163 protein-coding genes, 1 tRNA gene and 5 pseudogenes are annotated in these 189,989 nt (G+C 73.6%); 68 read left to right on the top strand and 101 right to left on the bottom strand.

What is annotated here, in order from left to right; genetic code table 11:
- Positions 1-83: 83 nt before the first annotated feature.
- Entirely contained in the window at positions 84-812 is a 729-nt protein-coding gene (locus ABT093_RS12900) for a M48 family metallopeptidase (protein ID WP_502884208.1), read from the bottom strand.
- A 356-nt stretch (positions 813-1,168) separates the two neighbouring features.
- On the opposite strand from ABT093_RS12900, the gene ABT093_RS12895 reads away from it, so the two are divergent.
- From ABT093_RS12895 to ABT093_RS12880, 4 genes are all read left to right on the top strand, one after another.
- Positions 1,169-2,029, top strand: coding sequence for a phosphotransferase (locus ABT093_RS12895; RefSeq protein WP_350563482.1), 861 nt, complete (start codon positions 1,169-1,171; stop codon positions 2,027-2,029).
- A 913-nt stretch (positions 2,030-2,942) separates the two neighbouring features.
- Positions 2,943-4,031, top strand: a complete 1,089-nt coding sequence (locus tag ABT093_RS12890; RefSeq protein WP_350563455.1) for a ThiF family adenylyltransferase — start codon at positions 2,943-2,945, stop codon at positions 4,029-4,031.
- A 165-nt stretch (positions 4,032-4,196) separates the two neighbouring features.
- Positions 4,197-5,741, top strand: coding sequence for an FAD-binding oxidoreductase (locus tag ABT093_RS12885; protein WP_350563453.1), 1,545 nt, complete (start codon positions 4,197-4,199; stop codon positions 5,739-5,741).
- Between the two features lie 140 nt (positions 5,742-5,881).
- A complete protein-coding gene (locus tag ABT093_RS12880) occupies positions 5,882-7,384 on the top strand; it encodes an ABC1 kinase family protein (protein ID WP_350563451.1) in 1,503 nt (500 codons plus the stop codon).
- Positions 7,385-7,548: 164 nt separating this feature from the next.
- On the opposite strand, the gene ABT093_RS12875 is transcribed toward ABT093_RS12880, so the two are convergent.
- From ABT093_RS12875 to ABT093_RS12860, 4 genes are all read right to left on the bottom strand, one after another.
- Positions 7,549-7,947, bottom strand: coding sequence for a putative WhiB-interacting protein (locus ABT093_RS12875; protein WP_350563449.1), 399 nt, complete (start codon positions 7,945-7,947; stop codon positions 7,549-7,551).
- On the bottom strand, positions 7,944-8,309 hold the full coding sequence (locus ABT093_RS12870) for a WhiB family transcriptional regulator (protein WP_350563447.1): 366 nt from the start codon (positions 8,307-8,309) through the stop codon (positions 7,944-7,946). The genes ABT093_RS12875 and ABT093_RS12870 overlap by 4 nt, the downstream gene beginning before the upstream one ends.
- 167 nt (positions 8,310-8,476) lie before the next feature.
- Positions 8,477-8,956, bottom strand: coding sequence for a hypothetical protein (locus tag ABT093_RS12865; RefSeq protein ID WP_350563445.1), 480 nt, complete (start codon positions 8,954-8,956; stop codon positions 8,477-8,479).
- A gap of 268 nt (positions 8,957-9,224) precedes the next feature.
- Positions 9,225-11,486: an ATP-dependent DNA helicase UvrD2 gene (locus ABT093_RS12860; RefSeq protein WP_502884207.1), complete on the bottom strand. Its 2,262-nt coding sequence runs from the start codon at positions 11,484-11,486 to the stop codon at positions 9,225-9,227.
- 264 nt (positions 11,487-11,750) lie between these two features.
- Here ABT093_RS12860 and ABT093_RS12855 point away from each other — a divergent pair, with 264 nt between their 5' ends.
- The gene (locus ABT093_RS12855; protein WP_350563441.1) at positions 11,751-12,008 is read left to right on the top strand and encodes a mycoredoxin; all 258 of its coding nucleotides are present in this window, start codon (positions 11,751-11,753) and stop codon (positions 12,006-12,008) included.
- Between the two features lie 54 nt (positions 12,009-12,062).
- On the opposite strand, the gene ABT093_RS12850 is transcribed toward ABT093_RS12855, so the two are convergent.
- From ABT093_RS12850 to ABT093_RS12825, 6 genes are all read right to left on the bottom strand, one after another.
- Positions 12,063-12,917, bottom strand: coding sequence for a GntR family transcriptional regulator (locus ABT093_RS12850; protein WP_350563439.1), 855 nt, complete (start codon positions 12,915-12,917; stop codon positions 12,063-12,065).
- A 229-nt stretch (positions 12,918-13,146) separates the two neighbouring features.
- Positions 13,147-14,097 carry an NAD(+) diphosphatase gene (nudC, locus tag ABT093_RS12845; protein WP_350563437.1) on the bottom strand — a complete coding sequence of 317 codons (951 nt, stop codon included), beginning with the start codon at positions 14,095-14,097 and terminating at the stop codon, positions 13,147-13,149.
- Between the two features lie 93 nt (positions 14,098-14,190).
- Positions 14,191-15,603 (bottom strand): dipeptidase, encoded by a 1,413-nt coding sequence (locus ABT093_RS12840; protein WP_350563435.1) that lies wholly within the window; start codon positions 15,601-15,603, stop codon positions 14,191-14,193.
- Positions 15,604-15,739: 136 nt separating this feature from the next.
- A complete protein-coding gene (locus ABT093_RS12835) occupies positions 15,740-18,622 on the bottom strand; it encodes an FtsX-like permease family protein (RefSeq protein ID WP_350563433.1) in 2,883 nt (960 codons plus the stop codon).
- Complete coding sequence (locus ABT093_RS12830; RefSeq protein WP_350563431.1) at positions 18,619-19,392, bottom strand: ABC transporter ATP-binding protein; 774 nt, start codon at positions 19,390-19,392, stop codon at positions 18,619-18,621. Before ABT093_RS12830 ends, ABT093_RS12835 begins: the two co-directional genes overlap by 4 nt.
- Before the next feature lie 75 nt (positions 19,393-19,467).
- Positions 19,468-20,106 (bottom strand): PadR family transcriptional regulator, encoded by a 639-nt coding sequence (locus ABT093_RS12825; protein WP_350563429.1) that lies wholly within the window; start codon positions 20,104-20,106, stop codon positions 19,468-19,470.
- Positions 20,107-20,187: 81 nt separating this feature from the next.
- Here ABT093_RS12825 and ABT093_RS12820 point away from each other — a divergent pair, with 81 nt between their 5' ends.
- Positions 20,188-21,159 carry an endonuclease/exonuclease/phosphatase family protein gene (locus ABT093_RS12820; protein WP_350563427.1) on the top strand — a complete coding sequence of 324 codons (972 nt, stop codon included), beginning with the start codon at positions 20,188-20,190 and terminating at the stop codon, positions 21,157-21,159.
- Positions 21,160-21,166: 7 nt separating this feature from the next.
- Here the strand turns inward: ABT093_RS12820 and ABT093_RS12815 are convergent, their stop codons facing one another.
- The 4 genes from ABT093_RS12815 to ABT093_RS12800 form a co-directional block, all read right to left on the bottom strand.
- Entirely contained in the window at positions 21,167-22,435 is a 1,269-nt protein-coding gene (locus ABT093_RS12815; RefSeq protein ID WP_350563425.1) for a PP2C family protein-serine/threonine phosphatase, read from the bottom strand.
- Positions 22,436-22,625: 190 nt separating this feature from the next.
- On the bottom strand, positions 22,626-25,838 hold the full coding sequence (locus ABT093_RS12810) for an ATP-dependent helicase (RefSeq protein WP_350563423.1): 3,213 nt from the start codon (positions 25,836-25,838) through the stop codon (positions 22,626-22,628).
- Between the two features lie 99 nt (positions 25,839-25,937).
- Positions 25,938-29,312 (bottom strand): ATP-dependent helicase, encoded by a 3,375-nt coding sequence (locus tag ABT093_RS12805; protein ID WP_350563421.1) that lies wholly within the window; start codon positions 29,310-29,312, stop codon positions 25,938-25,940.
- Between the two features lie 138 nt (positions 29,313-29,450).
- Positions 29,451-29,798, bottom strand: coding sequence for an MGMT family protein (locus tag ABT093_RS12800; RefSeq protein ID WP_502884206.1), 348 nt, complete (start codon positions 29,796-29,798; stop codon positions 29,451-29,453).
- A gap of 144 nt (positions 29,799-29,942) precedes the next feature.
- On the opposite strand from ABT093_RS12800, the gene ABT093_RS12795 reads away from it, so the two are divergent.
- On the top strand, positions 29,943-32,711 hold the full coding sequence (locus ABT093_RS12795) for a flippase-like domain-containing protein (RefSeq protein WP_350563417.1): 2,769 nt from the start codon (positions 29,943-29,945) through the stop codon (positions 32,709-32,711).
- Between the two features lie 70 nt (positions 32,712-32,781).
- Here the strand turns inward: ABT093_RS12795 and moeZ are convergent, their stop codons facing one another.
- From moeZ to ABT093_RS12770, 5 genes are all read right to left on the bottom strand, one after another.
- Positions 32,782-33,960 (bottom strand): adenylyltransferase/sulfurtransferase MoeZ, encoded by a 1,179-nt coding sequence (gene moeZ / locus ABT093_RS12790; protein WP_350563415.1) that lies wholly within the window; start codon positions 33,958-33,960, stop codon positions 32,782-32,784.
- Between the two features lie 274 nt (positions 33,961-34,234).
- A complete protein-coding gene (locus tag ABT093_RS12785; protein ID WP_350563413.1) occupies positions 34,235-35,236 on the bottom strand; it encodes an NAD-dependent epimerase/dehydratase family protein in 1,002 nt (333 codons plus the stop codon).
- A 111-nt stretch (positions 35,237-35,347) separates the two neighbouring features.
- On the bottom strand, positions 35,348-36,409 hold the full coding sequence (locus ABT093_RS12780) for a hypothetical protein (protein ID WP_350563411.1): 1,062 nt from the start codon (positions 36,407-36,409) through the stop codon (positions 35,348-35,350).
- A complete protein-coding gene (locus ABT093_RS12775; protein WP_350563409.1) occupies positions 36,409-38,019 on the bottom strand; it encodes a DUF3492 domain-containing protein in 1,611 nt (536 codons plus the stop codon). Before ABT093_RS12775 ends, ABT093_RS12780 begins: the two co-directional genes overlap by 1 nt.
- 426 nt (positions 38,020-38,445) lie before the next feature.
- Complete coding sequence (locus tag ABT093_RS12770) at positions 38,446-39,375, bottom strand: alpha/beta fold hydrolase (RefSeq protein WP_350563407.1); 930 nt, start codon at positions 39,373-39,375, stop codon at positions 38,446-38,448.
- A 234-nt stretch (positions 39,376-39,609) separates the two neighbouring features.
- On the opposite strand from ABT093_RS12770, the gene ABT093_RS12765 reads away from it, so the two are divergent.
- From ABT093_RS12765 to ABT093_RS12755, 3 genes are all read left to right on the top strand, one after another.
- Positions 39,610-40,272 (top strand): TetR/AcrR family transcriptional regulator, encoded by a 663-nt coding sequence (locus tag ABT093_RS12765; protein ID WP_350563405.1) that lies wholly within the window; start codon positions 39,610-39,612, stop codon positions 40,270-40,272.
- 131 nt (positions 40,273-40,403) lie between these two features.
- Positions 40,404-40,631: a DUF3107 domain-containing protein gene (locus ABT093_RS12760; protein WP_350563403.1), complete on the top strand. Its 228-nt coding sequence runs from the start codon at positions 40,404-40,406 to the stop codon at positions 40,629-40,631.
- Between the two features lie 172 nt (positions 40,632-40,803).
- Complete coding sequence (locus tag ABT093_RS12755) at positions 40,804-41,136, top strand: hypothetical protein (protein ID WP_350563401.1); 333 nt, start codon at positions 40,804-40,806, stop codon at positions 41,134-41,136.
- A 65-nt stretch (positions 41,137-41,201) separates the two neighbouring features.
- On the opposite strand, the gene ABT093_RS12750 is transcribed toward ABT093_RS12755, so the two are convergent.
- Entirely contained in the window at positions 41,202-41,933 is a 732-nt protein-coding gene (locus ABT093_RS12750) for a ferritin-like fold-containing protein (RefSeq protein WP_350563399.1), read from the bottom strand.
- Positions 41,934-42,590: 657 nt separating this feature from the next.
- Here ABT093_RS12750 and ABT093_RS12745 point away from each other — a divergent pair.
- The 5 genes from ABT093_RS12745 to ABT093_RS12725 all read left to right on the top strand — a co-directional run bounded on the left by ABT093_RS12745 (position 42,591) and on the right by ABT093_RS12725 (position 47,785).
- Positions 42,591-44,330, top strand: coding sequence for a DEAD/DEAH box helicase (locus tag ABT093_RS12745; protein WP_350563397.1), 1,740 nt, complete (start codon positions 42,591-42,593; stop codon positions 44,328-44,330).
- 130 nt (positions 44,331-44,460) lie between these two features.
- Complete coding sequence (locus ABT093_RS12740; RefSeq protein ID WP_350563395.1) at positions 44,461-45,348, top strand: alpha/beta fold hydrolase; 888 nt, start codon at positions 44,461-44,463, stop codon at positions 45,346-45,348.
- Positions 45,349-45,719: 371 nt separating this feature from the next.
- The gene (locus ABT093_RS12735) at positions 45,720-45,866 is read left to right on the top strand and encodes a DUF8834 family protein (protein WP_350563393.1); all 147 of its coding nucleotides are present in this window, start codon (positions 45,720-45,722) and stop codon (positions 45,864-45,866) included.
- A gap of 320 nt (positions 45,867-46,186) precedes the next feature.
- Positions 46,187-46,825 (top strand): DUF6758 family protein, encoded by a 639-nt coding sequence (locus ABT093_RS12730; RefSeq protein WP_350563391.1) that lies wholly within the window; start codon positions 46,187-46,189, stop codon positions 46,823-46,825.
- Positions 46,826-46,924: 99 nt separating this feature from the next.
- Positions 46,925-47,785, top strand: a complete 861-nt coding sequence (locus tag ABT093_RS12725) for a PHP domain-containing protein (RefSeq protein ID WP_350563389.1) — start codon at positions 46,925-46,927, stop codon at positions 47,783-47,785.
- Between the two features lie 33 nt (positions 47,786-47,818).
- Here ABT093_RS12725 and ABT093_RS12720 read toward each other — a convergent pair whose 3' ends face one another.
- Complete coding sequence (locus tag ABT093_RS12720) at positions 47,819-48,460, bottom strand: suppressor of fused domain protein (RefSeq protein WP_350563387.1); 642 nt, start codon at positions 48,458-48,460, stop codon at positions 47,819-47,821.
- A gap of 494 nt (positions 48,461-48,954) precedes the next feature.
- On the opposite strand from ABT093_RS12720, the gene corA reads away from it, so the two are divergent.
- On the top strand, positions 48,955-50,076 hold the full coding sequence (gene corA / locus ABT093_RS12715) for a magnesium/cobalt transporter CorA (protein ID WP_350563384.1): 1,122 nt from the start codon (positions 48,955-48,957) through the stop codon (positions 50,074-50,076).
- Between the two features lie 19 nt (positions 50,077-50,095).
- Here corA and ABT093_RS12710 read toward each other — a convergent pair whose 3' ends face one another.
- Positions 50,096-51,058, bottom strand: a complete 963-nt coding sequence (locus ABT093_RS12710) for a DMT family transporter (RefSeq protein WP_502884205.1) — start codon at positions 51,056-51,058, stop codon at positions 50,096-50,098.
- A gap of 138 nt (positions 51,059-51,196) precedes the next feature.
- On the opposite strand from ABT093_RS12710, the gene ABT093_RS12705 reads away from it, so the two are divergent.
- From ABT093_RS12705 to ABT093_RS12690, 4 genes are all read left to right on the top strand, one after another.
- Positions 51,197-51,757 carry a pyridoxamine 5'-phosphate oxidase family protein gene (locus ABT093_RS12705; RefSeq protein WP_350563382.1) on the top strand — a complete coding sequence of 187 codons (561 nt, stop codon included), beginning with the start codon at positions 51,197-51,199 and terminating at the stop codon, positions 51,755-51,757.
- A 150-nt stretch (positions 51,758-51,907) separates the two neighbouring features.
- Positions 51,908-53,194 (top strand): magnesium transporter MgtE N-terminal domain-containing protein, encoded by a 1,287-nt coding sequence (locus ABT093_RS12700; RefSeq protein ID WP_350563380.1) that lies wholly within the window; start codon positions 51,908-51,910, stop codon positions 53,192-53,194.
- A 76-nt stretch (positions 53,195-53,270) separates the two neighbouring features.
- On the top strand, positions 53,271-53,822 hold the full coding sequence (locus tag ABT093_RS12695) for a DUF1003 domain-containing protein (protein ID WP_502884212.1): 552 nt from the start codon (positions 53,271-53,273) through the stop codon (positions 53,820-53,822).
- Between the two features lie 56 nt (positions 53,823-53,878).
- Entirely contained in the window at positions 53,879-55,039 is a 1,161-nt protein-coding gene (locus tag ABT093_RS12690) for an Mrp/NBP35 family ATP-binding protein (RefSeq protein WP_350563378.1), read from the top strand.
- Positions 55,040-55,110: 71 nt separating this feature from the next.
- On the opposite strand, the gene ABT093_RS12685 is transcribed toward ABT093_RS12690, so the two are convergent.
- The 4 genes from ABT093_RS12685 to sigE form a co-directional block, all read right to left on the bottom strand.
- Complete coding sequence (locus ABT093_RS12685) at positions 55,111-55,785, bottom strand: hypothetical protein (protein ID WP_350563376.1); 675 nt, start codon at positions 55,783-55,785, stop codon at positions 55,111-55,113.
- A gap of 220 nt (positions 55,786-56,005) precedes the next feature.
- Positions 56,006-56,455 carry a sec-independent translocase gene (locus ABT093_RS12680; RefSeq protein ID WP_350563374.1) on the bottom strand — a complete coding sequence of 150 codons (450 nt, stop codon included), beginning with the start codon at positions 56,453-56,455 and terminating at the stop codon, positions 56,006-56,008.
- Between the two features lie 148 nt (positions 56,456-56,603).
- Complete coding sequence (locus ABT093_RS12675; protein ID WP_350563372.1) at positions 56,604-57,611, bottom strand: zf-HC2 domain-containing protein; 1,008 nt, start codon at positions 57,609-57,611, stop codon at positions 56,604-56,606.
- Positions 57,608-58,336: an RNA polymerase sigma factor SigE gene (gene sigE, locus ABT093_RS12670; RefSeq protein WP_502884211.1), complete on the bottom strand. Its 729-nt coding sequence runs from the start codon at positions 58,334-58,336 to the stop codon at positions 57,608-57,610. The genes ABT093_RS12675 and sigE overlap by 4 nt, the downstream gene beginning before the upstream one ends.
- 331 nt (positions 58,337-58,667) lie before the next feature.
- On the opposite strand from sigE, the gene ABT093_RS12665 reads away from it, so the two are divergent.
- Positions 58,668-59,300 (top strand): O-methyltransferase, encoded by a 633-nt coding sequence (locus ABT093_RS12665; RefSeq protein WP_350563473.1) that lies wholly within the window; start codon positions 58,668-58,670, stop codon positions 59,298-59,300.
- Positions 59,301-59,394: 94 nt separating this feature from the next.
- On the opposite strand, the gene ABT093_RS12660 is transcribed toward ABT093_RS12665, so the two are convergent.
- Positions 59,395-59,562: a DUF3117 domain-containing protein gene (locus ABT093_RS12660; protein WP_014137929.1), complete on the bottom strand. Its 168-nt coding sequence runs from the start codon at positions 59,560-59,562 to the stop codon at positions 59,395-59,397.
- Positions 59,563-59,860: 298 nt separating this feature from the next.
- Here ABT093_RS12660 and ABT093_RS12655 point away from each other — a divergent pair, with 298 nt between their 5' ends.
- Positions 59,861-60,661 (top strand): enoyl-CoA hydratase-related protein, encoded by an 801-nt coding sequence (locus tag ABT093_RS12655; protein WP_350563370.1) that lies wholly within the window; start codon positions 59,861-59,863, stop codon positions 60,659-60,661.
- 12 nt (positions 60,662-60,673) lie between these two features.
- Here the strand turns inward: ABT093_RS12655 and ABT093_RS12650 are convergent, their stop codons facing one another.
- Both ABT093_RS12650 and ABT093_RS12645 read right to left on the bottom strand, forming a co-directional pair.
- Positions 60,674-61,267, bottom strand: a complete 594-nt coding sequence (locus tag ABT093_RS12650; RefSeq protein ID WP_350563368.1) for a DNA-3-methyladenine glycosylase I — start codon at positions 61,265-61,267, stop codon at positions 60,674-60,676.
- A complete protein-coding gene (locus ABT093_RS12645; protein WP_350563366.1) occupies positions 61,264-61,701 on the bottom strand; it encodes a DivIVA domain-containing protein in 438 nt (145 codons plus the stop codon). Before ABT093_RS12645 ends, ABT093_RS12650 begins: the two co-directional genes overlap by 4 nt.
- A 156-nt stretch (positions 61,702-61,857) precedes the next feature.
- Here ABT093_RS12645 and folP point away from each other — a divergent pair, with 156 nt between their 5' ends.
- Positions 61,858-62,670, top strand: a complete 813-nt coding sequence (folP, locus tag ABT093_RS12640; RefSeq protein ID WP_350563471.1) for a dihydropteroate synthase — start codon at positions 61,858-61,860, stop codon at positions 62,668-62,670.
- Positions 62,671-62,712: 42 nt separating this feature from the next.
- Here the strand turns inward: folP and ABT093_RS12635 are convergent, their stop codons facing one another.
- Positions 62,713-63,522, bottom strand: coding sequence for an LOG family protein (locus ABT093_RS12635; RefSeq protein ID WP_350563364.1), 810 nt, complete (start codon positions 63,520-63,522; stop codon positions 62,713-62,715).
- Between the two features lie 99 nt (positions 63,523-63,621).
- Positions 63,622-64,695: a succinyl-diaminopimelate desuccinylase gene (gene dapE / locus ABT093_RS12630; RefSeq protein ID WP_350563362.1), complete on the bottom strand. Its 1,074-nt coding sequence runs from the start codon at positions 64,693-64,695 to the stop codon at positions 63,622-63,624.
- A gap of 136 nt (positions 64,696-64,831) precedes the next feature.
- Here dapE and ABT093_RS12625 point away from each other — a divergent pair, with 136 nt between their 5' ends.
- Entirely contained in the window at positions 64,832-65,863 is a 1,032-nt protein-coding gene (locus tag ABT093_RS12625) for a VldE C-terminal domain-containing protein (RefSeq protein WP_350563360.1), read from the top strand.
- A gap of 302 nt (positions 65,864-66,165) precedes the next feature.
- Positions 66,166-66,951 carry a hypothetical protein gene (locus ABT093_RS40965; RefSeq protein WP_502884204.1) on the top strand — a complete coding sequence of 262 codons (786 nt, stop codon included), beginning with the start codon at positions 66,166-66,168 and terminating at the stop codon, positions 66,949-66,951.
- 77 nt (positions 66,952-67,028) lie between these two features.
- On the opposite strand, the gene dapC is transcribed toward ABT093_RS40965, so the two are convergent.
- Together dapC and fdxA are read right to left on the bottom strand one after the other, a co-directional pair.
- Entirely contained in the window at positions 67,029-68,192 is a 1,164-nt protein-coding gene (dapC, locus tag ABT093_RS12615) for a succinyldiaminopimelate transaminase (RefSeq protein WP_350563358.1), read from the bottom strand.
- A gap of 20 nt (positions 68,193-68,212) precedes the next feature.
- Entirely contained in the window at positions 68,213-68,539 is a 327-nt protein-coding gene (gene fdxA / locus ABT093_RS12610; RefSeq protein ID WP_030061559.1) for a ferredoxin, read from the bottom strand.
- A 130-nt stretch (positions 68,540-68,669) separates the two neighbouring features.
- Here fdxA and ABT093_RS12605 point away from each other — a divergent pair, with 130 nt between their 5' ends.
- Together ABT093_RS12605 and ABT093_RS12600 are read left to right on the top strand one after the other, a co-directional pair.
- Positions 68,670-69,716 carry a GNAT family N-acetyltransferase gene (locus ABT093_RS12605; protein ID WP_350563356.1) on the top strand — a complete coding sequence of 349 codons (1,047 nt, stop codon included), beginning with the start codon at positions 68,670-68,672 and terminating at the stop codon, positions 69,714-69,716.
- Positions 69,717-69,783: 67 nt separating this feature from the next.
- Positions 69,784-70,665 carry a transglutaminase family protein gene (locus ABT093_RS12600; protein WP_350563354.1) on the top strand — a complete coding sequence of 294 codons (882 nt, stop codon included), beginning with the start codon at positions 69,784-69,786 and terminating at the stop codon, positions 70,663-70,665.
- Between the two features lie 20 nt (positions 70,666-70,685).
- Here the strand turns inward: ABT093_RS12600 and ABT093_RS40960 are convergent.
- Positions 70,686-70,882: pseudogene (locus ABT093_RS40960) on the bottom strand (DNA-binding response regulator); the annotation flags it as partial.
- Positions 70,883-71,092: 210 nt separating this feature from the next.
- Between ABT093_RS40960 and ABT093_RS12595 the strand changes: the two are divergent.
- The gene (locus ABT093_RS12595) at positions 71,093-72,040 is read left to right on the top strand and encodes a MerR family transcriptional regulator (RefSeq protein WP_350563352.1); all 948 of its coding nucleotides are present in this window, start codon (positions 71,093-71,095) and stop codon (positions 72,038-72,040) included.
- Positions 72,041-72,167: 127 nt separating this feature from the next.
- Positions 72,168-73,007: a GNAT family N-acetyltransferase gene (locus ABT093_RS12590; RefSeq protein ID WP_350563350.1), complete on the top strand. Its 840-nt coding sequence runs from the start codon at positions 72,168-72,170 to the stop codon at positions 73,005-73,007.
- A gap of 195 nt (positions 73,008-73,202) precedes the next feature.
- On the opposite strand, the gene ABT093_RS12585 is transcribed toward ABT093_RS12590, so the two are convergent.
- Together ABT093_RS12585 and ABT093_RS12580 are read right to left on the bottom strand one after the other, a co-directional pair.
- Complete coding sequence (locus tag ABT093_RS12585) at positions 73,203-73,415, bottom strand: hypothetical protein (protein ID WP_350563348.1); 213 nt, start codon at positions 73,413-73,415, stop codon at positions 73,203-73,205.
- A gap of 244 nt (positions 73,416-73,659) precedes the next feature.
- Positions 73,660-75,828 (bottom strand): S9 family peptidase, encoded by a 2,169-nt coding sequence (locus ABT093_RS12580; RefSeq protein WP_350563346.1) that lies wholly within the window; start codon positions 75,826-75,828, stop codon positions 73,660-73,662.
- Positions 75,829-76,053: 225 nt separating this feature from the next.
- Between ABT093_RS12580 and ABT093_RS12575 the strand changes: the two genes are divergently transcribed.
- From ABT093_RS12575 to ABT093_RS12555, 5 genes are all read left to right on the top strand, one after another.
- Complete coding sequence (locus ABT093_RS12575) at positions 76,054-76,248, top strand: DUF2304 family protein (protein WP_344344199.1); 195 nt, start codon at positions 76,054-76,056, stop codon at positions 76,246-76,248.
- Positions 76,249-76,299: 51 nt separating this feature from the next.
- Positions 76,300-77,226 carry an N-acetyl-1-D-myo-inositol-2-amino-2-deoxy-alpha-D-glucopyranoside deacetylase gene (mshB, locus tag ABT093_RS12570; protein WP_350563344.1) on the top strand — a complete coding sequence of 309 codons (927 nt, stop codon included), beginning with the start codon at positions 76,300-76,302 and terminating at the stop codon, positions 77,224-77,226.
- A complete protein-coding gene (locus tag ABT093_RS12565; RefSeq protein WP_350563342.1) occupies positions 77,223-77,684 on the top strand; it encodes a DUF6113 family protein in 462 nt (153 codons plus the stop codon). The genes mshB and ABT093_RS12565 overlap by 4 nt, the downstream gene beginning before the upstream one ends.
- Positions 77,685-77,922: 238 nt before the next feature.
- A complete protein-coding gene (locus ABT093_RS12560) occupies positions 77,923-80,166 on the top strand; it encodes a hypothetical protein (protein ID WP_350563340.1) in 2,244 nt (747 codons plus the stop codon).
- Positions 80,167-80,281: 115 nt separating this feature from the next.
- A complete protein-coding gene (locus ABT093_RS12555) occupies positions 80,282-82,000 on the top strand; it encodes an ABC transporter family substrate-binding protein (RefSeq protein ID WP_350563338.1) in 1,719 nt (572 codons plus the stop codon).
- Positions 82,001-82,076: 76 nt separating this feature from the next.
- Here ABT093_RS12555 and ABT093_RS12550 read toward each other — a convergent pair whose 3' ends face one another.
- From ABT093_RS12550 to ABT093_RS12435, 24 genes are all read right to left on the bottom strand, one after another.
- On the bottom strand, positions 82,077-83,096 hold the full coding sequence (locus ABT093_RS12550) for an ABC transporter ATP-binding protein (RefSeq protein ID WP_350563336.1): 1,020 nt from the start codon (positions 83,094-83,096) through the stop codon (positions 82,077-82,079).
- Positions 83,089-84,177, bottom strand: a complete 1,089-nt coding sequence (locus tag ABT093_RS12545; protein ID WP_502884210.1) for an ABC transporter ATP-binding protein — start codon at positions 84,175-84,177, stop codon at positions 83,089-83,091. Before ABT093_RS12545 ends, ABT093_RS12550 begins: the two co-directional genes overlap by 8 nt.
- 24 nt (positions 84,178-84,201) lie before the next feature.
- Complete coding sequence (locus ABT093_RS12540) at positions 84,202-85,209, bottom strand: ABC transporter permease (RefSeq protein ID WP_350563331.1); 1,008 nt, start codon at positions 85,207-85,209, stop codon at positions 84,202-84,204.
- On the bottom strand, positions 85,202-86,146 hold the full coding sequence (locus ABT093_RS12535; protein WP_350563329.1) for an ABC transporter permease: 945 nt from the start codon (positions 86,144-86,146) through the stop codon (positions 85,202-85,204). Before ABT093_RS12535 ends, ABT093_RS12540 begins: the two co-directional genes overlap by 8 nt.
- Before the next feature lie 93 nt (positions 86,147-86,239).
- Complete coding sequence (locus ABT093_RS12530) at positions 86,240-87,886, bottom strand: peptide ABC transporter substrate-binding protein (RefSeq protein WP_350563327.1); 1,647 nt, start codon at positions 87,884-87,886, stop codon at positions 86,240-86,242.
- Between the two features lie 432 nt (positions 87,887-88,318).
- On the bottom strand, positions 88,319-89,497 hold the full coding sequence (locus ABT093_RS12525) for an ABC transporter ATP-binding protein (RefSeq protein ID WP_350563325.1): 1,179 nt from the start codon (positions 89,495-89,497) through the stop codon (positions 88,319-88,321).
- Positions 89,487-90,539, bottom strand: a complete 1,053-nt coding sequence (locus tag ABT093_RS12520; protein WP_350563323.1) for an ABC transporter ATP-binding protein — start codon at positions 90,537-90,539, stop codon at positions 89,487-89,489. Before ABT093_RS12520 ends, ABT093_RS12525 begins: the two co-directional genes overlap by 11 nt.
- 15 nt (positions 90,540-90,554) lie before the next feature.
- Positions 90,555-91,553: an ABC transporter permease gene (locus tag ABT093_RS12515; protein WP_502884203.1), complete on the bottom strand. Its 999-nt coding sequence runs from the start codon at positions 91,551-91,553 to the stop codon at positions 90,555-90,557.
- A complete protein-coding gene (locus ABT093_RS12510) occupies positions 91,546-92,472 on the bottom strand; it encodes an ABC transporter permease (protein WP_350563321.1) in 927 nt (308 codons plus the stop codon). The genes ABT093_RS12515 and ABT093_RS12510 overlap by 8 nt, the downstream gene beginning before the upstream one ends.
- Positions 92,473-92,556: 84 nt before the next feature.
- Positions 92,557-94,182, bottom strand: coding sequence for a peptide ABC transporter substrate-binding protein (locus ABT093_RS12505; protein ID WP_350563319.1), 1,626 nt, complete (start codon positions 94,180-94,182; stop codon positions 92,557-92,559).
- Positions 94,183-94,378: 196 nt separating this feature from the next.
- Positions 94,379-95,395, bottom strand: a complete 1,017-nt coding sequence (locus tag ABT093_RS12500) for an ABC transporter ATP-binding protein (RefSeq protein ID WP_350563317.1) — start codon at positions 95,393-95,395, stop codon at positions 94,379-94,381.
- Positions 95,388-96,437 (bottom strand): ABC transporter ATP-binding protein, encoded by a 1,050-nt coding sequence (locus tag ABT093_RS12495; protein WP_350563315.1) that lies wholly within the window; start codon positions 96,435-96,437, stop codon positions 95,388-95,390. The genes ABT093_RS12500 and ABT093_RS12495 overlap by 8 nt, the downstream gene beginning before the upstream one ends.
- Before the next feature lie 19 nt (positions 96,438-96,456).
- Positions 96,457-97,395 carry an ABC transporter permease gene (locus ABT093_RS12490; RefSeq protein ID WP_350563312.1) on the bottom strand — a complete coding sequence of 313 codons (939 nt, stop codon included), beginning with the start codon at positions 97,393-97,395 and terminating at the stop codon, positions 96,457-96,459.
- On the bottom strand, positions 97,388-98,332 hold the full coding sequence (locus tag ABT093_RS12485; RefSeq protein WP_350563310.1) for an ABC transporter permease: 945 nt from the start codon (positions 98,330-98,332) through the stop codon (positions 97,388-97,390). Before ABT093_RS12485 ends, ABT093_RS12490 begins: the two co-directional genes overlap by 8 nt.
- A 91-nt stretch (positions 98,333-98,423) precedes the next feature.
- Positions 98,424-100,058: a peptide ABC transporter substrate-binding protein gene (locus ABT093_RS12480; protein WP_350563307.1), complete on the bottom strand. Its 1,635-nt coding sequence runs from the start codon at positions 100,056-100,058 to the stop codon at positions 98,424-98,426.
- A gap of 440 nt (positions 100,059-100,498) precedes the next feature.
- Entirely contained in the window at positions 100,499-102,403 is a 1,905-nt protein-coding gene (gene typA, locus ABT093_RS12475; protein WP_350563305.1) for a translational GTPase TypA, read from the bottom strand.
- 323 nt (positions 102,404-102,726) lie between these two features.
- A complete protein-coding gene (locus ABT093_RS12470) occupies positions 102,727-104,469 on the bottom strand; it encodes an ABC transporter family substrate-binding protein (protein ID WP_350563303.1) in 1,743 nt (580 codons plus the stop codon).
- A 102-nt stretch (positions 104,470-104,571) separates the two neighbouring features.
- Positions 104,572-107,175 (bottom strand): SpoIIE family protein phosphatase, encoded by a 2,604-nt coding sequence (locus ABT093_RS12465; RefSeq protein WP_502884202.1) that lies wholly within the window; start codon positions 107,173-107,175, stop codon positions 104,572-104,574.
- A 311-nt stretch (positions 107,176-107,486) separates the two neighbouring features.
- Complete coding sequence (locus ABT093_RS12460; RefSeq protein WP_350563301.1) at positions 107,487-110,273, bottom strand: SpoIIE family protein phosphatase; 2,787 nt, start codon at positions 110,271-110,273, stop codon at positions 107,487-107,489.
- Positions 110,274-110,553: 280 nt separating this feature from the next.
- Positions 110,554-110,991: a (deoxy)nucleoside triphosphate pyrophosphohydrolase gene (locus tag ABT093_RS12455; RefSeq protein ID WP_350563299.1), complete on the bottom strand. Its 438-nt coding sequence runs from the start codon at positions 110,989-110,991 to the stop codon at positions 110,554-110,556.
- Between the two features lie 37 nt (positions 110,992-111,028).
- On the bottom strand, positions 111,029-111,211 hold the full coding sequence (locus ABT093_RS12450; protein WP_350563297.1) for an SPOR domain-containing protein: 183 nt from the start codon (positions 111,209-111,211) through the stop codon (positions 111,029-111,031).
- A 55-nt stretch (positions 111,212-111,266) separates the two neighbouring features.
- The gene (locus tag ABT093_RS12445; RefSeq protein WP_350563295.1) at positions 111,267-112,784 is read right to left on the bottom strand and encodes a DUF4190 domain-containing protein; all 1,518 of its coding nucleotides are present in this window, start codon (positions 112,782-112,784) and stop codon (positions 111,267-111,269) included.
- A gap of 192 nt (positions 112,785-112,976) precedes the next feature.
- On the bottom strand, positions 112,977-113,792 hold the full coding sequence (locus ABT093_RS12440; protein WP_350563293.1) for a methyltransferase domain-containing protein: 816 nt from the start codon (positions 113,790-113,792) through the stop codon (positions 112,977-112,979).
- 181 nt (positions 113,793-113,973) lie between these two features.
- Positions 113,974-115,353 carry a hypothetical protein gene (locus ABT093_RS12435; protein WP_502884201.1) on the bottom strand — a complete coding sequence of 460 codons (1,380 nt, stop codon included), beginning with the start codon at positions 115,351-115,353 and terminating at the stop codon, positions 113,974-113,976.
- A 177-nt stretch (positions 115,354-115,530) separates the two neighbouring features.
- Between ABT093_RS12435 and ABT093_RS40955 the strand changes: the two are divergent.
- From ABT093_RS40955 to ABT093_RS12415, 3 genes and pseudogenes are all read left to right on the top strand, one after another.
- Positions 115,531-116,705, top strand: a pseudogene (locus ABT093_RS40955) (dihydrofolate reductase family protein).
- Between the two features lie 89 nt (positions 116,706-116,794).
- Entirely contained in the window at positions 116,795-117,451 is a 657-nt protein-coding gene (locus ABT093_RS12420; protein ID WP_350563287.1) for an HAD-IA family hydrolase, read from the top strand.
- A gap of 105 nt (positions 117,452-117,556) precedes the next feature.
- Positions 117,557-117,835 carry a peptidoglycan-binding domain-containing protein gene (locus ABT093_RS12415; protein ID WP_350563282.1) on the top strand — a complete coding sequence of 93 codons (279 nt, stop codon included), beginning with the start codon at positions 117,557-117,559 and terminating at the stop codon, positions 117,833-117,835.
- Positions 117,836-118,021: 186 nt separating this feature from the next.
- On the opposite strand, the pseudogene ABT093_RS12410 reads toward ABT093_RS12415, so the two are convergent.
- The 4 genes and pseudogenes from ABT093_RS12410 to ABT093_RS12395 form a co-directional block, all read right to left on the bottom strand.
- Positions 118,022-118,216 (bottom strand): annotated as a pseudogene (locus tag ABT093_RS12410) (Txe/YoeB family addiction module toxin); the annotation flags it as partial.
- Positions 118,213-118,492, bottom strand: a pseudogene (locus tag ABT093_RS12405) (type II toxin-antitoxin system Phd/YefM family antitoxin); the annotation flags it as partial. The pseudogenes ABT093_RS12405 and ABT093_RS12410, both read right to left, overlap by 4 nt.
- Before the next feature lie 166 nt (positions 118,493-118,658).
- Positions 118,659-119,732, bottom strand: a complete 1,074-nt coding sequence (gene ychF / locus ABT093_RS12400; protein ID WP_350563280.1) for a redox-regulated ATPase YchF — start codon at positions 119,730-119,732, stop codon at positions 118,659-118,661.
- Positions 119,733-119,809: 77 nt separating this feature from the next.
- Positions 119,810-120,142 carry a VOC family protein gene (locus tag ABT093_RS12395; protein WP_350563278.1) on the bottom strand — a complete coding sequence of 111 codons (333 nt, stop codon included), beginning with the start codon at positions 120,140-120,142 and terminating at the stop codon, positions 119,810-119,812.
- 115 nt (positions 120,143-120,257) lie between these two features.
- Here ABT093_RS12395 and ABT093_RS12390 point away from each other — a divergent pair, with 115 nt between their 5' ends.
- Positions 120,258-120,935 carry a DUF6542 domain-containing protein gene (locus ABT093_RS12390; protein ID WP_350563276.1) on the top strand — a complete coding sequence of 226 codons (678 nt, stop codon included), beginning with the start codon at positions 120,258-120,260 and terminating at the stop codon, positions 120,933-120,935.
- Positions 120,936-120,965: 30 nt separating this feature from the next.
- Here the strand turns inward: ABT093_RS12390 and ppgK are convergent, their stop codons facing one another.
- Positions 120,966-121,712, bottom strand: a complete 747-nt coding sequence (gene ppgK / locus ABT093_RS12385) for a polyphosphate--glucose phosphotransferase (RefSeq protein ID WP_350563274.1) — start codon at positions 121,710-121,712, stop codon at positions 120,966-120,968.
- 165 nt (positions 121,713-121,877) lie between these two features.
- Entirely contained in the window at positions 121,878-122,855 is a 978-nt protein-coding gene (locus ABT093_RS12380) for a 4-hydroxy-3-methylbut-2-enyl diphosphate reductase (protein WP_350563272.1), read from the bottom strand.
- An 87-nt stretch (positions 122,856-122,942) separates the two neighbouring features.
- Here ABT093_RS12380 and ABT093_RS12375 point away from each other — a divergent pair, with 87 nt between their 5' ends.
- From ABT093_RS12375 to ABT093_RS12360, 4 genes are all read left to right on the top strand, one after another.
- Entirely contained in the window at positions 122,943-124,304 is a 1,362-nt protein-coding gene (locus tag ABT093_RS12375; protein ID WP_350563270.1) for an APC family permease, read from the top strand.
- A gap of 10 nt (positions 124,305-124,314) precedes the next feature.
- Positions 124,315-125,538, top strand: a complete 1,224-nt coding sequence (gene xseA / locus ABT093_RS12370; RefSeq protein WP_350563268.1) for an exodeoxyribonuclease VII large subunit — start codon at positions 124,315-124,317, stop codon at positions 125,536-125,538.
- Between the two features lie 65 nt (positions 125,539-125,603).
- Positions 125,604-125,864: an exodeoxyribonuclease VII small subunit gene (locus tag ABT093_RS12365; RefSeq protein ID WP_350563266.1), complete on the top strand. Its 261-nt coding sequence runs from the start codon at positions 125,604-125,606 to the stop codon at positions 125,862-125,864.
- Between the two features lie 149 nt (positions 125,865-126,013).
- Positions 126,014-126,613 carry a malonic semialdehyde reductase gene (locus ABT093_RS12360; protein WP_350563264.1) on the top strand — a complete coding sequence of 200 codons (600 nt, stop codon included), beginning with the start codon at positions 126,014-126,016 and terminating at the stop codon, positions 126,611-126,613.
- Positions 126,614-126,767: 154 nt separating this feature from the next.
- Here the strand turns inward: ABT093_RS12360 and ABT093_RS12355 are convergent, their stop codons facing one another.
- Positions 126,768-127,304, bottom strand: a complete 537-nt coding sequence (locus ABT093_RS12355) for a DUF4245 domain-containing protein (protein ID WP_350563262.1) — start codon at positions 127,302-127,304, stop codon at positions 126,768-126,770.
- 214 nt (positions 127,305-127,518) lie between these two features.
- On the opposite strand from ABT093_RS12355, the gene glpX reads away from it, so the two are divergent.
- Entirely contained in the window at positions 127,519-128,559 is a 1,041-nt protein-coding gene (glpX, locus tag ABT093_RS12350; RefSeq protein WP_350546923.1) for a class II fructose-bisphosphatase, read from the top strand.
- A 121-nt stretch (positions 128,560-128,680) separates the two neighbouring features.
- On the opposite strand, the gene ABT093_RS12345 is transcribed toward glpX, so the two are convergent.
- Both ABT093_RS12345 and ABT093_RS12340 read right to left on the bottom strand, forming a co-directional pair.
- Positions 128,681-129,037 (bottom strand): WhiB family transcriptional regulator, encoded by a 357-nt coding sequence (locus ABT093_RS12345; RefSeq protein WP_350563463.1) that lies wholly within the window; start codon positions 129,035-129,037, stop codon positions 128,681-128,683.
- 361 nt (positions 129,038-129,398) lie between these two features.
- Entirely contained in the window at positions 129,399-130,130 is a 732-nt protein-coding gene (locus ABT093_RS12340) for a DUF1707 SHOCT-like domain-containing protein (RefSeq protein ID WP_502884209.1), read from the bottom strand.
- Positions 130,131-130,354: 224 nt separating this feature from the next.
- Here ABT093_RS12340 and ABT093_RS12335 point away from each other — a divergent pair, with 224 nt between their 5' ends.
- From ABT093_RS12335 to ABT093_RS12325, 3 genes are all read left to right on the top strand, one after another.
- Positions 130,355-132,022 carry a fumarate hydratase gene (locus ABT093_RS12335; protein ID WP_350563260.1) on the top strand — a complete coding sequence of 556 codons (1,668 nt, stop codon included), beginning with the start codon at positions 130,355-130,357 and terminating at the stop codon, positions 132,020-132,022.
- A gap of 146 nt (positions 132,023-132,168) precedes the next feature.
- Entirely contained in the window at positions 132,169-132,414 is a 246-nt protein-coding gene (locus tag ABT093_RS12330) for a type II toxin-antitoxin system Phd/YefM family antitoxin (protein ID WP_350563258.1), read from the top strand.
- Positions 132,363-132,581: a Txe/YoeB family addiction module toxin gene (locus ABT093_RS12325; protein WP_350563459.1), complete on the top strand. Its 219-nt coding sequence runs from the start codon at positions 132,363-132,365 to the stop codon at positions 132,579-132,581. The genes ABT093_RS12330 and ABT093_RS12325 overlap by 52 nt, the downstream gene beginning before the upstream one ends.
- 39 nt (positions 132,582-132,620) lie before the next feature.
- Here ABT093_RS12325 and ABT093_RS12320 read toward each other — a convergent pair whose 3' ends face one another.
- Positions 132,621-133,382, bottom strand: a complete 762-nt coding sequence (locus ABT093_RS12320) for a GntR family transcriptional regulator (protein WP_350563256.1) — start codon at positions 133,380-133,382, stop codon at positions 132,621-132,623.
- 217 nt (positions 133,383-133,599) lie between these two features.
- Here ABT093_RS12320 and ABT093_RS12315 point away from each other — a divergent pair, with 217 nt between their 5' ends.
- Complete coding sequence (locus ABT093_RS12315) at positions 133,600-133,893, top strand: hypothetical protein (protein ID WP_350563254.1); 294 nt, start codon at positions 133,600-133,602, stop codon at positions 133,891-133,893.
- Positions 133,894-134,144: 251 nt separating this feature from the next.
- Here ABT093_RS12315 and ABT093_RS12310 read toward each other — a convergent pair whose 3' ends face one another.
- Positions 134,145-134,411, bottom strand: coding sequence for a hypothetical protein (locus tag ABT093_RS12310; protein ID WP_350563252.1), 267 nt, complete (start codon positions 134,409-134,411; stop codon positions 134,145-134,147).
- A gap of 217 nt (positions 134,412-134,628) precedes the next feature.
- Between ABT093_RS12310 and ABT093_RS12305 the strand changes: the two genes are divergently transcribed.
- The 3 genes from ABT093_RS12305 to ABT093_RS12295 all read left to right on the top strand — a co-directional run bounded on the left by ABT093_RS12305 (position 134,629) and on the right by ABT093_RS12295 (position 140,905).
- Entirely contained in the window at positions 134,629-137,607 is a 2,979-nt protein-coding gene (locus tag ABT093_RS12305) for an AfsR/SARP family transcriptional regulator (protein ID WP_350563250.1), read from the top strand.
- A gap of 685 nt (positions 137,608-138,292) precedes the next feature.
- Positions 138,293-138,988, top strand: coding sequence for a class I SAM-dependent methyltransferase (locus tag ABT093_RS12300; RefSeq protein WP_350563457.1), 696 nt, complete (start codon positions 138,293-138,295; stop codon positions 138,986-138,988).
- Positions 138,989-139,081: 93 nt separating this feature from the next.
- On the top strand, positions 139,082-140,905 hold the full coding sequence (locus ABT093_RS12295) for a SpoIIE family protein phosphatase (RefSeq protein ID WP_350563248.1): 1,824 nt from the start codon (positions 139,082-139,084) through the stop codon (positions 140,903-140,905).
- 64 nt (positions 140,906-140,969) lie between these two features.
- On the opposite strand, the gene ABT093_RS12290 is transcribed toward ABT093_RS12295, so the two are convergent.
- The gene (locus tag ABT093_RS12290) at positions 140,970-143,168 is read right to left on the bottom strand and encodes an MMPL family transporter (protein WP_350563246.1); all 2,199 of its coding nucleotides are present in this window, start codon (positions 143,166-143,168) and stop codon (positions 140,970-140,972) included.
- A 187-nt stretch (positions 143,169-143,355) separates the two neighbouring features.
- On the opposite strand from ABT093_RS12290, the gene ABT093_RS12285 reads away from it, so the two are divergent.
- The gene (locus ABT093_RS12285) at positions 143,356-143,979 is read left to right on the top strand and encodes a TetR/AcrR family transcriptional regulator (RefSeq protein WP_350563244.1); all 624 of its coding nucleotides are present in this window, start codon (positions 143,356-143,358) and stop codon (positions 143,977-143,979) included.
- 9 nt (positions 143,980-143,988) lie between these two features.
- Here ABT093_RS12285 and ABT093_RS12280 read toward each other — a convergent pair whose 3' ends face one another.
- The gene (locus ABT093_RS12280; protein WP_350563242.1) at positions 143,989-144,942 is read right to left on the bottom strand and encodes a LysR substrate-binding domain-containing protein; all 954 of its coding nucleotides are present in this window, start codon (positions 144,940-144,942) and stop codon (positions 143,989-143,991) included.
- A 192-nt stretch (positions 144,943-145,134) separates the two neighbouring features.
- On the opposite strand from ABT093_RS12280, the gene ABT093_RS12275 reads away from it, so the two are divergent.
- Positions 145,135-145,686 carry a peroxiredoxin gene (locus tag ABT093_RS12275; protein WP_350563240.1) on the top strand — a complete coding sequence of 184 codons (552 nt, stop codon included), beginning with the start codon at positions 145,135-145,137 and terminating at the stop codon, positions 145,684-145,686.
- A 3-nt stretch (positions 145,687-145,689) separates the two neighbouring features.
- On the top strand, positions 145,690-146,232 hold the full coding sequence (locus ABT093_RS12270; RefSeq protein ID WP_350563238.1) for an alkyl hydroperoxide reductase: 543 nt from the start codon (positions 145,690-145,692) through the stop codon (positions 146,230-146,232).
- 81 nt (positions 146,233-146,313) lie between these two features.
- Here the strand turns inward: ABT093_RS12270 and ABT093_RS12265 are convergent, their stop codons facing one another.
- The 4 genes from ABT093_RS12265 to ABT093_RS12250 form a co-directional block, all read right to left on the bottom strand.
- On the bottom strand, positions 146,314-147,789 hold the full coding sequence (locus ABT093_RS12265; protein WP_350563236.1) for an AI-2E family transporter: 1,476 nt from the start codon (positions 147,787-147,789) through the stop codon (positions 146,314-146,316).
- A 411-nt stretch (positions 147,790-148,200) separates the two neighbouring features.
- Positions 148,201-148,959, bottom strand: a complete 759-nt coding sequence (locus tag ABT093_RS12260) for an aggregation-promoting factor C-terminal-like domain-containing protein (protein ID WP_350563234.1) — start codon at positions 148,957-148,959, stop codon at positions 148,201-148,203.
- A gap of 464 nt (positions 148,960-149,423) precedes the next feature.
- On the bottom strand, positions 149,424-150,758 hold the full coding sequence (phoH2, locus tag ABT093_RS12255; protein WP_350563232.1) for an RNA 5'-3' helicase PhoH2: 1,335 nt from the start codon (positions 150,756-150,758) through the stop codon (positions 149,424-149,426).
- A 251-nt stretch (positions 150,759-151,009) separates the two neighbouring features.
- Positions 151,010-151,804: an isoprenyl transferase gene (locus ABT093_RS12250; RefSeq protein ID WP_350563230.1), complete on the bottom strand. Its 795-nt coding sequence runs from the start codon at positions 151,802-151,804 to the stop codon at positions 151,010-151,012.
- Between the two features lie 422 nt (positions 151,805-152,226).
- On the opposite strand from ABT093_RS12250, the gene ABT093_RS12245 reads away from it, so the two are divergent.
- Positions 152,227-153,846 carry a chitinase gene (locus ABT093_RS12245; protein WP_350563228.1) on the top strand — a complete coding sequence of 540 codons (1,620 nt, stop codon included), beginning with the start codon at positions 152,227-152,229 and terminating at the stop codon, positions 153,844-153,846.
- 150 nt (positions 153,847-153,996) lie between these two features.
- Here ABT093_RS12245 and ABT093_RS12240 read toward each other — a convergent pair whose 3' ends face one another.
- Entirely contained in the window at positions 153,997-154,713 is a 717-nt protein-coding gene (locus tag ABT093_RS12240; RefSeq protein ID WP_350563226.1) for a prepilin peptidase, read from the bottom strand.
- 293 nt (positions 154,714-155,006) lie between these two features.
- Between ABT093_RS12240 and ABT093_RS12235 the strand changes: the two genes are divergently transcribed.
- A complete protein-coding gene (locus ABT093_RS12235) occupies positions 155,007-156,221 on the top strand; it encodes a pyridoxal phosphate-dependent aminotransferase (protein ID WP_350563224.1) in 1,215 nt (404 codons plus the stop codon).
- A 157-nt stretch (positions 156,222-156,378) separates the two neighbouring features.
- On the opposite strand, the gene ABT093_RS12230 is transcribed toward ABT093_RS12235, so the two are convergent.
- Positions 156,379-158,220: a phosphoenolpyruvate carboxykinase (GTP) gene (locus ABT093_RS12230; protein WP_350563222.1), complete on the bottom strand. Its 1,842-nt coding sequence runs from the start codon at positions 158,218-158,220 to the stop codon at positions 156,379-156,381.
- Between the two features lie 284 nt (positions 158,221-158,504).
- Between ABT093_RS12230 and trhA the strand changes: the two genes are divergently transcribed.
- Positions 158,505-159,179, top strand: a complete 675-nt coding sequence (trhA, locus tag ABT093_RS12225) for a PAQR family membrane homeostasis protein TrhA (RefSeq protein ID WP_502884200.1) — start codon at positions 158,505-158,507, stop codon at positions 159,177-159,179.
- Here trhA and ABT093_RS12220 read toward each other — a convergent pair.
- The gene (locus tag ABT093_RS12220; protein WP_350563218.1) at positions 159,150-159,677 is read right to left on the bottom strand and encodes a hypothetical protein; all 528 of its coding nucleotides are present in this window, start codon (positions 159,675-159,677) and stop codon (positions 159,150-159,152) included. The two genes, trhA and ABT093_RS12220, sit on opposite strands and share 30 nt — an antisense overlap.
- A 307-nt stretch (positions 159,678-159,984) precedes the next feature.
- Between ABT093_RS12220 and ABT093_RS12215 the strand changes: the two genes are divergently transcribed.
- Together ABT093_RS12215 and ABT093_RS12210 are read left to right on the top strand one after the other, a co-directional pair.
- Positions 159,985-161,550, top strand: a complete 1,566-nt coding sequence (locus tag ABT093_RS12215; protein WP_350563216.1) for an MFS transporter — start codon at positions 159,985-159,987, stop codon at positions 161,548-161,550.
- A gap of 8 nt (positions 161,551-161,558) precedes the next feature.
- Positions 161,559-162,215, top strand: coding sequence for an acyl-CoA-like ligand-binding transcription factor (locus tag ABT093_RS12210; protein WP_350563214.1), 657 nt, complete (start codon positions 161,559-161,561; stop codon positions 162,213-162,215).
- 67 nt (positions 162,216-162,282) lie between these two features.
- Here ABT093_RS12210 and ABT093_RS12205 read toward each other — a convergent pair whose 3' ends face one another.
- Both ABT093_RS12205 and ABT093_RS12200 read right to left on the bottom strand, forming a co-directional pair.
- A complete protein-coding gene (locus ABT093_RS12205) occupies positions 162,283-163,143 on the bottom strand; it encodes a hypothetical protein (RefSeq protein WP_350563212.1) in 861 nt (286 codons plus the stop codon).
- Between the two features lie 8 nt (positions 163,144-163,151).
- Positions 163,152-163,808 carry a papain-like cysteine protease family protein gene (locus ABT093_RS12200; protein WP_350563210.1) on the bottom strand — a complete coding sequence of 219 codons (657 nt, stop codon included), beginning with the start codon at positions 163,806-163,808 and terminating at the stop codon, positions 163,152-163,154.
- Positions 163,809-164,101: 293 nt separating this feature from the next.
- Between ABT093_RS12200 and ABT093_RS12195 the strand changes: the two genes are divergently transcribed.
- Positions 164,102-165,034 (top strand): hypothetical protein, encoded by a 933-nt coding sequence (locus ABT093_RS12195; protein ID WP_350563208.1) that lies wholly within the window; start codon positions 164,102-164,104, stop codon positions 165,032-165,034.
- 37 nt (positions 165,035-165,071) lie between these two features.
- Here ABT093_RS12195 and ABT093_RS12190 read toward each other — a convergent pair whose 3' ends face one another.
- The 5 genes from ABT093_RS12190 to mca all read right to left on the bottom strand — a co-directional run bounded on the left by ABT093_RS12190 (position 165,072) and on the right by mca (position 170,089).
- Positions 165,072-165,830, bottom strand: a complete 759-nt coding sequence (locus ABT093_RS12190; protein ID WP_350563206.1) for a sterol desaturase family protein — start codon at positions 165,828-165,830, stop codon at positions 165,072-165,074.
- A gap of 113 nt (positions 165,831-165,943) precedes the next feature.
- Entirely contained in the window at positions 165,944-166,804 is an 861-nt protein-coding gene (locus ABT093_RS12185) for a GNAT family N-acetyltransferase (RefSeq protein WP_350563204.1), read from the bottom strand.
- Between the two features lie 41 nt (positions 166,805-166,845).
- Positions 166,846-168,900: a thioredoxin domain-containing protein gene (locus ABT093_RS12180; protein WP_350563202.1), complete on the bottom strand. Its 2,055-nt coding sequence runs from the start codon at positions 168,898-168,900 to the stop codon at positions 166,846-166,848.
- Between the two features lie 42 nt (positions 168,901-168,942).
- Positions 168,943-169,134: a hypothetical protein gene (locus ABT093_RS12175; protein ID WP_350563200.1), complete on the bottom strand. Its 192-nt coding sequence runs from the start codon at positions 169,132-169,134 to the stop codon at positions 168,943-168,945.
- Between the two features lie 49 nt (positions 169,135-169,183).
- Positions 169,184-170,089, bottom strand: a complete 906-nt coding sequence (gene mca, locus ABT093_RS12170; protein ID WP_350563198.1) for a mycothiol conjugate amidase Mca — start codon at positions 170,087-170,089, stop codon at positions 169,184-169,186.
- 241 nt (positions 170,090-170,330) lie between these two features.
- Between mca and ABT093_RS12165 the strand changes: the two genes are divergently transcribed.
- Both ABT093_RS12165 and greA read left to right on the top strand, forming a co-directional pair.
- On the top strand, positions 170,331-170,741 hold the full coding sequence (locus tag ABT093_RS12165; RefSeq protein ID WP_350563196.1) for a DUF4307 domain-containing protein: 411 nt from the start codon (positions 170,331-170,333) through the stop codon (positions 170,739-170,741).
- A 272-nt stretch (positions 170,742-171,013) separates the two neighbouring features.
- Entirely contained in the window at positions 171,014-171,511 is a 498-nt protein-coding gene (greA, locus tag ABT093_RS12160) for a transcription elongation factor GreA (RefSeq protein ID WP_350563194.1), read from the top strand.
- Between the two features lie 79 nt (positions 171,512-171,590).
- Here greA and ABT093_RS12155 read toward each other — a convergent pair whose 3' ends face one another.
- The 3 genes from ABT093_RS12155 to ilvA all read right to left on the bottom strand — a co-directional run bounded on the left by ABT093_RS12155 (position 171,591) and on the right by ilvA (position 174,889).
- Complete coding sequence (locus ABT093_RS12155; protein WP_350563192.1) at positions 171,591-172,448, bottom strand: ABC transporter permease; 858 nt, start codon at positions 172,446-172,448, stop codon at positions 171,591-171,593.
- Between the two features lies 1 nt (position 172,449).
- Positions 172,450-173,490 carry an ATP-binding cassette domain-containing protein gene (locus ABT093_RS12150; protein WP_350563190.1) on the bottom strand — a complete coding sequence of 347 codons (1,041 nt, stop codon included), beginning with the start codon at positions 173,488-173,490 and terminating at the stop codon, positions 172,450-172,452.
- A gap of 187 nt (positions 173,491-173,677) precedes the next feature.
- On the bottom strand, positions 173,678-174,889 hold the full coding sequence (gene ilvA, locus ABT093_RS12145) for a threonine ammonia-lyase (protein ID WP_350563188.1): 1,212 nt from the start codon (positions 174,887-174,889) through the stop codon (positions 173,678-173,680).
- 122 nt (positions 174,890-175,011) lie between these two features.
- Here ilvA and ABT093_RS12140 point away from each other — a divergent pair, with 122 nt between their 5' ends.
- The gene (locus ABT093_RS12140; protein WP_350563186.1) at positions 175,012-175,509 is read left to right on the top strand and encodes a MarR family winged helix-turn-helix transcriptional regulator; all 498 of its coding nucleotides are present in this window, start codon (positions 175,012-175,014) and stop codon (positions 175,507-175,509) included.
- 24 nt (positions 175,510-175,533) lie between these two features.
- Here the strand turns inward: ABT093_RS12140 and ABT093_RS12135 are convergent, their stop codons facing one another.
- Entirely contained in the window at positions 175,534-176,688 is a 1,155-nt protein-coding gene (locus tag ABT093_RS12135) for a cystathionine gamma-synthase (protein ID WP_350563184.1), read from the bottom strand.
- Positions 176,689-176,819: 131 nt separating this feature from the next.
- Between ABT093_RS12135 and msrA the strand changes: the two genes are divergently transcribed.
- Together msrA and ABT093_RS12125 are read left to right on the top strand one after the other, a co-directional pair.
- Positions 176,820-177,491, top strand: coding sequence for a peptide-methionine (S)-S-oxide reductase MsrA (msrA, locus tag ABT093_RS12130; protein WP_350563182.1), 672 nt, complete (start codon positions 176,820-176,822; stop codon positions 177,489-177,491).
- Positions 177,492-177,603: 112 nt separating this feature from the next.
- Positions 177,604-177,972, top strand: a complete 369-nt coding sequence (locus ABT093_RS12125; protein WP_350563180.1) for a cupin domain-containing protein — start codon at positions 177,604-177,606, stop codon at positions 177,970-177,972.
- Between the two features lie 18 nt (positions 177,973-177,990).
- Here the strand turns inward: ABT093_RS12125 and ABT093_RS12120 are convergent, their stop codons facing one another.
- The 6 genes from ABT093_RS12120 to ABT093_RS12095 all read right to left on the bottom strand — a co-directional run bounded on the left by ABT093_RS12120 (position 177,991) and on the right by ABT093_RS12095 (position 183,843).
- On the bottom strand, positions 177,991-178,491 hold the full coding sequence (locus ABT093_RS12120) for a DUF1203 domain-containing protein (RefSeq protein ID WP_350563178.1): 501 nt from the start codon (positions 178,489-178,491) through the stop codon (positions 177,991-177,993).
- 73 nt (positions 178,492-178,564) lie between these two features.
- Positions 178,565-179,461 (bottom strand): hypothetical protein, encoded by an 897-nt coding sequence (locus tag ABT093_RS12115; RefSeq protein ID WP_350563176.1) that lies wholly within the window; start codon positions 179,459-179,461, stop codon positions 178,565-178,567.
- Complete coding sequence (locus ABT093_RS12110) at positions 179,458-180,018, bottom strand: SigE family RNA polymerase sigma factor (protein ID WP_350563174.1); 561 nt, start codon at positions 180,016-180,018, stop codon at positions 179,458-179,460. Before ABT093_RS12110 ends, ABT093_RS12115 begins: the two co-directional genes overlap by 4 nt.
- A 73-nt stretch (positions 180,019-180,091) precedes the next feature.
- The gene (locus ABT093_RS12105) at positions 180,092-181,450 is read right to left on the bottom strand and encodes a L,D-transpeptidase (RefSeq protein ID WP_350563172.1); all 1,359 of its coding nucleotides are present in this window, start codon (positions 181,448-181,450) and stop codon (positions 180,092-180,094) included.
- Positions 181,451-181,630: 180 nt separating this feature from the next.
- Positions 181,631-181,969: a hypothetical protein gene (locus ABT093_RS12100; protein ID WP_350563170.1), complete on the bottom strand. Its 339-nt coding sequence runs from the start codon at positions 181,967-181,969 to the stop codon at positions 181,631-181,633.
- A 470-nt stretch (positions 181,970-182,439) separates the two neighbouring features.
- Entirely contained in the window at positions 182,440-183,843 is a 1,404-nt protein-coding gene (locus tag ABT093_RS12095) for a cystathionine beta-synthase (protein WP_350563168.1), read from the bottom strand.
- 200 nt (positions 183,844-184,043) lie between these two features.
- Here ABT093_RS12095 and ABT093_RS12090 point away from each other — a divergent pair, with 200 nt between their 5' ends.
- The 3 genes from ABT093_RS12090 to ABT093_RS12080 all read left to right on the top strand — a co-directional run bounded on the left by ABT093_RS12090 (position 184,044) and on the right by ABT093_RS12080 (position 187,707).
- Positions 184,044-185,129, top strand: a complete 1,086-nt coding sequence (locus ABT093_RS12090) for an SGNH/GDSL hydrolase family protein (protein ID WP_350563166.1) — start codon at positions 184,044-184,046, stop codon at positions 185,127-185,129.
- A gap of 62 nt (positions 185,130-185,191) precedes the next feature.
- Positions 185,192-186,460: an acetyl-CoA C-acetyltransferase gene (locus ABT093_RS12085; RefSeq protein WP_350563164.1), complete on the top strand. Its 1,269-nt coding sequence runs from the start codon at positions 185,192-185,194 to the stop codon at positions 186,458-186,460.
- Between the two features lie 302 nt (positions 186,461-186,762).
- Positions 186,763-187,707: a hypothetical protein gene (locus ABT093_RS12080; RefSeq protein ID WP_350563162.1), complete on the top strand. Its 945-nt coding sequence runs from the start codon at positions 186,763-186,765 to the stop codon at positions 187,705-187,707.
- A gap of 105 nt (positions 187,708-187,812) precedes the next feature.
- Here the strand turns inward: ABT093_RS12080 and ABT093_RS12075 are convergent, their stop codons facing one another.
- The 3 genes from ABT093_RS12075 to ABT093_RS12065 all read right to left on the bottom strand — a co-directional run bounded on the left by ABT093_RS12075 (position 187,813) and on the right by ABT093_RS12065 (position 189,454).
- The gene (locus tag ABT093_RS12075) at positions 187,813-188,223 is read right to left on the bottom strand and encodes a hypothetical protein (protein WP_350563160.1); all 411 of its coding nucleotides are present in this window, start codon (positions 188,221-188,223) and stop codon (positions 187,813-187,815) included.
- A gap of 92 nt (positions 188,224-188,315) precedes the next feature.
- A complete protein-coding gene (locus ABT093_RS12070; RefSeq protein ID WP_350563158.1) occupies positions 188,316-189,227 on the bottom strand; it encodes a Bax inhibitor-1/YccA family protein in 912 nt (303 codons plus the stop codon).
- Between the two features lie 145 nt (positions 189,228-189,372).
- A tRNA-Leu gene (locus ABT093_RS12065) sits at positions 189,373-189,454 on the bottom strand.
- Between the two features lie 414 nt (positions 189,455-189,868).
- Here ABT093_RS12065 and ABT093_RS12060 point away from each other — a divergent pair.
- Positions 189,869-189,989: pseudogene (locus ABT093_RS12060) on the top strand (ABC transporter ATP-binding protein); the annotation flags it as partial.

Here is a 189,989-nt window from a genome sequence, read left to right as displayed (position 1 = left end):
GGGTTCGGGCGGGGGGGTGGGGCCGTCCCCCCCCTGGCCCGCGCCCCTCCCGTCGTCCGTACCGCGGGTCCCGGCCCCGGTACTCAGCCGCAGGACTCCTGCGGGCCCGGCTCCGACGGGGCCTCGTGCCGGGCCCCCGGGATGTGCGGCAGCCGGGCCGCCGACACCACGCCCTCCAGATAGCCGCGGGCCCGCTCCGTGCGCGGATACGCCTCCAGCAGCGCCCAGAAGTCCGGGCCGTGGTCCGGCACCAGCAGGTGCGCCAGCTCGTGCAGCAGCACGTAGTCGACCACGTACTCCGGCATCCCCTGCAGGCGGTGCGAGAGCCGGATCGTCCGCTCGCTCGGGGTGCACGACCCCCAGCGCGAGTTCTGGTTGGTCACCCAGCGGACCTGGGCCGGCCGGGCGCGACCGCCCAGGTAGTCCGCCGAGAGCTCCCGGGCCCGGGTCACCAGCGCGTCGTCACCGAGCACCCGCCGGCTCTCCTGCGCGGCCAGCTTCTCCAGCATCTGGGCGACCCAGCGCTGCTCCTCCGCGTGCGACATCCGGGCCGGGATCAGCACGACCGTGCGGTCGCCCTCGCGGTAGGCGGACACCGTCCGGCTGCGGCGGGCGCTGCGCCGCACCTCCACCCGGGACCGGTCGACCGGCTCGCGCGCGGCCCCCGGCTGCGGTTCCGGGCGCTGCTCGGGCCGTTGGTCGGGATGCTGCTCCGGACGCCCGCGCGTGCTCGGCGCCGCCACCTGCGACCCGGACGCTGCACGGGCACGCCGAGGCGACGCCGAGGGACGGGAGTCCCGTTCGGCTGCCATGGCACACGACGTTACCCGCTCCCTCCGGCAGAAGTCCGCTGCCCTGGCCGAAATGTTTCGTGGAGCGATCGGGAACGAAAGGCCTACGGCAGGTGTCCGGAATCCGACTCCGGACCGGACGCCAAGTTATCCACAGGGCGTGCGAACGGATCACCTGATCATGCGCCCGACCCTGTGGACAACCCGCAGCGCGCCGCCGCCCCGGTCGCGCATGCTTCCGTCTGTGGCCGAGATCTTTAGTTGGCGGATGAGAAAGATAGTTGGCGCCAGCGGGTATTGATCACGCCAAGTAGCTGTGCCGAGCGACGCTGGTTGGCATCGCCCTCGCTCATCTATGCCAAGATGCGAGGGTGGATATGACCGACGTCACGCGTGCGATCGCGGCTGCGACTTCGGTCGCCGCATCGCTCGACCTGCCGGCGAACGATGCAATCGTTCTCCACAACTCGAACAAGCTGGCACTGCGGCTGACGCCATGCAACGTCTTTGCCCGGGTCGCCCCTGTGGGGCAAGAGGTTGCACAGTTCGAAGTCGATCTCGCTCAGCGACTCACCGAGGTCGGATGCCCGGTGTGTCCCTTGGAGCCTCGGGCGGACCCGCGTGTGTACACGCGCGATGGCTTCGCAGTGACGCTGTGGACCTACTACGAGCCCGTGGCATCCCACACCTCACCAGTCGACTACGCCAAGGCACTGGAGCAACTGCACGCCGGCATGCGCGAGGTCGACGTGCCAAGCCCGAGGTTCACGGACCGGATCACGGAGGCGGAAGAAGTTGTCGCCGACCCGGATCGCTCGCCGGAGCTCACCGACGCGGACCGCGTGTTCCTCAGCGGCAGGCTGGCAAGCCTGCGACGGGCGATCGACGACCGCGGCGCCGTGGAGCAGCTGCTCCACGGCGAGCCGCATCCAGGCAATGTGCTCAGCACGAAGAACGGCCCGTTGTTCATCGACCTTGAGACGTGCTGCCGTGGACCCGTCGAGTTCGATCTCGCCCATGTTCCCAAGGCGGTCTGCGAGCACTACCCAAGCGTTGACCAAGGGCTGCTGGACGAGTGTCGGCAGCTCGTTATCGCGATGGTCGCCGCGTGGCGTTGGGAGCTTGGCGACCAGTTTCCGAATGGAAGGCGATTCGGAGAGGAATTCCTGCGCTTGCTGCGCGAGGGTCCTCCTTGGCCGACACTCGACACAGTGACCAGGCGACTGGATGGTCTGTAGAAATCGCCGAAGGCCACGTGAAAGCGGCAAGGAGCCAAGCGACGAGACTGTCGCCGTTGCAACCCCATGCGCGTCGGCCTCGCTGCCGCGCTAACCATGGGCGCCGCCGCCAACAAACATGAACTCCATTCGCACTCGGTGCATCAGACGGGCCCGGAGGCCTCGTCGGTGGCGGAGTCCTCACCCTCATCCCAGTCACCCAGGAGCGCCATCTCGACTGCCGCTCGCCAGCGTTCCGGGTTCGACAGGCCCAGCCGTTTGCGGCTGAACTCATCGATGACCTGGATGTTCCGGCAAAGACGGCTTTACGGGCGATCGTGGCGTCTGTGCCGAAGGCGGGGCGCCCGTGGACGGTCTCTACTGAAGTCTGGTAGCTCCGTCCCGAGGCAGTCCGGCTCCCGCCCGTCGACGCTTCATGGCGGGTTGGCGTCTCGGCGCCGAGACCTGGGAACAACTGAACCGCCACTTCAGAACACCAAGCAGCAAGCCGACGGAACGCACCCGGAACTCCGCGGAAGCTCTGATCTGGAGCCGCGTGGCTGGGAGTGAGCACATCCTCGCGCCCGTCCTCAACAGACCTCGACCGGGGCGAAGCACCGACCCGACCATCTCCACTTCATATGAAATGCAAAGACTCCATTTCTGGGACCAGAGAGGAAAAGTCAGGCAACCCCTCAGCTACCCGGAGCTCTTCGCAGCACTCGAAGACCTGGCCGTCCGATCACCACGACTGCCGATGCCTCATCACGCCCAGCAACCGATGGCTGACCAGACCCGCCGGCTATCGCCATCAAGATCCGCCAACAAAAGTTATCCACAGGGTTCTGACCTGCGTTGCGCACAGAGCTTCCCGCCAACTAAAACTTTCACTCACACCGTCGGCCGTCCGGAAACGATCAGAAGGAAGACCGCCGTGCGCCTCGCCCTCAAGCCCGCCCTCTCCCGCAGCTGGCGGGACTCGGACACCCTCCAGTTCGGCACCGTCCCGCAGCACGCCGGGGTGCTCGGCCACGCCTCGGACACGACCCTGTGCGCGTTCCTCGGCCTCGTCGACGGGACGCGCGACCGCCCCGCGCTCCTCGCCGAGGGCGAGCGGATCGGCTTCGGGAGCGACCCCGCCGACTCCCTGCTCGACCTGCTGGAGGAGGCCGGGGTGCTCGACGACGCCGAGGCCTCGGAGCAGGCCCTGGCGCACTTCCCCCAGCCGCACCGCGAGGTGCTCGGCCCCGACCTCGCCTCGCTGTCGCTGATCCACGCGCCACCGGGCGCCGCCCCCGCCGTCCTGGCCCGGCGGCCCGAGCACGCGGTCGAGGTCCGCGGCGCGGGGCGGATCGGCGCGGCCGTCGCCGCCGTCCTCGCGGCGGGCGGCACCGGCACGGTCACCGTGGTCGACACCGGCCGGGTCACCCCCGCGGACTGCTCCCCCGCCGGGCTGCCGCCGGCCGACGCCGGCCGGCTCCGCTCCACCGCGGCCCGCGAGGCCGTCGACCGGGCCACCGCGCGGCGCCCGGGCCGGCGCGGCCGGCCGCCGAGACCGGGGCCGCCCGACCTCGTGGTGCTCGCGCCCCGGGACGGCAGCGGCGCGTTCGCCGGCGGCACGCCCCAGGCCCGTGAGCTGCTCCGGGCCGGGGTGCCGCACCTGTACGTCGGGGTGGTGGAGGAGTTCGGGGTGGTCGGGCCCCTGGTGCTGCCGGGTGTCTCGGCCTGCGGCCACTGCCTGGTGCTGGCCCGGGAGGACGAGGACGCCGCCTGGCCGCGGATCCTCGCCCAGCTCGCCGAGGGCGGCCCGGGGCGGGCCCCGACACCGGCCTGCGACACCGCGCTGGCGACGGCGGTCGCCGGGCTCGCGGCCCTGCACGTCCAGGTCCTCCTCGACGGCGGCCGGCCGCCCAGCGTGGACGGCTGGTGCGAAGTCTCCGCCGTGGACGGCATGCCGCGCCGGCTGCGGCTCAGGGGCCACCCGGACTGCGGCTGCCTCTGGCAGCCGACAGCACCGCACTGAGGCGCCGTCCCGGGGGTGCGGGCGGCCTTCGGGCAGAGCGGGAAAAGCCCGCCGCAGCGGGGCGTGGAGCGATTACTGTGGCGTCGGCCATCCGGCCGACGCGGCCCGGGAGGCCGGCTCAACGATCGCAACGCTCGTGCACGACCTCACCCGAGAGGTATCGACATGATCACTCGCAGATCGCTCATCGGCGCCGCCGGCGCCCTGGCCCTCCCACTGACCGCCGTCTCCGCCGTCCCGGCCGTCGCCACGGCGGCCGAGGCACGGCGACGCCGCTGGTCCCGGCTCTCCGGCCACCTGCACGGCACCCTCGTCCTGCCCGGCGACCCGGCCTACGGCACCGCCAAGCAGATCGGCCAGGCCCGCTTCGACTCCGTCGAACCGGCCGCCATCGCCTACTGCGCCGACGAGGCCGACGTCGCCCTGTGCCTGCGCTACGCCCAGGACCACGACCTCCCGATCGCGGTCCGCGCCGGCGGCCACAGCGGCGGCGGCTATTCCACCGGCACCGGCCTGGTGATCGACGTCTCCCGGCTCAACGGCGCCGCGGTGACCCCCGGCGCCGCCACCTTCGGCGGCGGCACCCAGCTGGTCGACGTCACCAACGCCGTCGCCCCGCACGGGCTCGCGGTCTCGGGCGGCTTCTGCCCGACCGTCTCGCTCGGCGGCTTCCTCCAGGGCGGCGGCATCGGCCTGCTGACCCGCCACACGGGCATCTCCAGCGACAAGGTCACCTCGGCCCGCGTGGTGCTCGCCGGCGGCAGGACCGTCACCGCCTCGCCCGACGAGCACGACGACCTGTACTGGGCGCTGCGCGGGGGCGGTGGCGGCAACTTCGGCGTCGTCACCTCCTACACGGTGACCCCGGTCCCGCTGGCCACCCTCACCCTCGCCAGCCTCACCTGGTCCTTCGACCACGCGGTGGACCTCCTGCACGCCTGGTCGCACTGGCTGCCGGACGCCCCGCGGACACTGGGCGGCGGCGCCGTGGTCGGCCTGCGGGACGCCGCGCCCGGCGCGACCCCGTTCGTCTCCGTACTGATCGGCTCGGTCGGCACCGAGGCCGAACTCACCGCCGAGATATCCCGGTTGACCGACCTGGTGGGAGCGCTGCCGGCCACCCGGAACAGCTTCACGGCGCCCTACCTCTCGGTCATGATGGGCCTCTACGGCTGCGGCTCCTACACCCAGGACCAGTGCCACCGGGCGGGCACCGGTCCGGCGGCCGTGCTGGCCCGGCCGACCGCCGCCGTGGACCGGGGCCGGCTGTTCGACGCTCCGCCGCCGCGCGCGCTCTGGGACGCCGCGGTCGGCCTGCTCGACCGGGACCGGCTGGCCGGCCAGCAGCGGATGGTGCAGCTGAGCGCCCTGGGCGGCGCCGCCAACGACCCGGCGCGCACGGCCACCGCGTACGTGCACCGCGACGCGCTGTTCAACGCGAGCTTCGGCGCGGTGATCGCCACCGGCCCGGTGGACGGGACGGCGCAGGCCGCGGCCCGCCGCTGGGCGGACGCCGGATTCGCGCTGCTCGACCCGCACTCGGCCGGCGAGACCTACCAGAACTTCGTCGACCCCGGGCTGCCGGACTGGCGGCGCGCCTACTACGGGGAGAACTATCCGCGCCTGGTCGCGGTGAAGCGCCGCTACGACCCGCACCGCCTGTTCTCCTTCGCCCAGGCCATCGGCACCGCCCCGGACTCCCTGGGCTGACGCGCACGGCGCGGTCCCGGCGGTGCGGCCCCGGCGGGGCGGCGGATTCCGGCCGGGGCCGCGCCGGCGAGCGGGCACAATGGCGTATGACGGTCGGCTCCCGCCGCGGGGGCCTTGGGCGTGTCGACTTGGAGGCCCGGGTGAGCGATCTTCCGCGCAAGGCAATGACCCGCACGGCAAGACTCGCCGCCCTGCCGCTGGGGATAGCCGGCCGGGCCACCCTCGGCCTCGGGAAGCGGATCGGCGGCAGGTCCGCGGAGGTGGTGACCGCCGAACTGCAGCAGGCCACCGCCGACCAGCTCTTCAAGGTCCTGGGCGAACTCAAGGGCGGGGCGATGAAGTTCGGACAGGTGCTGTCCGTCTTCGAGGCCGCCCTGCCGGAGGAGGTGGCCGGCCCCTACCGGGCGGCGCTGACCAAGCTGCAGGACGCCGCGCCGCCGATGCCCGCGGCGAAGGTGCACGCGGCGCTGGCGCAGCGGCTGGGCGCCGACTGGCGGAGCCTGTTCCGGGAGTTCGACGACCGTCCGTCGGCGGCCGCGTCGATCGGCCAGGTGCACCGGGCGGTGTGGCACGACGGACGCGCGGTCGCGGTGAAGGTGCAGTACCCGGGGGCGGGGGACGCCCTGCTGGCGGACCTGTCGCAGCTGAGCCGGGTGGCGTGGCTGCTGGGACCGCTGATCCCGGGCCTGGACATCAAGCCGCTGATCACGGAGCTGCGGGAGCGGGTCTCCGAGGAGCTGGACTACGAGCTGGAGGCGCAGGCGCAGCGCCGTCACGCGGAGGAGTTCGCGGGCGATCCGGAGATCGTGGTGCCGGGTGTGGTGGCGCAGGCGGACCAGGTGCTGGTGTCGGAGTGGATGGACGGCACGCCGCTGGCGGAGGTGATCGCCTCGGGCTCCCAGGAGGAGCGGGACCGGGCGGGCCGGCTGCTGGCGCGGTTCCTGTTCGCCGGCCCCTCGCGGACGGGGCTGCTGCACGCGGATCCGCATCCGGGCAACTTCCGGCTGTTGAAGGACGACGGCCCGGTGGAGGGCTGGCGGCTGGGGGTGCTGGACTTCGGGACGGTGGACCGCCTGCCGGGCGGCCTGCCGGCGCCGATCGGGGCCTCCCTGCGGATGGCCTTGGCCGGGGACGCGGCGGGCGTGCTGGCGATGCTGCGCGAGGAGGGCTTCGTGAAGCCCTCGATCGAGCTGGACCCGGACGCGGTGCTGGACTACCTGCTGCCGATCATCGAGCCGGCGGCGGTGGAGACGTTCCACTTCACCCGGGCGTGGATGCGGGCGCAGGCGGCGCGGATCGCCGATCCGCGGTCGCCCGCCTACAACCTGGGCAAGCAGTTGAACCTGCCGCCGTCGTACCTGCTGATCCACCGGGTGACGCTGAGCACGATCGGGGTGCTCTGTCAGCTGGGCGCCAAGGCGCCGTTCCGGGCGGAGATGCTGGAGTGGCTGCCGGAGTTCGCCGAGGCGGGTTCGCCGGGCAAGCGCACGCCCCCGAAGAAGGCCGGGAAGACGCCGACCGGGAAGACTGCGGCCGGGAAGACGCCGGCCAGGAAGACAGCGGCCGGAAAGCCGGCCGCGGGGAAGGCCGCGCCGGCGAAGGCGGCCGCGCCCAGGCGCCGGAGTCCGTCGGCGGAGGGCTGATCCCCCTCCCCCGCAACGGCCGCAGGCCGCCTCCCGGTGTCGGGGGGCGGCCTGCGGCGCGACGGGGTCCGGCGGGGCCGAATCACGGGCCGGACGGTGGGGCCGGGCGGGCGGCGCCCGGGTCACCTCACGGCGGTCACGTCACGGCGGTCACATCAGGGCGGTCACATCAGGGCGACGGCGAGGGCCTTGCGGGCCCGGAGCGAGGCGCGTTCGGCCTTCTGCCTGAGCCGCTGGGCCCGGGCGAGCCGGTTGACGAGCCGTTGGTGCTCGGCCTCCTGGAGGCGCTCTTGCATATGCGCCCGGGCCAGGGATTCGTGGAGGAGTTGCATTTCGAGGGTCCTGTTCTGGATCTGGAGTTCGGTGGTCTGCTCGGCGCGGACGGTCGGATCGATGGCGGCGGCGGTCATGTGGTGGTCCTGCTCGTGGTGCGTCGTCGGGAAGGGATGGATGCGGGCGGCGTCGGCCTTGGCGGCGGCGAGGCGCACGGAGCGGCGGAGGGCGTTGTCCGGCGGGGGCTGCTCTCCCCGGCGGACGGTTCCGGCTCCGAACGCGGGGTTCACGCCGCGACCTCGGTCTTGCGCGGGCGGCCGCGCGGCCGCTTGCGGGCCACGACGACACCCTGGACGAACAGCTCGCCGCCCCAGACGCCCCAGGGCTCGCGGCGCTCGAGGGCGCCGGTGAGACAGGCCTCCTTGACCGGGCAGGTGCCACAGAGGGACTTCGCGTACTCGACGTCGGCGGGCGTCTCGGCGAAGAAGACCTCGGGGTCGAACGCGCGGCACGGGATGGGGAGACCGAGCTCCTCGGCCTGGTCGATCGAGGTGAACTGCATGGAAAGAACCTCCGGGGGGTCGGCCTGGTCGGCCTTGGTCTGGCTTGTCTGCGGTACGGACGGGGTGGGCGGCGTGATGACCGTGGACACTGTGGGCGTCTTCCTCGTCTTCTCAGTGGGTCCGGCTCAGCTGACTGGTGGGGCTGGGCCGGAGGCCCCGGGGGGCCTGGGTGGTCTTGCGTACCGGACAAAACAGAAGGGCCGCGGATCCCGGTAGTGGGGTTCCGCGGCCCTGGAGGCGCCGACCTGAGGCTGGCTCAGGTTCGTTCTCTCCAGGGTTCGGGGCCGCGGAAGGCCCTCATCCGGATGGCCGTGGCGTCGGCAAAGACGACAGCCATGGCCTGGGTGATCTGCTGCTCGTTCTGCTTCTGGGCGTTTCCGGCACCGATGACCTGCTCATAGCCGCCATGCATGGCGAGGGCTACGGCCGTCTTCGGTGCCTGGGTCGGTCGCTCATCACGCAGGGAGTGCGCAGCGTCGACCGACGCCCAGTCGCGGGACAGACCAGTCTCGACACGGGTGCCGTCGAGGCTGCCGCCCTGGATGCCGCTGTTGCCGGGGCCAGTGTGTCCGAGGCCACTGACAACGGGGGCGGGGGAGGCGGGAACGACGGAGACACCGGTGGTGTCGAGACCCAGACCGGTTCCGCACAGCTCGGCGGCAAGCCGCAGGCTGGCGGCACGCAGGGAGGCAGCGTCGACGGTCTGGCCAGTCATTTTGGTGATCATGGTTTCCACTGTCTTCGCCTCCTCTCGGCGTCTCGCGGAGCCTGGTCTCCCGGGCTCCGAACTGTTCGGATGTCTGTCTCGGTGAAGCTGGTGAAGCAGGTGAAGCTGATGGGCGCGGGGGCATGAGGCACAGGCGTCACCCTGGACGATCGCGTCCCCTTGACCGCTCCGGCAGGCTATTGCGCTCCCGGCACGGCGCGCAAACTATTTTTCCGGCGAGTTTCCCGACGGTCTCCGCGGCGCCCCTCGGCGCCGGCTGTGATCGCCCCGGACCGGCTCAGGCCGGTTCGTCCGACTGACCGTCCGTGACGTCCGCCGGATCCCTGACGGGCTCCTCCCCCGCACACAACGACAGCACGGCGGCCCCGTATTTGTCCAGCTTCATCGCCCCGACCCCGGAGATGGAGGCCAGCTCCTGCCGGTTGGCGGGGACGTCCTCGGCGATCGCCATCAGGGTGGCGTCGGTGAACACGACGTAGGCGGGGGCGCCCTGTTCACGGGCCTGGGCGGCGCGCCACTCGCGCAGCCGCTCGTAGAGCGCCTCGTCCATGGTGGAGGGGCAGCTCTCGCAGCGGCGGAGCTTGCGTTCGACCGCCTCGGTGAGGGCCCGCCCGCAGACCCGGCAGGTGACCGGCCCGCGGACCCGGCGCCCGGCGGAGCGCTCGCCGGCCTCGCCGCGCCCGCCGCGCCCCGCGGGGCGGGTGCCGGGGGCGCTGGAGCCGGGGCGCAGTCCGTCGAGGAAGCGGCTGGGCTTGCGGGAGGCGCGGCCGCCCGGCGAGCGGGACAGCGCCCAGGAGAGCGTGAGGTGCTTGCGGGCGCGGGTGACGCCGACGTAGAGGAGGCGGCGCTCCTCCTCGACCTGCTCGTCAGTCTTGGCGTAGATGATCGGCAGGGTGCCCTCGGTGAGGCCGACCAGGAAGACGGCGTCCCATTCGAGGCCCTTGGCGGCGTGCAGGGAGGCGAGGGTGACGCCCTCGACGGCGGGGGCGTGCTGGGCGGCGGCGCGGGCGTCGAGTTCGGCGACGTAGGCGGCGAGGTCGGTGGTCTGGCCCGCCGCGGTGCGGCCGCGTTCGAACTCCTCGGCGAGCCGGACGAGGGCGGCGAGGGACTCCCAGCGGTCGCGGACGGCGCCGGAGCCGGCGGGCGGCTCGGCGGTGAAGCCGCGGGTGGCGAGGACGGCGCGGACCTGGCCGGCGAGGTCGGGGGCACCGTCGGTGACCGGGTCGGAGGCGGCGCGGGCGGCGCCGCGCAGCAGGACGCCGGCGTCGCGGACCTCGGGGCGTTCGAAGAACCGCTCGGCGCCCTTGAGCTGGTAGGGGACGCCGAGATCGGCGAGGGCCTGCTCGTAGACCTCGGACTGGCCGTTGGTGCGGAACAGGACGGCGATCTCGCTGGCCCGCACGCCGGCGGCGAGCAGCTCCTTGATCCGCCGGGCGGTGGTCTCGGCCTCGGTGGGCTCGTCCTCGTACTCGGTGTAGACGGGCTCGGGGCCGGCCTCGCGCTGGGAGACGAGTTCGAGGCGGTGGCGGGCGGCCTCGCCGCGGGCCTGGGCGAGCAGTCCGTTGGCGAGGTGGACCACCTGGGGGGTGGAGCGGTAGTCGCGGACCAGCTTGACGACGGTGGCCTCGGGGTGGCGGTTGCGGAAGCCCAGCAGGTAGTCGGGGGTGGCGCCGGTGAAGGAGTAGATGGTCTGGCTGGCGTCGCCGACGACGCAGAGGCTGGCGCCGCCGCCGGGGCCGGTCCACTGGTCGAGCAGGCGCTGCTGGAGCGGGGAGACGTCCTGGTACTCGTCGACGGTGAAGTGCCGGTACTGGGCGCGGACCTGGTCGGCGATGTCGGGGCGGTCCTCCAGGATGGCGGCGGTGAGCAGCAGCACGTCCTCGAAGTCGATGTTCCCGCGGCGGCTCTTGGTCTCCTCGTAGACGCGGTAGACCTGGGCGGTCTCGGCGGGGTCGCGGGGGGCCTCGCGGCCGGACTTGGCGACGGCGGCGGGGTAGTCGTCGGGGCTGATCTGGGTGACCTTGGCCCATTCGATCTCGGCGGTGAGGTCGCGCAGTTCGGTGCGCTGGACGCGCAGGCCGCAGCGGCCGGCGGCCTCGGCGACCAGCTGGACCTTGCGCTCGAGCAGCTGCGGGACGGGCCCGCCGACGGCGCGCGGCCAGAAGTACTGGAGCTGGCGCAGGGCGGCGGCGTGGAAGGTGCGGGCCTGGACGCCCTCGGCGCCGAGCTCGCGCAGGCGCCCGCGCATCTCGCCGGCGGCGCGGGCGGTGAAGGTGACGGCGAGGACCTGCTGGGGCTGGTAGACGCCGCTGCGCACGCCGTAGGCGATGCGGTGGGTGATGGCACGGGTCTTGCCGGTGCCCGCGCCCGCGAGGACGCAGACGGCACCCTGCAGGGCGGTGGCGACGGCCCGCTGTTCGGGATCGAGTCCGGCGAGGACAGCGTCGGGGCCGCCGGCGGCGAGGTGGCCGCTCCGGTGGTCGTCCTGGTGTCCGTCGAACGGGCTGCCGCTCAAGAGGTCTTCCTGCATGCGTTCCATCCTCTCAGCCCGCGCGGACATCGCGGGCGGGGTTGTCCACAGGCGCGGTGTGATCGCAGGATGATCGCGACGCGGACGGCGGATAGTGGCACGCGGGGGCGCGTGCGACCAGCCTCGCGCCGGTCCGGGTGGGTGCGCGCCGACGCGGCCCGGCCGGTCCCGGTGCGGAATGACCGCCGGGCGGTGGACGTTGTCCCCGCGGAGCCGCGTGACCCACGCGGCGCCCCCGTACAGGCCCCTCCCCTACCCGAAGGAGTCCCCTCGATGTCCGGCAGCGTGACGATGTACAGCACGACCTGGTGCGGCTACTGCAACCGGCTCAAGAGCCAGCTGCAGCGCGAGGGCATCGGCTACACCGAGATCAACATCGAGGAGGACCCGGCGTCGGCGGCCTTCGTCGAGTCGGTGAACAACGGCAACCAGACCGTTCCGACCGTGCTGGTGCAGCCGGCCGGCGGCGGCGAGCGGGTCGTGATGACCAACCCGAGCCTGCTGCAGGTGAAGAAGGCCCTGGCGGCCTGACCCCGGAGGCCCGGCGCCCCGGCGGCGCCCGGCCGGCGCGCCGGCCCACCGCGGCTACGGCGCGTCGGCCCGGGCCGGGTCGACGGGCGCGGCGGGCGCGGGCAGCGAGGCCCGGGCGGCCAGGTCGCCGACCGCGTAGACCAGCCGGCTGCGGTCGGCGGAGTAGCGGGTCTCGATGACCCGCACCGGCCCGCGCCGGTCGTAGGTGACCCGGGTCTGAACCACCAGCGGCACCCCCGGCCCGCCCTGGAACCACTGGGCCTCCTCCGGCCCGGGCATCCGGGCGACGAGATGGTCCACGGCGCCGACCTCGGTGCGCCCGAGCGCGGCGAGAACCGCCTCGTCGCCGCCGTCGATCTGGTCGGGCTCCATCAGCGGGGTGCCGGCGGCGAGGCCGGCCCGGTAGTGGCTCTCCTCGATGGAGTACGGCTCGCGGTCCAGCATCCGCAGCTGGCGGCGGACGACGATGGCCTCACCGGGGCGCAGTCCGAGCCGTTCGGCGATGTCGACGCGGGCGCGGACGATCATCATCTCGAAGTCGACGGTGAGTTCCCGCCCGCTCTCGGCCGCCTCGCCGCGGTAGACGGCGCTGGGCACGGCCAGGCAGTCGCGCGGGACGGCCTCCTGGGGGTCGGGGCGGGGGGCGGGCCCGTAGGCGCGGTGATCGAGCACGGGATGCTCGCGCAGATAGGTGCCCTTGCCCTGGAGGCGGACCAGCCGGCCCTCGTTGACGAGGACGTCGACGGCGAGGCGGACGGTGTTGCGGGCGACGCCGTACTGGCGTTCCAGCTCGCTCTCGACCGGGAGGGCGGCCGCGGTGGTGAACTCGCCCTCGGCGATCCGGCGGCGCAGGTCGGCGGCGAGGCGCTGGTATTTGGGGGATTGGGCAGTGCCCCGGGGGATTGTCACCCGAGTGAATGTAGCGAGACGGGTGAGGGGCTTTCAGGCGTTTGCGGCAAAGTCGCCCGGGATCGGTGACTCCGTTCGTCCGGCGCCCGGCCGGCGCCCGGGGGCCTTACTGGACAGGGCCGCTCCGGTTACGAACATCCTGGGGAGACGGGTTCGAAATGGAAATTGGGGGCGCGCGGATCAACTCCGCGCGCCCCCAATCCGTGGAAACCCCGGGGAACCGCCGGAATTACCAGCGGGCCGCCGACGGAAGCGGCTCGCCGTACCAGACCTCGACCAGGTGCCGGGCGATCGAGATCCCGGACGGCGGCAGGATCTCCCCCGCCGCCATGCCCGCCCGCAGCTCCTCCCGGGAGAACCAGCGCGCCTCCGCCAGCTCCTCGCCGTCCACGGTGATCGCGGTGCCCTCCGGGTGCGCCCGGCCCAGGAAGCCCAGCATCAGGCTGGACGGGAACGGCCACGGCTGGCTGGCCACGTAGGAGACCTCGGCGACCCGCACCCCGGCCTCCTCGTGCACCTCGCGCACCACCGCCTGCTCGATCGACTCGCCCGGCTCGACGAAGCCGGCCAGCGTCGACCAGCGGCCCTCCGGCCACAGCGCCTGGCGGCCGAGCAGGCAGCGGTCCTGCTCGTCGGTGATCAGCATGATCACCGCCGGGTCGGTGCGCGGGTAGTGCTCGGCCGCGCAGGAGGTGCAGCGCCGCACGTGCCCGGCGCCGGCCTTCTCGGTCGGGTGGCCGCAGCGCGAGCAGAAGCTGTGCAGCCGGTGCCAGTGCTCCAGCGCGACCGCGTGCACCAGCAGTCCGGCGTCCCGGTCGGACAGCAGCGCGCCGACCTCGCGCAGCCCGGCCGGGCGGGCGTCGCCGTCCAGCCGGCCCGGCAGGCTCTCGCCGGCCAGCGCGAAGTAGGAGACGCCCTCCTCGTCGGTGCCGAGGAAGTACCGGTCGCCGTTCTGCGGCGCCTCGAAGGAGGGCATCAGGACCAGTTCGGTCCCCTGCCCGGTGTCCACCACGAACGCCTCGCCGCCGGCGATCGGCAGCACCTTGGTGGACGGGTGGCTCCACGCGGCCGCCAGCCAGGGCTCGTCCAAGCGGTGCTGGGCCGCCCGGTCCACACCGGCCCGGGCCAGTGCCAGGTGCAGCGGGCGTTCGGTCTCAGGCACGGTGCTCAACTGTTCCATCCCCACGTGATGAGTCTTCCGGACGGGTCGGGTTCGCTCGGGCGGCCGGAGCGGGACGCGCCCGGCCCCGGTCCGCCCACGCTCGCCCGGGGTTCACGCGCGCTCGCCGCCAGGCCGCCAGTTCTCGGCCAGGTCGGCCCACAGGTAGGCGGCGGCCTCGACGCCCTTGGCCAGCAGCTCCAGCTCGACCTTCTCGTCCACCGAGTGCCAGCCGTCCGAGGGCACCGAGATGCCGAGGAACAGCACCGGCGCGCCGAGCACGTCCTGCAGGTCGGCGGCCGGGCCGGAACCGCCCTCACGGGTGAACAGGATCTTCTGCTCGAAGGCACGCCCCATCGCCCGGACGGTGGACTGCAGCGCCGGGTGGTCGAGCGGGGTCAGGCAGGGCCGGGTCGCGCCCGGGAAGACCAGTTCGTACCGGATGCCCTCGGGCACCCGGTCGGCCACCCAGGAGCGGACGGCCTCGCGCACCTTCTCGACCTCCTGCCCGGCGACCAGCCGGAAGGAGAGCTTCAGGTGGGCCGAGGCGGGCACGATGGTCTTGCCGCCGGGGCCGGTGTAGCCGCCCCAGATGCCGTTGACCTCGGCGGTCGGGCGGGCCCAGATCCGCTCCAGGGTGGAGTAGCCGGCCTCGCCGCGGGTGCCGTACGACTTGGCGGTCCGCAGCCAGGCCGCCTCGTCGAAGGGCAGCTCGGCGAAGAGCGCGCGCTCACGGTCGGTCAGCTCGACCACGCCGTCGTAGAAGCCGGGGACGGCGACCCGGTGGTCGGCGTCGTGCAGGCCGGCGGCCAGCTCGGCGGCGACGGCGGCCGGGTTGGGCACCGCGCCGCCGAAGGAGCCGGAGTGGATGTCGGTGTCCGGCCCGTAGAGGTCGATCTGGGCGTCGGCCAGGCCCCGCATGCCGGTGCAGACGGTCGGCGTGGTCTCGGACCACATGCCGGTGTCCGAGATGATCACGACGTCGGCGGCCAGCCGGCCGGCCTCGCGGCGCACCAGGTCGGCGAAGTGCGGGGAGCCGGACTCCTCCTCGCCCTCGACGAGCAGCTTGAGGTTGACGGCCGGCGCGGTGCGGCCGGTGGCGGCCAGGTGGGCGCGCACACCCAGGGTGTGGAAGAACACCTGGCCCTTGTCGTCGGCGGCGCCGCGGGCGTACAGCCGGTCGCCGACCACGGTCGGCTCGAACGGGTCGGTCGCCCAGCCGTCCTCCCGGGCGGCGGGCTGCACGTCGTGGTGGCCGTAGACGAGGACGGTCGGCGCGTCCGGGTCCCCGGAGGGCCACTCGGCGAAGACCGCCGGCAGGCCGTCCGTCTCCCACACCTCGGCCACCGGGAAGCCGGTGTCGCGCAGCTTGGCGGCCAGCCACTCGGCGGAGCGGCGGACGTCCCCGGACCGGCCGGGGTCGGCGGACACCGAGGGGATGCGGAGCCAGTCGGCGAGGTCCGCGAGGAAGGCGGGCCGGTGCCGGTCGATGAAGGAGCGGACGACGCTGTCCGGAGTTCTCGTCATACGGACGACTTTAGTTCGCCCGGGTGCCTGCGGGCGGCCCCGGTCCCGAAGGCTGGGCACCGCGGGGCCTGTTACGTCCGTCACCCCGGACGCGCGCGGGCGTCCGGGGTGACGGGGTGGAGCGACCGGCAACGGCTCAGCCGGTGCGGCGCAGCAGCGAGATCCGCGAGCGGGTGAGCAGCGCGGCCAGCGCCACCGCGAGCAGCGGCAGCAGGATCAGGGTGCCCCCGATGTTGAGCCAGGGGAACACCACGATGCCCTTGGCCGCCTTCTCCTGAAGGCTCATCCCGGCGTAGCTCGACGTGGCGGCCTCGACCTTGCGCAGCGCGATCGCGGGCACGACTCCGGCGACGGCGCCGAGCACGGCGCCCATGGTGGCGATGACGCCGCACTGGAAGCCGGACAGGGTGCGCCGGATCCGGGGCGCGGCGCCGACCGCCGCGAGGGTGGTGAGGTCGCGCTGGGAGTCGGCGGCGGCGAGGCCGGTGGCGATGCCGGCGGCGCCGAGGGCGACCAGGCCGGCGAACACGGTCAGGCCCAGGGTGATGAGGTTGCCCGGGGACTGGTAGCCGCGCTCGATGTCGAACTGCACGCCGTCGGAGAGCCTGGCGAGCGCGGCGAGGGCCTTCTGCTCCGCGGCGTCGGAGGCCGGGCCGTCGGGCCGCCACACCGAGCCGATGTCGCGGGTGGTGAGGCCGAGGCGCTGCGCGGTGTCGGGGTTGAGCACCACCTGGCCGGTCGGCGCCTGCGAGGAGGTGGCGAGGTGGGCGTCGACGGTGACGGGGTGGACGGCCGGCTCGGCCTCGGGGTTGTTCTCGTCCCTCGGCTCGGTGAGCTCCAGGATGGCCTTGCCGTCCTTGATGTAGCGCTCGTCGAAGACGACGGCCTTGCCGGCCGCGAGGGCCTGGACGGCGGCCTGGTCGGTGACGTCGTAGAGGTTGCGCAGCAGGCCGCCGTCGCCGGCCTGGACCAGGCCGAAGGGGCTGGCGCGGAGGATGCGGTCCTCCCGGCAGCGCGGGTCCTCGCGGGAGAGCCGCTCGCGTTCCTCCGGGCCGACCGTCATGGCGTTGCGGCCCGAGACCGGGCAGCGGCGCTCCTCGGGCATCACGAGCGTGGCCCAGCCGCACACGCCGTCGCGGCTGACCATGCAGTCGCCCCGGTAGTTGACGCGCTGGACGTCGGCGCGGCTGCCGAGCCCGGGGACGCTGTTCTGCACGGCGCCGCGCATCTGCGGGAGCAGCGAGCCGTCGGAGCCGGCGCCCCAGCCGGCGGAGAGGGTGACGGAGTGGTCGGGGCCGGTGGCGACGTACTCGCGGCGCAGCTCCTCGTCGGAGCTGGAGGTGTAGACGCCGACGGCCACGGAGCCGGCGACGGCGGCCATGACGGCGGCGACGGCGGGGGCGGTGCGGCCGCGGTGGCGCACCGAGTCGCGCAGCGCCAGGCGGGGGCCGAGCGGCAGCCAGCGGCCGAGCCGGCCGAAGAGGCCGACCAGGTAGGGGGCGAGGGCGACCATGCCGAGTTCGGCGATGGCGGAGCCGCCGAGCACGGCGAGGGAGCGGCCGCCGAAGCCGCCGGTGGCGCCGAGCAGGGCGAGGGCGGAGCCGCCGCCGAGCATCAGCAGGCCGAGCAGGGCGAGCTTGCGGCTGGGCGGCTTGAGGTTGTCGCGGCCGGTGAGGGCGGCGACGACGTCCTGCCGGGAGGCCTGGACGGCGGGCACCACGGCGGCCAGCAGGCCGGTGACGAGGCCGATCAGGGCGATGCCGAGCAGGTCGAGCGGCTGGAGGTCGAAGTGGCCGAAGCGCTGGCCGGCGAACTCCTCGGCCCGGGTGCGCAGCAGGGCGACCAGGCCGATGCCGAGGACGAGGCCGACGAGGGCGCCGGCGAGGCCGAGGACGACACCGCCGCCGAGGACGACGGCGCGCACCTGGGCGCGGTCGCCGCCGCCCGCGGCGAGCAGGCCGAGCTGGCGGCGGGAGCGGCGGGCGCCGACGGCGAAGGCCGGGCCGGCGAGCAGGATGATCTCCAGCAGGGCCATGCCCATGACGGTGCCGATGACGACGACGGAGGTCCGGTCCAGGAACGGGGTGCGGCTGCTGCCGCCCCGGCTGTCCTGGTCGACGTAGAACGGCACCTCGGAGCGGGGCGGCGGGTCGAGGAGCACGGTGCGCGAGGCGACCAGGAAGCCGTACTTGTTGAGCTCCACGACCTTGGCCCAGTCGAGGGTGGTCCCGGCCGGGAGCTTGACGAGCCAGTTGTTGGCCTCGTCGCTGACGGAGGTGCGCCCGCGCGTGCCGGACTCGGCACCGGGCAGCTTGGCGAGCGGGTCGAGCAGGGCGCCGGGGCGGGCGAACAGGTCGACGCCGCGCAGGTCGCCGGGGTGCTCGGCGACGCCGGTGATGGTGTAGGGGGTGGCTTCGAGGCCGCGCGGTGAGGTGCGGTCGCCGATCTTCAGCCCGGAGGTGTCGAGGAAGGCCTGGGTGACGGCGATCTCGTGGTCGGCGCTGGGTGCCCGGCCCTTGATCACGTCGTAGCGGCCGTGCCAGACGGGGTCGGCGAGGTCGAGTTCGGTGATCCGGACGTTGGCGAGGCCCTCGACGGTGCTGGTGGTGATGTAGGGGCCTTCGCGCAGTGGCACCAGGGTGGCGCCGGGCAGCAGTTGCCGGGCGAGGTCGGCGGGCGCGGTGTCGAGGCTGCGCTGCTGCTCGGGGGTGAGGACGGGCTTGCCGTTCTCCTTCTTCGCGTCGTCGACGGTGGTGATCCTGCGGTCCACCTCGGGGTCGGGGGTCTGCAGGACGACGGCGCCGCGGTCGAGGATCTCCAGGGAGGCCTCGGCCTGGCCCATGCTGCGCTCGATCTTCTCGACCGGGTCGAGTTCGGCGCTGCGGAACATGACGTCGGCGCCGGCGACGCCGAGGACGGGCAGCGCGACCATGGCGATGACGAGGGCGCTGCGGCCCTTGGCGCGCAGGGCGTCGCGGCGGGCGATGCGCAGGGCGACCCGCCAGGAACCGAGGTTCACTCCCCCACCGGGCCCTTCGCGTTGGCGGCGGCCGCGACGAGCAGGCTGCCGGCGTCCTGGCTGGCGCTCTCGTCGACCATCCGGCCGTCGCGCAGGAAGACCACGCGGTCGGCCCAGGCGGCGTGCCGGGGCTCGTGGGTGACCATCATGGCGGCGGCGCCGGCGTCGCAGCGGGCGCGCAGCACGGCGAGCACGGCCTCGCCGGTGGTGGAGTCGAGGGCGCCGGTGGGTTCGTCGGCGAGGACGAGCCGGCGGTCGCCGATCAGGGCGCGGGCGATGGCGACGCGCTGCTGCTGGCCGCCGGACATGTCGTCGGGGAAGCGGTCGGCGAGTTCGGGAATGCCGAGCTCCTCCAGGGCGGCGAGGGCCTCGCGGCGGGCGGCGCGGGTGGAGACGCCGTCGAGTTCGCGCGGCAGGGAGATGTTCTCGGCGGCGGTGAGCGCCGGTATCAGGTTGTAGTCCTGGAAGACGTAGCCGACGGAGCGGCGGCGGACCTCGGCGAGCCTCTTGCGGCTGAGCCCGCCGAGGGCGACGCCCTCGACGAGGACCTGCCCGCCGCTGGGCGTGTCGAGGCCGCCGGCGAGGGTGAGCAGGGTGGACTTGCCGGAACCCGAGGGGCCCATGACGGCGACGAACTCGCCGGGATGCACCTTCAGGTCGACGCCGCGCAGTGCCTGGACCTCGGCGGCGCCCTGTCCGTGGACCCGGGTGACGTTGTCCAGGTGCAGGACGGCGTCGGCGCCGTTCCCGCTCGGACGGGTGTGGGACACGTTTCCCCCTGCTGTTCGGTGGGCCCGCGGCGCTTCGGCGCGGCGGCGGGCCACTGGTTCGTTTCGGTGGGGCCCTCAGGCCTTGGTGCGGCGACGGCCGAACCGGGTGGGCGCGGGCGCGCCGGCGGTGTCCTGGGCGGCCTCGGCGGCGCGGGCCCGGGCGATCTCGGCCTGCTGGGCGAGCCGGGTCTCGCAGTGGTCGAGCCAGCGGACCTCGGCCTCGGTCTGGAAGATCAGCTGTTCGAGGACGAGCAGCCAGGCGAGGTCGGAGCCCGGGCCCCCGGCGTCGCCGGGGCGGGCCTCGCCGGCGAGGGCGCGGGCCTTGAGGCGGGTGTAGTCCTGGAGCGCCTTGATGCTGTGCCGGCGCTGGCCCTGGACCACGGCGGGCACGTCGACGCCGGGGACGGTGACGGCCATCGCGAGCTTGATGGCGAGTTCGTCGCGGGGCGGGTTGGTGCGCGGCACCGGGGTGTCGAACCAGGAGCGCAGTTCGGCGCGGCCGGCGTCGGTGGCCGCGTAGAACTGGTGGCCCTCCTCGTCCTCCCCGGCGGGGACGACCAGTCCGTCGCGTTCCAGGCGGGCGAGGGTGGTGTAGACCTGGCCGACGTTGAGCGGCCAGGTGGCGCCGGTGCGCGCCTCGAACTCGGTTCTCAGCTGGTAGCCGTAGCGCGGACCCTGGTCGAGCAGGGCGAGCAGGCCGTGGCGGATGGACATACCGAGTATGTATACCGAGTATGCTCGACGGGTCAAGCCGGGTGGTCCGGCCGTCACCGGCGGCGGGTAACGTCGGGGGGCGTGAGCCAGTTGCGCATCGCCACGTTCAATCTGCTGCACGGTCAGCCGCTCGCGCCCGACGGCGCCCCGTCCCCGTTCCCGGCCGATCCCGGCGGGCCGCTCGCGAAGGCGGTGGCCGCCCTGGACGCCGATGTGCTGGCACTCCAGGAGGTGGACCGCCGTCAGGCCCGGTCCGGCGGCACCGACCAGGCCGCCGTCGCCGCCGCCGCGATGGGCGCGAGCGACTGGCGCTTCGCCGCCGCCCTGCACGGCCGGCCCGCGCCGGTGGCGGGCTGGCTGCCGGAGGCCTCGGCGCCCGCCGGGATCCGGGTGTACGGGCCGGCCGAGGTCGGTGACGGCGCGCCGCCCGCGTACGGCACGGCGCTGCTGACCCGGCTGCCGGTGCGGCACTGGCGGGCCCGCCGGTTCGCCCCGGCGCCGTTCGGGCTGCCGCTGCGGGTGGCCGGGCGGCGCGGGCTGACGCCGGTGCCGGACGAGCCGCGGGCCGCGCTCGCCGCCGTCCTGGAGGGCGGGCGCGGCCCGTTCACGGTGGTGGCCGCCCATCTGTCGTTCGTGCCGGGCTGGAACATGGCGCAGCTGGCGGCGATCCGCCGGTGGATCGCCGACCTTCCGCAGCCGTACCTGGTGCTGGGGGACTTCAACCTGGTGGGCGCGGTGCCGCGCACGGTGCTGGGCGGGGCGAGCGCGCTGGAGCGGTCCGCGCCGCGGGCGCGGGTGCGGGAGCTGCGGGCGGCCCGCCGGGCCCGGCCGGCGCTGGTGGAGCCGCGCCGGCGGCGGGTGCGCGAGCCGCGGGCGCGGCTGCAGGGCTGGTCGGACCTGGCCCGCACGCCGACCTACCCCTCGCACCGGCCGGCCGTGCAGTTCGACCACGTGCTGGCGGTCGGGGTGCCGCGCTCCGCGGTGGGCGCGGCGTCCGCACCGCGCGCGGAGGTGTCGGACCACCGGCCGCTGATGGTGCGGGTGGAACTCTAGGACGTGCTCACTGCCGGGACAGGTGCCCGTTCTGCTGGGGCACGTGCGGGACGGTCGGGGCGGTCCGGACGGGCGGGAGGGCCGGGAGGGGCGGGGCGAGCACGGCGGTGACGGCGGCCCGCGGAGGGTCGGCGGCGGGCGGTGGCTCGTACTGGAGGAGCAGCATGGCGGCGTCGTCGCCGAGTTGGCGCCCGACGTGGCGCACCACGTCCTCGTGCAGCCGGCGCAGCACGTCGACGGGGCCGCCGCCCTGGGCGCAGCGCGGGAGGCGCTCGGCGAGCGGGTAGAAGGCGCCGGCCCGGTCGCGGGCCTCGATGACGCCGTCGGTGAAGAGCAGCACGCGGTCGCCGGGGTGCAGCGGGACGCGCAGGACGGGCGGGCGGACGTCGGCGGGGTCGAGGACGCCGAGCGGGGGCACCGTCTCGGCGAGTTCGAGCGGCCGGGCGGCCTCGGTGCCGCGCAGCAGCAGCGGGGCCGGGTGGCCGCAGTTGACGATCTCGGCGGTGCCGTCGTGGCCGACCCCGATGAGGACGAGGGTGACGAACTCCTCCTCGACGCCGGGGTGGTCGTTCTCGTGCAGGGCGCGGTCGAGGCTGTCCGCGAGCCAGCCGGCGACCCTGTCGAGGGCGGCCTCCTGATGGGCGGCCTCACGGAAGGCGCCGAGCACGGCGGCGGCGGTCTCGACGGCCCCGAGCCCCTTGCCGCGCACGTCGCCGACGACGGCGCGCACGCCGTGCCGGGTGTTGACGACCTCGTAGAGGTCGCCGCCGATGCGGGCGTGGGCGGCGGCCGCCGCGTAGTGGACGGCGGCACGGACGGTGCCGACGCGGTCGGGGACGGGGCGCAGCAGGACGCGCCGGGCGATCGAGGCGACCAGCTGGGCGTCGGCGAGCAGGCGCTCCTGGCGCAGCCTCAGGGTGGCGCTGACCCAGCCGATCGCGGCGACGAGGACGATGGCGAAGACGGTGGCGCTGTGCACGGACTCGCCGAGCACGTCGTTGTGGAAGGCCATCAGGAACGCGGCGGCCTCCGTGCAGACGCCGATGACGAGGGGGTACCAGGTACGGCGGCTGACCACGGCGGCCAGCGCGGGGACCGCGGTGAGGGCCGGTTCGACGGTCACCGCGGCGTCGGTGAAGTAGTCGAGGACGACGACCAGCGCCATCCCGATGAACGGCAGCGACAGTGCCGTCCTCGGCCAGGTGCCGGTCGCGCCGGGTGCGGCTGCCGGGGTCGGCCCGGCGAACCGTTCTCTGATCCATCCGGTCGCGCTCAACTTCGGTTCTCCAGCAGAAGACGCCGATGCCCGTGGGCACCTGCGGTGATGACTGAGGGTTAGGGAATGCGGGCCTCGCTGGCGGCCGGAGCACGGGGGTTGACCGGTTACCGACCCCACAATATGCGCGAAACGTGCACTACGCACAGGTTTCGCCCGATGCCGTGATGACTTGAATGCTCTCCGTGACTCATTCTTCACTGTTCCCGATCAGGAGCCGTTCCAACTCTTTTCGACCGGGAAGTCCTGCGGGTTGTTCGATCCGGCCGCTGCGGACGTACAGGAAGGAGGCCGTGACCTGCTCCAGGGGGACGCCCGCCTGTTCGGCCCACGCCAGCCGGTAGACGGCGAGTTGGAGCGGGTCGGCGGTCTCCTCGCGGTGCGTCTTCCAGTCCACCACTTCGTAGCGTGACGCGCCGCCGAATTCTGACCCGTCGTCACCGTCACGGTAGACCGCGTCGATCCGGCCGCGCACCACCCGGCCCGCCAGCACCAGGTGGAACGGCGCCTCGACCCGCAGCGGCTCGCGGTCCGCGTACGGGGTGCGCAGGAAGGCCTCCTTGAGGCGTTCGAGGTCCTGCTCGTCCTCGATGCCGTCGTCGTCGGCGCCGGGCAGCGCGCCCGGGCCGATCAGCATCAGCGGCTCGATCCGGGACTGCACCCAGGCGTGGAAGCGGGTGCCGCGCCGGGCGGCGGGCTGCGGCGGGCGGGGCATCGGGCGGGCGAGGTCGTGGGCGAAGCCGTCCGGGTCGGCGGCCAGCCGCAGCAGCTGGGTGGCGGAGAGCGAGGCGGGCAGCGGCACCTCCCGCACCCGGCTGCGGGAGCGCTCCAGCTCACCGAGCAGCGCGTTCAGGTCGCGGTCCCAGGACTCCACCAGCCGGCGGTCCTCGGGGGCCATCGGCTCGGGCTCGGGGGCGGGCGCCCCGGCCAGCCGGCGGTGCACCACCTCGGCGACCCGGCGGCGGGCGTGCTGGGCGGCCGGGTCCAGCGGCAGCGGCCAGGGCCGTTCGACGGGCGCGGCGAGCGCCGGGTTCTCCTCGCCCTCGGCGGGCGGTCCGGCCCAGACGGCGACCTCGCCGTTGCCGGGCCGCTCGGCGTGCTCGCGCAGCTGCTCCAGGAAGTCGGACGGGCCGCGCGGGGACTTCTGGCTGGGCCCCCACCAGTGGCCGGAGGCCAGCAGCAGGGCGCGCGGGCGGGTGAAGGCGACGTAGCCCAGGCGCAGCTCCTCGACGGCGGAGTGCTCGGCGAGGGCGGCTCTGAAGTCCTTCATCGCCTTGGCGTTCCAGCCGCCGCGCACGTCCGGCAGGGTGGCGGCGTCGCCGCGCAGGGCGTGCGGCAGGACGCGCTTGGTGCTGGTCCAGCGCTCGCGCGGGGACGAGGACGGGAAGGCGCCCTTGACCAGGCCGGGCACCGCGACGACGTCCCACTCCAGGCCCTTGGACTTGTGCGCGGTGAGGACCTTGACGGTGTCCTCGCCACCGGGCAGGCCGGCGTCCAGGCCCCGGTCGTGCTCCTGGGCGGCCCGCAGGAAGCCGAGGAAGGCGGCGAGGCCGGGGTCGCCGTCGAGGTCGGCGAAGGAGGCGGCGACGTCGAGGAAGGCGTGCAGGGTCTCCCGCCGGCGGGCGGCCAGCGCCTGCGGGGAGGCGGAGAGTTCGACCTCCAGGCCGGTGACGGCGAGGACCCGGTGCAGCACGTCCATCAGCGGTTCGGCGAGCGAGCGGCGCAGCTCGCGCAGCTCGCGGGCGAGCCGGGCGAAGCGGACCCTGGCCTCGGCGGAGAAGGGCAGCTCGTCGGCCTCCTGCGTGTCCAGGAAGGTCTCCAGGGCGTCGGCGAGCGAGACCACCTCGGTGGGGTCGGTCTCGGCGACGGCGGCGGCGAGCGCCTCGACGCCCTCGGGGCGCTCGGTGCGGACGAGTTCGGCGGCGCGCCGGCCGAGCAGGGCGAGGTCGCGCGGGCCGATCCGCCAGCGCGGGCCGATCAGCAGCCGGACCAGGGCGGCGTTGGCGGTCGGGTCCTGGAGCACCTCGCAGACCGCGACCAGGTCGGCCACCTCGGGCAGGTGGAGCAGCCCGCCGAGGCCGACCACCTCGACCGGAACGTCCCGGGCGACCAGCGCGGCGTGCACGTCGGGGAAGGCGGCGCCGCCCCGGCACAGCACGGCGATCCGGCCGGGGGCGGTGCCGGTGCGCACCAGGTGGGCGATCTCGTCGGCGAGCCAGTCGACCTCCTGGGCGTGGGTGGGCAGCAGCGCGGCCCGCACCAGGCCGTCGGTCTCGGCACCGGGCGCGGGGCGCAGCGCCTCGACGCCCTCGTGCATGGCGCGCAGCGGCGCCGCGAGGCCGTTGGCGAAGGCCAGCAGCCGCCCGCCGCTGCGGCGGTTCTCGCTGAGCGCGTAGCGGTCGGCCGGGGTGGCGTCGGCGTTCGGGAAGTGCCGGGGGAAGTCGTCGAGGTTGGCGACGGAGGCACCGCGCCAGCCGTAGATGGCCTGGCAGGGGTCACCGACGGCGGTGACCGGGTGGCCGGGGGCGGCGCCGTCCGGGCCGGCGCCGAACAGGCCGGCCAGCATCAGGCGCTGGGCGACGGAGGTGTCCTGGTACTCGTCGAGCAGCACGACCCGGTACTGCTCGCGCAGCAGGGCGCCGACCTCGGGGCGCTGCTGCGCGAGGCGGGCGGCGGCGGCGATCTGGTCGCCGAAGTCCATCAGGCCGGCCGAGGTCTTGCGGCGCCGGTAGTCCTCGACCAGGCGCAGCAGTTCCAGCCGGGCCCGGGCGGCGGCGGGCACGGCCCGCAGGTCCTCGTTGCTCAGCCGCACGCCGGCGAGGGCGTCGAGCAGTTCCTCGTCGAAGGCGCGCAGCGCGGCGGGGTCGACGAGGTGCTCGGCGAGCTCGCCGTCGAGCGCGGTGAGGTCGGCGACCAGGTTGGCGAAGGTGCCGGTGAGCGCGGGGAACGGGCCGCGGGCGGTGCGCAGCACCTTGGCGGCGAGCTGGAAGCGGGTGGCGTCGGCGAGCAGCCGGGTGTCGGGTTCGATGCCGATCCGCAGGCCGTGCTCCTTGAGCAGGCGGCCGGCGAAGGCGTGGTAGGTGGAGATCTCGGGTTCGCCGAGCGCCTCGCCGTCGTCGGGGTCGGCCACCCCCGCACGGTGCAGGGCGGCGCGGACGCGTTCGGCGAGTTCGCCGGCGGCCTTGTTGGTGAAGGTGAGGCCGAGGACCTGTTCGGGGCGCACGGCGCCGGAGCCGACCAGCCAGACGACCCGGGCGGCCATCACGGTGGTCTTGCCGGAGCCGGCGCCGGCGACGATGACGGCCGGCCGCAGCGGGGCGCCGATGGCCGCCATCTGCTCCCGGTTGAAGGGGATGCCCAGCAGCTCCTTGAGCTGGTCGGGATGGCTGAGCACGGCGGTCACCACGCAACGGTAGCCGGGGGCGCCGACAGCCGGGGGGCCGCTGTGGCGACGGCCACGTGCCGCGTGCGCCACACCGGCGGCGGGTCCGCCCGGCGGCGGCTACTCGACGAGCTGGGCGCCGTCGCGCTGGGCGGAGCAGCTGCGGCGGAAGGCGCAGCGGTCGCAGCCGCTGCCGGTCTGCGGGACGAACCGCTCGGCGAGGACCCGTCCGGCGGCCTCGGCGAGCAGGTTCTCGATCCACGGCTCGCCCTCGGGCGGGTCCTGCCGCTGCACCTTGGGCGCGTCGGCCGCCGTCCTGTCGGGCTTGCGCAGCTGGACGAGCTCGGCGCCGCCGGACTCGGCGGCCGCGGCGTCGAAGCCGGGCAGCCCGTTGAGGGCGCCGGAGCGGACGGCGAGCTGGTAGACGGCGAGCTGCTTGTGCTCGGGCAGCGACTTGTCGGTGGGCGTCTGCTTGCCGGTCTTGAAGTCGACCACGTAGGCGCGGCCGGCCTCGTCCTTCTCGACGCGGTCCATCGAGCCGCGGATGCGCACCTGGACGCCGCCGGCGTCGAGGGTGACGTCGAAGTCGTGCTCGGTGGCGACGACGTCGCGCCCGCGCGCCATCACGTGCCAGGTGAGGAAGCGTTCCAGGGCGGCGCGGGCCTCGGTCTTCTCCTGCTGGGACTTCCAGGGCGCGTCGAAGGCCAGCGCGTCCCAGACGGTGTCCAGGCGCTCCATCAGGACGGCGAGGTCGGCGGGGGTGCGGCCGGAGCCGACCTCGTCGGCGAGGGCGTGCACGACGTTGCCGAAGCCCTGGGCGGCGGAGGAGGTGCCGCGGGCCTTGACCTCCTTGTCGAGGAACCACTGCAGCGAGCAGTTCTCCAACTGCTCCAGGCCGCTGCCGGACAGCCGCACCGGCAGGTCGGCGGAGCGCAGCGGGTCGGGGGCCGCGGTGGCGTCCTCCAGGCCCCACCAGCTCTCTGGCCGGGCGGCGGGCACCAGCGGGCGGCCCTCCTCGTCGGTGGCGAGGGCCAGGGTGGCGAGCCGTTCGGCGGCGGCGCGGCGCAGTTCGGGCGAGCGGGTCCGGTCGACGGTGACCGCGCGCAGCTCGGCGACCAGCGCGGGCACGGCGAGCGGGCGGCGCGGGCGGTGGGTGACGTCCTCGACGGTGACCGGCGGGGTGCGGCGCAGCACCCGCCCGGTGCGCGGGTCGACGTCCTCGCGGTAGAGCTCGCGCAGGAAGCGGGACGGCTGGTCGCCGTCGTCGGCGGGGGCCTTGACGGCGGTGACGACGAGCCGGTCCCTGGCGCGGGTGGCGGCGACGTAGAAAAGGCGGCGCTCCTCGGCGAGCAGCGCGGCGGGGGTGAGCGGTTCGGCGAGGCCGTCGCGCCCGATCCGGTCGGCCTCCAGCAGGGAACCGCGGCGGCGCAGGTCGGGCCAGAGGCCGTCCTGGACGCCGGCGACGACGACCAGGCGCCACTCCAGGCCCTTGGCGCGGTGGGCGGTCATCAGCCGGACGGCCTCGGGGCGCACGGCCCGCACGGTGAGGGTGTCGGCGGCGATGTCCTGGGCCTCCAGCTCGGCGAGCAGGTCGAGGGCGCCGCGGTGGCCGGTGACCTGCTCCTCCGCGCGGGCGGCGGTCTCGAACAGGGCGCAGACCGCGTCGAGGTCGCGGTCGGCGTTGCGGCCGGCGGCGCCGCCGCGCAGGGCGGCCCGCTCCAGGCGCTCGCGCCAGCGGCGGGAGCCGTCCCACAGCTGCCACAGGGCGTCCTCGGCGGTGCAGCCGCCGGCGAGGGCCTCGCGGACCTTGCGCAGCAGGGTTCCGAGGTCGTGGGCGCGGCGGGCGTACGGGGCGTCGAGGACGGCGAGGCGCTCGGGTTCGGTGAGCGCCTCGCGCAGCAGCTCGCCGGCCGGGCGGGGCACGGCGGGCGGTGCGCCGTCGGCGGCCCCGGCGCGCAGGGCGGCGCGCTCCTCCTCGCGCAGGGTCCGGCCGAGGCGGCGCAGGTCGGCGCCGTCGAGGCCGCCGAGCGGGCCGGTGAGCAGGGCGTGGGCGAGGTCGGTGGTCAGCGGGTCGGGCGCACCCGGACCGGCGCCGTCCCCTTCCTCCGGCGCGTCCTGGCCCTCGTGCCGGTCGCGGACGGCCTGCTCGGCGCAGACCCGCAGGGCGAGCAGCAGCTGGGCGACGGCCGGCTCCTCGCGCAGCGGCAGGTCGTCACCGTCGATCTCCAGCGGGACGCCGGCCGCGCCGAGCGCCCGCCGCACGCCGGGGATGGACCGGGCGCCGGCCCGGACCAGCACGGCCATCTCGCCCCACGGCACGCCGTCCTCCAGGTGGGCGCGGCGCAGCAGGTCGGCGATCGAGTCCAGCTCGGCGCCGGGCGTCGGGTAGGTGTAGACCTCGACCCGGCCGCCCTCCCGGGCGGGCAGCGGGGCGCGGTGCTGGGCGAGCTTGTCGGCGGGCAGCCGGCCCATCGGCATCCGCCGGGCGAGCTCGCCGGCGGCGGCGAGCAGCACGGCGCCGGAGCGGCGGGAGACCCGCAGCACCCTGACGTCGGCGGGGCGGCCGTCGGCGTGCCGGAAGGTCTGCGGGAACTCCAGGATGCCGTTGATGTCGGCGCCCCGGAACGCGTAGATGGACTGGTCCGGGTCGCCCACGGCGACCAGCTCGCGCCCGCCGCCGGCGAGCCGGCGCAGCAGCCGGACCTGGGCGGGGTCGGTGTCCTGGTACTCGTCCACGAAGACGGCGTCGTAGCGCTCGCGCAGGCTCCGCTCGACCTCGGGGCGCTCGGCGAGCAGCACGGCGCGGTGCACCAGCTCGGCGTAGTCGAGGACGCCGCGCAGGTCCAGCACGTCGAGGTAGTCGGCGAGGAAGTGGGCCGCGGCGGCCCAGTCGGGGCGCCGGACGCCCTCGGCGAAGCGGGCCAGCTCGGCCTCGCCCAGGCCCAGCTCGCGGCTGCGGGCGAGCACGGCGCGGACCTCGTCGGCGAAGCCGCGGGTGGTGAGGCAGGCGCGCAGGTCCAGCGGCCAGGCGATCCGGGAACGGCCGCGCCGGGCGTCCTCGGCGCCGCCGGCGAGCAGTTCGCGGACCATGACGTCCTGCTCGGGGCCGGAGAGCAGCCGCAGGGGCTCGGCGTAGTCGGCCGGGTCCTGGTGGGCGCGGAGCAGGGCGTAGCAGAAGGAGTGGAAGGTGGTGGCCTGCGGGGCGGCGGCCCGGGAGCCCGCGGCGGTGGCGGAGAGCCGGCCGGCCATCCGGTCGCGCAGCTCCATGGCGGCCTTGCGGCTGAAGGTGAGGACGAGGATCCGCTCGGGGTCGGCGCCGCCCTCGATCCGCCGGGCGACCGCCTCGACGAGCGTGGTGGTCTTGCCGGTCCCCGGTCCGGCGAGCACCAGCAGCGGCCCGCCCGCGTGCTCGACCACGGCGCGCTGGTAGGCGTCGAGCTCGGGCGGGACGGGCGGTACGAGGGGGCTGCGCACCAGACGGTAGGGGGAGGTCACGGACGTCCTGGGGGTCGTGCTCGGGCAACTGCGGGCGGGCCCGTCGAGGGGCCCGCCGTATCGAGCCTACGATCCTGCCCCGTCATTCCCGGCCGCGCAGGGGATTCGGCCGATCCCGTCCGGCCCGCCGCCCGGCCTTCAGTCCCCGGCGGGCCGGCCGTCCCAGCGGGCGCGCCGCAGGTCGACCCGGGGCGGGTCGGCGAGCTCGCGCAGCGGGGTGCCCTCCTCGCCGTAGTGGGCGAGGGCGCGGTGCTCGTGGCCGGGCAGCAGGCGGCCGTCGGCGCGGATCACCCGCCACCAGGGCACGGCGCCGCCGTACAGCGCCATCACCCGGCCGACCTGCCGGGGACCGCCCTGGCCGAGGTACTCGGCGACGTCCCCGTAGGTCATCACCCGGCCGGGTGGAATCCGCTCGGTCAGGTCGAGCACCAGTTCGGCGAAGGGCGGCAGCTCGCCGGAACCGGCGTCGTCGGTGGCGTCCGTCATCTGCGGCATTCTTCCGTATCCGGCCGGTTCACGGGGCTGCCGGTCATGATCCGCCGCGCCCGATCCGGCCCCTGTCCAGCGCGGGGCGCCCGGGCATGCCACCATCTTCCGGGGCGGTGAGTGGTGATACGAGGACAAGACCAGATGACCGGGACGGCTGACGTGGGTGTGGACGAGGGCTCCGACGAGTCCTCCGACGGCATGCCCGCAGCGGGTCGCGGCGGTGACGCCGCGGCCGAAGCAGCACCGGAAGTCTCCCTGATCAAGGACCGGACGATCAAGAGCCCGCAGCCGACCGGCCCCGTGAACGGGGCCCCCGCCGCCGTACCCGCCCAGCCGACCGACCCCGAGGCCTCCGAACCGGGCCCGGAGCCCGACCGGGAGCCGGTGCCGGAGCCGGACCCCGGTCCGCGCCCCGGACACGACCCGCTGGACGACGCCCCGCACCTGGACGTCGACGAACCGCTGCTCGCCGCCCGCGCGCACCGGCCCTCCGACCTCATCCGCTTCCTGGCCGGCGTCCTCGGCATCGTCGCGGTCTTCGTGCTCGCCGGGGTGGCCACCTCGACCACCACCGGCATCGAGATCGACATCGCCGAGAACGCGCCCCGCTTCTCCCCGGTGCTGTCCACCATCACCGGCCTGATCTCCAACGTCGCCGTGCTGGCCGTGCCGCTCGCCTTCGCGGTCGAACGGCTGATCAAGCGCGACGGCCTGCGGGTCGCCGACGGCGTGCTCGCCTCGGTGCTGGCCTACGGCGTCTCGCTGGGCATCGACTGGTGGGTCGCCGAGGGCGCCTCCGAGCACATCCGCGACGCCCTGACCCGCTTCCCGCTGGACTCCGTCGGCACCCTCACCGACCCGGTGCACGGCTACCTCGCCCCGGTGATCGCCTACATGACGGCGGTCGGCATGTCGAGCAGACCCCGGTGGCGGGTCGCCCTGTGGGTGGTGGTGGTCTTCAGCGGCATCACCGAGCTGCTCGGCGGCTACACCACCCCGCTCTCCCTGCTGCTCACCGTGCTGATCGGCTGGTCCGTCGCCTACGGCACCCTCTACGCGATCGGCTCGCCGAACATCCGGCCCACCGGCCAGCACCTGATGATCGGCCTGCGCAAGGTCGGCTTCACCCCGGCCAGCGCCCACCGCGCCCCCGACGCCCCCGGCGGCACCCGCCGGTACGTGGTCGCCCAGCAGAGCGGCCCGCCCCTGGACGTCCACATCGTCGACCGCGAGCAGCAGGCCTCCGGCTTCTTCTACCGCGCCTGGCGGCGGCTGCGGCTGCGCTCGGTGGCGGTGCGGCGCAGTCCCCAGTCGCTGCGCCAGGCACTGGAGCAGGAGGCGCTGATCGCCTACGCGGCCGCCGCCTCCGGCGCCCGTGCCCCGCAGCTGGTCGCCACCTCCGAGCTGGGCCCGGACGCCGCCATCCTGGTCTACGAGAACGTCGAGGGCCGCACCCTGGACGACCTCCCCGACGAGGAGATCACCGACCGGGTGATGGCCTCGCTGTGGGAGTCGGTCGCCGCCCTGCACGAGCGCCGGATCGCCCACCGCCGGCTCACCGGCGAGTCGCTGCTGGTCGTCGACGGGAAGACGGCCTGCCTGGTCAACCTCTCCGGCGGCGACATCGCCGCCACCGACCTGACCCTGCGGATCGACGTCGCCCAGCTGCTCACCACCTTCGCGCTGCGGATCGGCCCCGAGCGCACCGTCGCCACCGCCAACGCGGTGCTCGGCGCCGAGCGGGTCGCCCAGGCACTGCCGCTGCTGCAGCCGGTCGGCATGAGCCGCTCGACCCGCGTCGACCTGAAGAAGCTCACCAAGGAGCGCAAGACCGCCGCCCAGGCCAGGGCGCTGGAGCAGGTCGCCGCCGGGGAGCGCACCCAGCAGCAGGCCGAGGAGGACATCGCGGCCGCCGGGGAGGACCTGCTCAGCCGGATCCGCGCCCAGATCCTGCAGATCGCGCCCGAGGCGCCGATGGAGCCGGCCAAGCTGGAGCGGCTCAAGCCGAAGAGCCTGATCATGGTGATCGCGCTCACCTTCGCCGCCTACCTGACGCTCACCACCGTCAAGCCGGCCCAGCTCAAGCTCTCCCAGATGGACTGGGCCTGGGCGGCGGTCGCACTCGCCGCGGCCGCGTTCTCCTACGTCGCCGCGTCGATGAGCCTGACCGGCTTCGTCCCGGAGAAGCTGCCGTTCCGCCGCACCGTGGCCGCCCAGCTGGCCGGCTCGTTCGTGAAGCTGGTCGCCCCGGCCGCGATCGGCGGCATCGCGCTGAACACCCGCTACCTGCAGAAGGCGGGCATCCGCTCCGGCCAGGCGGTCGCCTCGGTCGGCGCCTCCCAGCTGGCCGGCCTGGCCGGACACCTGCTGCTGCTGTTCAGCTTCGGCCTCATCACCGGCAGCCAGACCAACGGCGACCTCTCCGCCTCCCGCACGGTGATCATCGGCGTGCTGAGCGCCGCCGTGCTGGCCATGGTGATCGCGGCGGTCGCCCCGCTGCGGCGGTTCGTGCTGAACCGGCTGCGCTCGCTGTTCTTCGGCGTGGTGCCGCGGATGCTCGACCTGATGCAGACGCCCAGCAAGCTGATCACCGGCTTCGGCGGCATCCTGCTGCTGACGCTCTCCTTCACCGCCTGCCTGGACGCCTCGGTGCGGGCCTTCGGCGGCTCGATCTCCTTCTCGGCGGTCGCCGTGGTCTTCCTGACCGCCAACGCGGCCGGCTCCGCCATCCCCACCCCCGGTGGCATCGGCCCGATCGAGGTCGCACTGATCAGTGCGCTGACCTTCGCCGACGTGCCGACGTCCGTCGCCACCCCGGCGGTCTTCCTCTACCGGGCGCTCACCTTCTGGCTGCCGGTGCTGCCCGGCTGGATCTCCTACAACGTGCTCCAGCGCAAGGGCGCGCTCTAGCCGTCGCCGGACGCCCGCGGACACGCGGAAGGGCCCGCCGGAGCGGGCCCTTCCACACGGTCCGGACGGATCAGTACACCGGCTTGTGCGGCTCGATCTGGTTGACCCAGCCGAGCACGCCGCCGCCCAGGTGGACGGCGTTGGCGAAGCCGGCCGACTTCACCACGGCCAGCACCTCCGCCGAGCGGACGCCCGACTTGCAGTGCAGCACGATCTTCTTGTCCTGCGGCAGCTGCTCCAGCGCGTTGCCCATCAGGAACTCGTTCTTCGGGATCAGCACGGCGCCGGGGATGCTGACGATCTCGTACTCGCCGGGCTCGCGGACGTCGATGAGGAAGATGTCCTCCTCCTCGTCCTGCCACTGCTTGAGCTGCTTGGAGGTGATCGTCGAACCGGCGGCGGCGGCCTGCGCCTCCTCCGACACGACGCCGCAGAAGGCCTCGTAGTCGATCAGCTCGGTGACGGTCGGGTTCTCGCCGCAGACCGCGCAGTTCGGGTCCTTGCGGACCTTCACCTGGCGGTAGTTCATCTCCAGGGCGTCGTAGATCATCAGCCGGCCGACCAGCGGGTCGCCGACCCCGGCCAGCAGCTTGATCGCCTCGGTGACCTGGATCGAGCCGATCGACGCGCACAGCACGCCCAGCACGCCGCCCTCGGCGCAGGACGGGACCATGCCCGGCGGCGGCGCCTCCGGGTAGAGGCAGCGGTAGCAGGGGCCGTGCTCGGCCCAGAACACGCTGGCCTGGCCGTCGAAGCGGTAGATCGAGCCCCACACGTACGGCTTGCCGAGCAGCACCGCGGCGTCGTTCACCAGGTAACGGGTGGCGAAGTTGTCGGTGCCGTCCACGATCAGGTCGTAGCCGGAGAAGATCTCCATGACGTTGGAGTTGTCGAGGCGCTCCTCGTGCAGGATCACGTCGACGTAGGGGTTGATCTCCTTGACCGAGTCACGCGCCGACTCGCCCTTCGAGCGGCCGATGTCCGACTGGCCGTGGATGATCTGGCGCTGCAGGTTCGACTCGTCCACCACGTCGAACTCGACGATGCCGAGCGTGCCCACACCGGCCGCCGCCAGGTACATCAGCGCGGGCGAGCCCAGGCCGCCGGCGCCGACGCACAGCACCTTGGCGTTCTTCAGCCGCTTCTGCCCGGCCATGCCCACGTCGGGGATGATCAGGTGGCGGGAGTACCTGCGGACCTCGTCAACGGTGAGCTCGTCGGCCGGCTCGACCAGGGGTGGCAGCGACACGGGGACTCCGATGGTCGTCAGTTCAGGTGGCCAGGGCCAACCTCTAGGGGCTTGTTGCTCCGCCACCGAGGTGGCTCTGCTACGCCAACAGTGTCATGCCGCTCCGGTATTCCGAGACAGCTCGTCCGATGGGCGAGACGGGCCGCGTCGGATGGTGGGACCGCGCGACGGGCCCCGGACCGGCCCCCGCAGGGGGCGTCCGGGGCCCGTCGGGGGCCCGGGCCCGGGCCCTTCCGGCACCGCGCCGGAACCGCGCCGGGAAGGCGCCGGGGGTTCAGACCCGGCAGGCCGTCTCCAGCCAGACGTCGCCCAGCGACTCCTCCAGCGGCACCTGTGTCCGCCAGCCGAGACGGTCCCGGGCGGTGCGCACGTCCGCCTGCCGCCACGGCACCGGCTCGCCCACCGCCACCCGCCCCTCCCCCGGCCGGGGCTCCCCCGGACGGTGGCCCGGCAGGTGGTGCGCGGGCACGTGGCCCGGCACGTGCTCGACCGGCCCGCCGGCCTGCGCGGGCAGCACCACCTGCCGGTTCTCCTCCAGGACGGTCCCCTCGAAGCCGGACGCCCGGACCAGCAGCTGGGCCGCCTCGCGCGCCCGCACCGCGTGCCCGCTGCCGATGTTGATCACCCCCGTCGCGGCCGACACCGCCGCCGCCTGGATCGCCCGCGCGACGTCCCGCACGTCCACGAAATCCCGGTATCCGGACAGGTCCGGCATCCGCACCTGGGACTCGTCGCGCTCCAGCGCCCGCCGCAGGCCCTCCGCCAGCCGCCCGAACAGCGAGGCGGTCGGCGCCCCCGGGCCCACCACGTCGAACACCCGCAGCACCGCCGCGTCCAGCCCCGAGGCCAGGACCAGCTCCGTGCCGGCCAGCTTCGAGACCCCGTACGGGCCCACCGGGCGCGGCTCGGCGCTCTCCGAGACCGGGACCCCGCCCGGCACCGGCCCGTACTCGGCCGCCGAGCCGACGTGCACCAGCCGGGCGGGCTCCCGGCTGCGCCGGATCCCCTCGCAGACGGTCGCCACGGCGAGCGTGTTGGCCCGGATCAGCGTGCGCGAGCTGCCGTAGGTGGCGCCCGCGCAGTTGATCACCACCTGCGGCGCGACCGCGTCCAGGAACCGGGCCAGCGCCCCCGGACTGCCGGTGGTCAGGTCGAAGCGGATGTCGGCGGAGTCACGCCGGCCGAGCACCGTCACCTGCAACTCCGGATCCACGAGCAGGCGGTCGGTGACCCGACGGCCGATGAAGCCGTCGGCGCCCAGCAGCAGCACCCTCATCGGGGGCGTCCTTCCACGAAGCCAGACCGGGGACGGCCTGGCGGTCCGAGTGAACAACGGGAAATCGAGCGGATCGAATCGGTCGGCGCGCACCCGGGTGCGCCCGAAGGGTCACCGGTGCGCCTCGGGACGGCCCAGCACCGGCCACGCGTACGCCAGCAGCGCCAGCGCCACCGCGCCGCCCGCGAGCGGCCCGGCCGGCGGCCCCGCGAAGGGCCCGGCGAACGGTACGGGCGGCGCCGCCGTGCCCGCCGCCCCCGCCAGCGCGCCCAGCGCGGCCGCTCCCGCACGGCCGCAGCGCGCCAGCAGCGCGGACAGCACCAGCAACAGGCCGAGCACCCCCTGGGCCGCCCACTGCGCGGGCGCGGCGCGCTCGGCCGCCTGGTGCAGCAGACCACCGCCGTGGCCCGGACCGGGACGCGGCGCGAGGGCGGTCAGCACGGCGAGCGCCGCGAAGCTCAGCACCGCCAGCACCGCCAGGTGCAGCGCCAGCGCCACCGGGAGCACCGGCCGCATCCGGGAGCGGAACTCGGCCAGCGTCGCCGCCGCGCCCAGATGGCCCCGGCCGACCTGCCGGAACCACCGGGCCGCCCACTGCGCCGAGCCGGCCGACAGCGCCGCCGCCAGCACCAGCGCCGCCGTCACCCGCCGCTCCCCCGGCCGGCCGGCCGCCACCGCCAGCGGGGCCAGCAGCAGTGCGGCCACCCCCGCGCCGCCCGCCACCGCGACCCACCGGGGCCGCCGCACCCGCCGCCACCCGGCGGACCCCGACGCCCCCAGCGCGAGCGGAACGGCCGCCGCCAGCAGGACCGGCCGGCCCCCGCCGAGGGCGACCGCGGCCCCGCACGGCAGCCCGGCCGACGCCGCCGTGCGCACCGCCGCGCCGCACCGCCGCTGCCAGCTCTCGGCCGGCCCGGCCGGCTCCCCGGCGGGCGGGCGGCGCGGCACCCGGGCGTACAGCTCCTCGGCGAGCGAGAACAGGTCGGCGTGCCGGCAGCGGGCCGCGGCGGCCGGGCCCAGCCCGGCCTCCTCCAGCCCGGCGGCGATCTCCAGCGGGTCGACGGCCCGCTCGCAGAGCGCCCGGTGCTCGGCCATCACCTCCCGGACCGGATCCCCCGGCAGCTCCCCGGCCCGGGCCGCCGCGCCCGCCCCGGCACCCCCGCCGCCCGCCATCAGACCGCCTCCGCGAACGCCCCGGGCCGCACGGCCGCCTCACCCGCCGGCGCGGCGGGGGCGGGAGTGGGGGCACCGTCCCCGGGGGCGGCGACCGCCGGGGAACGGTCGGTGAGCCAGTACTCGGCGGGCCGGGCGAACGGGCGCGGGCGCGGGTCCGCGGCGGCGGGGAAGGCCGGCCACTGCGAGACGAGTTCCAGGTAGATCTCCCGGAAGGCCCCGGTCACCGGCTCGACGGCGAAGCGTTCCTGCGCCCTCAGCCGGCCGGCCAGTCCGAGCCGGGCCCGGCGCTCCTCGTCGCGCAGCAGGGCGAGGCAGGCGCCGGCCAGCGCCCGCGGGTCGCGGGGCGGGACGAGCAGCCCGGTCGGGCCGACCACCTCACGGACCACCCCGACGTCGGTGGCGACCACCGCGCGGCCGCTCAGCATCGCGTCGGCGAGCAGCCGGGGACGGCGCTGGGAGAGCGCCGAGAAGACCACGACGGTGCCCTCCGCCCAGGCGTCGGCCGCCGAGCGGGGCCGGCCGGCGAACTCCACCGCCCCGGCCACCCCGAGCCGTTCGGCGACGGCCCCGCAGTGCGCCCGGTAGCCGGGCACGGCCTCCTCGCCGTGGACCACCAGGCGCGCGGCGGGCAGTTCGGCGCGGACCCGGGCGAAGGCGTGCAGGGCGAGCTCGGGGTCGCGGCCCGGTTCCAGGGCACCGGCCCAGACCAGGGTGGGCACGGCGGGTTCGGGGCCGGCCGCGGGACGGTCGACCGCCGGGCTGCCCTCGTACACCACCCGGGTGCGCGCCGGGTCGGCCCCGCAGCGCAGCTGCCACCGCTGGTCGTGGGCGCTGCCCGGGGTGAGTATCGCGGCCTGCCGGTAGGTCTCCTCGGTGAGCGCCCGGAAGAAGGCGAGCAGCAGGGCCCGCACCGGCCACCGGTGGGGCGCCTCGCGGTGGCCGAGGTACTGCTCGCGCAGGTGCGGCCCGTGCTCGGTGACCACGAACGGGACGCCGTGCAGCCGCTTGGCGACCAGCGCGGGCAGCGCGGCCGGGCCGCCGCCGACGACGTGGCACAGGTCGGCGGCGCCCAGGCCCCCGGGGGCGGTGCCGTACCAGGGGGCGGACAGCGGGCGCAGGCACTGTTCGAGGAGGTCGGCGGCGACCAGGACGTCGCAGACCAGGGGCTGTCCGGCGGAGGTGTCGGCGCCGGGCGAGCGCCAGACCCGTTCCAGGACGCGCCGGGCGTGCGCGGAGACCAGGAAGGCGGGCAGGGCGCGGTCGGTGCGGGCCAGTCCGGCGAGCCGGTACAGGCCGGGGCCGAAGCCGTCACGGTCACCGGGGCGCAGCAGGGCGCGGACCAGCTGCTCGTAGGCGGCGGCGTACTGGCGGCGGCGCAGCGCCCCGGGCGCCCGGCCGGGCGGGCGGCGGCCCCGGAGGGCGAGTTCCCGGACGCCGGGGCGGGGGCCGCTGCCCTCGCCGGTCTCGCCGGTCTCGCCGGTCTCGCCGGTGAGGACGTACCACTCGAAGTCGTGCTCGCGCAGCCCGTCCACCAGCCGGTCGCACCAGCCGCCGGTGCCACACGGGGCGTGCGGACGCACACCCTCGGTGAGCAGTGCAACGCGCACGGGGGACCTCCAGAGCAGAGCGGATCGACGGACGGCCGGGCGGACTGGCGGGCTGAGCGGGCGGTACCGGCCGGGCCGGCCGGTCGGCGCCCGGCCGCCTCGCGGGCGACGCGTCCGGCGCGTGCTCCGCGGGAGCGGCCCGGACGGGGGAAGGCGGTCCGCCGGAGGCACCGCGGCCGGACCGGCGACCGCCGCCGGCTGCCGGCGTCCCCGCGCGGCCGCCCTCCGGGTTCTCCGGCGGCCGCGACTCCCCCACACCTGTTCGGTCCGACACCAGAAAGGTAGGTCCGGCCCGGGGCAATCCATCGGTCACATGCCTGGCTGCCACCTGAACGAGTGAACCGGGGTGACCTCGTCCCGATCTTGGCGTTAACTGCGGCCGATCACCGGGTGTCCGTCGTGCCCCGCCCTCGGCGGGGCCGGCGCTCAGGCCCGCTCGACCAGCTCGCGCACCGCGCGGGCGACGGCGTCGGGGTGCTCCATCATGGCGACGTGCCCGGAGTCCGGGAGCACCAGCAGCCGGGAGTCCGCGAAGGCCGCGCAGGCCCGGCGGGCGGAGCGGTACGAGACGAGCTTGTCGCGCAGCCCGTACACCAGCAGGACGGGGGCCTTCACCCGGGTGGCCTGCCGCCAGAGCGCCTGCTCGCCGCGCTCGGTGTAGGCGCAGACGATCCCGCGCGCCGAGCCGGCCAGCGCCGGCATCGCGTGCGGTACCTCGATGCGCCGCAGGTACTGGGCGACGGCCTCGGCGCGGGCGGCCTCGGAGAGACCGCCGGGGTCGCCGTAGGCGAGCCGGAGCAGGTCGTCGGTGACCTGCTCGGGGCCGCGCCGGCCGGCCGGCAGCCGGCGCAGCAGCGCGGGCAGGCCGGGGACGGCGAGCAGTCCGGTGGACCAGGCGGTGCGCTGCGGGGGCAGTTCGGGCAGCGCGGGCGAGACGAGGGTGAGGCTGCGGACGAGGTCGGGGCGCAGGGCGGCGAGCCGCACCGCGACGGCGCCGCCGAGCGAGTTGCCGAAGAGGTGGACGGGGCCGCGGCCGCCGGCCTCCAGGTAGCCGATGACAGCGCGCACGTGCCCGGACAGGCCCAGGTTGCCGTCGGCGGGCGGGGCGGAGTCGCCGAAGCCGGGGAGGTCGACGGCCTCGCCGTCGAGCCGGCCGGTGAGCCGGGCCATCAGCTCCGTCCAGTTGGCGGCGGAGCCGCCGAGCCCGTGCACGAACAGCGCCGGCGCCCGCCCGCCGCCGGGGGCGAGGTCCCCGGCGGCCCGGTGCACGGCCAGGGTCGCGCCGGGCACCTCGACGGTGCGCAGCGGTGCCAGGGCGGCCGGTTCCGGGAGTATCTGCTGCTCAGCGCTGTTCATGGGGGACGATGGTAGTGAGCCGGTGCCCCTGCGGCCCACGGGCCGTCCGGTGCCCCGGGGTTCCCCATTCCCTCGTGCTCAGCACTGCCGACGGCCGTGGTGGGCGCCGTATTGTGGGCTCCTGACAAGGGGGATCGCCGTATTTCTCGCGCTTGGCAAGCGCGGGCGCGGTTACCCGAAAGTAGAATTCGGTCATCTTGCCGACCCCGTACGACCCGTGAAGTGAGGAGCGCCGTGACGGCCATCCAGGAGGCGCAGGAGCGCCCGCGCGGTGCCCGCCTGCCGCGAAGCGCCCGCCGCGAACAACTGCTCGGTGCCGCCCAGGAGGTGTTCGTCGCGCAGGGTTACCACGCGGCCGCCATGGACGACATCGCCGACCGTGCCGGGGTGAGCAAGCCGGTCCTGTACCAGCACTTCCCCGGGAAGCTGGAGCTCTACCTGGCGCTGCTGGACAAGCACTGCGACGCCCTGGTCGAGTCGACCCGGGAGGCGCTGGAGACGACCACCGACAACAAGCTGCGGGTGGCCGCGACGATGGAGGCGTACTTCAACTACGTCTCCAGCGAGTCGGGCGCGTTCCGGCTGGTCTTCGAGTCGGACCTGACCAACGAGCCGGCCGTGCGCGAGCGGGTCGAGCGGGCCGCCGAGGCCAGTGCGACGCTGGTCAGCAAGGTGATCCAGGAGGACACCGACCTGCCGGAGGCGGAGTCCAAGCTGCTCGCCGCGGGCGTCTGCGGCCTGGCCCAGATCACCGCCCGGTACTGGCTGTCGCAGGGCCTGGACATCCCGCGCGACGAGGCGGTGCGGCTGGTCGCCAGCCTGGCCTGGCGCGGGCTCAAGGGCTTCCCGATGCACCCCAACGGCGAGTCGCCGGAGGGCCCCTCCGCAGGCCGGTGATCCCCGGACCTTCGCCTCGGTGCCGATCCGGTGCTCTATGGTGAAGCCGTACGGCGCGGTCGCCGGGCCCGCTTGTCCCAGGCGGTGCGGTGCCGCGCGTGGATGGCTGCAACCCCGGAGGGACGGAAGCCGTGGAGGTCAAGATCGGCGTGCAGAACGCGCCGCGCGAGATCGTGATCGAGAGCTCGCAGACTGCCGATGAGGTCCAGGACGCGGTCGCGAAGGCGCTGGAGGGCACCGAGAAGCTGTTCTCCCTGAGCGACGAGCACGGCCGTCGCGTGATCGTCCCGGCCGACCGGCTGGCGTACGTGGAGATCGGCGAGTCGGCCGCGCGCAAGGTCGGCTTCGGCACGCTCTGAGCCACGGGCCTCGTTCGGTGCCCCGTTCCCTCGGCCGAGGGGACGGGGCACCGTCGTGTCCGGGGCCGGCGGCCGGGAGCGGCGGGGTCCGGGTGTACGGCCGGGGCGGCCGGGGTACGGCGAGGAGTGCGGCCGGCCGCGTGCCGGGAGCCCGTACCCCGGGGAGGCATCCTTGTTGGTCGAGACGTTCGCCTTCGCCCTCGTCGGCGTGGTCGTCGGCGCCGCCGCGCTGGTGTCCTGGCCCGCGTACTTCCCGGCCGGGCGGGCGCCGACCCTGGGCACGGCCGTGGGTGCGGCGCTGCTCGCCGGGGTGATCGCGCACTTCACCCTGGACGGCCGGTACCCGGCGGCGGGCATCGCGGTCTCGGCGGTCGCCTCGGCCCTGCTCACCTCACTGCTGGCCCGGCCCGACCTGGCCGCCGGGCGGGCGCCCGCGCACCGCCACCGTCCGCACCGGGCCAGGGCGCACCGGGCGGGCGCGCACCGGCGCCACCGGCACGCCTGAGCCGCCCGCGCCGTCCGGGCGCCCCGGACGCCCGGCGCGTCCCGGGCGCGCGGAGCGTCCCGGGGTCAGGAGGCCAGGCCGAGCGCCGCCATCCGGCGGGTGTGCGCCTCGGTGATCCGGTTGAACATCTTGCCGACCTCGACCAGGTCGAAGCCCTGCACCCGCACGCCGCCGACCAGCAGGTTGGACAGCGCGTCGCGCTCGGCGACCACCCGCTGCGCCTGGCTGAGCGCCTCGCCCATCAGCCGCCGGCCCCACAGCGCGAGCCGGCCGCCGGCCCGCGGGTCGGCCTCGATGGCCTGGCGGACCTTGTCGACGGCGAACTGCGCGTGCCCGGTGTCGGACATGACGCCGAGGACCAGCTCGCGGGTGTCGTCGTCCAGCCGGACGGCCACCTCGCGGTAGAAGTCGGTCGCGATGGCGTCGCCGACGTAGGCCTTGACCAGGCCCTCCAGCCAGTCCGAGGGCGCGGTCATCCGGTGGAAGAGCTCCAGCGGCTCGACGAACGGCCGCATCGCCTCCTGCGGGTCGGCGCCGACCTCGGCGAGCCGGTCGTGCAGCCGCTGGTAGTGCTGGAACTCGGCGCAGGCCATCCGGGCCAGCGCCGCCTTGTCGGCCAGGTCGGGGGCCAGCTTGGCGTCCTCGGCGAGCCGCTCGAAGGCGCTCAGCTCGCCGTACGCGAGGGCGCCGAGCAGGTCCAGTACGGCCGCCCGGTAGCCCGGGTCGGCCGCGCAGGTCGCCCAGTCGCCGATCGAGCCGGCCGCCACGTCGTCCTGCGTCTCACCACGGTTCTCCATGACCCGCCACCTTAGTGCCGGTCCGTCGCGGGACACCTCTTCCACCTCTCCGACCTGCGATGTCGTCCGCGTCACGTGTTCGAGTCGTCGGGTGACTGTATGGTGGTACGGAGGCCCGTCGTGCTCGCACGGTGTCACCGCCGTCTCGGTGTGCCGCGCAAGCCCGCTCCGCAGCGGCTCCGTCCACCGAAGGACGCGCCGTACGGAAGCACGGGGACTCAACGTACGCGGATGCCCGGTCGGAGAGCCGATCGGCTCCGACCAGGGCTTGGACTTCAAGCCTTGGCACCGCATCAGTGGCCGAGCGAGGGCCGCCGAGACCGCGCCAGCCGGCGCAGGTCCCGCGCAGGTCCCTCACGGGAATCCTCCCCGACGCCGCCGGCGACGCGCCCCTTGACCGGGCCGCGCGCACCGGCCGGCCGCAGGGACCGGCGCGGTTGTGCGTCCGCGCAGCTGTATTCGAGGCCGTCCAGGCCCGTACGCAGCCGCGCGGCTGCCCGCCCGCCGCTCGCTCTCGGCCCTCCACACGGAAGAGGCAGCACCCTGTCCACCACCGCTGAACCCACGAAGTCCACCTTCCGGGAACTGGGGATCCTCCCGGAGACCGCCGAGGCCCTCGAGTCCGTCGGCATCGTCCACCCCTTCCCGATCCAGGAGATGACCCTGCCGGTCGCGCTGACCGGCCACGACGTCATCGGCCAGGCCAAGACCGGCACCGGCAAGACCCTCGGCTTCGGCCTCCCGCTGATCGAGCGGGTCGTCGTGCGGGCCGACGTCGACGCCGGGCGCGCGCAGGAGGAGGAGCTCTCCGAGTTCCCGCAGGCGCTGATCGTCGTGCCGACCCGCGAGCTGTGCACCCAGGTCACCAACGACCTGCAGACCGCCGGCAAGGTCCGCGACGTGCGCGTGCTGGCCGTCTACGGCGGCCGTGCCTACGAGCCGCAGGTCGAGGCGCTGAAGAAGGGCGTCGACATCGTCGTCGGCACCCCCGGCCGTCTGCTCGACCTGGCCGGCCAGAAGAAGCTGAACCTCGCCAAGGTCCGCGCGCTGGTCCTGGACGAGGCCGACGAGATGCTCGACCTCGGCTTCCTGCCGGACGTCGAGAAGATCATCACCATGCTGCCGGCCAAGCGGCAGACCCTGCTGTTCTCGGCGACCATGCCGGGCCAGGTCATCAGCCTCGCCCGCCGGTACATGAGCCAGCCGACGCACATCCGCGCCACCGCGCCGGACGACACCGGCACCACCGTCGCCAACATCGAGCAGCACATCTTCCGTGCCCACTCGCTGGACAAGGTCGAGATGGTCTCGCGCATCCTGCAGGCCGACGGCCGCGGGCTGGCGATGATCTTCTGCCGGACCAAGCGGACCGCCGCCGACGTCGCCGACCAGCTGACCCAGCGCGGCTTCGCGGCCGGCGCCGTGCACGGCGACCTCGGCCAGGGCGCCCGCGAGCAGGCGCTGCGCGCGTTCCGCAACGGCAAGGTCGACGTGCTGGTCTGCACCGACGTCGCGGCCCGCGGCATCGACGTCGAGGGCGTCACGCACGTGATCAACTACCAGTGCCCCGAGGACGAGAAGACCTACCTGCACCGGATCGGCCGCACCGGCCGGGCCGGCGCCTCGGGCACCGCCGTCACCCTGGTCGACTGGGACGACATCCCGCGCTGGCAGCTGATCAACAAGGCGCTGGACCTGCCGTTCAACGAGCCGGAGGAGACCTACTCCACCTCGCCGCACCTGTACGAGCTGCTGAAGATCGCGCCGGGGACCAAGGGCATCCTGCCGCGCTCGGAGCGGACCCGCGCCGGGCTCGGCGCGGAGGAGGTCGAGGACCTCGGCGAGACCGGCGGGCGCGGCTCGCGCTCCGGCGCTCGCGGACGCGGCGCGCGGGGCGGCTCCGGCCGGCCCGCGGCCGCCGTGGGGGCCGCGGCCGAGGAGAAGCCGGCCCGCAAGCCCCGTGAGCGCCGGCGCACCCGCCGGGGCAGCGCGGTCGACGAGGCCGTGACGGTCGTCGACGGAGCGGCGGACGCGCCCGTCGCGCCGCAGGCTCCGGCCGCCACCGCCGTCGAGGGCGCCGAGGGCGAGGGTGCGGCGCCGCGCCGCCGCCGTCGCCGCTCGCGCGCGGCGGGCGAGGGCGAGGGCGTGGCCGTCGAGGCCGTGGCCACCGCCGTCGCGGAGGCCGCCGTCGTCGAGCCGGCTGCCGCCGAGGCCCCGGCCGCCGAGAAGCCGAAGCGCACCCGGACCCGCTCGCGGGCGAAGGCCGAGGCTCCCGCCGAGGCCGCGACCGCCGCTCCCGCCGAGGCCGCCGACGCCCCGGCCGAGGCCCCGGCCCCGCGCCGCCGCACCCGGACCCGCCGCCCGGCGGCCGCCCCCGAGGCGACCCCGGAGAGCTGACCCGCGTTCCCCGACAGGGGCGGCCCGGACTCCCGGGCCGCCCCTTCGGCGTTCCCGGACGGAACCGGCGCTCCCGACACGCCCTACGCTCGTGGTTACCCGCCAGTTCGCCCCGGTCGCCGGAGGTTCCATGAGCACGCCGCCGTTCCTCACCCTTCCGCCCTGCGCGCGTGCGCTGCGGGTGGTGACGGCGCGCGGGGAGTTCGCCGCGCTGCGGGCCGAGCCCGCCGGGCCCGTGCGCGGCTCGGCGCTGCTGGTGCCCGGGTTCACCGGCAGCAAGGAGGACTTCATCGCGCTGCTGGAGCCGCTCGCCGCGGCCGGCTACCGGGTGACCGCCGTCGACCAGCGCGGGCAGTACGAGACCGGCGGACCGGACGACCCGGCCGCCTACGCGGTGGCCGCGCTGGGCGCCGACGTACGGGCGCTCACCGCCGCGCTGCGGGCCGAGGGCTCCCCCGGGCCGCTGCACCTGCTGGGCCACTCCTTCGGCGGCCAGGTGGTCCGTGAGGCCGTCCTGGCGGAGGCGACCGCCGGCACGGCCCTGCCGTGGGCGTCGCTGACGCTGATGTCCACCGGACCCGGGGCGATCGACCCCGCCGAGGCGGAGCGCACCCGGCTGCTGATCGGCGTCCTGCCCACGATGGGCCTGGAGGAGATCTGGCAGGTGATGCAGCAGATGGAGGAGGGCAGCGGCGACCGCGCCCGCCGCCCCTCCCCCGAGGTGGCCGGCTTCCTGCACCGGCGGTGGCTGGCGAACGTGCCGCAGGCGCTGATCACCACCGGCGGCCACCTGGTCGCCGCGCCGGACCGGGTGGACGAGCTGGCCGCCGTGGTCGCCGCCGGCCTGCCCGCCCTGGTGGTCTCCGGGGTGCGGGACTACGCGTGGCCGGTGCCGGAGCAGACCGCGATGGCACGGCGGCTGGGCGCCCGCCGGGTGGTGGTGGCGGACGCCGGACACTCCCCGAACGCCGATCGGCCGGCCGCCACCGCCGAGGCCCTGCTGGCCCTCTGGGGCTGATCCCGGCGCCCTCGGGGGCAGCGACCGGGGCCCTGCCTGGACGGTCCACGGAGGCCCCTGGTACAAGGGGGGCGACAAAATTCGTTAGTTGCGGTAATATTTGATTCGGTCCTGGAAACATCGTCGACAGTGCCGTCGGCGTTCCGCCGACGCGATCCATCCGAAACCAGGACTTCACGGACGGGCAACGACCCGGTAGCAGCGCCACCGCAGTGTGGTTCACGAGGGACCACGCGCCTCTGGCGAGCAGGGGGGAGCCCGCTTTGCCGCGACAGCGAACGGTCGACGACTCGACCCGACCGACCCCGACAGGGCTGATTCCGATTCAGCCACGACCGCCCCGCCCGGCGGGGCCAGGAAAGGACAGGCCCATGCGCTTCGAGATCCTCCGACTGGACGACGCCCACGGCACCGCCACCGACCGCCTCATCGCCGACGCCGAGACCGTCCGCGAGCTCGTCCAGGCCGCCGCCCGCACCGGCGAACGCCTGCTCATCCGTCCGTGCCCGACCGTCTGACCGGGCGCGGCCCCCGGGAGCCCGAGCACTCCCCCGCCGCCGACGAACCCGGCCCGTCCGATCCGGACGTCCCGATACCCGACTGACGCCCCGTCATCGCAGCAGCGACAACGGGGCGTCAGCGCGTCCGGGCGCGCACCCGGGCGCACGCCGCCGACGTTTGCCGTCGCCTCCCGCTGGACATTTCCCAACGGGAGCCGCCCGTACCGCGCCCACCCCGCGCCGCGCGGGCACCCGCCACCGACAGGTGCCGCCGAGCCGCCCTCCGTACGGGTGATCGTCCTTGACGCGGCGGTCCGGAGGGAGGAGCGTTGTCGGCTATGAGGGGCGAGCCAAGCTGCCCGAGGTGCGCCGGTCGGGTCCGCGCCCCCGGTCTGTTCTCAGACACGTGGCAGTGCGACCGGCACGGCGCCGTGCACCCGATGCAACCGGTGCTGCCCCCGAGCGTGGAGGCGCTCGGCGTCGCCGTCGCCCGCTCGCAGGTCCCCGTCTGGCTGCCCTGGCCGCTTCCGGTCGGCTGGCTGTACACCGGGATCGCGCACGTCGGTGACGACGTCTCCGGGGCCCGGGCCACCGCCGTCGCCTGCTCCGGGCCGGCCCCGCTGGGCGGTTTCGGTGAACTGGTGCTGATCGCCGAGGAACTGGGCGTGGGGCTCGGTGCCCGCTACGCGGGACTGCCCGGCCCGGACCCGGGCGACTCGGTGACCCTCTACAAGCCCGCCGACGCCAAGCTGATGGCGGCCGGCCGGCCGACGCCGATGTTCCACGTGCCGGACGCCCCGGCGGACCGCGCGGTGTTCGCCGGCGAGGCGCGCGGCCTGTGGCTCTGGGCGGTGGCCTGGCCGGAGCAGTCGGCCCTGGTGATGTACGACGAGCTGGTGCTCACCGACCTGCGGGAGGCCGGCGCCGAGCTGGACCTGCTGCCCTGCGGGGCCCTCTCGCCCCGGCTGCTCGGCTGAGCCGTCCCCCGCCGCGGTCCGCACTATCCTGGGCCTCACCCCGCCGGCAGGCCGTGCCGGCGCCAGCGCCGCCGGCGCCGACCCCAGGGAGCACCACCCGTGCGCATCGACCTCCACGCCCACAGCAACGCCTCCGACGGCACGGACAGCCCGGCCGAACTGGTCGCGGCGGCCGTCGGGGCCGGGCTGGACGTGGTGGCGCTGACCGACCACGACACCGTGGCGGGCCACACCGAGGCGGCCGACGCGGTGCACGCGCTGCCGGCCGGCACCCGGCTGACGCTCGTCCCCGGCGCGGAGCTGTCCTGCGTGGTGGACGGCATCTCGATGCACCTGCTCGCCTACCTCTTCGACCCGGCCGAGCCCGCCTTCGCCGCCGAGCGCGAACTGGTGCGCACCGACCGGTTCCGGCGCGGGCGGGCGATCGTCGAGCGCTGCCGCGAGCTGGGCGCGGACATCAGCTGGGAGCAGGTGCGACGGATCGCCGGGACGGGCTCGGTGGGCCGCCCGCACATCGCCAGCGCGCTGATGGAGGCGGGCGTGGTGGCCACCGTGTCGGACGCGTTCACGGCGGACTGGCTGGCCAACGGCGGGCGGGCGGACGTCCGCAAGCACGAGACCGACCCGGTGACGGCGGTCCGGCTGGTCCGGGAGGCCGGCGGGGTACCGGTGTTCGCCCACCCCGGGGCGGTCAAGCGCGGACGGACCGTCTCCGACCGGGTCATCGCCGACCTCGCGGCGGCCGGACTGGCCGCGCTGGAGGTCGACCACGTCGACCACGACGAGCCCACCCGGGAGCATCTGCGGGGCCTGGCCGCCGAGTTGGGACTGCTGACCACCGGCTCCAGCGACTACCACGGTGCCCGCAAGACCGTGCGGCTCGGCGAGCACACCACCGACCCGGCGGTCTACGAGGCGCTGGTGGACCAGGCGACCGGCGCCAAGCCGATCGGCGGCTGAACGCGCGCCCGGATACCGGCCGGTGACGCCGGGTCAGTCCAGCCGGACGCCCCGGCGCTCCGGGTCGCGCAGGTCGGTGCCGTGCTGGAGCCAGCGCTCCCGCAGCGCCGCCGCCCCGTGCACCCGCTTCCAGCCCGCCTCGTTGGGCGTCATCGGCAGCAGCGGCAGGAAGCGCACCGGGTCGGCCGGATCGTCCAGTTCCACGTCCTCCACCAGCCCGCCGGGCTCGGCCGCCAGGACGGAGGTGAACGGCGCGCCGTCCCAGAGCGGGGCGCCGAGGTCCAGCGAGCCGCCGGGAGCCACCACCAGGCCCTCCACCTGGGGCGCCGCGGCGAAGGTGGCCAGCGCGCGGAGCACGCCGTCGCGCCCGCCGCGGACCGTCAGGACCAGTTCGGCGCGCGGGCCGCGAACCTGGTCGACGACCGCCGCGGTGGGGTCGGCCATCGGCGCGGCGGACATCCCGAGGGTCGCGTAGCGGACCAGGCCCTCGGCGTCGGGGCCGAAGCGCAGCACCTCGACGCGGTCGGCGCCGAGGAAGGTGACGGCGGCGCGGCCGCTCGGCTCGCCGAAGACGGTGAGCAGCCGGGCCTCGACGGCGGTCAGCACCGCCGCGCGGGAGGGGCCGTGCGGGCTGCCGCCGGAGGGGTCGCCGAAGAGCGGGAAGTCGTGGGCCATGCCGGTGAGCGTAACCCGCGGGCCGCGGGCCGTTGGCACGGCCTTTACGTGAACGCGGGCGCGGCGAAGGCGGTTCGGATGTTAGTGTGAGCGACTGGCTACCGGCGGACCTCCTCCCCCGGGGCAGCGGCGCGAAGGAGGTGGTTGCGGTGGATACCAGCCGACCATGCAGTACCGGCAGCTCTACCCGGCCCGATCGCCTTCCCCGTACCCCTCGGCGCGCGGGCTGAAACAGCGGGCCTGAGAGACCTCGGCGGTTGCCGGGTCTCCCCCCAGCACCGCGGACCCAGCCTCCCCGTGCGGTCGCACGGCGGATCTCCGGTCCGGCCGGGAGAGCACCCCACCGACGTCCGGCCGTTCCGTTTCCGCGTGCCCCGGCAAGGCACCCGGGGACGGCCGCAGGCGCCGGAGTCCATCGGTGTTCCTCCGCCGTCGCACCGCGGCCGCCCGTCATCGCGCCGTCGTGCAGCGGTTCCTGCCCAAGGGAGCCTGCCATGTCGATGATCAACAGCCTGCGCGCAGCCGTCCGCACCAACCGCCGCCGTTCCGCGGCGCTGTTCGACACCATCCACCCGGGCGAGAGCCCGTCGGCGGTGGTGGACTGCGCGGTCTACCAGCACGGCAAGCGCCACGGCGAGACCTGCAGCCCGCGCGAGGCGGCCCGGCTGGTCAAGGCGTCGAAGCAACTGCCGGACGGTGAGGGATCGTTCAGCTGGATCGGGCTGCACGAGCCGACCGAGGCGGAGTTCGAGGGCATCGCCCAGCGGTTCGGGCTGCACCCGCTGGCGGTCGAGGACGCGGTGCACGCCCACCAGCGGCCGAAGGTCGAGCGGTACGACGACGTGCTGTTCGCCGTCTTCCGGACGATCCGGTACGTCGACCACGACCAGCTCACCCCGACCAGCGAGGTGGTGGAGACCGGCGAGCTGATGGTGTTCGCCGGGCGGGACTTCGTGATCACCGTGCGGCACGGCGGGCACAGTTCGCTGAAGGAGCTGCGGCACCGGCTGGAGGCCGACGCGGACGGCTCCGGGCTGCTCGCCAAGGGCCCGGCGGCGGTGCTGCACGCGATCGCCGACCACGTGGTGGACAACTACCTGCTGGTCGCGGACCAGTTGCAGACCGACGTGGACGAGATCGAGTTCGAGGTGTTCTCCAACCGCGGCGGCCGGGGCGCCGACGTCGGTCGGGTGTACCAGCTCAAGCGCGAGGTACTGGAGTTCAAGCGCGCGGTGGCGCCGCTGCTGCGGCCGATGCAGCAGCTGTCGGAGCCGCTGCAGCGGCTGGTCGACCCGGAGATCCAGAAGTACTTCCGGGACGTCGCCGACCACCTGGCCCGGGTCACCGAGCAGGTGCACGGCTTCGACGAGCTGCTGAACTCGCTGCTGCAGGCCAACCTGGCGCAGGTGTCGGTGGCGCAGAACGAGGACATGCGCAAGATCACCGCGTGGGCGGCGATCTTCGCCGTGCCCACCATGATCACCGGCGTGTACGGGATGAACTTCGACTACATGCCGGAGCTGCACCACAAGTACGGCTACCCGATGGTGCTCGGCAGCGTGGTGCTGATCTGCGTCGGCATGTACCGGGGCTTCCGCCGCAACGGCTGGCTGTAGGGCCGGCCCCCGGATCCGGCTACCGCCGGTCGGCGCGGGCGACCAGGACCAGGCCGGCCAGGATCAGCACCACCGCCGGGTAGGCGGCGGCCGGGGGCCACTGGCCGAGCCAGAGCGCGGCGATCAGCGCGGCGCCCGGCGTCTCCAGCAGGATCGCGGTCGAGGTGACCGAGGGGCCGAGGGTGCGCACCACCCGGTTGCTGAGCGAGTGGCCGAGCAACTGGGCGGTGACCATCAGCAGCACGATCTGCCACCAGACCCCGGCGGACCAGCCGGACAGCGGCGTCCCGGCGGCCAGGCAGACCGCCAGCAGCACGACCGCCGTGGTGGCGTAGCAGACCAGCGTGTACGCGGTGGTGCTGACGGTGCGGCGGACCTCGGCGCCGAGCAGCATGTAGCCGGCCGCGGCGAGGCCCGCGCCGAGGGCGAGCGCGTCGCCGGCCAGGGCGCGCGGCGAGAGCGAGAGGTCGACGCCGGTGAGCACCAGGACGCCGACGAAGGCCACCCCCGTGCCGAGCCACACCATCCGGGGCGCCCGCACCCCGAGCAGCCGCATCAGCACGATGGTCCACAGCGGGGTGGTGGTGACCAGGGCGGTCGCCGAGGCCACCGAGGTCATCCGCAGGCTGGGCATCCAGAGCGCGAAGTGGACGGCGAGCAGGACGCCGGCCGCCACGGCGAGCAGCAGCGCGCGGCGGGAGACCGCGCGCAGCTCGGCGCGGTGGCGCAGCAGCGCGTAGGGGCCGAGCACGCCGACCGACATGAGGTTGCGCCAGAAGGCGATGGCCAGGGCGGGCGCGGCGGTGGCGCTGATCAGCGGCGCGGAGAGCGAGATGCCGGCGACGGAGACGGCGAGCAGCAGCAGGTCCGTCCTGGGGAGCGGGCGTACGGGACCGGCCGGGCCGCCGGTGCGCGCTCGGGCGGCGGATGCGGCGGATGCGGGGGCTGCGGAGGCTGCGGTCTCGGGCCGGGCGGCGGGCACGGCGCTCCTCGGGGCGGCAGGGCCGGGTGGCCGGGGCGGGCGGGGGCGGCTCCTACGGTAAGGCCCGTGCGCCGTCCACGGAACTGTCGCCCGAACCGTGGACACCGCCCGGACGGCGCAGGCCGTACGCTGTGCGCCATGGACCGTACGCCTGCCGCAGCCGCGACCGCCGACGACTTCCTCGACCGGGCCCTGCTGGAGGAGGCCGCGAAGAAGTCCGGCCTGCTCTGGGTCCGGGCGGACGGCCAGAAGCACGCGCGGGCGCTGTGGCACGCCTGGCACGACGGCGCGGTGGTGGTGGTCGGCGACGGCGCCGAGCAGCCGCTGCACGGACTGGCCGGCGGGGCGGGCGCGACGGTGACCGTCCGCAGCAAGGACAAGGGCGGCCGGCTGACCGGCTGGCCGGCCCGGGTGGTCGAGCTGACGCCGGGTGGCGAGGCCTGGCTGGGCGCCGTCGAGGAGCTCAAGGGCAAGCGGCTGAACGCGCCCGACACCGACACCATCACCGACCGCTGGGCCCGCGAGTGCCGGGTGCTGCGGCTGGAGCCGGCCGGCGCGGCGGGCGCCGAACTCGCCGAGCGGCCCGGCGCGATGCCGCAGGACTCGCACGTCGCGGTCCCGATGCCCACCCCGGCCACCACCCGCCGCCCGATCCCGGCGGGCCTGCCGAAGCTGCTGCTCAAGCGCCGCAAGGGCTGACCGGCCGCCACGCCCCTTCCCCCTCTCCCCCGGTGCCCGATTCGCCCGGCTTTCGCCGAGCCCGGGCGGTGATGCCCGAGTAGCCTTGGCCGCGGGGCGTGCCCGCGCGCCCGACCAGGCGTCGAGCGAGGCGAGGGAGTCCAGGAGTCCATGGCAGGACCAGGCCCCCGGGTCTTCATCTCGCACCTGTCCGGCATCGCCGTCTTCGACCCGAACGGCGACCAGGTCGGCCGGGTCCGGGACGTCGTGGTCGCCCTGCGGGTCGGCGGCCGCCCGCCCCGGGTACTCGGCCTGGTGGCGGAGGTGGTCGGCCGGCGCCGGATCTTCCTGCCGATGACCAGGGTGACCAGCCTGGAGTCCGGCCAGGTGATCACCACCGGGGTGATCAACATGCGCCGCTTCGAGCAGCGCCCCGCCGAGACGCTGGTCCTCGCCGAACTGCTGGACCGCACCGTCACCTGGACCAAGACCGGCCAGGACGTCACCGTGCTGGACGTCGCGATGACCCAGACCCGGCTGCGGGAGTGGGAGATCGGCAAGGTCTTCGTGCAGGTCGGCCGGGTCGGCCGGCTGCGCAAGGCGCGCGGCGAGACGCTCACCCTGGACTGGCAGGACGTCACCGGCTTCACCCTGCCGGAGGAGAACCAGGGCGCCGCCAACCTGCTCGCCACCTTCGACCAGCTGCGCGCCGCCGACCTCGCCAACGTCCTGCACCACCTGTCCGCCAAGCGCCGCGCCGAGGTGGCCGCCGCGCTCGACGACGAACGGCTCGCCGACGTCCTGGAGGAGCTGCCCGAGGACGACCAGGTCGAGATCATCGGCAAGCTGAAGGACGAACGGGCCGCCGACGTCCTGGAGGCGATGGACCCGGACGACGCCGCCGACCTGCTCTCCGAGCTGCCCGGCGACGAGGCCGAGCGGCTGCTCCAGCTGATGGAGCCGGACGAGGCCGAGCCGGTGCGCCGGCTGCTGACCTACGAGGAGAACACCGCCGGCGGTCTGATGACCACCGAGCCGATCGTGCTGGAGCCGGACGCCACGGTGGCCGAGGCGCTGGCCCGGGTGCGGGTCTCCGACCACAAGCCGGCGCTGGCCGCGCAGGTCTTCGTCTGCCGCCCGCCGAACGAGACCCCGACCGGCAAGTACCTGGGCACCGTGCACTTCCAGCGGCTGCTGCGCGAGCCCCCGTACACCCTGGTCGGCTCGCTGGTCGACGACGACCTCGACCCGCTGCCGCCGGACACCCCGCTCTCGCTGATCACCAGCTACCTGGCGACGTACAACATGGTCGCCGCGCCGGTCGTCGACGACGCGGACCACCTGGTCGGCGCGGTCACCGTGGACGACGTGCTCGACCACCTGCTGCCGGAGGACTGGCGGGAGGCCTCGCTGCACGGCGACCCCGCCGACGAGAGAGAGGTGACCGGTGGACGCTGACCGCAAGGGCCGGCGGGACGAGTCCCCCCGCCAGCGGCTCCAGGGCGAGCTGCGGGAACTGCGCCAGCTGCGCGAGCTGCGCGCCCGCGAGGGCGGCGCCCGGGACCGCCGCACCGAGCCCACCACCATCGGCTCCACCCCCCGCACCCGGCTCGACCAGCCGCGCACCGGCCGCCCCGGGCTGATCACCCTGCCGTCCTACGACCCGGAGGCCTTCGGCAAGCTCTCCGAGCGGATCGCCCGCTTCCTGGGCACCGGCCGGTTCATCGTCTGGATGACGGTGGCGATCATCCTCTGGGTCGCCTGGAACACCCTGCTGCCGGACGCCGCCCGGTTCGACGACTACCCCTTCATCTTCCTGACCCTGATGCTCTCCCTGCAGGCCTCCTACGCGGCGCCGCTGATCCTGCTGGCGCAGAACCGGCAGGACAACCGGGACCGGGTCAACATGGAGCAGGACCGGGCCCGCAGCGACCGCAACATCGCCGACACGGAGTACCTGACGCGCGAGGTCGCGGCGCTGCGCCAGGGCCTCGGCGAGGTCGCCACGCGGGACTTCGTGCGCTCCGAACTGCAGTCGCTGCTCAAGGAGATCGACGAGCGCCGGGAGGCCCCCGAGATGCTGTGACCCGCGGCACGCTACCGACCGGTTATGCACCCCGCGCGGCGCCGTACCATCAAGGCATGGCCAACGAGACAGAGGTCGCGGCCGGCGCCACGGAGGAGTCCGTGCGCCAGGCGCTGGCGACCGTCAACGACCCGGAGATCAACCGTCCGATCACCGAGATCGGCATGGTGAAATCGGTCGAGATCGGCGAGGGCGGTGCCGTGCGGGTCGCGGTCTACCTGACCGTCTCGGGCTGCCCGATGCGCGACACCATCGTCACCCGGGTCCGCGAGGCCGTCGGCCGCGTCCCCGGCGTGAGCGGCGTCGAGGTCGAACTCGACGTGATGAGCGACGAGCAGCGCAAGGAGCTCTCCCAGCTGCTGCGCGGCGGCGCCCCCGAGCGGGAGATCCCGTTCGCCAAGCCCGGCACGCTGACCCGCGTCTACGCGGTCGCCTCCGGCAAGGGCGGCGTCGGCAAGTCCTCGGTGACCGTCAACCTGGCGGCGGCGATGGCCGCGGACGGCCTCAAGGTCGCCGTGGTGGACGCCGACATCTACGGCCACAGCGTGCCCCGCATGCTGGGCGTCGAGGGCCGGCCCACCCAGGTCCAGGACATGATCATGCCTCCGCAGGCGAACGGCGTGAAGGTCATCTCGATCGGCATGTTCACCCCGGGCAACGCCCCGGTGGTCTGGCGCGGCCCGATGCTGCACCGCGCGCTGCAGCAGTTCCTGGCCGACGTGTACTGGGGCGACCTGGACGTCCTGCTGCTGGACCTGCCGCCCGGCACCGGCGACATCGCCATCTCGGTGGCCCAGCTGGTCCCCAACGCGGAGATCCTCATCGTCACCACCCCGCAGATGGCCGCCGCCGAGGTCGCCGAGCGGGCCGGCACCATCGCGGTGCAGACCCACCAGAAGATCGTCGGCGTGATCGAGAACATGTCCGGCATGCCGTGCCCGCACTGCGACGAGATGATCGACGTCTTCGGCACCGGCGGCGGCCAGACCGTCGCGGACGCGCTCACCCGCACCGTCGGCGCCACCGTTCCGGTGCTCGGCTCCATCCCGATCGACGTCCGCCTGCGCGAGGGCGGCGACGACGGCCGCCCGGTCGTCCTGGCCGCCCCCGACTCCCCCGCCGGCGCCGCCCTGCGCGCCGTCGCCGGCAAGCTCGGCGGCCGCCAGCGCGGCCTGTCCGGCCTCTCCCTCGGCCTCACCCCGAAGAACAAGTTCTGACCCCGCGCGAGAAGACGCCCGCAGGGGCCCGCCGGAGAGGATCCGGCGGGCCCCTGCGGGCGTCCACGGGGTCAGCGGCGGGTGTAGGCGGCCAGGTCGGGGACGGAGGCGAAGCCGGCGCCGTAGGCGCTGACGCCGCGGCCGTAGGCGCCGAGCAGGACGCCGGGGGCCTCGCCCGCGAGCACCCAGCCGTACTCGGACTCGCGGTAGCGGAACGGCTGCGGCAGCCCGTTCACCGGGAGGCTGAGGGTGGACCAGCCGGGGCCCTCCAGGTCGTCGGCGAGGTCCCAGGCGAGGGTGGACTGCTGGTCCAGCCAGTCCTGGCGCCGCGCGCGGTCCAGCTGGCCCGGCCAGGTGGCGGCGAGCAGGCCGGAGCCCGCCAGCCAGGCGGCGGAGGAGGCGGACGTCGCCTCCAGGGTGCCGGTGTTGTCGGCGCTGCGGCGGCTCTCCCGCCGGGCGACGGTGACCACGACGGCGAACTTCCGCACGTCGCGCGGCTCGTACTGGCGGGCCGGCTCCTCGCCGTGGCCGAGGCTGCCGTAGTCCACGGTGCCGTGGGTGCCGGCCCGCGGGCCGCCGAAGCCGCTCGGCAGCAGGAAGCGGCGGCCGCTCCAGCCCTCGTCCAGGCCGTACCAGGGGAAGTCCGCGGACAGGTACGGCACCAGCGGGTCCGCCGGGCCGGCCTGTCCGCCGACCACGGGTCCGCCGGCCGTGGCCGTCCCCGCCGCCTGACTCCTCGCGTCCATCCCCGGGCCTCCTCAACGACGTGTGCCTGCCGTGGCGCGCTCCCATCGTGGCGTACCGCGGCGCTCCTGCCGACCGCCTTCGGTCCGGAGGGGACCGGAAAGTGACAGACGGCACAGCGGGAACAATCAGCACAATAGCGGCGCACGCACCAGCGCCCCGCTCAGCCGTGCGGCTCGCGGGGCGGTGGTGTCACGGAATCACACCGCGGTCACGCCGTGATCACGTCGCGTCGGGGTCGAACGGAGGACGCTCCCCGGGGGCGAGCGGGGCGCCCGCCGAGGCGGCCGCGGGGGCCGGGGCGGCGGACTTGTCGAAGGAGACGCTGCCCGCGCGGCCGGTGCCGTTCACCGCGGCGGCGGGCTTGTCGTCCAGGACCGAGCGGATGTCGAGGGTGTCCCGCATCTCCTTGAGGCCCAGCGGGTCCTCGTCGCCGCCCATCAGCTGCTTGCGCACGAAGGTCTTCGGGTTGAGGTCCTCGAACTCGAAGTCCTGGAAATCCGGACCCAGCTCGCTGCGGATGTCCTCCTTCGCGGTGTCCGCGAAGGAACGGACCTTCCGGATGAAGCCCATGGTGTCCTGGATCAGCTTCGGCAGCTTGTCCGGACCGAAGATCACGATGGCCATGATGACCAGGGTCAGGATCTCCAGTGTGCCCACGTCGCTGAACACCAAAGCTCCCTAAGCTCGCGATCGGATCGGACAAACGCTCCTCACAGCGTAATGGCCGTCGGCCGATCCATGACCCCCGGTGTGATGAAGCCGTGGTGAAGACCCGCCGATGATCAGGGTCGGACGGGACCGGTGGGGCCGGTGGGGCCTATCTGTTCTCGTGGTGCAGACCGGCGACACCGGAGCTCGGCGAGCGCTCCGGCAGGTCGTGCGACGGCGTCGCGCCGCGGGTGACCGCCACCGGGCGCACCGGCAGGTCCACCGCCGGCACCTGGGCGTTCATCGGGAGCATCCCGCCCCGCCCGCCGCCACCGGGCGGGCTGACCGTGGTGCCGTGCTGGTCGTCGCCCGGGCCGGCGATGGTGCCGACGCCGCCGAGCGTGACCGCGGCGACCGAGAAGGCGCCGGCCGCGGCGAAGACGAAGCGCCGCCCGCGCGGCGGGGCCGGCCGGACCACCGGGGCGGCCGCGGCCGCCGCCAGCGGCTGGACCGGGACGTCCGGGCGCAGCGAGCGCCGACCGATCAGCGGGCGCAGCACCGAGCCGCGGCCGAAGGCGCGGGGGTCGACGCCGGGCACCGGCGCGTCGGCGCCGAGCGCGCCCGCGCCGAAGGAGGCCCCGGCGCCGCGGCCGAACGATCCGCCGTCCAGCCGGCTGCCGCCGAGCGTGCCGGCGGCAGCGGCACCGCCGCCGGGCAGGTCGTCGTCGTCCCGGTGCGGGTGGTCGGCACGCGGCTGCCGCTCGTCCTCCGGGAGCGCGCCGACGGCCATCAGCCGGGCCATCAGCGCGGAGGACGGGCCGGGGGTGCCGGTGCGGGTCAGCAGGTGCTTGACGGCGCGGCCCTCGTCGGCCTCGGCGAGGCACTGGGGACAGGTCGCCAGGTGGGCCTGGACGCGCTCGCGCGAGTCGTGGCCGAGTTCGCCGTCGAGGAAGGCGGACAGCCGCTCCCCGAGGTGGTGCTCCTCGGCGACGGGCTCCACGGCCCGCACGGCGACGGCGCGCAGCGCCGGCTCGGCCGGGGGCGCCGGGGGCGCCGCGTCGGGTGCTCCGGGGCCGTCCTGGCCCCGGCGGCCCAGCGCGGGCCAGCCGCCGCGGCGGGCGGCGGTGCGGCCGGGTGTCTGCGGGTGGCCCGCCCCCGATCGGCCGGTTCCGCTCACGATCGCCTCCGTCCGCGCCCGCCCGGTGCGACCGCCGCGCCGACCGGCACCGGCTGCTCCTCGGCCCCGCCGCCGCGGCGCTCACGGCCGGGGGCCGAGCCGGGGGCACGGTGCTTGAGCGCGGCGCGCAGGTGCGAGCGGCCGCGGTGGATGCGGCTGCGGACGGTGCCGAGCTTGACGCCGAGCGTGGCCGCGATCTCCTCGTAGGAGAGGCCCTCGATGTCGCACAGGACGACGGCGGCACGGAACTCGGGCGCCAGGGTGTCCAGGGCGTGCTGGACGTCGGCGTCGAAGTGGGTGTCGCTGAAGTGCTGGGCCGGGCTGGGCTCGCGGGAGGCCAGGCGCTCGGCCGCGTCCTCGCCGAGCGCGTCGAAGCGGATGCGCTGGCGGCGGCGGACCATGTCCAGGAACAGGTTGGTGGTGATCCGGTGCAGCCAGCCCTCGAACGTGCCGGGGGTGTAGGTGGACAGCGACCGGAACACCCGGACGAAGACCTCCTGGGTGAGGTCCTCGGCGTCGTGCTGGTTGCCCGTCAGGCGGTAGGCGAGGCGGTAGACGCGGGCACTGTGGGCCTCGACGATCTCCTCCCAGGTGGGCGGAGTCCAGGTCTGCGCGTCGGGGCCCTCGGCGAAGGTCGCGAGGGCGGGGGCCTCGGCGGTACCGGCGGCCGGCGCCTCGTGCGCGGGGGCCGGCTGGTCCAGGGTGGAGTGCGCAGGCTGGTTCATCACGGGCTTCGGCGTACGGGTCGACGCGGTGCCGCGGGAGTGCCGCCGCACGGGGACGTCGCCCTCGGCCACACCTCCTCGGTCGGCTCTTCTGCCCAGCAGGGCCACCACCATATCCACCTCGCCCGTCAAGCCCGGATAAGAAGCGTCCGGGACCGGCCGGCCCGGATGACGGGCCCGGAGGGTGTCCGGGACGTCCCGTTCCCCCGGTCCCTGCTCCACCAACGGCCCGCCGCCGTACGCGGTTCCCGTCCGGCCAGTAATCTGTGGCAGGAAATATCGACATCCGCTCGGCGCCGGGCCGTCACCCGGGGCTCCGAAAGAGGCAGCCATCAGCGAGTTCGGGCCCACCCGCGCGGCTCTCGCCGACACCTACGTCGGCGAGGACGCGGTGTTGACCTACGCCCGGGCGCAGTCGGCGCGGACCGGGATCCGGGCGATCGGGCCGAGCGGCGGCGCCTGCCTGCGGCTGCTGGCCGCCGCGCTGGACGCCAAGGCGGTGGCCGAGATCGGCACCGGGACGGGCGTCTCCGGGGTCTATCTGCTGCGCGGGATGCGGCCGGACGGGGTGCTGACCACCGTCGACTCCGAGCCGGTGCGCCAGCAGTTGGCCAAGGAGGCCTACCAGGCGGCCGGATTCGCGGCCAACCGCTCGCGGTTCATACCGGGCCGGGCGCTGGAGGTGCTGCCGCGGCTCGCGGACGGCCAGTACGACCTGGTGTTCTGCGACGGCGACCCGGCGGAGTCCCGGGAGTACCTGGCGGAGTCGCTGCGGCTGCTGCGGACGGGCGGGATGGTCTGCTTCGAGGGCGTCTTCCAGGAGGGCCGGCTGGCCGAGCCGGAACTGCAGGACCCGCAGACGCAGTCGGTCCGGGACCTGGTCCAGGCCGTCCGGGAGAGCGAGGCGCTGCTGCCCGCGCTGCTGCCGGTCTCGGACGGACTGCTCTGCGCCGTGAAGCGCTAGCGGGTTCCGGGAAAAGTACGGGGCCCGGGCCGACGCGATGGTCGTACCCGGGCCCGGCAGCACATCTCCAGGAGATGGCGAGCACCTGCTGCGGTCAGCCGCAGGCCTTCTTCAGGGCCTCGCCGAGGGCGTCGGCCTCGTCAGGCGTGAGCTCCACCACGAGGCGTCCGCCGCCTTCGAGCGGAACGCGCATGATGATGCCCCGCCCCTCTTTGGTGACTTCGAGCGGGCCGTCACCCGTCCGCGGCTTCATGGCCGCCATGCTCGTTCCCCTTCCTGCAACCGCTCAGCTACGCACCGGCAGTCCGTCCACCGCCGGTATCGAACGCATTGATCGGAAGCCATTATCCCGCATGCCACGGCCTGATGACCAACATCACTCTCGGTGCAACCTCGTCCGGACCACCTCAATCCCGCACATTTTCCGGCATAAGCCCCGGCACGGTGGCGGTCCGCACGGCACCGAAAGGTGCGATACCTCACACTCCCCAGGCGGCCGGGCACTCCGGCATCCTGGCAGCGACGATCAGAGCCGATCACGATCAAGGGAGCCCTCGCCCATGTCCGATTCCGTGCTGTACGAGCTGGACGGCGGCCTGGCCGTCATCACCGTCAACCGTCCCGAGGCGATGAACGCGCTGGACGTGGCGACCAAGGTGGCGCTGCGCGACACCGTGACCGCCGCCGCCGAGGACCCGGCGGTGCGGGCGGTGCTGCTGACCGGCGCGGGCGACCGGGCGTTCTGCGTCGGGCAGGACCTCAAGGAGCACCTGGGCCTGCTGAAGCGGGCCGAGGAGACCGGCGAGGGCGCGCTGAAGACCGTCGCCGAGCACTACAACCCGCTGCTGCGGGCGCTGGCCGGGATGCGCAAGCCGACGGTGGCGGCGGTCGGCGGGGTGGCGGCCGGCGCGGGCGCCTCGCTGGCCTTCGCCTGCGACTTCCGGATCCTCGCGGACACCGCCGGCTTCAACACCGCGTTCGCCGGGATCGCGCTGACCGCCGACTCCGGGGCGTCCTGGACGCTGCCGCGGCTGGTCGGGCACGCCAGGGCGACCGAGCTGCTGATGCTGCCGCGCACCGTGAAGGCGGCCGAGGCGATGGAGCTGGGCCTGGCCACCAAGGTCGTGCCGGCCGCCGAACTGGCCGCCGCCGCCCGGGTGTTCGCCAAGGAGCTGGCCGAGGGCCCGACGGTGGCCTACGGCGCGATCAAGGAGTCGCTGGCGTACGGCGCCTCGCACTCGCTGAGCGAGCTGCTCGACAAGGAGGACGAGCTGCAGACGCTGGCCGGCGAGAGCGAGGACCACCGGATCGCGGTCCGCGCCTTCATCGCGAAGGAGAAGCCGAAGTACCTCGGGCGGTAGGGCCCCGCAGGATCACCGCCCGGGGGCGACCCTCGCGTGGCAGTCGGCCAGGTGGTCGTCGACCAGGCCGCAGGCCTGCATCAGCGCGTAGGCGGTGGTCGGGCCGACGAACCGGAAGCCGGCCTTCTTCAGGGCCTTGGCCAGCGCCGTCGACTCGGGCGTGACGGCCGGCACCTCGCCGAGCGTGCGGGGCGCCGGCCGGTCCGGGTCCCCGGCGAACTGCCAGATCAGCGCGTCCAGTCCGCCGTCGAGGTCGCGGGCGACCCGGGCGTTGGCGATCGCCGCCTCGATCTTGGCCCGGTTGCGGATGATGCCGGTGTCGGCGAGCAGCCGCTCGACGTCGTCCTCGCCGAACCCGGCCACCTCGGCGATCCTGAAGCCGGCGAAGGCCGCCCGGAACCCCTCGCGGCGGCGCAGGATGGTGATCCAGGACAGGCCGGACTGGAAGGCCTCCAGGCAGACCCGTTCGAACAGCGCGTCGTCGCCGTGCACCGGGCGTCCCCACTCGGTGTCGTGGTAGACGCGGTAGTCGTCCGCCGAGTCGCCCCAGCCGCAGCGGCGCAGCCCGTCCGCGCCGAGGACGGCACCGCCGGGTTCGGCGCTCACTTCCGCCCCTCGGGCCCGGCGTCCTCCGGGCCCGGGGCCGCGGGGGTCTTGGTGAGCGCGACGGCGGGCTCGACGACCCGGGCGAACTCCTCCAGGCCGGGCAGCGGCTCGGCGCCGTGCTCCGGGCCCTCGCCGGCCTCGACGGCGCCGCGCACCGCGGCCAGCGCCTCCAGCTCGGCGATCCGGGCGTCGCGGTGGGCGAGTTCGGCGCCCAGCCGGTCGAGGACGTCGTCCACCTCGTCCATCCGGTAGCCGCGCACGGCCATCGGCAGGCGCAGCGCCTCGACGTCGCCCTGGCCCAGCGGACGGTCCTGCGGCAGCCGGGCGGAGATGCGGTCCTGCACGGCCTCCGGGAGCGAACCGCCGCCGCCCAGTGCCACCAGCGCGGCACCGCCGACCACCACGGCCATGGCCACCACGATCACCCAGAACACGAGCGGTCCTCCCGATTTTCCGGCCGGCCCCGACTGGAGTGGGATCATGGTCCCGATGGGCCGGGGGCCATCATCGCACTCGCAGCAGCTGTGGAGGAGACATCGGTGGCACTGCGCCTGGGACCACGGGAATTCGGTGACGACGAGCTGGTGATCATGGCGATCGTCAACCGGACGCCGGACTCGTTCTTCGACAAGGGCGCGACCTTCGCCGACGAGGCCGCGTTCGCCGCGGCCGACCGCGCGATGGCCGAGGGCGCCGCGATCCTGGACATCGGCGGCGTGAAGGCCGGCCCGGGCGACGAGGTGAGCGTCGAGGAGGAGCTGCGGCGCACCGTGCCGTTCGTGGCGCAGCTGCGCGAGCGCCACCCCGAGGCCGTGATCAGCGTCGACACCTGGCGGCACGAGGTCGGCGAGGCGGTCTGCGAGGTGGGCGCGGACCTGCTGAACGACGCCTGGGGCGGGGTGGACCCGAAGCTGGCCGAGGTGGCCGCCCGCCACGGCGCCGGGCTGGTCTGCACCCACGCGGGCGGCGCCGAGCCGCGCACCCGGCCGCACCGGGTCGGCTACGAGGACGTGATGGCGGACATCCTGCGGGTGACCGTCGGACTGGCCGAGCGGGCGGTGGGGCTGGGCGTGCGGCGGGACGCGGTGATCATCGACCCGGGGCACGACTTCGGGAAGAACACCCGGCACTCGCTGGAGGCGACCCGGCGGCTGCCGGAGATGACCGCGACCGGGTTCCCGGTGCTGGTGTCGCTGTCCAACAAGGACTTCGTCGGCGAGACGCTCGACAAGCCGGTGGACGAGCGGCTGCTCGGCACGCTGGCGACCACGGCGGTCTCCGCCTGGCTGGGCGCCCAGGTGTACCGGGTGCACCAGGTGGCGGAGACCCGGCAGGTGCTGGACATGGTCGCCTCGATCCGCGGCACCCGCCCCCCGGCGGTCGCCCGCCGGGGACTGGCCTGAGCCCCGCTCGACGGCGCTCGGCCCGCCTCCGGGGCGCTCGCGCTAGATCTCGGTCACCGGACGGCGGGCGTCGGCGAGGATCTTCATGACCTCGTCGATCTCGTCCGTGACGTGGAACAGCTCCAGGTCGTGCGGGGCCGCCTTGCCCTGCGCGACCAGGGTGTTCCGCAGCCAGTCGACCAGCCCTCCCCAGTAGGCGCTGCCGAAGAGGATCACCGGGAAGCGGGTGACCTTCTTCGTCTGCACCAGGGTGAGCGCCTCGAACAGCTCGTCCAGCGTGCCGAGGCCGCCGGGCAGGACGACGAAGCCCTGCGCGTACTTCACGAACATCGTCTTGCGGACGAAGAAGTAACGGAAGTTCAGCCCGAGGTCGACGAACTCGTTGAGCCCCTGCTCGAAGGGCAGCTCGATGCCGAGCCCGACGCTGAGCCCGCCGGCGTCCGAGGCGCCGCGGTTGGCCGCCTCCATCGCGCCCGGGCCGCCGCCGGTGATCACCGCGTAGCCGGCCTCCGCCAGCGCCCGGCCGATCGCCACGCCCGCCGCGTACTCGGGCGAGTCGACCAGGGTCCGGGCGGAGCCGAAGACGCTGACCGCGGGCGGGAGTTCGGCGAGCGCGCCGAAGCCCTCGACGAACTCGGAGGTGATCCGCAGCACCCGCCACGGGTCGGTGTGCAGCCAGTCGGTGGGACCGGTGGTGTCCAGCAGGCGCTGGTCCGTGGTGCTCTCGCCGACCTGGTCCCGGCGCACCAGCACCGGGCCCTTCTGCTTCTCGGGCCACGCCTTCTTCGGGTGCGGCTCGCCCACCTGCTCGGGGCCGTGCCCGTAACGCTTCTCGTCTCCAGTGCCTGTCATGACGAAACCCTACGCCCGCCCCTCCCCTTTTTCAGGCAACGGTGGAAGGTCGGTTGGGCAACCGGAAGATGGCCTCCGGTATCCGGCCGGACGGCCCGCTCAGGCGGTCAGCCAGGCGCGCAGCCGCTCCTCGGTCGCGGCGATGGCGCTCAGCGAGCAGTGCTCGTCCCGCTTGTGCGCCATGTTGGGGTCGCCCGGGCCGTAGTTGACCGCCGGGACGCCGAGCGCGCTGAACCGGGCCACGTCCGTCCAGCCGAACTTGGCGCGGGCGGTGCCGCCGGTCGCGGCGAGGAACGCCTGGGCGGCGGGCTGGTTCAGGCCGGGCAGCGCGCCCGGGGCGAAGTCGGTGACGGTGACCTCGAAGCCGTCGAAGACCTCCCGCACGTGCTTCTCGGCGTCGGCCTCGTCGCGGTCCGGCGCGAAGCGGAAGTTGACCGTCACCACGCACTCGTCGGGGATGACGTTGCCGGCCACGCCGCCGTCGATGCGCACCGCGTTGAGGCCTTCGCGGTACTCCAGGCCGTCGATCTCGACCCGGCGCGCCCGGTACTCGGAGAGCCGGCGCAGCACCTCGCCGGCCTTGTGGATGGCGTTGTCGCCGAGCCAGCCGCGGGCCGAGTGGGCGCGGACGCCGCCGAGCCGGACCTGCGCGCGCAGGGTGCCCTGGCAGCCGCCCTCGACGACCGCCCCGCTGGGCTCCATGAGCACCGCGAAGTCGGCGGCCAGCCAGTCGGGGTGGGCCTGGGCGAGGTGGCCGAGGCCGTTGCGGTGGGCCTCCACCTCCTCGCAGTCGTAGAAGACGAAGGTGAGGTCCCGGTTGGGCTCGGGCAGGGTGGCCGCGAGCCGCAGCTGGACGGCGACGCCGGACTTCATGTCCGAGGTGCCGCAGCCGTGGAGCAGGTCGCCCTCGACCCAGGAGGGCACGTTGTCGGCGATCGGCACGGTGTCGATGTGGCCGGCCAGCACGACGCGCTCGGCGCGGCCGAGGCCGGTGCGGGCGACCACGTTGTTGCCGTACCGGTCGACGGTCAGGTGCGGGTAGGCCCGCAGGGCGGCCTCGATGGCGTCGGCGAGCGCCTGCTCGTCGCCGCTGACGGAGGGGAAGTCGACCAGCTGGGCGGTCAGCGCGCCGCCGTCGAGGGTGAGGTCCAGGGGCGTCTTCGGGCTGCTCATGGTTGCCCAGCCTAGTCCCGCCCGGGCCGCGGGATGTCGCACGGCTGTGACAGTCCGAACGGCAACCGGCTGTCACCGCACATCCGTCCGAGTGGGTACGGTGTCGGTTCGGACGTGCTCGGTGAGAGGGGCGGCGGTGGCGGAGCGAGAGGGCGGCGACGGTGGCGGGGGCGCGGCGCCACGGCGGCGCCGCGGGCCGCTGAGGGTCGTGCTGGTCGGGCTGCTGGTGCTGGCGGTGGTCGCGGTGGCGCTGTTCTGGCTGCGCGACACCAAGCTGCTGACCCCCGAGGGCTGCTCGGTGAAGACGCCGGCCGGCGAGGGCACCCTGGAGCTGCCGCAGGCGGCCAACGCGGCGACCATCTCCGCCGTCGCGCACTCCCGCGGCCTGCCGGACCGGGCGGTGACCATCTCGCTGGCCACCGCGATGCAGGAGTCCAAGATCCGCAACCTGACCGGCGGCGACCGGGACTCGGTGGGCCTGTTCCAGCAGCGGCCCTCGCAGGGCTGGGGCACCGTGCAGCAGATCATGGACCCGGTCTACGCGACCAACAAGTTCCTGGACGGCCTGGTCAAGGTGCCCGGCTACACCCGGCTGCCGCTGACCGACGCCGCCCAGCAGGTGCAGAAGAGCGGTTACCCGCAGGCCTACGCCAAGCACGAGACCAAGGCGACCCTGCTGGCCTCCGCGCTGACCGGCCGCGAGGCGGCCTCGCTGAACTGCGTGGTGCACGACTTCGCCGAGCCGGACACCGACGAGGAGAGCGCCTCGCCGGCCGCCCCGGCCGGGGCCGCGCCCGCCACCGGTGCCGCGACGGCGGCCCGCCCGGACCGGGCCCAGGTGCTGAGCGACCGGGTGCGCCGCGAGTTCGGCCGCACGGTGACCCCGGCCACCGGCTACACCTCCACGATCAAGGGCGCGGAGAACGCCGTCTCGCTGACCCCGGACCCGACCGCGTCCACCGACTCCGGCCCGGACGCCGAGCGGCAGAACGGCTGGGCGGTGGCGCACTGGGCGGTGACGCAGGCCCAGAAGCTGGGCATCGAGACGGTCGCGTACGACGGGAGGATCTGGCGGAAGGCGAAGTCCGAGGACGGCTGGAAGCCGCAGCCGACCGGCACGTCGGCCAAGCTGGTGCTGGTCTCGCTGGCCGCCCCCGCCAAGGGCTGAAACCGGTGCGCCGGGGCCGTTGACGCACTGGTGTCCGGGTTGCCGCCACCCGGGTGATTCGCGTCAACCCCGGTGGACGGCGGTCCGGCCCGGGCGGGCGGGGCGCAGAACCGTCACTCCCCTTGGCCCGTCACGGGCCCGCGCCCCCGGCCGGATGCCCGGCGCGGTGCCCGATGCGTCCGACCATCCGACGATCGGCCCGACGCTTTCCTTGCACGGCCCGCAACCTTCTGGCTTCTCAAGCGGTAACAGTGTCGTCCGCCCGGCGGACGGGACGGACCCAGACCCCTCCGAGGAGCCCCATGTCTCACCCCCTCACGCGCCGGATCGCCCAGGCCGCGCTGCTCGTGGCGGCCGGCGCGACCCCGCTGGTCGCGGCCGGCTCCGCGTCCGCCGCAGACGCCCTGCTGCCCAAGGGCGACCTCGCCGCCCCGCTCGGCCAGCTGACCAACACCGACGCGGGATCCACCCTGCAGCACACCACCCACCAGCTGGGCCAGGCGGCCGGCGACACCGGTGCCGCCACCGTCGCCGCGGGCGTGCCCGCCGCCGCCGACGCGACCGGCAGCATCGTCGCCCAGCAGCTCCCCGAGGCGAACGAGAAGGCCAGCTCGCTGACCGCGCCGGTCGACCAGACCGCCGCCACCACCGGCCAGCTCGCCGGCGTGACCCCGAAGGTCGCCCGGGCCCTGGCCGGCAAGCTCGGCGAGGCCGTCACCGGGCACAGTGCCGCCCCGCAGCGCAGCGCGCACGCCGGCCTCAGCCCGGTCGGCGGGCTCGCCGAGACCGGCGCGATCACCAACGCCGTGCCGGGTGCCAGCGGGGTCGCCCAGGCCATCCCCAGCACCTCCACGGTCACCGACGCGCTGCCGCTCGGCTCGGTCACCCGGGCGCTGCCGGCCGGCCTGCCCGGCGCCGACGTGCTCGGCCTCGCCGAGCACGGGTCGGCCAACCGCCTCGGCGGCGCCGACCTCGGACCGAACAGCCCGCTGAACGGCCTGTCCGGCCTCACGAGCGCGCTCGGCCCGCTGAGCGGCCTGCTGGGCGGCGTCAACGGCGGCTCCCTCAACGGCCTGCCGATCGGCTGAGCCCACCCGCACCACGGCGAGGGGCCGGTGTCCGGAAATCCGGACACCGGCCCCTCGCGCGCTCGTGCGCCCGCGGACTACCGGGCGGCGGCCGCCGCGCGCAGCCGCTCCACGGCCGCCGCGACCCGCTCGTCGGTCGCGGTGAACGCGACCCGCACGAACCGGCCGCCCGCCGGACCGTAGAAGTCCCCCGGCGCGACCAGGATGCCCAGGCCGGCGAGCTCGGCCACCGTCTCCCAGCACGGCCGGTCCTGGGTCGCCCACAGGTAGAGGCTGGCCTCGGAGTGCTCGATCCGGAAGCCGTAGGCCTCCAGCGCCCCGCGCAGCGCCGCCCGCCGGGCCGCGTACCGCTCCCGCTGCTCGGCCACGTGCGCGTCGTCCCCGAGCGCGGCCGCCGTCGCCGCCTGCACCGGGGCCGGCACGATCATGCCGCCGTGCTTGCGCACCTCCAGCAGCTCCCTGACCACCACCGGGTCGCCCGCCACGAAGGACGCGCGGTAGCCGGCCAGGTTGGAGCGCTTGGACAGCGAGTGCACCGCGAGCAGGCCCTCGTGGCCGCCCTCGCCGCACACCCCGGGGTGCAGCACCGAGACCGGCTCGGCCTCCCAGCCGAGCTCCAGGTAGCACTCGTCGCTGACCAGCAGCACCCGGTGCTCGCGCGCCCACGCCACCGTGCGGCGCAGCTCGTCCGCGCCGAGCACCCGCCCGGTCGGGTTGGACGGCGAGTTGACCCACAGCAGGCGCACCCGGGAGCCGTCCAGCTCGTCCACCGAGTCGTACTCGACCGGCTCGGCGCCGCACAGCCGCGCGCCCACCTCGTACGTCGGGTAGGCCAGCCGCGGATAGGCGACCTGGTCGCCGGGGCCGAGGCCCAGCTGGGTCGGCAGCCAGGCGACCAGCTCCTTGGAGCCGACCGTCGGCAGGACGGCCTGCGGGCCGATCTCGGCCCCGAGCCGGCGGTGCAGCCAGCCGGCGATCGCCTCGCGCAGCTCCAGCGGGCCCCAGACGGTCGGGTAGCCGGGCGTGTCGGTGGCCGCGGCGAGCGCCTTCTGGATCACCTCGGGCACCGGGTCGACCGGCGTGCCGACGGAGAAGTCGCAGAGCCCGCCGGGGTGGGCCAGCGCGGTCGCCTTGTACGGCTCCAGCTTGTCCCAGGGGAAGACCGGCAGCAGGTCGGAAACGCGGCGCGCCGCCCCCGGGTGACCCGGGAACGGCGCGTGCGTGCTGTTCTTGGTACTCACAGCTCAGTTGCCACCAGTCGTCAGTGGTCGGCGTTCTGCGGCGGCAGAGCGGCGATGAACGGGTGGTCGCGCTCGATCAGGCCGAGCTTCGAGGCACCGCCGGGCGAGCCGAGGTCGTCGAAGAACTCGACGTTCGCCTTGTAGTAGTCCTTCCACTCCTCCGGCGTGTCGTCCTCGTAGAAGATCGCCTCGACCGGGCAGACCGGCTCACAAGCGCCACAGTCGACACACTCATCCGGGTGGATGTAGAGCGATCGCTCGCCCTCGTAGATGCAGTCAACCGGGCACTCTTCGATGCACGCCTTGTCCTTGACGTCGACACAAGGCTGCGCGATGACGTAGGTCACGCTGTCGTTCCTCCTCGGAAGGGCTCGGCGGCCCATTCTGTTTTCTCGCGTGCGCGGGTGAGCGCGGCGTCGTCGATGCCCGCCCCTAGTATCGCGGGTCGGAGACCGCAAATGCACAGGAGGTGCCCAGATGACCGCCGAAGGGCCGGTTCAGGACCGTCCGGAGGTCCGGATAGATCGCTCCGACGTGGGCCGCAGGGTCTCCGTGCGGCGGCTCGCCGGGTTCGCCGACGACAACCGGCCAGTGTTCCGCGATGTGATCGGGGTGCTCGCATCCTGGGACGGATCCGGACTCACCGTGGTGCCGCGGGCCGGCGATCCGGTCTCCTTCGACGAGAAGCTGCTGGTCGCGGGCAAGGCCGTGCCGCTCTTCCCGGCCCGGCGCGCACCGCTGCCGGCCGCCGGCCCGGCCGAGCTCCAGCGGATCGCCGCCCGCGGCTGGCCCGCCGTCGAGCAGGAGCCGCTGGGCGCCTGGACGCTGCGCGCCTCCTCCGGGTTCACCCGGCGCGCCAACTCCGTACAGGCGCTCGGCGACCCCGGAGTGCCCCTGGACGAGGCGCTCACCACCGCGCGCGGGTGGTACGCGGCGCGCGGGCTGCCGGCCTGGGTGGAGGTCAGCACCCCCGGCTCGCCCGAGCCGCTGCGCGCCGAGCTGGACAGGCTGGGCGCGGCGTACTCGCCGACCCTGGTCCGGGTGGCCGAGCTGGCACCGCTCAGCCGGCTCGGCGACCGGGCCGGGCGCGACCGGGTGCGGCTGGCGCGGACCGCCTCCGCCGACTGGATGTCGCTCTACCGCCGGGTGACCGACGACCCGGCCGTGGAGCGGGCCGCCCGCACGGTGATCCACGGCGGCCCCTCGGTCTGGTTCGCGACCGTGCACGACACCGACGGCTGCCGGACCGAGGGCGACGGCACCCCGCCCGTGCTGGCCGCCGGCCGCTGCGTCGTCGACGGACCGTGGGCCTGCTTCGGCGCCATCGAGGTGGCTCCGTGGGCCCGCCGCCGCGGCCTGGCCACCGCGGTGATGGCGGTGCTCGCCGCCCGGGCCGCCGAGGAGGGCGCGAGCGGCGGCTACCTGCAGGTGGAGGCGGAGAACGCCGGGGCGATCGCGCTCTACGACCGCCTGGGCTTCACGACCAGTCACACTTACCACTACGCGCTCCTGCCGCAGGGGTAGGACGCCCCGGAACCGTCCGCCCCGGAACCGCCTGTCCGTCCGCCCTACGAAAGCCGCCGCCACCGCCGTGACCGAGCAGAGCAGAGCACGCTTCCGGACCGAGGCCCGGGCCGAGCACCCCGATCCGGTGCTGCTCTGCCTGCTCGCTGCCGCCGAGCACACCCCCGCCCCCGACCCGGGGGATCCGGAGGACCTCCAGGGCCCGCCCTCCGTCGACGCCCTGCTCGCCGCCTGCTCGGCGGCCCTGGAGCGGCACGCGGCCGCCGTCCGGCTCGCCGTCGCCGAGCGGGCCCCGGCCGGGCCCGAGGAGACCGCGGCGCTGCTGGCCGCCGTCCTCGGCGGGCGCGAGCGGTTCCACGGGCGGCAGTCCGACTACCGGCGGCTGGAGTCCTCGCTGCTGCCCGACGTGCTGCGCCGCCGGCGCGGGCTGCCGATCATGCTCGCCCTGGTCTGGTCGGCCGTCGCCCGGCGGGCCGGGCTCACCGTGCACGGCATCGCGCTGCCCGGCCACTTCATCGTCGCGGTCGGCGGGCCCGCCGGCGGCGAGGAGTACGTCCTGGCCGACCCGTTCCACGGCGGCCGGCTGCTCGACCTCGAGGACGTGGCCCGGCTGGTGCGCGCCGGCGGGCACGAGTTCGCCCCCGAGCTGCTCACGCCCGCCCAGCCGCTGGACGTCGTGCTGCGGGTGCTCGGCAACATCCGGGCCTGGGCCGCCGACCGTCCGGAGCACGCCCGCACCCAGCTGTGGGCCACCGAACTCGCCCTGCTGCTCCCCCGCCACCCCGCCCAGCTCCGCCTCGAACGCGCCGAACTGCTGGTGCGCACCGGAGACTTCCTGGGCGGGGCGGGCGAGATGGACGAGTACGCGGAGATCCTGGACGCCTTCGACCCGGACACCGCCGCCAAGGTCCGCCAGGAGGCCCGGGCCGCCCGCCACCGGCTGAACTGAGGGCCGCCCCTGAAGCCGGCCCTTCTCGCGGCGATCCGGACCGCCTCGGTGCGGTTGCGGGCCCCGGTCTTCTGGATCGCCATCGACGGGTAGTTGCCCACCGTCCCCTCGGACAGGTGCGGGCGCCCGGCGCGTCCTTCACCAGGAAGGCGTCCGCGCCCGACTCCATCGCCCGCCGCAGGTAGCCGGGGCGGCCGAAGGTCGTCGCGATCACCACCCCTGGTCTGCGGCCGCCGCTCGCGCAGCGCCGCCGGCGCCGCCCGGACCATCCCCTGGTCCTCCGCCAGCGGCACCCGCACGGAGGGCCGGTCGTTCCGAACGTCGCTCATGGCGCCCGGCCCTGCGGCGCGCCCCCGCCACCACGGCCGCGCGGCCCGCGCGCGGCGCCCCTTGAGTCTCCCCCCGGGGGAGACGACAGGCTGGGGCCATGCGGGACGACGAGCTCCACACCACGCTGTATTCCATCGGTGAGCTGGCCCGGCGCACCGGGCTGACGGTGAAGGCCGTCCGCTTCTACGCCGACACCGGGCTCGTCCCGCCCACCACCCGCACGCCGGCCGGCTACCGCCGCTTCGACGTGCACGCCCTGGCCCGGCTCGACCTGGTCCGCACCCTGCGGGAACTGGGCCTCGACCTGGCCACGGTCCGCCGGGTGCTGGACCGTTCCGCCCCGCTGCGCGAGGTGGCCGCCGCACACGCCGACGCGCTGGACGTGCAGATCCGCACGCTCCGGCTGCGCCGGACGGTGCTGCGGGCGATCGCCGAACGCGGCCCCACGACCGAGGAGACGAGACGCATGCACCAGCTCGCGAAACTGTCCGACGCCGAACGTCGGCGCCTGGTCCACGACTTCATCGACGCCACCTTCGGCGGCCTGGACGCCAACCCGGAGTTCGTCGCGATGATGCGTGCCGCCATGCCGGAGCTGCCCGACGAGCCGACCGTCGAACAGATCGACGCCTGGGTGGAGTTGGGCGAACTCGTGCAGGACGACGACTTCCGCGCCGCGGTCCGCCGGATGGCCGTCCACCAGGCCGCCGAACGGGCCGCGGGGGACGACACCGGCCTGCACGCCGCCCTCTCCGAGACCGTCCGCGGCACCGTCACCGCCGCCCTCGCCGAGGGCGTCGCCCCCGGCTCCCCCGCCGCCGCGCCCGTCCTCGACTCGCTCACCGCCGCCTACGCCGACACCTTCGGCCGCCCCGACGACGCCGCGCTGCGGGCCTGGATCCTCGAACGCGTCGAGACCGCCGACGACCCCCGCGCCGAGCGCTACTGGCACCTCCTGGCCACCATCAACGGCTGGCCCCGCCCGGAGAGCCTCCGTGACGTCGTCGCCTGGTTCACCGCCGCCCTGCGGGCCTCGCTGGAGTAGGAGGTCGGACGGGCCGGCTCCCCGCTCCGCGCCCCGACAACCCGCTTGCGCCCGGCCGGCTTTCGAGATGGCATGCCGGAAGGAGCCGAGCGGGAGGCGGGCGGGGATGGGCGTGGAGTGGCGGGAAGTGCTTCCGGACAGCGAGCTGGGGGCGGTCCTGGGGGTGGTGCGGCGGTGCCTTGCGGCGGACGGGGGGCTGCCGGTGACCGGCGAGCCCTCCTTCGTCAACCGGCGGTACGACGGGCCGGGGACCGTCCGGATCGGGGCGTACGAGCAGGGCCGGCTGGTGGCCTGCGGGGCGGCGCGCCCCTACGCCCACCGCTGGTCGCTGGTGGGGGCGGTGGACCCGGACTTCCGGGGCCGGGGGCTCGGCGGGGAACTGCTGGACCGGCTGATGACGGCGGCGGAGACCGTCGTCCAGGTGGAGACGGAGGCGCTGACGCCCGCCGCCGAGGAACTGTTCCACGCGCGGGGGCTGCGGCAGGTGTTCGCCGAGGACGTGTTCCGGCTGGGGCCCGAGGTGCCGCCGGAACAGGCCGCCCTGCCGGACGGGATCCGGGTGGAGGAGTGGGGCGAGGAGACCCGGGGGGCGTTCTGCCAGGCGTACTGCGCGTCGTTCGCGGACCGGCCGGGGTACCCCGGCCTGACGCTGGAGCAGTGGGTGAGCTGGCTGGTCGAGGACGACTTCCGGCCCGACGCCTCGCTGCTCGCCCGGGACGCCGCCGGTGCGCCGGTCGGCTTCGTGGTGTGCGCCGAGGGGTTCCTCGTCCAGCTCGGGGCCGTGCCCGCCTGGCGGCGGCGCGGGCTCGGCCGGGCGCTCGCGGCGGCGGCGCTGGCGCGGTTGCGGGCGGCGGGGGACGCGGAGGTGTTCCTGGACGTGAACGTGAACAACCCGGCGTCCGCGGCCCTGTTCCGGGGGCTGGGGTTCACCGGGGTGAGCCGGCGGGCCCGGTTCGAACGCCGGTAGGGGCGGTCCCCGTGGCGGGGCCGCCGGCCTCGGTGAAGGCGGCGCACGGGATCAGGGCGAGCAGCAGCACGACGAGCACCGCCACGACAGGCTTCGGCATGCCCGTCATGCTGCCCCCGGGCGGGATCGGCGGCGCCACGCCGTCGCGGGCGGGGCGCGGAGTTCCTCCGCCCGGACCAGCCCCGGACCGGCCGTTCAGGAGGTCGGCACCGTGCAGACCGTGGCGCTCTCGCCGTGCCGCACGACGTCGGTGACCGCCTCGCGCAGCGCCCAGGCCGGCGCGCCCGCCTCCTCGGGAGCCAGGCCCGGCCAGGCGTCGATCAGCGACTGCCGGGCGGCCTTCTCGATGTCGGCGACCTGCGCCCGCGCCGCCTCGTCCCTGCCGGCGTCCGTGCCGTGCTGGTCCACCTCAGGGTCCCGCCGGGCCCGGGTGCGGCGGGAGTGGCCGCCGTCGTGCGTCCGGCATGGCATCCGTCGTGCCGGACGCACGGACCTGCGGCTGTCGGACCCGCCCGCTAGCGTGGAGCGCACGTCGAGGCCGGACAGATCGACCCCGTGCGGGTACACGCGGCCAAGGGGGAGCGGGACGGGAACGCCCCGGCACCGCTCGTCCGCGGGCCCGGGCACCCTGATCCGGCCCCGCTCCCCCTCCTCAGCGCGCCGCGGCTCGGATGCCGAGCGACTTCTTCACGAAGTCGACCTGGAGCAGCAGCAGGTTCTCCGCGACCTCCTCCTGCGGCGTCATGTGGGTGACGCCGGAGAGCGGCAGCACGGTGTGCGGGCGCCCGGCGGCGAGCAGCGCCGAGGACAGCCGCAGGGTGTGCGCGGCCACCACGTTGTCGTCCGCGAGGCCGTGGATGATCATCAGCGGGCGCTCCAGCCCGGCCGCGTAGCCGATCAGCGAGTTGCCGTCGTACACCTCGGGGTGCTCGGCCGGATGGCCCAGGTAGCGCTCGGTGTAGTGGGTGTCGTACAGCCGCCAGTCGGTGACCGGCGCGCCCGCGACCGCCGCGTGGAAGACGTCCGGGCGGCGCAGCACGGCGAGCGCGGCGAGGTAGCCGCCGTAGGACCAGCCGCGGATGGCGACCCGGTCGAGGTCGAGCGGGAACTCCCCGGCGAGCGCCCGCAGCGCGTCGACCTGGTCGTCCAGGGTGGCCCCGGCGAAGTCGTGGTGGATCGACTTCTCCCAGGCCGGCCCGCGCCCGGGGGTGCCCCGGCCGTCGGCGACGACGACCGCGAAGCCCTGGTCGGCGAACCACTGCGAGTTGAGGTGCGGGTTGTGCGCCTGGACGACGCGCTGGCCGTGCGGGCCGCCGTAGGGGTCCATCAGGACGGGCAGCAGGCCGTCCCGCTCCCGGTCGTAGCCGGTGGGCAGGAAGACCGCGGCGGGGATGCGGCGCTCGCCGGCGAAGCGGAACACCGGACGGGCGGTGATCACCGGGGTCTCGGCGTGCGAGGCGATCACGGCGACGTCGTCCACCACCACGCCCTCCGGCAGGTCCCGGGCCACCTGTACCAGGGTGCCGGGCAGGTCGGGCTCGGCGGTGGCCCGCACGGTGATGCCGGCCGCGTGCACGGCGGTGGTGACGGAGGTGAACGGGCGGCCGTTGGCGGACTCCCAGGAGAGCCGCTTGCCGTCGTGGCCGATCCGGCCGACGGCGATCCAGCCAGGCTCGGGGTCGGTCTCGGCGGCGCCGCCGGAGGCGGTGAAGAAGACCTCCTCGGCGGTGACCGCGAGCACCGAGCGCAGGTGCAGGTCGGGCCCGGTGACGGTCTGGTCGCCGACGACCAGGGACCGCGCGCCGGACTCGTCGGAGATCCGCACCAGCCGGCCGTCCGGGGTCCAGGCGGGGACGCCCTGGAACAGCTCCAGCCAGACGTCGTCGCGCTCCTCGTGCAGCAGCTCGGTGGCGCCGGTGGCGACGTCCAGGCCGAGGGTCTGCTGGACGCGCTGGTCGCGGGACTGGACGAGCAGCAGCGGCACGCCGCCCTTGGACCAGTGCACCCGGGCCAGGTAGGGGAAGGCCGCGCGGTCCCAGACCACCTCGGTGCGGCCGCCGTCCAGGCCGAGCAGCCAGAGGCCGACCTCGGCGTCGGCGGTGCCGGCGGCCGGGTAGGCGACCTCGGCGGGCTCGCGGTCCGGGTTGGCCGGGTCGGCGATCCACCAGCGGTCGACCGGGCTGTCGTCGGCCCGCTCGACCAGCAGCCGGTCGCTGTCCGGGGACCACCAGTAGCCGCGGTCGCGGGACATCTCCTCCTGGGCGATGAACTCGGCCTGGCCCCACGTCACGTTGGGCCCGTCGGGCGCGGCGAGGACCCGGTCGCCGGTGCCGTCGGTCCGGGAGAGCCGCAGCTCGCCGGAGGTGGTGGCGTACGCGACGTGGGTGCCGTCCGGGGAGGGACGGGGGTCGAGCAGCGGGCCCTCGGCGGGCAGCTCGGTGGCGGTGCCGGCGGCCAGGTCGGCGACGAAGAGCCGGCCGGAGAGGGCGAAGGCGGCGGTGCGGCCGGCGCCGTCCAGGGCGTAGCCGACGATGCCGGCCGAGCCCTCGCGGCTGCGCTCGCGGCGGGCCTTCTCGGCCGGGGAGAGGTCCTCCTCGCCGCCGCCGAGCAGCGCGGCCGGGTCGGCGGCGATCCGCTCCTCGCCGGTGGCGGTGTCGAGGGTCCAGAGCAGGTTGGCGCGGTCGCTCCCGGAGGACGAGCGCAGGAAGACGACCCGGGACCCGTCGGGTGCGACGGAGAACGACCGGGGGGCGCCGACGGTGTAGCGCAGGGTGCGCGCGTACTGCCTCGGGAAGGTGTCCGCTGAGGTGTGGGTGGTCATGGCACCAGACCCTACGACCCGGGGTGGGCCGATGGTGATCACTCGTTCGGAGCATCGGCCGCAAGTACGCCCGGACGGGTCCCGCACCCCCTCCGACCGGCCCATGCGCCCCACGGGTGCCACCGTGCCCCGGGGCATGCGGACTCACCCAGCGTCATGACGACCTCACTCTTCGGGTATGACTGGTCCCGAGTGATCGTCAGGCCCCGAGGAGTGTGAGCCGCCATGGCCCTGTCCATCTCCGCCGCCATGCTGATGCTGGTCATCGTGGTGGTGCTGATCCGCCGCTCGGGCCTGAAGCTCGCGCACGCGATCGTCTGCGCGCTGCTCGGCTTCTACCTGGCGTCCAGCTCCATCGCCCCCTCGATCAGCCAGGTCACCAGCAACCTCGCCGGGATGATCAACGGCCTGCGGCTCTGACCCGGGGCGTACGGTCACCGGGCCGGCGCGCCGGTCGTTAGGCTTCCTCCCATGACCCCGACCACCGGCCGCCGCCTGCTCCTGGTGCACGCGCACCCCGACGACGAGTCGATCAACAACGGCGCCACGATGGCCCGCTACGCCGCCGAGGGCGCCCGCGTCACCCTGGTGACCTGCACCCTCGGCGAGGGCGGCGAGGTGATCCCGCCGGAGCTGGCCCACCTGACGGCGGATCGGGACGACACCCTCGGCGCGTACCGGATCGGAGAGCTGACGGAGGCGATGGCCGCGCTCGGGGTCTCCGACGTCCGTTTCCTCGGCGGCCCGGGCCGCTACCGCGACTCCGGGATGATGGGCGTGCCCGACAACGACGCGCCGGACTGCTTCTGGCGGGCCGACGTGGACGAGGCGGCCGGCCGGCTGGTGGCGGTGGTCCGCGAGGTGCGCCCGCAGGTGCTGGTCACCTACGACGAGCAGGGCGGCTACGGGCACCCCGACCACATCCAGGCGCACCGGGTCGCGATGCGCGCCCACGAACTGGCCGCCGACCCGGCCTACCGGCCCGAGCTGGGCCCGGCCTGGCGGATCGCCAAGGTCTACTGGAACCGGGTGCCCCGGTCGGTGATCGTGCGGGGCCTGGCCGGGACCGCCGCGAAGGCGCCGTTCCCGGGCGTCGCCGAGCCCGCCGACGTGCCCGGGGTGGTGGACGACGAGCTGGTCACCACCGTGCTGGACGGCACCGCGTACGCCGGCCGCAAGGCCGCCGCGATGGCCGCGCACGCCACCCAGATCACCGTGGACCCCACCGGCGCGTTCTTCGCGCTCTCCAACCACCTGGGCCAGCCCCTGCTCACCACCGAGTACTACCAGCTGGTGCGCGGCCAGGCCGGGCCGCGGCTGCCGGAGGACGACCTGTTCGCCGGCCTGGACACCGCCCCCGACGCCCCCGCCGCGACCTCCGAGGAGCGTGCCCGATGACCCCGCCCGCCCCCGCGCGGCCCGCGCGCCGCTCCGTCGCGGCGTCCGTCCTCGGCACCCGCGACGAGCGGCTGAAGGAGCCCCAGCCGCCGCGCGCCGCACGGATCGCGGCGTATGTCCTGCTCTTCCCGCTGGGCTTCGCGGTATCGGTGTGCGGAGCGTTCGTGCAGGCCCTGTGGCCGCCCGTGGGGGTCCTGCTGGCGCTCGCCGCCACGGCCGCGACCTTCTACGGCGGCCTGCGGGTGACCGGCACCCGGCTCGGCGCCGCCGTCCCGGCGGGCGGCTGGTTCCTGGCCCTGCTGCTGGTGATGGTCCCCCGCCCGGAGGGGGACAACGTGCTGTGGACCAATGCCACGTCGCTCGCCTGGCTGTTCGCCGGCTCGATCCTGGGCGTGATCTGCGCCACCCTGCCGACCCGCGCCGGCTGGTTCCCCGGGGTGGCGGGCCCGCCGCGCTGACCCGGGCGGGCACCCGCGTACGGTGGCGGGTACGACGGGCAGTCAGCACCGCCCGGTCGTACTCTCATACCGGAGGAACCGGACGTATCGGGATCTCTCCGAACCGGTTCACCGGTCGGTTCTTCCCAGTATGGTGGTGCCGCAGAACGCCGTACCCGACGCCGCCCGCCAGGCCCGGCGCCGACGAACCGCGGTCGCGCCCCGACGGCCCGGCCCGCGAACCCGGAGCAGAGCAGCATTGAGCAGCCGCGAATCTGACAACGCCCACCCGACGCCTCGGCGCACGGGCCCGGACGCCTACCCGTCGGGCACCCCGCCCTACGGCACACCGGGCTTCCCCGGCGGCGACCGCACGGGCGGCACCGGCGCCGCCAAGGGCTCGGCTCCGGAGGGCGAGGACGAGGGCCCCAAGACCGAGACCACCCTCACCACCCGGGTCCGGATCAACATCCCCGGCTCGCGCCCGATCCCGCCGGTGGTGGTCCGCAGCACCGTCAAGAACGAGGACGACGGCGGCGAGGACACGCCCGCGCCCGCCGCCGAGCCGGCCGGCCCCCGGCACCGCTCCGCCGCGCCCGCCTCCCCGGTGCTCGGCGTGATGGACGGCGGCACCCGCGGCACCCCGCCGAACCTGCCGCCGGAGTGGCAGATCCCGCCGGCCACCTCCGAGGCGGAGTCGACCGGCGCGTGGTTCCGCCCGCGCCAGAAGAAGGGCCCGGCCGCCGAGGGCACCGCCCCGGTACCGGCCGCCGCCGCGGGCGCCGCAGCCCCGGCCCCCGCCGGCCCGCAGCGCGGCGCCGCCCGGGCCAACGGCGCCCGTCCGCAGGCCGAGCGCCCGCAGACCGGGCGGCCCGCCGCGGCCGCCCCCGGTGCGGCCCGCGCCAACGGCCGCCCGGTGCCCGCCCAGGCCCAGGCGCCCGCGCCGCCCCCGAACGGCGTGCCCGCCTCCCCGTACGGCGCGGCGCCGGAGCTGCCCGCCGACGAGGCCGGCGTCTACGCCGACACCACCACCGAGCTGTTCGCCCCGCCGGTCCCGGCCGACCCGTTCGCCCCGGCCGACCCGTTCGCGCCCGCCGACCCCTTCGCCGTCCAGCAGCCTCCGGTCCCCGGCGGGCCCGGTACGCCGAGCCCCGAGGACACCTCGGTCGACGGCTTCGCCCCGATCCGCGACGACGCCCCGGCCGCGCCCATACCCGGCGCGCCCGCCGGCGCCGCCGCACCGGGCGGCCCCCCGCAGCCCGGGCTCTTCCCCGGCGCCCCGGCCGGTGCCGACCCGTTCGCCGCCCAGCGCCCGCCCGCCGCCGGCGCCCACGGCGCCCCGGCCGCCCCGGGCGGCCTCTTCCCCGGCGCCCCCGGCCGCCAGGGCGAGCCCGCCGACCCCTTCCAGACCGCCCGCCCGCACCCCGAGGACGCGCCCGCCGCCCCGGCCGCCGCCGCACCCGCGGCGGACGGCCCGTCCGGCCCGCAGCGGCCGGAGCCCGCCGCCAAGCCCGCGCCCAAGCCCGCGCCGGCCGCCAAGCCCAAGCCGAGCGCCGCCAAGAAGCTGGTCAAGCTCGCCACCTACGCCGTCGTCGGGCTGGGCTTCCTCGGCGCCGCCGCCTACGGCACCGGGCTGATGCTGAACCAGTCCGACGTCCCCAAGGGCACCGTGGTGCTCGGCACGGACATCGGCGGCAGCAGCCGCGACCAGGCCATCCACCAGCTCGACGAGAGCGTCGGCAAGGCCGGCCAGCAGCCGGTCAAGCTGAAGGTCGGCGAGCAGACCATGGACCTCGACCCGACCGCCGCCGGTCTCGCCTTCGACACCACGGCCACCGTCGACAAGCTCGCCGAGCACTCCTACAGCCCGGTGGACGTCCTCAAGTCGCTCAAGGGCGACGAGAAGGCGGTGCCGCCGGAGGTGAAGGTCGACCGGGCCAAGCTCAAGTCCGCGCTGGAGGCGCTGGCCGGCGGCACCGGGCAGGGCCTCCAGGAGGGCTACGTCAAGTTCTCCGAGAGCGGCGAGCCCGTCGTCGTCCCCGGCAAGGCCGGGCAGGCGCTGGACTCCGCCGCCGCCGTCGACCTGGTCGACGCGGCCTACCGCGACCGCGCCGCGGGCAAGCCCGAACAGCCCGTCGCGCTGGCGGTGACCGCCGCCCAGCCGAAGACCTCCGCGCAGGCCCTCCAGGGCGCCGCGGACACCCTCGGCAAGTCCGCGGTGAACGGCCAGATCCACATCACGGCCGGCACCAAGAAGTTCGACTTCGGCCCGAAGACCGCCGCCGTGGCCCTCACCCTCGTGCCGGACGCCAACGGCAAGTTCGTGCCCAAGTGGGACCTCGACGCGCTCGGCCGCCAGCTGGCCGCCGGCGGCTTCGACAAGGTGAAGACCAAGAAGAACGGCCAGCTCGTCCCGATCACCCCGCAGGACGTCGCGGACCAGATCACCGCGCTGCTGGACAAGACCGGCGACCGGGACCGCACCTACAAGTTCCCGGTCTGACCGAACCGTTACCGACGGGGCGGGCCCGATCCGGGCCCGCCCCTCGACAACCGCGCTCCCCGGTCAGCAAGATGTGTCGCCTGTCGTCCGCCGCATCCGTCCCGGGAGAACCACCATGGGCCGCCCCCTGTACCGCCGCACGGCCCTGATCGCCGGTCTCACCGCCGTCTCGCTCTCGCTGACGCTCTGTTCCTGTGCCCCCGGCGACGGCTCCGACGGCGGCGCCCGCGCCCTGCCGAGCGCCGTCGAGAGCCCCAAGCTCACCGCCGTCGACATCAACCCGCACGAGCGCGCCGAACTGCGCCAGGGCGGCACCCTGCGCATCGCCGTTCCCCAGTACTCCAGCCAGTGGTCGCCGATCCAGACCGACGGCGCCGAGTCCTCCACCATCGCCGTCACCAAGCCGCTGCTGCCGACCTTCTTCCGCTCCGACGCGGCCGGCACCCAGACCCCCAACCCGGCCTACCTGCAGGACGCGCGCGCCGAGCAGCGGGACGGCCGGCAGGTCGTGGTCTGGACGCTGAACCCCAGGGCCCGCTGGTCCGACGGCACCCCGATCACCTGGCGCGACATCGAGGCCAACTGGCGGGCGCTGAACGGCAAGGACCCGGCGTACCGGGCGGCCAGCAGCACCGGCTTCGAGCAGGTCTCCTCGGTCGAGCGCGGCAAGGACGACTTCCAGGCCGTGATGACCTTCGAGCGGCCGTACTCCGAGTGGCAGTCGATGTTCAACGGCGCCGCCAACGCGCCGCTGCTGCCGGCCAGTAGGATCGCCACGCCGGAGCTGTTCAACACCTCCTACCTGGACGCCGTCCCGGTCACCGCGGGCCCGTTCAAGGTGGAGCGGATGGACCGGGCCGCGCAGACCGTCACCCTGGTCGCCGACCCGGCCTGGTGGGGCGACAAGCCGCTGCTGGACCGGATCGTCTTCCGCGTCATCCTGCCCAACGCGATGGCCGCCGCCTTCAACAAGGGCGAGATCGACCTGTTCAACAACGGCCCGGACGTGGCCGGCTACCAGCTGATCCGCAGCACCCCGGGCGCCGCCGTCCGGCGGGCCGGCGGGCCCGACTTCCGGCAGTTCACGCTGAACAGCCGCAGCCCCGCGCTCACCGACCCGGCCGTCCGCCAGGCGCTCTTCCAGGCGATCAACCGGGACGCCATCACCCGCTCCGACCTGGCCGGGCTCGACTGGCCCACCGTGACCCTCAACAACCACCTGCTGGTGTCCAACCAGAACGCCTACCGGGACAACTCCCTCGGCCTCAGCCGCTACGACCCGGCCGAGGCGGCCCGCAAGCTCGACGCGGCCGGCTGGAAGCTCGACGGCGACGTCCGCCGCAAGGACGGCAAGGAGCTCAACCTGCGGATGGTCATCCCGGCCGGCGTCACCCAGGCCCAGAACGAGGCCGCCGTCGCCACCGGGATGCTCAAGGACGTCGGGATCAAGGTCACCACCGTCACCGCCAACCCCAACGAGTTCTTCGACAGGTACGTCAACCGGCGGGACTTCGACATCACCGCCTACTCGCTGCTCGGCACACCGTTCCCGGCCAGCGGCAACCGGACCAACTTCGCCCAGAACGGCGGCACCAACCACTCCCAGACCGGCAGCCCCGCGGTCGACGCCGCGTTCGACCGGGCGGCCGCGGCGACCGACGCGGCCAGCACCTTCGAGGCCATCAACCAGGCCGACGGCGAGCTGTGGAAGGTGGCCGGGGTGCTGCCGCTCTACCAGCGCCCGCAGCTGTTCGGCGCCCGCGCCGAGCTCGCCAACATCGGCGCCCAGGGCCTGTCCGACATCGTCTGGGAGAACGTCGGCTACCAGAAGTGACCTCCCGCCGGCCGGAGCCGGACGGCCGGGGCCCCGGAGTCCGCGCGACTCCGGGGCCCCTCGACGTGACCGGCGATCAGCCCGTGCCGATCACGTCCCGCACCTCGGCGAAGTGGCAGGCCGACTCGTGCGCGGCCGCCCCGCTCAGCGCGGCCGGCACGGCCAGCAGCGGGACCTCGGTCGAGCAGCGCTCCTCCGCCTTCCAGCAGCGGGTGCGGAAGCGGCAGCCGGACGGCGGGTTGGCCGGCGACGGGATGTCGCCGCTGAGCAGGATCCGCTCGCGCCGCTCGCGCCCGGTCGGGTCGGGCACCGGGACGGCGGAGAGCAGCGCCTGGGTGTACGGGTGCGTCGGGTGGGAGTAGATCTCCTCCTCCGTCCCGATCTCGACCATCGTGCCGAGGTACATCACGCCGACCCGGTCGGAGATGTGCCGGACGATCGAGAGGTCGTGCGCGATGAACATGTAGGAGAGCTGGAAGTCGTTCTGCAGCTGCTCCAGCAGGTTGATCACCTGGGCCTGCACCGAGACGTCCAGCGCGGAGACCGGCTCGTCGCAGATGATGATCTCCGGCTTGAGCGCGAGGCCGCGGGCGATGCCGATGCGCTGGCGCTGGCCGCCGGAGAACTGGTGCGGATAGCGGTTGATGTACTCAGGGTTGAGGCCGACGACGTCCAGCAGGTCCTGGACGGCCTTGCGGCGGTCGCCCTTGGGAGCCACCTCCGGATGGATCTCGAAGGGCTCGCCGATGATGTCGCCGACCGTCATCCGCGGGTTGAGCGAGGTGTACGGGTCCTGGAACACCATCTGGATGTTCCGCCGCACCGCCTTCAGCCCCGCCCCGGAGAGCCGGGTGATGTCCTCGCCCTTGAAGAGCACCTGGCCGGACGTCGCCTTCTCCAGGTTCATCAGGACCTTGGCCAGCGTCGACTTGCCGCAGCCCGACTCACCGACGATGCCCAGCGTCTCCCCCTTCGCCAGCTCGAAGGAGACGCCGTCCACCGCCCGGACCGCGCCGACCTGCCGCTTGAAGACGATCCCCTGGGTCAGCGGGTAGTGCTTGACCAGCTCCTTGACCTCCAGGATGGGCTCAGCCATGGAGGGTCTCCTTCCAGAAGTGGCAGGCGCTCCGGCGGCCCGGCAGGTCGGCCCCCTGGGCGTCCAGCACCGGTACCAGGCGCGGGAGTTCGGTGCGGCAGACGTCCTGGGCCCGGTCGCAGCGCGGGTTGAACGCGCAGCCGTCCGGGATCCGCAGCAGGCTCGGCGGCAGGCCCTGGATGGCGTAGAGGCTCTGGCCCTTCTGGTCCAGCCGGGGGATCGAGTTGAGCAGGCCCCGGGTGTACGGGTGGGCCGGGCGGGCGTAGAGCTCATGCACGGGCGCGGTCTCCACGATCCGGCCCGCGTACATCACCGCGATCTTGTCGGCGACGTCCGCGACCACGCCGAGGTCGTGGGTGATCAGGATCAGGCCCATGTTGAACTCGGCCTGGAGTTCGGCCAGCAGGTCCATCACCTGGGCCTGCACGGTGACGTCCAGGGCGGTGGTGGGCTCGTCCGCGATGATCAGGTCGGGCTGGAGCGCCAGCGCCATGGCGATCATGATGCGCTGGCGCATGCCCCCGGAGAACTGGTGCGGATAGTCGTCGACCCGCTGCCGGGCGGCGGGGATGCGCACCCGCTCCATCAGCTCGACGGCCTTCTCCCGGGCCTCCTTGCGGCCGGCTCCCTCGTGCACCCGGAACATCTCGCCGAGCTGGTAGCCGACGCTGAGCACCGGGTTCAGCGAGGAGAGCGCGTCCTGGAAGATCATCGCGATCTTCCGTCCGCGCACCGCCCGCCGGGCCCTGGGGGTCATGGTGAGCAGGTCCTCGCCCCGGAACCGGACCGAGCCGGCGGTGATCCGCCCCGGGGGCATGTCGAGGATGCCCATGATCGCCTGCGCGGTCACCGACTTGCCGGAGCCGGACTCGCCGAGCACCGCCAGGGTCTCCCCCGCCGACACCGAGTAGCTCACCCCGTTGACGGCCTTGGCGACGCCGTCCCGGGTGTGGAACTCGATGTGCAGGTCGTCGACCTCCAGCAGCGGCGTACCGGGCACCAGGCTCTCCCGGCGCGCCGCCGGCACCTCCACGGCGCCCCGGCCGGCGCCCGTGCCGTCCTTCTTCGCCGGTTGGGTCATGTCAGTCATGGTCCGCGGCCCTCCTCAGCGCAGCTTCGGGTCGAGGGCGTCGCGCACCGCGTCGCCGAGCATGATGAACGCCAGCACGGTGATGCTCAGCACGGCGGCCGGGAAGAGCAGCACGTGCGGGGCGCTCAGGAAGCGGGCCTGGGCGTCGCTGATCATCAGGCCCCAGGAGATCGCCGGGGACTGGATGCCGATGCCCAGGTAGGACAGCGCGGCCTCGGCGCCGATGTAGACGCCCAGGTTGATGGTGGAGACCACGATCACCGGGGCGACGGCGTTCGGCAGGATGTGCCGGCTGACGATCCGCCCGGTGCCGGCGCCGAGCGCCCGGGCCGCCACCACGTAGTCGTTGTGCTTGTTGGCCAGCACCGCCGAGCGCATCAGCCGGTAGATCTGCGGCCAGCCGAGCACGGCCATCACCGCGGAGACCGTCCAGGCGTTGCCCTTGCCCCAGGTGGACATGATCAGCATGCCGCCGAGCAGCAGCGGGATGGCGAAGAAGATCTCGGTGACGCGGGAGAGCACGCTGTCGCCGAAGCCGCCTATCCAGCCGGCCCACAGGCCCATCGTGCCGCCGACCAGGACCACCAGGGTGGTGGTGACCAGGCCGACGATGATCGAGTTGCGGGCGCCCCAGACGGTGCGGGTGTAGATGTCGCAGCCCTGGACGTCGAAGCCGAACCAGTGGTCGAGGCTGGGCCGCTTCAGCGAGTCGGCCAGGTTGCAGAAGCCGCCGGCCCGCGGGTCGGCATCGGTGAACAGCTGCGGGACGACGGCGAGCAGCACCATGAACAGCACCAGGAACCCGCCGATCAGGAACAGCGGGCTGCGGCGCAGGTCCGCCCAGGCGTCGCTCCAGAGGCTGGCGACCCGCTCGCCGTCCTTGCCGCCCTTGCCGCTCCTTCCGCCCTTGCCCCCGTCGCCGCCCTCGCCCCGGCCGGTGCCCTTGCCGCCCGCGGCCGTGCCGCCGCCGGACTGCCCGGGGATCGCCACGCGCGCGTTCTCGCTCTTCGTCGGCTCACTCATAGCGGATCCTCGGGTCCAGGACGGCGTACAGCAGGTCGACCACCAGGTTGGCGAACAGGTAGACCATCACCAGGGCGCTCACGATGCCCACGATGATGGTGCGTTCCCGCAGGTAGACGGACTGGAACAGCTGATGCCCGACGCCGGGGATGTTGAAGATGCCCTCGGTGATGACCGCACCGCCCATCAGGCCGCCGAGGTCCATGCCCAGGAAGGTGACGATCGGGATGAGCGCGTTGCGCAGCCCGTGCCGGACCACCACCCGCAGCGGGCTGAGACCCTTGGCGACCGCCGTCCGGACGTAGTCCGCCCGCATGACCTCGATCAGGCTGGTCCGGGTGAGCCGGGCGACGTACGCCAGGGAGGTCGAGGCGAGGACGTAGCCGGGCAGCAGGTAGGACCGGAATCCGGCCTCCTCGTTGAAGGAGACCGGGAAGAAGTCGATGCCGTAGTCGGTGTTGAGCTTCACCCCGAGGAGCAGTTGGAGGACGAAGCCGATCACGAAGACCGGGATCGAGATGACCATCAGGGTCGAGATCAGCACCACGTTGTCGATGAACTTGCCGCGCCGCAGGGCGGCGACCACGCCGGCGGTGACACCGACCACCATCTCGATGGCCAGCGCGGTGAGCGCCAGGTTGATGGTGTAGGGGAAGGCCCGGCGCATCACGTCGACGACCTGGTTGCCGCGGTAGTCCTCGCCGAAGTCGCCCTTGAACAGGCCGGTCAGGTAGTCCCAGTACTGGATGAAGAACGGGTCGTCCAGGTGGTAGCGGTCCCGCAGGACCTGGACGACGGCAGGGTCCTGCCTCTTCTCACCGGCCAGTGCCGTGATGGGGTCGCCAGGCAGCAGGAAGACCAGTGCGTAGATCAGGAATGTCGCGCCGAGGATCACAGGTATGGCCTGGATGATCCGGCGGACCACATAGCGGCCCATGCGGTCTCCTCGTGATCGGGGCACGCCGGTGCCGGGCGGCACGGAGGTTGCCCGCGCCGCCCGTCAGGGCGCACCGGTCGGACTGGGGGACGGTCAGGCCAGCTCGACGTTGGCCAGGTCGATGCGGTTCTGGGCGTCGACGACCACGTTCTTGACGGTCTTGGTGTAGGCGGCGGAGGTCATGTAGGTGTAGACCGGGATGTACGGCAGGTCCTTGATCAGGATGTCGTCGGCCTGCTGGTACAGCTTCAGGCCCTCCTCCTGGCTCTTCGCCTGGTCGGCCTGCGAGAGCACCGACTCGAACTGCTCGTTGACGTAGCCGCCGTAGTTCGAGCCGTTCTCGATCGCGACCTTGGAGAAGATCGGCCGCAGGTAGTTCTCCATCGACGGGTAGTCCATCTGCCAGGCCATCCGGAAGGCCCCGGAGTACTGCTTGGCGCCCAGCTCGTCGAGGATCTTGCCGAACTTCTCGAAGGGCTTGAAGGTGACCTCGACGCCGAGGTTCTTCTTCAGCTGGTTGCCGACCGCCTCGATCCACTCCTTGTGGCCGCCGTCGGCGTTGTAGCCCAGCTCGACGGTGTTGTTCGGCACGCCGCCGGCGGTGTCGAACAGCTGCTTGGCCTTGGCCGGGTCGTACTTGGCCGCGTCGCCCATGGCACCCTTGCGGTAGCCCGGGATGATCGGGCTGATGAAGTCGTCGGCCGGGATGCGGGTGCCCGAGAAGATCTGCTTGGTGATCGACTCGCGGTCGATCGCCATCGAGATCGCCTTGCGGATCTCCGGCTTGCCGTAGGCGGCCGGGTTGGTGGCGATCGGGAAGCCGATGAAGCCGACGCCCGACTCCGGCTTGTAGATGTAGCGGTCACCGAATTCCTGGGCGACGGTCGCCATCGCCGAGATCGGGAGCTTGTTGGTGATCTGGATGTTGTTGGCCCGGAGATCGTTGTAGGCCGTTTCCAGCTTGTCGTAAATCTTGAAGGTGACGGAATCCAGCTTGGCCTTTCCGTCCGACTCCGGGAAGTTCTCGTAGCGCTTGATCACGATCTGCTGGTTGTGCTGCCACTTGCCGTCCATCTGGAACGGCCCGTTTCCGACCGGGGCCTCCTCGAAAGCCTTCCGGTCCTGGAAGAAGGCCTTCGGCAGCGGGTAGAACGCGGTGTAGCCCAGCATGATCTTGAACTGCGAGAACGGCGCGGCGAGGGTGACCGTGAAGGTCTTGTCGTCGACGACCTTGAGGCCCTTGAGCTTGTCGGTGGCCGGCTTCTTGTCCTTGCCCGGGGCGAGCTCCTCGGCGCCCTCGATCTTGGAGAAGAAGGGCAGGCCCTCGGCCGCGTTGTCCTGGTTGGCGCCCCAGTTCCAGGCGTCCACGAAGGACTGGGCGGTGACCTTCTCACCGTTGTGGAAGGTGTAGCCGTCCTTCAGCTTGATCGTCCAGACCTTGCTGTCCGGGGACTCGATCGACTCGGCGACGCGCAGCCCCGGCTCGTTGGTCTTGCGGTCGTACTCCACCAGGCCGGCGAAGAGCTGCGCGAGCACCTGGGCGCCCTCGGACTCCGCGGTGTTCTGCGGGACCAGCCCGTGCTGCGGCTCACCCGACTCGATGCTGATCGAGCCGCCCTTCTTGCCCGACCCGTTCGCCCCGTCCGAGGACTTCTTGTCGCTGCCGGTGCTGCACGCGGAGATCGCGAGCGCGGTACAAGCCGCCAGGGCGGTCCAGCGCATCGTCTTGGTGAGCCTCATTCAACTGCTCCTCGATTTAGGGGCTTACGAACGAACGGCGCCCCGCCACTCGGTGTGCCGGGTACGGCGGGGGTCGACATCTCAGGGCCGATCCGCACAGCCGGCGAGGTGACCACTGATACGCGCAGAGCAACTATCGATCAACCGACCCCCTCCGTGGAATCGCCGTCACATATCTATTCAATTACGGGCCGGGGCCAACCCGTGACAATACTCGGCAAATTCCGCCATATCGCGTGCGGAACCATAAGGTCCGCTTTCCGAATAGCGAACCGAAAACACCGGTATTCGAATCTTTACGAAGCGTAATGATCTATTTCGGCGGCCGGCCGGCGCGACGGGCCGGAATTGCCGCAGGTCGGCGGGCGGACAACGGCGGAGCGCGCCCTCCCTGAGGAGGACGCGCTCCGCCGACGGGGCCGTGCCCCGGTGTCAACCGCTTTCCGGCCCGCCCGGCTCCCCCGGTCCGTCCGGCTCCCCCGCACCCCCCGGCCCGTCCGGTTCCCCCGCCGGTCCGCTTCGGGCCGCTCCGCCCAGGTCCTGGTCGCGCTCGGCCGCGAAGTGGCAGGCCGACTCGTGCGCGGCCGCCCCGCTCAGCCAGCCCGGCACCGCCAGCAGCGGCACCTCCACCGCGCACTTCTCCTGCGCCTTCCAGCAGCGGGTGCGGAAGCGGCAGCCGGACGGCGGGTTGGCCGGCGAGGGCACGTCACCGACCAGCACGATCCGGTCCCGGTTCGCGCGCGCCGTCGGGTCCGGCACCGGCACCGCGGAGAGCAGCGCCTGGGTGTACGGATGCGTGGCGTGGTCGTAGATCTCCCGGTCGCTGCCGATCTCCACCAGCTTGCCCAGGTACATCACGCCGACCCGGTCGGAGATGTGCCGGACGATCGAGAGGTCGTGCGCGATGAACATGTACGAGAGGTTGAACTCGCTCTGCAGCTGCTCCAGCAGGTTGATCACCTGCGCCTGGACGGACACGTCCAGCGCGGAGACCGGCTCGTCGCAGATGATGATCTCCGGCTTGAGCGCGAGGCCGCGGGCGATGCCGATGCGCTGGCGCTGACCGCCGGAGAACTGGTGCGGGTACCGGTTGATGTACTCCGGGTTGAGGCCGACGACGTCCAGCAGGTCCTGGACGGCCTTGCGCCGGTCGCCCTTGGGAGCCACCTCCGGATGGATCTCGAAGGGCTCGCCGATGATGTCGCCGACCGTCATGCGCGGGTTGAGCGAGGTGTACGGGTCCTGGAACACCATCTGGATGTTCCGGCGCACCGCCTTCAGCCCCGCCCCGGTCAGCCGCGAGATCTCCTCCCCCTTGTAGCGCACCGAGCCGCCGGTGGCCGGCTCCAGGTTCATCAGGACCTTGGCCAGCGTCGACTTGCCGCAGCCCGACTCACCGACGATGCCCAGCGTCTCCCCCTGCATCAGGTCGAAGGAGACGCCGTCGACGGCCTTGACGGCGCCGACCTGCTTCTTGAACAGCACGCCCCTGGTCAGCGGGAAGTACTTGACCAGGTCGCGGACTTCGAGGATCGGCTCGCCGCGCGCCACCTCCTGCTCGAAGGCGGCCTCCTCCGGCGCCTCGACCGCACCGGCCCCGTCAGCGGTCATGGAGGGTCTCCTTCCAGAAGAAGCAGGCGCTGCCCCGCCCGGCCAGCTCGGTGCCGTCGTCCTCGGTGACCGGGAACAGCTCCGGCACCTCCCGCCGGCAGATGTCCTGGGCGCGCGGACAGCGCGGGTTGAACGCGCAGCCCGGCGGGATCCGCAGCAGGTTGGGCGGCAGGCCCTTGATCGCGTACAGCTCCTGGCCCTTCTGGTCCAGGCGCGGGATGGAGTCCAGCAGGCCCCGGGTGTACGGGTGCGCCGGGCGCGCGTAGAGCTCGTGCACGGGCGCCGTCTCCACGATCCGGCCCGCGTACATCACCGCGATCTTGTCCGCGACGTCGGCGACCACGCCCAGGTCGTGGGTGATCAGGATCAGCCCCATGTGGTACTCGGTCTGCAGCTCCGCGAGCAGGTCCATCACCTGGGCCTGCACGGTGACGTCCAGGGCGGTGGTGGGCTCGTCCGCGATGATCAGGTCCGGCTCCAGGGCCAGCGCCATGGCGATCATGATGCGCTGGCGCATGCCCCCGGAGAACTGGTGCGGATAGTCGTTCACCCGCTGCCTGGCGGCCGGGATGCGCACCCGCTCCATCAGCTCGACGGCCTTCTCCTTGGCCGCCTTGCGGGAGGTGCCGTGGTGGGCGCGGAACATCTCGCCGAGCTGGAAGCCCACCGTCAGCACCGGGTTGAGCGAGGAGAGCGCGTCCTGGAAGATCATCGCGATCTTCTGGCCGCGCACCTTGCGCCGCTGCTCCTTGTCCATCACCAGCATGTCCTGGCCCCGGAAGCGGATCTCGCCCCGGGGGATGCGGGCCGGCGGCATGTCCAGGATGCCCATGATCGCCTGCGCGGTCACCGACTTGCCGGAGCCGGACTCGCCGAGCACCGCCAGCGTCTCCCCGGCCCGGACGCTGTAGTTGACCCCGTTGACCGCCTTGGCCACCCCGTCCCGGGTGACGAACTCGACGTGCAGGTCGCGCACGTCGAGCAGCGGGCCCTCGTAGGGCGCCTCCCGCCGGTCCTTGCCGGGATCGACTGCTGTGGTCATGATGCGTCCCCTCGCTCAGCGCAGCTTCGGGTCGAGGGCGTCGCGCACCGCGTCGCCCAGCATGATGAAGGCCAGCACGGTGATGGAGAGCGCCGCGGCCGGGAAGAACAGCACGTACGGGGCGGTCCGGATCACCTTCTGGGCGGAGGAGATGTCGATGCCCCAGGAGATGGTCGGGTCCTGCAGGCCGATGCCGAGGAAGCTCAGCGTCGCCTCGGTGGCGATGTAGCCGCCCAGCGCGATGGTCGCCACCACGATCACCGGGGCGACCGAGTTCGGCAGGATGTGCCGCAGCATCAGCCGTCCGGTGCCGGCGCCGAGCGCCCTCCCGGCCACCACGAAGTCGGACTGCTTGACCGTCAGCACCGCGCCGCGCATGACGCGGGCGATCTGGGTCCAGCCCAGCACGCCCAGCGCGACCACCACGGTCCACACCGTGCGGGTGGAGAAGGCGTTCAGCAGCACCAGCGCGCCCAGCAGCAGCGGGATGCCGAAGAAGATGTCGACGATCCGGGAGAGCACCGCGTCCACGGTGCCGCCGAAGTAGCCGGCCACCATGCCGGTCAGCCCGCCGAGCAGGGTGACCGTGGCGGTCACGAAGATGCCGACGGTGATCGAGGCCCGGGCGCCGTACACCACCCGGGCGTAGATGGAGCGGCCCTGGCCGTCGTAGCCGAACCAGCCCGCGCCGAAGAAGTCCGTCCAGTCCGGCCGGCGGAGGTAGTTGTTGACCAGGTCGGCCTTGCGCGGGTCGGCGTCGGTGAACGCCCCGGGGAAGATCGCCATCACGATCAGCAGCAGGATCAGCACCGCCGAGATCAGGAAGATCGGCCGCCGCCGCAGGTCGCGCCAGGCGTCGCCCCAGAGGCTGCGGGCCTCTTCCCGCTTCTCCGGGTCGGGCTCGACCAGGGTCTCCTGCTCGACCGCCATGCCCTGCTCGCCGGCGTAGTCCAAATGGTCGACCCCCGGCTTGGGATGCGGCTCGTAGGAGCTCTCGTCGTGGATGTCAGGCATAGCGGATCCTCGGGTCCAGGACCGCGTAGAGCAGGTCGACGACGAGGGAGGCCACCAGGTAGACGATCACCAGCACGGTGACGATGCCGACCACCGTCGGCCCCTCCTTCTGGTTGATCGCCCGGTAGAGGACGTTGCCGACGCCCTGGACGTTGAAGATGCCCTCGGTGACGATCGCGCCGCCCATCAGCGCGCCGAGGTCGGTGCCGAGGAAGGTGACCACCGGGATCAGCGAGTTGCGCAGCAGGTGGCGGGTGACGATGGTGCGCCGGGGCAGGCCCTTGGCCACCGCGGTGCGCATGTAGTCGGCCCGCAGGTTCTCGCCGATGGAGGTCCGGGTCAGCCGGGCGACGTACGCGAGCGACAGCGATCCCAGCACGATCGCCGGGAGGATCAGCTGCGAGAGGTCCTTGGAGTCCTGGACCGTCGGGGTGACCCAGCCCAGGTTGGTGGCGAAGACCGTCTGGGCGATGTACGCCAGGACGAAGACCGGGATGGAGATCACCAGCAGGGTGAGGATCAGCACCAGGGTGTCCCGCACACTGCCCCGCTTCAGCCCGGAGACCAGGCCCAGCAGCAGGCCGAAGACCATCTCGAAGACGAAGGCCAGCAGGGCCAGCCGGATGGTGACCGGGAAGGCGTCCGCCATGATGTCGGAGACCGGACGGCCGGTGAAGCTGGTGCCGAAGTCCCCCTGGAAGAGGTTCCCCATGTAGTGCAGGTACTGCTTCCAGATCGGCTGGTCGAGGTAGTACTTGTGCTTGATGCTGGCCACCACGGCGGGGTCCGCGGCCTTCTCCCCGAACAGCGCCGAGACCGGGTCGCCCGGCAGTGTGTAGACCATCAGGAAGATCAGCAGCGTGGTGCCGAAGAACACCGGGATCATCTGCAGTACCCGCCGCAGCACGTAACTGCCCATTCGAGCCTCCTTCCCGGAGATGTGGTCGAGTGCCCGGGGCCCCGCCCTCCGTGCGGGAAGGGCGGGGCCTGCGCGGGGAGCTCGTCAGCCGATGACCTCGACCTGGGTCCAGGCCGGGTTGCCGAAGGAGTCGAACTTCACGTTCTGGACCTTGGTGGAGTAGCCCGAGGTCGTGCGGTAGTACCAGAGCGGGATCGCCGGCATGCCGCTGGGCAGCACGGCCTCGGCCTGCTGGTAGCCGGTCACCGAGTCGGCGACGCTGGCGGCCTGGTCGGCCTGGGTGGCGAGCTGGTCGAACTGCGGGTTGCTGTAGCCGAAGTCGTTGGACGCTGCGCCGGTGCGGTACACGTCGGCGAGGAAGTTGGCGTTCAGCGGGTAGTCCTGGACCCAGCCGGTGCGGAAGGCGCCGTCGATCTGGTGGCCGGTGATCGCGGCGCGGGCGGTCTTGAAGTCCGGCTTCGGGTCGCCCACGCAGTCCACGCCGGTGCTCTGCCGGATCGAGTTGCAGACCGCGTCGACCCACTCCTTGTGGCCGCCGTCCGCGTTGTAGGTGATGGTCAGCCGGTTGCCGGGGACGCCGCCGCCCTCGGTGATCAGCTGCTTCGCCTTGGCCGCGTCGAAGGTGCAGAACTCGCCGCACTGGCCGTCCTTGTAGCCCTCGACGCCCTCGGCCACCCAGGCGGTGGCCGGCTTGCGCGAGCCCTGCAGCACCGTCTTGGTGATGGTGTCGCGGTCGATCGCCATCGACAGGCCCTGGCGGACCTTCGCCTTGTCCGGGGAGGCCCAGTCGGCCTGGTAGAGCGTGAAGCCGATGTTCTGGATGGCGCCCTGCGGCTCGTCGACCGCCCGGTCCCCGAGGTCGGCCTTGTAGGTGGCCAGGGCGGAGGGCGGCACCTGGTCCATCACGTCCAGGTTGTTGGACTGCAGGTCGGCGTAGGCGGCCTCGGCGGTGCTGTACATCTTGAAGACGACGCCGCCGTTCTTCGGCTTGTCGACGCCCTGGTAGTCCGGGAAGGCCTTCGTGGTCAGCTGCTGGTTGTGGTCCCAGCTGACGAACTGGTAGGGGCCGTTGCCGACCGGCTTCTGCCCGTACCCGGCGGGGTCGCCGAAGAAGGCGTCCGGCAGCGGGGAGAAGGCGATGTAGCCGAGCTTGTACTCGAAGTACGAGACCTTGCCGCTCAGCTTGACGGTGAAATGCAGGTCGTCCACGACGGTCAGCCCGGACATCTTGTCCGAGGTCGGCTGGCCGCTCGCCGGGTGGACGTCCTGGTAGCCCTCGATGTCGGAGAACCAGGAGCTGTTGATCTGGTTGTTGGCGGTGGTCGCGCCCCAGTTCCAGGCGTCCACGAAGTTCTTGGCGTGCACCGGCGTGCCGTCGTGGAACTTCCAGCCGTCCTTCAGCGTGATGGTGAAGGTCTGCGAGTCGCTGGTCTCGATCGTGTCCGCGACCTGCATCCGGATCTTCGCGTTCGAGGGGTCGTAGTCGACCAGGCCCTTGAACAGGTTCTGGATGATGCGCCCGCCACCGGTCTCGTTGGCGTTGGCCGGCTGCAGCGGGTTCTGCGGTTCGCTGCTCTGGTAACTGAAGGTCTTGCTGCTGTCCGACGAACCGCTGCTGCCGCCGTCGTCGCTGCTGCTGCATCCGCCGGCCACCAGGGCCACGGACGTCGCTGCGGCGAGGACCCATCGAGCACGGGTGGCCACGGGCATGGAGGTCCCTCCTCAAGGTGTGTGACGCATCACACCCCATGAGAAGCGCGGCCGCCCGGCGGCGCGAGCGGGGTACCCCCGGACGGGTGCGCGGCGCGGACGGCGGTTGACGCCCCGCCGGACCGGGCGCGCGAACGCCGGAGGGGCCCGCGCCGCGAACGGCAGCGGGCCCCTCCGGGCGGGAACGAACGGGCGGTCAGACCGCGGCGGTCTCCCGGACGGCGGCGAAGTGGCACGCCGACTGGTGCTTGGCCGGGCCGCTCAGCACCTCGGGCACCGCGAGCAGCGGGACCTCGGTCGAGCAGCGCTCCTCCGCCTTCCAGCAGCGGGTGCGGAAGCGGCAGCCGGACGGCGGGTTGGCCGGCGACGGGATGTCGCCGGTCAGGATGATCCGGTCGCGGTTGGCGCGAGCCTCCGGGTCCGGCACCGGCACCGCGGAGAGCAGCGCCTGGGTGTACGGGTGGGTGGCGTTCTCGTAGATCTCCTCGTCCGAGCCGATCTCGACCAGCTTGCCCAGGTACATCACGCCGACGCGGTCGGAGATGTGCCGGACGATGGAGAGGTCGTGCGCGATGAACATGTAGGAGAGCTCGAAGTCGTTCTGCAGCTGCTCCAGCAGGTTGATCACCTGCGCCTGGACGGACACGTCCAGCGCGGAGACCGGCTCGTCGCAGATGATGATCTCCGGCTTGAGCGCGAGGCCGCGGGCGATGCCGATGCGCTGGCGCTGGCCGCCGGAGAACTGGTGCGGGTACCGGTTGATGTACTCCGGGTTGAGGCCGACGACGTCCAGCAGGTCCTGGACGGCCTTGCGGCGGTCGCCCTTGGGAGCCACCTCGGGGTGGATCTCGAAGGGCTCGCCGATGATGTCGCCGACCGTCATGCGCGGGTTGAGCGAGGTGTACGGGTCCTGGAACACCATCTGGATGTTCCGGCGGACGGCCTTGAGGGCCGGGCCGGACAGCTTGGAGATGTCCTCGCCCTTGAACAGGACCTGGCCGGAGGTGGCCCGCTCCAGGTTCATCAGGACCTTGGCCAGCGTCGACTTGCCGCAGCCCGACTCGCCGACGATGCCGAGCGTCTCGCCCTTCGCCAGCTCGAAGGAGACGCCGTCGACGGCCTTGACGGCGCCGACCTGCTTCTTGAACAGGATGCCCTGGGTCAGCGGGTAGTGCTTGACCAGGTCCTTGACCTCCAGGATGGGCTCAGCCATGGAGGGTCTCCTTCCAGAGGTGGCACGCGCTGCGGCGGCCGGTGAGCTCCTTGCCGTCCTTGTCGGTCACCTGGTGCAGCTTCGGGATCTCCGTGCGGCACAGGTCGGTGGCGACGTCACAGCGGGGGTTGAACGCGCAGCCGGCCGGGACCTTCAGCAGGTTCGGGGGCAGGCCCTTGATCGCGTACAGCTCCTGGCCCTTCTGGTCCAGGCGCGGGATGGAGCGGAGCAGGCCCTTGGTGTACGGGTGCGCCGGGTTGGCGTACAGCTGGTGCACCGGGGCGGTCTCGACGATCCGGCCCGCGTACATCACGGCGATCTTGTCCGCGACGTCGGCGACCACGCCGAGGTCGTGGGTGATCAGGATCAGGCCCATGTTGTACTCGTCCTGGAGCTCCGCGAGGAGGTCCATCACCTGGGCCTGGACGGTGACGTCCAGGGCGGTGGTGGGCTCGTCCGCGATGATCAGGTCGGGCTCCATGGAGAGCGCCATGGCGATCATGATGCGCTGGCGCATACCGCCGGAGAACTGGTGCGGGTAGTCGCCGACGCGCTGCTTGGCGGCGGGGATGCGCACCCGCTCCATCAGCTCGATCGCCTTCTCCCGGGCCTCCTTCTTGGAGGCCCCGCGGTGCACCCGGAACATCTCGCCGAGCTGGGCGCCGACGGTCATCACCGGGTTCAGCGAGGAGAGCGCGTCCTGGAAGATCATCGCGATCTTCTGGCCGCGGATCTGCCGGCGCTCCTCCTCCTTCATCGCGAGCATGTCCTGCCCGCGGAAGAGGATCTGGCCCTGGCTGATCTTGCCGGGCGGCATGTCGAGGATGCCCATGATGGTCTGGGCGGTCACCGACTTGCCGGAGCCGGACTCGCCGAGCACCGCCAGGGTCTCACCGGCGGCCACGGAGTAGTTGACGCCGTTCACGGCCTTGGCGACGCCGTCCCGGGTGTGGAACTCCACGTGGAGGTCCTTGACCTCCAGCAGCGGGGTGCCAACCTCGAGGCGGCCGTTCTTCTGGTTCTTCTCGATCACGGTGGTCATCGGGTCGTCACCTCTTCTCTCAGCGGAGCTTCGGGTCGAGGGCGTCGCGGACCGCGTCGCCGAGCATGATGAAGGCCAGCACGGTGACGCTCAGCACGGCGGCCGGGAAGAGCAGGACGTGCGGGGCGTTCAGGAACCGGGGCTGGGCGTCGCTGATCATCAGGCCCCAGGAGATCTGCGGGGGCTGGACGCCGATGCCCAGGTAGGACAGCGCGGCCTCGGCGCCGATGTAGACGCCCAGGGAGATCGCGGCGACGACGATGACCGGCGCGATGGCGTTCGGCAGGATGTGCCGGAAGGTGATCCGGCCGGAGCCGGCGCCCAGGGCGCGGGCCGCCATCACGTAGTCGTTGTTCTTGTTGGCCAGCACCGAGGCGCGCATGATGCGGAAGATCTGCGGCCAGCCGAGGACGGCCATGACCAGCGAGACGGTGTAGGCGTTGCCGGTGCCGAGCATCGACATGATCAGCATGCCGCCGAGCAGCAGCGGGATCGAGAAGAAGATCTCGGTGAAGCGGGACAGGATCGAGTCGACGATCCCGCCCTTCCAGCCGGCCAGCAGGCCGAGCAGGGAGCCCACCACGGTGACCGTGAGGGTGGTCAGCACACCGACGGTGACCGAGTTGCGGGCACCCCAGATGGTGCGGGTGTAGATGTCGCAGCCCTGGACGTCGAAGCCGAACCAGTGGTCGGCACTCGGACGCTTGAGCGAGTTGGCCAGGTCGCAGGCGCCGCCCTCGAACGGGCTGCCGTCGGTGAACAGCTGCGGCACCGCGGAGATGACCAGCAGGCAGAACACCAGCACCGCGCCGATGATGAAGACCGGGTTGCGCCGCAGGTCGCGCAGCGCGTCCGACCAGAGGCTCGCGACGCGCTCGGGCTTCTGGGCCTTCGCCGCGCCCTTCGGGCCGTTGTCGTCGGAAGGGGCCTCGGTGCCCTTGGTGATGGTGTCACTCATAGCGGATCCTCGGGTCGAGCACGGCGTACAGCAGGTCCACGAGCAGGGTGGTGACCAGGTAGATCAGCACCAGCAGCGTGACCACGCCGACGATGATCGTGCCCTGCTTCTGGTACACGGACTGGGCGAGCAGGCCGCCGATGCCGTGGATGTTGAAGATCCTCTCGGTGATGACCGCGCCACCCATCAGACCGCCGAGGTCGGCGCCCAGGAAGGTGACGATCGGGATCAGCGCGTTGCGCAGCGCGTGACGGCCGATGACCCGGCGCCGCTTCAGGCCCTTGGCGACCGCGGTGCGGACGTAGTCCGCGCGCATGGTCTCCATCAGGCTGGTGCGGGTCAGGCGGGCGACGTACGCGAGCGACATCGAGGCGAGGACGAAGGCCGGCAGCAGGTACGCGCGCAGACCGTCCTCCTCGTTGAAGGAGACCGAGAAGATCTCGATGCCGTAGTCGTTCTTCAACTTGACGCCGAGCACGAGCTGCAGCACGAAGCCGGTGACGAAGACCGGGATCGAGATGACGAGCAGCGTGCTGATGAGGACCAGCTGGTCCAGGAACTTCCCCTTGCGCAGGGCCGCCATGACACCGGCCGCGACACCGACGACCGCCTCGATGACAAAGGCCACCAGGGCGAGGTTGACGGTGTACGGGAAGGCGTCCCCGATCATTTCGCTCACCGGGCGACCGGTCAGGCTCTCGCCCAGGTCACCCTGGAAGACGCCGGTGATGTAGTTCCAGTACTGAACGAGGAACGGGTCGTTCAGGTGGTACTTCTCGCGGATCATGTCCGCGACGATCGGGTCGGCTCGCTTCTCGCCGGCCAGCGCCTGCACCGGGTCACCGGGCAGGTAGTGGACCAACGCGTAAATCAGCAGCGTCGCGCCGATAAGGACAGGGATCGCCTGTATCAGTCGGCGGATCACATAGCGGCCCATTAGACCTCCACACTTTCGGACAAGGAAGGGAGGCGGGGGGAGCCGGACTGTGGTCCGGACTCCACCCGCCCCCTATCGTCTGCGTCTCAGATCAGCCGGCGAGCTCGACCTCGTCCAGGTTCATGCGGCCCTGGGCGTCGGTGTCGAAGTTCTTGATCTTCTTGGAGTACGCGGCGGAGGACATGTAGGTGTACACCGGGATGTACGGCAGGTCCTGGATCAGGACGTCGTCGGCCTGCTGGTACAGCTTCAGGCCCTCCTCCGGGCTCTTCGCCTGGTCCGCCTGGTCCAGGAGCGACTCGAACTGCTCGTTGACGTAACCGCCGTAGTTCGAGCCGTTCTCGATCGCGACCTTGGAGAAGATCGGGCGCTCGTAGTTCTCGATCGACGGGTAGTCCATCGACCAGGCCATGCGGAAGGCGCCCGAGTACTGCTTGTCGCCCAGCGCGTCCAGGATCTTGCCGAACTTCTCGAACGGCTTGGTGGTGACCTCGACGCCGAGGTTCTTCTTCAGCTGGTTGGCGACGGCCTCGATCCACTCCTTGTGGCCGCCGTCGGCGTTGTAGCCCAGCTCGATGGTGTTGTTCGGGACACCGCCGGCGGTGTCGAACAGCTGCTTGGCCTTGGCCGGGTCGTACTTGGCCGCGTCGCCCATGGCGCCCTTGCGGTAACCCGGGATCAGCGGGTTGATGAAGTCGTCGGCCGGGACGCGGGTGCCCGAGAAGATCGTCTTGGTGATCGACTCCCGGTCGATCGCCATCGAGATCGCCTTGCGGATCTCCGGCTTGCCGTAGGCGGCCGGGTTGGTCGAGATCGGGAAGCCGATGTAGCCGACGCCCGACTCCGGCTTGTAGATGTAGCGGTCGCCGAACTCGCCCTTGACGGTACCCATGGCCGAGATCGGGAGCTTGTCCGTGGCCTGGATGTTGTCGGCGCGCAGGTCGTTGTACGCGGTGTCCAGGTTGTCGTAGATCCGGAAGGTGACGCTCTGCAGCTTCGCCTTGCCGTCAGCGGCCGGGAAGTTGTCGAAGCGCTTGACCTTGATCTGCTTGTTGTGCTCCCACTTGCCGTCCATCTGGAACGGGCCGTTGCCGATGGGGGCCTCTTCGAAGGACTTCGGGTCGCTGAAGAAGGCCTTCGGCAGCGGGTAGAAGGCGTTGTAGCCCAGCATGGTCTTGAACTGGGAGAACGGGTTGGTCAGGGTGACCGTGAAGGTCTTGTCGTCGACGACCTGCAGGCCCTTGAGCTTGTCGGTGGCCGGCTTCTTGTCCTTGCCCGGGGCGAGGTCGGCGGAGCCGTCGATCTTGGCGAAGAACGGCAGGCCCTCGGCCGCGTTGTCCTGGTTGGCGCCCCAGTTCCAGGCGTCCACGAAGGACTGGGCGGTGACCTTCTCACCGTTGTGGAAGGTGTAGCCGTCCTTCAGCTTGATCGTCCAGACCTTGCTGTCCGGGGACTCGATCGACTCGGCGACGCGCAGCTTCGGCTCGTTGGTCTTGTTGTCGTACTCGACCAGGCCGGCGAACAGCGCGTTCAGGACCTCGGCACCCTCGGACTCCGCGGTGTTCTGCGGGACCAGGCCGTGCTGCGGCTCACCGAGCTGGACGGCGATCGAGCCGCCGCCGGAGGCGGCCTTGTCGTCGCTCTTCGAGCTGGTGCTGCAGGCGGTCGCCGCGAGGGCGATCGCGGTCGCCGCGACGAGCCACTTGGTCTGGGTTGCACCACGCATGGGGGGATGCCTCCTGAATTCGACTTTCCAACGAGGAGAGCACCGCGGGCGGTTGGTCCGGTCCGCCGTGCCGTCCGCGCTCGTGGTTTCGGCGCGCACCCCTGCGCGTTAACCCTTGACCCGAGCCTGACTGCACCCACTATGTGTCACGCACGGACACGAAAGTGACCACTGCCGATCTCAATTAGGTCACATGAACGGTCGGTAAGTTTCGAAAATCGGACATATGAGACATACTCAGACAGGCATCAACCGGACAGTCGTCATGAATGACGGACTGTCACGTTCGCTCAGCGGACACCTCGGCGTGGTAAGCGCTATTCCGTTTATACGCGCGTCGACAGCGTGGAGTAGTTGAAATAGTTCGCCCCCCTCTCCATCGGAAAGGGGGGCGAACGTTTCCGGCCAAAGCACCGCCGGAGGGGCTCAGAAGGCCGGGATCACGCCTTCTTGGCGCGCGACGCGGTGCGGCCGCGGTCCTTCTGGTCCAGGACGACCTTACGGATGCGAACAGTCTCCGGGGTCACCTCGATGCACTCGTCCTCGCGGCAGAACTCCAGCGACTGCTCCAGCGAGAGCTTGCGCGGCGGGACGATCGACTCGGCCACGTCGGCGTTCGAGGACCGCATGTTGGTGAGCTTCTTCTCCTTGGTGATGTTGACGTCCATGTCGTCGGCGCGCGAGTTCTCGCCGACGATCATGCCCTCGTACACCTCGGTGCCCGGGTCGCAGAAGAGCACGCCGCGCTCCTGCAGGTTGGTCATCGCGAAGGCGGTGACCACGCCGGCCCGGTCGGCGACCAGCGAACCGTTGTTGCGGGTGGTCAGCTGGCCGAACCACGGCTCGTGGCCCTCGTGGATCGAGTGGGCGATGCCGGTGCCGCGGGTGTTGGTGAGGAACTCGGTCCGGAAGCCGATCAGGCCGCGGGACGGCACGACGAACTCCATCCGGACCCAGCCCGAGCCGTGGTTGGACATGTTGTCCATCCGGCCCTTGCGGATGCCCATGAGCTGGGTGACGGCGCCCATGTGCTCCTCGGGCACGTCCACGGTCAGGCGCTCGACCGGCTCGTGGGTCTTGCCGTTGACCTCCTTGGTGACCACCTGCGGCTTGCCGACGGTCAGCTCGAAGCCCTCGCGGCGCATGGTCTCGATCAGGATGGCCAGCGCCAGCTCGCCGCGGCCCTGCACCTCCCAGGCGTCCGGACGCTCGGTGTCCAGCACGCGCAGCGAGACGTTACCGACAAGCTCGCGGTCCAGGCGGTCCTTCACCTGGCGGGCGGTGACCTTGCGGTCGACCCGGCCGGCGGACTTGGCGTCCGCGCCCTTGCCGCTGCCGCCCCGGCCGACCAGCGGCGAGGTGTTGGTGCCGATGGTCATCGAGATGGCCGGCTCGTCCACCGTGATCAGCGGCAGCGCGATCGGGTTCTCCGGGTCGGCCAGGGTCTCGCCGATCATGATGTCGGAGATGCCGGCGACGGCGCAGATGTCACCGGGGCCCGCCACCTCGGCCGGCTTGCGGGTGAGCGCCTCGGTCATCAGCAGCTCGGAGATGCGGACGTTGGAGATGGTGCCGTCGCGCTTGATCCAGGCCACCGTCTGGCCCTTGCGCAGCTCGCCCTGCTCGACGCGGAGCAGCGCGATGCGGCCGAGGAAGTTGTCGGCGTCCAGGTTGGTGACGTGGGCCTGCAGCGGGGCGTCCGCGTCGAAGGTCGGGGCCGGGACGTGCTCCAGGATGGTGGAGAAGAACGGCTCCAGGTTGTCGCTGTCGGCGGGAACGGTGCCGTTCTCCGGCTTGGTCAGCGACGCGACGCCGTCACGGGCGCAGGCGTAGACGATCGGGAACTCGATCTGGTCCTCGTCCGCGTCGAGGTCGAGGAAGAGGTCGTAGGTCTCGTTGATGACCTCGTCGATCCGGGCGTCCGGACGGTCGGTCTTGTTGATGCAGAGGATGACGGGCAGCCGCGCGGTGAGCGCCTTGCGGAGCACGAAGCGGGTCTGCGGCAGCGGGCCCTCGGAGGCGTCGACCAGCAGGACGACCGCGTCCACCATCGACAGACCGCGCTCGACCTCGCCGCCGAAGTCGGCGTGGCCCGGGGTGTCGATGATGTTGATGGTGATCGGCGCGCCACCGTCCTTCGGGTGGTACTTGACCGCGGTGTTCTTCGCGAGAATGGTGATGCCCTTCTCACGCTCCAGGTCGTTGGAGTCCATCATCCGGTCGTCCAGCTGCTGGTGGGCGGCGAAGGCACCGGCCTGCTTGAGCATGGCGTCGACCAGGGTGGTCTTGCCGTGGTCGACGTGGGCGACAATGGCGACGTTACGGATGTCGTTGCGCGTGGGCATGCCTAGCGGATTCTCCTGGAATCGTGGGTTACGGCGCCCGGCTGCGTGACGCGCACTTGCGACCCCTGTCGGCCGCCACCACCCGTTCCGCCTGCTACTACCGGTCCACCCGCCGGGCAGGACATGCCACGGCTTCCTCCTATGGTACGGGGAACCGCCGAGCTCGGCCGAAACGGGAGTCTCGGGCGGGAGCAAGATCACAACTCGGCCACGTCCCCGCCACCCGGCGTTCGGGCTCCGCCGGGCTTCGGGCGTGATCCACCGCCTCCGCTCCGCACTGCCCCGGGCCTTCCTCGTCTCCGGCACCACGGCGCCCCCGTCCGCTAACCCGCGGCCCAGCCGAGGTCCTGGAGGCGGGGGCGGGACAGACCCCGGACGCCTGGGCCGGTGAGGCCGTCGCGGACCGCGACCGCCTCCGGGCGCTGGAACAGCGGGACCGAGTGGCCCAGCTGCCAGATCCGCACGTCGGCCTCCTGGAGCAGGGCGCGGCGGGTGGCCGGGTCGGGCTCGGCGGCGGCGCGGTCGAAGAGGCGGTCGATCTCCTCCGTCCCGGCCCGCGCGTAGTTGCGGCCGGTCACCGGGGTGCCGTCCGGGCCCGGGCGGGGCTTGGCGTAGACGGGCCGCTGCTCGCCGGCCGGGGCCGGGCCGGCGGGCCAGGAGAACACGGCGAGGTCCCAGTCGCCGACGGCCAGGCGGTCGCGGACGAAGGCGTCCGCCGGCGCCTCCGTGACCCGCACGGCGGCCCCGGCCGCGCCGAGGTCCGCCGCCACCGCGTCGGCCGCCCGTCGCAGGGTCGCCGAGCCGGCCGGGACCAGCAGGGTGAGCGCCAGTTCGCGCCCGCCCCGGGTGCGGGTGCCGCCGGCGGCGGGGCGGTGCCAGCCGGCCGTGTCCAGCATCCGCCCGGGATCGGCGCCGCCCAGCGCGTCGGCGTCGTCCCGGTAGCCGGGCTGGTCGCCGGCCAGCAGGTGGTGGCCGAGCGGCGCGGCGGGCAGCCCGAACGGGGTCAGCGCGGCGTCGGCGGCGTGCCGCCGGTCGACGGCGCGGGCCAGCGCGCGGCGCAGCACCGGATCGGTGAGCGGTTCGCGGGCGGCGTTCAGGGTGAGCTGGGCGAGGCCGGTCCCGGCGGCCCGGTGCAGGGTGACGCCGGGCAGCGCCCCGGCCGTGCGCAGCACCTCGGCGGGGTCGGCCCCGGCGTGCTCGACCGCCGCGGTCAGCGGGGCGAGGTCCAGCCGGCCCCGGGCCAGCTCGTCGGTGCGCCGGTCGGCCGGGACGGCCAGGAACTCGATCCGGTCCGCCTTGGCCGGCTCGCCCCACCAGAACGGGTTGCGGACCAGGACGGCCCTCCCGCCGACCGGGTCGTACCCGTCGACCAGGAACGGTCCCGCGGTCGGATGGGCGGTGCCGCCGGGCAGCGGGCGGCCGAAGGCGGCGGCGGTGGCGGTCTCGGCGGCGGGGTAGAGCGGGCCGAACAGGGCCTGCCACTCGGCGCAGGGCTGCCGGAAGGTCACCCTGACCTCGTGCGGGTCGGCACCCTGCGTGACGGAGTCGACGGCCGCGTAGCCAGCGGGGCGGACGGCGTCGTACGCGGGGTCCAGGCCGGAGAGCGCGGCGCGCTGGGCGATCAGGTCGGCGGCGGAGAGCGGGGTGCCGTCGCTCCAGACGGCGCGCGGGTTGAGGTGGTAGGTGACCACCTGGGGCAGCCGTCCGGGCGGGGTGGACTCGGCGGCGGCCAGGTAGTCCGGGTCCGGGATCCACTCGCCGTGCGCGTCCGGCCGGAACAGCGAGGGGTAGAGGGCGTGCGCGAGCAGCGCCGATTCGGCGGTGGCTGCGGGCTGGTGCACGTTCAGGGTGGCCGGGAGGGCGTCGACGGCCCAGCGCAGGGTGCCGCCGTCGCGGACGGCGGCCCGGTCGACGGGGCGGACGTCCCCGGTGACGACGGCCGGGGCGGGCGGCGCGGGGTCGGGGGTGCGGCCGGTGCGGGCCGGGTCGGGGCCGCCGAGGCAGCCGGCCGTGGCACCGAGGGCGAGCAGCAGCACGGCGGCTGCGACGGGGAGGCGGGCGCGCATGGCGGCCATCGAACGCCGCCCCCACGGCCCGGGCGCCCCGACACGGCGCCCGGACGGCCGACAGCACCCGATCGGGGTAGGACGGCCGCTGCCCGGGTGGCGCTACAGGCCCAGCTCGAACCAGACGATCTTGCCCTTCGGCGTGCGCCGGCTGCCCCAGCGTTCGGCGAGCAGGCTGACCAGCTGGAGCCCGCGACCGCCCTCGTCGGTCTCGTGGGCGCGCCGCTGCCGGGGCTGGGCGTAACCGTCGTCCCAGACCTCGCACACCATCGTCCGGTCGCGCAGCAGCCGCAGCCGGATCTCGCCCCGGCCGTGCCGCAGCGCGTTGGTGACCAGCTCGCTGACCAGCAGCTCGGTGGTGTCGACCAGCTCGTCCAGGCCGCGGGCGAGCAGCCAGCTGCACGCGAACTCGCGGGCCTTGGCGACCGAGGTGGGCTCGGGCGGCAGGAACCACTGGCCGACGGCGTCCGCCGGGAAGGCGTGCACCTTGGCCATCAGCAGGGCGATGTCGTCCTCGCCGTGGTGCGGGTTGAGCTCGCCGAGGACGTGGTCGCAGAGGTCCTCCAGGTTCTTGCCCTCGTCGGACAGCGCGGTGCGGAAGGCCTTCAGGCCCTCGTCCAGCTGGTGCTTGCGGCTCTCCACCAGGCCGTCGGTGTAGAGGCCGAGCACGGCGCCGTCCGGGAGGGTCAGCTCGACCTCCTCGAAGGGCTCGCCGCCGACGCCGAGCGGCAGGCCGGGCGGGACGTCGAGCATCCGGGCGGGCTCGCCGGGGCCGAGGAGCACCGGCGGCAGGTGGCCGGCGTTGGCGAAGGTGCAGCGCCGGGTGACCGCGTCGTAGACCGCGTAGACGCAGGTGGCCAGGTAGACCTCGCGGGCCTCCTCGTCGGCGGTGGAGGTGAGCCGCCCGTACGGGTTGGACCGGCCGGTCGGCGCGGTGTCGTCGCCGAGGCCGCGGGCGATCTCGTCGAGCGCGGCGAGCACCTCGCCGGGTTCCAGGTCGAGCATGGCCAGGGTGCGCACGGCGGTGCGCAGCTGGCCCATGGCGACGGCGGCGCGCAGGCCGCGGCCCATCACGTCGCCGATGACCAGGGCGGTGCGGTTGCCGGGCAGCGGGATGACGTCGAACCAGTCGCCGCCGACCTCGGTGTTGTTGTTGCTCGGCAGGTAGCGGCAGGCGATCTCCAGGCCGCTGGCGACCGGGTTGCCCGGGGGCAGCAGGCTGCGCTGGAGGATCAGCGCGCGCTCGTGCTCGCGGCGGTAGAGCCGGGCGTTGTCGATGCAGACGGCGGCGCGGGCGACGAGTTCCTCGGCGATGGCGACGTCGCGGGCGTCGAAGGGTTCGCTGCCGATCGCCCGGGAGAGCTGGACCAGGCCGAGCACCTGGTCGCGGGCGACCAGCGGGACGATCAGGGTGGAGCGCAGCAGCGGGTCGGGGCCGGGCTCCGGGACGACGCTGCGGCCGGTGCGCAGCGCCCGGGCGTGCGGGGAGCGGCGCGGGTAGCAGAGGGTGCCGCCGGCCTCGGCGATGGGCAGGCCGGTGACCGAGCCGAGCACCGAGGAGGCGCCGCCGACCACGCTGGAGACGGCGACCCGGCGCAGTTCGCCGCTGCCGTCGGTGAGCACGGTGTCGCCGAGCCGGCCGGCGCTGGGCACGGTCTCGCCGGAGAGCAGCGCGGTGTAGAGGTCGACGGTGGCGAGGTCGCAGAACGGCGGGACGACGACGTCCAGCAGCTCCTTGGCGGTGGTCTCCAGGTCGAGGGTGGAGCCGATGTGGGCGCTGGCCTCGTTGAGCAGCGCGAGGTTGCGGCGGACGCCGTCGGCCTCGCGTTCGGCGACGTGCCGGCTGGTGACGTCGGAGACCTGTCCGGCGACGCCCATCGGCTGGCCGGCCGCGCCGTTGAGGCGGTAGAGCGAGACGGCCCAGAGCCGGTTGCCCTCGCGGGTCGGGACGGCGGCGTGGAAGCGCAGGTCGAAGACGGGCGCGCCGCTGGCGAGGACCTTGCGCAGGGCGGCGGTGAGCCGGTCGGCCTCGGCGCCGGGGAAGATGTCGTGCGGGGTGAGGCCCTCCAGGTCGGTGGGGGCGAGGCCCATCCCGGAGGCGAAGGCGTCGTTGACGCGCTGGAGGCGGAGCCGGTCGTCGAAGAGGACGAAGCCGGTCGGGGTCTGGCCGAAAACCGCCTCCGAAGCGGCCAGATCGGTCTCGATCCGGCGCAGCCGGCCGAGGTCGACCGCGAGACAGGTGGCGCCGGCGGTGGGCAGTGCGCTGTCCGGCATGAGGTAGAGCTCGACGAGGCCCTCGCCGCCGTCGGCGTGCCGGTACGGGGTGGTGCCGACCCACTCCTCGCCGGCCAGGGTGCGCTCCAGCCGGGCCCGGCCGCGCTGCCAGAGCTCGCGCGGGACGAAGGTGGTCACCGGGTCCGCGCCGACCGCCTCGGCGGCGGGGACGCCGAAGAACTCGGCCGCCCGCTCGCTCCACTGGCTGATCCGGCCGTCGGGGCCGATCGCGAAGGTGGCGACCCGGATGTAGTCGTAGATCGAGCCCGGATCCCCGGCACCCCACCGTTCCTCCGCGGCCGCCGGCCGGGGGGCCCGGGCGGGTGCGGGCAGGTGGTGGGCAGGGGCGGGCACGTGTTGGGCGCCGGCCTGCCCGGGTACAGCGGCATGACCGCTGCTGCTCGGCGCACTGCGCGCCGGGGTGCTGTTCACGGACCGACCCCTCCAAACCCGCGACCGTCCGGATGTCGAGAAGACCGAGTATTCATCATCGAGGGGTACGTTCACACGCCCTCAACATCACAACATCAGATCGGGCGAAGGTTTTTGTCCTACCGCCCGCGCAACCACAATGCCACGCTCGCGCCCCCTGCCGGAGTGCGCGCTCCCCCGGACCCTCCCGGGGGCATATGCAGCGGCGTTCTCCCGGGCGGCCGGTCCGGCGCCCGGCCCGCGTCCGGATCCCGCCCGGTTCCGGCCCGCTTCCGGCCCCCTTCCGGCCCCCTTCCGGCCCGGGTCGCCGCTCAGCCCTCGGACAGCTCCGCCTCGGGGGTGCCCGGCAGCGCCTGTTCGAACCAGACCACCTTGCCCATCCCCTCCGCCCTGGCCCCCCAGTGCAGGGCCAGCCGGGCGACCAGTTCCAGCCCTCGGCCGCCCTCGTCCGCCTCGGCCGCGTGCCGCTCGCGCGGCGGGTCCGGCAACGGGTCGGAGATCTCCACCAGCAGCGTCTCGCCGAGCGTCAGCCGCACCCCGATCGGCGCGCTCGCGTACCGGACGGCGTTCGTGACCAGCTCGCTGACCAGCAGCTCCGCGGTGTCGGTCAGCTCCTCGACGCCCCACTCGGCCAGCGCCGCGCGGACCAGCCGGCGGGCCCGGGAGACGGCGGTCGGCTCGGCGGGCAGCGTCCAGCCCGCCGTCGGGGTGCCGGCCTGCCCGTGGCCGAGCCGGGCCAGCAGCAGCGCCACGTCGTCCGGCTCGCGGCCCTGCTCCATGGTGTCCAGCACCGCCTCGCAGGCCGCCTGGATCGACGCGTGGGGCTGCTGGAGCACCGTGACCAGCCGGCCGAGGCCGACGTCCAGGTCCTTGTCCCGGGACTCCACCAGCCCGTCCGTGCAGAGCGCCAGCAGACTGCCCTCGGGGATCTTCAGCTCGACGGCCTCGAACGGCACGCCGCCGACGCCGAGCGGGGCGCCGGAGGGCAGCTCCACGATCCGGCCGGCGCCGCCGGGCAGCGGCCCGCCGTCGCGGGTCGGCCCGTCCGTCTCGTCGCCCGGCACCACCAGCACCGGCGGGATGTGGCCGGCCTTGGCGGCGGTCAGGGTCGCGGTGGCCGGGTCGAACACCGCGTACACGCAGGTGGCGAGCAGCGCCTCGTCCGGGCCCTGGGCGAGGTCGTCGGCCAGCTCGTGGACGTGCCGCAGCAGCACGTCCGGCGGCAGGTCGAGGGCGGCCAGCACGCGGACGGCGGTGCGCAGCCGGCCCATCGTCGCGGCGGCCCGCAGGCCGTGGCCCATCACGTCGCCGACCACCAGCGCGGTCCGGTCGCCGGGCAGCGGGATGACGTCGAACCAGTCGCCGCCGACCTCGGTGCCGCTGCTGCCGGGCACGTACCGGTAGGCGACCTCGACGCCGGTGGGCTGCGGCACCTGCTGCGGCAGGAGGGTGCGCTGGAGGGTGAGGGCGGCGGTGCGCTCGCGGGCGTAGAGCCGGGCGTTGTCCAGCGAGGACCCGGCCCGGTCCGCCAGCTCGACGGTGAACGCCAGGTCGTCCCGGTCGAAGCCCTCGCGGTAGCCGGCCCGGCTGACCAGCAGCAGGCCGATCACGATGCCCCGGGCCCGCAGCGGCACCACCAGCATCGAGTGCACGCCCAGGTCGTGCGCCGCCTGCATCTTCGGGTCGCCGGCGTAGGTGACGTCGCTCAGCTGGTCGGCGCCGGAGAGCAGCTCGGGCACGCCGGTGCGCAGCACCCGGCCGCAGGCGGAGTCCTCGGCGAAGGTGATCCGGGCGCCGCGCCGCAGCATCACCTCCACCTCCGGGCCGTCCTGGACGGAGGCGGTGCCGAGCTGGAGCAGCGAGGTGCGGCGGTCGTGGCCGTGCCGGGGAAGGTCGTCACCGTGCGCGACGGCCTGCAGCAGGATGACGGCGGCGTGGTCGGTCAGCCTCGGCACCACCGCGCTGGCCAGCTCCTGCGCGATCCGCGAGGCGTCCAGCAGGTCACCGACCCGGGAGCCGAACTCGTTGAGCAGCGAGAGACGGCGGCGGGCGTGCTCGACCTTGGCCACCGCACGGTAACGCTCGGTGACGTCCATCACGGTGCCGGAGATGCCGAGCACCCGCCCGGAGCGGTCGGTCATCCGGCTGTAGGAGACCGAGCGGTAGCCGGAGCGGGCGGTGGTCGGCGAGGCGAGGGTGACGTCGATGACCGGCTCGCCGGTGGCCAGCACCTGGCGCTGGATCGCGGTGATCTCGTCGGCGGCCCGCTCGGGCAGGGTCTCGCCGATGGTGCGTCCGACGTGGTCCTCCGGCGCGACGCCGTTCATCTCGGCGAGGGTCTGGTTGACGGCGGTGTAGCGCAGCTCGGTGTCCATGATCGCGATGCCCAGCGGGGACTGCTCGAACAGCGCGTCGCGCACCGCGAGGTCCCGCTCCACCGCCCGGACGGCCTCCGCCTCGGCCAGGTTGACCTGGAGGAACGGGGTGCCGTCGCCGTCCACCAGGAGCGAGATCCGGGCGTCCACCAGCACCGGGACGCCCTCCCGGTCGCGCAGCTCGGCCGGTCCGGACCAGCGGCCGTGCCGCAGGGTGTCCTGGATCGCCGCGCGGATCCGCAGCACCTGGTCGTCGTCGGGGATCAGCTCGTCGATCCGGCGGCCGACCAGCAGCTCGTTCGGCCAGCCGAGCAGCTCCTCGGCGGCCGGGCTCCAGAGCACCACCCGGCCGGCGGTGTCCAGGATCGCGATGGCCACCCTGACCACGTCGAAGAGGCTGCCGCCCGCGCGGTCGCCGCTCCCGTCGCCGGTGGCCTGCGGGACGGCGCGCGGGCCGCCCGGGAACACCCGGCCGGGGCGGCTGCGCAGGCCGGCCGGCGGGACCGCGTCGGGCACCGTGAGCGACGGGGCGGGCTGCACCGGCTGGGCGGCCGACGCGCCCTCGGGCAGGCCCTCGCCCCGGCGGCGGCCGGCCGGGCGCTCCCGGGCGGCCCGGCCGCCGGGCGCTCCGCCCGCGCCGCGCCGAAGCCGGGCGCGGGCCGCGGCGCCTCCCTGGGCGCCCGCCCGTCGCGCTCCCCCGCCGCCGTATCCGCCATTCGACACCGACGGGGCCTCCGGCTCTGCTCGGATCGGCGTCGCCGGCTGGGACGGCTCACCGATGGTGACGAATAGTGCCGAAAAGTGACATACCCAGCAGGACCAAGGCTATCCCGCCCGCCGCGCCGGCTTTTCCGATTTGCCCGATCCGTCGCCCCCACGCGTCGTTCGCGGGCGCGGCCCGGCGGCTCGCCGGTGCGGACCGGTACCATCCGGGCCGCACCGGCCCGGGGGCGTCGCCGGGAGCCGCTCGGGGGGCGAGTCGGGGCGCTGCTCGGGGCGCTGCTCAGGCGGTGGTCAGCAGGCGGACGACCTCGGGGAGGACCTCGCGGTCGTGCTCCAGCCACTCGACGTCGGCCAGCTCGGCGGGGCCGAGCCAGCGCAGCTCGTCGTGGTCCTGCAGCGGGCGCGGGTCGCCGGAGACCAGTTCGGCGGCCCAGAGCCGCAGTTCCAGGCCGGGGCGCACCAGCCACGCGCCGGGCAGCCGGCTGAGCGCCCTGGCGCGCACGCCCAGCTCCTCCATCAGCTCGCGCTCCAGCGCCTGGGCCTCGGTCTCGCCCGGCTCCGCCTTGCCGCCGGGGAACTCCCAGCGCCCCGCCACCTCGGCGGGCGCGCTCCGCCGGGCGGCGAGCACCCGTCCCCGGTGGATCAGCGCGCCGCCGACGACGATCCGGTTCTCCGCTGCGCCGCCGGCCGAGGCCGGCTGGTCGATGGTCCTGTCCATGGGCGTCGACTCTAGGGCGTGCTGTCCGGGGGGCCGCTCAGTCGCGCGGGCCCCGCGTCCCGCGGGCTCCGGCGGGCTCGGGCTCGACCCAGTACAGCTGCTTGTGGCCGCGTGCCTCGAACTCGGCCGCCAGCCGCTCGGCGGCCTCCCGCCCGATCCCCCCGACGACCGGGAACCGGTTGCCGTCGTCGTCCTGCCGCATCACCCGGTAGGTGTCCATGGCGCCCATGCTAGGACCCGGCCGGGAGGGCGGGTCCGGGCCGTCCGGGCGGGCCTCAGACGCGGATCTCGGAGGCCTGCTCGCCGGTCGACAGCCCCAGCTCGCGCCGGATGTCCACCGCGAGCTTGCTGCTCTTGACGGACAGCGCCAGCGCCTTCCCGACCTCGCGGTCGAGCGTCTCCACGTCGGCGGACTTGGCGGCGGCGTCCCAGGCGTTGGCCGCGTCCAGCTTGATCGCGCCCAGCTCGATCAGCTTGGCCCTGGCCCCCTCCGGCCAGTCGATCCCGGTGGCCGACAGGTCCGTGACCTCCTTGCGGGAGGCGGTGGCCATCGTCTTCGCCCAGGTGCGGTACTCGGTGGGCTCCTCGTCGGCCTCGCCCTCCGGCTGGACCGCGAGCGCGTTGTTGTAGGCGAGCACCGCGTCCAGGTAGGTGCGCTGCGCCCGGGTGAGCTTGGTCCGGTCGGTGTGGACGCTGCCCGTGTGCGTCCTGGTGTTGTCCTGGAAGGTGCAGGTCACCTCGCGGTCGCCGGACGCCCAGCTGACACGGCTCGGGTAGTAGTAGCCCTCCTCCATGCCGTCGGGGACGAGCCAGGAGTCGAGGGCGTAGTCGTCGCGCACCGGGCCGCAGATCCGCTCGGCCATCTCGTCGATCTCGCTCGTGCTGGGGTAGGCGGCGGGGCCCCGGCCGGCGAGGTTGCCGGAGCCGGCGACCTCGCCGTTGTGCGGCGCGGAGCAGGACACCACGAGCACCCAGTAGATGCTCGCGGACTCGCCGCTCTGCCCGGAGCTCAGCGGCGGCTCGTTGAAGCAGTCGCCGGCCCGCAGCTCCTCGATCTGCACCGATCCCTTCGGGCCCCGCGGGGTGTCGCCGTACTCCTCCGCCTCGACGCCGACCGCGAGCAGGCCGATGACCCCGAACAGACTGACGATCGCCCCGAGGACACCGGTGACCAGACCGGTGACCGCCATGCCGCGGCCCTTCTCGTTCCGCTTCGGTATCTGGACCATCGCCACGATCGCGAAGGCGAGTGCCAGCGGCCACATGCAGAGCAGACCGGTGACCAGGGCGGCGACCGCGAAGCCGTTGGTGGCCGTCGGGGCCTGCGGGTAGGCGAAGCCGGGCTGGAAGCCGGACTGGGCGCCGGGGACGACGGCCGCCCAGCCGGTGGCGCGCGGGCGGTCGGGGTCGAAGGGCGGGGGCATGGCGGCGGCCGGGGTGGCCCACGGGTGGGCCGCGGGCGGCCCGGCGGGGGTGGCCCACGGGTCGGCCACGGGCGGCCCGGCGGGAGCGGGCGGCGCCCAGGGGCCCTGCGCGGCCTCGGGGGCCGGCCCGGGGGCCGCCACCCCCGGCACCGCTCCGGTGGCGGGCTCGGCCGGTGCCGGAACGGCGGCGGGCTCGGGGGCCGCTCCAGGGGTGGGCTCGACCGGCGGCTTGGTCAGCTCGACCCGCCCGGCCGGCTCCGTCGCCCCGGCGGGCTCGACCGACTCGACAGGCTGCGACACCGGCTCGGGCGCGGGCTCGGGCTCGGGCGCGGACACCGGGGCGGCGGCGTCGGACTCGGGCTTGGACACGTGCGATCTCCCCCGGCCCGCGGAAGGCGGGCGACAGTTCGGCAGGACGACGACCCGCGGAGCCCGCGGGCGGATCGCGGCGGGCCGTCGGGTACGGGAACAGGCGCGCGACTCTACCGGATCTTGTGAAACACCCGCGCACCTTTTCGCCACCCCACGAACCATCCCCTCACCACAAGGGCACACCCCGGCTCAGCGCCGGGCCAGCACCTCCCCGTGCAGCATCGCGAACCACCCGTCCCCGGCGGCCGCCCACTCCCGCCACCCGGCCGCGATCCGGGCCAGTTCGGCCTCGTCCGCGTACCCCTCGGCCACCGCCGTGCGGGCGATGGCCGAGCCGGTGATCCGGTCCGCCCAGAGCCCGCCCCACCAGGCGCGCTGCTCGGGCGTCGCGTACGTCCAGGTGCTCGACGTGGCGGTGACGTCGGTGAAGCCGGCCGTCCGGGCCCAGGACAGCAGCCGCCGCCCGGCGTCCGGCTCGCCGCCGTTGTGCCGGGCGATCCGCCGGTACAGCTCCAGCCAGCGGTCCAGCTCGGGCACCTGCGGGTACCAGGCCATGGTCGCGAAGTCGACGTCCCGGACGGCGACGACGCCGCCCTCGGCGGTGACCCGGCGCAGCTCGCGCAGCGCGCCGACCGGATCGGCCACGTGCTGCAGCAACTGGTGGGCGTGCACCACGTCGAACTCCCCCTCCCGGTAGGGCAGTCGGTGCACGTCGGCGATCTCGAAGGCGACGTTGGACAGGCCGCGACCCGCGACGTGCGCGGCGGCTGCCTCCAGCACCTCGGCGGAGGCGTCCGCGGCCACCACCCGGCCGTCCGGTCCGACCAGTTCGGCCAGGTCGGCGGTGATCGTGCCGGGGCCGCAGCCGATGTCCAGCACGGCCTGTCCGGGCCGCAGCCGGTCGCGCAGGTAGGCGGCGGAGTTCTCGACGGTCCGCCAGCGGTGCGAGCGCAGCACGGCCTCCTGGTGGCCGTGGGTGTAGACGACGTGCTTCGGCTCGGTCATGGTGACTCCCCCTCGGAATCGGTCCGCTCCTCGACGCCTCCGACGCTACTCCTCGTCCCGTATTCCAAGAAGATTCGTCTCACATACCGACCACTCCGGCGACGGCCCCGGCCGCCCCCCCGGGAACGCGGCGGCCCCCGCCCGGACGCCATCCCGCCCGGACAGGGGCCGCCTGCCCTCGCTAGCCGAGGGTGAACCAGGTGGTGCGCGACTTCTGGAACTCCGGGTGGGTGAGGTCCTTCGCCTCGATGCCGTCGTTGTACAGCACGGCCGAGCCGTCGTCGGTGATCAGCTGCACCCGGGCGCCGGGGGCGGTGAGGTCCGGGACGTCCGCCACGGCCTCCCAGCCGCCCGCGTCGGAGGTCGGCAGGTCGAGCACCTTGACCGGCTGCGAGCCCGGCTGACCGTCCCAGCGGTAGAGCGCGTACGGGTCGGAGTTGTCGTCCGCCGCCCAGGAGCCGGCCACGATCAGGTACTGGCCGAGCGCGTTGCGCCGCAGGTCGCGCACCGAGAGCCCGCCGAGGTCCAGCTCGATCGGCTCGCCGAAGGTGGCGTGCGCACCGCTGAACAGCGCCGGGAAGTTGGTGACCGGCACGATCAGCGCCCGGCCGCCGGTGACCGCCGGGGTGAGCGGCGCGCGGAAGCCCACGTAGGCGGTGGTGGTGCTGCCCGGCGCGAACTCCAGGCCCTCGACGTTGAAGCCGTCGACCTGCTTGGGCACCTGGCCCGTCGCCGAGCCGGCCGCGAAGCCGTAGCGGTCGCCGTGCGCGCGGTCCCAGGCGATCAGGTCGCCGCGCAGGACGGTCGAGGAGCCGGCGAGCGACAGCTGGGTGCCGGCGCCCGAGCCGGTGACCGTGGTGGCGAACACGGTGTGCCGGACCGCCTTGATCTCGCCGTCCTTGTTGTTGCCCAGCGAGCCGGTCCAGTAGACGGTGTTGCCGACCCGGGTGGCGCCCTCGATGTCGACCTCCTTGGTGACGCCGAGCGCGGAGGAGAAGTCCCAGGTGCGGACGGGCGCGCCGGAGGCGTTGCGGTCGTACAGCCGCAGCACGTTGGACTCGTCGTCGGCCACCACGACGTAGCCGCCGCCCGCGTCCACCGCCGCCGAGGCGTCGCTGGAGCCGGTCAGGTACCGGCTGTCCGCCGCGAACTGCACCGCCGGCGAGGCCGCGTAGTGCAGCGTCACCGACGCGGTCTTGCCGCCCAGGCCGGTCACCTTGACGGTGAGGTCGGTGTAGCCGACACCCTGGGCGGCGACCGTGAGGGTGCGCGCGGAGCCGGTGCCGGCGACGGCGACGTCCCCGGTGCGGGCCACCGCGGCCCGGGTGCTGGCGGTGGCGGCCACGGTGAGCGAGGAGACCGGGGCGCCGCTCTGGGACACCGTGACGGTGACCGTCGGGTCGCCGGTGGCACCGACCGCCCCGGACAGGTAGGCGGCCGAGAGCTTGATCGTCGGGGTGCCGTAGGTCACGGCGGCGGCGGGACCGGCCGGCAGCGCGAGCAGCGGCAGGGCGGCGGTGGCGACGGCCAGCGGCAGCAGGCGGCGGGAGGGACGGGACACGGTGACTGCCCTTCGACGTGGTGGGCGGTGCGAGGTCCGGACCAGGGTGAGGCCCGTCGGCGAACGCCGCCCCGACGGCAGCGGGCCGTCCGGCGAACACCGGCCCTCGCCCGTCCCCCGCGTCCGCCGGCGCCGTACCGTGGACGGGCAGCCGCCTCACAGAACGGTCCTTCCACCATGCCCGCGCCGCGCCCCTTCGTCCTGCTGAGCGCCGCGATGTCGCTCGACGGGTACCTCGACGACGCCTCCCCCGAGCGGCTGCTGCTCTCCGGCCCGGCCGACTTCGACCGGGTGGACGCCGAACGGGCCTCGAGCGACGCGATCCTGGTCGGCGGCAACACCCTGCGCGCGGACAACCCCCGACTGCTGGTCAACGACCCCGCCCGGCGGGCCGCCCGGCGCGCGGCGGGCCGCCCGGAGTACCCGCTGAAGGTGACGCTCAGCGCGAGCGGCCGGCTGGACCGCTCGCTGCGCTTCTGGCACACCGGCGGCGAGCGGCTGGCCTACACCACGGACACCGGGGCGGCCGTGCTGCGCCCGGCGCTGGACGGGCTGGCCGAGGTGGTGGCGCTCGGCGCGGCGGTGGAGCTGGGGGCCGTGCTGGACGACCTCGGCGCGCGCGGGGTGCGGCGGCTGATGGTCGAGGGCGGCAGCGGGGTGCACACCCAGTTCCTGGCGCGGGGGCTCGCGGACGAGCTCCAGCTGGTGGTGGCGCCGCTGCTGGTCGGCCAGGAGCGGGCGCCGCGGTTCGTCGGCCCGGCGGACTTCCCCGGCGGGGCGACCCGGCGGATGCGGCTGCTGGAGGCCCGTACGGTGGGCGATGTCGTCCTGCTCAGGTACGCCCCGAAGGAGCCCGCCCCGTGACCGACGCCCGCCCCGCGGCCGACCCGCACGCCGACGACCCGCGCGCCGACGATCTGGCCTTCCTGCGCCGGGCCGTCGAACTCTCCCGCCGCTGCCCGCCCTCGGAGACCGCCTTCTCGGTCGGCGCGGTCGTCGTCGCCGCCGACGGCACGGTGCTGGCCGAGGGGTTCAGCCGCGAGGCGGACGGCCACGACCACGCCGAGGAGGCGGCGCTCGGCAAGCTCCCGGCCGGCGACCCCCGGCTGCGCGGCGCGACCGTCTACAGCTCGCTGGAGCCCTGCGGGCAGCGCGCCTCCCGGCCGGTGCCGTGCGCCGAGCTGCTGATCGCGGCCGGCGTCCCCCGGGTGGTGGTGGCCTGGCGCGAGCCTTCCACCTTCGTCGCCGAGACCCGGGGCGCCGCACGGCTGGAGGCGGCCGGCGTCGAACTGGTCGAGCTGCCCGAGCTGGCCGAGGAGGCCCGCGCGGTCAACGCCCACCTGTGGGGCTGAGACCGCCCGAAGCACGGGGCGATCTTTTGTATCCTTACTGAACAATCCCCTCTGCTCACCCCGCCCGCCCCCTCCCCCGGAGCCGCCCGATGCCCGTGACGACCTTCACCCCCCGCGCCCTCCTGCTCGACATGGACGGCACCCTGGTCAACTCCGACGCCGTGGTCGAACGCTGCTGGCGCCGCTGGGCCGCCGAGCAGGGCCTCGACCCGGACGAGGTGCTGCGCGTCGCCCACGGCCGCCAGGGCCACGCCACCATGGCCGCCCTGCTGCCGGACCGCCCGGTGGAGATCAACCTCGCCGAGAACGACCGGATGCTCGACGAGGAGAAGGCCGACACCGAGGGCGTCGTACCGATCCCCGGCGCCCCCGCCTTCCTCGCCGCCCTGGCTGGCCTCCCGCACGCCCTGGTCACCTCCGCCGACGCGCCGCTGGCCCGCATCCGGATGGCCGCCGCCGGGCTCCCGCTGCCGCCGGTCCTGGTCACCGCCGAATCCGTCGGCGCCAGCAAGCCCGACCCCGAGGGCTTCCTCAAGGGCGCCGCCGCCCTCGGCTTCGCCCCCGCCGACTGCCTCGCCTTCGAGGACTCCGCGGCCGGCATCGCCGCCGCCCTCGCCGCCGGCGTCCCGGTCGTCGGCATCGGCCCCCGCGCCGCCGCGCACCACCCCACCGCCCACGCCCTCACCCTCGAATCACTCTCCGTCACCCCGGGCCCGGCCGGCACCCTCACCGTCACCGTCGCCTGACCCCGGCCGCCCCACGGGCTGCGGCCCCGGGGGGCCTGTGCTTCGCTGGAAAGGCGCGGACCGGCCGTTCGCCCCCGTTCGGGTGTGACCGCAAAGGAGTCCAAGGTGACAACCAACCCGCCCACCCAGAGCTGCAACTTCACCACCGCCCGCCCGACGCTCAAGCAGGGCTCCTCGGGCGACGCCGTGAAGCAGGCCCAGTGCTACCTCAACGCCTCCCTGACCGGGGACCACCTTCTCGTCGACGGCGAGTTCGGCCCCGTCACCGACGCCGCCACAAGACGCTTCCAGGTGTGCGCCAAGATCACCGTGGACGGCGTCATCGGCGCCCAGACCTGGTCCTTCCTCACCTTCTTCGCCAACTCCCCCGGCTTCGCCTGCTGACCACCCGACACCACCCCGAACACGGGCGGGCCGGGCTCCCCAGGAGCCCGGCCCGCCCGCGTGCGATGGTCGGTCAGGCGTTGCGGGCGGAACTTCCACCACAACGCCGTGAGCTGCGGAAACGTTGATCCCGGGGGCCCAAGTGAGCGCGGAATCAGCACGGTGAATGGAACTCGCAGTCGGCCATCAGCAGTGGTAACGGGCGGCCAGAACGATGATCTCCCGATCCGTCGCCGAGTAGACCAGGCGGTGCCCGTCATCGATCCTCCGCGACCAGACCCCGGGCAGGTGGTACGTCAGCGGCTCGGGCTTGCCGATGCCAGTGAACGGGTCGCGCAACACGTCCTCGATGAGCCCGTTGATCCGGGCGAGCCCCACGCGGCACCCTTCTCGCCATCCGCCGCGTCAGGATCGATGAGCCCCCGCTCGGGAAAGCCCTGTGCCGCCAAGGGCGTTCTCATACGCCTTGAGCAAGCGGCGGGCGTTCACCGGCGAGCGCAACAGGTAGGAGCCTTCACGCAGGGCGGCGTAGTCCTCGGCCGAGACGAGGACGGCATTTCCGTGCTCGGAGACGATCTCAATGGCCTCGTGATCGTCGTTGACCTTCTTGATCAACGGGAAGAGAGCCTTGCGCGCCTCGCTGGCAGTGATCGCCATCAACGCAACTCCCTCCACGGCTGGTACCACGTAACGCACCACTCGGGCAGGCGTGGCGGGTCGAAGAAGTCGGCACGCGAAAGAGATCGGGGCCCACCTCGAGAGAGGCGGGCCCCGTCCGACCCGCGCATTCGACAGATCAAGCCGGCTCAAAGCAATCAAATGCTCACACGTTGAAGCGGAACTCCACGACGTCGCCGTCCTGCATGATGTACTCCTTGCCCTCGATGCGGGCCTTGCCCTTGGCGCGGGCCTCGGTGAGGGAGCCGGTCTCGACGAGGTCGTGGAAGGAGATGACCTCGGCCTTGATGAAGCCCTTCTGGAAGTCGGTGTGGATCACACCGGCGGCCTCGGGGGCGGTGGCGCCCTTCTTGATGGTCCAGGCGCGGGCTTCCTTGGGGCCGGCGGTGAGGTAGGTCTGCAGGCCGAGGGTGTCGAAGCCGACCCGGGCCAGGGTGGCGAGGCCGGGCTCGTCCTGACCCATGGACTGGAGGAGTTCGAGGGCCTCGGCGTCGTCCAGCTCGATCAGCTCGGACTCGATCTTGGCGTTGAGGAAGATCGCCTCGGCGGGGGCGACCAGCTCGCGCTGGGCCTGCTTGAACTCCTCGTCGGACAGCTCGTCCTCGTCGACGTTGAAGACGTAGAGGAAGGGCTTGGCGGTCAGCAGGTGCAGCTCGCGGATCGGGGCGGTGTCGAAGCCGGCCTCGAAGAGGGTCTTGCCGGTCTCCAGGACCGCCTGGGCGGCCTCGGCCGCGGCCAGGACGGGGGCGGTGTCCTTCTTGAGGCGCGCCTCCTTCTGGAGCCGGGGCAGGACCTTCTCGATGGTCTGGAGGTCGGCCAGGATCAGCTCGGTGTGGATGGTCTCGATGTCGTCCTTGGGCGACACCTTGCCGTCCACGTGGACCACGTCGGGGTCGGTGAAGGCGCGCACGACCTGGCAGATGGCGTCCGACTCGCGGATGTTGGCCAGGAACTTGTTGCCCAGGCCCTCGCCCTCGCTGGCGCCGCGGACGATGCCCGCGATGTCGACGAAGTCGACGGTGGCCGGGAGGATGCGCTGCGAGCCGAAGATCTCGGCGAGCTTGTTCAGCCGCTCGTCCGGGACGCCGACGACGCCGACGTTGGGCTCGATGGTGGCGAACGGGTAGTTGGCCGCCAGCACGTCGTTCTTGGTCAGGGCGTTGAACAGGGTCGACTTGCCGACGTTCGGCAGGCCGACGATTCCGATCGTGAGCGACATGAAGCGCAGTCCCGTGGGCTTGGAGGAGTTGGGCCGGCCCGCACGCCGGGCCGATCCCCCAGTCTACGGGCAGCGCATCAGCCGTCCGCCGCGCCCGGCGGCGGCGTCAGGAACTCCCGGCGGTTGCCGAGCCGGTCGCCGGTGTGGAAGCGGCGGTGACCGGGCAGGTCGTCCACCTGGATCCCCGGGTGGCCCTTGCGGGACGGGCGGAACTCCGGCACCATCCCGAGGTGCACCTCCACCCCGCCGCCGCGGAACCGGCAGCCGCCGCGCGCGGACAGCACCGGCGGCTTGGTCGGCTCGGTCGTCCCGAGCACGTCGCGCCAGAACGCGCGACACTCGTCCTCGGCACCCGCCGGGATGTCGAGCTGGACGCGATGGAGGCGTTCGAACGTGTATCCGCCGGTCATGCGATTCCCCCGTGCAGTTGAGCGAAGGTCACATCAATACTCCGTCCGGAGACACGGGCCAAGCCCCGACGGCCCATTACACAGTGTGGCGATGATCGGACCGTACGTTGGGTGGGTGGAGCAGAGCATCCGTACCCAGCCGCCAGGGCCCAGACGCCGACCGCCGAACGGCGCGGCCGGGGCCGCCGTCCCCGGGCCGGGCCGGGCCCGCGAGAGCACGGGGGAACCGGCCGTTCCCGTCGGGAAGGCCAGGGGCAAGGCGGCCGGGAAGGCCGCCGGCAAGGCCCCTGGCAAGGGCGGCGGCACCGGCAAGGGCGCGGAACGCGGCGGCCCCGGGTCCCGGCTGCGCCCGGTCTCCGGGCCCCCGAAGCGGCCCCGGCTCGCCGGGCAGCTCTACGGCCGGCGGCGCACCGGCCGGCCGGCCCGGCTGACCGCGGTGGGCGCCGGGGTGGTCGCGCTGGCCACGACGGTGGCGGTGGCCGGCCTGGACCGGCTGGCCTTCGGCGAGCCCGGGATCCTGTTCGGGATCGGCTACCTGCTGATCTGCTTCCAGCTGGCGGTCCGGGTCCGGTACGCCGACCTGCTGGCCGCGCCGATCAGCGGGCCGATCGCCTTCGCCGTGGCGCTGCTGCTGTTCGGGCCGGTCACCTCCTCCGGGGTGACGGCGCAGCTGGTGGCGCTGGCGACCAACCTGGCCACCCGTTCCGGCTGGCTGTTCACGGGCACCGGGCTGGCCGCCGCGATCGTGCTGGCCCGCTTCGTGGCCCAGCAGCGGATCCACCGCGCGCGCTGAGGGGCGCGGGGAGCGCCCCGGGCCGGGAGGTCAGGCGGTGGCGCGGGCCGCCGCCATGGCCGCGCCGACGATGCCGGCGTCGTTGCGCAGCTCCGCCGGGACGACCCGCGCCCCGCGCTCGCGCAGCAGCGGCAGGAACTTCTCGTGCTTGCGGCTCACCCCGCCGCCGATCACGATCAGTTGCGGCGAGAACAGCATCTCCACCAGGTCCAGGTACTCGTCCACCCGCCCGGCCCACTGCGACCAGCTCAGCCCGTGCCGCTCCCTGGCCGCCGAGGAGGCCCGCCGTTCGGCGTCCTTGCCGCGCAGCTCCAGGTGGCCGAGCTCGGTGTTGGGCACCAGCACGCCGTCCACGAACAGGGCGCTGCCGATGCCGGTGCCGAAGGTGAGGACGAGGACCACGCCCGAGCGGTCGCGGCCGGCGCCGTGGGCGGTCTCGGCGAGGCCGGCCGCGTCGGCGTCGTTGAGCACCACGGCCGGCAGGCCGAGCGCCTCGCCGAACAGGCCGGCGGCGTCCAGGCCGACCCAGCCCTTGTCGACGTTGGCGGCGGTCGTGGTGCGGCCGTCGACGACCACGCCGGGGAAGGTCAGGCCCACCGGGCCCCGGTGGCCGAAGTGCTCGACCACCTCGCACACGGCGGCGACCACGGCCCGCGGCTCGGAGGGCTGCGGGGTGAGGACCTTGTACCGCTCCTGGGCGAGCACGCCCCGGGCGGGGTCGACGGGGGCTCCCTTGATGCCCGACCCGCCGATGTCCACACCGAATACCGCCGTCATGACGACCGCCCTCCGCCGAAGTTGTCCACGGGGAAGTTGTCCACAGGCCTGTGCACGACCGCGCACGGGACCGCGCCCCTGCACCAACCTACGAGAACCCGCCCGGCCCCGCACAGCGGAGGACCCGGCACCCGAACGGGGCACCGGGTCCTTCGACGCGACGGCCTACAGCTTGCCGGCGGCCTCGGCGCGCAGGTCGCGGCGGAGTTCCTTGGGCAGCGAGAAGGTCAGGTGCTCCTCGGCGGTCTTGACGACGGACACCTCGCCGTAGCCGCGCGCGGCCAGCCACTCCAGCACGCCCTCGACCAGGATCTCCGGCACCGAGGCTCCGCTGGTCAGGCCGACCGTGCCGACGCCCTCCAGCCACTCCTCCCGGATCTCCTCGGCGAAGTCCACCAGGTGGGCGGCCTTGGCGCCGTACTCCAGGCCGACCTCGACCAGGCGCACGGAGTTGGAGGAGTTCTTCGAGCCGACCACGATCAGCAGGTCGGTCTCCGGGGCCATCTGCTTGACGGCCACCTGGCGGTTCTGGGTGGCGTAGCAGATGTCGTCGCTGGGCGGGCTGACCAGCAGCGGGAAGCGCTTCTTCAGCTCGCCGACGGTGGCCATGGTCTCGTCCACCGAGAGCGTGGTCTGGGAGAGCCAGACGACCTTGGAGTCGTCGCGGACCTGCACGTTGGCGACGTCCTCGGCGCCGTCCACCAGGTGGATCCGGTCCGGGGCCTCGCCCATCGTGCCGATGACCTCCTCGTGGCCCTCGTGGCCCACCAGCAGGATGTCGTAGCCCTCGTCGGCGAAGCGCACGGCCTCCTTGTGCACCTTGGTCACCAGCGGGCAGGTGGCGTCGACGGTGGCGAGCTTGCCGGCCCGGGCCTCGTCGTGCACCGAGGGCGCGACGCCGTGGGCCGAGAAGACCACGATCGAGCCCTCGGGCACCTCCTCCGTCTCGTCGACGAAGATCGCGCCCTTCTTCTCCAGGGTCTGCACCACGTACTTGTTGTGGACGATCTGCTTGCGGACGTAGATGGGGGCCCCGTACTGCTCCAGGGCCTTCTCCACGGCGATCACGGCGCGGTCGACGCCCGCGCAGTAGCCCCGGGGGGCGGCGAGCAGGACACGGCGCTGCGCGGTGTTGGAGGACATGGCTCCATCGTACGGGCGGAGCGCAGCCGCGCCGACGGGAGCCGCGTTCCCGTCGGAACCGGTCACGGGTGCTCAAATGTGGAAGCTATGAACGAGCGAGTCGAGCCGGGCGTCCGGGACCGGCAAGGCGGGCTGCGGCGCAGCCTGGGCGTGCGCGACCTGATGGTGTACGGGCTGCTGTTCATCGCCCCGATGGCCCCGGTGGGCGTGTTCGGGGTGCTCGACGCCAAGAGCCACGGGGCGGTCGCCGCGGTCTATCTGGTGGCCACCGCGGCGATGGGGTTCACCGCCGTCTCGTACGCCCGGATGGTGCGGGCGGTGCCGCGGACGGGATCGGTGTACGCCTACGCGCGGGCCGGGCTGGGCGACGCCGCCGGGTTCGTCGCCGGCTGGATGGCGATGCTCGACTACCTGCTGATCCCGGCGGTCGCCTACCTGTTCTCCGGCATCGCGCTGAACTCGCTGGTGCCGGACGTCTCGCGCTGGGTGTGGACGGCGCTGGCGGTGGTGGTGACCACCGGGCTCAACCTGGCCGGGGTGCGGACGGCGGCCGTGGCGGGCCTGGCCGTGCTGGTGATGGAGCTCGCGGTGCTGGCGGTGTTCGTGGCCGCGGCCGTGGTGGTGCTGGCCCAGGACGGCGCGCGGCGCGACTGGGCGAGCCCGTTCACGGGGGTCGGCGGCTTCTCGCCGTCGGCGGTGCTCGCGGCGGTCTCCGTGGCCGTGCTCTCCTACCTGGGCTTCGACGCGATCGCGACCTTCGTGGAGGAGGCGGTCGGCGCGGCGGCGGCGGTGGCCCGGGCGGTGCTCTGGTGCCTGGCGCTGGCCGGCCTGCTGTTCGTGGCGCAGACCTACCTGGCGGCGCTGCTGGAGCCGCTCACCCCGCAGCAGCTGGCGGCGGACCCGGCGGCGCAGGGCTCGGCGTTCTACGACACGGTGGAGGGCTCGGTCGGGCACTGGCTGCACGTGCTGGTCGCGGCGAGCAAGGCGATCGGCGCGGCGTTCGCGGCGCTGGCCGGGCAGGCGGCCGCGGGGCGGCTGCTGTTCGCGATGGGCCGGGACGGGCGGCTGCCGCGCTTCCTGGGCGCGGTCGACCCGGGCTCGGCGGTGCCCCGCCGGGCGCTGCTGGTGTCGGCGGCGATCACCATGGCGGCGGCGGTCTGGGCGGCGGACCGGGACGACGGGCTGGACCGGCTGACCTCGGTGGTGAACATCGGCGCGCTCACCGCGTTCACGCTGCTGCACGCCTCGGTGGTCGGCTGGTACGCGGTGAAGCACCGCCCGGGGAACCCGTTGACGGACGTGGTGGTGCCGGCGCTGGGCGTGGCGGTGATCGGCGCGGTGGTGGCCGAGGCCTCGGGCACCGCGCAGGTGGTCGGGCTGGTCTGGCTGGCCGTCGGGCTGCTGGTGCTCCTCGGCCGGCGGGGTTCCGCTGTCGGCGGACGCCGCTAGCCTCGTACGCATGGCCAACCCCAGTTCCCCCGAAGCGCCGCTCCCGGTCGGCAAGGTCTCCGCGCTGATCGGGGGCTGGATCGACCGGCTCGGCGCGATCTGGGTGGAGGGGCAGATCACCCAGCTCAGCCGGCGGCCGGGGGCGGGCGTGGTGTTCCTGACGCTGCGCGACCCGCAGGCCGACGTCTCGCTGACCGTGACGTGCTTCCGCTCCGTCTTCGACCAGGTCGCCGACGCGGTGCAGGAGGGCTCGCGGGTGATCGTGCACGCCAAGCCGGAGTGGTACGCGGCGCGCGGCCAGCTCTCGCTGCGGGCCTCCGAGATCCGGCTGGTCGGGCTGGGCGAGCTGCTGGCCCGGCTGGAGCAGCTGAAGCGGCGGCTGGCCGGCGAGGGCCTGTTCGCCGCGGAGCGCAAGAAGCCGCTGCCGTTCCTGCCGCAGTGCGTCGGGCTGGTCACCGGCCGGGGGTCGGCGGCCGAGCGGGACGTCCTGGAGAACGCCCGGCGGCGCTGGCCGGCGGTCCGCTTCGAGATCCGCAACGTGCCGGTGCAGGGCGTCAGCGCGGTGGAGCGGGTGAGCGCGGCCGTCCGGGAGCTGGACGAGCACCCCGGGGTGGACGTGATCGTCGTGGCCCGCGGCGGCGGCAGCGTCGAGGACCTGCTGCCGTTCTCGGACGAGGGCCTGGTGCGGCTGGTCGCGGCCGCCCGGACACCGGTGGTGAGCGCGATCGGCCACGAGCCGGACCAGCCGCTGCTGGACTTCGTCGCCGACCTGCGGGCCTCCACGCCGACCGATGCCGCCAAACGGGTGGTTCCGGACGTCGGCGAGGAGCTGGCCAAGGTCCGCCAGCTGCGCGACCGGGCCCGGCGGCACGTGCTGGCCCGGGTGGAGCGCGAGCAGCACGGGCTGGACGGCGTGCGCAGCCGGCCGGTGCTGGCGGCGCCGCAGCGGATGCTGGACGGGCGCGGGCAGGAGGTGGACGGCCTGCTGGAGCGCGCCCGGCGCACCCTGCGCCACCGGCTGGACCACGCGCAGAGCGACCTCGGGCACACCCTGGCCCGGGTGGTGGCGCTGTCCCCGGCGGCCACCCTGGAGCGCGGCTACGCGGTGCTGCAGCGGGGCGACGGCACGGTGGTGACCGATCCGGCGCAGGCCGTGGCCGGCGAGGGGCTGCACGCCCGGGTGGCGGGCGGCGGCTTCGACGTCACGGTGGCCGGCGGGCCGCAGTCCGGCTGAGCCGGGCGCGGACGGGGCGGGCGGGGGCCTCCGCGCTGTCGGTGCGGGCCCCTACGCTGGCTGCCATGGCAGATCAGGAGCAGGAGGCGGCGGCGGCCGCGCAGACCCCGACCGCGGACGACGCGCTGGGCTACGAGCACGCGCGGGACGCGCTGCTGGAGGTGGTCCGGCAGCTGGAGAACGGCGGCACCTCGCTGGAGGAGTCGCTGGCGCTGTGGGAGCGCGGCGAGCAGCTGGCGAAGGTGTGCCAGCGCTGGCTGGACGGCGCGCGGGCCCGGCTGGACGCCGCGCTGGCCGCCGAGGAGGGCGCTCCGCCGCAGGGGTGACGCCGGGGCGCCGGAGGGTGAGGCAGGTCACATCGGCGGCCGGGAACAGTTGAAGGTTCATCCATGTTGGGACCTGGTGATCGGCCCCGGCCGGCCACACCGACAAGACGGACCCCACCGTTCTCCTTCCTCCCCCGAGGTGCAAAGACATGACCACCGACGCCCTGGTTCTCGACGCCGCCGCCCAGGACCTGCTGTTCCGCGAGGCCCGCACCGCCAACACCTTCACCGACGAGCCGGTCTCCGACGAGCAGGTCCAGGCCATCTACGAGCTGGTCAAGTTCGGCCCGACGGCGATGAACCAGCAGCCGCTGCGAGTCGTCCTGGTCCGCTCGGCCGAGGCCCGCGAGCGCCTGGTCCAGCACCTCGGCGAGGGCAACAAGGCCAAGACCGCCGCCGCCCCGCTGACCGCCATCCTGGCCGTAGACAACGAGTTCCACGAGGAGCTGCCGACCGTCTTCCCGCACTTCCCCGGCGCCAAGGACTACTTCACCGAGCGCCCGGTCCGCGAGACCTCGGCCGCGATGAACGGCGCCCTGCAGGCCGGCTACTTCATCATCGGCGTCCGCGCCGCCGGCCTGGCCGCCGGCCCGATGACCGGCTACGACGCCGAGGGCATCAACAAGGAGTTCTTCGCCGACGGCGAGCACTCCGTGCTGGCCGTGGTGAACATCGGCAAGCCGGGCGAGAACGCCTGGTACCCGCGCTCCCCGCGCCTGGCCTACGACGAGGTCGTCACCACCGTCTGAGCCCGACCCGGACGGACAGCGCGAAGGGCCCCGCACACGAGGTGTGCGGGGCCCTTCGCGTTCACCCTTCGGTTCACCCGGCGCGTTCACCCGGCGCGTTCACCCGGCCGGCCGCGCCGGAGCGGAGATCTCCGCTCCGGGGGCGGAAACCGGACTACTTCAGCGCCCGCGCCAGCTCGGCCAGCTCCTCGTAGGAGGCGGTGCCGGTCAGCACGGTCGTCGCGCCGCCCGTCTGCACGGTCAGCGCCCGCGCCTTGGGACCCCGCACCTTCTCCCAGGTCTGTCCGGCGACGTCCACGGTGCCGTCCGGCTCGCCGTCGGCCACCGCCGCCTTGAGCAGGTCCCCGGGCTTGGCGTCGCTCTGCTCCAGGGCCGCGTACTGGCCGGAGGGGGTGAGGAAGCCCAGGTGCCAGGCGTTGCCCTTGCCGTTGCTCATCGCCGCCGGGTTGTACGTCACCGAGGTGGCCCGCCACTGCGCCGGAAGGCCCTCCGGGGAGAGCAGCGGGTACGGCGCGGCCCGCTTCGCCGAGGCCGCGGCCACCGAGTACTCGACCGCCCGGGGCCCGTCGCCCTTCGCGTCGTGCGGCAGGAACAGGTACCCGACCCACACCACGACGCCGACGGCCAGCATCGACAGGACCATGTCCCGCACGGTCTGCCGGCCCCTCATGCCCTTGCTCTCTCCAGCCACCCCCACATGGTGACTCATGCCGACCGGCGCCCCCGCACCCGGGGTGTCCACGTCCGGGTGAAACGGGGCAGAACGTGCCGTTCCCGTCGCCGCGGGGGACCGCGCCACAGACAGTCATCCCGGGGGCAGATACGATCGCAACACCCTCACCACGGCGTTCGACCAGGCAGTAGTCGGGCGCTCACTGGCCGTCGCGTACAGAGAGGTAACGACGATGACCACGCAGTACCCGCACCACCTCCCCAGCGCACTGGAGGTCGCGCCGGAGGCTCCGGACCGGAACCTCGCGCTCGAACTCGTCCGGGTCACCGAAGCCGCGGCGCTCGCCGCCGGCCGCTGGGTCGGTCGCGGCGACAAGAACGGCGCCGACGGCGCGGCCGTCCGCGCCATGCGCACCCTCGTCTCCACCGTCTCGATGAACGGCGTCGTCGTCATCGGCGAGGGCGAGAAGGACGAGGCCCCGATGCTCTACAACGGCGAGCGGGTCGGCGACGGCACCGGCGCCGAGTGCGACGTCGCGGTGGACCCGGTCGACGGCACCACCCTCACCGCCAAGGGCATGAACAACGCGGTCGCCGTCCTGGCCGTCGCCGACCGCGGCACCATGTTCGACCCGAGCGCCGTCTTCTACATGGACAAGCTGGTCGCCGGCCCTGAGGCCGCCGACTTCGTCGACATCACCGCGCCGCCGGCCGTCAACATCCGCCGGGTCGCCAAGGCCAAGGGCATCGCCGTCGAGGACGTCACCGTGGTCGTCCTCGACCGCCCGCGCCACGAAGGCCTGGTCCGGGAGATCCGCGAGGCCGGCGCCCGGATCAAGTACATCTCGGACGGCGACGTCGCCGGCGCCATCATGGCCGCCCGCGAGGGCACCGGCGTCGACCTGCTGATGGGCATCGGCGGCACCCCCGAGGGCATCATCGCCGCCTGCGCGATGAAGTGCATGGGCGGCGTCATCCAGGGCCGGCTCTGGCCCAAGGACGACGCCGAGCGCCAGAAGGCCCTGGACGCCGGGCACGACCTCGACCGGGTGCTCTCGACCGACGACCTGGTCAGCGGCGAGAACGTGTTCTTCGTCGCCACCGGCATCACCGACGGCGAGCTGCTGCGCGGCGTGCACTACCGCCAGGAGACCGCCACCACCAGCTCGCTGGTGATGCGCTCCAAGAGCGGCACCATCCGGGAGATCAACTCCACCCACAAGCTGTCCAAGCTGCGGGCCTACAGCGCGATCGACTTCGACCGCGCCAACTGACCCGACGCGGGGCGGCGCCCCGACGGCACGACGGCACGACGCGGCCCGCGTCTCGGCGAAATCCCCCTTCGCCGGGACGCGGGCCGCTCCCGTCAGGGCCGGCGGATCCCGCCGGCGGCCCTCACCCCGCGATCCGGCCGCGCGACCCCGGCACCCGGGCCGCCTCGCGCAGCTCGACGTCCCGGCGGCGGCGGCGCGCCAGCACCACCCGGCGCTCGGCCGCCGTCAGCCCGCCCCAGACCCCGTACGGCTCCGGCTGCGCCAGCGCGTGCTCCCGGCAGTCCAGCAGCACCGGGCACCGCGCGCACACCTGCTTCGCCTGCTCCTCGCGCGACAGCCGGGCCGCGGTCGGCTCCTTGGACGGCGCGAAGAACAGACCCACCTCGTCCCGCCGACAGGCCGCCGCGGTGTGCCACGGGTTGTCCTCGCCCGCCGGCTGCGGGGCCGGGCGCCGCTCCAGCAGCTGGGCCGCGACCACCGGCGAGGCGGCGGCGGACGGCCGGGCGACCGGCGACGGGGCGGCCGGCACGGGGACGGCGGACGAAGTGGTGCGGGACTCGATCGGATGCAGCACGGCCGTACTCCTGACGAGGCTCTCGGACACGGGGAAGCTCGCTCCCCTGCCCAGCTGCGGGCCCCCGTTCACACCCCCGGGTCGGCCTCAGGCCGCCTCCGGTACGCAGCCGTACAAGAAGCGATGTGCCAGAGGAACTACCCCACGCCCGGCCGATTCATGCACACTGCACGCAACCGACTACTGCCTGCACTCGGCGCAACGACGAGTGCCCGGCCGGGAGTTGTCCCCCGACCGGGCACCGAACGTGCCGTCCGTACCCGGCTCAGTCGGCGCCGAGCTGCTTGCGCACCCACTCCTTGAGCTTCTTGCCCCGGCGCGGCTTGGCCTCGCAGCCGCCGAACACCGCGGTGCCCTTCACCCGCACCACCGGCGCGTACGGGTCGGCCGCGGTCTGCTCCTTGACGTCGAAGCCGCCGAAGATGCCGACGCCGCCACCGTGCAGGCTGACGTTCTCCGGCACCTTGATCTCCACCCCGCCGAAGATCGCGACCACGTCGATCACCACCTCGGGCGACTCGAACACGGCGTCGGTGAGGTCGATCTCGACACCGCCGAAGATCGCCACGGCACGCAGGTGGGAGCCCACCCGCCAGCGCCCCTTGCGGGAGGAGCCGCCGAAGACCGCCAGCATGGTCGGCGCCTCGTTGCGGGCCGGCAGCCGCACCGGGCCCTCCGGCCGCGGGCCGGCCGCCGACCCCGGGGCGTCCAGCGGCGGCTTCTCGAAGGAGATCTCGCGGTGCACCGGGAGGTCCCGGGTCAGCGGCACGAGGTCGCCCAGGGTCTTGGCCCCGTACGCCGCCTCGATCCGCTCGGCGTGCTCCTCGACGTCCAGCCGCCCCTCGGCGTAGGCGTCGCGCAGCAGCTCCGCCACCCGTTCGCGGTCGGCGTCCGAGGCCCGCATCTCGGCCTGCGCCACCGGAGCGTGCGCGGGCGGCGCGGGCGGCGCCGCCGCGGGCTTGGTCATCGGTACGGGCCCCTGCCCCTGGTCGTCCATCTGCTGGTCCTGCGGGTCCTTCGACGGCGAGTTGTCCACGGGCGCAAGCCTAGTCAACGGGGCTGCCCGCACCCACCCCCCGGGGTGACCCTGGTCACGCAGGCGGACCTTCCCGCGTGCGGGATATCGGCGGGTCCTACCCTTGAGGGTGCTTTCGCCCCTCCAGGGTGCTTCGCCGACGCAGCCGGAACACCGGCAACACTGGACACCTAAGGACCGCCCGCATGGCTCCCACGCCGGACTTCGAGTACAGCGACCTGCTCCCCCTGGGCGCTGACCCGACCCCCTACCGCAAGCTCACCTCCGAAGGCGTCTCCACCTTCGAGGCCGGCGGACGCACCTTCCTCCAGGTCGAGCCGGAGGCCCTGCGACTGCTCACCGCCGAGGCGATGCACGACATCTCGCACTACCTGCGCCCGGCCCACCTCGCCCAGCTGCGCCGCATCCTGGACGACCCGGAGGCCAGCCCCAACGACCGCTTCGTCGCGCTCGACCTGCTGAAGAACGTCAACATCTCGGCCGGCGGCATCCTGCCGATGTGCCAGGACACCGGCACCGCCATCGTCATGGGCAAGCGCGGCCAGAACGTGCTGACCGCCGGCGGTGACGAGGCCGCCGTCGCGCGCGGCGTCTACGACGCGTACACCAGGCTGAACCTGCGCTACTCCCAGATGGCCCCGGTGACCATGTGGGACGAGAAGAACACCGGCAACAACCTGCCGGCGCAGATCGAGCTGTACGCGACCGACGGTGACGCCTACAAGTTCCTCTTCATGGCCAAGGGCGGCGGCTCGGCCAACAAGTCGTACCTGTACCAGGAGACCAAGGCGATCCTGAACGAGGCCAGCATGCTCTCGTTCCTGGAGCAGAAGATCCGCTCGCTGGGCACCGCGGCCTGCCCGCCGTACCACCTGGCGATCGTGATCGGCGGCACCAGCGCGGAGTTCGCGCTGAAGACCGCCAAGTACGCCTCCGCGCACTACCTGGACAACCTGCCGACCTCCGGCGACGCGAAGACCGGCCACGGCTTCCGGGACCTGGAGCTGGAGGCCAAGGTCACCGAGCTGACCCAGAAGATCGGCATCGGCGCCCAGTTCGGCGGCAAGTACTTCTGCCACGACGTGCGCGTCGTGCGCCTGCCGCGGCACGGCGCCTCGCTGCCCGTCGCGATGGCCGTCTCCTGCTCGGCCGACCGCCAGGCGCTCGGCAAGATCACCGCCGAGGGCGTCTTCCTGGAGCAGCTGGAGACCGACCCGGCGAAGTACCTGCCGGACACCACCGACGAGCACCTCGACGACGACGTGGTGCGCATCGACCTCGACCAGCCGATGTCCGCGATCCGCGCCGAGCTCTCCAAGTACCCGGTGAAGACCCGCCTCTCGCTCACCGGCACCCTGGTCGTGGCCCGCGACATCGCGCACGCCAAGATCAAGGAGCGCCTGGACGCCGGCGAGGGCATGCCGAAGTACCTGCAGGACCACCCGGTCTACTACGCCGGCCCGGCCAAGACCCCCGAGGGCTACGCCTCCGGCTCCTTCGGCCCGACCACCGCCGGCCGGATGGACTCCTACGTCGACCAGTTCCAGGCCGCCGGCGGCTCGATGGTCATGCTCGCCAAGGGCAACCGCTCCAAGCAGGTCACCGACGCCTGCGCCCAGCACGGCGGCTTCTACCTCGGCTCCATCGGCGGCCCCGCCGCCCGCCTGGCCCAGGACTGCATCAAGAAGGTCGAGGTCCTGGAGTACGCCGAGCTCGGCATGGAGGCCGTCTGGCGCATCGAGGTCGAGGACTTCCCGGCCTTCATCGTGGTCGACGACAAGGGCAACGACTTCTTCCGCGAGACCACCGAGGGCCCGCTGATCACCAGCCTCCGCGTCCGCTCCAAGGAGTAGCGCTCCCCCGCACCCGCCCCCGCCCCGGCCGCCCCCCGCGCCCGGGGCGGGGCCGTCTCCGGCCGCCCCGAATCGACCTCGCTCCCCGCACCGGAAACTCGTACCGATCCGGTACGGGATCAGCCGTCTCCCCGGAGGGCGCGCCGATGACGATCAGCGCCAGCGGCGCACGCGCGCAGCTCTTTCCCCTGATCAAGAAGGCCAACGACGACCACGTCCCGATAAGGATCACCTCCAGGGGCGGCGATCCGGGCGTCACCCGGATCATGGAGGAGCTGGAAGCCCTGGCGGGTGATGTGGGAGGAGCGTCCACCTCGATCCTGACGCCTGGGAGGGCTTCCTGTTCCGGCCGGCCTCGAACCGGAAGGCCGCTCAGCGGATCGCCCGTCTGATCGGCGGGATCCAGCGCGACCCGTTCAGCGGGACCGGCAGACCGGAACCCCTGAAGGGCGACCTCGCCGGCTACTGGTCGCGCCGGAGCGGCGACGAACACCGCCTCGTCCACCGGGCGGACGGGAAGGGAGTGAAGATCCTCAAGGCCCGCTACCGCTACCGGTGACGGCGCGGCCCGCCGCCTCGGCGGGGGGCGGGTCGGGCGTCAGGCGTCGAAGTCGTACTCAAGGACGTAGGAGGCCGCGTCCAGGGTCATCTCGTTGAGTTCGACGACCTGGCCCTCGTCGGCGAAGGCGGTGCGGCAGATGAGGATGACCGGGGTGCCGGCGGAGAGCTCCAGGCGGGCCGCCTCGTCGGCGCTCGGCATCCGGGAGCGGACCTCCTCGCGGAAGTGCACCGGCTTGGCGCCGATCTCGGCCAGCCGGGCGTAGGTGCCGCCCGGGCCGGTGTCCTCGCGGGTGATGGCGGTGCCCGCGACCAGGCCCGACGGCAGGTAGGAGGTCGACAGCAGGACCGGCTTGCCGTCCAGCACGAAGCGCCGGTGCCGCACGCACATCGGCGAGCCCGGGTCGACGCCGAGCACCCGGGCCACGTGCTCCGGCGCGCCCTGCTCGGTGACCGCGACCTGGTCGACGACCAGGCTGCGGTGGGCGGTGTCGGCCGACCATATCGAGCGGCCCGACCCCCACTGGCCCTGGGCGAGCCGCTGGATCCCGCGCCGGCGCAGCGGCCGGAAGTCCCGGACGAAGACGCCCGCCCCTCGGCGGGCCTCGGCGATGCCCTCGCTCTGCAGCACGCCGAGCGCCTGGCGGGCGGTCATCCGGGCCACGCCGTACGCGTCCATCAGGTCGTTCTCGCCGGGCAGCCGGTCGCCCGCGCGGTACTCGCCGGAGTCGATGGCCGCCTTCAGCGTCTCGGCGATCCGTTGGTACTTGGGCTGCTTCTCACCGCCACTGCTGCCGACCATCGCCTGCTCCCTCGTCCTTCGCCGTAAATCGTAGGCGCGCCTTCGGTCTGCGGTAAGCCGATAGGACCGGTTCGACCGTTGACATCCCTAGAGATATTAGCTTCTCTAGAGATGCTGGGTAGTCGCCGAGCAGAGCCGAACCAAACCGAGCCACGACAGCGACCAGGGCCGGCACCACCGTCGCCGCGCCCGCACCGGAGCAGCAAGGAGCAGCGCGGTGAGCATCCGAAAGCGCGGCGCCGCGGCCTACCGGCCGCGCGTGGGGGAGTCCGTCCTCGACACCAGGACCGGGCGCACCGGCATCTACATGGACACCATCGGTGGGGAGCACTACCTCCGCCCGCCCGAGGGCGGCTGCGAGTGGACCGCCCGCCCCGAGCACCTCGCCCCCGCGGCCGACGGCGGGGGCGGCGCCGAGGGCGCCGCCGACCCGGCGGGGCGGAGCGGACCGGGCGGGCGGGCCGACCCCGCGCGGGCCCCCTCTCCCACCTCCCCCGCCCACGCGGCCTGACGCCCGCCCCGGCCACCAGGCCCATCGGCGAATTCCGGCCACCGGACGTGCGTGTGCCCCGCGCCGCCGGACGGGGCGGGGCGGGGCACACGGGTGCTGTGTGGGGCTACGGGTGACCGGCGATGACTCCGGCGGAGGCGCCGGTGGCGGTCACGAGGTAGCCGGTGGTCACCACGATCGTCGAAACGGCGACGACCGCGAGGCGACGGAGCCTGTTCAAGTTCCCCCCTGGAACTGCTGGTGCGGAGTGCTTACGGGTGGCTCGCGATGACACCCTGCGGCTCGCGCTCGGCGTTCTGCTCGCCGCCGGCCGGCGCCTCGGTCTCCACCACGTACTGGGCCTCGTCACCGAAGAAGTCGTCCTCCAGGTCGGCCTTGCGGTCGGCAGAGGGCTCGGCGTACTCGGCCGGCTCCGAGGTCGCGGCGACCGCGCCCTCGACGGCCTCGACGGCCTCCGCGGTGACGGCCTCGTCGGCCTGCGCGGTCGGCACAGGGGTCTCGCTCTGGTTGCTGGCCATGGGCGGGCCGCCTTTCGGTCATCACATGTCTTCCGCCCCACCGGATTGGCGCGGGCGCGGGCTCAGTATCGTAGGGTTGATTAAATGTCCGATAAACATCGTGCGGCTTACCGTGCCGTCCGGCAGAGTCGGCCCCCCGCCTAAGCTGAGGCCACCACAACGGCGGAACCGCCGAGCGCCCTACCGGGACATCAACACCAGGCCATCGGGGGACTACATGGAGTTTCGGGAGACGCCGCCTGCACCGGCGCTGCGCTTCCAGGTACTCGGTCCGGTCCAGGCCTGGCTCGACGACAAGCAGCTCGCCCTCGGTTCACCCCAGCAGCAGGCCGTCCTGACGATGCTCCTGCTGCACGCCGGGCGCCCGGTCACCACCCAGGACCTCGTGGACGGTCTCTGGGGCGAGCGCCCGCCCGCCCAGGCCGTCGCCGCACTGCGCACCTACGTCTCCCGGCTGCGCACCGTGATCGAGCCCCGCCGCGAGGTGCGGCGGCCCGCCGAGTTCCTCGTCTCCGTCGCCGACGGCTACGCGCTGCACATCCCGGCCGAGGCACTCGACATGACGGTCTTCGAGCACCTCGCCGCCGAGGCCGCGACCGCCCGCAACGCCGGGGACCTCGACAACGCCCACCAGTTGCTGGTCCGCTCGCTCGCGCTGTTCGCCGGCCGCCCGCTCACCGGCGTCCCCGGCCCGTACGCGGACGCCCAGCGGCAGCGGCTGGGCGAGCGGCAGGTCTCGGTCGCCGAGGAGCGCTGCGCGGTCGCCCTCGACATCGGCCTGCACGCCGAAGTGGTCGGCGAGTTGAACTCGCTCACCGCCGAGCACCCGCTGCGCGAGCGGCTGCGCGAACTGCTGATGCTCGCGCTGTACCGCTGCGGCCGCCAGGCGGAGGCGCTCGGCGTCTACACCGACACCCGCAAGCTGCTGATCGACGAGCTGGGCGTGGAACCGGGCGCCGGGCTCTCCACCATGCACTCCCGGATCCTGGCCGCCGACCCGGCGCTGACCCTTCCCGCCGCGCCCGCGCCCGCCGCCGCGGCCCGTGAAGAGGGTCCCGCCACCCCGCCGGCCCCGGCCCAACTGCCCGCCGACGTCTCCGACTTCAGCGGCCGCTCGGAGATGGTGGCGGATCTCTCCGCCGTCCTGATGAACGCCACCGGCCAGGCCGTCGTCGTCACCTCGCTGGCCGGCATCGGCGGCGTCGGCAAGACCACGCTCGCCGTGCACGTCGCCCACCGGGTGCGCGCGGAGTTCCCGGACGGGCAGCTCTACGTCGACCTGCGCGGTGCGGGCGCCTCGCCCTCCGACCCGGCGGTGGTGCTCGGTGACTTCCTGCACGCCCTCGGCGTCACCGAGAACCCGGACTCGCTGGAACAGCGCGCCGCCCTCTACCGCTCGCTGCTCGCCAGCCGGCGGATGCTGATCCTGCTCGACAACGCCCAGGACGCCGAGCAGATCCGGCCCCTGATCCCCGGCGTATCCAGCTGCGCGGTGCTCGCCACCAGCCGCTCCCGGCTGGCCGGCATCCCCGGCGCGCACCTGGTGGACGTCGAGGAGCTGACGCCGGAGGAGGCGCTCGCGCTGTTCTCCGCGATCGTCGGCGAGCAGCGCGTCGCGGCCGAACCCGAGGCGGCCATGGCGGTGGTGACCGCCTGCGGTTTCCTGCCCCTCGCCGTCCGGATCGCCGCGGCCCGGCTCGCCAGCCGGCCCCGGTGGAGCGTCTCGGACCTCGCCCGCCGCTTAGCCGATCAGCGCCGGCGCCTCGACGAACTCCAACTCGGCAACCTCGCCGTGGAGACCACCATCGGGCTCGGCTACGGACAGCTCTCCCCCGCCGAGGCGCGGGCCTTTCGCCTGCTCTCGGTCGTGGACTCCCCGGACCTGCCGCTGACGGCGGTGTCGGCCCTGCTCGGCGTGGACGAGGACGAGGCCGAGGACCTCGCCGAGGCACTCGTCGAGGCCAACATGCTGGAGACCTTCTCGGCCGGCCGCTACCGCTACCACGACCTGCTGCGGCTCTACGCGCAGCGGCAGAACGAGCGGGTGGGGGACGTCGAGGAGCAGCAGGCCGCCGTCCTGCGGCTGCTCGACCTGCTGCTCGCGACGGTCCGCAACGCCGCACAGGCCATCGAGCCCGACGACCAGTTGCCCGAGCCCCTGAACGTCCCGGGCTCCACCGGCATCCCCCTGATCACCAGCGGATACGCGCAGGAGTGGATCCGGGCCGAGATCGGGCTGCTGCTCAGCTCGGTCGAGGCGGCCGTCCAGGGCCCGAGCGGGCTGCTGCGGCCCGCCGTCGACCTGCTGATCATCCTGGACAGCCTGGTCGAGGACCCGACGCACGGGCCGCGGGTGCGCCGCATGCTGGAGACCGCCGAAGGCGGCGCCGAGGAGCACGGGGACGCGGCGGCGCTCGCGCGGGTGCACTTCGCCTTCGGCACCCTGCAGTCCGTCACCGGTGACTTCCAGAGTTCCGAGCAGTCGCTGCGCAAGAGCCTGGGTCTCCTGGGCCCCGAGGACATGACCGTCATGCGCTCGATGGCGGCCAACACCCTCGGCATCATCCTCAGCCTCGGCAACCGCCCGGCCGAGGCCGCGCCGTTCTTCGAACAGGCCCTCACCATCAGCCGCGTCGTCGGCGCCCCGATCGGCGAGGCACGGCTGCTCGCCAACCTCGCGCGGGCGCAGCTCGGGCTCGGGCAGGTCGAGCAGGCCGTCCGCTCCGTCACCGAGGCGGTCGCCACCGCACGCGCCTCGAAGAACGGCCCCTGCCTGGCCGACACCCTGTACCAGCTCGGCGTCGTGCTCGCCTCCGCCGACGACCCCGCGACCGCCGCCGAGCACCTGCGCGAGTCCCACCGGCTCTACCGCTCGCAGCAGAACCGGCTGCGCGAGGGCTACACCCTCGCCCGGCTCTCCTCCGCCCTGCTCGCCGCCGGCCAGCAGGCCGAGGCGGCCGAGGCGGCGGAGGAGTCGCTGGCGATCGGCCTGGAGATGGACTCCGCCTACTGCCAGGGTCTGGCCAGTGCCGCGCTGGGCGAGGCCTTGCTCGCCCTCGCCCAGCCCGCACGTGGCCTGGCGTGTCTGCGCGGAGCGCACGCCATCTTCACCCGGCTCGGTGTGCCCGAGGCCTCCCCCGTGGCGGACCTCATCTCCCAGCAGCACACCGAGCCCCTCTCTCCCCCCGCGCCGTAGGCCCCCGCTCCCCCGTGTCCCCCGTGGAGGCCTTCCCCCGTGAGCGTCCGGTGCTCCCGCAGCCCCCCGGCTGCGGGAACACCTTCAACGCTTCCCCGGCGCTGACACCACTGTGCACCGCCCCGATTGACGTTCAATAAACGCCCGATTGTCGGCCCGCGGCTCGACGGATCCGCTGGTCAGCGCGGCTGTGAGGGCCGACCGTACGGCGTGCGGGCCCGGTCGCACCACCCCGGTCCGCGCCCCGTGCCCCCGCCGAGGGGGGCCGCGTCGGCCACCCGCCGCGAGTTGGCCGGAAACGCACCCCATGGCGGAGTGATCACGCATATTCTCGGATGCCAGTACACACACGAGCGCACTTCCCGGGTGGAGCAATCCGGAAAAGGCAGCGCGGTGGCGCTCCCGCAGTGCAGAGTGTCTCTGTGCAAAGAGTCTGTGCAAAGTGTCAGCGTGCAGTCAGCGTGGCAATGCAGTCATTGTGACGCGGGGAGCGTGACGTACCGCCACCGGCAGCGGGTCGGCGGGGCAGCGCGGGCGCCGGGAGGAGACGGCGGTCCGGCCCCGCGCCTCGTCCAGCCGACCGGAGGCCCGGCCGGAAAGGTGCCTCTCAATCGTGACGACCGGACAGATATCGGATCCGTTCCCCGTCGGCGAGGACGCGGGCGACGACGACGGGTCCGACGTCCTGCGCCGCCGGGCCGAACGCGCCCTGCAGGCGGTCGCCTTCGACACCATCGGCACCGGCTACGCCGAGGCGTTCCCCGCCAAGGACGGACAGCTGGCCTGCGGGCGCCGGCTGCTGGCCCTGCTGGAGCCGGGCGCCGCGGTGCTGGACGTCGGCTGCGGCAACGGCGAGCCGACCGTCCGCCAGCTGGTCGGAGCCGGGATGCGGGTCACCGGCGTGGACCTCTCGGACGTCATGCTGACCCTGGCCCGGCAGGCCCCCCACCCGGGCCCGTACCCGCCCGTCCTGCACCGCATGGACATGTACGACCTCGCCACCGAGCGCGCCCGCTCCGCCTGGAACGTGCCGCGGCTCGGCCCCGCCGGGCGGGGCACCTTCGACGCGGTCACCGCCTTCTTCTCGCTGATCCTGCTCCCCCAGGACGAGATCCCCGTCGTGCTGGGCCGGCTGCGCGAGCTGCTGCGGCCCGGCGGACTGCTGGCGCTCGGTATGGTCGAGGCGGATCTCGACCACGTTCCCCTGCCGTTCCTCGGCCGGGAGCTGCGGATCAGCGGGTACCTGCGGGAGGATCTCGAACGGGTCCTGCTGGCCGCCGGGTTCGCGGTCGAGGAGCAGGAGGGACGTCCGTACGCGCCCGCCAGCACCTCGCTGCCGCCGGAGGAGCAGCTCTTCCTCTGCTGTCGGCGGACCGGCTGACGGCCGGGCCTCCGGGCCCCCGACCGCCGGACCGCAGACCCAGGACAGTTCCCCGACAGACCCCAGACCGTACCGATCCCAGGACAGGCACCCGTGCGCGACCAGCTCAATCCCGAGGCCGGAGAGCCGCCTGCCCTGCCGGCCCCGCGCCGCCCGTCGTCGCCCCCGGAGCACGTCCCCGAACGCCTCGCCTACCTCGACTCCGCGACCCGGCGGATCAACAGCGCGCTCGACCTGGCCGCCACCCTGCGCAACGCCGGCCGGGTGCTCGTCCCCGCCCTCGCCGACGCCGCCGTCGTCCACCTGCGCGACCCGCTGCCCAACGTCGAGCGCGAGCCCGGCTTCCCCGAGCAGCTGCGGATCCACCACAGCCAGGGCACCCGGCTGGGCCGGCGCGGCCGCCCGGCCGGCGACGACCGCCGCGACCGCTACGGCGCGCGCTACGGCAGCCGGTACGGCGCCCGCTCCAGCGCCGACCCCGGCCCGGCCACCCCGGTCACCCGCGGCGGCGCGCTCGCCCACACCCTGCTCAGCCGCCGCCCCGCCGAACCCGTCGTGCTCGGCGCCGCCGGGGACAGCGGCAGCGCCCGCACCACCGAGCTGCTGCGCGAGCTGTACGGCGCCCGCGGCCTGGCCCGGCTCAGCCCGGGCACGTCGGTGCTCGCCCTGCCGCTGCGCGGGCGCAAGACCGTGCTGGGCCTGCTGGTGCTGATCCGGCGCCCGCCCGCGAAGAGCGGCCGGCCGGGCTTCGACGCCACCGACACCGCCACCGCCGCCCACCTCGCCACCCAGGCCGGGCTGGCCGTCGACACCGCGCTGCGGTACGCCCGCGAGTGGGAGATAGCCAACGAGCTGCAGCGCAGCATGCTCCCGCTGCGGCTGCCCCAGCCGCACGGCGTCCGGCTCGCCCAGCGCTACCTGCCCGGCGAGCGCGGCGCCCAGGTCGGCGGCGACTGGTACGACGCCGTGCCGCTGCCCGGCAACCGGGTGGCGCTGATCGTCGGCGACGTGATGGGCCACTCGCTGACCTCGGCCGCCATCATGGGCCAGCTGCGCACCAGCGCGCAGACCCTGGCCGCGCTCGACCTGCCGCCGCACGAGGTGCTCTACCACCTGGACGAGCAGGCCCAGCGGCTCGGCCGCGAACAGCACCTGGCGACCTGCGTCTACGCCGTCTACGACCCCATCGCCAACCGGGTGGTGCTCGCCAACGCCGGGCACGTGCCGCCGGTGCTCGTCCAGCCGGACGGCACGGCCGAGCTGCTCGACCTGGAGGCGGGCGCGCCGATCGGCGTCGGCGGGGTCGACTTCTCCTCCGTCGAACTGCCCGCGCCGCCCGGCTCGGCCCTGCTGCTGTTCACCGACGGCCTGGTGGAGACCCGCAGCCGACCGCTCAGCGACGGTCTCGAACTGCTCCGCGCCCGGCTCGCGGGCGCCCACCGGCACGCGCCCGAACACCTCTGCCAGGAGGCGCTGCGGATCCTGCCGCCCGGCGACCGGGGCGACGACATCGCGCTGCTGGCCGCCTGCTTCGACGGGATCCCGGCCGGGGACGTGGCGCACTGGTACCTCCAGCCGCGCAACGAGACGCCGGGGCGGGCGCGCCGGCTGGCCGCGCACACGCTGCGCCGCTGGGGCCTGGAGGCGCTGACCGAGGCGACCGAGCTGATGGTCAGCGAGCTGGTCACCAACGCCGTCCAGCACGCCACCCGCCCGGTGACGCTGAGCCTGGTCCGCACCACCCGGCTGCGCTGCGAGGTCGGCGACGACAGCCCGCTGCTGCCCCGGCCGCGCCGGACCGGGCCGGAGGACGAGCGCGGACGGGGCCTGCAGATCGTGGCCCGGTGCGCCGAGCGCTGGGGCGCGACCCGGCTGGGCACCGGCAAGGTGGTCTGGTTCGAGCAGCGCCTGCCGTGACGCGCCGAGGGGCCGCTCCGGCGCTCGCGCGCCGGGGCGGCCCCCGTCCTGACCTCCGGAGCCGTCAGACCCGCTCGGGCACCTTCGTGTCCGCGGCGACGCGGCTCCCGTCGGACTCCAGCCGGGCCATCAGCTGCTCGCCCTCCATGTCCACCCGCGGCACCACCCGGTCCAGGCTCTTCGGGAACCACCAGGCGGCCCGGCCGAACAGCGCCATCGCGGCCGGCACCAGGGCCATCCGCACCACGAAGGCGTCCACCAGCACGCCCACCGCGAGCGCGAAGCCGATCGGCTGGACGATCGGGTCGTGGCCGAAGACGAACGAGCCGAAGACCGCGATCATGATCAGCGCGGCCGCGGTGACCACCCGGGCGCCGTCCCGCACCCCGGCCACCACCGCCTCGCGCGGCGCCATGCCGTGCGCGTGGCGCTCCTTCATGCCGGAGACCAGGAACAGCTCGTAGTCCATCGCCAGCCCGAACAGCACGCCGATCAGCAGGATCGGCACGAAGCTGACCACCGGGCCGACCTTCGGGACGTCGATCAGACCGTCCAGCCAGCCCCACTGGTAGACCGCGACGACGGCGCCGAGCGAGGCCGTGATGGAGAGCAGGAAGCCCGCCACCGCCTTCAGCGGCACCAGGACCGAGCGGAAGGCCAGCGCCAGCAGCACCAGCGCGATGCCCACGATCACCGCGACGAACGGCGGCAGCGCGTCGGCGAGCTTGGCGGAGACGTCGATGTTGGCGGCGGTGGTGCCGGTGACGTCGATCCGGGCGCCGGTCTCCGCCTTGAGCGCGTCGCGCTGGTCGCGGATGTCGGTGACCAGCTGCCGGGTGTCGGCGTCGTCCGGGCCGCTCTTCGGGATGACCGGGACGAGCGCGGTGCGGCTCGGCTGGTCGAGCTGCGGCGGGAGCAGGGTCTGCACCCCGGGCAGCGCGGCGAGCCGGCCCGCCACGCCCTGCACCGCCTGCTCCGGCTGCGCGGCGTCCGCGGCGTCGACGACGACCACCAGCGGGGCGTTGAAGCCGGGGCCGAAGCTCCGGTCGACCAGGTCGTACGCGGTGCGGGCGTCGGTGCCCTTGGCCTGCGAGCCGCCGCCGGGCAGCCCGAGGGTGAGGCTCGCGGCGGGCACGGCGAGCGCGACCAGCGCGGTGAGGCCCGCCAGCAGGACGGCGAGCGGGCGGCGCACCACGAAGCCGGCCCAGCGCTCGCCGAGCGTCGTGCGCCCGGTGGTCCGCAGCGCGCCCCGCCAGACCGGCAGCCGGTCGATGCCGCGGCCGGCGAAGCCGAGCAGGGCGGGCAGCAGGGTGATCGCGACGAGCACCGCGACGACGACGGCGCCGGAGGCGGCCAGGCCCATCACGGTCAGGAACGGCACGCCGGCGACGGCCAGGCCGGCCAGGGCGACGACGACGGTCAGGCCGGCGAAGACCACGGCGCTGCCGGCGGTCGCGTTGGCGCGGGCGGCGGCCTCCTCCGGCTCCAGCCCCTCGGTGAGGTGGCGGCGGTGCCGGGAGACGATGAACAGGGCGTAGTCGAGGCCGACCGCCAGGCCGACCATCAGCGCCAGCACCGGCGCGGTGGAGATGATCTCGAACGAGCCCGCCAGCGTGATCACGCCGGCCATCGCGATGCCGACCCCGATCAGGGCGGTGACCAGCGGGAGCCCGGCCGCGACCAGCGAGCCCAGGGTGATCACCAGGACCAGCCCGGCGACGATGAGGCCGACCACCTCGCCGCCTTCGACCTGGGCCATCTCGTTGTAGGCGTCGCCGCCGAAGGCCACCGTGACCCCGGCCGCGCGGGCGGGTTCGGCCGCCTCCCGCACGGCGTCGCGCTGCTGGTCGGTGATGTCGCCGAGCACGCTGTCGAAGGAGACCAGGCCCAGCGCGACCTCGCCGTCCGGGGAGAGCGCCCCGGTGGTGTACGGGTCGGGGACACCGGCGACGCCCGGGACGGCGGCGATCCGGGTGACCGCCTCACCGACCGCCGCGGCCTTCTCGGGGGCGGCGATGCCGCCGGGGGCCTCGGTGGCGAAGACCACCTGGGCGGAGCCGTGGGCCTGGTCGGGGAAGGTGCCCTTGATCCGGTCCAGGGTGGCCTGGGCCTCGGTGCCGGGGACCTTGAACTCCTCGGAGGTCGAGCCGCCGAGCGCCGCCGCCGCGCCGCCGACGGCGATCAGCAGGGCCAGCCAGACGGCGAGCACGGTACGCCTGCGGCGGAAGCAGAGGCGGCCCAGGCGGTACAGGTACGTGGCCATGCGTGCACCTTCGGTCGGGTCGTTCGGGCAGGTCGTCCGGTCGGACCGTCCCGTTCGGACGTGAGCGCCGGACTCGGTCGTCCGCACCACCGTACGCGCAACTTTGTCACGTGACAAAGTCAATGGACGAGAACGTCTGACGCAATCATTCGATCCGGTTGTTTGAACATGGCGATACCCTGGCCCAATGGCACATGTCCCGGCCGCCGAACGGCGCCCCCAACTCATCCAGGCCGCCATCGACCTGATGGCCCGCGAGGGCGTGGCCGCCGGCAGCACCCGCGCCATCGCGGCCGAGCTGGGCGTGGCGCAGGCGACGGTGCACTACACCTTCGGCACCAAGAAGGACCTCTACCGGGCCGTCGTCGAGCAGCTGACCGCCGAGTTCATCGGCCAGGTGCGGGCGTCCGCGCCGGACGAGGGCCCGTTCGCCGAGCAGGTCCGCACGATGGTCCACGCCCTGTGGGACAGCGCCGTCGGCGAGCCCGGCAAGTGCTCGCTGATCACCGAGTTCGCCGCGATGGCGCTGCGCGACCCGGACCTGCAGGAGATCATGCGGGCGCTCCAGCACGAGATCGAGGCCACCGCCGCCGAGCTCCTCACCGCGCTCGCCGCCGCCCACGGGCAGGAGCCGGCGCTGCCGGCCCACGAGATCTCGCTGTACTTCCTGGCCGGCTTCAACGGGCTGACCGACCGCTACCTGGTCCTCAAGGCCGCCGGCGAGGACCCGGAGGAGGAGTCCCGCCGGGCGCTCGACCTGCTGGTCGCCACCACGGTCGGCCTCTGCCTCGGCGCCCCCGCCACCCCCTGAGCGCGGCCCCTACGGTTCGACGATCCTGACCGGCAGTTCGGCCAGGACCTCGCGCAGGGTGACGGCGAAGCGGTCGTACTCGGCGCTGCGGGCCGAACCCGGCCGGGTGGCGAGGCCGATCCGGCGGCCCGGCGCGGGCGCGGCGAAGCGGACGGCGGCCAGCCGGTCGGCGCGGCCCGCCTCGACGTCCAGCGCGGTGGCGGGCAGCAGGGTCACCCCGAGGCCGCCGGCCACCAGCTGCACCAGGGTGGACAGGCCGGCCGCCCGGGTGGTGGAGCCGGCCGGGTCGGCGCCGACCTCGCGGCAGATGTCCAGCGCCTGGTCGCGCAGGCAGTGGCCCTCCTCCAGCAGCAGCACGTCCAGGTCGAGCAGCACGTCGCGCGGCACGTCGACCCGGCCGGCCAGCTCGTGGTCGGGCGGGGCGACCAGCACGAAGTCCTCGTCGAACAGCGGGATGTCCCGGGTCGGCGCGCTGCCGCCGGCCGGCAGCGCCAGCAGCAGCACGTCCAGCCGCCCGGCGGCCAGCCCCTCCAGCAGCGAGGGCGTCCGCTCCTCGTGGACGTGCAGCTCCAGCTCCGGGTAGCGGTCGCGGACCAGCCGCAGCACGGTCGGCAGCAGGTAGGGCGCGACGGTCGGGATGACGCCCAGGTGCAGCGGCCCGGTGAACGGGCGGCGGGCGGCCTCCACCTCCTCGGTGAGGGCCTGCAGGGAGGCGAGCACCCGGCGCGAGTGCTCCAGCACGCGCTCCCCCAGTGGAGTGATCATCACCCGGCGCGTCGTACGCTCGACGAGCTGCGCGCCCAGCGACTCCTCCAGCGCCGCGACCGCCCCGGAGAGCGCCGGCTGACTGGTTCCGCTGGCCGCCGCGGCCTCCCGGAAGTGCCGGTGCTCGGCCACCGCCACGAAGGCCTTGAGCTGGGCGACCGTGGGCGTCCGGGGGCTGCGCGGGGTGGCGTTCGCCACAGTCGCGTCGGGTTTACGGGCGGGGGCCCTGCGACGGACGGGGCGAGACGGGGGCGTGGGGCTGTTGATAACTCTCTCCGATCAGACACATCGATTGTAGCTATTTCCCTGATCAGTCCACGATGTGGAATGGTGGAACCCGTTCCGCAAACCGGACAAACTCCCCTCAGCCTCACTTCAGGAGATGCGAACGTGCTCACGATCGGTGACCAGTTCCCGGCCTTCAACCTCAAGGGCGTGGAAGGGCCGTCCGCGGACAAGCTGGAGTTCAAGGACTACACCTCGGAGGACCAGAAGGGCTGGAAGGTCGTCTTCTTCTGGCCGATGGACTTCACCTTCGTCTGTCCGACCGAGATCGCCGCGTTCGGCAAGCTGAACGAGGAGTTCGCCGACCGTGACGCCCAGATCCTCGGCGTCTCCGGCGACTCGGAGTTCGTGCACCACGCCTGGCGCAAGGACCACAAGGACCTCAACGACCTGCCGTTCCCGATGCTGGCCGACATCAAGCACGACCTGATGCGCGCCTGCGGCGTCGAGAACGCGGACGGCACCGCCCAGCGCGCCGTCTTCATCGTCGACCCGGAGAACGAGATCCAGTTCGCCATGGTGACCGCCGGCTCCGTCGGCCGTAACCCCAAGGAGGTCCTGCGGGTGCTGGACGCCCTGCAGACCGACGAGCTGTGCCCGTGCAACTGGAACAAGGGCGAGGACACCCTCGACGCCCAGGCCCTGCTGGCGGGCTGACCCATGGCCCTCGACGACCTGAAGTCCGCCCTCCCGGACTACGCCAAGGACCTCAAGCTCAACCTGGGCTCGGTCATCGGCAACTCCGACCTCCCCGCCCAGCAGCTGTGGGGCACCGTCCTCTCCTGCGCGATGGCCACCCGCAGCCCCGCCGTCCTGCGCGAGCTGGAGCCCGAGGCCAAGGCCAACCTCTCCCCGGAGGCGTACAACGCCGCCAAGGGCGCGGCCGCGATCATGGGGATGAACAACGTCTACTACCGGACGCTGCACCTGCTCTCCGACAAGGAGTACAGCAGCATGCGGGCCGGTCTGCGGATGAACATCATCGGCACTCCGGGCGTCGAGAAGGCCGACTTCGAGCTCTGGTGCTTCGCGGTCTCCGCGATCAACGGCTGCGGCCAGTGCCTCGACTCGCACGAGGCCGTGCTGCGCAAGGCCGGCGTCGACCGCGAGGTCGTCCAGGCCTCGATGAAGATCGCCGCCGTGCTCCAGGCCGTCGCCGGCGTCCTCGACTCCGAGGCCGCCCTCGCGACCGTCACCGCCTGACCCGCACCACCCCGTACGGGCCCCTCGCCCGGACTCCCCGAGTCCCGGCGAGGGGCCCGTCCGCGTCCCCGGAACCGCGGGTCAGCGGGCCGGGGGTGAGGCGTGGGGGCGGGCGGCGGCTTCGCGGGCGGCTTCGAGGGCGGTGAAGACGGCCTGGCCGGCCTCGTTGCGGCGGCGGAGGTGGGTGACCACGGTGTTGGTGACGGCGATCAGGGGGACGGCGACGATCGCGCCGCCGATGCCACCGATGATGGAGCCGGCGGCCACGCCGAGGACGACGCCGAGCGGGTGGACGCGCACGGCGCGGCCGAGGATGAGCGGCTGGAGCACATGGCCCTCGATCTGCTGGACGGCGATCAGCACGACCAGCACCATCAGGGCCGTCCAGGGCGTCGTGGTGACCAGCGCGATCAGCACCGCGACCGTCCCGGTGACCAGCGCACCGACCAGCGGGACGAAGGCGCCCAGGAAGATGATCACGGCGAGCGGCAGGGCCATCGGCACGCCGAGCAGCTGGATGCCGGTGCCGATGCAGACCGCGTCGATGAAGGCCACGCAGACGGTGCCGCGGACGTACGCGGTGAGCGTGGCCCAGGCCTTCGGACCGGCGCCGGCCATCGCGTAGCGGGAGTGCCGGGGCAGCCCGCGCAGCGCCCAGTTCCAGATCCGCTCGCCGTCGTAGAGCAGGAAGAAGGTGGTGAAGAAGGCGAGCAGGACGGCCGTCAGCACCTCGACGGCGATCTGCGCGCCGGTGATGCTGGCCGAGGTGATCTGCTCGGTGTTGGTGCTGATCGCCTTGGTGATCTGGTTGGCGAAGTCGGTGATCTGCTGCTCGGTCAGGTGCAGCGGCCCGGTGATCAGCCAGTCCCGCAGCTGGTCGACACCGGCCTTGACCTTGCTGGTGACGGTCTCCAGGTTGGTGGTCACCTGCCAGACCACGAACCAGCCGACCAGCCCGATGCCGGCCAGTCCGCTCATGAACACCCCGCCGGCGGCCAGCGAGCGCGGGACGCCGTGGCGGCGCAGCCAGGAGACGGTGGGCTCCAGCAGCGCGGAGATCAGCAGCGAGGCGAGCACCGCGAAGGCGACCAGCCGCAGCATGTCGACGATGTAGAAGACGACGTACAGCGCGGCACCGAGCAGCAGCAGCCGCCAGGTGGACTCGGCGGCGACCCGCAGGCCCCACGGCACCGCCTCGGCGGGGGTGGCGGGCCGGCCGAAGTGGCCGTGCGAGGACGCCGGGGCAGGAGGCGGAGGGGACGACGGCGCGGGAGCGGGCGCGGGCGCGGGAACGGGGGCAAGGACGGGGCCGGGGACGACGGGGGCCGCGGGCGGCAGGCTCACCTCGGTCCGCGGGCCCGGCAGCGGATCGACGGGCAGCGGATCGACGGGCAGCGGGTCGGCCGGCAGCGGGTCGGCCGGCAGCGGCGACAGCGGCGGTTCGTGGAAGTCGGCCGCCATCGCGGCCCGCCGTCGCCGTTCGATCACGGCGGCCGCGCTCGCCACCACGGCCATGCCCTTGGCCACGGCCTTGAAGGCCTTTCCGCCCCGCGCCATGCTCGCTACCACTTCTCCCCGCCGGAGCCGCCCGGTGCGGCGGCACGCCGTGGGTCCCGCCACGGCCGTCAGGAAGACGCTACCCGGCCGCGGGGCGGTGAGTCCGCTCCCGGCCGTGATCCGTGCGGACTTCTCGGGGGCCGATTCCGGGGCAAAACAGCATGTCCCGGGTGGTTTCAGGCATCGGACAGCGGGGAGGAGTCGGTCGGGAAACCAGGAGCCGACTGTCGGCGGACCGGCCGGTGCGGGGAGCTACCAGGACCCCTCCCCGTCCCCGCGTCCGCACCCAGGACCGCACCGCCCGCGGGCGCACTGGTCAGCGCAGCCCGGGCGGCGCGGTCCGCCCGCGCACGGGAAACGCCGCGGCCCCCGGTCACGGCGGAAGCGTGACCGGGGGCCGCGGCGGTGTTCCTAGTACCAGTGGTGCGACTGCCAGAACGACCAGGCGCCGCAGGGGCTGCCGTAGCGGCTGTTCATGTAGCTCAGGCCCCACTTGATCTGGGTGGCCGGGTTGGTGCGCCAGTCGGCGCCGGCCGAGGCCATCTTGGAGCCGGGCAGCGCCTGGACCAGGCCGTACGCGCCGGAGCTCTTGTTGGTGGCGGTGTAGTTCCAGCCGCTCTCGCGCTTCACGATGTTGCTGAAGCACTGGAACTGGGCGTCGTTGCCGACGATCTGCTGGGCCAGCTCCTGCACCGAACCGGGGCTGACCGAGACCGGGGCGGGCGCGGAGCTGTCGGTGGCGGCCATCGCCGAGCGGGCCTTGGAGCGGTTGGCGGCGGCCTCGTCGGCCTTGCGCTTCTCCTCGGCGGCCTTCGCGGCCTTCTCCGCCTCGGCCTTGGCCGCGGCTTCCTTGGCCGCGGCGTCGGCCTTGGCCTGAGCCTCGGCGGCGGCCTGCTGGCGGGCGGCCTCTTCGGCGGCCTTCTGCTCGGCGGCGGCCTTGGCGGCGGCGTCGGCGGCGGCCTGCTGGGCGGATGCCTGCGTGCCGATGTTGTCGCTGATGGTCTGCGCCTGGGCGCCGGAGGGGACTTCGGCAAGCAGGGTCGCGCCTGCGACGTCGACCGTCTGCGTCGTCTTGCCCTCGCTGCCCGAGGCCATGCCCACGACGGCACCGACAGCGGTGACGGCGGTGGCGGAGGCGACAGCAACTCCCCGGACCGAGATCCGAGTCACATGGATTCCTTCCAGCATCGCCCACGCGTGACCGTGCGGGCGCAACATGCCCCTTGGCGCTGCCCTCCGTACGGTGCCGGTCACGGGAGGTACTGACCCGACGTCCGGCCGGGGTGAGGCGACCGGGCGTTGCGATCGGGCGGCGTACGGCGAGCGGTTTTCAATTGTGCATCCACCGACCGGAGTTGGCGGATCGTCCGGGCCGGACCCCCGGTCTCCCGGAAGCCCTGCCATGCCGTACGCGGGGCCTGACAGAACCCTCACCATGCCGCACGGGGACCTGTCGACGCAATTCCCTGTTGCGTGGCGGGCGTCACATTCACCGAACCGGCGTTCGCCGGACACACAGCACTCGATGTGATGAAAGGGACAGGGCCCGCCCCCTCAGGAACGGGCCCCGCGCCGGGAATTGACGCTTTTGTCCGTGATTGTCCGGATGTTCCGGATGGTCCGGCATCAACCGGTCACGGGTTCACGTCCTCCAGCATCTCCGTCACCAGCGCCGCGATCGGCGAGCGCTCCGAGCGGGTCAGCGTGATGTGCGCGAAGAGCGGATGCCCCTTCAGCTTCTCCACCACCGCCACCACGCCGTCGTAGCGGCCCACCCGGAGGTTGTCCCGCTGCGCCACGTCGTGGGTGAGCACCACCCGCGAGCCCTGGCCGATCCGGGACAGCACCGTCAGCAGGACGTTGCGCTCCAGCGACTGCGCCTCGTCCACGATCACGAAGGCGTCGTGCAGGGAACGCCCGCGGATGTGGGTGAGCGGCAGGACCTCCAGCATGCCCCGCGAGATGACCTCCTCGATCACGTCCGGGGTGGTGACCGCCGAGAGGGTGTCGAAGACCGCCTGGGACCAGGGGCTCATCTTCTCCGTCTCGGTGCCCGGCAGATAGCCGAGCTCCTGCCCGCCGACCGCGTACAGCGGCCGGAAGACCATCACCTTGCGGTGCTGCTGCCGCTCCAGGACCGCCTCCAGGCCGGCGCAGAGCGCCAGCGCGGACTTGCCGGTGCCGGCCCGGCCGCCCAGCGAGACGATCCCGACCTCCGGGTCGAGCAGCAGGTCCAGCGCCACCCGCTGCTCGGCGCTGCGCCCGCGCAGGCCGAACGCCTCGCGCTCGCCGCGCACCAGCCGGACCCGGCCGTCGCCGGCGACCCGGCCGAGCGCCTTGCCGCGCTCGGAGGTGAGCACGAGTCCGGTGTGCACCGGCAGCTCGGCGGCGCCGTCGACGTCCACCCCGGCGTCATGGCCGGCCGCGAACAGGGCGTCCACGTCGTCGGCGGGCACGTGCAGCTCGGCCATGCCCGTCCAGCCCGAGGTGATCGCCAGCTCGGCCCGGTACTCCTCGGCGAGCAGGCCGACCGAGGACGCCTTGATCCGCAGCGGGAGGTCCTTGGAGACGACGGTGACGTCGTAGCCCTCGGCCTGCAGGTTGCGGGCCACCGCCAGGATCCGGGTGTCGGCCTCGCCGCCGCCCGCCCGGTAGCCGGCCGGCAGTATCGACGGATCGGAGTGGTTGAGCTCCACCCGGATGGTGCCGCCGAGCTCGCCGACCGGGATCGGCTCGTCGAGGCGGCCGTGGCGGATCCGGTAGTCGTCGAGCAGTCGCAGCGCCTGGCGGGCGAAATACCCCAGCTCCGGGTGGTGCCGCTTGGCCTCCAGCTCGGTGACCACCACCACGGGGAGGACGACCTCGTGCTCCTCGAAACGGCTCATGGCGAGCGGGTCCGCCAGGAGCACACTGGTGTCGAGAACGTACGTGCGCCGGTCTGGTGTCCGGCGGCTCTTGGAACTGACCACTAGGCCTCCAGGGCGGATGACCCTGCGTCATCCGCGGCAAGCCGGCCCCCGCTGCCCCGGTGGCCTCGGGGCCGGTCTGATCGGAGTATTCCCAGGCGGGGGGCGGTGCATTCGCGCCCTCGGAGAACTGACGGATCATTGCGGGTGAACGTTTGGCCTCGCCCGGCCGCCGGGTAGGCCAGCCCCTACGGTGGTCAATCCGGCACGCCGGACCGCCGGGCCCGGTCTCCCGGGAGCGCTCCACCGCCCGGTCAGAGACCCATCCGCCGGTTGCGCTGCTCGTAGGCGCGCAGCGCCCGCAGGAAGTCGACCTTGCGGAAGGCCGGCCAGTACGCCTCGCAGAAGTAGAACTCGCTGTGCGCGCTCTGCCAGAGCAGGAAGCCGGAGAGCCGCTGCTCGCCCGAGGTGCGGATGACCAGGTCGGGGTCGGGCTGGCCCTTGGTGTACAGGTGCTCGGCGATGTGCTCGACGTCCAGGACCTCGGCCAGTTCCTCGATCGAGGTGCCCCGGCCGGCGTGCTCCTGGAGCAGCGAGCGGACGGCGTCGGCGATCTCGTGCCGGCCGCCGTAGCCGACGGCCACGTTGACCGTGATGCCCTCGATGCCGGCGGTCTGCTCGGCGGCCCGCTTCAGGACGTCGGCGGTGTGCTGCGGCAGCAGGTCCAGCGCGCCGACCGGGTTGATCCGCCAGCGGCGGGCGGCGGCCAGGTTGGTGACCGCGTCCTCGATGATGCCGAGCAGCGGGACCAGTTCGTCGGCCGGGCGGTCCAGGTTGTCGGTGGACAGCATCCACAGGGTGACGACCTTGACGTGGGTCTCGTCGCACCAGCCGAGGAACTCGCTGATCTTGTCGGCGCCGCGCTGGTGGCCGTCCGCGGTGGACCCACCGGTCGCGCGGGCCCAGCGGCGGTTGCCGTCGAGGATCACGCCGATGTGGTGCGGGGTGCGGGCGAGGTGCACCTCGACCCGGCGACCGTAGAGGCCGTACATCCCGTCCAGCAGGACGCGCAGACCAGGCGTGCGTTCGACGACATCGCGCAGACCCATGGTTTTCGGCCCCTCCGTACTCACTTCACCGGGTGCTTCAGAACCCCCGGCGCAGCCTACTCCCGCGTCGTGGCGGCAGGGAAAGCCGCAGGTCGCGGGAGGGTCACGGTCCTGTGCGAAGTCTGTCGCGACGGGCGCGCCCCAGGTGGCCTGATCGAGCCGACGCGGCGCCCCGGAGACGCTCCGGGGAACGGCCGGGGGCCGGATACGGAACGGTCTCCGATTCCTTAAGGAATCCGTAAGCCGACGGTTCAATGCTTGACGACCCCCAATGGTCTAGTCCAGCTTTTGTTCCCAGGGCGGAACAGAACACCGGACCCGCCCTCGTCAAGGCAGTACTTCGGACGCAATGCCCTCCCCCACACGCGGCCGCCGCGCCCCCCACCGCGGCGGCCGCTCCTCCCCCACAGGAGCGCACCTCCATGGCCCGTACGCTGAACCGGCCCGTGGCGCACAAGCGCCGCCGCGGCCCCGTCCCGGCCCTCGCCGCGGGCGCCACCGCCCTCGCCCTGGCCGGCACCGGCCTCGCCCTCTTCGCCGGCGGCGCCAACGCGGCGGCCGGGAACCTGGTCGCCAACGGCGGCTTCGACGGCTCGCTCGGCGGCTGGGTCTGCACCGGTGCCGCGAGCGCCGTCACCACGCCGGTCCACTCCGGCTCGGGCGCGCTGCAGGCCACCCCGGGCGCGGCGGACACCGCCGAGTGCACCCAGACCATCAGCGTGCTGCCCAACACCAGCTACACCCTGAGCGCCTGGGTCCAGGGCCCGTACACCTACCTCGGGGCGCGCGGCACCGGCGGCACCGACCCGAGCGTCTGGTCCAACCAGAACAGCTGGAACCAGCTCTCCACCACCTTCACCACCGGTGCGAGCGCCAAGAGCGTCACCGTCTACCTGCACGGCTGGTACGGCCAGAGCGCCTTCCTCGCCGACGACGTCGTGCTGAGCGGCCCGGGCGGCCCCGTCACCCCGAGCCCGACGGCGACGGTGACCCCCACCCCGACCGTCACCCCGACGGTGACGCCCACGGTCACCCCGACCCAGACCGTCACCCCGACCCCCACCCAGACGGTCACCCCCACCCCGACCGCGACGCCCACGGTGACCCCCACCGCGACGCCGACCGGCAACCCGAGCACCGGGGTGCCGAAGCACGCCATCACCGGCTACTGGCACAACTTCGACAACAAGGGCAACAACCTCCAGAAGCTGAGCGACGTCCCGGGCGCGTACGACATCATCGCGGTGTCGTTCGCCGACGCTGTCGCCAACCGCGCCGGCGCCATCACCTTCAAGCTGGACCCGGAGCTCTCGGCCGGCCTCGGCGGCTACACCGACGCCCAGTTCCGCGCTGACGTGAAGGCCAAGCAGGCGGCCGGCAAGAAGGTCATCATCTCCATCGGCGGCCAGAACGGCGCCATCCACATCAACGACGCCACCGCCGCGTCCGCCTTCGTCGAGACCGCCTACGCGGTGATCAAGGACTACGGCTTCGACGGCCTCGACGTCGACCTGGAGAACGGCCTCAACCCGACCTACCTGGCCGACGCGCTGCACGCCCTGCAGGCCAAGATCGGCCCGAGCTTCGTGCTGACGATGGCCCCGGAGACCATCGGGATGTACTCCACCGCCGGCTCCTACTTCCAGCTGGCGCTGAAGACCAAGGACATCCTGACCGTCGTCAACACCCAGTTCTACAACTCGGGCGGCATGAACGGCTGCGACGGCAAGGTCTACACCCAGGGCACCATCGACTTCATCACCTCGCAGATCTGCACCCACATCCAGGGCGGTCTGCGGCCCGACCAGGTCGGCATCGGTGTCCCGGCCTCCAGCAAGGCGGCCGGCGGCGGCTACGTCGCGCCGAGCGTCGTCAACAACGCGCTGGACTGCCTGGCCACCGGCAACAACTGCGGCAGCTTCGTCCCGCCGGCCAAGTGGCCGACCATCCGGGGCGCCATGACCTGGTCCACCAACTGGGACTCCGTCAACGGGAACGCCTTCGCCAACACGGTCGGCCCGTTCGTCCACCAGATGCCGTAACTCCCCCCGGCGCGCCGCTCCTTGAGGGTGGAGCCTGCGCGTCGGCGGCGGGCCCGTCGTACCTGACCGGTACGGCGGGCCCGTTCGCGTTCCGGGGCCGTTCCGCCCGCCCCGGCCGGCTCAGGAGCAGCCGGCTCAGGAGTGGCCGGCTCAGGAGTGACCGAGCACCGCCAGCAGGGTGCCGAGCAGCAGGAACGGGCCGAGCGGCACCTCCCGGCCGCGCACCGGACGGCGGCGCACCAGGGCGGTCAGCAGGACGCCGACCGACCAGAGCCCGGCCAGCAGCACGAAGGCGACCAGGCCGGCGAAGGCGGCGGTCCAGCCGTAGCGGCCGAGCAGCGCGCCGAGGCCGAGCGCCAGCACGGTGTCACCGGCGCCCACCAGGCCCAGCTGGACCGGGACTTCGAACAGCGCCCCGGCGGCCAGCGCCACCAGCAGGCAGCGCAGCAGCACCCCCGGGTCGCCCTCGACCAGTTGCACGGCCGTCAGCAGCAGCGCGAGACCCGCCGCCAGCGTCCAGGTGAGCGGATAGGGCAGCCGGTGCACCCGGGCGTCGGTGAAGCCCAGCACCACGCCGGGCCCGGCCAGCCAGAGCAGCAGCAGCGCGTCCGCCGGGTGCGCGGCGGCGAGCGCGGCGGCCGCCGCGGCGGCGGTGACCGCCTCCACCCGCCAGGGGCCCGGGCCCAGGCCCCTCCGGCAGCCCGGGCACCGCCCGGTGGGCGGCAGGCCGCGCAGTTCCCGCCCGCAGGACGGGCAGGCCAGGCACCACGGTTCACCCTCCGGCACGGTGTACCGCACCACCAGGCCGCGCAGCGCCGGCGCCACCAGCAGCCCGGCCAGTACCGCTCCCAGCGCGCTCGCGATCACGGCTCGCCCCCTCCTCGCGTCCGACCGACGGCACCACGTCACCACGTCATCACGGCGCCACGGAACCGGGGCACCGCACAGCAGTGTGCCGTCCGTCTCGTTCCGGACGGCACCCCGCCCGCGCCTCCTCGTCTTCGGCGGGGTTGCGGACGCCCGGCCGCCGATCCGGAAGGCGGGCGACGGCATCCGCCTCCCGATCGAAGGAGTAGCGGAACCCCGGCGTCCGGGGGGGTCCGGCGGGCGGCCCGGCGCACGCGCCCAACCGCCCGTTCGTGCCCCTAAAGTAGGCAGGCATGCAGGTCATCCAGTCCAGCAAGCTCGCCAATGTCTGCTACGACATCCGCGGTCCGGTGCTCGACGAGGCGATGCGGCTGGAGGAACAGGGCCACCGCATCCTGAAGCTCAACACCGGCAATCCCGCGCTCTTCGGCTTCGACGCGCCGCCGGAGATCCTCCAGGACATCCTGCGCAACCTCTCCACCGCGCACGGCTACGGCGACTCCAAGGGGCTGCTCGCCGCGCGCCGCGCCGTGGTGATGCACTACGAGGAGCGCGGCCTGGACGGCCTGACGGTCGAGGACGTCTTCCTCGGCAACGGCGTCTCCGAGCTGATCCAGCTGGCGATGACCGCGCTGCTGGACGACGGCGACGAGGTGCTCGTCCCGGCCCCGGACTACCCGCTGTGGACGGCGTCGGTCTCGCTGGCCGGCGGCACCGCCGTCCACTACCGCTGCGACGAGCAGTCGGAGTGGTACCCGGACCTCGCCGACATCGAGGCCAAGGTCACCGACCGGACCAGGGCCCTGGTGGTGATCAACCCCAACAACCCGACCGGCGCGGTCTATCCGCGCGAGGTGCTGGAGGGGCTGGTCGGGATCGCCCGCCGGCACCGGCTGGTGATCTACGCGGACGAGATCTACGACAAGATCCTCTACGACGACGCCGAGCACATCCCGCTCGCCAGCCTGGCGCCCGACCTGTTCTGCGTCACCTTCAACGGCCTGTCCAAGGCCTACCGGGTGGCGGGCTTCCGCTCCGGCTGGATGGTGCTCTCCGGCGACCGCGACCGGGCCCGCAGCTACGTCGAGGGCCTGACCGTGCTCGCCTCGATGCGGCTGTGCGCCAACATGCCGGCCCAGCACGCGGTGGCCGCGGCGCTCGGCGGACGGCAGTCGATCAAGGACCTGGTCCTGCCCGGCGGCCGGCTGCTGGAGTCCCGGGACGCCGCCTACCGGCTGCTCAACGAGATCCCCGGGGTCAGCTGCGTGAAGCCGAAGGGCGCGCTGTACGCCTTCCCCCGGCTGGACCCCAAGGTCTTCAAGATCAGGGACGACGCCCGGATGGTGCTCGACCTGCTGCGGGCCGAGCGGATCCTGCTGGTCCAGGGCACCGGCTTCAACTGGCCCGAGCCGGACCACTTCCGGCTGGTCACCCTGCCGCGCGCGGAGGAGATCACCGACGCGGTCACCCGGATCGGCCTGTTCCTGGGCGGCTACACCCAGCCCTGAGCAGCCGCGGGAAAAGCGCTACGGCCGGAGTCCCGGTCCGGACGATCTCCTTGGTCGGGGAAAGATCGTCCGTCGGGGCTCCGGCCGTCCTGTCGCCGGCCGGTGCGCGGTTCGTGCAGCGCACCGGCCTCTCTACCGCTCCTGCTGAGGCTCAGGCTCAGCCGAGGCGGGCGACCAGGTCCCGGTACTCGTCCCACAGCGCGGCGGGCGTGTGGTCACCGAACAGCTCCAGGTGGGCCGGGACGAGCGCGGCCTCCTGGCGCCAGATGTCGGCGTCGACGGTGAAGAGCAGGTCGAGGTCCTCCTTGGACAGCTCCAGGCCGTCCAGGTCGAAGCCCTCGACGGTCGGCAGCACGCCGATCGGGGTCTCGACGCCCTCGCCGGTGCCCTCCAGGCGCTCGACGACCCACTTCAGCACGCGGCTGTTCTCACCGTAGCCCGGCCAGACGAACTTGCCGTCGGCGTTCTTGCGGAACCAGTTCACGTAGTAGATCTTCGGCAGCTTGGCGGCGTCCGCCTGGGCGCCGACCTTCAGCCAGTGGGCGAAGTAGTCGCCCATGTTGTAGCCGCAGAACGGCAGCATCGCGAACGGGTCGCGGCGCAGCTCGCCGACGGTGCCCTCGGCGGCGGCGGTCTTCTCGGAGGCGATGTTGGCGCCCAGGAAGACACCGTGCTGCCAGTTGAAGGACTCGGTCACCAGCGGGACGGCGGTGGCGCGGCGGCCGCCGAACAGGATGGCCGAGATCGGCACGCCCGCCGGGTCCTCCCACTCGGGGGCGATGGTCGGGCACTGCGCGGCCGGGACGGCGAAGCGGGCGTTCGGGTGGGCGGCCGGGGTCGAGGACTCCGGCGTCCAGTCGTTGCCGCGCCAGTCGGTCAGGTGGGCCGGCTTCTCGTCGGTGAGGCCCTCCCACCAGACGTCGCCGTCGTCGGTGAGCGCGACGTTGGTGAAGACGGTGTTGCCCCAGAGGGTGTCGATCGCGTTGGCGTTGGTGTCGACGCCGGTGCCGGGCGCGACGCCGAAGAAGCCCGCCTCCGGGTTGATGGCGTACAGGCGGCCGTCGGCGCCGAAGCGCATCCAGGCGATGTCGTCGCCGATCGTCTCGACCTTCCAGCCCGGAACGGTGGGCTGGAGCATCGCGAGGTTGGTCTTGCCACAGGCGGAGGGGAAGGCCGCCGCGACGTACTTGGGCTCCGCCTCGCCCGCGGGGCCCGCCGGCGGGGTGAGCTTCAGGATGAGCATGTGCTCGGCCAGCCAGCCCTCGTCGCGGGCCATCGTCGAGGCGATGCGCAGCGCGTAGCACTTCTTGCCGAGCAGGGCGTTGCCGCCGTAGCCGGAGCCGAAGGACCAGATCTCCCGGGTCTCCGGGAAGTGCGAGATGTACTTGGTGCTGTTGCACGGCCACGGCACGTCCGCCTGGCCCTCGGCGAGCGGGGCGCCGACGGTGTGCACCGCCTTGACGAAGTCGCCGTCCTCGCCGAGCTGGTCGAGCACGGCCTGGCCCATGCGGGTCATCACGCGCATCGACACGGCGACGTAGGCGGAGTCGGTGATCTCGACGCCGTACGCGGCCAGCGGGGAGCCGACCGGGCCCATCGAGAACGGCACGACGTACATGGTGCGGCCCTTCATGGCGCCGCGGAACAGGCCCTGCTCGCCCTGGAAGATCTCGCGCATCTCGGCGGGAGCCTTCCAGTGGTTGGTCGGGCCGGCGTCCTTCTCCTGCTCGGAGCAGATGAAGGTGCGGTCCTCCACGCGCGCCACGTCCGACGGGTCGGAGGCGGCGTAGTAGGAGTTGGGTCGCTTCTCCTCGTTGAGCTTCTTGAAAGTGCCCTGGGCGACAAGCAGGTCCGCGAGGCGCTGGTACTCCTCCTCGGAACCGTCGCACCACTCGACGCGGTCCGGCTGGGTGAGCTCCGCGATCTCGTCCACCCACGCCAGCAGGCGCTGGTGACGGGTGGGCGCGGCGCTGAGAGCAGCCGAGTTCTCGTTCGACACGATCGCTCCGTTTCACGCCATCCCGGCGGGGAGACGGCGTAGCGGGGGTTGAGGGTGCTTGCAGCGTAGCTCCGGGCCTACGCCTCGAACACGGCACAACGGCAGAGTTGACGCATCTTTTACTACAGTACGGATGATTACCAGCCAGTAGGGCAGCGGGTTCAGCACCTCCCGGCGCCCGCCGACCGCCCTCCCAATACTCCAAAACGTCCAAGTCGTGATGAGCGCCACTTCCTACGGATCGGTAACCTACGGAGTCGTAGGTAGCGGGTAGCATGCCGCTCATGACTGCTGAGCTCCTGGAGATCACGGAGCGTGCCGACAGCAAGCCCAAGTGGCGCGGCTGGCTGCACGCCGGAATGTTCCCCGCCACGGTGGCCGCCGGGATCGTGCTGATCTGCCTGGCCGAACCGGGGCCCGCGAGAGTCGCGTGCGCGATCTACTCCGTCAGCGCCTGGCTGCTCTTCGGGGTCAGCGCGGTCTACCACCGCTTCCACTGGGGGCCGCGCGGGGACGCGATCCTGCGCCGGCTGGACCACGCGAACATCTTCCTGATCATCGCGGGGACCTACACGCCGTTCACCATCCTGCTGCTGGACGGCGCCGCCCGGCAGGTGCTGCTCTGGGCGGTCTGGGGCGGAGCCCTGGCGGGGATAGCGTTCCGGGTCTTCTGGGTCGGCGCGCCGCGCTGGCTCTACACGCCGGTCTACCTCGCGCTGGGCTGGGCCGCCGCGTTCTTCCTGCCGGACTTCCTGCGCACCGGCGGCGTCGCGGTCCTGGTGCTGATGATCGTCGGCGGCGTGCTCTACAGCATCGGCGGCGTGGTGTACGGGCTCAAGCGGCCCAACCCCTCACCGCGCTGGTTCGGCTTCCACGAGGTGTTCCACGCCTTCACCCTCGGGGCCTTCATCACCCAGTACGTCGGCGTCTCACTGGTGGCCTACAGCGCGGCCGGCTGAGCCCGGCGCCCCGTGACGGGCGGTCGGCCGGTCGTGCGACCGGGCGGCCGCCCGTTCCGCCGTCCACTCCCGGACCTGGTGCTCGTGCACCCGGTCGTGCGGCGCGCGCTCGTGCGACCCGTCGTACCGCCGCTCGCGCGGCCGGTCCTCGTGCAGCCGGTCGAAGCGCTCGTGGAGGTGCCGGCCGTGGACCGGCCGCCCGGCCTGCCGCGCGTCGATCGCCGCCCTGGCCCGCCGGCAGCGCTCGCAGTGCGCGGCGTCCACCGTGCCGGCGGCCGTCCGGTGCCCGCGCGGCGCCGAGCGGCGGTCCGGCTCGGGCGCCTGATGGAGCAGCCGCCAGCGCCGGCCCACGTAGACCATCAGCAGCAGCACCTCGATCCCGGCGACCACCAGCACCAGCGCGGCGCCGTGGATCAGATAGGCCGCGACCACGGCCAGCGCCGAGCCCACCACCACCGCGGCGCCCCAGATCTGGGCACCCGACTCCCGAACGGCCATGACGGCTTCCCCTTCCTGCGCCGGGCTTGTGGTCGGCCCCTGCCGCCCCACCCCTTCTCCGCTCTCGGCACGCGCCGGTCCGCACTGACCGACGGCCACATCGTATCTACCGTCAGTCACCCGAAGCCGCCCGAAAGCGGCGAACGACAGATCAACGTTGCGTCAATTCCCCGTGCGGAACGCGCACTTCCAGGACACATCACGGAGCGTGACGATTGGCCGACACCTCCCGGCATTGACGGTGACCATCTTTTGGGAGTTACTGTCATTTGACAGAGACTCCCTTCACAGGTCTCCGGAGGTACCCGTGCCCACTCCGCCCACCGACGACCAGGCGGCGGCCCCGCCCGGCCCGGACCCACGGCGCTGGCTCGCGCTGGTCGCGGTCGCGCTGAGCGTCCTGGTGATCAGCCTCGACATGACGGTCCTGAACGTGGCCCTGCCCACGCTGGCCTCCCAGCTCCAGGCCACCACCGGCCAGCAGCAGTGGATCGTCGACTCCTACACCGTGGTCTTCGCCGCCGTGATGCTCCCGGCCGGGCTGATCGGCGACCGCTTCGGGCGCCGCTTCACGCTCACCCTGGGCCTCGCCCTGTTCGGCCTCGCCTCGGCGATCGGCATGCTGGCCGACAGCCCCGCCACGCTGATCGCCGCCCGCGCCGCGATGGGTCTGGCCGGCGCGCTGGTGATGCCGATGTCCATGGCGGTGATCCCCGGCCTCTTCCCGCCCGGCGAGCAGCGGCGCGCCACCGCGATCCTGGCCGCGGCGCTGGCCGTCGGCACCCCGCTCGGCCCGCTGATCGGCGGCTTCATCCTCCAGCACTACTGGTGGGGCGCGATCTTCGCGATCAACCTGCCGCTGGTGGCGATCGGGATCACCGCCTGCGCCGTCCTGCTGCCGGAGACCCGCAACCCCGCCGCGCCCCCGATCGACGTGCCCGCCACCCTGCTCGGCGCCGGCGGGCTGGCCGCGCTCACCTACGGCATCATCGAGAGCCCCGAGCGCGGCTGGGCCGACCCGGTGGTGCTCGGCACCGTCGGCGGCGCGCTGGTCGCGCTCACCCTGCTGGTGCTGCGCAGCCGGCGGCAGCGGGACCCGATGCTCGACCTGTCGCTGCTCGCCGACGCCGCCTTCCGCTGGTCGACGGTGGCCGCGACACTGGTGTCCCTGGTCCTGTTCGGCGCGTTCTTCGTGCTTCCCCTCTACTTCCAGAGCGTCCTCGGCGCGGACGCCTTCGGCACCGGTCTGCGGCTGATGCCGATGATGCTCGGCCTGATGGTGGCCGCCCGGCTCAGCGACAAGCTGGTCGCCCGGACCAGCCCCCGGACGGTGATCGCCCTGGGCCTCGCCCTGCTGGCCGGCGCCCTGCTCATCGGCAGCAGCACCGGGGTCTCCGACGGCTACGGCCTCGCCGCGCTCTGGCTCACCCTGCTCGGGGTCGGCATGGGCCTGTCCCTCATCACCGCGCAGGCCACCGCCCTGCTCACGCTGCCGCCCGCCCGGGCCGGTGTCGGTTCCGGCCTGCTGCAGACCTTCCGCCAGGTCGGCGGGGCCATCGGGGTGGCCGTCTTCGGCAGCCTGCTCGCCAACGCCTACCGGGGCGCGCTGGACACCGGCGCCCTGGCGGCGGGCACGGCCGAGCAGGCCGGGAGGTCGGTGGTCGCCGCCGACGCGGTCGCCGCCGCGGCCGGCGATCCGGCGCTGTCCGCCTCCGCGCACGGTGCCTACGTGCACGGGATGACGGTGGTGCTGCTGGTCTCCGGGGTGATCGCGGTGCTGTCGGCGGTGCTGGTCGCGCTGCGGATGCCCGCCGTCGAACCGGCCGGGCCGCCCGCCGGGGCCACCGCGGTGCCCGCCGCCGATCGCGGATAATCGAAGACATGAACGCAACGCGGCCGGCAACGGCACCTCCGACCGGACCGGGCAACCCGATCCAGGCGATGCTGGAGGCGCCGCTGTCGCTGCGCGAGCGCAAGAAGCTGAAGACCCGCCAGGCCATCCGGCGCGAGGCGTACCGGCTGATCGCCGAACAGGGGTACGAGAACACGACGGTGGACCAGATCGCGGCCGCCGCCGAGGTCTCCCCGTCCACCTTCTTCCGGTACTTCGCCACCAAGGAGGACCTCGTCCTCACCGACGAGTACGACCCGGCGATGATCGACGCGTTGCTCGCCAGGCCTTCCGGGGAACCGTTTCTGCACTCCTGCCGGGAGGCCGTCATCGGGCTGATCCGGCAACTGCAGGAGCACGAGCGCGAGGAACTGCTCGTCCGGATGCGGCTGGCCAAGGACGTCCCCGCGCTGCGCGCCCGGATGATCGAAACCGGCAACGAGCCGCAGCGGCTGTACCTCTCCGTGCTGACCCGGCGGGCCGGCCTCCAGGAGCCCACCTTCGAGATGCGGATCACCGCCGCCGCGATCGGCGCCGCCACCACGGAGGCGGTGCTGCACTGGGCCGACGGCGACGGCGCCGAGGACATCGCCGATCTGGTGGACCGCACCTTCGCGATCCTGGAGGACGGCTTCACCGGCCTGTAGCGCATGCGGGAGGGGCGTGACGGGCGGGGTTCCGACCGTCACGCCCCCGAGGGGGTGCCCCTGCGCGCTACCCGTGCCGCAGGGACGTCCGCCGCCGCAGGGCCACACCCGCGCCCGCGAGCGCGGTGGCGCCCAGGGCCGCGGCGGCCGTCACGGCCGGCAGCGCGGTGCCGCCCGCCGACGGCCCGGCGGCGGGCTCGTAGCCGCCGCCCCGGCCCGCCCGGTCGTACGCCGAGCCGGGCAGCTTGTCGCCGTACCGCTGCCGGACCAGGCCCTGGTACGCGGCCAGGCTCACCCCGGCCTCGCCCACCGAGCGGCGCGCCTCGTCGTCCAGCGGCAGCACCCGGCCGTCCCGCAGCACGTACCAGGCGTTGATCTGCGGCTCACGGAACGCCGTCCCGCCACCGCCCTGCGCGGCGCGCGCCGCGTAGTCGCCCTCGTCGCCGCCGGTGGCGATGTTGACCACCCGCCAGCCGCCGTCCTGCCTCACCGTCCAGACCGAGGCGACCCGGCCGTCGGCCGCGACCACCCGGCTGGCGGCGAACTCGGCCCGGGCCACCGGCGCGCCCGGGGTGCCGGAGACGAAGGCGGCGTCCAGCGTGTACACCGGCACGGTGTCCCCGGCCAGCCGGGGCGCGGCGGCGGCCGGCGCCTCCGGCTCGGCCGCCCCGGGGGCGAGCCGGCCGGCCGGACCGGTCGGCGGCTGTCCCTTGCCGGCGAGGAAGCGGCCCACCTGGTCGAGCACCGCGGGGCTCTGCACCGCGCTGCGGGCCTGGGCCAGCTCCGCGGCCGGCACCGGCTCGGGCACCCCGGCGGGACCGGCCGGACCGGCGGCGGAGGCGGCCGGCGCGAGCGCCAGCCCCAGACCGGCGGCGAGCAGGACCGCCGCCGCGCCGCGGACGACCGCGGCCTTGTGCGTGCTGCTCATGTCGCCCCTCACGCGCCGATCCGGTACAGGGAGTGGGTCCAGGAGAACGTGCCGTTCGACACGTAGTAGTTGTAGTCCGCCCAGTTGTAGCGGTAGTTGGACGGCCACGGGTCGCCCCAGTAGACCCAGTTGCTGCCGGTGTCGTACCCGTACAGGACGTGCATGTGGCCGCCGCCGGAACTCCACTGGATCCGGGTCTCGACCGGCCGGTCGGCGTTCACCTCGGTCTGCACCGTGCTGTAGCGCAGGTACCCGGACACGTACGAGCCCGGGTTGATGCCGATCCAGCTCAGGGCGTTCTGCACATCGCCCAGCGTGGCCTGGCTGTTGGGGCAGCTGGAGCCGGTCGAGCGGCCGAACGCGGCGTTGCAGAACTGGTTCTGGCTGTAGGAGTAGCCGTACCAGGTGGCGATGGTGTTGCCGCTCGCCGCCCAGCACCAGTTGCTCTGCTGTTGCTGCTGCATGGTGATGTCGAGCTTCTTGGAGGTGCCGGCCAGATCGGCCGTGGCACCCGCGGCGCCCGCGGGCCGCACCCGCTGCGAAGGGGCCTCGGCCGTGGGGGCGGCCTGGGCCGGGGTGACGGCCGCGACGCTGAGCGCCGGACCGAGGACGCCGAGCGCGAGCACCGAGACGGCGCGGCGCAGGCGTATCCGTGTGACGGACATGGGGGTTGTCCTCCTTGCGACAGGCAGAGGAGTCGAGAGGTGTGGGGGTGCGGTCCGGATCGCGCCACCGAGCATCGCGCCGCCGGCACAGCCGGTCAACGGCCCCCGGACGCCCGCCCACCCGGGTGTGAACGGACCCGCCGCGCTGTGAACGCCGGCCTCCGAACCCCCGCCCAGGACGTCGGGACCGGTGACAAACCCCCCTCCCCGTGTGAATATTCACGACCGACCGGGGCCCACCGCACAGCACACGCCGGACGGGGCCGGCCCCGTCCGCCACCCGAGGAGGCCGCATGCAGCGGACCGACCGAACCGACCTCGTCACCGCCCTGCGCACCGGCCCGTTCGACCTCGCCCTGCGCACCGCCATCGCCGCCCGCGGCCTCGCCCTGCACCGCATCCGCGACCACCTCGCGCTGCGCGGCGTGCACATCGGGGTCACCAGCCTCAGCTACTGGCAGCAGGGCCACCGCCGCCCGGAACGTCCCGAATCGCTGCGCGCCGTCCGCGAGTTGGAGAAGGTGCTGGACCTCCCCGCGCACTCGCTCACCCGGCTGCTCGGCCCCCGGCGCGCCGCCCCCGCCGCGCCGGCCGGTCCGCCCGTGCGCCCCTACCGCGACCTCATCACCCCGGCCACCGCCGTCGACGACCTGCTCGCCGAGCTGGCCGGCCCGCGCGACAGCGGGCTGCACACCGTCACCCACATCGAACGGATCCGGATCGGCGCCGACCGCCGCCTGCGGCGCCGCGACTCCCAGCACGCCCTGCGCGCCCACCGCGACGGCATCGACCGCTACCTCGCGATCCACCAGGGCGATCCCGGCAGCGACATCACCCGGGTCGGCGTCCGCGCCGAGGAGAACTGCCGCCCCGGACGCATCCGCCGCGACCAGGCCCACGACCTGCTGATCGCCGAACTGCTGCTGGACCGCCGGCTGCGCGCGGGCGACACCCACCTGCTCGGCTACGGCTTCGACGACGCCCCGGCGCCCGAGCCCAGCTGCGAGTACCTGCGCGGCTTCCACGCGGGGGCCGGGCAGTACGTCCTGCAGATCACCTTCCACCCGGCCGCGCTGCCCGTCCGCTGCCACCGCTTCGCCCGCCGCTCGCCCGCCGAGGAGCCCTACGAGAGCGAGGAGCTGACGCTCGACGGCCACCACTGCGTCCATCTGGTCGCCACCGCCGTGCGGCCCGGCATCCTGGGCATCGGCTGGGACTGGGAGTGACCGCGTCTCCCGGTCACCGGGGCACCGGGGCGTCGGGTCACCGGAGCGTCGGGTCCGGGGCCGCGCGGCGGGCGTCGTAGCGGGGGTCGACGGTGCCGAACAGCCGGTCCCAGAGCGTGGTGTAGAAGCCCAGGTTGACCGCCGGATCGGCGTGGTGACCGGCGTGGAACATCGGCAGCGCCACCCAGCGGAACACCGCGAGCCGCCGGACCCGGACCGGGAAGGGCTCCACACCCAGGTGCCCGAGCAGGCCGAAGACCAGGTTGACGCCGATGTAGCCGGCCAGCGCGGGCGCGGACATCCCCGGCCAGAGGCAGAGCACCGCGATCCACGCGCCGCCGAAGCCCAGCACCTCCAGCGGGTGCAGCACGAAGAGCGTCGCGGGGCGCGGGTCCGGATAGGCGTGGTGCAGCTCGTGGGCCAGCCGGTAGAGCCGGCGGCGGTGGGCCAGCCAGTGCCCGCCGTACATCAGCGCGTCCATCACCAGGGAGAACAGCAGCAGATCGGCCACCGCGCGCGGTCCCGCGTCGGCCGTGAGCCGGATCCAGCCGGCCCGCCAGAGCAGCCAGCCGGCCAGGCCGACGGCCGAGTTGAGCAGCACGGCGACCACCGTGAGCAGCCGCTCCCGGCGGTCGGGAGGCGCGGGTGGCGGGGTCACCCGCCGGTCGCCGAAGCGGCGGACCAGCAGGCCGCCGGCCAGCAGGGCCAGCGCGAACAGCGCCAGGTTCCCGGCCAGCGCACCCGCCGCCGCCTGCGCCGGGCTCAGCCGCCCGGCCCATCCGAGTACCGCGTCCACCGTCGGGCTCCCCCCGGTCGCCGGCCCACCCCTCCGGTGCGACGCCGCCCTGCCCGGGGCGGTTCCCGCCGTCGGACCTCTGGCGTCAGACGTCAGACGTCAGGCGTCAGGCGTCAGACGTCGAAGGCCAGCACCAGGCAGTCCTCCACCGGCCGGTAGCCGATCTGCTGGTAGATCGAGTTGCTGGTCGGATTGGCGAGGTCCGTGTAGAGCAGCACCTCCCCGGCCCCGCCGGCGAGGGCGGCGGCCGAGGCGGCCGCCGTGACGCCGCTGGCGTAGCCGCGGCCGCGGGCGTCGCGCGGGGTGTAGACCGGGCCGATCCGGGACATCCCGGCGACGACCGCGCTGACCCCGGCCACCGCGACCGACCGTCCCCCGTCCTCCCACAGGTGCAGCTGACCGGCCGCCGTCCGGTCATCGACCACCGTCGCGACGTCGGGGATGCTGATGTCCACCTCGGCCGCGAACTCCTCGAACCAGCGGACCAGCAGTTCGCGGTCGGCCGCCCCGGCGAGCCGCGGCCGGCCGGCCGGCGGGCGCGGAGGTCCGGTCAACTCGCCGAGCCGGTAGAGGCGTTCCTCGGTCCTGACGGACCCGGTGAGCCCGGTCGCCGCGCCCCACGCCACGCCGAACGCCCGCACCGCCGCGACCCCGCCGGAGACCCCGGTGAGCGCCGTGAACCCGGCCCGGGCACCGGCGAGGTCGGCCGCCAGCTCGGCGGCGGCCTCCGCCGGCATCACCCCCAGCCGCGGAACGAAGGGCGGGGTCTGCAGGAACACCCCCTCGACCGGCCCGTCCGGCTCGCGGCGCCACCAGCCGAACACCGGCGCGCCGTCGCCGTAGTAGTGCGGGCCGCGCGCCGCCAGTCGGTCCGTGACCGTGAGCAGCACGGTGTTCTCGGCCGGGTGCGCGGCGAGCAGACCGCCGGCCTGCGCGCGGAAGTCGTCCAGGGAGGTGGTGAGAGTCCAGGGCATGGCCCATCCTCGCCCGCGCCCCACGCCGCCCACCAACGGTTTTACCCCTCCGCCGCCCCCAGCCGCTCGGCCAGGACCGCCGGGTCGGTGGTCGGCGCGTCGCAGGTGAAGTGCCGGCAGACGTAGGCGGCGGGCGCGCCGTCGACCAGCGGCCGGCCGGAGAGCAGCGGGACCTCGTCGCTGCCCGCGCCCGGCTCGCCGAACGCGACCACGGCCCCGGGCGCGGTGCCGAGCAGCGCGGCCCGGTGCAGCGCGACCGTCCCGGGGTCGCCGGCCCGGCCGATCACCGCGACCTCACGGGGCCCGTCGGCCAGCGCCTCGGCGGCGGCCAGGCCCCAGCCGACGAACCGCGGCGCGCGCGAGGCGAGCGCCCCGACGATGCCGAGGGCCCGCTCGGCGGCGGTCCGGTGGCGGGCCGAGCCGGTGTACGCGGCGTACGTGAGCAGGGCGGCCGCGGCGGCGGTCCAGCCGGACGGGGTCGCGTTGTCGGTCGGGTCCTGCGGGCGCCGGATCAGCTCCTCGGCGTCGTCGGCGGTGTCGTACAGCGCGCCGGTCTCCTCGTCGGCGAAGTGCTTGAGCACGGTGTCGAGCAGACCGCCGGCCAGCTGGAGCCACTCGGCCTCGCCGGTGACGGCGTACAGCGCGAGGAAGCCCTCGGCGGTGTCGGCGTAGTCCTCCAGGACGCCCGCGTTGGCCCCGGGGCGGCCGTCCCGGGAGGTGCGCAGCAGCCGGCCCTCGGGGGTGAGGTGGACGGCGAGCAGCAGGTCGGCGGCGCGCTCGGCGGCCCGCACCAGGTCGGGGCGCTCCAGCAGCGCGCCGGTCTCGGCGAGCGCGGCGATCGCCAGGCCGTTCCAGGCGGCCACCACCTTGTCGTCCCGGGCCGGCGCCGGACGGGCGGCGCGGGCCTCCAGCATGCGCGCGCGGATCGCCTCGTACTCGGCGAAGTCCTCCGGTTCGGCGAGGAGTTGGAGGACGGAGGTGCCGTGCTCGAAGGTGCCCTCGGCGGTGACCGAGAACAGCCGGGCGGCGGTGGCGGCGTCGGCCGGGCCGAGCAGGTCGACCAACTGGCCGGGCTCCCAGACGTAGTAGGCGCCCTCGGCGCTGGTGCCGGTCTCCTCGTCGAGGCTGTCAGCGTCCAGCGCGGAGGCGAACGCGCCCTCGGTGGTGCGCAGTTCGCGCAGCAGGAAGTCGGCGGTGGAGAGCGCGACCCGGCGGGCCGAGGCGGAGCCGGTCGCCCGCCACAGGTGCAGGTAGGCGCGCAGCAGCAGCGCGTTGTCGTAGAGCATCTTCTCGAAGTGCGGCACCACCCAGCCGGCGTCCACCGCGTACCGGGCGAAGCCGCCGCCGAGCTGGTCGTGGATGCCGCCGCGGGCCATCGCCTCACCGGTGCGCACGGCCATCTCCAGCGCGGCCTGCGAGCCGGTCCGGGCGTGGTGGCGCAGCAGGTACTCGATCACCATGGCCGGCGGGAACTTGGGCGCCCCGCCGAAGCCGCCGTGCCGCGGGTCGAAGTCGCGGCTGAGCGCGACCAGCGCCTGGTGCAGGTCGGCCTCCCCGGGCGGCTGGTGCACCCCGCTGCCGACCGCGTAGACCGAGGCCCGCTCGGCCAGGTCGGCCCGGATCCGGCCGGCGACCTCACCCACCTCGTCCCGCCGGTCCCGCCAGGCGGCGTGCACCCCCTCCAGCACCTGCCGGAACGACGGCATCCCGTGCCGGGGCTGCGGCGGGAAGTAGGTCCCGAAGTAGAACGGCTCCTTGCCGGGGGTCAGGAAGACCGTCATCGGCCACCCGCCCTGCCCGGTCGCCGCCTGCACGGCCTCCATGTACACGGCGTCGACGTCCGGCCGCTCCTCCCGGTCCACCTTGACCGCGACGAACCGCTCGTTGAGGTACTCCGCCGTCCCCTCGTCCTCGAACGACTCGTGCGCCATCACATGACACCAGTGGCACGCCGCGTACCCGACCGACAGCAGCACGGGCACGCCGCGGCGCGCCGCCTCCTCGAAGGCCTCGGGTCCCCACGGCCACCAGTCGACCGGGTTCTCGGCGTGCTGCTGCAGGTACGGCGACGTGGCGTCGGCGAGGCGGTTCGGCATGCCCCCATCCTCGCGCATCCGCGCGGTGGAGGGGGCGCGGCCTCACTCCTTCGGGGCCTCCGGCTCCTCGGCGAAGTTCACCCGCTTGAACTGCTTGTTCATGGACTTGGCCAGGAACCAGGTGGCCACGCCGAGGGCGGCGAAGACGAGGAAGCCCAGCAGGCCGGGGGTGACCTTGGCGTCGTCGACGGCGAGCTCGGCGGCGAGGTGGGTGAGGTTCACGGAGGCGCTCATATCTCTATGGTGGCCCGGCTCACGGGGAGCCGGGCCGTCGGGGGGTGCTTCAGTCCCGCGTGTCGGCCGACTCGGCCGTCAGGCTGGGGGTCCGCAGGCCGGCGAACAGGTCGTCCTCCGGCAGGTCCACGTCGACCAGGGTACGGGCGAGTTCGTAGTCCTCGGTGGGCCACACCTCGCGCTGGACCTCCAGCGGGACGCGGAACCACGGACCGTCCGGGTCGATCTGGGTGGCGTGCGCGATCAGCGCGCGGTCCCGGGTCTCGAACCAGTCGCCGCAGCGGACCCGGGTGGTGATCTCGCGCTCCTTGCGGCCGCTCTTCTCCCAGCCGGCGATCCACTCGCCGTAGGGGGACTCGTGGCCGTTCTCGGAGAGGTACTTGTGCAGGGCGCGGATCCGGCCCATCGGGAAGCCGTGGTTGTAGTAGAGCTTCAGCGGCTGCCAGGGCTCGCCGGCCCCGGGGTACGCGTCGGGGTCGCCGGCGGCGTCGAAGGCCACCATGGTGATCTTGTGGGTCATGATGTGGTCGGGGTGCGGGTAGCCGCCGTTCTCGTCGTAGGTCGTAATGACCTGCGGCTTGAACTCCCGGATGAGGCGGACCAGCGGTTCGGCCGCCTCCTTGACGTCCTGCAGGGCGAAGCAGCCCTCGGGCAGCGGGGGCAGCGGGTCGCCCTCCGGCAGGCCCGAGTCCACGAAGCCCAGCCAGGCCTGCCTGATCCCGAGGATCGCGCGGGCCTCGTCCATCTCCTTGCGCCGGACCTCGTGGATGTTCTCCTCGATCTCCGGCCTGCCCTGCAGCTTGGGGTTGAGGACCGAACCGCGTTCCCCCCCGGTGCAGGTGGCCACCAGCACGTCCACCCCCTGGTCGACGTACATGGCCATGGTCGCCGCGCCCTTGCTGGACTCGTCGTCCGGGTGGGCGTGCACCGCCATCAGTCGCAACTGCTCAGTCAACGCGTGCGTTCCTTCCGAAAAATGTCCGGGCGTACCGCGCAAGCCGGTCCGCCCACCGTCCGAGCCGCTCGTGGGGCCGCGTCACCGCGGGTCCGGCCGCCGCGCGGGGGCGCCGACACGGCCGGGCCCGCCCCCGCCGGACCGGCCGCGGGCGTGCCCCTCCTATAGTGACGGACTGGAGGAGCAGCGCATTCCCCCGCACCACCCGCGCGGCCCCCTCCCCACGAGAGGACTGAGCCCCATGAGCGCTGGCACCAGGACCCCGCAGCTGCCCGAGGACCGCTACGGGCGGCGCGGCGACCGCGAGAGCGACCGCCGGCTCAAGGTGGTCGGCGCGGTCTGCGCGGTGCTGGGCCTGGGCCTGGTCGCCTGGCTGGGCGGCTCCTACCTGATCCGCGAGACGAAGATCAACGGCACCGTGCCGACCTTCCAGGCGCTCTCCGACACCGAGCTCCAGCTGCACCTGGCGGTGCGCAAGAGCGACGGCACGGCCGGCAGCTGCACCGTCCGCTCGCAGGCCGAGGACGGCGCGGTGGTCGGCGTGGCCGACTTCCCCGTCCCGGCGGAGGGCTCCAGCTACGACGCGGTGGTGAGCCTGCGGACCACCGCCCGCGGCACCACCGCCGAGCTGCTGGGCTGTACGCCCGAGTAACCGCGCGGCAGGCATATTCGCCCAGGGGAGCGGGCATCCGTAGAGGAGTCCCGCCCACCAATCCTGTACACCTTGGCGCAACGCTGTCGTCAATGGAGCGCCAACGACCCTCCCGATTGTCGGTGGGAGTTGTTAGGCTCGTGGTTTCGCCCCTTCCGCACCAACTGGTACGGGAGCGGGCGTTGCTTTGTAGTTAAGACCGATATCAGCACCACTCAACACGCTGACGACTCACACCCTCAGCACAGCCCCAGCACCTACGAGGAGCACCCGTGACCCAGACCAGCGAGAACGTGACCTGGCTCACTCAGTCCGGCTACGACCAGCTCAAGGCCGAGCTGGATCACCTGACCGGCCCGTGGCGGATCGAGATCGCGCAAAAGATCGAGGCCGCGCGCGAGGAGGGTGACCTCAAGGAGAACGCCGGTTACCACGCCGCCAAGGAGGAGCAGGGCAAGTACGAGCTGCGGATCCGCCAGCTCACCCAGATCCTCGAGCGCGCCAAGGTCGGCGAGGCTCCGGCGGACTCGGGCGTGGTGGCTCCGGGCATGGTCGTCACGGTCGCCTTCGACGGCGACGAGGACGACACCATGAAGTTCCTGCTGGGCTCGCGCGAGGTCGGCGACGACGACCTGGACATCTACTCGCCGCAGTCGCCGCTCGGCCGCGCGATCGACGGCAAGACCATCGGCGACGAGGCGACCTACGAGCTGCCGAACGGCAAGCAGGCCATGGTCAAGATCATCGAGGTCAAGCCCTACTCCGGCTGACCGCACCACGACACGCCGAAGGCGGCCGCGGCACCTGCCGCGGCCGCCTTCGCGCGTGCCTGGGACGGCTCCGGGCGGCTCAGCTGCCGGAGGAGCGGTACTTGCGCACCGACAGCCAGGAGAACACCGCGATGATCACCACCGACCAGAGCACCGACATCAGCTCGGCGTGCTGCATCGGCCACACGTCGTCCACCGGGCCCACCTGGTTGCCGAAGAGGTTGCGGCAGGCCTGCACGGTGGCGCTGAACGGGTTCCAGTAGGCGACCGCCTGCAGCCAGCCCGGCATCGAGCTGACCGGCACGAAGGCGTTGGAGATGAAGGTCAGCGGGAAGAGCCAGATCAGCCCGGCCGAGGTGGCCGCCTCCGGACTGCGCACCGACAGGCCGATCAGCGCGCCGATCCAGGAGAAGGCGTAGCCGAGCAGGAGCAGCAGTCCGAACGCGCCGAGCGCGGACAGCAGCCCCTCGTGGATCCGCCAGCCGACCAGCACCGCCACCAGGGCCAGCACCACCAGGGTGAACGCGGTCTGGCAGAGGTCGGCCAGGGTGCGGCCGACCAGCACCGCCGAGCGGGCCATCGGCAGCGAGCGGAACCGGTCGACCAGGCCCTTGGACATGTCCTCGGCGATGCCCGCCGAGGCGCCGGCCACCGCGAAGGTCACGGTCTGGGCGAAGATGCCCGCCATCAGGAACTGGATGTACGCCGAGGAGCTGGACTGCGTCCCCGGGATGTTGATCGCGCCGCCCATGACGTACGAGAACAGCAGCACGAACATGACCGGCTGCATCAGGCCGAAGATCACGATCTCGGGTATCCGGGTCATCCGGCGGAGGTTGCGCTTGGCGACCACCCAGGAGTCGTGCAGGACGGCGTCCGCGCCCCGGCGCTGCCTGGGGACCGCCCCGCCGATGGCGTGCTCGGTCGCGGTGGTCATCTCAGCGCTCCTTCCCGGCCGGAACGGCCTGCTTGCCGGTGCCGGAGCCGTTGCCCCGCTCGCGCTTCCCGCCGCCGGCGGCGCCGTTCTCCCCGTCCTCGGCCTCGGTGTGGTGGCCGGTGAGGGAGAGGAAGACGTCGTCCAGGGTCGGCCGGCGCAGACCGATGTCGTCGATCTCGATCGAGCGGGCGTCCAGCTCGCGGATCACGTCGGCGAGCACCCGGGCGCCGCCGCTGACCGGGACGGTGATCCGCCGGGTGTTCTTCTCCACCGCCGGCTCGCCGAGCGCGTGGGCGGAGAGCGCCGCGAGCGCGTCGGCGACCAGGTCGGGCCGCTGCACCACGACCTCGATCCGCTCGCCGCCGATCTGCGCCTTGAGCTGGTCGGCGGTGCCGCGGGCGATCACCCGGCCGTGGTCGACCACGGCGATGTCGTGGGCGAGCCGGTCGGCCTCCTCCAGGTACTGGGTGGTGAGCAGAAGCGTGGTGCCCTGTTCGACCAGCGTCTCGATGACCTCCCACAGGGCGAGCCGGTTGCGCGGGTCGAGGCCGGTGGTGGGTTCGTCCAGGAACATCACCGGCGGGCGGACGACCAGGGCGGCGGCCAGGTCGAGGCGCCGGCGCATGCCGCCGGAGTAGGTCTTGGCGGTGCGGTCCTTGGCCTCGGTGAGGTTGAACCACTCCAGCAGTTCGAGCGCCCGGGCCTTCGCCGCGCGGGCGGGCATCTGGTACAGCTCGCCCACCATCTGGAGGTTCTCGAAGCCGGTGAGGTACTCGTCGACCGCGGCGTACTGGCCGGAGAGGCCGATCAGGCTGCGGACCCGGTTCGGGTGCTTGAGGACGTCGACGCCGGCCACCGTCGCGCCGCCGGAGTCGGGGCGCAGCAGGGTGGTGAGGACGCGCACGGTGGTGGTCTTGCCGGCGCCGTTGGGGCCGAGCAGCCCGAGCACCGTGCCCTCGGGGACGTCGAGGCTGACGCCGTCCAGGGCTCGTACGTCACCGAAGGTCTTGACCAGGTTCTCGGCTTGGATGGCTGGCGCCATGGGCCTGCCTCATCTCCTCGGGGAAAATGGACATGCGTGGTCTGTCCCACTTTGCCCCCACTACGGGCAGGCGAGCGACTCTTTTTCGCCGCGACGGCGACAGAACGCGATGTATCGCGAGTCTGGCATCCGCGATATATCGCGTCAAGGATCAGGTGTCCGCCCCGGCGCCGCCCCGTCCGGGCCCCTACCGGGAGACCACGTACCCGGCGCCCCGCAGCTCGCCGAGCACCGCCGCGCAGTGCTCCGGCCCCTTGGTCTCCAGGTGCAGGTCCACCTCCACCTCGGTCAGCCCCAGCTGCGGATCGACCCGGACGTGCGCCACGTCCAGCACATTGGCGTCCACCCTGGTCAGCACCCCGAGCAGGCCCGCCAGCGCGCCCGGCCGGTCGGCCAGCCGCACCCGCAGCGAGAGGTAGCGGCCGGCCGCCGCCAGACCGTGCCGCAGCACCCGCTGCATCAGCTGCGGGTCGATGTTGCCGCCGGACAGGACCGCCACCACCGGCCCCTCGAACGAGTCCGGCCGCTCCAGCAGCGCCGCCACCGGAGCCGCCCCGGCCGGCTCCACCACCAGCTTCAGCCGTTCGAGACCGAGCAGCAGCGCCCGGGACAGCGAGTCCTCGGAGACCGTCCGGACGCCGTCCGCCAGCGTGTTGACGATCTCGAACGGAACGTCCCCCGGCCGGCCGACCATGATCCCGTCCGCCATGGTGGCGAACCGTTCCAGCGAGACCGGGTGCCCGGCCGCCAGCGAGGGCGGGTACGCGGCCGCGGCCGCCGCCTGCACCCCGATCACCCGCACGTCCGGCCGCAGCGGCTTGACCGCCGCCGCGATCCCCGCCAGCAGACCTCCGCCGCCCACCCCGACCAGGATGGTGCGCACCTCGGGGCACTGCTCCAGGATCTCCAGCCCGACGGTGGCCTGCCCGATCACGACGTCCCGGTGGTCGAACGGGTGGATGAACACCGCGCCGCCCGCCTCCGCGTACCGCTGCGCCGCCTGCAGCGCCTCGTCGACGCTCGCCCCGTGCAGCCGCACCTCGGCGCCGTACTCCCTGGTCGCCGCGATCTTCGGCAGCGGCGCGGACACCGGCATGAATACCGTCGAGCGCACCCCCAGCAGCGAGGCGGCCAGCGCCACCCCCTGGGCGTGGTTCCCGGCACTCGCCGCGACGACCCCGCCCGCCCGCTGCACCGGGGAGAGGCCCGCGATCCGCACGTACGCCCCGCGCAGCTTGAACGAGCCGGTGCGCTGGAGGTTCTCGCACTTCAGGTGGACCGGCGCGCCGACCAGCGCGGAGAGGTGGCGGCTGCCCTCCATCGGCGTCACCCGGGCGACCCCGGCGAGCATCTTCTGGGCGCCGCGGACGTCATCGAGGGTGATCGGCCAGCTGTGCATGACAGCAGCCTAGGGCGTCACGACACGTGGTCCGGGGACGTCGGCCCTGTTCCCGGGCCCGCCCGGCCCGCGTACGCTGCTGCTCCTGAGCCTTCCTCACCGCACGACGATCGTGAGCCGCGATGACGACGACCTCGCCCCAGGCCACCGACCTCACCGACCCCGTGCACACCCAACTCCAGTACCAGCTCGCGCTGTTCGCCCGCCGCATGGAACAGGTCCGCGGCTCCGACGGGGTGGCCGCCCTGGTCCGGGCCGCCTACCTGCTGCTCGAACGGCTGGAGCGCCTCGGCCCCGCCAACGTCAAGGCGCTGGCCGACGCGCTGGGTGTCGACTCGTCCACCGTCACCCGGCAGGCCGCCCCGCTGGTCACGGCCGGTCTGGTCGGCCGGGTGCAGGACCCGGCCGACCGGCGCGCCGTCCGGCTCGCGCTGACCCCGCTCGGCGCCGGACGGCTGGCCGAAGTCCGGGCCGGCAGAACCGAGTTGACCCGCCGACTGGTCGACGGCTGGCCGCCCGAGGAGCAGCGGGTGTTCTGCGCCCTGCTGGCCCGCTTCAACCACTCCATGGAGGAGTACACGGCGGGCCGGCAGGGCGCGGACGGCGCACAGAGCGCGTAGGACGCGCAGGACGCGCGGGGCGTGTCAGCCCAGCGCCTGCTTGAGGTCGGCCAGCAGGTCGTCGATCGACTCGATGCCGACCGAGACGCGCACCAGGTCGGCCGGAACCTCCAGCGCCGAACCGGCCACCGAGGCGTGGGTCATCCGGCCCGGGTGCTCGATCAGCGACTCCACTCCGCCCAGCGACTCGCCGAGGGTGAACAGCTCGGCCCGGTTGCAGACCTCGACCGCCGCCTCCTCGCCGCCGTTCACCCGGAACGACACCATGCCGCCGAAGGCCTTCATCTGCTTGGCGGCGATGTCGTGGCCGGGGTGCCCGGGCAGGCCCGGGTACAGCACCTGGCTGACCTTGGGGTGGCTCGCGAGCAGCTCGGCGACCTTCTCCGCGTTGGAGCTGTGCCGGTCCATCCGCACGCCGAGGGTCTTGATGCCGCGCAGCACCAGCCAGGCGTCGAAGGGGCCGGAGACCGCGCCCATCGCGTTCTGGTGGTAGGCGACCTCCTCGCCGAGGCCCGCCTCGGCGATCACCAGGGCGCCGCCGACCACGTCCGAGTGGCCGCCCATGTACTTGGTGGTCGAGTGCACGACCACGTCGGCGCCGAGCGCGATCGGCTGCTGCAGGTAGGGGCTGGCGAAGGTGTTGTCGACCACCAGCAGCGCGCCGGCGCCGTGCGCGATCTCGGCCAGCGCGGCCAGGTCGGTGATGCCCAGCAGCGGGTTGGACGGGGTCTCCACCCACACCGCGCGGGTGTTGGGGCGCAGCGCCTCGCGGACGGTGGCGAGGTCCTGGGTGTTGGCCACGGAGAACTCGACGCCCCAGCGGGTCAGCACCTTGGCGAAGAGCCGGAAGGTGCCGCCGTAGGCGTCGTTGGGGATCACGATGTGGTCGCCCGGCTTGAGGATCGTGCGCAGCAGGGTGTCCTCGGCGGCGAGGCCGGAGGCGAAGGCGAGGCCGCGGGCGCCGCCCTCCAGCGCGGCGAGGCACTCCTCCAGCGCGGTACGGGTCGGGTTGGCGCTGCGGCTGTACTCGTAGCCGCCCCGCAGGCCGCCCACCCCGTCCTGCTTGTAGGTGGACACCTGGTAGATCGGCGTGACGACGGCCCCGGTCTGGGGGTCTGCTTCCTGACCCGCGTGGATGGCGAGGGTCTCGAAGCCCTGGGGAAGCTGGTGCTCGGTCATGCTCCGAGCGTAGTCGGCCGGGGGGCGGCTGCCGCCCGGAAGCCGCCGGGACGCCGCCGCGCGGCCGGAATCCCCCGGTGCCCGGCCGTGTTGGAACGTCCGCAACCCTTCCCGAACCGTTGGAGCAGGCCGTGCTGTTCAACCGCCACAAGACCTCGCTCGTTCCCGCCGACCAGGCGCTCCCCGGCCGCCAGGCCCCGGCGTTCACGCTGAGCGAGCCGCACACCGTGCTCGGAAACCCGCTGACCGGCCCGTACCCCGGGGGTCTCGAGGTCGCGGACTTCGGGCTGGGCTGCTTCTGGGGCGCCGAGCGCACGTTCTGGCGGCTGCCCGGCGTCTGGACGACGCTGGTCGGCTACCAGGGCGGCCACACCCCGAACCCGACCTACGAGGAGGTGTGCAGCGGCCTGACCGGGCACACCGAGGCGGTCCGGGTGGTGTACGACCCCGCGGTGGTCTCCTACGAGCGGCTGCTGAAGACCTTCTGGGAGGCGCACGACCCGACCCAGGGCAACCGCCAGGGCAACGACGTCGGCACCCAGTACCGCTCGGCCGTCTACACCCACTCCCCGGCGCAGGCCGCCGCCGCGACCGCCACCCGGGACGCCTTCCAGCCGGCGCTCACCGCGCTCGGCCTCGGCCCGATCACCACCGAGATCGCCCCGGCGGGTCCGTTCTACCCCGCCGAGCCCTACCACCAGCAGTACCTGTCGGACGCCAAGAACCCCAACGGCTACTGCGGCCTCGGCGGCACCGGCGCGAGCTGCCCGATCGGGGTGGCCCGGACGGGCGCCGAGGGCTGAGGTCACCCACGGCTTCCGGCCCCGGCCGCGGGGGCGCAGACTGGAGGGACCGGTAGGGCGGCCGCGTCACCGTCCCTGGTGACGCGGCCGCCCCTGTCCCGAGGAGCACCTCATGGCCGGTCTCATCCGCAAGAACTTCGACACCGATCCCGACGAGGTCCGCCCGTTCGAGGCGGACAAGGGCGAGATGCGCCTGGTCCACCTGGACGGCGGGGGCGTCGGACGGGCGGTGTTCCAGCCCGGCTGGCAGTGGTCCCAGCACGTCAAGCCGATCGCCGGGACGGACAGCTGCCAGGCCGCCCACGCCGGCTACGTCCTCTCCGGACGGCTGAAGGTCGTCATGGACGACGGCGAGGAGGACGAGTTCGGTCCCGGCGACTTCATGCTCTGCCCGCCCGGCCACGACGCCTGGGTGGTCGGCGACGAGCCGGCGGTCGTCCTGGACTGGCAGGGCTACGTCGACTACGCCAAGCGCTCCTGAGCACCCGGCCGGCGCGGGTCAGCCCCGCCGGACCTCGTGCATGAAGCACCCGAAGTCCACCGCGCGGGCGTGCAGCACGGCCACCCGCGGGTCGGCGAGCAGCCGCGCCGCGACCGCCTCGGCGGTCTCCGGCTCGACCAGTTCGCCGCCGAGGATGCGCCCGCGCCGGTCGTAGGCGCGCAGCACCCGCTGACCGCCGTGGAAGCCGGCCGGCCAGCCCGGTCCGGCCGGACCGGCGCACGGCCCGTCGTGCACGAAGACCGGGCCGGTCTCGTCGTACGGTCCGGGCTCGGCCCCGGTCTCGGCGGCCCAGCGCCGCAGCGGCGCGTAGCTCACCAGGGCGATCCGCTCCCCGGCCCGCGCCCTGGTCAGGCAGCAGCGCAGCGGGGCGCCGCCGTCCTCGTCGACGGACCGCACGGGCGGGCGTCCGGCGTCGTCGCGCACCAGCAGGGCGCGGTGCACGGCGGGGTCGATCGGGCGGACGGTCAGGACGGACGGGACGGTGGAGGTTGTCGTCATGCCTCCACCCTCCTGCCGCGGCCGCCGGGAGTCCGGCGGTTTTCGGCCGTCGCGTTCGGCAGCCCGCCGGCCGTCAGCGCGCGGACGGCGTTCCCGTCCCGCTGCCGGCGGTGGCCCAGGGGTCGGGGCGGCGCGGATCGATCAGGGCCGCGAGCCGCGTCCCGTCCGCCGCCCAGGCCGCCACGTCCGGGGAACCGGTGCGCCCGTTCGGCCCGGAGGACGCGGGGGCGGCGCCGGGGAACACCGCGTAGTAGGCGGTCCAGCCCTCCATCCCGGCGGTGGTGACCAGGGTCGCGACCACCTGTGTGCCGTTCAGCTCGACCGTGATGGTGGCCGGCGCCGGGCCCAGGTACAGGCCGGTCACCACGGTCCGCTGCGCGTCGCCGCTGCTCTGCGCACCCACGGTGGGCCGGCTGTGGTCGAGGTTGTCGCTGGTGGCGTCGCGGCAGCCGAACGGTTTCTCCCAGGTACCGGTGGCGCTCTCCCACTGCTCGACGCAGGACTCGGTCGCGGTGACGCTCATCCGGAAGCCGTCGACGATCGCGACCTGCTCGCCGGGCGCCACCCGCTTGACCGGCGAGTCCGGCCGGTGCTTCGGCCCGCTGCCCGACGGGGTCGCGGCGGACGCCTCCGGCGCGACGGGCACGTGCACGGGCGCCGTCCCGTCGACCGGGATGGGGGTACCCGTGCCGGGAAGGCGGCTGGCGGCGGGGAGTCCGGCGGCGGTCGGCGCCCCCGCCGCCACCACCGCGCCGCCGCCCGGCCGGCCGTCACCCTGGGTGAGCGCCGCGCCACCGGCGATCAGCGCCACGGCGAGCGCGGCCGCCCCCGCGCCGGCCCGCCGGCGGGCCCGGCGGCGCCGCGCCACGGCGATCACCGCCGCCGGGTCGGGCCCGGCCGCCACCCGCCCCCGGTCCTCCTGCTTGAGCAGCTCGTCGAGCCGCTGTTCGAAGCTGCTGCCGTCGCTCATACCGCCACCTCGATGTCGCTCGGGTCGTGGCCCGCCGGACCGCCGGAGCGGTCGGCGAGCTCGGGCCGTGCGCGCAGCTTCGAGAGCGCCCGGTGCAGGGTGGACTTGACCGTCCCGGGCGCGATGCCCAGTTCGGCGGCGGTCTGCGCCTCGCTCAGGTCCGCGTAGTACCGCAGCACGACGACGGCCCGCTCGCGCCGGGTGAGCGCGGCCAGCGCCTGGTGCAGCAGCGCCCGCTGGGCCTGCTGTTCGGCGAAGTCCGCCGGCCCGGGCCGGTCGGGGGCGCGGTCGGTGGGCAGCTCGCGGTTGCGCAGCCGCCGCCACCAGTCGCGGTGCTGGTTGACGACGATCCGCCGCACGTAGGCGGCCGGGTCGTCCGCGTTCGCGGTGATCCTGGGCCAGTGCAGGTAGGCGCGTTCCAGCGCGGACTGCACGATGTCCCCGGCCCGGTGCGGATCACCGGTCAGCAGCTCGGCCAGCCTGGTCAGCTGGGGTCCGAGGCCGACGACGAACGCACTGAATTCGGCGTCCAGGCGCTCCCTCTGCTCGCGTTTCACACCCCCCTGACTCCTCGGGGGACGGGCGGGGTTCTGTCCTGCCGGGCGGAAGTCGCCGGCACCCCGGGGAGCGTCAGATCGCGCTGCCGGCCTTCCAGTCGGCCCAGCCCATGTTCCAGCCGCTCAGGCCGTTGGACGGCGCGATGGTCTTGTCGCCGGAGTTCACGACCTCGACCACGTCGCCGATCATCGAGCTCTTGTAGAACTTGTAGCCGTCCGCGCTCGCGTCCTGGCCGCCCTTGACGTCGCGCAGGCCGACGCAGCCGTGGCTGGTGTTCTGGCTGCCGAAGGTCGACGCCGGGGACCAGTAGTTGCCGTGGATGAAGGTGCCGGAGGTGCTGAGCCGCTGGGCGTGCGGCACGTCCGGGATGTCGTACTCGCTGCCGAGGCCGACGGTCTGCGAGTTCATCCGGGTCTGCTGGTACTGCTCGGTGATCACCATCTTGCCGCCCCAGGTGCGGAACTCGGGCGAGCCGCCGGAGATCGCGTAGACGGCGCTGACCTGGCCGTCCGTGGTGACGGTGAGCTTCTTGGCGGCGAGGTCGGCGACGCTGGTCTGCGCCCGGCCGATGGTGAAGCGCACGTCCTTGGACTGGGTGCCGTAGACGCCCTTCGCGCCCTGGACGTCCTTCAGCCGGAGCTTGACGGTCACCTTGGTGCCCTTGGCCCAGTACTGCTGCGGCCGGAAGTCGAGGCGGGTGCTGGAGAACCAGTGCCCGACGATCTCGACGCCCGGCTCGGCTATCACGGTGATCGCCTGCTGGACGGTCTTGCGGTCGGTGACTGGCTTGCTGAAGTTGATCGAGACGGGCATGCCGACGCCGACGACCGAACCGTCCTCGGGCGTGAAGTAGCCGACGAAGGTGTTGGCCGGGGTGGCCGTGGTGAAGACGGCGTTGGCGTCGGCCTCCAGCTTCTCCTTGTCGAAGGCGACCGCGGACACCGTGTACTTGGTGCCGCTGGCCGGGGCGGCGGCGGAGGTCCAGAGGGTGCCGTCCGCGGACAGCTCGCCGGCCAGCGCCTTGCCGGTGGAGTCGGTGACCTTGACCGTGGTGAAGGTGCCGCCGGCGACGGCGACCCGGACCGGCTCGCTGAAGCTGGCGGCGGTGGCGCCGTCGGCCGGGGTGACGGTGATCACGGCGGCCGAGGTCTTCGGGGTCGGGGTGCTGGTGGCGCTGGGCGTGGCCTGCGCGCCGCCGGTGGCCGTACCGCCGGCGCTGCCGCTCCCGCCGCCGCTGCCACCCGACCCGCCGCTGCCGCCGGACCCACCGCTGCCGGCGGTGCCGGTGCCGGTGCCGGCACCGGCCTCGGCGCTCTTGCTGTCGTTGCAGGCCGCCAGCAGCAGGACCGGGGCGCCGATCAGGCCCGCCAGCACACCGCGCCGGCTCCAGTTGCTGCCGGTCGTTCGACCGCGACCTTCCCGTGCCGTCACGTCGCCCACTCCCTGCTGATCATCCGGGCATTACGGATACAGAAACGCAATCCGTGCGTTCACGGTTCCATCACCAACGGCTTGCGATCGTACGAGAATCCGAAACGGGGCGCCAAATATGGACAAATGCCCGGTCTGCGGACAGCAGACCGGGCATTCACGCGCTGTGACGGGCGCGCCCTACTCGGCGGACTCCTCCACCGCGTACTCGTCCCACTCGTCACTCTCCGGGTCGAAGTCGGTCTTCGCCGACTCCCAGGTCGCCGAGGCGAGCTCGACGCCCGGGACGTCGCCGAGCAGCGCCACCGGGTCGATGAAGTGGGCGAGCGAACCCGACGGGTCCACCTCGATGGCCTCGACGGACTGCGCGCGCTCCTCGTCGTCGAGGTACTCGTCCTCGGCCACCTGCGCCAGGGCCGCCGCCTTGAGGGCGCCCTCGTCGGTGATCTCGGCGATGAGCTCGATGGCGAGCCGGACGTAGCGCGGGCCGTCCTGGTCGGTCGTGTCAGTGCTGGTCATGGCAGTGAGGTTACGGGAAGCGACGGGTGCGCAGGCACCGGAGACGGGAGGGGCCGGCCCTTCCCTGAGGAAGGACCGGCCCCGCCGCCTCCGCCGGACTCCCCCACCCGGGAGCCGCGGAGACGCGCCAAGCGGCGCGGTCGCCCGGGAACCGCCACACCCTGGCAACCGGCCGCAGCCGGGCAGGGGCGGGACGACGGCGTCTCCACGGGCAGGGACACCACCGGCCGGATCAGGACCGACCGTCGTGCCCGAGACGGGACGCGCCGCCGGGGAGCCGCTCCCGGTCGGTCGCCGCCGTCTCGCTCGGCGTCTTGCCGTGAGCACAACGATGCCGCAGCCGTGTTAAGCCCGTGCTGCACGGAGATGACGCCGGTGTACCAGTTCGCCCGGAAACGGAACCTCCGCCCCCCGGGCTCCCGGCCCACCGGCCCTCAGCCGCCGGGTCGGGGTCGGCGACTGACGCCGGCTCAGTGCCCGGCGCGGCTGCCGGTCAGGAAGCCCAGCAGGTCCTGGCGGGTGACGATGCCCTGCGGCTTGCCCTCCACCAGCACCACCGCGGCGTCGGCCTTCTCCAGCACCGTCATCAGGTTGGTGACGGTCTCGCCCGAGCCGACCACCGGCAGCGGCTTGGACATCACCTTGTCCAGCGTGTCGGTCAGCTGGATGTCGCCCGAGAAGACGCCCTCCAGCAGCAGCTTCTCCACCACCGAGCCGATCACCTCGCCGGCCATGATGTCCGGGTGGCCGGCGCCCGGCGAGACCACCGGCATCTGCGAGACGCCGTACTCGCGCAGCACCCGGACCGCCTCGGCGACCGTCTCGTTGGGGTGCATGTGGACGAACTGCGGGATGCCCTCGTGCTCGATGGCGTCCTTGCGGGCCAGCACCTCGCCGATGTGCGCCTCGTCGGTGGCGGACGGCAGGAAGCCGTAGTCGGCCATCCAGTCGTCGTTGAAGATCTTCGACAGGTAGCCGCGGCCGCCGTCCGGCAGCAGCACCACGACGACGTCGTCCGGGCCGAGGCCGCGGGCGACCTCCAGCGCGGCGACAACCGCCATGCCGCAGGAGCCGCCGACCAGCAGGCCCTCCTCCTTGGCCAGGCGGCGGGTCATCTGGAAGGAGTCCTTGTCGGAGACGGCGACGATGCCGTCCGCGACGGTGCGGTCGTAGGCGGTCGGCCAGAAGTCCTCACCGACGCCCTCGACCAGGTACGGCCGGCCGGTGCCGCCCGAGTAGACCGAGCCCTCCGGGTCGGCGCCGATCACCTTGACCTTGCCGCCGGAGACCTCCTTCAGGTAGTTGCCGGTGCCGGAGATGGTGCCGCCGGTGCCGACGCCCGCCACGAAGTGGGTGATCCGGCCCTCGGTCTGCTCCCACAGCTCCGGACCGGTGGAGTGGTAGTGCGAGGCCGGGTTGTCCGGGTTGGAGTACTGGTCCGGCTTCCAGGCGTTCGGGGTCTCGCGGACCAGGCGGTCGGAGACGTTGTAGTACGAGTCCGGGTGCTCGGGGGCGACGGCGGTCGGACAGACGACCACCTCGGCGCCGTACGCGCGCAGCGTGTTGATCTTGTCCGTGGAGACCTTGTCGGGACAGACGAAGATGCACTTGTAGCCCTTCTGCTGGGCCACGATCGCCAGGCCGACACCGGTGTTGCCGGAGGTCGGCTCGACGATGGTGCCGCCGGGCTTGAGGGCGCCGGACGCCTCGGCGGCCTCGATCATGCGCATCGCGATGCGGTCCTTCACCGAGCCACCGGGGTTGAAGTACTCGACCTTGGCGAGCACGGTGGCGCTGATCCCCTCGGTGACCTTGTTCAGCTTGACCAGCGGCGTGTTGCCGACCAGGTCGATGATCGAGTTGTGGTACCGCACGGGGGTCCTCCCGGTCTGTGGGCATGCAGTGGCTTTCGGTACTGCAAAGCCTAGGCCGTACCACGGGCCCCGGAAGGCCCGTGCGCACCACGAACGGCCCACCCCGGTCGTAGGGCGGGGCGATCGCGGGTACGAGGGGTGTACACGCATCGGGAGCGGCCCTTCACCGGGGTGGCACGAGGACGCGAAGGGGGCACCGGATGGCCACGGCACAGGAGTCACGGGCCCGGGTGGCCCGCCGGATCGCCACCGCGGCGGCGTACGGCGGCGGCGGGCTCGGCGTGCTGGGCGTGGGTCTGGTGGGTCTGCTGCTGACCGAGAGCAAGCTGGCCGTCCAGGCCATCGGCATCCTGGAGGGTGCCCCGCCGAAGGCCGACGGCGTCTACGGCGAGGCCTTCGCCGACACCTCCGCCGCGCCGCAGCCGCCGCTGGTGCTGGCCTTCCTCGGCGACTCCACCGCGGCGGGCCTGGGGGTGCTGCGGGCCCGCGAGACGCCGGGGGCGCTGCTCGCGGCCGGGCTCGCCTCGGTCGCCGAGCGTCCGGTCCGGCTGGTCAACGTGGCGTTCTCCGGCGGCCGCTCCGCCGACCTGGCCGGCCAGCTGGACCAGGCCCTGGCGTACCGCCCCGACATCGCCGTGATCATGGTCGGCGCCAACGACGTGACCCGGCACAGCCCGGCCCAGCTCGCCGTGCGCCAGCTGGGCGAGACGGTCGCCGCGCTGCGTGCCACCGGCTGCCAGGTGGTGGTCGGCACCTGCCCGGACCTCGGGACGATCAAGCCGGTCCGCCCGCCGCTGCGCTGGGTGGCCCGCCGGCTGAGCCGCCAGCTGGCCGCCGCGCAGACCATCGCGGTGGTGGAGGCGGGCGGCCGGACGGTCTCGCTCGGCTCGCTGCTCGGTCCGGAGTTCGCGGCCCGGCCGGAGATGTTCGCCGCCGACCGCTACCACCCCTCGGCCCAGGGCTACGCGACGGCCGCGATGGCCGTGCTGCCCTCGGTCTGCGCCGTGCTGGACCTCTGGCCGCAGGAGGAGCGGCCGGGCGCAACGGTGCCGGGCGAGGCCGTGCTGCCGGTGGCGGTGGCCGCGGCGGCCGCCGCCGGACGCTCCGGCTCCGAGGTGGCGGCGGTCGGCGGCGAGGCCGGGGCGGCCGGGCGCTGGGCCCTGCTGCGCCACCGGCTGCGGGTCGGTCTGCCGGGCTCCGGGGCGGCCGGGGAGCCCGGCGAACAGGGCCGCCCGGGCCCCGGGAACACGTCGGCCAGCTCACACACCGGGGCGGGTGACGACTGACCTACCAGACGGTAACTTTCCTCCCGGACGCCTGTCCGCCGCCACTCAGCGAGGAGCCCGCCATGCCCGAAGCCGTCATCGTCAGCGCCACCCGTTCGCCGATCGGCCGGGCCTTCAAGGGCTCGCTGAAGGACGTCCGCCCGGACGACCTGACCGCGCACGTCATCCAGGCCGCCCTGGCCAAGGTGCCGCAGCTCGACCCGCGCGAGATCGACGACCTGATGCTCGGCTGCGGCCTGCCCGGCGGCGAGCAGGGCCACAACCTGGCCCGGATCGTGGCGGTGCAGATGGGCATGGACTACCTGCCCGGCGCCACCATCACCCGGTACTGCTCCTCCTCGCTGCAGACCACGCGGATGGCGCTGCACGCGATCAGGGCCGGCGAGGGCGACGTCTTCGTCTCGGCCGGCGTGGAGACCGTCTCGCGCAGCGTCCACGGCACCTCGGACGGCCTGCCGGGCACCATGAACCCGCTGTTCGACGAGGCGCGGGCGCGCACCGCCAAGCGCGCGGAAGAGGGCACGTGGGGGGCGGCGCGCAGCGCCTCGAACGAGGGTGGTGGCGGGCGGCGGGAGGGCTGGCACGACCCGCGCGAGGACGGGCTGCTGCCGGACGCCTACATCGCGATGGGCCAGACCGCCGAGAACCTGGCGGCGCTCAAGGGCATCACCCGCGCCGAGCAGGACGAGTTCGGCGTGCGCTCGCAGAACCTCGCCGAGGCCGCCATCGAGGCGGGCTTCTGGGAGCGCGAGATCACCCCGGTCACGCTGCCGGACGGCACCGTGGTCAGCAAGGACGACGGCCCGCGCGCGGGCGTCACGCTGGAGGGCGTCTCCGGTCTCAAGCCGGTCTTCCGACCGGACGGCACGGTGACCGCCGGTAACTGCTGCCCGCTGAACGACGGCGCCGCCGCCCTGGTGATCATGTCCGACACCAAGGCCCGCGAGCTGGGCATCACCCCGCTCGCCCGGGTGGTCTCCACCGGGGTCAGCGCGCTCTCCCCCGAGATCATGGGCTACGGCCCGGTCGAGGCCTCGAAGCAGGCGCTCAAGCGGGCCGGCCTGACCATCGGCGACATCGACCTGGTCGAGATCAACGAGGCCTTCGCCGCCCAGGTGATCCCGTCCTACCGGGACCTCGGCGTCGACCTGGACCGACTGAACGTCAACGGCGGCGCGATCGCCGTCGGCCACCCCTTCGGCATGACCGGCGCCCGGATCACCACCACCCTGATCAACTCCCTGCAGTGGCACGACAAGCAGTTCGGCCTGGAGACCATGTGCGTCGGCGGCGGCCAGGGCATGGCCATGGTCATCGAGCGGCTCAGCTGACCCCGGCGGACCGCTCCCCCGTCAACCCCGAAGGGTCCAGACCACCCGTTTGGAGTGACGCAGCGTAATTGAGGGCCGGATCACACCGAGAGGTCGATCCGGCCCTCCTTCCGTTCATTTCCGGGCCGGAAATCGACGGTGCGGAGCGGATCAACTCCGCAGCGTAGAGCGGTACTACCTAACAATTTGGGGACAAGAGCGAAAGTCACTGACAAAGTGGACATTCGCCACTGCGGTAACAGGGCCGGATGCGGCAGTGTGGAGACGTAACCCCGTTCCGCTCCTCGCTAGGAGTACGTTCCGTGAGCGCCGTCTACACCCTCCTGCTGCTGATCCTGATCGCCGTGTCGACCTCCGTGCTGCTCCACCTCCGGGGAATCTCCCGCCGGCTGGACGAGCGGGCCGCCGCCGCTCCGGTCGTCGACGAGGCGGCGATACGCCGGGCCGTCGCCGAGGCCCTGGCCGCCGACCGCGAGCGGGAGATCACCGAGGCCCGGGCGTTCTGGGCCGAGCAGGAGGCCCGCGCGGCCGAGGACGCGCCACTGTTCGACTCCCCGTTCGCCGGGGTCTTCCAGACCACCGACGAGTGGCCGCTCTTCTTCCCCCGCCCGACCGGTCCGGGCGAGGCGGCCGACAACGCGGGCACCATGGACCCGGAGTTCGGCGAGGCGCTGCGCTCGGCGCTGGAGGACCTCATCAACGAGGGCGGCGTCCGCCCGGCCGGGCCCGACGGCGAGGGCGGCGCCCCGCTGCGCCCCGGCCACCCGGCCGGTGCCCCGGCCGCCGAGGGCTCCGGGGACGCCCGGGCCCGGCGCGAGGCCGACCTGCTGGCCACCGGTCTGGAGGCCGGGCTGCTGGACGCCGAGTCGGCCGTCGAGGACGCCCCGGTCACCGCGCCCGACCCGCGCCGCCACCCCTCGCACCCCGACTTCGTGCCCAGCCAGGCGCCGTCCCGGGAGTGGACCGACACCCGGCTGACCGCGCTCGCCGAGGAGGGCACCGCCCTGGTCGACGTCCGCCCCGGCCCGCTCGGCACCCTGGACGTCTACGCCTTCGCCGACGGCACCACGCTGTGCGTGGCCCCGGGCGACCGCGAGGCCGCGTACCGGCTGATCGACGCCGTCCGGGCCGGTGAGAACGTCCGGCTGCTCGGTGGCTCCCGGTTCTCCGGCTCCTACTCGCTGACCTTCTCCACCGACGAGGACACCGTCTACGTGCTCGCCGACCGGGTGGTGGCCAGCATCTGACCCGACCACAGCACGAGGCCCGGGGGCCGGACGGATCAAGGGGTTACCGATCCGTCCGGCCCCCGGGCCTTTCGGCTGTCCCGCGGCTTCTCCGCCGTCCCGCGGTCAGACCGCCGCGGTGGTCTCCGCGAGCCACCCCAGGGCCCGCTCCCGCACCGCCTCGGCCGTCACCGGTCCGTCCGCCAGCGCCACCGCGGCGTCCCCGGGCAGTGCGGCCAGCGCCGCCGCCAGGTCGTGTCCGACCACCGCGAGCTGGTCGCCGACGGCGAACGCCCCGGCGTCCGGCAGCTCGGGCAGCTCGGGCAGCTCCCCAGCGTGCGCCCCGCCGTCCGGGCGCGCCGCCTCGGCCGCCCGCGCCGCGACCGCCAGCCGGCGGGCCAGCGCCAGCCCGGCCGCCGCCCGCGAGGGGTGCCCGGGGACGGCGCCCAGCAGCCGGCTCTGCGGCATCGAGCGGAACCGGTCCGCCAGCGCGTCGACGGCTTCGGCCAGGGTGGTTTCTTCGGGCGTCTCGGACATGCCGCGAGCATACGGGGCACGGGCCCGGAAAGCCGCCGGGCCCCGGAGCGAACGGCTCCGGGGCCCGGCGGCAGTGGTGGTGCGACGGAGGATCAGTCGTCGCCGCGCAGGATCGCGATCAGCCGCAGCATCTCGACGTAGATCCAGACCAGCGACAGGGTGAGCCCGAAGGCCGCCCGCCAGGACTCCTTCTGCGGCGCGCCGTGGGCGATCGCCTCCTCGATGGCCGCGAAGTCCAGCGAGAGGAAGAACGCGCCGAGGCCGATGCCGACCAGGCCGACCACGATGCCGAGCGGGCCGGAACGCAGCCCCATGTCGGCGCCGAAGACCATCGAGGCGACCATGTTGACCAGCATCAGCAGCACGAAGCCCATGGCGATCGCGATGCCGATCCGGGTGTAGCGCGGGGTGACCCGGATCCGGCCGGTCTTGTAGGCGATCAGCATCGCCGCGAAGACGGCCGCGGTGCCCAGCACCGCCTGGATCGCGATGCCCGGCCAGATGGTGTTGAACACCTTGGTGATCGCGCCGAGCGCGAAGCCCTCCAGGCCCGCGTACAGCAGGATCAGCGGCGGGCTGACGCTCCGCTTGAAGGAGATCACCATGCCGACCACGAAGGCGATCAGCGAGGCGCCGATGGCCAGGCCGAAGTTCCGGTCCGGCAGCGCGAACCAGGCCAGACCACCGGCGGCGACCAGGGTGAGCAGCGTCATCGCGGTGCGCGCGACCACGTCGTCGAGCGTCATCCGGCCCGTCGCCAGCGGACCGGCGGACGGCGCGTTGTACATCTCGACGAGCTGCTCGTCGGTCAGCGGCGCCTGGCCCTGCGGCTGCTGGGCGTAGGGGCTGTTGGCGTACGGGTTGTTGCCGTAGGGGTTGTTGCCGTAGGGGTTCGTGGCGTACGGGCCCCCGGCCGGCGGGGTCTGGGTGGTCCCGAAACCCGCGTAGCCGGACTCGCGGGTGAAGGACCCCTCCCGCGAGAAGACCGGGTTGCTGCTTCTCATTGCTCATTCCCTCCGGGGCGGCACTGCACCGCCCGAAGCACAAGGGTAATGGCTTGGCAAAGAAATCGGCATCCGCCGCGAGAAGGATTCGCCGACCGGCGCCCTGGCGGGGACGCCGGTCGGCGTCCCCGCGAGCAAGCACGTGTGCCCAGAGCCGGACTCGAACCGGCACGGCCTTTCGGCCAAGCAGTTTTAAGCTGCCCGTGTCTGCGTTCCACCATCTGGGCGTCCTGCGGACCCGGCCCCGCCGACGGAGCGGAGAGCATCGCTCCGCCGCCCGTGCGGACCACCCCTGAGCCTAGTCTCCCGGCCTCCTCTTTCGCATGTTCCGAGGCGGGGAAGTTGTCATGTTTCCTTGCCATCTGACGAACTGTCCGTGATTTGGCCACCGGACCCGCTCGATCCGGCCACCGCCCTCCGACTCAGGGGCGGTGTCATACCGCAGGAGGAGGGCGCCACCTGGGCGTACGCCCAGCGGTGGTCGGACCAACCGTCCGACGGAGCGACGAGGAACCATGATCATCGGGCGGAGCATGGAGGTACGGCCGGACGCCCCTTGGAAGGGCCCGGCCGTCCAAGCACTTCTCCCGCGCCGCACCACCCGGCGCGCCCCCTGCCTGCCGAGCCCGAGGAGCATCCCCGTGACCACGTCGACCGCAACCGCCGTCCGCACCGGCCGGGCGGCCGCCCGCGCCACCGGCCTGAACAAGGTCTACGGGGAGGGGGAGACCCGCGTCGTCGCCCTCGACAACGTCAGCGTCA

The sequence above is a fragment of the Kitasatospora sp. NPDC002551 genome (assembly GCF_040296005.1).
GTDB lineage: Bacteria > Actinomycetota > Actinomycetes > Streptomycetales > Streptomycetaceae > Kitasatospora.
The sequence above is the reverse complement of the archived record's forward strand: the minus strand, read 5'-3'. Positions and strand labels throughout refer to the sequence as shown.

Bases quoted from the DNA above. Each gene is read 5' to 3' on its own strand.
- mshB (WP_350563344.1), top strand. From the start codon at position 76,300: ATGACCCCGACCACCGGCCGCCGCCTGCTCCTGGTGCACGCGCACCCC.
- ABT093_RS12515 (WP_502884203.1), bottom strand. From the start codon at position 91,553: ATGCCTGACATCCACGACGAGAGCTCCTACGAGCCGCATCCCAAGCCG.
- sigE (WP_502884211.1), bottom strand. From the start codon at position 58,336: ATGAACCAGCCTGCGCACTCCACCCTGGACCAGCCGGCCCCCGCGCAC.
- ABT093_RS12120 (WP_350563178.1), bottom strand. From the start codon at position 178,491: ATGACGACAACCTCCACCGTCCCGTCCGTCCTGACCGTCCGCCCGATC.
- ABT093_RS12685 (WP_350563376.1), bottom strand. From the start codon at position 55,785: ATGGACGCGAGGAGTCAGGCGGCGGGGACGGCCACGGCCGGCGGACCC.
- ABT093_RS12660 (WP_014137929.1), bottom strand. From the start codon at position 59,562: ATGGCGGCCATGAAGCCGCGGACGGGTGACGGCCCGCTCGAAGTCACC.
- ABT093_RS12395 (WP_350563278.1), bottom strand. From the start codon at position 120,142: ATGACCGGCGGATACACGTTCGAACGCCTCCATCGCGTCCAGCTCGAC.
- ABT093_RS12795 (WP_350563417.1), top strand. From the start codon at position 29,943: ATGACCGGGACGGCTGACGTGGGTGTGGACGAGGGCTCCGACGAGTCC.
- ABT093_RS12690 (WP_350563378.1), top strand. From the start codon at position 53,879: ATGGCCAACGAGACAGAGGTCGCGGCCGGCGCCACGGAGGAGTCCGTG.
- ABT093_RS12525 (WP_350563325.1), bottom strand. From the start codon at position 89,497: ATGACCGCTGACGGGGCCGGTGCGGTCGAGGCGCCGGAGGAGGCCGCC.
- ABT093_RS12200 (WP_350563210.1), bottom strand. From the start codon at position 163,808: ATGTCCGTCACACGGATACGCCTGCGCCGCGCCGTCTCGGTGCTCGCG.
- ABT093_RS12250 (WP_350563230.1), bottom strand. From the start codon at position 151,804: ATGGGTCTGCGCGATGTCGTCGAACGCACGCCTGGTCTGCGCGTCCTG.
- ABT093_RS12210 (WP_350563214.1), top strand. From the start codon at position 161,559: ATGAACGCAACGCGGCCGGCAACGGCACCTCCGACCGGACCGGGCAAC.
- ABT093_RS12140 (WP_350563186.1), top strand. From the start codon at position 175,012: ATGACGACGACCTCGCCCCAGGCCACCGACCTCACCGACCCCGTGCAC.
- ABT093_RS12900 (WP_502884208.1), bottom strand. From the start codon at position 812: ATGGCAGCCGAACGGGACTCCCGTCCCTCGGCGTCGCCTCGGCGTGCC.
- ABT093_RS12195 (WP_350563208.1), top strand. From the start codon at position 164,102: ATGCAGCGGACCGACCGAACCGACCTCGTCACCGCCCTGCGCACCGGC.
- ABT093_RS12495 (WP_350563315.1), bottom strand. From the start codon at position 96,437: ATGACCACCGTGATCGAGAAGAACCAGAAGAACGGCCGCCTCGAGGTT.
- glpX (WP_350546923.1), top strand. From the start codon at position 127,519: ATGACCACGCAGTACCCGCACCACCTCCCCAGCGCACTGGAGGTCGCG.
- ABT093_RS12740 (WP_350563395.1), top strand. From the start codon at position 44,461: ATGAGCACGCCGCCGTTCCTCACCCTTCCGCCCTGCGCGCGTGCGCTG.
- ABT093_RS12855 (WP_350563441.1), top strand. From the start codon at position 11,751: ATGTCCGGCAGCGTGACGATGTACAGCACGACCTGGTGCGGCTACTGC.
- ABT093_RS12545 (WP_502884210.1), bottom strand. From the start codon at position 84,177: ATGACCCAACCGGCGAAGAAGGACGGCACGGGCGCCGGCCGGGGCGCC.
- ABT093_RS12735 (WP_350563393.1), top strand. From the start codon at position 45,720: ATGCGCTTCGAGATCCTCCGACTGGACGACGCCCACGGCACCGCCACC.
- ABT093_RS12335 (WP_350563260.1), top strand. From the start codon at position 130,355: ATGGCTCCCACGCCGGACTTCGAGTACAGCGACCTGCTCCCCCTGGGC.
- ABT093_RS12745 (WP_350563397.1), top strand. From the start codon at position 42,591: ATGACCCTGCCGGTCGCGCTGACCGGCCACGACGTCATCGGCCAGGCC.
- ABT093_RS12555 (WP_350563338.1), top strand. From the start codon at position 80,282: ATGGGCCGCCCCCTGTACCGCCGCACGGCCCTGATCGCCGGTCTCACC.
- ABT093_RS12580 (WP_350563346.1), bottom strand. From the start codon at position 75,828: ATGACCACCCACACCTCAGCGGACACCTTCCCGAGGCAGTACGCGCGC.
- corA (WP_350563384.1), top strand. From the start codon at position 48,955: ATGTCGATGATCAACAGCCTGCGCGCAGCCGTCCGCACCAACCGCCGC.
- ABT093_RS12575 (WP_344344199.1), top strand. From the start codon at position 76,054: ATGGCCCTGTCCATCTCCGCCGCCATGCTGATGCTGGTCATCGTGGTG.
- ABT093_RS12205 (WP_350563212.1), bottom strand. From the start codon at position 163,143: ATGAGCAGCACGCACAAGGCCGCGGTCGTCCGCGGCGCGGCGGCGGTC.
- ABT093_RS12785 (WP_350563413.1), bottom strand. From the start codon at position 35,236: ATGAGGGTGCTGCTGCTGGGCGCCGACGGCTTCATCGGCCGTCGGGTC.
- ABT093_RS12320 (WP_350563256.1), bottom strand. From the start codon at position 133,382: ATGGTCGGCAGCAGTGGCGGTGAGAAGCAGCCCAAGTACCAACGGATC.
- ABT093_RS12100 (WP_350563170.1), bottom strand. From the start codon at position 181,969: ATGACCAGCACTGACACGACCGACCAGGACGGCCCGCGCTACGTCCGG.
- ABT093_RS12605 (WP_350563356.1), top strand. From the start codon at position 68,670: ATGACCGCCGAAGGGCCGGTTCAGGACCGTCCGGAGGTCCGGATAGAT.
- ABT093_RS12165 (WP_350563196.1), top strand. From the start codon at position 170,331: ATGAGCGCTGGCACCAGGACCCCGCAGCTGCCCGAGGACCGCTACGGG.
- ABT093_RS12800 (WP_502884206.1), bottom strand. From the start codon at position 29,798: ATGACGGACGCCACCGACGACGCCGGTTCCGGCGAGCTGCCGCCCTTC.
- ABT093_RS12565 (WP_350563342.1), top strand. From the start codon at position 77,223: ATGACCCCGCCCGCCCCCGCGCGGCCCGCGCGCCGCTCCGTCGCGGCG.
- ABT093_RS12220 (WP_350563218.1), bottom strand. From the start codon at position 159,677: ATGGCCGTTCGGGAGTCGGGTGCCCAGATCTGGGGCGCCGCGGTGGTG.
- ABT093_RS12550 (WP_350563336.1), bottom strand. From the start codon at position 83,096: ATGGCTGAGCCCATCCTGGAGGTCAAGGAGCTGGTCAAGCACTACCCG.
- ABT093_RS12310 (WP_350563252.1), bottom strand. From the start codon at position 134,411: ATGGCCAGCAACCAGAGCGAGACCCCTGTGCCGACCGCGCAGGCCGAC.
- ABT093_RS12770 (WP_350563407.1), bottom strand. From the start codon at position 39,375: ATGAACAGCGCTGAGCAGCAGATACTCCCGGAACCGGCCGCCCTGGCA.
- ilvA (WP_350563188.1), bottom strand. From the start codon at position 174,889: ATGCACAGCTGGCCGATCACCCTCGATGACGTCCGCGGCGCCCAGAAG.
- ABT093_RS12360 (WP_350563264.1), top strand. From the start codon at position 126,014: ATGACCACCGACGCCCTGGTTCTCGACGCCGCCGCCCAGGACCTGCTG.
- nudC (WP_350563437.1), bottom strand. From the start codon at position 14,097: ATGGAACAGTTGAGCACCGTGCCTGAGACCGAACGCCCGCTGCACCTG.
- ABT093_RS12440 (WP_350563293.1), bottom strand. From the start codon at position 113,792: ATGACCGAGCCGAAGCACGTCGTCTACACCCACGGCCACCAGGAGGCC.
- ABT093_RS12520 (WP_350563323.1), bottom strand. From the start codon at position 90,539: ATGACCACAGCAGTCGATCCCGGCAAGGACCGGCGGGAGGCGCCCTAC.
- ABT093_RS12115 (WP_350563176.1), bottom strand. From the start codon at position 179,461: ATGAGCGACGGCAGCAGCTTCGAACAGCGGCTCGACGAGCTGCTCAAG.
- ABT093_RS12480 (WP_350563307.1), bottom strand. From the start codon at position 100,058: ATGCGTGGTGCAACCCAGACCAAGTGGCTCGTCGCGGCGACCGCGATC.
- ABT093_RS12285 (WP_350563244.1), top strand. From the start codon at position 143,356: ATGGCACATGTCCCGGCCGCCGAACGGCGCCCCCAACTCATCCAGGCC.
- trhA (WP_502884200.1), top strand. From the start codon at position 158,505: ATGACTGCTGAGCTCCTGGAGATCACGGAGCGTGCCGACAGCAAGCCC.
- ABT093_RS12185 (WP_350563204.1), bottom strand. From the start codon at position 166,804: ATGCCCTGGACTCTCACCACCTCCCTGGACGACTTCCGCGCGCAGGCC.
- ABT093_RS12500 (WP_350563317.1), bottom strand. From the start codon at position 95,395: ATGGCTGAGCCCATCCTGGAGGTCAAGGACCTGGTCAAGCACTACCCG.
- ABT093_RS12420 (WP_350563287.1), top strand. From the start codon at position 116,795: ATGCCCGTGACGACCTTCACCCCCCGCGCCCTCCTGCTCGACATGGAC.
- ABT093_RS12330 (WP_350563258.1), top strand. From the start codon at position 132,169: ATGACGATCAGCGCCAGCGGCGCACGCGCGCAGCTCTTTCCCCTGATC.
- xseA (WP_350563268.1), top strand. From the start codon at position 124,315: ATGGCCAACCCCAGTTCCCCCGAAGCGCCGCTCCCGGTCGGCAAGGTC.
- ABT093_RS12700 (WP_350563380.1), top strand. From the start codon at position 51,908: ATGGCAGGACCAGGCCCCCGGGTCTTCATCTCGCACCTGTCCGGCATC.
- typA (WP_350563305.1), bottom strand. From the start codon at position 102,403: ATGCCCACGCGCAACGACATCCGTAACGTCGCCATTGTCGCCCACGTC.
- ABT093_RS12895 (WP_350563482.1), top strand. From the start codon at position 1,169: ATGACCGACGTCACGCGTGCGATCGCGGCTGCGACTTCGGTCGCCGCA.
- ppgK (WP_350563274.1), bottom strand. From the start codon at position 121,712: ATGACGGCGGTATTCGGTGTGGACATCGGCGGGTCGGGCATCAAGGGA.
- ABT093_RS12655 (WP_350563370.1), top strand. From the start codon at position 59,861: ATGTCCGATTCCGTGCTGTACGAGCTGGACGGCGGCCTGGCCGTCATC.
- ABT093_RS12340 (WP_502884209.1), bottom strand. From the start codon at position 130,130: ATGGACGACCAGGGGCAGGGGCCCGTACCGATGACCAAGCCCGCGGCG.
- ABT093_RS12155 (WP_350563192.1), bottom strand. From the start codon at position 172,448: ATGACCACCGCGACCGAGCACGCCATCGGCGGGGCGGTCCCCAGGCAG.
- dapE (WP_350563362.1), bottom strand. From the start codon at position 64,695: ATGAGCAGCCCGAAGACGCCCCTGGACCTCACCCTCGACGGCGGCGCG.
- ABT093_RS12455 (WP_350563299.1), bottom strand. From the start codon at position 110,991: ATGGACAGGACCATCGACCAGCCGGCCTCGGCCGGCGGCGCAGCGGAG.
- ABT093_RS12180 (WP_350563202.1), bottom strand. From the start codon at position 168,900: ATGCCGAACCGCCTCGCCGACGCCACGTCGCCGTACCTGCAGCAGCAC.
- ABT093_RS12535 (WP_350563329.1), bottom strand. From the start codon at position 86,146: ATGGGCCGCTATGTGGTCCGCCGGATCATCCAGGCCATACCTGTGATC.
- ABT093_RS12720 (WP_350563387.1), bottom strand. From the start codon at position 48,460: ATGGCCCACGACTTCCCGCTCTTCGGCGACCCCTCCGGCGGCAGCCCG.
- ABT093_RS40965 (WP_502884204.1), top strand. From the start codon at position 66,166: ATGTCTCACCCCCTCACGCGCCGGATCGCCCAGGCCGCGCTGCTCGTG.
- ABT093_RS12780 (WP_350563411.1), bottom strand. From the start codon at position 36,409: ATGGCGGGCGGCGGGGGTGCCGGGGCGGGCGCGGCGGCCCGGGCCGGG.
- ABT093_RS12270 (WP_350563238.1), top strand. From the start codon at position 145,690: ATGGCCCTCGACGACCTGAAGTCCGCCCTCCCGGACTACGCCAAGGAC.
- ABT093_RS12470 (WP_350563303.1), bottom strand. From the start codon at position 104,469: ATGCGCGCCCGCCTCCCCGTCGCAGCCGCCGTGCTGCTGCTCGCCCTC.
- ABT093_RS12175 (WP_350563200.1), bottom strand. From the start codon at position 169,134: ATGAGCGCCTCCGTGAACCTCACCCACCTCGCCGCCGAGCTCGCCGTC.
- ABT093_RS12730 (WP_350563391.1), top strand. From the start codon at position 46,187: ATGAGGGGCGAGCCAAGCTGCCCGAGGTGCGCCGGTCGGGTCCGCGCC.
- ABT093_RS12125 (WP_350563180.1), top strand. From the start codon at position 177,604: ATGGCCGGTCTCATCCGCAAGAACTTCGACACCGATCCCGACGAGGTC.
- ABT093_RS12530 (WP_350563327.1), bottom strand. From the start codon at position 87,886: ATGAGGCTCACCAAGACGATGCGCTGGACCGCCCTGGCGGCTTGTACC.
- ABT093_RS12490 (WP_350563312.1), bottom strand. From the start codon at position 97,395: ATGAGTGACACCATCACCAAGGGCACCGAGGCCCCTTCCGACGACAAC.
- ABT093_RS12750 (WP_350563399.1), bottom strand. From the start codon at position 41,933: ATGGAGAACCGTGGTGAGACGCAGGACGACGTGGCGGCCGGCTCGATC.
- ychF (WP_350563280.1), bottom strand. From the start codon at position 119,732: ATGTCGCTCACGATCGGAATCGTCGGCCTGCCGAACGTCGGCAAGTCG.
- ABT093_RS12840 (WP_350563435.1), bottom strand. From the start codon at position 15,603: ATGACGAGAACTCCGGACAGCGTCGTCCGCTCCTTCATCGACCGGCAC.
- ABT093_RS12245 (WP_350563228.1), top strand. From the start codon at position 152,227: ATGGCCCGTACGCTGAACCGGCCCGTGGCGCACAAGCGCCGCCGCGGC.
- ABT093_RS12505 (WP_350563319.1), bottom strand. From the start codon at position 94,182: ATGCCCGTGGCCACCCGTGCTCGATGGGTCCTCGCCGCAGCGACGTCC.
- ABT093_RS12290 (WP_350563246.1), bottom strand. From the start codon at position 143,168: ATGGCCACGTACCTGTACCGCCTGGGCCGCCTCTGCTTCCGCCGCAGG.
- ABT093_RS12135 (WP_350563184.1), bottom strand. From the start codon at position 176,688: ATGACCGAGCACCAGCTTCCCCAGGGCTTCGAGACCCTCGCCATCCAC.
- folP (WP_350563471.1), top strand. From the start codon at position 61,858: ATGGCGATCGTCAACCGGACGCCGGACTCGTTCTTCGACAAGGGCGCG.
- ABT093_RS12595 (WP_350563352.1), top strand. From the start codon at position 71,093: ATGCGGGACGACGAGCTCCACACCACGCTGTATTCCATCGGTGAGCTG.
- ABT093_RS12265 (WP_350563236.1), bottom strand. From the start codon at position 147,789: ATGGCGCGGGGCGGAAAGGCCTTCAAGGCCGTGGCCAAGGGCATGGCC.
- ABT093_RS12375 (WP_350563270.1), top strand. From the start codon at position 122,943: ATGAACGAGCGAGTCGAGCCGGGCGTCCGGGACCGGCAAGGCGGGCTG.
- ABT093_RS12885 (WP_350563453.1), top strand. From the start codon at position 4,197: ATGATCACTCGCAGATCGCTCATCGGCGCCGCCGGCGCCCTGGCCCTC.
- ABT093_RS12090 (WP_350563166.1), top strand. From the start codon at position 184,044: ATGGCCACGGCACAGGAGTCACGGGCCCGGGTGGCCCGCCGGATCGCC.
- ABT093_RS12510 (WP_350563321.1), bottom strand. From the start codon at position 92,472: ATGGGCAGTTACGTGCTGCGGCGGGTACTGCAGATGATCCCGGTGTTC.
- ABT093_RS12635 (WP_350563364.1), bottom strand. From the start codon at position 63,522: ATGACAGGCACTGGAGACGAGAAGCGTTACGGGCACGGCCCCGAGCAG.
- ABT093_RS12825 (WP_350563429.1), bottom strand. From the start codon at position 20,106: ATGTCCATCCGCCACGGCCTGCTCGCCCTGCTCGACCAGGGTCCGCGC.
- ABT093_RS12450 (WP_350563297.1), bottom strand. From the start codon at position 111,211: ATGGACACCTACCGGGTGATGCGGCAGGACGACGACGGCAACCGGTTC.
- ABT093_RS12365 (WP_350563266.1), top strand. From the start codon at position 125,604: ATGGCAGATCAGGAGCAGGAGGCGGCGGCGGCCGCGCAGACCCCGACC.
- ABT093_RS12305 (WP_350563250.1), top strand. From the start codon at position 134,629: ATGGAGTTTCGGGAGACGCCGCCTGCACCGGCGCTGCGCTTCCAGGTA.
- ABT093_RS12540 (WP_350563331.1), bottom strand. From the start codon at position 85,209: ATGAGTGAGCCGACGAAGAGCGAGAACGCGCGCGTGGCGATCCCCGGG.
- ABT093_RS12150 (WP_350563190.1), bottom strand. From the start codon at position 173,490: ATGGCGCCAGCCATCCAAGCCGAGAACCTGGTCAAGACCTTCGGTGAC.
- ABT093_RS12235 (WP_350563224.1), top strand. From the start codon at position 155,007: ATGCAGGTCATCCAGTCCAGCAAGCTCGCCAATGTCTGCTACGACATC.
- ABT093_RS12075 (WP_350563160.1), bottom strand. From the start codon at position 188,223: ATGTCCGAGACGCCCGAAGAAACCACCCTGGCCGAAGCCGTCGACGCG.
- ABT093_RS12485 (WP_350563310.1), bottom strand. From the start codon at position 98,332: ATGGGCCGCTATGTGATCCGCCGACTGATACAGGCGATCCCTGTCCTT.
- ABT093_RS12380 (WP_350563272.1), bottom strand. From the start codon at position 122,855: ATGTCCTCCAACACCGCGCAGCGCCGTGTCCTGCTCGCCGCCCCCCGG.
- ABT093_RS12860 (WP_502884207.1), bottom strand. From the start codon at position 11,486: ATGGAACGCATGCAGGAAGACCTCTTGAGCGGCAGCCCGTTCGACGGA.
- ABT093_RS12705 (WP_350563382.1), top strand. From the start codon at position 51,197: ATGGACCGTACGCCTGCCGCAGCCGCGACCGCCGACGACTTCCTCGAC.
- ABT093_RS12085 (WP_350563164.1), top strand. From the start codon at position 185,192: ATGCCCGAAGCCGTCATCGTCAGCGCCACCCGTTCGCCGATCGGCCGG.
- ABT093_RS12070 (WP_350563158.1), bottom strand. From the start codon at position 189,227: ATGAGAAGCAGCAACCCGGTCTTCTCGCGGGAGGGGTCCTTCACCCGC.